Source organism: Actinomycetospora straminea (genome assembly GCF_028737255.1).
Lineage (GTDB): Bacteria > Actinomycetota > Actinomycetes > Mycobacteriales > Pseudonocardiaceae > Actinomycetospora > Actinomycetospora straminea.
This window is the reverse complement of sequence record NZ_JAQZAN010000011.1, coordinates 1-212,092: the sequence shown is the minus strand read 5'-3', so window position 1 is coordinate 212,092 and position 212,092 is coordinate 1. Positions and strand designations below refer to the sequence as shown.

The following is a 212,092-nucleotide window of genomic DNA, read 5'->3' as shown; positions in this document are numbered from 1 at the left end:
GACCCACGGCCGCCGGACCCACGGCCGCCGGACCCACGGCCGCCGGACCCACGGCGACCGGCCCGTACGCCGCCCCCACCCGCGGCGGGCCGCCGATGCCGCGTCCGGCCCCGCGTCCCGGGCCCGCGACCGCCGAGCGCCCCTGGGCGCCGGGCGCGCCGCCGCCGCGCGCCCCCGCCCGTCCCGGTCCCCCGCCGCCCGGCCCCGGTCCGGCCGGTCGTCCCGCCGCGCCCGGGGTCCCCGCGGCCCGGCCGCTGACCGCGCCCGGCGCGGTACCGCCGCCCGGCGACGCGCCCTCGGCGTGGACCCCGGCACGGATCGCCTGGTGGTCGGGCATCGCGCTGCTCACCGGCGCCGTCGCGGGGGCGCTCGCGGCCGTCGGCACCCTGGTCCTGCCGGGCTGAGCGGGTCCCACACGCGGACGAACCGGGTGCCCCACCGCTGGCACCCAGGGTCGCCGCGTACGGTGCTGAGACGTGTCGCCCACCCTCGCCGCCGCCACCACGGTGCAGGCCCTCGGCCCCGAGTGGCTGGACCCGCAGTACATCATCGAGGCGCTGGGCCCCTGGGCCCTCGCGGGTGTGTGCCTGATCATCTTCGCCGAGTGCGGACTGCTGGTCGGCTTCTTCCTGCCCGGTGACTCGCTGCTGTTCATCACCGGCCTCGCGGTGGTCACCGGCCTCATCGACACGCCGCTGTGGCTGGTGTGCGTGCTGCTGGTGGTGTGCGCGTTCCTCGGCAACGCGCTGGGCTACTGGATCGGGCTCAAGGCCGGGCCCCCGATCTTCGACCGGCCGAACTCGAAGCTCTTCAAGCGCGAGAACGTCGAGCGCACGCAGAAGTTCTTCGACAAGTACGGCAACCGCGCCATCGTGCTCGGCCGTTTCGTGCCGATCGTGCGCACGTTCATCACCGTCATGGCCGGCGTCGGGCGCATGGACGCGCGCCGGTTCCTGACGTTCTCGCTGATCGGCGGCATCGCGTGGGCCGCCGGGGTGACGCTGCTCGGGGCCGGGCTCGGCCAGTTCGAGTTCGTCAAGAACAACATCGAGGCCATGCTCATCCTCGTGGTCGCGCTGTCCCTGGTGCCGATCGTCGTGGAGCTCGTCAAGGCACGCCGGGAGCGCAAGCTCGGGGCCCAGGGCCTGGCCGAGGACGTCCTCGACGGGGCGACCGACGAGCCGACCCAGGTCATCGACCCCGGCGTCGACGGCCCCACCCAGCACATCGACCGGCGCCGCTGACGCCCGACGGCGTGACCTACCGCGCGGCGTGCGCGCGGATCCAGGCGTGCATGGCGATCCCGGCCGCGACGCCGGCGTTGATCGACCGCGTCGAGCCGTACTGCGCGATCGCCAGCACCGTGTCCGCGCCGGCCACGGCCGCCGGCGTGAGCCCGACACCCTCCTGACCGAACAGCAGCACGCAGCGGCGTGGCAGCTCCGCGGTCTCGAGCGCCGCCGCCCCCGGGCCGTTGTCGACGGCGACCACCGCGAGGTCCTCGGCGTGCGCCCAGGCGAGCAGGGCGGCGACGTCGGCGTGGTGGTGCACGTGCTGGTAGCGGTCGGTGACCATCGCCCCCCGCCGGTTCCAGCGCCGCCGCCCGACGACGTGCACGGCCGCCGCGGCGAAGGCGTTCGCGGTGCGCACGATCGTGCCGATGTTGGCGTCGTGGTGCAGGTTCTCGATGGCGACGTGGAACGGGTGGCGCCGCCGGTCGAGGTCGGCGACGACGGCCTCGCGGCGCCAGTAGCGGTAGCGGTCGACGACGTTGCGCCGGTCGCCGGCGGCGAGGAGCTCGGGGTCGTAGCGCGGGTCGTCCGGCCAGGCCGCCGGCCCGCCCGGCCAGGGTCCGACCCCGACCGGATCCGGCCCGGTCGTCCACTCGGTGGGGCCGGGCTGGTCATCCTCGGGGCCGGGGTCGCTCACAGCCCCAGGTCGGCCAGCCCGAGCAGGGAGCGGCAGGCCAGGCCACGGGCCTCGACGGCCTCGGTCGCGCCGGTGCCGCGGTCGACGACGGTGACGACGCCGACCACGTCCGCGCCCGCCTCGACCAGCGCGTCCACGGCGGTCAGCACGCTGCCGCCGGTGGTCGAGGTGTCCTCGACGGCGAGCACCCGGCGTCCGGCGACATCCGGGCCCTCGATGCGCCGCTGCATGCCGTGGGTCTTCGCGGCCGAGCGCACCACGCAGGCGTCGACCGGCGCGCCGGGGGCGTGCATCACCGCGAGCGCGACCGGGTCGGCGCCGAGGGTGAGCCCGCCGGCGGCGTCGTAGTCCCAGTCGGCGGTCAGCTCGCGCACGAGGCGCCCGATCAGCGGCCCGGCCTCGTGGTGCAGCGTCGCGCGGCGCAGGTCGACGTAGTAGTCGGCCTCGCGGCCGGACGAGAGCATGACCTTCCCGTGGACGACGGCGAGCTCGGTGACCAGGGCCGCGAGCCGGGAGCGGCCGTCGGGGTCCACCGCCGGGGCCGTCATCCGCGGCCCGTCGCCGTGCGGGCGGCGAGCGCCCGCAGCAGGGCGCGCGGCACCATCCGCGTCGCGCCGACGATCGTCTTGTACACCGCGCCCGGCACCGACACCGCCTTGCCCGCCTCGAGGTCGTCGAGACCCTCCGACACCACCCTGTCCGCGTCCAGCCACAGCCAGTCCGGGCCCTGGCGCTCCTGCCCCAGGCGCGCGTGGAACTCCGTGCGCGTGAAGCCCGGGCACAGCGCCATCACCCGCACCCCGGTGCCGCCCAGGGTCAGGGCGAGGTTCTGCGAGAGCGTGGTGACGTAGGTCTTGCCGGCGCTGTAGACCGACCCGCGCCCGGGCAGGAAGCCAGCCACGCTGGAGACGTTGACGACGTCGCCGCGCCCGCGCGCCACCATCCCGGGAAGCGCGGCGGCGGTCAGCTCGAGCACGGCGGCCATGTTGACCTCGTAGTTCGCGTGCAGGGCCGCCGGGTCGGTGTCGACGAACTCGCCGGCGGTCGCGTAGCCCGCGTTGTTGACGAGCAGGGCGATGGGACGGCCGGCGTCCAGCCGCGCGGTGACCCGCCGCCGCTCGGCGGCCGCCGCGAGGTCGGCGACGAGCACCTCGACGTCGACCCCGTACCGCGCCCGCAGGCGCTCGGCGAGGCTCTCGAGACGGCCGGCGTCGCGGGCGACGAGGACGAGGTCGTGCCCGGCGACGGCGAGCTGCTCGGCGAACGCGGCGCCGATCCCGGAGCTGGCGCCGGTGACCAGCGCCGTGCCGTCGCGGGCGCCCCGCGGAGCGCGGCGGTCGCGCAGGGCGCCGGCGAGGCCCCCGCCCCGGCGCAGTCCGGACGCGGCGCGCACGGCGTCGAACGGGACGAGCCGCGACACGCCGGCGAGCGCCTTGAGGCCGATGCCGGGCGTCGAGACCGGGTGCCCGGCGGCGTGGTCGGCGAGCGCGGCGGCCGCCACGGCGTCGGCGTCGGGCGGGGCGATGCGCATCGCCACCGCGTCGGCGGCCCGGCCCGGGGGCGGGGTGGGGCAGACGACGGTCAGGGCCAGCCCGTCGCGCGCCAGGGCCTGGGCCAGCGACTCGGTGAGCATGGCGACGTAGGCCTGCGCGGCGCCGTCGAGACCGGGCGCGCCGGCCAGCGGCACGTAGGCCCCGGGGCCGGCGACGGTGATCGCTCCGCTCGGGCCGGGGTGCCCGCGGGCGATCATCCCCGGCAGCGCGGCGCGCAGGAGCGCCAGCACGGCGCCGGCGCCGCGGTCGAGGGCGGCGCGCACCAGGGCGGGGTCGCCGTCGGGCAGGGCCTCGGTGCCCGCCGGCGCGGGGCCGACGACGAGCAGGTCGATCGGGCGCGTGTCGGCCGCGAGGCGGCGGGCGACGAGGTCGAGGTCGTCGGCGTCGGCGAGGTCGCCGGGCAGGACCTCGGGGCGGGTTCCGCCGGGCTCCCCGCCGAGCTCCCCGGCCAGCGCCTCGAGCGCCTCGCGCGCACCGCCCGCGAGGACCAGCTCGTCGCCCGCGGCGTGCAGGCGTCGGACGAACGCGCGGCCCAGGTCGCTGTCCGCGGACGTGACCAGGGTCCGGCGCGGGACGGGTCCGCTCACCGCCCCGAGGACGAACTGCTGCGGGCGCCGGGCCCGAACTCGTCGTCCTCGATGTCGTAGGGGATGTCCGCGGGGTTGTCGCGGTGGGTCGGGCGGGGGGCGGCCGGGGGGTCGACGGGGCGGGCGGCGTCCTCGGGGCCAGCGTCGGGGGCGTCGTGGGGAGCTGCGGCGTCCGCGGGCGCGGGCCCGGCGGCGTAGGGGTCCTCCTCGCCGCCGCCGGCGGCGTCCTCGAGGGCCACCGACACCTCGACGAGCGCCTGCAGCAGGCCCTGGACGCGCTCGGGGTCGGCGCCGGCGTCGATGCTCGCGAGCACCCACGTGTCCTCGGCCCAGACGAGCGGGACGTCGTCGCCGACGAGGTCGGCGGCGCGCGCGACCTCGGGGGTGATCAGCGGGCGGGCCTGGGCGACCGAGGTGACGAACGCGTAGCGCTCGCCGACCTGGCCCAGCGAGTCGAGGCCGGCGTCGTCGGGAAGCGGCGCCGAGGGCAGGCGCAGCTCGAGCGCGACGGGGAGCGTCGCCACCCCGCGCACCGCGGCGACGATGCCGGTGACCTGGCCGGCCTGCTCGTGGTCGAAGACGTGGGCGAGGCGGCGGCCGCCGGGGCCGGGCACGGCGCCGGTGGCGAGGTCGAGGGCGCGGCCGTGCCCGCCTTGGTGCACGGCGCCGTAGCGCCAGCGGCTCGGCAGGACGGGGTCGACGTCGACGAACTCCCAGCTCTTCTGCTCGGCCCAGCGGCGCCGGTCGCGACGGTGTCCGCCGGTGCGCGCGCGGTCGGAGAGCAGGAGCAGCGCCCCGCCGCCCGCGGCGAGCGCCGCGACGACGAACCAGACCCAGGCAGGCACGCCCTGCAGGGTACGACGCCCGCGTCCCCCCATCGTGCAGCCCGTCACCGGCGCGCCGGGTCATGTGCGCACTTTCCACGGCTAGGACCGTGGAAAGCGCTCACGAAGGGGGTCGCGGGGCGCGGTTAGAGTCGGTGATCGTGAGCGCCACGCTGGTCGCGCGGGACCTCGCCGCCGCGCACGGCGCCCGGGTGCTGTTCTCCGGTCTCGACCTCGTCGTCGCGCCCGGCGACGTCATCGGGCTGGTCGGGGTCAACGGCGCCGGGAAGTCCACCCTGCTGCGCCTGCTCGCCGGGCTCGCCGCGCCGGACCAGGGATCGGTCGCCGTCACCCCGCCGACCGCGACCGTCGGCCACCTGCCGCAGGAGACCGCGCGCGTCCCGGGCGAGACCGTGCGCGCCTTCCTCGGCCGGCGCACCGGTGTCACCGACGCGGCCGCCACGCTCGAGACCGCGACCACGGCGCTCGCCGAGGGCGTCCCCGGCGCCGACGAGGCCTACGCCGTGGCGCTGGAGCGCTGGCTGGACCTCGGCGGCGCCGACCTCGACGAGCGCACCGGCGAGGTCGCCGACGACCTCGGCTTCCCCGCCGACCTGCTCGACGCCCCGATGACCGCGCTCTCCGGCGGCCAGGCCGCGCGCGCCAACCTCGCCTCGCTGCTGCTCGCGCGCTTCGACGTGTTCCTGCTCGACGAACCCACGAACGACCTCGACCTCGCGGGGCTCGAGCGCCTCGAGCGCTGGGTGCGGGAGCTGCGCGCGGGCACGGTGCTCGTCAGCCACGACCGCGAGTTCCTGGCCCGGACCGTCACCTCGGTGCTCGAGCTGGACCTCGCCCAGCAGCGGATCACCCAGTACGGCGGCGGCTACGAGGCCTACCTCGTCGAACGGGCCACCGCGCGCCGGCACGCCCGCGAGGCCTACGAGGAGTACGCCGAGAAGCGCTCCGAGCTGACCGCGCGCATGCAGACCCAGAAGCAGTGGGTGGACAAGGGCGTGCGCAACGCCCGCAAGAAGGCCACCGACCCCGACAAGCACGTGAAGCACCACCGCGGGCAGACCTCGGAGAAGCAGGCGTCGAAGATCGCCCAGACCGAGCGGCGGATCGAGCGCATGGAGGTCGTCGAGGAGCCCCGCAAGGAGTGGGAGCTGCGGATGTCGATCGCGGCGGCCCCGCGCTCGGGGACGGTCGTCGCGACGCTCGACGGCGCGGTGGTCAGGCGGGGCGACTTCACCCTCGGCCCCGTCACCCTCCAGCTCGACTACGCCGACCGGGTCGCCATCACCGGCGCCAACGGGTCCGGCAAGTCGACGCTGCTCGCCCTGCTGCTCGGCCGCCTCGCCCCCGACGCGGGCCGGGCGGCGCTGGGGTCGGGGGTGGTCGTCGGCGAGGTCGACCAGGCGCGCGGCCTGCTCACCGGCGCGGACGCCCTGCTCGACGTCTTCTCCCGGGAGCCCGAGCTCGACCGCTGGCCGACCGCCGAGGTCCGCACCCTGCTCGCCAAGTTCGGGCTCGGCGCCGAGCACGTGCACCGCGGCGCCGACACCCTCTCCCCCGGCGAGCGCACCCGTGCCGCCCTCGCGCTGCTGCAGGCCCGGGGCGTGAACCTGCTGGTGCTCGACGAGCCCACCAACCACCTCGACCTGCCCGCGATCGAGCAGCTCGAGTCCGCGCTCGCGTCGTTCGAGGGCACGCTGCTGCTCGTCTCGCACGACCGGCGCCTGCTCGCCGGCGTCGCCACCACCCGGCAGTGGCACCTCGACGCGGGACGGGTGCGCGAGCACAGGTGAGCTGGTATCGCCCGGTGGGCGGGCCGGCGGGCGGTGACTGGCTCGTATCGCTCGGTGGGCGAGCGATACGAGCCAGTAACCCGGGACTCAGGCGTCGCCGGGTCCGATGAGGCCCTCTCAGGGAGCGCGGAGGACCTCGCGGGCGAGGTCGACGAGACCGTCGTCGTCGCGGGCGGCGCCGCGGCGCTCGGCGCGTTCGAGCTCCTCGTCGCCGAGATGCTCGGCGAGGTCGTCGCGCAGCGCGGCGAGGCGGGCGGCGTCGGCACCGAACAGCGCGCCGCCGGAGCGCCGGGTGAGCAGGCCGCCGAGGAGCTCCGCGGCCTGCTCGTCGCGGCCGGACGCGGCGAGGAGCTCGGCGACGGTGCGCAGCCCGACCCACTGGTGGGTGCGGTTGCCGGTGCCGCGCCAGTGCTCGAGCGACGCGAGCGCCGAGCGGGCCGCGGCGGCGGTGTCGCCGGCGCGGGCGCGCAGCGAGGTCACCGTCACCAGGGCGACCCCCAGCACGTACTGCTCGCCGACCTCGCCCGCGAGGCGGACGGCCTCCTCGATCCGCTCAAGGGCCGCCGGTGGATCGCGGTCGGCGCGGACCTCGCCGGCGGTGTAGGTGGTCCACGGGACGAGCAGCGGGTCGCCGGTGGCCCGGACCTGCGCGTCCAGGTCGTCGGCGGCGGCCACCGCGTCGGGGTCGCCGGCGTACGCGGCGGCGAGGACGCGGGTGCAGGTGGCGAGGGTCGACGCCCGCCCGTCGCCGAGCTGCTCGCTCTCCGCCGCCGCCCGCGCCGACGCGTCGGTCCGCCCGGCGAACAGGGCGACCTCGGCGGCGAGGAACGCCAGGACCGGCCGGGCGGGATCGTCCGGGCCGGCGAGCTCCTGACCGGCGGCGACGTGACGCTCGGCGCGGTCCAGGTCGCCCGCGAACCGGGCCCCGCCGGCCGCGACCGCGTGCACCGCGGCGCCCGCCGCGCCGAGGTCCGCGCCGCCGGCGAGCAGGTCGTCGGCCCACGTGAAGATCTCGGGTGTCATCCGGACCTCGGCGACGTCGGAGAGCTGCGCGACCGTCGCCGCCGCCAGCGCCGGGTCGTGCTCGGCGCCCCACGCCACGGCCGCGCGCACCTCGTCCCACTCCGCCTCGATCGCGCTGAGCCGGCGGGCCGCGTCGGGGCCGATGAGCTGCCCGTGGCGCTCGAGGTGGGCCCGCACGTGCTCGGCGTGGCGGCGCCGGACCGTGTCGGTCGCCCCGGCCTCGTCGAGCCGCTCGCGGGCGTGGGCCCGCACGGTCTCGAGCAGCGCGTAGCGCGTCGGGCCGGTGCCGGCGTGGTCCACCGACGCGGTGACCAGCGACTTGTCCACGAGCGCGGCGAGGACCCCGTCGAGGTCGGGCTCGTCGGTGACCGCCCGCGCGGCGGCCCGCGTGAAGCTGCCGGCGAAGACGCCGAGCCGGTCGAGCACCGTGCGCTCGCGCTCCTCGAGGAGGCGGTAGGACCAGTCGACGACGGCGTGCAGCGTGCGGTGCCGGCTGGTGCCGCCGCGGTGCGGGCTGCGCAGGAAGCGCCGGTGCACCGGGAGGTCGGCGGCGAGCTCGGCCGGCGAGACCACGCGCATCCGGGCCGCGGCGAGCTCGAGGGCCAGGGGCAGCCGGTCGAGCCGCCGGCAGACCTCGGTGACCGCCTCGCGGTTGGCGTCGGTGACCGCGAACGCCGGGTCGGCAGCGCTCGCCCGCTCGGCGAAGAGCGCGACGGCCGCGTCGTCGGTCAGCGGCGGGAGCGGGCGGACCCGCTCGCCGGGCACGCCGAGCGGCTCGCGGCTGGTGGCGAGCACGCTCACCGTCGGGCAGGTGGCGGCGAGGCGCTCGACCAGCTCGGCGACGGCGTCGACGACGTGCTCGGCGTTGTCGAGGACCAGCAGCAGGCGGCGCCCGCGCAGGACCGCGGGGACCCGCTCGCGGGCGTCGGCACCCGACGCGCCCGGGGCGCCCACGGCCGCGACGACCGCCGGCGCGACCTCGGCGCCGGCGGCCACCGTCGCGAGCTCCGCGACGACCACGCCGTCGGCGAACGACCCGCAGACCGACGCCGCGACGTGCCGGGCGAGCGTCGTCTTCCCGACCCCGCCGGGCCCCACGAGCGTCACCGGCCCGTTCCCCAGCGCCCCGGTGACGCCGGCCAGGGCCGAGGCGCGCCCGATCAGCGCCGGCCCGGGGTGGGGAGCGAGGGCGTCGTTCGCTGCGTCGGGAGCAGCGGACGTGACCTTCGCTGCCACCACCACGGGCGGCGCCGGCTCCCCCGCCAGCACGCGGGCCTCGAGCTCGCGGATCGCCGGGCCGGGGTCGAGGCCCAGCTCGTCGGCGAGCACCCGCCGGTGTGCGGCGACCGCGGCGAGGGCGTCGCCCGGTCGCCCGGCGCGGTGCAGCGCGTCGACCAGCAGCTCGCGGCGGCGCTCCCGCAGCGGCGCCGCCGCCACGAGAACCTCGAGCCGCGCGACGGCGTCCCCGGGCCGCCCGAGGTCGAGGTCGGTCTGCGCGCGGGCGTCCTCGAGCTCCCGGCGCAGCTCCTCGAGGCGCACGGCGACCGGGCGGAACGGCTCCTCGTCGGCGAACTCCGCGAACGCCGGGCCGCGCCACAGCGCCAGGGCCTCGTCGAGCAGCGACGCCCGGTCGTGCGCGTCGACCGCCGCCCGCGCCCGCTCCTGCAGCCCCGCCGCCGCGGTCGCGTCGAGGGCGTCCGGGGCGAGCTCGAGCGCGTAGCCGGGCGGGCGGGTGGCGAGCGCCGTGGCGCCGACGACCCGCCGGGCCCGCGCGACGAGGCTGTGCAGCGCGGCCTCGCCGTGCTCGGGCGCGCCGTCGGGCCAGACGTCGTCCACCAGCCGGTCGACGGGGACGACGCGGCCCGGCTCGAGCGCGAGGAGGGCGAGCAGGCGCCGGACGCGGGCCGAGCGCACCGGGGCGCCGTCGACCTCGATCGCCCCCAGCACCCGCACGTCCGTCACGTCCACCACCCGCGGCCGGAGCCTAGCCACCCTTGACCCCGGATTCACCCGGTGCTTGCATGGATGCACTCGTTGCACGACTGCAAGGATGGCCCGATGGACGAGCGCGAGCGACTCGCCGCGAGCTTCGGCGACATGCGGCGCGCGATGATCCCCGCCTTCCTGCTCGACCTGCTCGCGGTGGTCGACGGCGGGGACGAGCTCTCGATGACGCAGCTCGCGACGCTGTACGTGCTCGACGGCGGCGAGCCCGTGTCCCTCGGGGCCCTCGCGGAGCGGATCGGACGGTCGGTCTCGGCCACCAGCCGGCTCGTCGACGGCCTCGTGCGGCGCGGCGTCCTCGAGCGCCGGGAGCACCCCACCGACCGGCGGGTCCGCCGGGTGGCGATCGCGGAGGACGGCGCGGCCCTGCTCCGCCGCCTCGAGCGCACCCGGGCCGACGCCCAGCTCGAGATCATGGACCGCCTCGACCCCGCGGACCGGGCCCTGGTGGCACGTGCGATGGCCCTGCTCGGCGACGCCGCCCGGCAGGAGAGGAGGACCGCGTGACCACCACGCCGCCCACGCCCACCCCGCTCGTCCTGACCCTGGACGCGATCGACCCGGCCGACCCCGCCACCCTCGGCCGCGTCGGGGGCAAGGCCGCCAACCTCGCGGCCCTCGTCCGCGCCGGCCTCCCCGTGCCCGACGGGGTGTGCGTGACGACGGCCGCCTACCGGGCCGCGGTCGGCTCGGCGCTCGACGCGCTCCTCGCCGACGCCGGCGCCACCGACACCGGCGTGCTCGCCGAGAAGGCCCGCGACGTCGTGCTCGCCGTCCCCGTGCCCGACGACGTCGCGGCCGCCGTGCGCGCGGCCTGCCCGGACGGCCTCGTCGCCGTGCGCTCGTCCGCGACCGCCGAGGACCTCCCGGACGCCAGCTTCGCCGGGCAGCAGGACACCTACCTCAACGTGGTCGGCGCCGACGCGGTGCTCGCGGCGGTGCGCCGCTGCTGGGCGTCGCTCTGGACCGACCGCGCCGTCGCCTACCGCGCGGCCCGCGGCATCGACCACGCCGCGGTCACGCTGGCCGTCGTCGTGCAGCGGATGGTCGACGCACGCTGGGCCGGCGTGCTGTTCACCGCCGACCCCGTCTCGGGCCGTCGCGGGCAGGCCGTCATCGACGCCGCACCCGGGCTGGGGGAGTCCGTGGTGTCCGGGTCGGTCGACCCCGAGCACGTCGTCGTCGCCCCCGACGGCACGATCGCCGAGCGGCGCGCCGGGACAGGCGGCACCGTGGTCCGCGCGCGGCCGGGTGGGGGCACCGCGACGGAGGCGCACGCGGCGGGCGGTGCCGGGCTGCCGGCGGCCGACGTGCACGGGCTCGCGCGCCTCGGCCGCGAGGTCGAGGAGCTCTTCGGCGCGCCCCAGGACGTCGAGTGGGCGATCGACGGCGACGGCACCCGCTGGCTCACCCAGGCGCGGCCGATCACCACGCTCTACCCGCTCGTGCCCGGGCGCCCCGGCCTGCGCCTGTTCCTGTCCGCCAACGTCGCCCAGGGCGTCTTCCGGCCGTTCACCCCGGCCGGGATCTCCGCGGCGCGCCACCTCGGCTCGGGCGTCGCCGGGCTCCTCGGGGTCGCGGTCGACGACCCCGGGCAGGGCCCACCGATGCTCGCCGAGGCCGGCGGGCGCCTGTTCGTCGACATCACCGACGTGCTGCGCAGCCGGGTCGGGCGCGCCGGGGCGGCCGCGCTGCTCGGGGTGATGGAGCGCCGGTCGGCCGAGGTCATCGCCACGCAGCTCGACCGGCCGGAGTTCTCGCCGACCCGGCGCTCGCCGCTGCCGGCCCTGCGGCGGGTGGGCCGGATCGCGCTCCGGTACCGCATCCCGCCGGCCGTCGTCGGCGCCTGGCTGCGCCCCGCGCGCGCCCGGGACCGGGCCCTCGCGCGCGTCCGGGCGGCCGAGGCGGCGCTGCCGGCGCCCGCCGACGCCACCCGGGCCGAGCGCCTGGAGCGGGTCCGGTGGATGTTCGCCTGCTTCGCCCTCGTGCCGCCGCGGATCGCGCCCGCCCCGCTCGCCGGCTTCCTCGCCCTCGGCCTGGCGGCGCGGCTGCTCGGCGACCGCGCCCGTCCCGGCGAGCTCGGCACCGTGCTGCGCGGCCTGCCGCACAACGTCACCACGGAGATGGACCTCGCGCTCTGGGACCTCGCCGTCCGGCTGCGCGACGACCCCGCCACGGTCGCCGCGCTGACCGGGACCGCGCCCGCCGACCTCGCCGCCGAGCGCGACACCTGGCCGCCCGCGCTGGCCGCGGGCCTCGGCGCGTTCCTCGCCGTCCACGGCCGGCGCGCGGTCGCGGAGATCGACCTCGGCGTGCCGCGGTGGTCCGACGACCCCACCCACCTGCTCGGCGTGCTGGCCAACTACGTGCGCCTCACCGACGCCGTGCGGGCGCCGGACGCCGTGTTCGCGCGCGGCGCCGCCGAGGCCGAGATGGTGATCGCCGCCCTGGCCCGGCGGTCCGGTGTGCTGCGCGGGCGGCTCGTCGCCCACGCCCTCCACCGGACCCGGGCGCTCGCGGGCCTGCGGGAGCTGCCGAAGTACTGGCTGGTCACGGTGCTCGCCGCTGCCCGGGCCGAGCTCGCCGCGGTCGGCGCCGACCTCGTCGCCCGCGGCCTGCTCGACGACGCCGACGACGTGTACTTCCTGGACCTCGCGGAGGCCGGACAGGACCGCGACGACACCGATCGGCGTGCCCTCGTCCGCGCCCGCCGGGACGCCCACGCCCGCGAGCTGCGCCGCCGGCACGTCCCGCGGATCGTCCTCTCCGACGGCACCGAGCCCGAGGCACTCGTCGCGACAGGCGACCCGGGAGACGGCGCGCTCGTCGGCGTGCCGGCCTCGGCCGGGACGGTGACCGGCCCGGTCCGGGTGATCACCGACCCGCAGGGCGCCCACCTCGAGCCCGGCGACGTCCTCGTCTGCCCGTCCACCGACCCGGGCTGGACGCCGCTGTTCCTCACCGCCGGTGGGCTGGTGATGGAGATGGGCGGGTCGAACTCGCACGGCGCGGTCGTCGCCCGCGAGTACGGCCTGCCCGCGGTGGTGGGGGTCCGCGGGGCCGTCGACCGCCTCGCGGCCGTGGCCACGGTGCGGGTCGACGGCACCCGCGGACGGGTGGAGCCTCAGGACAGCCGGTAGAAGCGGAAGATGTCGTTGTCCAGCTCGTCGAGCACCTCCACCTGCGCGAACCCGGCCTCCCGGGCGTACGCCTCGAGCGTGCTGCGCCGCATGACCGTGCCGGTGCCGACCGAGCCGGCCGTGGACAGCCCGTCGGGCAGGCAGCACATCAGCGAGAAGCCGTAGAACAGCCGCTCGACCTCGTCACCGTCCGGGGCGAAGGCGTCCGCGACCTTCTCGTCCATGATCAGCACGGTGCCGCCGGGTGCCACCGCCCGGCGCATCGCGGCGAGCACCGCGACGGGGTCGGGCATGTCGTGCACGCACTCGAAGGCGCAGACCAGGTCGTACGCGCCGGCCTCGGCGGTGGCCACGTCGGCGTGGTGCACCGCGACGCGGTCGGCGACGCCCTCGTCGGCGGCGTGCCGGCGCGCGGCCGCAACCGACGCGGCGTCGACGTCGAACCCGTCGACCCGCGCCGACGGGTACGCGCGCGCGATGCCGACGGCCGACCAGCCCTCCCCGCAGCCGACGTCCGCGACCCGCCCGCCGGCGCGGAGGGCCGCGTCGACGTCGGGCAGCAGCGGCAGGTGGTCGCGGGACAGGCCGTCACGCAGCAGCGGGCGGTTCTGGGCCGCCTGGCCCTCGCGCGCGTCGTCCCCGAGCTGCTCCCAGCTGACCCCGCCACCGGTGCGGTAGGCCTCGAGGAGGTCGTCGATGCGGCGCAGCGACGCCATGAGGATGCGGGCGAACGGGGTCAGGATCGCCTCGCTGTCGAGGTCGGCGAGCACCGGGACGTGCTCCGGGGGCATCGCGAAGCGGCGCTCGTCGGGCGCGGCGGCGGGGTCGTCGACGGTGAGCAGGCCGCTCACCGCCTGGTACTCGAGCCACTCGCGGGCGTACCGGGCGGAGGTCCCGGTGCGCGCGGCGAGCTCCGGGGCGGTGGCCGGGCCGTCCTGCGCGAGCGAGGCGTACCAGCCGAGCCGGTCGCCGAGGTAGAGCGCGGTCGTGTGCTCCATCCCGAGGATCCAGCCGAAGACGGTCTCGGCGCAGGCGTCGGTCGAGTGGGTGCGGGTGTTCTCGGTGGTCGTCATGCGTCGACGGTGGCGGCCGGCCCTGTCGACCCGGTGTCGTCCCGCTGCCGCGTCCCGGCGCGGAGGAACAGCGCGCTCCCGGCCGTGGCGAGGACGACGGCCACGGCGATGCCGGCGGTCGGCCCGCCGGCGGCGTCGGCGGCGAGGCCGGCGAGCGCGGGCCCGAGCAGGCCCCCGGCCGCGGCGGCGAGGTGCAGCACCCCGAGGCGCAGCCCGAAGCCCGTCACACCGAAGAGCTGCGCGGCGGCGGCCCCGCTGACCCCGACGAAGGCGCCGTGGGCGCACCCGAACGCGACCGCGACCAGCGCCGACCCCACGACCCGGCCGTCGGCGAGCAGCCACGCCCCGAGGGTCACGGTCATCGCGACGGCACCGACGCGGCAGACGGTCCAGGCACCCCAGCGCGCCACGGCCGGCACGGCGGCGACCCGCGCGAGCAGGCTCGCCGCCCCGGCGGCGGCGACCAGGGCGGCACCGGTGGCGAGGTCGGCGCCGCGCGCGCCCGCGAACCCGGCGAGGTGCACGTAGGGCACGAACATCGCCGCGCAGAGCCCGACGTCGCCCAGGACGAAGCGGCGGAACGCCGGGTCGCGCAGCGCCGGCCCGACCGTGCGCAGGCCCGGGGCGGCCGCGTCCGGATCGCCGCCCGCGGGGACGGCCGGCACGCACGCGCCGAGCACCACGGCGGCGATCCCCGCCAGCACGAGGGCCGCGTCGCGCAGCCCCAGCGCGCCGACCAGGGCGACCGTCGACGGCGGGGCGACGACGGTGGCGAGGCCGGCGCCCGCGGTCGCGAGCACCAGCGCGGGCCCGCGACGCCGGGCGACCGCCCCGACGGCGGCCTGGAGGGGGACGAACAGGCACCCGGCCCCGCCCCCGACGCCGAGCGCGAACCCGGCGGCCGCGAGCGGGAACGACGGGGCGAGCGCCAGGACGACCAGGCCCGCGGGGACCGCGACGGCGCCGAGCGCGACGAGGTGCCGGGGTCCGTGGCGCTGGGCCCGCGGGCCGGTCACGACGCCGAGACCCAGCATCGTCGCGAGCGTCGCGGCGAGCATCAGCGACGCCGCGCCGGCGCCGACCCCGAACTCGGCGGCGACCGGCCCGACCAGCGGTCCGGTCCCCGTGGCGAGCCCCAGGGCCACGGTGGTGGCGGCGACCGTGGCCGCGAGCAGCCGGCCGATCCCCCGGGCCGGCGGCGCGGCGACGTCCGTGCTCACGAGGTGACCAGCGGCGCCGGACGGAAGTACTCGCCGGCGACGGAGTCGCGGTAGCGCGCCTCGCCGACGGCCGCCTCCAGCGCCACGGTCTGGCTGGCCTGCGCGCGCAGCGCGGCGACCTTGCGCTCCAGGAGGTCCCCGGTGAGCTCCAGGTCGACCACCAGCTCGTCGGACGGGCAGGGCGCGAACGCGTCGTCGCTGTCGTCCATGGGCTCGACGAACTCCCCGAACCGCGCGACCCACGCCTCGGTGACCGCGGCGTGCAGGACGCGCGGCGGCGCCGCCAGCCGGCGGACCGCGTGGTCGACCCACGCCGAGACCGCGCGGTGGTCGCCGTGCCCGGTGATCCCGTCGGGGCCGAAGGTCAGGACGGTGTCGGGCGCGACCTCGACGAGCAGCGCCGCGAGCTCGTCGACCGTCGCGGTGCCCGGGTCCGGTCGCAGCGCGCCGTCGAGGTGGCAACACCCGCGGCCGAGGAAGCGGTGCTCGATGGCGGGGTGCAGGGCGGCCAGCGAGTCGACGATCTCGACCGCGCGCACCCCGGCGAGCTGCGCCGGCGGGTAGCGCCCGGGGTCGTCGGTGCCGTGCTCGCCGCGGGTGGCGGTGACGACGACGACCCGATGGCCGGCGGCGGCCGCGGCGGCCAGCACGCCCGCCGACAGGTAGGCCTCGTCGTCGGGGTGCGCCCAGACACCGACGATCGTGCCCAGGCGGGCGACGGCGTCGGTGGTGGTGACGGTGGGTGCGGTGGCGGGTGCGGTGGCGGTCATGACGCGCTCCTCGGGACGGTCGTCGTCGACGTCCCCGAGGGTCGGCGGCCGGGCTGTCAGCCGGCGTGCACGCCGCTGTCAGCCCCGAGGTGCCGGCTGACGGCGTCGCGGGCCAGGGCGAGGGCCTGGTGTCGGTCCGGGGCCGGCTCGACCGGGCGCCCGCGCGGCCGCTCGGGGTCGTCGGGGGCGTCCGGGGCCCGGTCGGCGGCGGCGTCGAGCAGGTCGGCGGTGGCGGCGTCGCCCAGCTCGCGCAGCAGGTCGGCGAGGTTGCGCAGGGTGACCCACTGGTGGCCCCAGTTGCCGCCGCGGTCCCAGTGGTCGATGACGTCGCGGTAGCCCACGAGCGCGGCGGGGATGCGCCCGGCCCGCGAGAGCAGCGAGGCGAGCCCGACGGCGGCGATCGCCTCCAGGAACGTCGAGCCGACCGACCGGGCGGCCGTGATCGCGGTGCGGTAGCCGCGCTCGGCCCCGGCCGTGTCGCCCTCGACGCTGTCGATCTCCGCGGTGACGTAGGCGACGAGCCCGCGCAGGGTCGGGACCTCGCCGGCGGGCAGCAGCGCGACGATCTCCCGGGCCCGCGCCGGGTCGCCGGCGTAGAGCGCGGCGAGGGCGCCGACCCCGGGCTCCGGGACGGGCCCGTCGGCGTGCGCGACGGCCTCGAGCTCGTGGGTGACGGCGTCGTCCCAGCGCCCGGCGGTGAGGTCGGCCTGGGCGAGCGCAGCGAGCGCGAGGCGCCGGTCCTCCCCCGCGGGGGCCCGGGCGAGCGCGGCGCGGGCCAGGCGCTCGGCGACCGGGGCCTCGCCGCGCATGTACGCGTCCTGCCCCGCGGCCCCGAGCACCCGGGCCTCGAGCGGGTGGCCCGCCAGCCCCGGGTCGTCGAGCAGCGCGCGCGACCAGCCGCGCACCTCCACGAGGTCGCGCCACGTGGCCGCCTCGACGAGGGACACGGCCATCGCGGCGGCGGCGTCGAGGTCACCGCGCGTGCGGGCCAGGCGCCAGGTCGCGCGCAGGTTGCCGTGCTCGCGCTGCAGGACGGCGTCGACGGCCGGCTCCTGCGCGGTGCGGCCGGTGCGCTCGACCCAGGTCGCGAGGTCGACCGCCCAGCGCACGACGGCGGCCTCGGCGGCGTCGGCCTCGCCCGCGGCGACCAGCTCGTCCCGCCCGTAGGCGCGCAGGGTCTCCAGCACGCGGTAGCGGGTCCGGCCGGTACCTGCCCCCGTGTCGGCCTCCACCATCGACGCGTCGACGAGGCGGGCGAGCAGCTCGCCGGCGTCGGTGTCCAGGCCCAGCCCGTCGGCGACCGCCTCGACCGCGGTCGGGTCGACGCCGTCCGCGAACACCGTCAGGTGGCGGAAGAGGCGCTGCTCGTCGGGGGTGAGCAGGGCGTAGGACCAGGCGACGGTGGCGCGCAGCGTCCGGTGGCGCGCCGGGGCGCCGCGGTTGCCGAGCAGGTCGAGCGCGCGGTCGAGCCGGGCCGCCAGCGCCGCGGGGGCGAAGGTCGACAGGCGTCCGGCCGCGAGCTCGATCGCCAGCGGCAGGCCGTCGAGGCGTCGGACGACGTCGGCGACGTGGGCGAGCTCGTCGGCGCCGAGCACGAGGTCCGGGCGGACGCGGGCCGCGCGGTCGAGGAAGACGGCGACGGCGGGGACCCCGGCGAGCCCGTCGGGCCGGTCACCACGGGCGGGCACGGCGAGCGGCGCCAGGCGCACCACCGCCTCCTCGGCCAGGCCCAGCGGCTCGCGGCTCGTGACCAGCACCGTCACCCCGGGCGCGCGCTCGAGGAGGGTCGCGACGAGGTCCCGCACGCCGTCGAGCAGGTGCTCGGCGTTGTCGAGCAGCAGCAGCCGCGGGGCGCCGGCGAGCTCGTCGAGGCAGGCGTCGAGCACGTCGCCGGTCAGGGAGCGCAGGCGCAGCGCCTCGGCCAGCGCGTGCGGCAGGGCCGCGGGGTCGGTGACGGGCGCGAGCAGCAGCGTCGCCGCGGCGGGCGCCCGGGCGGCGAGCTCGCGGGCCAGCCGCGTCTTGCCGACCCCGCCGGGCCCGACCACCGACACCAGCCGCTCCCGCCCGAGCAACGTCCCGGCCGTGGCGAGCTCGGCGTCGCGGCCGTGGAGGGTCCGCGCCGTCGGGGCCGGGGGTGCCGGCGGTGCCGGTGGCGCGACGGCGACCGGGGCGGGGGCCAGCTCCCCGTCCGCCACCGCGCGCTCGAGCTCGGCCAGCGCGGGCGAGGGGTCGAGGCCCGCCTCCTCGGCCAGGCGCCGGCGGTACTCGCGGGCGGTCTGCAGGGCCCGCGGCGCCTGCCCGGTCGCCGCGCGCGCCCGCACGAGGCCGAGCACGGCGGGCTCGCGCCATGGGTCCTCGGCCACCGCGTCCGCCGCGGGGGCGAGGGCCTCGTCCGCCGCGCCGGCCGCGATCAGCGCCTCGACCAGCCGGTCGGTGACGTCGCACCACAGCTCGCGCGCCGCGTCGGCGGCCGCCCGCAGGCCCGGGACGTCGAGGAGGTCCGCCAGCGCCGGGCCGCGCCAGGTCGCGCGGGCGGTGCGCAGGCACTCGGCGGCGGCGCGGGGGTCGGTGAGGTCGCGGGCGCGGTCGCGCAGGTCGCGCACCCGGCGCAGGTCGAGGGCGTCGGGCGGGAGCCGCAGCCGGTAGCCGCCCGCGACGGTGACCAGGCGCGGCGCCGCGGGCCCGAGGTCGGCGCGCAGGCGCGAGACGTGGCTGTGCACCGTGGCGCGCCCGCCGTCGGGCGGCTCCTCCGGCCACAGCGCGTCGACGAGCTGCTCGACCGTCAGCGCCCGGCCCTCGGCCAGCGCGAGCAGCGCCAGCACGGCGCGCCGCTTCGGCCCGCGCACCGCCACCGTCGCGTCCCCGACCCGCAGGCGCAGCGGCCCGAGCACGTCGACGCACGCCGCCGGCCCGTCCTGGTCGTCGCCCACCGTGACGAGCATGCCCGGCTGCCAGCGCCGTGCAAGGGGCCTGTCAGCCGCTCGGCTCAGTCTTCTCGAGCACCGAACGCCACACCGTCACCGGGAGGCCCCCGTCATGTACGCCCTGCTCATCACGTTCACCTCGTCCGTCGACGCGGAGGACATGGCCGCCGACGCCGCGCACTTCGCCGAGGCCGTGCGCGCGGTACCCGGCTTCGTCGCCAAGACCTGGCTGCACGAGGGCGCCCACCACGGCGGCTTCTACCTGTTCACCGACCGCGCGGCCGCCGAGGCCTACCGCGACGGCCCCCTCGTCGCGGGCCTGCGCGCCCACCCGGCCTTCAGCGACCTCGAGGTCCGGGGCTGGCCGACCAACACCGAGCTCGGCGCGCTCACCGGCGCGATCCCCGCGCCCGCGACCGCCTGACACGCCGGCACACGACCCCAGGAGGAGGAGATCACCGTGACCACCCTCGACACCCGCGAGGACGCCCTCGTCGCGACCCTGCGCACGACCCTCGCCGGCGACGTCATCGACCGCGCCGACCCCCGCTACGACGAGGCCCGCGCGGTCTGGAACGGGCTCGTCGACCGGCACCCCGCGGTCATCGCCCGCTGCGCCGGCACGGCCGACGTCGTCGCCGCCCTCGCCGCGGCGCGGGCCCACCGCCCACCGGTCAGCATCCGCGGCGGCGGGCACCAGGTGGCCGGCAGCGCGGTCTGCGACGACGGCCTGGTCATCGACCTGTCGGGCCTCACCGCCGTCACCGTCGACCCCGAGACGCGGACGGTCCGCGTCGGCGCCGGCGCCCGCTGGGCCGACGTCAACCGCGCCACCCAGCGCCACGGGCTCGTCGTGCCCGGCGGCGAGGTGTCCGAGACCGGCGTCGCCGGCCTGACCCTCGGCGGCGGCATGGGGGCGGTGCAGCGCGCGTTCGGGCTGTCGTGCGACGCCCTCCGGGCGGTGGAGATCGTCACCGCCGACGGGGTGGTGCGCACCGCCAGCGCCACCGAGCACCCCGACCTGTTCTGGGCGGTCCGCGGCGGCGGGCGCGGCATCGGCGTCGTCACGACGATGGAGTTCGCCGCGCGCCCGCTCGGCCCGCAGGTGGCCAACGCGCTGGTGCTCTACCCGATCGAGCAGGCCGCGGCCGTGCTCGACGCGTGGCGGGCGCTGGTGCCGACGCTGCCCGAGACGGTGTCGCCCGAGTTCGCGCTGTGGAGCGTGCCGCCCGACCCGGAGCTGCCGACCGAGATGCACGGCGCCCCGGTGGTCGTCGCCGGCGGCCTCTACGCCGGACCGGCCGAGGAGGGTCTCGAGGTGCTCGCCCCGTTCGCCCGGCTCGGCACGCCGCTGGTGGACGCCACCGCGATCACCGACTACACCGCGAGCCAGTCGGCCCTCGACCCGCTCTTCCCGGCCGGGGCGCGCTACTTCTTCAAGTCCCACTTCCTCGAGCACATCGACGACGGCGCGGCCGCCGCGATCCTCGACGCGGGCCGGGACCGCCCGACGCCCGGCTGCATCGTCGTCGTGCGCACGATGGGCGGGGCGATCGCCCGGGTCAGCGACGACGAGAGCGCCTTCGCCCACCGCGGCGCGGCGTTCAACGTCAGCATCGACGCGGGCTGGACCGACCCGGCGATGGACGACGCGGCGATCGGCTGGGCGCGCCGCGGCTGGGACGGCCTCGCGCCCTTCGGCACCGGCGGCGTGTACGTCAACTTCGCCGGGCTCGACGAGGACGCCGACCGCGCCACGTCGTTCGGCGCCCACGCCGGGCGGCTCGACGCGATCGCGCGCACCTACGACCCCGACGGTGTCCTCGCCGGCGCCGCGGTCCGCCCCTGAGATCCCGGGAGTCGACGAGGTGTCACCACGGGGCCACCTCCGTAGCCCGTTCGGGTGACGCAGGGCCGATCGCGCAGCACCTCTTTACGACGTTGCGTCATCGGCGGACCGTGGGGCGCGCGGCGGTGTCGGACCGCCGCGCGCCAACGGGGGGCGAGGAGGCCCGACGACGACCGGCGGGTGCCGGGGTCGTCGGCGGCCACGCGCTCGTCGAGCCGCTCGACCGTGTCGCCGCGGCGGCACTCCTCGCTCACCACGAGGGGAGTGACCATGACCCGGACCCAGGAGCCGCGGACGGCCCCGGCACCCGCGCCGGAGATCGACCAGGGCAAGCTGGAGGCCTTCCTCGGCAAGGTGGTCGACGAGGTCGGCGCCGCCTACAACACGGTGCTGACGGCGATCGGCGACCAGCTCGGGCTGTATCGGGTGCTCGCCGACGCCGGACCCCTCACGACCGCCGAGCTCGCCGAGCGCTCCGGGACCGCGGAACGCTACGTGCGGGAGTGGGCCAACGCCCAGGCCGCGAGCGGTTTCCTGCGCTACGACGCCGCCGCCGGCCGGTACGAGCTCCCCCCGGAGCAGGCGTTCGTGCTCGCGGACGAGTCCAGCCCGGTCTACCTGGCGGGCATCTTCCAGGGCGCCCCGGCGGTGTTCGGGCTGACCCCGCGGATCGTCGAGGGCTTCCGCAGCGGGGAGGGTGTGGGCTGGCACGAGCACGGGGCGGCGCTGTTCGAGGGCACCGAGCGGTTCTTCCGCTCCGGGTACCGCGCGAACCTGGTCTCCGACTGGATCCCGGCCCTGGACGGGGTGGAGGAGAAGCTGCGCCGCGGCGTCGCGGTCGCCGACGTCGGGTGCGGCCACGGCGCCTCCACGCTCCTGCTCGCCGAGGCCTTCCCGAGCTCGACGTTCGTCGGCTTCGACTACCACCGGGCCTCGATCGAGGCGGCGCGCGGGCGAGCCGCCGACGCCGGCCTGGGCGCCGACCGCGTGCGTTTCGAGGTCGCCGGTGGTGACGAGTACCCCGGCACCTACGACGTCGTGGCGATCTTCGACGCCCTGCACGACATGGGTGACCCGCTGGCGGTCGCGCGCCACGTGCGGGAGTCGCTGACCCCGGACGGCACGTTCATGCTCTTCGAGCCGGCGGCCGGTGACGACGTCGCCGACAACCTCAACCCGGTCGGACGGCTGTACTACGCGATCTCGACCATGGTCTGCACGCCGGCCTCGCTCGCGCAGCCGGGACGTGCGGCGCTCGGGGCCCAGGCGGGGCCGGCGCGGCTCGGCGAGATCCTCACCGAGGCCGGGTTCACCCGGGTGCGCGAGGCCGCCCGCACCCCGTTCAACATCGTCCTCGAGGCCCGGCCCTGATCCCGTGGCCGACCGTGCGGTGCTGAGCGAGGGGGAGTCGTCGATGGTGTCCTGGCGAGCGGAGCTGGCCCGCGAGCGTGTCCGGGGCGGCGCGCGCCACGTCGTCGCCCTGTTCCGCGTGCTCGCCGGCGTCGTGTTCGTGCTGACGTCGCTCGGCAAGTTCACCGCCGGCGAGGTGTACGTGGCCCTGTTCGAGAGCTACGGCCTCCCGGGCTCACCGGCGCTCGTGCTGCTCACCGGCACGGTCGAGCTGATCGGCGGCATCCTGCTCGTCGTCGGTCTCGGCACCCGGCTCGTCGCGGTCGTCCTGGCCGGCACCATGGTGGTGGCGATCGCGACGGCGGGCGTGGCCATCGGCGGCCCGGTCCACCTGGGCCTCGCCCCGACCCTGCTGCTGGTCTTGGTGCTGCTGCTCTGGGCGGGGCCGGGCGCGGCGTCGCTCGACGGCCGCCTCCTCGGGCGGGCGGGGCCGGGTCGCCCGGCACGGGCGTGACACGCGCCCCTCCGCACCAGCACCGAGGTTCGGACGCGCACACCCCCGGGAAACGAACGGCGCTCTCGCGGCGGAAGCAGCGAGAGCGCCGTTCATTCGTCCAGGGCGACCGTAGACGGCCCAGCCCGCTGCGCCGTCAGGCCGCGCCCGACACCACGAGCGCGCCGGTGCCCATGTCGGCGGACTCGTCGAGGTCGACGGCCACGGTGTCGCCCTCGCGCACGTCGCCGGCGAGCAGCGCCCGGGCGAGCTGGTCGCCGATGGCCGACTGCACGAGCCGGCGCAGCGGGCGCGCACCGAAGATCGGGTCGAAGCCCTGCAGCGCGAGCCACTCGCGGGCCGCGTCGCTCACCGCGAGCGTCAGCCGCCGTGCCGCCAGCCGGGCGCCGAGGCGCTCGAGCTGGATGTCGACGATCGACGTCAGCTCCTCGGTCGACAGCGCGTGGAAGACGACGACGTCGTCGAGCCGGTTGAGGAACTCCGGCTTGAACGAGCGCCGCACGACCTCCATGACCTTCTCCCGCCGACCCTCGTCGTCGAGCGCCGTGTCCACGAGGGCGTGGGAGCCGAGGTTCGAGGTCAGCACGAGGATCGTGTTGCGGAAGTCCACCGTGCGGCCCTGGCCGTCGGTCAGGCGCCCGTCGTCGAGCACCTGCAGCAGCACGTCGAACACGTCCGGGTGCGCCTTCTCGACCTCGTCGAGCAGCACCACCGAGTACGGGCGACGCCGCACGGCCTCGGTGAGCTGGCCGCCCTGGTCGTAGCCGACGTACCCGGGCGGCGCGCCGACGAGGCGGGCGACGGAGTGCTTCTCGCCGTACTCGCTCATGTCGATGCGGATCATCGCCCGCTCGTCGTCGAAGAGGAACGCGGCGAGCGCCTTGGCCAGCTCGGTCTTGCCGACGCCGGTGGGGCCGAGGAACAGGAACGACCCGGTGGGCCGGTCCTCCTCCGCGATCCCGGCGCGGGCGCGGCGCACGGCGTCCGAGACGGCGCGGACCGCCTCGGCCTGGCCGACGACGCGGCGGCCGAGCTCGTCCTCCATGCGCAGCAGCTTCTGCGTCTCGCCCTCGAGCAGCCGCCCGGCGGGGATGCCGGTCCACGCCGACACGACGTCCGCGACGTCGTCCGGCCCGACCTCCTCCTTGAGCATCACCGGGGCCGCCGACGCCGCGTCCGCGGCCTCGAGCTCCTTCTCCAGGGCCGGGATCTCGACGTAGCGCAGCTTCGCGACCCGCTCGTAGTCGCCGTCGCGCTCGGCCCGGTCGGACTCGCCGCGCAGGCCCTCGAGGCGCTCCTTGAGCACCCGCGAGCCGTCGATCGCGTCCTTCTCGGCCTGCCAGCGGGCGGTCAGCGCCGACAGCTCCTCGCGACGCTCCGCGAGCTCGGACCGCAGGGCGGTGAGGCGCTCGCGGGAGGCGTCGTCGGATTCCTTGTCCAGCGCCATCTCCTCGATCTCGAGGCGGCGCACGATGCGCTCCACCTCGTCGATCTCGACCGGTCGCGAGTCGATCTCCATGCGCAGCCGCGAGCTGGCCTCGTCGACGAGGTCGATGGCCTTGTCGGGCAGGAAGCGCGCGGTGATGTAGCGGTCGGACAGCGTGGCGGCGGCGACCAGCGCGGCGTCGGTGATCCGCACGCCGTGGTGCACCTCGTAGCGCTCCTTGAGCCCGCGCAGGATGCCGATGGTGTCCTCCACCGTCGGCTCGCCGACCAGCACCTGCTGGAAGCGGCGCTCGAGGGCCGGGTCGTGCTCGATGTGCTCGCGGTACTCGTCCAGCGTGGTCGCGCCGACCATGCGCAGCTCACCGCGGGCGAGCATCGGCTTGATCATGTTGCCGGCGTCCATCGCGGACTCGCCGGTCGCGCCGGCCCCGACGATGGTGTGCAGCTCGTCGATGAAGGTGATGACCTGGCCCGCGGAGTCGGTGATCTCCTGCAGGACGGCCTTGAGCCGCTCCTCGAACTCGCCGCGGTACTTCGCGCCGGCGACCATCGAGCCGAGGTCGAGCGCCACGACGCGCTTGCCGCGCAGCGACTCGGGAACGTCCCCGGCGACGATGCGCTGGGCCAGGCCCTCGACGATCGCGGTCTTGCCGACGCCGGGCTCGCCGATGAGCACGGGGTTGTTCTTGGTGCGCCGCGACAGGACCTGCACGACGCGGCGGATCTCGGCGTCGCGGCCGACCACGGGGTCGAGGCTGCCGGAGCGGGCGCGCTCGGTGAGGTCCTGGCCGTACTTCTCCAAGGCCTGGAACGTGCCCTCGGGGTCGGCGGACGTCACGCGCCCGGAGCCGCGCACCTTGGTGAACGCGTCCTTCAGTGCCTCGGGCGTCGCGCCGTGGCGGGTCAGCACGTCGGCGGTGCGCCCGCCGGCCGCGGCGAGCCCGACGAGCAGGTGCTCGGTGGAGACGTACTCGTCGCCCATGTCCGCGGCGAGCTGCTGGGCGTGCTGGAGCACGCGGGCCATCTCGCGGTCGAACTGCGGCGCGGCGACGCTGGAGCCGCTCGCGCTCGGCAGGCCCGCGAGGACCTTGCCGACGTCCTGGCGGACGGCCGACGGGTCCGCCCCGACCGCGCGCAGCAGCGGCTCGGTCAGACCGTCGGTCTGGTCGAGCAGCGCGGCCGCGAGGTGGGCCGGCGAGACCTGGGGGTGGCCGTCGACGGTCGCCGCGCGGACGGCGTTCGAGACCGCCTGCTGCGTGCGGGTGGTGGGGGTGAAGTCCATCGGGTGTCCTCCTGCGCTGGGGAACGGGCGGCCCACCAAGCCGTCCTTGTTCTTGAGTCTACCTGGCTCAACTCTAGGGAACCGGAGTTTCTTCCCGCTCCGGAGGAGCCCGACCGGTCACCCACAGCAACGACGACGAGCGGCACCGGTCGAGCGCGTCGTCGCTGCTCACGGTGCCCGCGCGCACCGTCCGGCGCACGTGGCGAGCCGGACGACCCGTTCGCGTGGGGACCCTGCGTGACGAGACATGACGGGCTGTCATAGTGGTCGCGACGCGGGGACGGGTCCCCGCACCGGGGGGTCGAGGAGGCACGTCGTCCATGTCCGCGGAGCCGCTGTCCGAGGGCGGTCCGGCCGACCCGGGCCCGACCTCCGCCGGCCGGGACCGGCGACCCACGCCGGGTCGCGGGACGGGTCGGGGTGCCGGTCGGGGTGCCGTCCGGCGGCTCACACCGGTCCGTGCCGTGCCTGCGCCGCCCACGACGCCGATCGTCGCCCCCGGACGCCACGCGGCCCCGGACGACGCGCCCGCGGCGGCGAACCCGACCCCGGCCCCGGCTGTCGCTCGGACGCCGGCCCCGGCACCGACGGCCGCCCCGACGCCGGCACCCGCACGGACACCCGCGCCGGCGCCCCGCCCCCCGGCCACCCCCGAGGCGCACGCCGCCCGCCGGGTCCGGCAGACGTGGACCGAGGTCGAGCCGCGGGTCGACGAGCTCGCCGACTGGTTCGCCGCGCTGCTGTTCAGCCTCGCCCCCGAGGCGCGCACGCTCTTCCCGACGCGGGTCACCGAGCCGGCGCGCCGGTTGCTGCGCTCGCTCGTGCTGCCGATGAGCACCGTCGACCGCCCCCGCGAGCTGCGCGCCATGGTCGAGCCGCTCGTGCGCGAGCATCGCGCGCTCGGCCTGCGCGCCGAGCAGTACGAGGCACTCGGGGTCGCGCTGATCGGGGCGATGCGCCGCTTCGCCGGCACCTGGGACGACGCGAGCGAGCACGCCTGGGTGCGCGCATTCTCGCTGGCCGCGGGCCCGATGGAGCAGGCGGTCCGCGCGGCGGCGGTGCCCGCGGTCGCCGAGGGCACCGTCGTCGGGCACCGGCGGCTGAGCTGGGACCTCGCGGTCGTCCACGTCGCCCCGGACCGGCCGGTGCCGCACCGGGCGGGCCAGTACCTCACCGTCGAGATCCCGCAGCGCCCGCGGATGTGGCGCCCGCTCTCGCCGGCCACCGCGCCGCGACCGGACGGGCTGCTGGAGTTCCACGTCCGCGCGGTGGCGGGCGGCTGGGTGAGCCGGGCGATGGTCGCGCACGCCGCGACCGGCGACCGGTGGCGCCTCGGCCCGCCCGCCGGGCGGCTCGGGCTGGACCCGCGCAGCACCCGGGAGGTGCTCATGGTCGCGGGCGGGACGGGCGGCGCGCCGGTGCTCGCGCTGTGCGAGGACATGGCCCGCTGGGCGCGCCCACGCCCCTGCACCGTGTTCCTCGGCGGCCGCGTGCCCGAGGACCTCACGGTGCTCGACCGGCTCGAGGCCCTCGCGGCCGAGCACCCCTGGCTCGCGGTCGCCGCGGTGTGCGAGGACGACCCGCTCTCCGAGCACACGCTCCCGGGCACGCTGCCCGACGCCGTGCTGCGCAGCGGCGACTGGTCGGGCCACGACGTCCTGCTCGCCGGCTCACCGACCATGATCCGCGCGACGGCCTCGGCGCTGCTCGTCGACGGCGTGGGGATCGACCGCATCACCTACGACCCCTTCACGGAGTAGCGGGTCACTCTCGCCGGCGGGGCCCGGGCTGCCACACCACGACCGACTGGGTGCGCCGGGCCGGCAGGCGGTCGCCGGCGGAGGGGTTCTGCGTGGCGTTCTGGGCGGCCTGCTCGGCGGCGGCGCGCCAGCGGGCGAGCTCCTCGGTGACCTCGGCGAGGCGGTCGGTCAGAGCCCCGACCTCGCGCTCGAGCTCGATGATCCGCTTGATGCCGGCGAGGTTGACCCCGTCCTCCTGCGACAGGCGCTGCACCTCGCGCAGCACGGCGATGTCGCGCACCGAGTAGCGCCGCCCGCCACCGCTCGCGCGGCCCGGCGTCACCAGGCCGATGCGGTCGTAGGAGCGGAGGGTCTGGGCGTGCATGCCGGCGATCTGCGCGGCGACCGAGATGACGAAGACGGGGGTGTCCTCGTCGGCCCAGGCCGGGAGCGGGGGCACGGCGCTGCTGGACGAGCCGGACGAGGACGCGCCGAGCGGGGCCGGCCAGGGCCCGCGCTCGTCACGGCCGCGCCCGCTCACGACGCCGTCTCCCTCCGTGCGGCGGCCTCGGCGCGCCGGGTGAGCTCGGCGCGGGGGTCGTGGTCACGGGTGGCGTCGGCGTAGGCGTCGAGCGCCTCGCGTGCGGCCTTGTCCAGGCGGTTCGGGACGGCGAGCTCGACGGTGACGAGCAGGTCACCCGTGCGCCCGTCCTTGCGGCGGACGCCCCGGCCGCGGACCCGCAGCGTGCGGCCGCTCTGCGACCCGGCGGGCACCTTGAGCGAGACCTTGCCGTCCATCGTCGGCACGGTGATCGTCGTGCCGTCGACGAGCTCGGGGAACGTCACCGGGACGGTGAGCGTGAGGTCGTCGGCGTTGCGCTCGGAGCGCCCGAACAGGTCGTCGGGGTTGACGTGCACGACGACGAACAGGTCGCCGGCGGGTCCGCCCCGGCTGCCGGGCTGCCCCTGGCCGGCGAGCCGGATGCGCTGGCCGTCGTCGACGCCCGCCGGGATGCGCACGGTCAGGGTGCGCGAGCGGGTGCTGACGCCGTCGCCGCCGCACTCCGGGCACGGGTCGTCGACGATCGCGCCGGTGCCCGAGCAGTCGCGGCACGGCTCGCTGAACGCGAACGCGCCCTGGCTGCGCGAGACCACGCCGGCGCCGCCGCAGGTCAGGCACGTGCGCGGGCTGGTGCCGGGCTTGGCGCCGTTGCCGCCGCAGGTGCTGCAGCGCGTCGGCGACGCCAGGCGCAGCGGCAGCGTCGTGCCGCCGACGGCCTCGGAGAAGTCGATGCGCACGTCGGTCTCGACGTCCGCGCCGCGCTGCTCCCGCGGCCGGGTGGCGCCCATGCCCGGGGTCGGCCCCGCGGTGGGACCGCCCCCGGCGGCGCCGCCGAACAGGCCGCCGAGCAGGTCGCCGAGACCGCCGGCGCCGGCACCGCCGCCCGCGCCGCGCCCGCCGAAGAGGTCGCCGACGTCGAAGCCGCCGGAGAAGCCGGTGCCGCCGGCGCCCGCGCCGGCACCCCGGCCGCCGCCGAAGCCGCCGAAGCGCCCGCCCGCGAACAGCGTGCGGGCCTCGTCGTACTGACCGCGCTTCTCGGGGTCCGAGAGCACCCCGTACGCCTCGCCGGCGGCCTTGAAGCGCGCCTCGGCCTTCGCGTCGCCGGGCTTGGCATCGGGGTGGTTCTCGCGGGCGATCTTGCGGTAGGCCTTCTTGATGTCGTCCGCGGACGCGTCCTTGGCCACGCCCAGCTCGCGGTAGTAGTCCTTCTCGACCCAGTCACGGGCGCTCATGGCGGGACGGCTCCTTCCGCGGGGTGGGCTGTCGGGTGGCTGTCAGGACCGGCCGGCGTCCGCCGGCTCGGACGGGGTGGTGGCCGGGGCGGTGCCGTCGGAGTCGGTGACCCCGACCATGGCGGCCCGGAGCACCTTGTCGCCGAAGCGGTAGCCGCGGCGCATGACCGTGGTGACGGTGGGCGCGGAGACGTCGGGGGACGTCTCGTGGGCCACGGCCTCGTGCACCGACGGGTCGAACGCGTCGCCCTCGGCCCCGAAGGGCTGCAGGCCGGCGCGGTGCAGCGTCTCGGTGAGACGGTCGGCGACGACCTTGAACGGGCCGGTCAGGTCGCCGTGGGTCTGGGCGCGCTCGACGTCGTCGAGGACGGTGAGCAGCTCGCCCGCCACCGACGCCTTGGCGCCGGCCACGGTCGACTCGCGCTCGCGCTCGGTGCGGCGCCGGTAGTTCGCGAACTCCGCGGACACGCGCTGCAGATCCGCGGTGCGCTCGGCGAGCTCGGCGCGGACGCGCTCGAGCTCGGGGTCCGGGGCGGGCGCGCCGGCCTCGGCGGTGCCGGACGCGGCGGACGCCTCGGCGGCGGACTGCGCGGCCCGGGCCTCGGCGGCGACCGCCTCGGCCCCGTCGGGCGCGGCGGTCTCCCCGCCGTCGGTGACACCGTCCGCCTGGGCGGTGCCGCCCGGCGCGTCCTGGCCGGAGGTGGGCACCCCGCCGACGCTGGAGTCGGTGGGGACGTCGGTCGCGTCGGCGCCGTCCTGGCCGACGACCGGATCCTGCACTGGGACCTCCTCGAGAGGACTCCGACGCGCTCGCGCCGGGTGTGGTCTGGGAGCCGCGACGGTGGGGCCGCGGCCGGGTGCCGGCCGCGGCCCCACCGGGCGCGTCAGTCCTTCTTGTCGTCGTCGACGATCTCGGCGTCGACGACGTCGTCGGCCTGCCCGGCGGCACCGGCCTGGCCGGCACCCGCCGCGCCACCGGCCGCACCGGCGCCCGCCGACCCGTCGGCCTGCTGCTGGGCGTAGAGGGCCTGGCCGAGCTGCTGGGACTCGGTCGCGACCTTCTCCGAGGCGGCCTTGATCGCCTCGGTGTCCTCGCCCTTGAGGGCCTCCTTGAGCTCGCCGACCGAGGCCTGGACCTTCTCCTTGACGTCCGACGGGAGCTTCTCGTCGTTGTCGGTGATGAACTTCTCGGTCTGGTAGACCAGCGTCTCGGCCTGGTTGCGGGTCTCCGCGGCCTCGCGACGCTTGCGGTCCTCGTCGGCGTGGGCCTCGGCGTCCTGGACCATGCGGTCGATCTCCTCCTTGGAGAGGGCCGAGCCGCCGGTGATGGTCATCTGCTGGGACTTGCCGGTGCCCTTGTCGACCGCCGACACGTTGACGATGCCGTTGGCGTCGATGTCGAAGCTGACCTCGATCTGCGGCACGCCCTGCGGGGCGGGCGGCAGGTCGGTGAGCTCGAACATGCCGAGCTTCTTGTTGTAGGCCGCGATCTCGCGCTCGCCCTGGAAGACCTGGATCTGCACCGACGGCTGGTTGTTCTCCGCCGTCGTGAAGACCTCGGACTTCTTGGTCGGGATCGTCGTGTTCTTCTCGATGAGCTTGGTCATCACGCCGCCCTTGGTCTCGATGCCGAGGGACAGCGGGGTGACGTCGAGCAGCAGGACGTCCTTGACGTCACCGCGCAGCACGCCGGCCTGCAGCGTGGCGCCGACGGCGACGACCTCGTCCGGGTTGACGCCCTTGTTCGGCTCCTTGCCGCCGGTCAGCTCCTTGACCAGGTCGTGCACGGCGGGCATGCGGGTCGAACCGCCGACGAGCACCACGTGGTCGATCTGGCCGACCGAGATGCCGGCGTCCTTGATCACCTGGTTGAACGGGCGGCGGCAGCGGTCCAGCAGGTCGGAGGTGATCCGCTGGAACTCGGCGCGCGAGAGCGTCTCGTCGAGGAAGAGCGGGTTCTTCTCGGCGTCGACGGTGATGTAGGGCAGGTTGATGCCGGCGCTCGACGAGCTCGACAGCTCGATCTTCGCCTTCTCCGCGGCCTCACGGAGCCGCTGCATCGCCATCTTGTCCTTGGACAGGTCGATGCCCTGCGAGTTCTTGAACTTGTCGACGAGCCACTTGATGACGCGCTCGTCCCAGTCGTCGCCGCCGAGCTCGTTGTCGCCGTTGGTGGCCTTGACCTCGACCACGCCGTCGCCGATCTCGAGCAGCGAGACGTCGAACGTGCCGCCACCGAGGTCGAACACCAGGATGGTCTGCTCGTTCTCGCCCTTCTCCAGGCCGTACGCCAGCGCCGCCGCTGTGGGCTCGTTGACGATGCGCAGGACGTTGAGACCCGCGATCTGGCCGGCCTCCTTGGTGGCCTGGCGCTGCGCGTCCTCGAAGTAGGCCGGGACGGTGATCACCGCGTCGGTGACCGGCTCGCCCAGGTACGACTCGGCGTCGCGCTTGAGCTTCTGCAGCACGCGGGCGCTGATCTCCTGCGGGCTGTACTTCTTGTCGTCGATCTCGACGTTCCAGTCGGTGCCCATGTGCCGCTTGACCGACCGGATGGTGCGGTCGACGTTGGTCACCGCCTGGTTCTTGGCCGACTGGCCGACCAGGACATCGCCGTTGCGGGCGAACGCGACCACCGACGGGGTGGTGCGGCTGCCCTCCGAGTTCGCGATGACCGTCGGCTCGCCGCCCTCCAGGACGGCGACCACGGAGTTGGTCGTGCCGAGGTCGATGCCGACCGCTCGCGCCATGCTCGTGTCTCCTCTCGAGACCCGTGGATCCCGGGTGTGCTGTTGAGTGCTCTGTGCTCAAGTATTGGCCCGCAGCCATCGGCTCGCAAACCCGACCTGAGTCCTGTGCGCTCAAGTGTGTCATCCCGACCAACGGAGGGTGTCACGGACTTGTTCCCGACACGCTCAACTCCGCGGAAATCAGCGCGTCGGCCCGGCGAGCTCGGCCACCGTGGCCGCCAGCTCCGGGTGGCGGAAGCGATACCCGAGCTCCAGGGCACGGCGCGGCACCATGCGCTGGCTCGTCACGATCATCTCGGCCGCCGGGCCGAGGCGGGCGCGGACCGCGTCGGCGGGCTCGACGGCGTCGCACGACGTCCCGGCCGACCGCGCGAGCCGCACGGCGAGATCGCGGTGGCGCACCGGCCCGGGCGCGGCGACGTGGACGACCCCGGAGTACCGGTCGTCCTCGAGGCAGGCGACGAGCAGACCGACGACGTCGTCGACGTGCACCCAGGGCACCCACTGGGCGCCGGAGCCGAGCACCGCACCGCGCCCCTCGACGAACGGGCGGCGGAAGAAGTCGAAGGCGCCGTGGTCGGGCCCGAGCACGACACCGATGCGGGCGACCGCGACCCGCACCGCGGGCGGCGCCGCCAGGGCGGCCTCCTCCCAGTCGGCGTAGACGTCGCCCAGCACCAGCTCGCGCGACGCCGGGGCGTCGTCGGGCAGCTCGGCGTCCCCCGCGTCGCCGCAGACGGTGAAGCCGCTGGCGCTGACGAGCACGCCCGGCGCGCCGCGACCGGCCAGCGCGCGCACCACGCGGCGGGTGACGTCGACGCGGCTGCGGCGCATGACCTCGACGTACTCAGGGGTCCACCGCTGCTCGAACACGTTGCGGCCCGCGAGGTTGACCACCGCGCCGGCCGCGACCACCGCCTCGTCGAGCGCGTCGTCCGTCCCGACCCACGTCCACTCCGGGTGGGCGGCGGCCGCCGCGCTCGGATCGCGGGACACCCCCGTCACCGCGTGCCCGCGCTCGTGCAGGGCAGCGGCGACCCGGGCGCCGATCCAGCCGTTCGCCCCCGTGACGACGACCGGGGTCGGGGCAGTCATGCCACCGCAGCGTAGGAGCGACCACCGGACGGGGTCAGGCCCGATCGGACCCCGTCCCCGGACGCGTCGCGAGCGGCAGCAGCTCGCCCTCGTCCCACCTCACCGCCCGGGTGCCCAGCGGCACGCCGGTCTGCTGGGCCTCCATCATCTGCCCGTTGCCGAGGTACATGGCGACGTGGTGGATGGTCTCGGGGTCCGACTCGTCGTAGGCCCAGAACAGCAGGTCCCCCGGCTGCGCCTGCTCCACGGGCAGGTGGGCGCCGGCGTGGTACTGGTCACGCGAGACGCGCGGCAGCACGATCCCGGCGCGCTCGTAGGCGCGCAGCATGAGCCCCGAGCAGTCGTAGCTGCTGGGCCCGGTGGCGCCCCAGACGTAGGGCTTGCCGGTCTCGGCGGTCGCGAACTCGATGGCCGTGCGGGCGATCCCGGGCGGCAGCGCCTCCGCCGGCCCGGGGCCCGCCTCGTCGGCGGGCACGCACACCTGGATCGCGCCGGTGACGCCGGCGAGGTCGGCGACGAGGCTGTTCGCCAGCGTCTCCCACTTCGCGTAGGCGTTGGGGAACGCCGAGCGCTGCACGATCTGGGCGGCCTCGGTGACCGGCATCGTCTCCCACCCGGGCACCTGCAGCAGGCGGTCGAGGAAGGTCTTGGTGGCGTAGACGGGGTCGCGGACCTGCTCGGGCGTGCCCCAGCCCTGGCTCGGGCGCTGCTGGAAGACGCCGAGCGAGTCGTGGTCGACGGCCACGTCCATGCCGACCGTGCCCATCTGCGACTCCTGCATCGCCGTCGCCAGCGCGACCACCCAGCCCCGCGGCGGGACGGCCATCCCCTTGGCGACGCCGATGATCGTCGCCGCGGTCCGGCGCTGGACCTCGTCGAGCTCGGCCGACGTCTGCGGCACGTCGCCCGTCGGCGCCCCGGTCCCGGCCTCGCACGTCGAGCCGTCCGAGCCGTCCTCGCCGCCCGGGACGAACTGCCCGACGACGAGCAGCCCCGCCGCCATGACGACGACGAGGAACCCGGCGAGCGCCGCGACCGGCAGGAGCAGGCGCAGGATGCGGAAGCCGGGTGGCAGCTTCGGCGGCGTGTAGCCCGGGGGCAGCCGTGGCGGGGAGAGCATCGCTACGAGGCCCGGTCGTAGCCGGACACGCGCCAGTCACCCGGCCCGACCTGCACGAGCAGCAGCTCCAGGCGCACCGCGTCGGTCGGCACCTGGACGCGCACGGCCTCCGGGCGGACCTCGACGGCCTGCGCCGGGCCCGTGACGCGGGTGCCCGGGACGTTGGCGGGGTCGACCGACGAGAGCACGGCGAGGTACTCGTCGGTCGTGTACGGCGCGAGACCGGCGCTCCACTGCGCGGCCGTCGTCCCCGGCGGGTGCGTGGCCCAGGCCTGCGTCCAGCGCTGCGCGACGGCCAGGGCCACCGGCGGCGCGTCGGCGAGCGGCAGCGTGCGGGGGCGCAGCTCGGTCACCGGGGCCGAGCCCTGGGCCGGCGCCTGCCCGGGCGCGGCCGACGGCGCCGGGCCCAGGGCGCGCCCCGATCCCGGCCCGGAGCCGCCCACCGCGCCGCCGAGCGACGAGATCCCGATCGCCAGGGCGGCCAGGACGACGAGCACGCCGACCAGCCGCGCCGGCGAGTGCAGGGGCCACTCCCAGAGCGCCCGGTAGGCCGCCGCGCGTCCGCGCCTAGTCCGGATCGGCACCGGTGCCTCCCGGGGCGGGCCGCGGGCTGCTGCGGGACCGGCCCGACGACCCCGCGCCGACCGGGCGGCTGGGGCGGTAGATCCGGTACACCGGCGCGCCGTCGACGAGCTCGGCCTGGACGGGGCTGCGTGGACCACCCAACCCACCCGCCCCCGGCTCGCCCGTGCGGGCGGCCACGCTGCGGTAGAGGCTGCGGTCGGCGTCGTTGATCTGCGCCCGCGCCGGGGTGGCGTCCCGGTCACCGCGGGGCGTCTGCCCCGGGACGGCACCGGCCCCGCGCGGCAGCGCCCGCTGCGCCGCGGAGCGGGCGGCGAGCGCGGCGGCCGGGTCCGCGTCGTGGCTGGGCGCGCCACCCGCGCCCACCCGCTCGCTGTCGACCCGCACGGGCCCGCCCGGCGCGTCGACGGCGGCGGGCGAGGCGTCGGTGCGCGACGGGGCGCTGCTCTCCGGACGCCAGCCGCCGCCTCCGGTGGCCGCGGAGCGCCGCTCGCTCCACCAGTCGTCCTGCCGGTCGGACCCGCGCGGCAGGAACCGGGAGAGCACCCCGCCGCCGGCGGGCGGGAGGACGCCGCTCATCTGGTCGCGGGTCAGCGAGACCATCGCCGCCAACCGCCGGAACGGGCGCGCCACGGCCCACAGCACGACCGTCACGACCCCGGTGACCAGCAGCGCGAGCCACGTGTCCACCCCGGACCCCGGCCGGAACAGCGCGATGACCATCAACGAGTGCAGCCCCGCCATGGCACCCACGAGCAGCGTGTTGACCAGCGCCGCACCGCCGACGCGCAGGGTCGCGGGCAGCACCTCGGGCTTCAGCAGCGCGACCACGGCGAGCGCGGGCGCCACCATCACGAGCAACCGGATGATCAGCATGGAGACGAGCACGAGCAGCTTGCTCATCAGCTGGAACAGCCCGATGCACACGGCCTGGATGAACGCCAGCACGCCCGCGCCCGTCCGCGAGCCCTGCCGGCCCTGGAAGTAGCTGTACCGGTCGCCCGCGCGGTCGGCGACGCTCGTGTACTGCTGCTTCTTCGCGTCCGCCGTCGCCTGGGTGTCCTGGCCGTCGGCGATCTCCTGCTTGGTGAACGTCTGCGCGCGCAGCAGCTCGCGGCCCATGTCGCGCGCCTGCGGGACGTCGGCGGAGCCGAACTCCCCGCGCAGCCAGTTGTTGTAGACGATCTGGTCGGTCAGCACCGTCGGCAGCGTGTTCGCGTCGCCCACCCCGACCTGCGAGAGGAACCCGCGCTGCATCGCCGTGACGCCGTCGAGCAGGACCCCGTCGAGCATGCTCGACCAGCGCACCGGCGCCGCGTACGCCGCCGCCGCGATCGCCAGCGCGATCACCGCGATCGCACCGCGCTGCGCCTGGCGCGACAGGTCCCCGCGCATCGCGAGCACCAGCAGGATCGCCGCGAGCACGATGAGCGCGAGCCCGACCCACGTCGTGAACACCGCGTCGTACATCGCCGACGTCCCGGCCTGCACGATCCCGTCGAGCGGCGCGAGCAGCCCCGAGCCCTGCTCGATGAGGTAGTGCGACCAGTTGACCCCGCCGACGACGAGCTTGGCGAGGTTGAAGAACTGGTTGCCCAGCCACGTGTCGGTGGCCGCCGCGGGGTCCCGGGCGCCGCCCGGTCCGCAGCCGAGGTCGTAGGTCCACCAGATCTGCCCGGCGTAGCCGACCTCGGCGTACACGCTGCCCGGCGCGCCCACACCGAACGGGGCGGGGTCGAGCGAGCCGACGAGCCCGGTGCCGGGGCGGTCGGGGTCCGGTGGGGCCTTGCAGTCCAGCGGGGCCGCCGACGCGGGCAGCCCGACGAGCACCAGGCCGGTGACCATCGCGACGACCAGCGTGACCGCCCGCCGCCGGCCCCGGGGCGCGCGGGTGGTGGAGCGAGGGACGCCCTGGCTGCGTGGGGAGCAGCGAAGGACGCCCTCGCTGCTCGCGTCGACCGGCGCGCCGGCGGAGCGAGGGACGCCCTGGCTGCGTCGCAGGCGGCGGAGGAGTCCCTCGCTCCCACCACCCCGCGCGCGCCGCGACCGCCGCCACCCCACGACGAGGGCGGCGGCGAGGACCACGACGGCGAGCGTCACCCCGGTGTCCCCGGGGCGCGGCGGCCGGCGCCCACCCACCGGCCGGAGTCGTGCACCTCGCTGCCCTCGCGCCAGCCGGGGTTGCGGTCGGCCGGCGTCGTGACGGTGGCCTGGTCGGCGTCGTCGGCCAGCTCGCCGACGGCGTCGCCGGTCACCCCGCTCTCGCCGCCCTCGTCCATCACCCAGGCCTCGGCCCACTCGTCGTCGCCCGCCGGCGGGGAGGCCGCCCGGGCGTCGCCGAGGTCGTCGTCCAGGTCGGGCACCAGGTCGTCGAGCCGCTCGTCCGGGGTCCACGGGGCGTCGTGCTGCTCGTCGAGCACCGTCCCCTCGACGACCGTGCGCTCCACCAGCGGGTCCCGCGACGGCGTCACCGGCGACACGCGCGCGGTGCCCGGCGGCGGGGTCGGGGTGGCGCGGGGCGGGGTCGGCGGCGGCGTCCGTGGCCCGCGGGCCGGCGGAGGCGGCGTCGCGGGCGGCGGCGTCGCGGGCGGCGGTGTCGCGGGCGGCGGTGTGGCGGGCGACGGCCCCGCGGGCGGCGGCGTCGCGGCGGCCGGCACGACCGGCACCGGGCCGGTGCGCTCGGCGTCGGTCTCGGGCGGCGCGGTGGACGCGGGCGCGGCGGGCAGGGGGCGCACGCGGCGCGCGTCGGGGTTGGTGTCCAGCGTCAGGCGCAGGTGCTCGAGGTGCGGGCCCTCGAGATCGATTCGGATCTTCTCCACACCGCCGTGCCCGTCGGCGAACACGAACTGGCGGGGCGTGTCGTCGGGCCGGTCGTCGTGGCGGGGTCGCGGCGAGAGCGTGCCGAGCATCTCCTCGTAGCCGACCTCGGTGGGCACGCGCAGCAGGCGCAGCGCCTCGGCCTGCGCCTCCTCGTCGTCGGTGCGCCCGACGAACACCGCGTTGACCAGCGACGCGAACCCGGGCACGCGCAGCAGGTCGCCGGCGAGCTGGGAGGCGAAGAGCGCGCGGACGTTGAACTTGCGCGAGTCGCGGGCGAGCCGGTCGATGAGGACCTTGCCGGTGGGGATCTGCGACAGGAAGTGCGTCTCGTCGAGCGCGACGCCCTTCCGCAGGTTCCGGTCGGCGGTGTAGATCGTGCGTTGGGTCAGCCAGGACGCGAGGTTGAGCAGCTCGACCGCGAGCGACTCGCCGTCGGTCCACTCCTCGCGCGGGCTGCCCGGGCGCGGCAGGGACATGCCCTGCATCGTCAGCACGGTGAGGCGGTAGTCCTCCTCGCCCTGCCAGGGGTCGTCGCGCGGGTCGGCGTGGCGGTCGGGGAACAGCAGCGCGGCCTGGGGCAGCTCGCGGCGCTCCTCGAGGAAGTCGGCGACGACGTCGGCGTGCTCCTCGCCCTCCCGCGCGTGACGGCGGAGGACGGCGATGACCTGGCCGGGGTCGCGGTCCGGGGCGCCGCCGACCTCGCGGACCGCGCGCAGCAGCACGATCCGCGTGTGGGGCATGCGCGCCACGTCGAAGGGCAGCAGGCCGGTGAGGACGTCGAGCACCAGGCGCCGGCGGGTCGCGGCGGCCAGGGAGCGCTCGCGGCGCCAGGCCTTGTCCGGGTCGTCCTCGTCGAGGAAGTGGTCGCGCCGCGGCTCGGCCACCACGCGGTAGGGGTTGAGGATGCCGGGGTCGGCGCCCAGCAGGTGGATGTGCCGGGAGAACGGCGCGAGCTCGGGCAGCTTGGTCAGCTCCGCCAGCGGGCCCGACGGGTCGAGCACCGTCCACCGGGCCCCGGCGCGCAGCGTCTTGTAGACGAGCAGGCCGGTGAGGAACGACTTGCCCGAGCCCAGGCCACCGACGATCGCCGTCAGCCCCGACGCCCGGCGGACCTCCTGGGCCATCCACGGGTCCCACGCCACCGGGCGCCGCGTGGCCGTGCAGGTCTCGCCGAGCATGATCCCGCGGCGGTCGCCCACCGACGCCGACGCGGCGGGCACCCCCGCGGCGACCCAGGTCACCGAGCCGCGGCGGCGGTAGGCCGTCGACGCCAGCGGCTCGCCGGGGATGAACTCGCGCGCGTAGGCGTACTGGGCCTCGGGGTGCTCCATCGTGACGCGCGGGCGGTAGAGGTCGAGGACCTGCTGGGCGCGCGTCAGCGCCTCGCCCTCGTCGCGTCCGGACACCGCGACGCGCCACCAGCCGTAGACCCGCGTGTTGAGCTGCGTCAGCCCGCCCGAGAGCTCGTCCTCGATCTGCAGCACGCGGTCGGCCTGGCGCGCGAGCGACATCGGCGGGTCGAGGTCGTGGTCGTGGGTGTAGTGGCGGATCTGGCTGCGCACCTTGCCCATCTGGCGCTGCAGCTCGCCCGCGACCTCCTCGGGCTTGCGCACGTAGATCCGCGCCGACCACTCCACCGGGAACGGCAGGCGGTCGCTGCGCTGCATCCACGGGTCGTCGGCCTCGGGGATCCGCAGCGCGTCCATGAGGCCCACCGACAGCACCGCGACGTGGCGCTGCACCGGCTGCGTCCCGAACCGTCCGAGCACCTGCACGGTCGGCGCGTACGGCTCCTGCTGCAGGGCGACGCCGTCGGTGAAGGCGGCGAGGTCCTCGGTCTCCCAGTGCTCGCCCGACGCCGGCGCCACGGTGCGCGGGGCCGGCAGCCCCAGCGAGCACGAGCGGTGCATCAGCCAGGCCATGTCGTCGGCGGTGGCGGGCACCGCGTCGAGCCCGGCGCGCGACACGAGCGCCTCGACGTGCGCGATCTCCGACTCCAGCGCCGCGAGCTCGGCCGTCGCCGCCGACGGGACCAGGCGGCCGAGGATCGGCGCCGCGCCCTCGAGCCAGCGGTCGACCACCGAGCGCCCCGACACCTCGACGCCGAGGAAGACCTCCTTGTCCGACATCGACAGGCCCATGAGGTGGCGCTGCTCGCCCTCGAGGAAGCCCTCCCAGCTCAGGGCTCCCGCGACGTCGGGCAGGCGCCCCGGCGCGTTGTGGTCGAACGTCTCCGCCCACAGCGCCACCGGGTAGGGCCGCGAGGTGACGCGGACGTGCAGCCAGCGGCCCTGCAGCTCGCCGAGCTGGGTCGCGATCTGGCGGATGAGCGTCTCGCGCTGGGTGTCGCTGCGGAAGCTCCACGGCTGCGGGGCCAGCCGGTACCAGGCCGTGACGCTGGACGCGGTGCGCGCGAGGTTGCCGTCGATGGCGCGCAGCGCGATCGCGGACCGGTAGCCGGAGGCGGGCCCCTCGCCGGTCAGCGAGCGCCCGCGTCGCCGCCCGCCTGTGCCGGTCGCCGCGGGCGGTGCGGTGCGCGCGGGCCGCAGGGCGGAGCTGCGGTCGCCGGCCTCGATGGCCTCGGGCTGGCGGTCCGCGGAGCCACGGTCCGGGCGGTCCAGGGCGCGGCGGGACCTACCGCGGCGCAGCACCGTCGCCCCCTCCGCCCTCGTCGGCACGTCCGGGCGCACCGGCACGTCCGGCAGCACCGGCACCACGCGCCCGGCTGCCGGGCCCGAACGGCTGGTCGGTCGCGGCGGGCCCCGTCGAGCCCGCCGGTTCGTTCGACATCGGCCAGCCGGGACGACGACGTGGGCGGGCGGGGCGTCGCTGCGTGCGGTCGGGGTCGGTCTCGGTGTCGGGCTTGCGGCTGTTCGCGCGATGGGCCGGGACGGCGTCGCGCCGGGCGCGCGACCCGGTCCACGCGGCCATCGCGTCGTCGCCCGGGCGCGGGTCCGGGACGGGCGGCAGGGCAGCGGGCTGGTGCGCCCGGGTGGCCGGGGTGCCGACGTCGGCGCTCGACGGCGGGCCGAAGTCGGCGTCGGCGCGGGCGCCGGCGGCGCGGCCGGGGCGGGTGCGGCGGCGTCGCTCGGCCGGGGTCCCGCCCGACCCGGCACCGCGTCGAGCGCGGGCGTGGGAGGGCCGGACGTCGGCGACCTCGGGCGTGAGGTGGGCGGCGGGGGTCGCCGGGGTCGCCTCCGCCTCGTCAGGGGTGGCGGCCGGGGCGGTGGCGGCCGGGCCGGTGGCGGCCGGGGCGGTGGCAGCCGGGGCGGTGGCGGTCGGGGTGGCGGCGGGGGTCGCGGCCGGCGCCTCGTCGTCCCGCGGCGGCGGGCCCCAGGCGTCGTCACCCTCCGCGGGGCGGCCGACGACCCGCGCGGCGGGCCGGTCGCTCCCGCGCGGCAGGGCGATCGCCGTCGGCGCCCCGGTGAGCTTCGGCCGGTCGCGGCGCACGGCGACGTGGCCGGTGGTCAGCGCGCCGCCGACGGGCCGCCGCTGGGCGCGGGGCCCGCGCAGCTCGTGCACGAACAGCGTCAGCCACTCCAGCAGCGGGCGCTCGTCGTTGATCCGCCGCGACACGAACCGCGTGATCGCGACGGTGATCAGGAGCGCCCACGCCACGGAGAAGAAGCCGAGGTCGATGCCGAGGCGCCGCTGCACGAACATCACGACGACCATGACGATGAGGCCGACGCCGTACGCGGAGTAGCGGGCACGCCACGGGAACGTCGCCCGGGGCGGGCCGAGCCAGACGGCGTCGACGCGGTACACCTCGTCGTCGGTGCGGATGTGCACCCGCGTCACCCCGTGATGAGCTGGGCGAAGAACGCGCCCACGCGGGCGCCCGCACCAGGTGTGAGCGCGATGCCGAGGGCGATCAGCCCGATGATCAGGCCGACGCTGCGACGGGCGACGCCGGCGTTGTCACCGCGGCCGCCGATCCACAGCATGATGATCGCGATGCCCAGGAGGATCAGCGGGACGATGTTGTCCTGGATCCACCCCTGGAGCCCGCCGGTCCCCGGCGCCTGCGCGACCAGGTCGGCGCCGAGGAACGTGACGGTCATGGCGATCCCTCCGCAAACGTGCTGGTCATCGTGCCGGGACCTGATCTCGACCGGTCGAGTAAACACGGCACCCGGGGGGAATCAAAGACCTCCGACGACCGGCACGTCGCACCGCCCCGGGGCTCGTGAGCACCCGTTCTCCGCGCCCTCCCCCACAGGCGTTGCGACATCGTCAACCCTCCGCGACCCACGGGTGGCCACGACCCGCTCTCCTGGTCCGGACGAGCCTATCGTGATCCACACGCTGAGCCGGGACATCACGCTCCGGCGTGGCGCGACCGCGTTCACGTTCGCAAAGCATCGCCCGATGCGGTGGCCGCGGCGCACCGACGGGGAGGTCCACCGCGGTTACCGGTGAGTAGCTCTTCTCACCTCTCGCAGCGCCGGGGGCCCTACCGGCCGTTACAGTGCCGCCGACGCCGTCATCGCTCCGATGCCCGTCCAGTGCCCGTTCAGTGCCCGTCAGTCGCTCGTCAGTTGTCTCACCGGGTCACCACCACGGCCCGGCTCACGGGGAGGTCCCGTCGTGGTCGTCCGTTTGGTCCTGGGGCTCGCCCTGACCCTGGTCGTGGTCGCCGTGTCGGCCCGCCGGGCCTGGTGGCTCTACTCCCTGATCGCCTCCGGCCAGCCCGACGCGAAGCGCGCCGAAGGGCTGGGCCAGCGCGTGCGCGCCCAGTTCGTCGAGGTCTTCGGGCAGCGCAAGCTGCTGCGCTGGTCCATCCCCGGTCTCGCCCACCTCTTCACGATGTGGGGCTTCATCATCCTGCTGACGGTCTACATCGAGGCCTACGGCGCCCTGTTCGACGAGGACTTCCACATCCCGCTGATCGGGCGCTGGTCGGTCCTGGGCTTCCTGCAGGACTTCATCGCGATCATGGTGCTGATCTCGATCATCGCCTTCGCGATCATGCGCGTGCAGCAGGCGCCGGAGCGCAAGGCGCGCACCTCGCGCTTCTACGGCAGCCACACCGGCGGCGCCTGGCTGATCCTCTTCCTCATCTTCAACGTCGTCTGGACGCTCTTCGCCTTCCGCGGCACCGCGTCGGCGGCGGGCAACCTGCCCTACGACTCGGGCGCCTGGGCCTCGATCGGCGTCGGCTACCTCTTCTCGGGACTGTCGTACGGCACCCTGTTCGTCCTCGAGACGATCTTCCTGCTGCTGCACATCGCGGTCGCGCTGATCTTCCTCGTGGTCGTGCTCTACTCGAAGCACCTCCACATCTTCATCGCGCCGATCAACGTCTCGGCCAAGCGCCTGCCGAAGGCCCTGGGCCCGGTGCCGCCGATCGAGCACGAGGGCAAGCCGATCGACTTCGAGGACCCGCCCGAGGAGGCGTCCTTCGGTCGCGGCAAGATCGAGGACTTCACCTGGAAGGGCATGCTCGACTTCGCGACCTGCACGGAGTGCGGTCGCTGCCAGAGCCAGTGCCCGGCGTGGAACACCGGCAAGCCGCTCTCGCCGAAGCTCCTGATCATGGACCTGCGCGACCACATGTTCGCGAAGGCGCCGTACATGATCGGTGGCAAGGACATGCCCGAGGAGGGCGCCGCCACCCAGGCCGGCGCGAACAACCCGGGCGAGCCGGTGCACGACGGCCACGGCGTGCCCGAGTCCGGCTACGAGCGGTACCGCAAGAGCGACGACGTCCAGGCCTCGCGGCCGCTCGTCGGCACCGCCGAGCAGCTCGGCGTCATCGACCCCGACGTCCTGTGGAGCTGCACCACCTGCGGCGCCTGCGTCGAGCAGTGCCCGGTCGACATCGAGCACGTCGACCACATCATCGACATGCGCCGCAACCAGGTCATGATCGAGTCGGAGTTCCCGGCCGAGCTCGGGGTGCTGTTCCGCAACCTCGAGAACAAGGGCAACCCCTGGGGCCAGAACAACTCGTCCCGCATGGACTGGGCGAAGGACCTGCCCTTCGAGGTGCCCGAGTTCGACGGCGAGCTGCGCCCCGAGACCGAGTACCTCTTCTTCATCGGCTGCGCCGGCGCGTTCGACGACAACGCCAAGAAGACGGTGCGGGCCACCGCGGAGCTGTTGCACATCGCGGGCGTCGACTACGTCGTGCTCGGCAAGGAGGAGAGCTGCACCGGTGACCCGGCGCGGCGCTCGGGCAACGAGTTCCTCTTCCAGATGATGGCCATGCAGACCAAGGAGATGCTCGACGCCGTCTTCGAGGGGCGCGAGCCGGGGACGCGCAAGATCGTCACCACCTGCCCGCACTGCATGAACACCCTCGGGCGCGAGTACCCGCAGCTCGACGGGCACTACGAGGTCGTCCACCACACCCAGCTGCTCAACCAGCTGGTGCGCGAGAAGAAGCTCGTGCCCGTGGCGCCGGAGTCCTCGCCCGCGCCCACCGCGAAGCTCGACATCAACCCGGCGACGGGCCTGCAGTACCACGGCCCGCACTCCGACGGCACCGAGCGCGGGCTGATCCCCGCCAACGGCCACGGCACGCCGGGCCACGACGGCGACCAGGCCGCGCCGGCCGCGGTGGCCCTCGCGGAGGGGTCGAGCAACGGGCACGGCGCGTCGAACGGGAACGGGACCGGCCGCAAGACCGTGACCTACCACGACCCGTGTTACCTGGGCCGGCACAACGAGGTCTACACGCCGCCGCGCGAGCTGGTCGAGGCGGCGGGCGCCGAGCTCAAGGAGATGCCCCGCCACGCCGACCGGGCGCTGTGCTGCGGCGCCGGCGGTGCGCGGATGTGGATGGAGGAGCACATCGGCAAGCGCATCAACATGGAGCGCGTCGACGAGGCCATCTCCACCGAGACCGACACGATCGCCACCGGCTGCCCGTTCTGCCGCGTGATGCTCACCGACGGTCTCACCGAGCGCCAGAGCGAGGCCAAGGCCGTCGGCACCGAGGTCATGGACGTCTCGCAGATGCTGCTCGCGGCCGTCAAGCGCGGGCAGCCGACCGAGGGCGCCGAGACCGACGGTGTCGGTGACTCGGACCCCGGGACCGCGGCCACCTCGGCCAACGTCCAGAACCCGTCGACGGAGAACTGACCTCCCCGAGACGAACGGACGGCGCCGTCGCTGCATCGCAGGCAGCGACAGCGCCGTTCGTGGCCCCGGGGTCGCAGCGAACGGGCGGTTCGCTGCTTCTACGCGGACGAACTCCGCGCTCGCGACGCCGCCGACCCGGTGACCGATAGGGTCCGACCGTGCTGCTCTCCGACGGCGACATCCGCGCCGAGATCGCGGCCGGACGCGTCGGGCTGGACCCGTTCGACGCGACGCTGCTGCAGCCCTCGAGCGTCGACCTGCGCCTCGACCGGCACTTCCGCACGTTCAACAACCACGCCTACACGCACATCGACCCCTCGCTGCAGCAGGACGACCTGACGCGCATGGTCGAGCCGCCGCCCGACGAGGCGTTCGTGCTGCACCCGGGCGAGTTCGTGCTCGGCTCGACCTACGAGGTCATCTCGCTGCCGGACGACGTCGCCGGGCGCCTCGAAGGAAAATCGAGCTTGGGCCGATTGGGCCTCTTGACCCACTCCACCGCCGGGTTCATCGACCCCGGCTTCTCGGGCCACGTGACGCTCGAGCTGTCGAACGTCGCGAACCTGCCCATCCGGCTCTGGCCCGGGATGAAGGTCGGGCAGCTGTGCCTGTTCCGGCTGTCGTCGCCGGCCGAGCACCCGTACGGCTCGCCGGTCTACGGGTCGCGCTACCAGGACCAGCGGGGGCCGACGCCGTCGCGCTCGTACGTCAACTTCCGTCGCGGGCTGCCCGAGGACGGCCGCTGACGGTCAGTCGACCAGCCCGCCGGCCCGGTGCACGCGGTTGCGGCCGGCGTTCTTGGCGGAGTAGAGCGCCCGGTCGGCCTCGCTGAGCAGGGCCTCGCCGTCGCCGGCGTGCTCGGGCAGGCCCGCGACGCCGAAGGACGCCGTGACCAGCTGCTTGTCGCCGCGCCGGAAGTCCTCCTCGACGCGGTTGCGCAGCCGCTCGGCCAGCTTCACCGCGTCGTCGGGGCCGCCGCGGGTGACGAGGATGGCGAACTCCTCGCCGCCGTAGCGGTACGCCGTCTCGCCGTCGCGCATCGCGATCCGCAGGGTGCTCGCGACCTCCTGGAGCACGACGTCGCCCTGCTGGTGGCCGTAGCGGTCGTTGAGCTCCTTGAAGTGGTCGAGGTCGAGCATGATCACCGACATCGGCGAGGAGTGCCGCTTGGCGTTGGCCACGGCGCTGTCGAGGTCGGCGCCCAGCCGCCGCCGGTTGGCGAGCTGCGTGAGCGGGTCGAACTGCGAGAGGCGCTCGGTGGCGGCGTGCAGGCGGCTGGCCTCGATCGCCGAGCCGGAGAGGGTCGCGAGCATCTCGACCGCGGACAGCGCCTGGCCGTCGACCTCGCCGTCCGGGGAGTCGTAGCACTCGAGGATGCCGATGACCCGCGCACCGACGACCAGCGGCACCGCCACCGCCGCGTCCTCGCCGGTGTCGGGGTCGCCGCGCGAGATCTGGCCGTACCGCGCCGACCGCCCGACCACGCCCACCCCGAGGTTGCAGTGGGTCTCCAGGGGCGACACGGCGCCGCGGTCGGAGTCGTAGGCGAGCTCGAGGCCGTTGCCGTCCTCCTCGAGCAGCCACAGCAGCACCCTGCCGTCGGTGACCGCGACCGCCGCCTGGACCGTCGAGTCGATGACGTAGCGGGTGTTGAGACTGCCCGCGATCTCGCGAGCCATGATCAGGATGGTCCGCAGCCGGTCGGTCTGGGCCTGCAGCCGCTCGGCCTGGGCCGCGGCCTCCTCGCGCTGGCGGCGCAGGGAGACGGTCATGTCCGCGAGCCCGTCGCGCAGGGCCACGAGCTCCTCCGAGCCGTTCACCGGCTCCGGCGGGGCCAGGCGTCCCTCCCCGATGCCGCGCACCGAGGCGAGCAGGCCGTCGACGGGCGCGACGACGTGGTCCTGCAGCCGTCGCCGCCCGCGCAGGGCGACGACGAGCGTGACCCCGCCGACCGCGGCGATGAGGACGCCGACGACCCACTGGGCGGCGATGGCGTTGCGGTCGGCCGTCTCGATCTCGTCGAGGACGTCGACGCGGGTCGCGTCCTTGCGGGCCCGGTAGTCGTCGAACAGCGCCGTGCCCTGCTTGAGGAAGGTCTCGGCCCCTCCGGGCGGCGGCAGGCGCCGCGCCTGGTCGGCCCACTCGGTGCGCCACCGCTGCTGGGCCAGGAGGAGGGCCAACACGTCCTGGCGGAGCTGGGGCTCCTCGAGCAGGTTGACCATCTGCGTGTCGGCCGCGGCGAGGCGCGGCGCGGCCGCGGTGGCCGCGTCAGCGAAGAACTGGTCGCCCGTCGCGAGGAAGCCGCGCAGCGAGGCGTCCATGTCGAGCATGGCCTGGTGCGAGTCCTCGAGCGCGAGGAGACCGCTCTGCAGACGGTTGTCCGCGGGCGTGGTCACCGCGACCGACCAGACGAGCCTGAACACGACGAGGAGCACGATGACCAGGGCAGCGATCGACACCGTGATGCCCAGCCTCTGGACCTCGTGAATCAGCCTCGGTGCTCGCCTCACCAACCCCCGCCCTCCTGGCGCACGGCCTGTCCACCAGGACCATCAGCCGTGCGACGCATGACGTTAGCCGGGAGTGGGTAACACCTTCTACTTTTCGTGCCCTCCTCATCACTGAGTGATGAAGTGGGCGCCTGCGCTCGCTCTGGGTGACCGTCAGGCGGACAACGTGCGGTGGTTCGCGAGGCGCACGACGCGGGAGCCCCCGCCGGGCCCCGGGCGCTCGCGCACCAGTCGCTGGGCGGCCGCCGCGGCACGGACCTGGTCGGGGTCGACGTCCCGCGGGCTCTGCGAGGCGACCAGCGCGGCGATCGCCGCCTGGTTCGCGGCGCCGACCGCCGAGTCCCCGTTGACGGGCACCGCCACCACCGGGACGCCGCGCCACACCGCCGCCTGGGTGGCGGCGAGCGCCGTCGGGGACCCTCCGCGGACGAGGACCACCGCGGGCACGTCGTCGGCGACGAGCGCGTCGAGGCGCGGCAGCAGCGCGACGGTCTCCGGCACCGGCCCCTCGTCGGGCGTCTCGACCAGCAGCACCCGCCCGGCCAGGGCCCCGAGCCCGTCGAGGACGTCGTCGACGGCCATCGGGTCCGGTCCGGTCGCGACGAGGACGGGGACGACCTCGTGGTCACGGCCGGCGAGCGGTGCGAGGGCGTCGGCGTCCTCGGTGGACGCGACGATGACGAACATCTCGGGGAGCGACCGCTCCTGCTGCTCACGCGCAGTCATCGCGATCTCACCCCCACCGGTCTCCGTGCTCATGTCGCTGACCAGCCAACACGATGCCGAGGCCCAGCAGGAGGGCCGGGTCGTGGATCTACCCCGACGACGCAACCGGTGGTGACGCTGTGTGCGATCGGGTCGCGTCCAACCCGAGACCTGACCGTGATGAGGCGGTGAACCACACGCGTGTAGTCACGCTGGGCGCCGGAGCAACGGGCCCACCCGCGACCGCCGGGACGGCGTGTAGGCTGCTCAGAGCACCGCGCGAGTGTAGTTCAATGGTAGAACATCAGCTTCCCAAGCTGAGAACGCGGGTTCGATTCCCGTCACTCGCTCCACGCCCGTTCCTGCAGGTCAGCGGCCCGCTCCTCGATCACCGAGGGCGGGCCGTCGTCGTCTCGCGGCGACCGCGAAACCCCTTGCCGCTCGGTGTCCACCGGCCCCACGCTGCGCCCGTGCTCGTCCGACGCGAACGCCCCGGCGACGTCCCGGCGGTGCGGGCGGTGGTCGCCGCCGCCTTCCCCGTCCCCGACGGCGCCGCGGAGCCCGTCGAGGTCGGCCTGCTCGACCGGCTCCGCGCGGACGCGGGCTGGCTCCCGGCGTTCTCGCTGGTGGCGGTGGTCGGCGACGCGGTGGTCGGGCACGTCGTCGCCACCCGCGGCCGGGTCGGCGAGCACCCCGCCCTCGGCCTCGGCCCGATCGCCGTCCGTCCGGACCACCAGGGCCGGGGCGTCGGGACGGCGATGGTGCACGCCGTCGTCGGGGCGGCGGAGGCCCGCGACGAGGTGCTCGTCGCGCTGCTCGGCGAGCCCGGCTTCTACGCGCGCACGGGCTTCCGCCCCGCGAGCGAGCTCGGCGTCGAGGCGCCCGACCCGGCGTGGGGCCGGTACTTCCAGGCGCGCGCCCTCGTCGACGACCCGCCCCGCGGCCCCTTCCGCTACGCCGCGCCGTACGACGAGCTCTAGCGAGCCGGTGCACGGCCGGCCGCCGCGGGCCGGCCGGGCGGCGGGCTCACTCGGCCGCCAGCAGCTCGTCGAGCTGCTCGTAGCCCTCCTTGACGCCCACGTCCATACCGCTGGAGAGCATGGCGTCGCGGGCCTCCATCGAGTCGACCACCGACAGGCCCTCGAGGCGGGTGCGGCCGTCGCCGAGGTCGACGAAGGTCAACGTCTCGAGGCTGACGCCGTCGGGGAAGCCCTCGTAGGTGAAGGTCTGGACGATGCGCTCGTCCGGCCGGACCTCGTGGAACGAGCCGAAGAAGCGGTACTCGCCGTCGTCGTCGCGGTGGGTGTAGCGGTAGCCGCCGCCCGTCCGGGCGTCCCAGTGGTCGATCTCCATGGCGAGACCGCGCGGGCCGAGCCAGCGCTTCACGAGGTCGGCCTCGACGTGCGCGCGGAAGACGTTCGCGACGGGGGCGTCGAACTCGCGGGTGATGAGGATGGTCGGCACGGCCGGGTCGGCGGTGATGGTGGTCTCGCGGGTCGCGGTGTTCATCACGAGGCTCCTCGTTCGGTGTGTCGGGTGTCGATCGGGGACTGCTCGGTGTCCATCTCGGCGAGGACGTCGTCGAGACGGCGGTAGCGCTCCTCCGCCTGGCGGCGGTAGCGCTCGATCCACTTGGTCATCAGGTCGAAGACCTCCGCCTCGAGGTGGACCGGCCGGCGCTGGGCCTGCTTGGTGCGACTGACGAGGCCCGCCTCCTCCAGCACCTTGAGGTGCTTGGACACCGCCTGGACGCTGACGTCGTAGGGCTCGGCGAGCTCGTTGACGCCGGCGTCGGCGACGGCGAGGCGGGCCACCATGTCGCGGCGGATGGGGTCGGCGAGGGCCGAGAACACCCGCGAGAGCTGGTCGTCCACGCTCACTCCTTGTTCAACCTTGCGGTTGAGAAGAACGATAGCGCCGACCGGCTCCTTCTTCAACCCCTGGGTTGAACGCGATCCGTTGGCGAGTGCCGGGGACGACGGCGAGGATGCGCGCATGGCCGAGACCACGGACCGGATCGACCCCGAGCTCGCCGCGGCGATCACCCGCCTGACCGGCGACGGCCGGCTGCCGTTGACCCGCGCCGACGTGGGCGAGGCGCGCCGCAACTACCGCGAGCTGGCGCTGATCCGGCGCGGGGACGCGGCGTCGGTCGGGTCGGTGCACGACGACGTCGCACCCGCCAGCGGCACCGGGACCGACGCCGACGTCGCCGTGCGGGTCTACGAGCCGCCCGGGGAGCAGGCGGCAATCACGGTCCTCTGGCTGCACGGCGGGGGCTGGGTGCTGGGCGACCTCGACACCGGCGACGGCGCGGCCCGGCGGGTGTGCACGCACCTCGGGGCCACCGTCGTGTCCGTCGACTACCGCCTCGCGCCCGAGCACCCCCACCCCGCGCCGCTGACCGACGCCCACACCGCGCTGCGCTGGGCCGCGCTCCAGCGACCCTCCGACCGCCTCGTCGTCGGCGGCGACAGCGCCGGCGCCGGTCTCGCCGCCGGCGTCGCGCTGCTGGCCCGCGACTGGGGTCCGCGCCTCGACGCACAGCTGCTGCTCTACCCGGGCCTCGACCCGACGATGGCCTCGGCGTCGGTGGACGAGAACGCCGACGGTCCCTTCCTCACGCGCGCGGACCTCGTGTGGTTCTGGGAGCGCTACGTGCCCGACGCCGCCCTGCGCGACGACCCGTCGGTGGCGCCGCTGCGCGCGGCCGCCGAGCCGGGGGGCCTGGACGGGGTGGCGCCGGCCGTCGTGGCGACCGCGGAGCTCGACCCGCTGCGCGACGAGGGCCGCGCCTACGCCGACGCCCTGGAGGCCGCGGGGGTGGCGGTGCGGCGACTCGAGGGCGCCGGGCTCGTGCACGGGTTCTTCGGGCTGGCCGCGGCGTCGGCGGCGGCCCGGGCGGAGGGCGACCGCGCCCTCGACGCGCTCGGGGACCTGCTCGCGGCCTGAGCCCCCGACACGCTCGACACGACCGGCGGCGCCTCGCTGCGGTGAAGGGTCCGCCGCCCCGCGGAACCCGTGCGGCCGATCCGGGGACGACCGCCCGGCGCCGCGCGGACCGTTCGGCGCGCCCGCTCGCCCGCCCGCGGGCATGCGCGGGGACGCATCGGCAACCTCGCCCCGCCCGTCGGACCACCCGGCGCCACGGACACGGGAAGCGGGCGCGATCGGCGCCTCCGGGGCGGGGAGGGCCACGCGGAGCCACGGGACGACCTCGCTATGTTCCGAGGCGTCCGATCACGGAACGGTCACGGCGTCGCTCCCCCTCGTCCCGCCGACCGTCCGCCCCCGATGACCCGCGAGGTGACGGTGAGCCGACACGGGATAGGTGACCCCGACACGGTCCCGTTCTCCCTGAGCGGTACCCGGACGGGCGCGCGCCGAACCCGGTCGTCCTCCCCCCGGACGTCCTCGACCCGGTCCTCCACCCGGACGTCCTCGACCCGGTCCGCCTCCACCACGGGCTCGATCCTGGTCGCGGCGGTCGCCGCCGGCGCGGTGCTCCCCGCCGTCCAGACGCTCGACACGCACGTCGCCGACGCCGAGGCCCCGGTCGCACCCGACCCCGCGGCGACGGCCGCGCTCGCCCTCGCCTCCCAGCACCGCGCGGCGCCCGCGGCCGGGGGCGTCGCCACGATCAGCCCGGTCGCGATGCCCGCGTCGGCGGCGACCGCGGTGTCCTCGGCCTCCGCCGACGAGCCGAGCGCCGGTGACGCCGACGACGTCTCCTCGCTGATGAAGTCGATCACCGTCACGCGGGAGAACGGGCCGCTGGAGTTCGGCACGCCCTACGCGGCGGGCAACGAGCGCACGCTGGACGGCCAGATCGCCAAGGCGCTCGGGCTCATGGGCCTGCCGCAGCGGCTGGCGCCGGGCGTCAAGAAGATCATCATGCGGGAGTCGACGGGCAACGCCGACGCCGTCAACGACTGGGACTCCAACGCCGCGGCCGGCACGCCGTCGAAGGGGCTCATGCAGCTCATCGACACGACGTTCCGCAACGCGGTGCTCCCCGAGCTCGCCGACCGCGGCATCTTCGACCCGGTCGCCAACATCACCGCGGGTGTCCGCACGATGGTCGCGAACCACAGCATCGAGGACGTCGAGGCCGGCGGCCTGCGCAACTCGTCCGGCGACTACATCGGCTACGGCGGCGCGGCGATCCCCGACGACGGCCTGGGCCGCGCGGACTGACGCTGCGGGCTGGCGGGCTGACGGGCCGGGCTGACGGGCCGGGCCCCGCACGGGGTATGTCGGGGGCATGAGTGATCGCACCTGGCTGGTGACCGGCGCGTCCCGGGGCCTCGGCCGCGCCCTCGTGGAGGAAGTGCTCGCCGTCGGCGACCGGGTGGTGGCGACAGCGCGCGACGCCGCGACCCTCGACGACCTCGCCGACCAGCACGGCGACCGCCTGCTGACCCGCGACCTCGACGTCACCGACCGGGCCGCCGTCCTCGCGGTGACCAACCAGGTCGCCGCCGAGACGGGCCGCATCGACGTGCTCGTGGCCAACGCCGGCTACGGCCTGGCCGGCGGGGTCGAGGAGGTCAGCGAGGAGGAGGCCCGCGCGCAGGTCGAGGTCAACCTGTTCGGCGCGCTGTGGAGCCTGCAGGCGGTGCTGCCGACGATGCGCGCCCAGGGGTCGGGGCACCTGCTGCCGATCTCGAGCATCGGCGGCGTCGGCGCCTTCCCGAACACCGGGCTTTACCACGCCACGAAGTGGGGGCTCGAGGGTCTGTCGGAGTCGCTGGCGCAGGAGGTCGCGCCGTACGGCATCCAGGTGACGATCGTCGAGCCCGGCCCGTTCCGCACCGACTGGAACGGCGGCAGCATGGTCCGCGCGACGCCGATGCACGCCTACGACGAGGTCCTCGGCCCGCGCCGCGCGGCGATGGACGGCTCGCAGGCCTTCACCCAGCCCGGCGACCCGCACCGCGCCGGCCGGGCGATGATCCGCGCCGTCGACAGCGACGACCCGCCCCGGCGCCTGCTGCTCGGCGAGATGGCCGCCGACCTCGCCCCGCAGCTCTGGCAGCAGCGCATCGACGAGGCCAGGGCCTGGCGCGACGTGGCGGTCGGCGCGGACTTTCCGCCCGAGGAGCGCTGAGCGGGTTCGCAACGAACGGGTATCTCGCTGCTTCTACGCGCGCGAACTCCCCGTCGATCACGCCCGGATGGCCCCGGCGAGCTTGCGCATCGCCGACGCGGCGCTCGGGCTCACGGTCGGCCCGAGGACGGCGAGGCTCGAGAGCAGCGCCGCGATCTCGGGCAGGTCGAACCGGATCGGCGCCGGCTCGGCGGCGCCCGCGAGACTGATGCCGCCGTCGCGGCCGGGATGGGCGACGATCGGCACCCCGCTGTCGCGCAGGCGCTCGACGTCGCGCGCCAGCGTGCGGGCGGAGACGCCGAGGTCGCGGGCGAGGTCGCCGATCCGCCGGCGGGCGCCGCGGGCGGCGTGCAGCCGTTCGATCACGGCCTGCTGGCGCTCCACGCGGCGCAGGGCGAGGTGCCCGTCGCGCGAGGCCGCCGCCAGCGCGTCCCGGTCCACGGTGGCGAGACTAGATCAGACCACGACACCGGCGTGTCCGCTTCCGTCCCTAGCGTCGCCGGGCATGGAGCCCGTCGACGCCTTCTTCACCGCCTACGCCTCGGCCCTGCTCGCCCGCGACGAGCACGCCGTCACCGCCCTCTACGCCGTGCCGGCGCTCGTGCTCTTCCCCGGCACGGCGATCGCCGTCACCGACGCCGCGCAGACCGCCGCGTTCTTCGCCTCGACCTGGTCGCAGTACGCGGGGATCGACACGGCCAGGCCCTCAATCACGATCATGGGCGAGGGCCCGGTCGGCGTCTGGGCGGACGTCACCTGGGACCACGGCCACGGCCCGGCCGAGCGGTTCTGCTACCAGCTCGTGGCGGGTGAGGACGGCTACCGCATCGCCGTCCTCACCCTCCTCGAGCTGCCCGGGTGACGCAGCGAACGTGGCGTTCGCGCGCATAGAAGCCGCGAACAGCGCGTTCGCTGCGACACCCGCTGCACCACCCGCTACGCGCCCGGGCCCTTCTGCAGCACCGGGCGCAGGGTGTCGAGCACGCCGGCGTCGTCGATCGTCGACGGCACGGCCTCGTCCTTGCCGTCGGCGATCCCGCGCATGGTCTTGCGCAGCACCTTGCCCGAGCGGGTCTTGGGCAGGGCCGGGACGACGGCCACGTCCTTGAACGACGCCACGGCGCCGACCTCGTCGCGGACCATCGTGACGAGCTCCGCGGCGAGCTCGGACTCCTCGCGCTCGACGCCGGCCTTGAGCACGACGAAGCCGCGCGGCACCTGGCCCTTCATGGCGTCGTGCACGCCGATGACGGCGCACTCGGCGACGTCGGGGTGCCCGGAGAGGACCTCCTCCATCGACCCGGTCGACAGGCGGTGGCCGGCGACGTTGATGACGTCGTCGGTGCGGCCCATGACGTAGAGGTAGCCGTCCTCGTCGAGGTAGCCGCCGTCGCCGGTCAGGTAGTAGCCCTCGTAGCGGCTCATGTACGACTCGCGGAAGCGCTCGTCGTCGTCCCACAGCGTCTGCAGGCAGCCCGGCGGCAGCGGCAGCTTGATCGTGATCGCGCCCTCCTCGCCGCGGGGCAGGACGGTGCCGTCGACGTCGAGGATCTCCACCTGGTAGCCGGGCACGACCACCGACGGCGACCCGGCCTTGAGCTCCATCGGCTCGAGTCCGCGCAGGTTCGCCGCGATCGGCCAGCCCGTCTCGGTCTGCCACCAGTGGTCGACCACCGGGATGCCGAGCTTCTCCGACGCCCACGTCCAGGTCTCGGGGTCGAGGCGCTCGCCGGCGAGGAAGAGGGTCTCGAGGGACGAGATGTCGTACTGCTCGAGGTACGACGCCTCCGGGTCCTCCTTCTTGATGCCGCGGAACGCGGTCGGCGCGGTGAACAGCGCCTTGACCCCGTGCTCCTGCACCACGCGCCAGAACTGGCCGGCGTCGGGCGTGCCGATCGGCTTGCCCTCGTAGAGCACGGTCGTCGCCCCGATGAGCAGGGGCGCGTAGACGATGTAGGAGTGCCCGACGACCCAGCCGACGTCGGAGGCGGTGAACATGACCTCGCCGGGCCCGACGTCGTAGACGTTGGTCATCGACCACGCCAGCGCCACCGCGTGGCCGCCGTTGTCGCGCTGGACGCCCTTGGGCTTGCCGGTGGTGCCCGAGGTGTAGAGGACGTAGAGCGGGTCGGTGGCCGCGACGGGCACGCAGTCGACGGGCTCGGCATCGCGCATGGCCTCGGCCCAGTCGAGGTCGCGCTCGCCCATGGCCGCCTCGGCCTGCGGGCGCTGGAGGACGATCGAGCGGCCGGGGTCGTGGGACGCGAGCTCGATGGCCTTGTCGAGCAGCGGCTTGTACTCGATCACCCGCTTGCCCTCGATGCCGCAGGACGCGCTGACGATCGCCGAGGGCCGCGCGTCGTCGATGCGCACGGCGAGCTCGCGGGCGGCAAACCCGCCGAAGACCACCGAGTGCACGGCGCCGAGGCGCGCGCAGGCGAGCATGGCGATGGCGGCCTGCGGGACCATCGGCATGTAGATGATCACGCGGTCGCCCTTGTCGACGCCCACCGAGCGCAGGACGCCAGCGAAGCGGGCCACCTCGTCGCGCAGCTCGCGGTAGGTGAAGCGCTGGCGGTCGTCGGTCACCGGCGAGTCGTGGATCAGCGCGACCTGGTCGCCGCGGCCGCCGTCGACGTGGCGGTCGAGGGCGTTGTGGCAGGTGTTCAGCTCGCCGCCGCCGAACCAGCGCGAGAACGGCAGGGCCGACGCGTCCATGATGGTCTCGGGCTCGCGGTACCAGTCGATGAGACCCGCCGCGTCGCGCCAGAAGCCGTCGGGGTCGTTCATGCTGCGGTCGTAGGCCGCCCGGTACTCGCCACTCATGGTCCGGACACTAACCACGGCCCCGGACTCCGCGCACCGCCCGATCGGCCGCGCCGACCGCGTCGTGGCACGGGTGCATCCGCGAGCGCCCCGGCGGCCGTAGTGGGGTTGTCCGCGCGACCCCCACCTCAAGGGAGTACCGATGCGCCGCCTCGCCCGCGCCGCCGGAGGAGTCCTGATCGCCTCCGCGATCGCCCTCACCACCGCCGGCACCGCCGCTGCCCAGGAGACCGGCACCGTCTACGTCGTCCACGGCATCCCCGACACCCCTGTCGACGTCTACGTCGACGGCGAACGGGCCCTCGACGACTTCGCCCCCGGCACCAGCCAGGGCCCCCTGGACCTGCCGTCCGGCCCCCACCAGGTCGCGATCTTCCCGGCCGACGCCGCCGACGACTCCGGCGAGGCCCTGCTCTCCGGGCAGGCCGACGTCCCCGCCGGCGGGAACGTCACCCTCGCCGCCCACCTCACCGCCGAGGGGCAGCCCGCGCTGTCGCCGCTGGTCAACGAGGTGGGATCGGTGCCCGCGGGCCAGGCCCGCGTCGTCGTGCGGCACCTCGCGGCCGCCCCGGCGGTCGACGTGCTCGCCGGCGGGCAGCCCGTCGTGCAGGGCCTGACCAACCCGAACCAGGAGGCCCTGGAGGTCCCGGCCGGCACCGTCTCGGCCGCCGTCGCCGCGGCCGGCACCACCGATCCGGTCATCGGGCCGGCCGACCTGACCCTCGAGGAGGGCACGACGACCTTCGTCCACGCGATCGGGTCGCTCGACCAGAACAACCTCGAGCTCGTGACGTTCACCGTCGGCGGGGGCGACAGCGCCCCGAACGGCGTGCCCGCCGGGGCACCGTCCGGGGCTCCGGCCGGCGGACCCATCGCCGGCTGGGTCGCGCTCTCGGCGCTCGGCGTCGCGATCGTCGGCGTGTCGCTCGCGCGCCTGCGTCCCGCAGGCCGGCGCTGACCGGTCGGCTCCCCGCCCTGGTCGGGCTGGTCGTCGGCCTCGCGCTGGCGATCGGCCCGGCCTGGGTCGGGCTCTCCTCCTCCCGGCCCGCCGTCGGGGCAGCGACGGCGGCCCCGACGGCCCCGGCGGCCCCGGTCCCGGGGCCGTCGGTGGCGCCGGTGGTGGTCCGCCCGCCGGACCCGGGCGCTCCCGTCCGCGTGCGGGCCCCCGCCGTGGACCTCGACGCGCCCGTCGTCGCGGTCGGCGTCGCCGACGACGGGCAGATGGCGGTCCCCGAGCGGATCGCGGAGGTCGGCTGGTACCGGTACGGACCCGCCCCGGGCGCCCCGGCGGGCTCGGCGGTGCTCGCGGGCCACGTCGACGACAGCGTCCAGGGCCTCGGCGCCTTCGCCGACCTGGGCGCGCTGCGCGTCGGCGACGAGGTGAGCGTCGACGGGCCCGGTGGCACCACCACCCACCGGGTCCGCGAGGTCCGTGTGGTCGGGAAGGACGCGCTGCCGGTGGACGAGCTGTTCGACGAGTCGGGGCCGCCCCGCCTCGTGCTCGTCACCTGCGACGGACCCTTCGACACCGACGCGGGCCGGTACCGGGACAACCTCGTCGTCGTCACCGACCCGGCCGGCCGTGCCCCGTGATCGGGAGTTTGACCGCTTCGTCCCGGGTCACTCTCTCCCCGTGAGGAGCGCCCGGTGACCGACGGGCTCGCGCGCCGCCCGCGTCCCGCCGCCCCCGCCCCGCCCATGGCCGCCCCGGTCCCCGTGCCCGACGACGACCGCGTCGGCCGCGCCCTGCGCGCCGGGGAGCCGGGGGCCCTGCGCGAGGCGTACGACCGGCACGGCGCCTGGGTCCTGGCCGTCGCGGCGCGGCGGCTGGGCTCGGCCCACGACGCCGAGGACGTCACCCAGCAGGTGTTCGCCGACGCCTGGCGCGGGCGTGCCGGCTTCGACCCCGACCGGGGACCGCTCGGTGCCTGGCTCGCGGGCATCCTGCGCCGCCGCGTCGCCGACCGCCTCGGCAGCCGCGGGCGCGAGGCCCGCGTCGGCGCCCGCGCGGACCTGGCCGATCACGACGGCGGGCGCCCCGACGTGGCGGGCGGCGTCGGCCCGACGATGGCCGACGAGGTCGTCGGGGCGATGCTCGTCGCCGACGAGCTCGCGCGGTTACCCGCCGATCAGGCGCGGGTACTGCGCCTGGCGGTGCTGGACGAGCTCACCCACCAGCAGGTCTCGGCGGCCACGGGGCTCCCCCTGGGCACCGTCAAGAGCCACCTGCGCCGGGGGCTCGCCCGGCTGCGACGACGGTGGGAGGCCGATGGTGTCGCACCCGACGGCTGACCAGCTCACCGCGGCCGCGCTGCCCGGGGAGCCCGCCGACCCGGAGGTCACCGCGCACCTCGCGACCTGCGCGCGCTGCGCCGCGGAGGTCGACGCCCTGCGCCGCACGGTCGGGCACGCCCGCGACGGCATGACCATGGACGTCCTGCCCCCGCCGCGCCCGGAGGTCTGGGAGGGCGTCCTCGCGCGGCTCGGCGAGGACGCCCCGGCACGGCCCGCCCCCGTCGCGCCTGCTCCCGCACCGCCCCCTGACCCACCGGCCCATGACGCACCGCCCCCTGACGCACCGCCCCCTGACGCACCGCAGCCCCGCCGCCGCGTCCTCGGCGTCGGGCTCGCCGCGGCGCTCGCGGTCGTCGCGCTGGTCGTGGGCATCGTGGTGGGCGTCGTCGTGGGCGGTGACGACCGGCCCGAGGCCCCGACCACCGTGGCCCTCGTCGCCGACCGGGCGGGGGTCGCGGGCGAGGTCGTGCGCGAGGACGCCGGCGTACGGGTGGAGGTCACGCTCCCCGGGCCGGCGCCCGCCGGACACGACCTCGAGGTGTGGGACATCGACTCGGGGACCCCGCGCTCGCTCGGCGTGCTGCAGCCGGCCGCGGGCCGCGAGCGGTGGGCGGGCGACCTCGCGCTGCTGGCCGCCGACGGCCCGATGCCCCGCCTCGACGTGTCGCTCGAGCCGACCGGGGCCGGCCCGGAGCACTCCGGGCAGAGCCTCGCCCACACCCCGTGACCGTGAGGCCGTGACCGTCAGGCCTTGACCTTCTGCGCCACCCGCCGGGCGCCGGCGAGCACCTCGCCGGGGTCGACCCGCACGAGGGCGCCGTCGGCCAGCACCGGCTCGCCGGCCACCCAGACGTCGCGCACCCCGCGGGACCCGCTCGCCCACACGAGGTTCGAGATCAGCTGGTCGTCGTCGTCCGGGTCGACGAAGGCGTCGTCGAGCCGGACGTGCACGAGGTCCGCCCAGGCGCCGGGCGCGAGGACGCCGAGGTCGTCGCGGCCCAGCGCCCGCGCGCCCTCCCGGGTGGCGAGGGCGAGCGCGTCGGCGGCGGTGAGCGCGGTCGCGTCGGCGCCGCGCTGGCGGGCGAACAGCGAGGCGAGGCGCTGCTCCTCCCACAGGTCGAGGTCGTCGTTGGACGCCGGCGAGTCGGTGCCGAGGCCCGTGCGGATGCCGGCCACGCGCAGGTCGGCCAGGCGCGCGACCCCGGCCGCGAGCTTGGCGTTCGACCCGGGGCAGTGGGCGACGGCGACGTCGTGGCGGGCGAGGATCGCGATGTCGTCGTCGGAGAGCTGGATGGCGTGCGCGGCGAGCACCCGCCCGCCCAGCGACCCCGTCGCCTCGAGCATCGCGGGCACCGAGCCGAACTCGGCGCGCACCGCGTCGTCCTCGCCGGGGGCCTCGGCGACGTGCAGGTGCATGAGCGCGCCGCGCTCCTTCGCGAGCGCGGCGGTGGACGTGATCGCCTCGGTCGGCAGCGTGTACGCCGCGTGCGGGCCGTAGCCCAGCTCGACGCGCTCGCCCGGCCCGAAGCGCAGGCCGTCCGCGTCGATCCACCGCGTGATCGCGTCGCGCATCTGCTGCCACGTGCCGAGGCGCTCCATCCCGGGCGCGGTGATGATCCCCGGCGTCAGCACCACCCGGGACCCGATCTCGAGCACCGCCTCGACGACGTGCTCGGTCTGGAAGTACATCTCGGTCGACGTCGTCACCCCGCCGCGCAGCATCTCCGCCGACCCCGCGAGCATCCCGGCGTACACGTCGGGCCCGCCGAGCTTCGCCTCCGCGGGCCACACCACCTCGAGCAGCCAGCGCATCAGCGGCAGGTCACCGCCCATCCCCCGCAGCACCGTGAGCGGCGTGTGCGCGTGGGTGTTGACCAGACCGGGCAGCAGCAGGCCGGTGAGCCGGGTGGTCGGGGCGTCGGTCGCCGGGGCGCCGTCCGCGGGACCGACGTGCGCGATCCGCCCGGCGTCGTCGACGTCGACCACCGCGTCGCGCAGCACCCGACCCGGCTCGTCGCAGGGCAGGACGACCGGGGCGGCGAAGCGGCGTGCGGTGCTCACGGCGCCAGTCTGGACCTAACGCTCGAGCAGCGAGCGCAGGGAGCGCAGCGGCGGCAGCCAGGCGCCGGCGTCGGGCAGCGTGTCGAGGCTGACGCGCGGCAGGGGCTCGCGGAAGACGCCCTCGATGTCCTCGAGGTCGAGGAAGTCGACGATCTCCGACGACACGGCGAACGCGGCGTACTCGCGGAACCCGATCACCGTGACCGTGATGCCCTCGGCCACGAGCTCCTCGAGCGGCTCGCGGAAGGCGCGCCCGTCGCCCGACGCCACGACGACGTGGGACAGGCCGCCCTCGTTCCGGCGCAGCTCGATGTGGGCGAGCATGTCCTCGTCGACGTCCGAGTCCTCGGCCGTCTTGGGCTTGGCGAACACCGCGAAGCCGACGTTGCGCAGCGCCTCGACCCACGGCCGCACGATCTCGGTGGAGCCGGGCACGACGTTGGTGAACACCGTGGCCTCGGCGACCCCCTCCGGCCCGGCCTCCGAGAGCAGCCAGCGGCCGACCGCGTCGAAGCGGGGCCGGAACGCCGAGGTCGGGCGCGTGCCGAGCAGCGAGCCGAGGCTCATGTCGATGTTCGGCGCGTCCCAGACCAGCAGCGTGCGCCCGGGCGGGCTCGCCGCCGGTGCCGCGACGTCGCCGGCGTCCTCGATCCCGCCGGTCAGCGGCGCGGGCACCGTGGGCGCGGTGGCGAGGTCGGCGGGCGAGGGGGACGGCGACACGGGCCCGACTCTAACCGCCCGGCGGCGGACGCGACGGGTGCTCAGGGCGCGCTCCCCTCGGGCCCGGTGCGCACCAGGAGGAGATCCCGACTGGGCCGCCCCTCCCGCTCGGCGCGGGACTCGAACTTGGTGCGCGGCCGCCAGTCGGGGCGGGGCGCGAAGCCACCGTGCGGGTTGACCAGCAGCGGCTCGGCGTCGGTGACCTCGCGCATCTGCTCGGCGTAGTCCGCGACGTCGGTGGCCAGGTGCAGCGTCGCCCCGGGCGCGAGCCGCGAGGCCATGAGCGCAACGGTGGCGGGCTGGACGAGGCGGCGCTTGTGGTGGCGGCGCTTGGGCCACGGGTCGGGGTAGTAGACGCGCAGGCCGGCGAGCGCGTCCGGCGCGACGAGGTCCTCGAGCACGACGACCGCGTCGCCGCGCAGCAGCCGCAGGTTGGTGATGCCGTGCTCCTCGATGCGCAGGAGCAGCTGCCCGAGCCCGGGCGGGTAGACCTCGACGGCGACGTGGTCGGTGTCCGGCTCGGCGAGCGCGAGCGCGGCGGTGGTCTCGCCCATCCCGGAGCCGATCTCCAGGCGCAGCGGGGCCTCCCGGCCGAACCAGGACGGCGCGTCTAGGCGGCCGTCACGGAGCGGGGGCGTCGGGCCCTCGCCGTCGCGGTCGAAGCCCGGGGCGAGCGCGCCGTAGCGGGGCCACAGCCGGTCCCACGCGCGCTGCTGCCCGGCGGTCATCCGCCCGCCGCGGTCGGTGAAGCTCAGCACCGAGCGCCGCGGGGCCTCGCCCGACGTCAGCGTCTCGTGTCCCGGCCGCACCCCCCGATCCTCACACGCAGGCCGGGCACCGGCGTCGCGGTGGTGGGGCGTCCGGTCAGGGCCGGTGTCAGGCCCGCCGTCGGGCCGGTGTCAGTACCGTCGCAGCGGGGCGAGGGTCGCGCCGTCCGGGGTGATCCGGACACGGACGACGGCGGCGGGCACGCCGAGCACGGCGCCGACGAGACGGCGGGCGGCCGGATGGGCGTCGGCGAGGCGTTCGACGACGACGTGCTGGTCGGAGGGGCCGAAGCGCAGCGTCCACCCGGTCGAGCCGAAGGTCGCGGTCACGGCGTGCACGACGTCGGCGAGCCGCGGCAGGGGCGCCGTCAGGGGCTCGGCCACGACACGCGCCGGGCGACGGGTCAACGGGACGAGGGTCACACCCCGTCCATCGCGCTGGCCGGTGGACGCATTAACCGTCCGAGCGACGATGACCCGGACGGGCGAACGGGGACGGCCCGGACGGGGCCGTGGTGCCGCGTGTCGTCAGGACCCGCCGCCGGACGGCGGACCGCCCTCGATCACCTGCTGGCGCGGGTTCTGCCGGGCACGCCGCGACTGCTCGTACTGCTGCGTCATCTCCGTCTCGAGCGTCTCGCTGCGGCGCCGGCTGCGGACCCGGGCGAGCAGCAGCAGCGTCAGGCCGTGCAGGACACCGAGCACGAGCATGACGCCGCCGAGCTGGGTGACGACGATCTGCACCGTGCCCTGGACGTCGAACGGGCGGTAGGTCGAGATCAGGGCGAGGAAGCCCAGCGCCACCAGGTGGAACAGCACCCCGAGCAGGCGGTTGGTCGAGCGGGCGACCTCGTCGGAGTCGAAGACGTCCTCCAGGAAACCGATGCCCGAGCGCATGAGGATCTGGCCCACGATGAGCGTGAGGATCGCGCCGACGACGACGATGAAGAGGTACGTGCCGGTGTCGAGCACGATCGTTTCCCTCCCGGGTGACGGTTCGTGAGCAGTCTCCCCTGACGGGCGATCACGCGAAACCCTCCGCGACCTCCGGGAACCGGCCCCGTCGTGACGGGCCGGGCGCCTACTCTGCGACGACTGTGGGCCCTCTGCGCAGCGCCGTCGTCGCGACATGCCGAGCGCTCGCGCCGCGAGTGTCACTGCCCACGGCCGACGCCGTCGAGGCCGTCGCGTCCCGCATGCTCGCGACGCCCTCGCTCGTCGTCGCCGGGCCGGTCTCGTCGGGCAAGTCGACGCTGGTCAACGCCCTGGTCGGCCGGCGGGTCGCGCCCACCGGCGCAGGCGAGTGCACGGGGCTGACCGCGCACTACGTCCGCGGGCCGGCCGACCGGCTCGACGTCGTCCTCGTCGACGGCACCCGCCGGCCCCTGCCGCTCGCGGCCGGCGGGCGGGTGCCGGCCGCGGTCGGCGACCGGCTGGGTGTCCGCCCCGAGGACGTCGACCACCTCGTGGTGACGCTGACGAGCGCGGCCCTCGACGGCCTGACGGTGATCGACACCCCCGGCACGGGCTCGGCGCGGCGCCCCGACGGGCCCACCGGGGGCGCGCACGCCGACGCCGCGCTGGTCGTGCTGCCCGCCACCGCGCACGCGGGCGACCTCGACGTCCTGCCCGGGCCGGCGGCGCACGGGCCGGCCGGCGTGGTCGCCGTGCTCGGACGTGCCGACACCGTCGGCCCCGACGACGGCCGCGAGCTCGCCGTCGACCTCGGGCGGCGCCTCGGCGACCGGATCGGGCCGGTGACGCCGGTGATCGGGCTCCTCGCCGAGACCGCGGTGACCGGGGCGCTGCGCACCGAGGACGTCGGTGCCCTGCGCCTGCTCGCCGGCGCCGACCCCGCGGTGCTCGAGGTGGCGCTGCTCGACGCCGAGCTGTTCACGACCGCCGAGCTGCCGGTCCCGGTCGAGGCCCGGGTGCGCCTGCTCGAGCTGCTCGACCTGCGCGGGCTGGCCCTGGGTCTCGCGCTGCTGCGGGCCGACGCCGCAGCCGGGGTCGGCGAGCTCTGCGAGGCCCTGCTCGCCGCCTCGGGGCTCGCGACCCTCGTGGGCCGCCTGCACGACGAGGTCCGCGCGCGCACCGACCTGCACGGCGCCACCGCCGGGCTGCGCGACCTCGCGGCGCTGGCGCCCGGCACCGAGCGCGTCGCCGACGCCGTCGGGGCCCTGGCGCGGCGCGAGGGGTTCGCCGAGCGGGCGCTGCTCGACGTCCGCGCCCGCCTCCGCGCCGGCGCGCTGGGGCTGCCCGCGGAGCTGCTCGAGGAGGTCGACCGGCTCGCCGCCCCGGGCCCGCCCGACGCCCGCATGGCTCGCCCGGGCGCCCATCCCGTGGAGCTCGCCGGCCACGCCGCCCGCCGCGCCGCGTGGTGGCGGGCCTACGGGTCCTGGGGCTCGCCGCGGCGCATCGCCGACCTCACCCACGTCGTGCACCGCGCCTACGTGCGGCTCTGGCGCGAGCTCACGGCGGGCCAGGCGGCGTGAGCACCCTGCAGGAGGTCCCGGGCGAGGTCGCCAGGACCCGTGAAGCGCTCACGGCCCTGCTCGCGCGCCTCGACCCGGACGCCGCCTCCCGCGCGGCCGCGCCGCCGCCCCCGGCCCGGCCGACCGTCGTGCTCGTCGGCGCGCCGGGTCGCGGGCGGGGGGACCTGCTGGCCGCGTTGCTCGGGCTGGACGCGCCGCCCGGGCCCGACCGCGACGGGACACGCCGGGCGACGCACGCGCTCGTCGGGGTGCCCCTGCTCGAGGAGCTCGACCTCGTCGTCCCCGCCCGCGGCGCCGACCCGGACACCTGGCCGGTCGACGGCGCCACGGCCGCGCTGGTGCTCGCCGACGCCGCGGCGCCGCTCGGGGCGGGCGAGCTCGACGCGCTGGGCCGCGCCGCGGACCGCGTCGACACCGTGCTCTTCGCCCTCACCCGCACCGAGGCGCACCGCGGCTGGCGCACCGTCCTCGAGGCCGACCGGGCGCTCGTCGCCGAGCACGTGCCCCGCCTCGCCGAGGCGCCGTGGTTCCCGGTGTCGGCGGCGCTGGCCCGGCGCGCGCCCGACGTGCCGGCCGCGGGCGCGGAGGCGCTGCGCCGGCGCTCGGGTCTCGCCGCCCTGCAGCGCGAGGTCCACCGGCTCGTGGCGCGTCGCCGGCGGATGCTCGCCGAGGCCAACGCCCTGCGCCTGCTCGCGGCCGCGCTCGACGGCGTCGCCGCCCGCGCCGAGGCCACGCGCACCGCGCTGCGGACCCCGGCCGACGGCCCCGGGGACCTCGCCCGCCGGCGCGACGAGCTGCTCGCCGCCCGGGCGGCCCTGCGCCGCGACCACCACACCCGTTGGCGCGCCGACCTCGCCGCGGCCCGGGTCGCCGCCACCGACGACCTCGCCGCGCGCGTGCGGGCCCTCGGCGCGGCCGTCCGCTCCCGCATCGACGAGGCCGACCGTGCCGGGCTCGCCGCGATCCCCCGGGAGCTCGCCGGCGAGGTCGAGGCCCTGGCCGGCGCGGTCGTCGACGGCCTCGGGGCCCGGCTGCGCGCGCTGGTCGCCGCGACGCTCGCCGACCTGGTGCCCGCCGCGGAGCTGCCCGCGCTCCGCGTCGCCGACCGCGGCGAACCCGCCCTCGTCCCCGCGCCCCGCGCCCGCCCCGCCGAGGACCGCCTGCTCGTCGTCGCCGGCGCCGCCGGCGGGCTGGGGCTCTCGCGGCTGGCGCTGCTGCCGCTGCTCGCCGTCCCGATCGCCCCGGCCGCGCTGGGCGCCGCCCTCGTGCCCGTGTCGGTCGGGCTCGGCCTGGGCGCCGCCGGCTGGGTCGCCCGCGCCCGCCGCCTGGCCGCCGACCGCGCGCACCTGCGGCAGTGGTCGGTCGAGGCGCTCGCCGAGGTCCGCGGCGACCTCGAGCGGGTGCTCGCCGATGCGCTGATCGCCACGGAGCGCGAGGTGACGCTCGCCCTCGACGCCGCTCTGTCCGACCGGGCGCGCGACCTCGACGACGCGCTCGCCGCCGCCGAGCGCGCGATCCGCCGCGCGGGCACCGACCGCACCGAGGCCGACCGGGCCGCCGCCCGCACCGCCGCCGAGGCGCGCGAGGGCCGCGACCGCGCCGAGGCCCTGCTCCGCCGGCTCGCCGCGCTGCGCGACCGCGTCGACGCCGCCGCCGATGTCGCCGCCGATGTGCCCGCCGATGTGCCCGAACCGCACCCGCGGGCCGCGCCCGGGACCTAGCCTCCGGGCATGGTCGCGGCCGAGTTCCCCGAGGCGCACGTCGATCCCGCGGGCCCCGATCCCGCCGAGCCCCCAGCACCTGCAGCGCTGCTCGACCCCGACGGCGCGCACGTGCTCGGCCCGCCCACCGTCGACAGCGACGCCGACGGTCGGCCCGACACCGCCGTCGTCACCGAGCCCGACGGCCTGGTGCTCGGCACCGACCTCGACGGCGACGCCCGCGCCGACGTCCTCACGCGCATCGCCCCCGACGGGAGTGCGACGACCACAGGACCCGACGGGCCGGACTGGGACGAGGGCTGGGTGGGCGAGGTCCCGCCCGCGCCGACGATCGACCCGGTCACGGGGCGGTGGGTGCGCGACTGATCGGAGAACGGCGCGCGGTGGGTGCCGGTAGGTTCGGCGCCCGTGACGAGCCCCGTGACGCACGCGGTGGACCAGGACTTCCTCGCGCTGCCCCGCGCCGCGCTCGCCGACGCCGCGCTCGACGCCGCCCGCCGCGGTGGCGCCCGGCACGCCGACCTGCGCGTGCACCGCCTGCGCACCCAGCACCTCGAGCTGCGCGACGGCCGCGTCGTCGTCGCCGCGGACCGGGAGACGGTGGGGCTCGCGGTGCGGGTGCTGCACGACGGCGTGTGGGGGTTCGCCGCGCACGTCGACCTCACGCCCGAGACCGCCGCCGCCACCGCCCGGCGGGCCCTCGACGTCGCGACCACCCTCGCCGCGCTCGCCACCGAGCGCGTGACCCTCGCCGACGAACCGGTGCACCCCGACGCCACCTGGGTCTCGCCCTACGACCTCGACCCGTGGAGCGTCGACGTCGCCGACAAGATCGCCCTGCTCACCGAGCGCTCCACCGCCCTGCTCGCCGCCCCGGGCGTCGACCACGTCGCGGCGAGCTGCGTGCAGGTCAAGGAGCAGACCTTCTACGCCGACACCGCGGGCACGCGCACGACCCAGCAGCGGGTCCGCGTCGACCCCGACGTCACGATCACCACCGTCGACCGTGCGGGCGGCGGCTTCGAGACGCTGCGCACGCTCGCCCCGCCGGCCGGGCGCGGCTGGGAGTACCTGACCGGCACCGGCTGGGACTGGGACGCCGAGCTCGCCGAGCTCCCCGACCTGCTCGCCGAGAAGGTCCGCGCGCCGAGCGTCGGGGCGGGCCCCACCGACCTCGTCATCGACCCCACCAACCTGTGGCTCGTGATCCACGAGTCGATCGGGCACGCGACGGAGTACGACCGCGCGATCGGCTACGAGGCCGCCTACGCCGGCACGAGCTTCGCGACCCCCGACCAGCTCGGGACCCTGCGCTACGGCAGCGACGCCCTGACGGTCACCGGCGACCGCACCGTCCCGCACGGCCTGGCGAGCGTCGGTTACGACGACGACGGGGTGGCCGCGCAGGAGTTCGACCTCCTGCGCGACGGGGTGCTCGTCGGCTACCAGGTCGACCGCTCGTTCGCGCCGCGCCTGGGCCTGGACCGCTCCAACGGCTGCGCCTACGCCGACTCCGCCGAGCACGTGCCGCTGCAGCGGATGGCGAACGTGTCGCTGCGCGCCGACCCGGACACCGACCGGCCCACCGCGGCGCTCGTCGACGGCGTCGAGGACGGGATCTACGTCGTCGGCGACCGCTCCTGGTCGATCGACATGCAGCGCTACAACTTCCAGTTCACCGGCCAGCGGTTCCACCGCATCCGCGGGGGGAAGCTCGTCGGGCAGGTCCGCGACGTCGCGTACCAGGCGACGACGACGGACTTCTGGGGCTCGCTCGAGGCCGTCGGCGGGCGCTCGACGTGGCGCCTCGGCGGGGCCTTCAACTGCGGCAAGGCGCAGCCCGGCCAGGTCGCGCCGGTGAGCCACGGGTGCCCGTCGGCCCTGTTCCGGCAGGTCACCGTCCTGAACACGGGGAACGGGTCGTGAGCGCGCCCGGGTCCGCGCTGGTGGAGCGCGCGCTGGTGATCGCGGCGCGGCAGGTGCCCGACGCGGGCGCCGTGGCCCTGGTGCGCGAGGTGTCCGAGGCGGTCGTGCGCTGGGCGAACTCGACGCTGACGACCAACGGGCTGACCGTCGAGCGCCGGCTCTCGGTGATCGTGCTCGTGCCGCTCGAGGGCGGCACCGGCGCGGGCGTGGTGACGGTGCCCGCCCCCACCGCGCTCGCGGCGGGCCCCGAGGGCGACGCGGTGCTCGAGGAGGCCGTCGCCGGCGCGGTGCAGGCCGCGCGGCGGGCCGGGCCGGCGCGGGACGCGGCGCCGCTGCCCGCCCCGGAGGACGCCCAGGGCACCGACTGGGACGACGGCGCCGGCGAGACGTCGATGGCCGTGTTCGCCCGGCTCGCCGAGGAGCTCGGGGCGTCGTTCCGGCCCGACGAGGCGTCGTTCGGGTTCGCCGAGCACCGCGTGACGACCTCCTGGCTCGGGACGTCGGCGGGCGTGCGGCGCCGCTGGGTCGAGCCGGGCGGGTCGGTCGAGCTCAACCTCAAGGACCCGGCGACCGGCACGTCGGTGTGGGGCGGGGAGGGCGCGCTCGACGTCGCGGACGTCGACGTCACCGCCCTCGTCGAGCGCCTGCGCGACCGGCTGCCGTGGGGCCGGCGGCGGATCGAGCTGCCCGCCGGCCGCTACGAGACGCTCCTGCCGCCGTCGGCCGTGTCCGACCTGATGATCTACCTCGCCTGGTCGATGGGCGGGCGGCCGGCGCAGGAGGGCCGCTCGGCGTTCTCCCGCGCGGGCGGCACGCGGGTCGGCGAGCGCCTCGGCGCGCTGCCGCTGACCCTCGCCGGCGACCCGGCCGCGCCCGGCTTCCCCGACCTCGCCTACACCCCGGTGCTCGCGACGACCTCCTCCGGCGACGAGGTCTCGGTGTTCGACAACGGGGCGACGACGGGGAGGGTCGAGTGGGTGCGCGACGGCACCGTGGCCACGCTCGCCTACCCGCGCGCCGCGGCCGCCGAGTACGGCGCCCCCTTCGCCGCGCCCACCGACAACCTCGTGCTCACCGGGGGCGAGGACGCGAGGCTCGAGGAGATGGTGGCCTCGACCGAGCGCGGCCTCCTGCTGACCTGCCTCTGGTACATCCGCGAGGTCGACCCGACGACGCTGCTGCTCACGGGCCTGACCCGCGACGGCGTCTACCTCGTCGAGCACGGGGAGATCGCGGGCGAGGTGAACAACTTCCGGTTCAACGAGTCGCCGCTGGACCTCCTGCGCCGCGCCACCGAGGCCGGCGCCACCGAGCGGACGCTGCCGCGCGAGTGGAAGGACTGGTTCACCCGCGCCGCCATGCCCCCGCTGCGCGTCCCCGACTACCACATGACCTCGGTGTCCCTCGGCCGCTGACCCCTGTGCGTGATCTTCCGAGCTGTAGCTCAGGAGATCACGCACCTGGAGGGCGCACACTGGACACCGTGGTCCGGTCGTTGATGCCCTACACCGCGCCGCAGGAGGCGTGGGAGTCCGAGGTCGACGTCCGGGGTGACGTCAACGCGCTGGCGACGCTGATCGCCGAGGGCGGCGCGCTGGTGCTCACCGGCGCCGGCATCTCCACCGACTCCGGCATCCCCGACTACCGCGGCCCGACCAGCGCCGCGCGCCGCCACGCCCCGATGACCTACGACGCCTTCGTCGGCGACCCCGTGGCCCGGCACCGCTACTGGGCGCGCAGCCACGTCGGCTGGCCCCAGATCGCCGGCGCGCGCCCCAACGCCGGCCACCGGGCGGTCGCGTCGCTGCAGCGTGCGGGCCTGCTGCACGGCGTCATCACCCAGAACGTCGACGGGCTGCACCAGGCCGCGGGCGCCCGCGACGTGGTCGAGCTGCACGGCGCGCTCGACCGTGTCGTCTGCCTCGGCTGCCGCGCCGCGCCCGGCCGTAGGGAGGTCCAGCAGCGCCTGACCGCGCTGAACCCCGGCTTCGGCGCACCCGCCTCGGCGATCAACCCCGACGGCGACGCCGAGCTCCCGGACGCCGAGCTCGACCGCTTCACCATGGCGGCCTGCCCGGCCTGTGGTGACGGCCCGCTCAAGCCCGACGTCGTCTTCTTCGGTGAATCCGTGCCCCGCCCGCGCGTCGACCACTGCTTCGCGCTGGTGGAGGGTGCACGCTCCCTGGTGGTCCTCGGCTCCTCGCTGACGGTGATGTCGGGCCTGCGGTTCGTGCACGCCGCCACGCGTCGCGGGCTGCCGGTCGCGGTCGTCACCGCTGGTCCGAGCCGCGCCGACGCGGTCGCGACCGTCCGGCTCACCGACCGCCTCGGGGAGGTCCTGCCGGCCGTGCTCGACACCCTGGGTTTGCCGGATCGGGCCTGAATCGTTCAGCTTGATCGTGGAAGTGAGGCCCCCGACAGCAGTCGGCGGTGTCCTGCGGAAGAAGTCTCGTTAACGTCGTACACCCCGACGGACGAGTCAGCGGGGCACGAGGCCGTGCTCCGCGGTTCGTCCGTTCCCGAGGCGACCGGGGCCGCTTCGCGGTCGCGGCGTTCCGGCGAGCGAGCGACCGAGGAGACGCATGACTGCTGTTCCGACCATCCAAGGACTCGAGAACCCGCCGATCCGACGCCGCGAGGTGCTCGACTGGGTCGCGGAGGTCGCGGAGCTGACCACCCCCGACCGGGTGGTGTGGTGCGACGGGTCCCAGGACGAGTGGGACCGGCTGACCAAGGAGCTCGTCGAGGCCGGCACGTACGTCCAGCTCGACCCGGCCAAGAAGCCGAACTCGTTCTACGCCGCCTCCGACCCCGACGACGTCGCGCGCGTCGAGGAGCGCACCTTCATCTGCTCGGTCGACCCGGCCGACGCGGGGGTCACCAACAACTGGATGGACCCGGCCGAGATGAAGGCCACCATGACCGAGCTGTACCGGGGGTGCATGCGCGGTCGGACGATGTACGTCATCCCGTTCTGCATGGGCCCGACGACCGCCGAGCGCCCGATGCTCGGCGTCGAGATCAGCGACTCGGCCTACGTCGTCACCTCGATGCACATCATGACGCGCATGGGACCCGAGGTGCAGCGGCTCCTCGACGGTGACACCGACTGGGTCCCCGCGCTGCACTCCGTCGGCGCCCCGCTCGAGCCCGGCCAGCGGGACGTGACGTGGCCGTGCAACGAGACGAAGTACATCACCCACTTCCCCGAGGAGCGCACCATCTGGAGCTTCGGCTCCGGGTACGGCGGCAACGCGCTGCTCGGCAAGAAGTGCTACTCGCTGCGCATCGCGTCGGCGATGGCCCGTGACGAGGGCTGGCTCGCCGAGCACATGCTGATCCTCAAGCTGATCAGCCCCGAGGAGAAGGTCTACTACGTCGCGGCGGCGTTCCCGAGCGCCTGCGGCAAGACCAACCTCGCGATGCTCGAGCCGACGATCCCCGGCTGGAAGGTCGAGACGCTCGGCGACGACATCGCCTGGATGCGCTTCGGCGGCGACGGCCGCCTCTACGCGGTCAACCCGGAGGCCGGCTTCTTCGGCGTCGCGCCGGGCACGAACTGGAAGACCAACCCGAACGCGATGCGCACCATCGAGCGCGGGAACTCCCTGTTCACCAACGTCGCGCTGACCGACGACAAGGACATCTGGTGGGAGGGCATGGAGGGGATGCCCGACCACGCCACCTCCTGGAAGGGCAAGGACTGGACGCCGTCGAACGGCGACGCCGGCGAGCCCGCCGCCCACCCGAACTCGCGGTACTGCACGCCGATGAGCCAGTGCCCGATCCTCGCGCCCGAGTGGGAGGACCCCAACGGCGTGCCGATCTCGGCGATCCTCTTCGGCGGCCGCCGCAAGACGACGATCCCGCTGGTCAACGAGTCGTTCGACTGGCAGCACGGCACCTTCATGGGCGCCACGCTGTCGTCGGAGAAGACCGCGGCCGCGGCCGGCGCCGTCGGCCAGGTCCGCCGCGACCCGATGGCCATGATCCCGTTCATCGGCTACAACGTCGGCGACTACTTCCAGCACTGGATCGACGTGGGCAAGGGCGCGGACGCCGACAAGCTGCCGCGCATCTTCTACGTCAACTGGTTCCGCCGCGGTGACGACGGCCGCTTCCTGTGGCCCGGGTTCGGCGAGAACGGCCGCGTCCTCAAGTGGATCATCCAGCGGCTCGAGGGCAAGGCCGCGGCCACGGAGACGCCGATCGGCCACGTGCCCACCGCCGACCAGATCGACCTGGACGGGGTGTCCGAGCCGTTCGAGGACATCGAGGCCTCGCTGAAGGTCGACCTCGACGAGTGGAAGGCGGAGATCCCGCTCATCGAGGAGTGGTTCGACTCGATCGGCGACAAGCTCCCGACGTCCATGCGCGACGAGCTCGAGGCGCTCAAGCAGCGCCTCGGCGCCGCGTAGGGCCCGCCCGAGACGAACGAACGGCGCTCTCGCTGCTGCGAAGCAGCGAGAGCGCCGTCCGTGTGTCCGGGGCCGGCGCGTCCGGCCCCGCGCGCTACACCCTCAGCACCCTCAGCAGCAGCGCCCCTGCGGGTTCCGCTCCTGGTGGTCGATGCGCGCGCGCCAGAACTCGCGCTCGCCCATCGGCGGGTGGTCGTGCCCGCTGCGGTCGTGGTGGGCCAGGTAGCGCTCGTAGGCGTCCGCCCCGAGCACGCCGCGGAACCACCAGCGGACCGTCCGCCAGCCCGTGACGACGGCCGCGGGCATCAGTGCCCGCCCCCGCGCGACGGTGCGCCGGCCGACGCCAGCCACCGCTTCTCGAGCTCCTTCTCCGCCGGCGTCGGGATCAGCCCGGAGGGGGCGTAGCGCCGGGACGGCACGGGCTCGTCCTCGTGGCCCGGCAGCCCGCCGGCCCGGATCGAGCGGAGCGCGGCGACGGTCGCGGCGGCGATGACGATCAGCGTCAGCACGAGGAAGACGATCGAGAGGCTGCCCTGGATGAAGGTGTTGCGCACCACCGCCTCCATCTGGGCCGGGTTGCGCGCCGCGCCCATGCTGGTGCGGCCCGCCGCGATCGCGTCCCGGTAGGCGAAGTGCTGCGCCCAGTAGCCGACACCGGGCACCGGCGAGAAGATCTTGTAGAGCGACGCCGTCACGGTGATCACCGCGACGGCGACCAGCGGCACCAGGACGATCCACAGGTACTGCACCGTGCCCCGCCGCGCGACGATGGCGAGGCACACCGCCAGCGCGATGGCGGCGAGCAGCTGGTTGGCGATGCCGAACAGCGGGAAGAGCGTGTTGATCCCGCCGAGGGGATCGGTGACACCCATGATCAGGATGCCGCCCCAGCCGCCGACCATGACGACGGTCCCGATCCACGCGCCCGTGCGCCACGACGTGTCGCGGAAGCGCGGGACGAAGGTGCCCACCGCGTCCTGCAGCATGAAGCGCGCCACCCGCGTGCCGGCGTCGACGGCGGTGAGGATGAACAGCGCCTCGAACATGATCGCGAAGTGGTACCAGAAGCTCGCGAGGGCGGCGCCGCCCAGGAACTGCGAGAGGATCTGGGACAGGCCCAGCGCCAGGGTCGGGGCACCGCCGGTGCGGGAGACGATGCTCTGCTCGCCCACCATCGTCGCCGCGCCCGCGATCTGGTCGGGGGCGACGTTGACCCCGGTCAGCCCGAGCTGGTTGACGAACGCCGCGGCCGTCTCGACCGTGCCGCCCGTGAGCGCCGTCGGCGCGTTCATGGCGAAGTAGATGCCACGGTCGATGGAGATGGCCGCGACCAGCGCCATGATCGCGACGAACGACTCCATGAGCATGCCGCCGTAGCCGATGAAGCGGGCCTGCCGCTCCTTCTCGAGCAGCTTCGGCGTGGTGCCCGACGAGATCAGCGCGTGGAATCCGGACAGGGCGCCGCACGCGATCGTCACGAAGAGGAACGGGAAGAGCGGCCCGGGGACCACCGGACCGTCGGAGCGGCCGGCGAACTCGCTGATCGCGGGCGTCGCGACCTCCGGACGCACGACGACGACGGCCACCGCGAGCAGCACGACCGTGCCGATCTTCATGAACGTCGACAGGTAGTCCCGCGGCGCGAGCAGCATCCACACCGGCAGCACCGCGGCCACCACGCCGTAGATGACGATGCACCAGGCGAGGGTGGTGCGGCTGAGGGTGAAGGTCTCGGCCAGCCCGCTCTCGGAGATCCAGCCGCCGGCGATGATGGCGAGCAGCAGCAGCGCCACGCCGATCGCCGAGACCTCGCCGACCTTCCCGGGGCGCAGGTAGCGCAGGTAGAAGCCCATGAAGAGGGCGATCGGGATGGTCATGGCGACCGAGAAGACACCCCAGGGGCTCTCGCCGAGCGCCTGGACGACGACCAGCGCGAGCACCGCGATCAGGATGATCATGATGGCGAGCGTCGCGATCACGGCCGCCGCGCCACCGACGGTGCCGAGCTCGTCACGCGCCATCTGCCCCAGCGAGCGCCCGCCGCGGCGCATCGAGAAGAAGAGCACGAGGTAGTCCTGCACGGCCCCGGCGAGGACCACGCCGACGATGATCCAGATCGTGCCCGGCAGGTAGCCCATCTGGGCGGCGAGCACGGGACCGACGAGGGGCCCGGCGCCGGCGATCGCGGCGAAGTGGTGCCCGTAGAGCACCCGCCGGTCGGTCGGCAGGTAGTCCTGGCCGTTCTCCGAGTGCTCGGCCGGGGTGGCGCGCCGGTCGTCGGGCTTGAGCAGCTTGCGCTCGATGTAGGTCGAGTAGAACCGGTAGGCGATGAGGTACGTCGCGACGGCCGCGAAGACGAACCAGATCGCGTTGACCGTCTCGCCGCGGATCAGGGCGATCATCACCCAGCCGAGCCCGCCGAGCACCGCGATCCCCGCCCAGATCGCGATCTTCGCGGGCGTCCAGCGTCGGCGCTCCTGCTCGAGCACCTCGTCCTCGACCGCCGTTGGCAGTTCCTGGTCGGACGGCGCAGTCGCCCCGCCCGCTCCCCCTGACGTCGTCGTCATCGCGCCCTCCGCTCGGACCGGACCTCGGGGGAGGATAGGTCCTGGGACGCCCGATTGTCCTTGATCGACTCACGCGAAGTGGTGACGCGATGACCCTGCGCCACGAGGAGGGTCTCGGCAGGGTACGGCGGACGGCTCCTACGATCAGCCCGCATGGAGGACGTCGGGACCGCCCGCACCCTCGCCGACGTCTCCCCCTCGCTGGCGGCCGCGCTCGGCGTCGCGGGCTTCGAGGACACCCTCGGCGTCGGCGAGGCCCGCGGGGTGGCGCTGCTGCTCGTCGACGGGCTGGGGGCCGACCTCCTCGACGCCCACGCCGACCGCGCGCCGGCACTGGCCGAGCTCACCGCCCGCGGGCGCACGCTCGTCGCCGGCTTCCCGGCGACGACGGCGGTCAGCGTCACGACCCTCGGCACCGGGCTGCCGCCGGGCGAGCACGGCATCGTCGGCTACAGCATGGGCGTGCCGCCGCTCGACGACCCGACCGCGCCCGCCGACGTCGTGCTCAACACCCTGCGGTGGTGCGCCCACGGCGCCGCCGACCCCGTCGACCTCCGGGCCGAGCTCCCGCCCGAGCAGGTGCAGGCCGCGCCGACCGTGCTGCAGCGCGCGGCGCGGGCGGGCGTCGCGGTGAGCACGGTGGCCCCGGAGATCCAGCGGCGCTCGGGGCTGACGCGGGCGGCGCTGCGGGGCGGGCGCTTCCGCGGGGTCTCGGCGCTGGGCGACCTGGGGGCCGAGGTGCTCGACGCGCTGCACACCGACGCCGCCGACGAGCGGACCTTCGTCTACGCCTACCACGGTGATCTCGACATGGTCGGGCACGCGCACGGCCCGGGGAGCCGGCCGTGGCGCCTGCAGCTCGCGGTGGTCGACCGGCTGGTCGCGGCGATCGCGGAGGACCTGCCGCCCGACACCGTCCTCGCCGTCGTCGCCGACCACGGGATGGTCGGCACCGACGCCGGCTGGCGCATCGACATCGACACGACGCCGGCGCTGCTCAGCGGGGTCCGGCGTCTGGCCGGCGAGGCCCGGGTGCGGCACGTGTTCGCCGCCGACGGGGCCCTCGACGACGTCGTCGCGGCGTGGCGCGCCGAGCTCGGCGAGGCCGCGTGGGTGCGCACGCGGGACGAGGCGATCGCCGAGGGCTGGTTCGGCGGCGTGGTGACCGACACCGCCCGCGGGCGCATCGGCGACGTCGTGGCGGCGGCGCGCGGGGACTGGACGCTCGTGCGCTCGCGCATCGAGCCGATGGAGACCGCGCTGATCGGGCACCACGGCTCGCTCACCGACGCCGAGCAGCGCGTCCCGCTCCTGCTCGCCCGCTCGTGAGCGGTCGTCACGGCTATAGGCGTGACGACCGCTCACGTGGCCAGCGGTAGGCGCGCGCGGACCCGGCCGCCGTCGGGGGTGGCGCCGGCCTCGAGGGTGCCGCCGAGCTGGGCCAGGCGCTCGCGCATCGAGGTCAGCCCGACGCCCGGGGTCCAGGGCGCGCCGGGGTCGCCGTCGTCGACGACGAGCAGCTCGAGCGCGCCCGGCTCCCGGCGCACCGCCACCGTCGCGTGGCGTGCCCCCGCGTGGCGCACGACGTTGAGCACCGCCTCGGACACCACCCGGTAGGCCGCGACCTCGACCGCGGCGGGCAGGGTCCCGACGGCGTCCGCCTCGACGGTGACGGTCGGCCCGTCGTCGTGGGCGACCCGCTCGGCCTGCTGGCGGACCGCCGCGACGAGGCCGAGCTGGTCGAGCACCGGGGGCCGCAGGTCGTGGACCAGCCGCCGGACCTCGCCGATCGCGCCCGCGACGGCCTCCGCGCGGGTCTCGACGCCGAGCTTCGCGAGGATCGCCGACACGTGGTTGCCGACCGTCTTCGCCGCGAGCCCCAGCTCCTCCGCGATCGCGTGGTTGCGCCGGCCCCGGGCCATCGCGTCGAGGACGTCGCGCTCGCGCGGGGTGAGCTCGGGGAACGGGGCGGCGGGCGGCGGCGCCGCGAGCCGCGCGACCACGTGGGCCGCCGCCGCGGGCGCCACGATCATCTCGCCGGCCACCACGGCGTGGACGGCGCGGCGGATCTCCTCCTGGTCGGCGCCCTTGAGGAGGTAGCCGCGGGCGCCCGCGCGCAGGGCGGCCAGCACCGTCTCGTCGTCGTCGTGCATGGTCAGCACGAGGACCGCGACGCCCGGGCTCGTCGCGGCGATCCGGCGGCTGGCCTCGACGCCGTCGAGGTCGGGCATCTGCACGTCCATGAGCACGACGTCCGGGGCGAGCAGCTGGGCCTCGCGCACCGCCTCGCGCCCCGTGGCGGCCTGTCCGACGACCGCGATCCCGTCGACGGAGTCGAGCAGGGCCGCGAGCCCGCGGCGCACCACCGGGTGGTCGTCGGCGAGGACGACCCGGATCGGCGGTGTGGTGCCCACGTCGAGGATCGTGACACCCCGTGCTCGCGTTGTGGTGGTCGTCGGCGCCGGGATCACCCGGGAAGATGCCCGGGTCGGTCGGGACGCGGGCCGTTGTCACGCACGGTGGTCCGCGCGCACGCTTCTGCCACGTCGCCCGAACCGCGGGCCGGCGGCGAGGAGGACCACCGTGAGCACCTTGACCACCCGCGCCAGGATCGGGTTCTGGCTCTGCATCGTCCTGGCCCTCGGCGACATCGCCGGCGCCTTCGTCCCCGTGCCGGAGGGGGTCGAGGGCCCGCCGCTGGTCGTCATGGTCTTCTCGGCCGTCATGGGGCTCGTGACCCTGGTCGCGGCGGTGGCCGTCGCCCGCTCGGGCAGCCGCGCCGGCGTCCGCATCATCGCGGTCTCGCGGATCCTGTCCGCGCTGACGACCCTCCCGGCGTTCTTCGTGCCGGGCGTGCCCGCGGCGTTCGTGGCCTGGGGCGCGATCACCGTCGTGCTGACCATCGTCGCCGTCGTGCTGCTGATGAGCCGCAGCCGCACCCGGGTGACCGCGGGCGCCTGAGCCGCCGCGGACCGAGGGACGCCCTCGCTGCCTGCCGAGCAGCGAGGGCGTCCCTCGCTGCTCCCCGGCGTGCCTAGGATCGGTCGGCGATGAGCGAGATGCCGCCCGACCCCTCCGCCCCCGCACCCGGCGCCGTCGCGCCCGGCCAGGCCCCGGTCGACGAGGGGGTGCGCGAGCTCGCGACGCGGGTGTTCGGCTTCGCCCGCGAGGGCGATGCGGCATCGCTGGCGCGGTACGTGGACGCCGGCGTGCCGGTGAACCTCACCAACGAGAACGGCGACACGCTCGTCATGCTCGCCGCGTACCACGGGCACGCCGACGCGGTGTCCGCGCTGGTCGAGCGGGGCGCGGACGTCGACCGCCTCAACGACCGCGGGCAGTCCCCGATCGCCGGCGCGGTGTTCAAGGGCGAGGAGGCCGTCGTCCGCGTCCTCGTCGCGGCCGGCGCCGACCCGCACGCGGGTCACCCCACCGCCGTCGACTCCGCGGTGGTGTTCGAGCGCGAGGACCTGCTGGCGATCCTCACAGCGCCGTGAGGATGTCCTCCACGCGGGCCTTGGCGTCGCCGAAGATCATCGAGGTGTTCTCGCGGAAGAAGAGCGGGTTCTGCACGCCGGCGTAGCCCACGGCCATCGACCGCTTGAACACCACGACGTCCTTGGCCTCCCACACGCGCAGCACCGGCATGCCCGCGATGGGGCTGGTGGGGTCCTCCATCGCCGCCGGGTTGACGGTGTCGTTGGCGCCGATGACGAGCACGACCGACGTCGACGCCAGGTCGTCGTTGATCTCGTCCATCTCGAGCACGATGTCGTAGGGGACCTTGGCCTCGGCGAGCAGCACGTTCATGTGCCCGGGCAGGCGCCCGGCGACGGGGTGGATGCCGAAGCGGACCTCGACGCCGCGGTCGGTGAGCCGGCGGGTCAGGTCGGCGACGGGGTACTGCGCCTGCGCGACCGCCATGCCGTACCCGGGCACGATGACCACCGACGACGCGTCGCCGAGCATCGCGGCGACCTCCTCGGCGCTGACCTCGCGGTGCTCGCCCTCCACGGCGGCCGCCGTCCCGGACTCGACGCCGAAGCCGCCGGCGATGACCGACAGGAACGAGCGGTTCATCGCCTGGCACATGACGTAGGACAGGTACGCACCGGACGACCCGACGAGCGCACCGGTGACGATGAGCAGCGTGTTGTCGAGCAGGAAGCCCGACGCCGCCGCGGCCCAGCCCGAGTAGCTGTTGAGCATCGACACGACGACGGGCATGTCCCCGCCGCCGATCGAGGCGACGAGGTGCCAGCCCAGCGCCAGCGCCACCGCGGTGATCGCGATCATCAGGCCCAGCGACGGCGCGACGGTGAACCCGACGGTCAGCGCCGCGAACGCCACGAGCGCGCCGAGGTTCAGCGCGTTCTTGCCCGGCAGCGTCAGCGGTCGCGACTTCATGCGCTCGGAGAGCTTCCCGTACGCGACGAGCGAGCCGGTGAACGTCACCGCGCCGATGAAGACGCCGATGCCGACCTCGACCGAGTGGATGGCGAGGAGATCCGGCGCGACCGTGGTCTGGGCCGGCCCGACCGCCTCCACCTCCACGTAGCCGTTCCACCCGACGAGCACCGCGGCCAGGCCGACGAAGCTGTGCAGCAGGGCGATGAGCTCGGGCATCCCGGTCATCTCGACGACCCGGGCGCGCCAGAGCCCGATGCCGCCGCCGACGACCATCGCCACGGCGAGCAGCGCGACCGCCCCCGCCGACACCGACTCGGCCACCATCACCACGGTCGCGACGAGGGCGACCGCCATGCCGGCGATGCCGTACGCGACGCCCGAGCGCGCGGTCTCGTGCCGCGACAGGCCCGCGAGGCTCATGACGGTGAGCAACGCGGCGACGACGTAGGCGGCGGTCGCCGCAGCACCCGCGGTCATGCGGTGGGGCCCTTCGTGAACATGGCGAGCATCCGGCGCGTCACCGCGAAGCCACCGACGATGTTGATGCTGGCCAGCAGCACTGCGACGAACGCGAGCACCGAGACCACGACGCCGTGCTGCCCGAACTGCAGCAGCGCGCCGACCACGACCACCCCGGAGATCGCGTTGGTCACCGACATCAGCGGCGTGTGCAGCGCGTGGTGGACCTTGCCGATGACGTAGTAGCCGATGACCACGGCCAGCACGAACACCGTGAGGTTGGTGGCGAGCTCGGCCGGCGCGAACGCGGTCGCCGCGAACAGCAGCGCGAACCCGACGGCCACCAGCGCGTAGCGCCGGGCGGGCGACACCGGCCGCTTCGGCTCGACGACCGGCGTCGACGCGACCGGCTCGACCGGCACGCCCCCGGCCGCGGGCGCCGCCGACACCGGGATCGGCGGGGGTGGCCAGAGCACGTCGCCGTGGTGGGTCACGGTCATCGAGCGGATGACGACGTCCTCGAGGTCGAGGACCAGCTGCCCGTCCTTCTCGGGGACCAGCAGCTTGAGCAGGTTGACGAGGTTGGTGCCGTAGAGCTGCGAGGCCTGGGTGGGCAGGCGGGCGGCGAGGTCGGTGTCGCCGACGATCGTCACCCCGTTGCCCGTGACGACGACCTCGCCGGGCACCGAGCCCTCGACGTTGCCGCCCTGCCCCGCGGCCATGTCCACGATCACGCTGCCCGGCTTCATCAGCGCGACGTCCTCGGCGGTGAGCAGGCGCGGCGCGGGGCGGCCGGGGATCAGCGCGGTGGTGACGACGACGTCGACGTCCGCGGCCTGCTCGGTGTAGATCTCCGCGGCGCGCGCGTCGTAGGCGGCGGAGGTGGCGCGGGCGTAGCCGTCGGAGCTCGCCTGCTGCTCGACCTCGACGGGCAGGAACTCCCCGCCCAGCGAGCGGACCTGCTCGGCGACCTCGGGGCGCGGGTCCGTCGCCCGCACGACGGCGCCGAGGCTCGAGGCCGCGCCGATCGCCGCGAGCCCGGCGACGCCCGCGCCCGCGACCAGCACCTTCGCCGGCGGCACCTTGCCCGCCGCGGTGACCTGGCCGGTGAAGAACCGGCCGAAGCGGTGCGCGGCCTCGACCACCGCGCGGTAGCCCGCGATGTTCGCCATCGAGCTGAGGACGTCGAGCGACTGGGCGCGCGAGATGCGCGGGACGGCGTCGGTGGCGAGCACCGTCAGCCCGCGCGCGGCGAGGTCCTCGAGGAGCTCCGGGTTCCGCGCCGGGCCGACCATCGCGACGAGCGTGGTGCCCGGCGCCATCCGGTCCAGATCGGTGGCGACGGGCGGGCGCAGCGCCAGCACCACGTCGGCCGACCAGGGGTCGCCGAGCTCGGCGCCGGCCGCCGCGTAGGCGTCGTCGGGGAAGCTCGCGCGTTCCCCCGCGCCCGGCTCGACGACGACCGTCGCGCCCAGGTCGATCAGCCCGACCACCGTGGCCGGGGTCGCCGCCACCCGGGTCTCGTGCTCCCCGGCCTCCCGGGGCACACCGATGCGCACCGTCGTGCTCCCTCTTCCCACCACCGGCCTCGTCGCTGGACGATCGCCGCATCCTCGTCGCCACGACGGACGCGACAGCCGTGACCTTAATCTCTCCGGCGGAGCGCGCTGCGCGGGACGTCCCGGAACGGGACACGCGCCGGAACACGCGTCCCGCGCGACGACGTTGCACCCGACATGCGCGATCTCGAGCTCTCGGTCCTGGACCTGTCCCCGGTCCCCTCCGGCACGCCCACCTCGGCGGCCCTGCACGAGACCGTCGAGCTCGCCCGCACCGTCGAGCGCGCCGGCTACCGGCGCATGTGGCTCGCCGAGCACCACGGCATCCCCAGCGTCGCGAGCTCCAGCCCCGAGATCCTCATCGGGGCCGCCGCCGGCGCGACCACGACGCTGCGCGTCGGCTCCGGCGGGATCATGCTGCCGAACCACTCGCCGCTGAAGGTCGCCGAGACGTTCCGCGCGCTCGCCGGGCTCCACCCCGACCGCATCGACCTCGGGATCGGGCGCGCGCCCGGCACCGACCCACGCACCGCGATCGCGCTGCGCCGCAGCCGCGAGGCCCTGACCGCCGACGACTTCCCCGAGCAGTTCTCCGAGCTGCGCGGCTACGTCGACGGCTTCCCCGCCGAGCACCCGTTCGCCGGCATCGTCGCCGTGCCCGACGACGTCCCGCTCCCGCCGGTCTGGATCCTCGCGTCGAGCTACTACGGCGGGCAGGCCGCGGCCGCGTTCGGCACCGGCTTCGCCTACGCCGGGCACTTCGGCGGCGCCGACCCCGGCGAGGCCACGCGCATCTACCGCCAGCAGTTCCGCCCGAGCGACGCCGCCGGCGCGCAGGGCCCGCACGTGATCCTCGCCGCGGCGGTGATGTGCAGCGAGGACCCCGAGCGCGCCCGCGCCATGGGTCGCGCCCACGCGCTTTCGATGGCCCGCCTGCGCACCGGCAACCCGGGCCCGCTGCCCAGCCCGGAGGAGGCGCTCGCCCACGACTGGAGCCCCGTCGAGCTCCAGGTCGAGCAGGCGATGGCGTCGAAGATGACCGCCGGCACGCCCGCCGAGGTGCGCGACGACCTCCAGCGCCGGGCCCGCGAGGCCGACGCCGACGAGATCATGATCGTCACCCCGATCCACGACACCGCCGAGCGGCGCCGCTCGTACGAGCTGATCGCGCAGGAGTTCGGGCTGGAGGCCCCGGGAGTGACGGGCGCCGCGCCGTCGCTCGCCCAGGTGTAGCGCTCGTGTAACCGTCCGGAAACGGCTCCCCCGCAGCGTGGGAGCCATGGCCGGGCCCCATCTGCCGATCTCCGGATCGGCTCCCGAGCAGGGCGTCAGCACGCACTGCCCGTACTGCTCGCTGCAGTGCGCGATGACGCTGACCCCGCGCGCGCACGCCGCGGGGCCGGTGCTCGAGGTGACCGGCGCGCCGTTCCCGACCAACCGCGGTGGGCTCTGCGAGAAGGGCCTGTCGGCGGCCGAGCTGCTCGGACACCCCGACCGGCTCACGACGCCGCTCGTGCGGGACGCGCGCGACGAGCCGTTCCGCGCCGCGACCTGGGACGAGGCCCTCCAGAGGATCGCCGACGGGCTCACCGTCGCCCAGGAGCGCTACGGCCCGGACGCCGCCGGGTTGTTCGGCGGCGGCGGGATGACCAACGAGAAGGCCTACCAGGCCGGCAAGTTCGTCCGGGTCGCGCTGCGCAGCGCCTCGATCGACTACAACGGCCGCTTCTGCATGTCGTCGGCCGCAGCGGCCGCGACGAAGGCCTTCGGCGTCGACCGCGGCATGCCGTTCCCGCTCGCCGACATCGCCCGCGCCGACACCGTGCTGCTCGTCGGCTCCAACCCCGCCGACGTCATGCCGCCCGCGATGCGGTGGTTCGCCGCCGGCCGCGAGCGCGGGGCCACCCACATCGTCGTCGACCCCCGCTACACCGCCACCGCGGCCGCCGCCGACGTGCACCTCCAGCCCGTGCCCGGCACCGACCTCGCGCTCGCGAACGGGCTGCTGCACCTCGCGGTGAAGCACCGCCTCGTCGACACCGCCTACGTCGCCGAGCGCACCACCGGCTGGCCCGCGGTCCGCCGCGCCCTGCGCCAGTACTGGCCCGACCGCGTCGAGCGCATCACCGGCGTCCCGGTCGCGGTGATGGAGCGCGCGGTCCGGCTGCTCGCCGCGTCCCGCGCCACGATGATCCTCTCGGGGCGGGGCGCCGAGCAGCACGCCAAGGGCTCGGACACCGCCCTGGCGTGGATCAACCTCGCCCTGGCCCTCGGGCTGCCCGGCCGCCCCTACAGCGGCTGGGCGACGATGACCGGCCAGGGCAACGGGCAGGGCGGCCGCGAGCACGGGCAGAAGGCCGACCAGCTGCCCGGCTACCGGATGCTCGCCGACCCCGCCGCCCGCGCCCACGTCGCGGGCGTCTGGGGCGTCGACCCCGACGAGCTGCCCCGGCCCGGCGTCTCGGCCTACGAGATGCTCGACCGCCTCGGCGCCGACGGCGGCGTGCGCGCCCTGCTGGTCATGGCCTCGAACGTCGCCGTCTCCGCCCCGCGCGCCGCCCACGTGCGCGAGCGCCTGCAGGGCCTCGACTTCCTCGCCGTCTCCGACCTGTTCCTCTCCGAGACCGCCGAGCTCGCCGACGTCGTCCTGCCCACCACGCAGTGGGCCGAGGAGGACGGCACGATGACCAACCTCGAGGGCCGCGTCCTGCGCCGCCGGCGCGCCACCGACGCCCCCGACGGCGTGCGCGGCGACCTCGCCGTCCTCGCCGACCTGGCCCGGCGCCTCGGGCGCGGCGACCGGTTCGACGACGACCCCCGCGCCGTGTTCGACGAGCTCCGCCGCGCCAGCGCCGGGGGGAAGGCCGACTACGCGGGCATCACGTGGGAGCGCATCGAGGCCGAGCGCGGCGTGTTCTGGCCGTGCCGCACCGAGGACGACGCGGGGACCCCGCGGCTGTTCCGCGAGGGCTTCGCGACCCCCGACGGGCGCGCCCGCTTCCACGTCGTGCACCACCGCGACGCCGCCGAGACCCCCGACGACGAGTACCCCTACCGCCTGACCACCGGCCGCAGCCGCGCGCACTACCAGTCGGGCACGCAGACCCGGCGGACCAAGGCGCTGCTGGACGCCGAGCCCGAACCGTCCGTCGAGATCCACCCCGACCTCGCCGCGCGGCTCGGCGTCGCCGAGGGCGGCGACCTCGTGCTGCGCACGCGCCGCGGCCGCGCCCGGATGCGCGCCCGCCTGACCCCGACGATCCGGCCGGACACGGTCTTCGCGCCGTTCCACTGGTCGGGCGAACAGACGATCAACGACCTCACGAACCCCGTCCTGGACCCGGTGTCGCGGATGCCGGAGTTCAAGGTCTGCGCGGTCGAGCTCACGGCCGCCCCCACCACCGACGGCAAGGAGGACCCCGCGTGATGACGACCCCACGGTTCCTGCAGGGCGCGTTCGCGTTCGACGGGCAGGGGCTGGACAAGCCCGCACTCCTGCACCCGACGCTGACCTACACCGTGCCCGAGGGCGTGACCGGCCAGGTCCTCTACGTGCGCGCGGGCAACTCCTCCGACGAGCTCGCGACGGTCGTGCTCGTCTTCGACGGCGCCCCGGCGCGGTGGCTGCCGGTCGGCGCGAAGTCGGACATGCACGTGTCGCTGCGGGTGGTCGAGGACCTCCTCGCCGGGACGACGGTCGAGGTGCACTACACGGCCCCGGCCGGCACGAGCGGCACGCTCGTCGTCGACTGCGGCCTGGTGGAGGTGTGAGCCGATGACCCAGACCGCGACGCGACCCGAGACGCCCGACGCGGCGTCCACGAAGAGCCGGCTCGTCGTTGTCGGCAACGGCATGTCCGGCGCCCGCGCGCTCGAGGAGATCCTCGCGCGCGGGGGCGGCGAGCAGTTCGCCGTCACCGTCTTCGGCGACGAGCCCTACGGCAACTACAACCGCATCCTGCTCTCGGAGGTCCTCGCGGGGGCGGCCGGTGAGGCGGTCGACAACGAGGACAGCGACGACCTCTACCTCAACCCGCTCGACTGGTACGACGAGAACGGGATCACGCTGCACGCCGGCGTCCGGATCGTGCGCATCGACCGGCACGCGAAGGTGGTGCTCGGCGACGACGGCTCGGTGACGCCGTACGACGTGCTCGTGCTGGCCACCGGCAGCCGCTCGTTCTTCCCGCCCATGGAGGGCATGTGGGCGTCGGACACCGAGCTCACGCCGGGGGTCTTCGGGTTCCGGTCGCTGGACGACGCGCAGGCGATGCTCGCCCACGTCGAGCAGCACCGGACCGCGGTGGTGATCGGTGGCGGGCTGCTCGGTCTCGAGGCCGCCGCGGGGCTGCAGGCGCACGGGGTCGCGGTGCACGTCGTGCACCCCACCGAGGTGCTGATGAACCAGCAGCTCGAGGCCGAGGCGTCGAAGGTGCTGCGCAGCAAGCTCGAGCAGATGGGCATGCACCTGCACCTCGGGGTGAAGACGAACGAGATCCTGACAGCGGACGGCAGGGTCTCCGGGGTCCGCTTCACCGACGGCTCCGACCTGGCGTGCGACATGGTCGTGGTCACCGCCGGCATCCGGCCCAACATCGGGCTCGCGATGGTCTCGGGTCTCGAGACGCAGCGCGCGATCGTCGTCGACGACAAGATGCGCTCGGTCGACGACGACGCGATCTTCGTGGTCGGCGAGTGCGCCCAGCACCGCGGCGAGGTCTACGGGGTCGTCGGTCCGCTGTGGGAGCAGGCCGCGGTCCTCGCCGACGTGGTCACGGGTGCAGACCCGGACGCCGAGTACCACGGGTCGCGCCTCGCGACGAAGCTCAAGGTCGCGGGCGTCGACGTCGCGCAGATGGGCGTCAAGGCCCCCGAGCGCGCGTCCGACGAGTTCGTGCAGTTCTCCGAGACCGGGCGCGGCGTCTACCAGACCGTCGTCATCCGGGACGGGACGCTGATCGGCGCGACGCTGGTCGGCGACGTCAGCAAGGTCGCGGCGCTGACCCAGGCGTTCGACAGCCGCTCCGCGCTGCCCGAGGAGCGCGTCAAGCTGCTGTTCGACCTCGGCTCGGCCGGCGACGCCTCCGCCGCGGCCGACCTGCCCGACGACACGCAGATCTGCAACTGCAACGGCGTGTCCAAGGGCGACCTCGTGGCGTGCGTGGAGCACGGCGCCGAGTCGGTGTCCGCGTGCATGGCGCAGACGCGGGCGGGCAAGGGGTGCGGCTCGTGCAAGGGGCTGGTGAAGGAGGTCGTGGAGGCCGCCCTGGGTGGCGCGGGTGTCGAGGACCCCGCCGACTCGTACTACGTGCCGGGCATCCCGCTGGACAAGCCGACGCTGATGCGCGAGATCCGCACGCGTGAGCTGAAGAGCGTCTCGTCGGTGTTCGCGGCGCTGGCCCCGGAGGGCAAGGAGCACGTCGGCTCGAAGATGGGGCTGACCGCGCTGCTGCGCATGATGTGGCCCGACGACGTCGTCGACGAGCGCGACGGGCGGTTCATCAACGACCGCGTGCACGCCAACATCCAGCGCGACGGGACGTTCTCGGTGGTGCCGCGGATGTCCGGCGGGGTCACCGACGCCGCGCAGCTGCGGCGCATCGCCGACGTCGCCGAGAAGCACGACATCCCGATGATCAAGCTGACCGGCGGGCAGCGCATCGACCTGCTCGGGGTGCCCAAGGAGAAGCTGCCGGAGGTGTGGGCGGACCTCGACATGCCGTCGGGCTGGGCCTACGGCAAGAGCTTCCGCACCGTGAAGACCTGCGTCGGCACCGACTTCTGCCGCTTCGGGCTCGGTGACTCGACGCGCCTGGGCATCGACCTCGAGGAGCGCTACAAGGGCATCGAGGGCCCGGCGAAGATGAAGCTCGCCGTGTCCGGCTGCCCGCGCAACTGCGCGGAGTCGATGGTCAAGGACGTGGGTCTGGTGGCCGTCGAGGGCGGGAAGTGGCAGATCTACGTCGGCGGGGCGGCGGGCGCGACGATCCGCCAGGGCGACGTCCTCGCCACTGTGGACACCCACGAGGAGGCCATGACGATCACGGGCCGGTTCCTGCAGTACTACCGCGAGAACGCGAACTGGCTCGAGCGCACGTACGACTTCGTGCCGCGGATGGGGCTCGACCACATCATCGCCGTGGTCGTCGACGACACCGAGGGCATCGCCGCCGAGCTCGACGCGCGGATGCAGGCTTCGGTCGACCGCTACGTCGACCCGTGGGCCGCCGACCAGACCGAGGCGACGCCGGGGCAGTTCCACGACGCGCTGCCGCTGGTCCCGCTGCCGCAGGTCCCCGTCCGGGAGGGCTCGAGCCGATGAGCACCGATGCCCAGCCGGCGGTCGAGGCGCGCCTCGGCCCCGTCGACCAGATCCCCCTCGGCGAGGGGCGGGCGTTCCTCGTCGGGGACGAGCCCGTCGCGGTGTTCCGGCCGCGCTCGGGCGGGCTCCACGCGCTGCGGGCGATCTGCCCGCACCGCGGGGGCCCGCTCGCCGACGGGCTCGTCGACGGCGAGGTGGTGATGTGCCCGCTGCACAACCACCAGTTCTCGCTGGCCGACGGCACCTGTGCCACCGGCGCCGACGACGTCACGGCGTACGCGGCGACCGAGGAGGACGGCGAACTGGTCGTGCGCCTGCACTAGCGCGAGGATGCCTCCGTGCCCATCACCGTGCCCACCACGGAGCGCTTCCTCGACGAGGTCGTCCTGCACACCACGGCGTTCGCCGACGCCGTGCACGCCGCGGGCCAGGAGGCGCGCGTGCCGACGTGCCCGGAGTGGTCCGCGCGCGACCTCGCCGAGCACCTCGGCGCCGTCCACCGCTGGTGCGCCGGCACCGTCTCCCGCCCCGGCGAGAAGCTCGTGCGCCGGGGGCCGACCGACCCGCCGATACCGGAGTCCGACGACGAGGTGTCGACCTGGCTGCTCGAGGGCGCCGCGACCCTGACCCAGGCGATCCGCGCGGCCGGCGAGGACACCCTGGTCGGCGGCTTCGGCGCGCTGGTGCCGGTGTCGTTCTGGGCGCGCCGGCAGTGCCACGAGACGCTCGTGCACCGCGCCGACGCCGAGATCGCGGCGGGCCGGGACCCGCTCACCGACGTCGACCCGGTGATCGCCGCCGACGCCGTCGACGAGCACCTGGCGATGGTGGCGCTGAGCGCCCAGCGCCGCCCCGACCTGCAGGCCGACGGCGCCACGCTGCACCTGCACGCGACCGACGAGGGGATCGGCGACGCCGGCGAGTGGGTCGTGACGCTGGGCGCCGGCGGCCCGGTGATCGAGCACGCGCACCGCAAGAGCGACACCGCCGTGCGCGGCCCGGCCCGGGCCCTGCTCACCGTGCTCACCAGCCGCGAACACCCCGAGGACGTCGGTGTCGACGTCCTCGGGGCGGCGGACCTGCTCACGCTGTGGCGCCAGCAGGGCGGGGTCTGATCTAGAGGGTGCCGGTGAAGACCGCGGGCTCGTGGTCGAAGGACGGGGTGATGTCGACCTGGGCCTCGCCGCTGTTCGTCGTGGTGGAGAAGGCCACCTCGTAGGTCATGGTGCGGCCGGGCTGGAGCTGGTTCTGCGGCGGCGTGCCGGTCTCGGCGTCGAAGATCTGGGAGGCCGGGGCGCCGCCGGTCGACATCGCGGCCTGGAGCAGCACCGGGTCGAACGCGGCGCCGGTGTTGTTGGTGATGCGGACCGTGACGCTGTAGGCGTAAGGGTTCGAGTTGCCGGCCGCGTACCTCGAGGGGTCGTACGAGGCCGGCTCGCTGACGGAGACGGCGAGGCCGTCGGCGTAGGTGAAGGTCTGGCCGAAGCCCACGGCCGTGGTGGCGGGGGCGGCGGGAGCGGCCGGCGCGCTCGCCGCCGGCGTGGTCGCACCGATCGCCGACAGGTCGCGGTCGAGCTCGGTGAAGGCGTTGGCGACGATGACCAGGCCCCAGATGCCCAGCGCCACGGCCAGCACGCAGGCGACGACCCCGGTGACGGCGGTGCCGGTGTTGGTCGCCGCGCCGCGGCGGGCCCGGGCCACGCCGACCAGGCCGAGCACGAGGCCGACGACGCCCAGGAGGATCGCGCCCATCCCGAGCAGGGGGATGAGACCGACGACCAGGCCGCACAGGCCGAGCACCAGGCCGGCGATGCCGAGCCCGTTGCGCGGGGCGGCGACCGGCATCGCGACCGGCGCGGCGTGACCGGCCGGCCGGGGCATCGCGGACGGCATCGCGGGCGGCATCGCCGGAGCCGCCACGGGCCCCGCCGGGGCGCCCCGCATCCCGGCCGCGGCGTGGAGCGCGGCGCGGGAGATCGGCGCGGTGGGCGGCTCGACCGAGGCGTCCTCGGTGCCGACCGGCCGCAGGGAAACCACCGGCCCCGACGGGTGCGGCTCGCGGGTCCCGGCGGGAGCACGGTGGCGCGGCGGCTGGACAGTGGTCATGGTGGCGATCCCCCGACGAGATGCGTGGTATCCACCGAGCGGCGGACCTGCCGCACATGTCGTCGGGGCTCGCGATCCGTTAGCGCCTCTCACCGGAACGAGTGAACGGCGGCGGTGCGGGACACGGCACGACGAGCGGCCGATGCCGGACCCGCCGCGGACCAGGGCGATGAGGATCGTCGTGGTCCGCGGGCGGGTCCGGGTCGTCCAGCACCACCACGCGCAGCCAGCGCCCGGCGAACGGCTCGAACCGCACGCCGCGACCGCCGATGGCCTGCGCGACCCGCTGGGCCGGCGGGACCAGGTCCGCCGGGACCATGCCCGCCATGAGCTCGACGGAGAACACCGTCGGCGGGCCCATCTGCACGAAACCGATCCGCGGGCAGGTGATCGTGACCCCGGCCGGGACGTGGGTCTTCCTGCGCACCCCGAGGTACTCGCAGGCAGCCCGGAACTCGCGGCGCAGGTCGGTCTCGAACGCGTGCGCGATGGCCTCGTGACGGCGCTGCTCGGCGCGGCCCCGGAACGAGGGCAGCATCGGGAAGGACATCTTGCGGAAGATCCAGCTCATGACGTGCCCCCTCTCGGACGCGCAGGATCGAGCGCCGAGAATGGCGCTGCAGAACGGCCCAGAACGGCACGGAATGGCACGGAATGGCCGAGGAATGGCGCGGAATGCGCGTCCGTCCGCGCCGTCGGCGGTCCCCGACGGGACCAGCCGACGGCCGGCACGCGACCTGAGCAGCGAAGACGTCGCCGAGCCAGCCGGCGCGGGAGAGTGCGGAGCGCCGGGGCTCAGCAGTCCACGAACGACAGGGGGCCGGTGGCGACGATGTGCGTCACCCGATAGTCGGTGTCTGTCGTCAACATCGTCTCCACCTCCTCTCCGTGTCGAGAACGACATTAGAGGGCGTGGACGGTCATGTCCACGATTTCCCGAGAACTGTTGCCGCGAATGCGCGGCGCTGTCACAGCGTGAGCACGAGCTTGCCGGCCGTCGAGCCCTTCTCGAGCTCGCGGTGCGCGGCGGCGGCCTCCTCGAGCGGGAAGGTGCCGGCGATCCGGACGGTCAGCACGTCCTCGGCGATCAGCCGCGCGATGCCCGTCAGCGCGACGCCGTCGGGCTCGACGAGGAAGTCGGTGACCCGCTTGCCCTCGGCCTCCGCCTGCTCGGCCAGCCCCTCGGGGACGCCCGACGGCACGCACACCACGAGCCCACCGCGGCGCAGGACGGCCAGCGACGAGGGCCCGTTGACCTCGGTGAGGTCGACCGCGACGTCGATGTCCCGGGTGGCCTCGGCGATCTCCTCGGTGTGGTGGTCGATCGCCTCGTCCAGACCGAGGGCGACGAGGTCGGCGTGCTTGCCGGCCGAGGCGGTGCCGACGACGTGCGCACCCCGGGTCTTCGCGATCTGCACCGCGAGGTGCCCGACCCCGCCGCCCGCGGCGTGGATCAGCACCCGCTGGTCGCGCTGTACGTCGGCGGTGTCGACGAGGATCTGCCAGGCGGTGAGGCCGGCGAGCGGGAGCGCAGCGGCGGTGACGTCGTCGACACCGTCGGGGATGGGCGCGAAGTGCCGCGACGGGGCCGTCACGTACTCGCCGTAGCCGCCGGCCTGCCGCGGGAACCACGGCATGCCGAACACGCGGTCGCCGACGGCGAAGCGCGTGACGCCCATGCCCACGGCGTCGACCACGCCGGCGACGTCCCAGCCCACGGTGAAGGGCGGCGCGGTCATGTCGTCACCGAGCCCGGCGCCGCCCGCGCGCACCTTCGTGTCGACCGGGTTCACGCCGGCCGCCGTCACCCGCACGCGAATCTCGGTGGGGATCGGCTCGGGGACCGGCGCCTCCTCGACGCGCAGGACCTCCGGCCCGCCAGGGGCGTCCTGGGTGATCCGTCGCATCGTGGCCGGGGTGGTCGTCGCCGTCATGGTCGAGACGTGCCCGGCGACCCCGGGACGCACACCCTGAGCAGGCCGGAAGTGACTGGGGACCCCTCGGTAAACTGGGCGTCATGGTGCAGTCCGACCCCGGCACGCGTGTGCCCGAGAAGCCGACCCTCGACGGCCTCGAGGACCGGTGGGCGCGCGTATGGGAGGACGAGGGCACCTACGCGTTCGACCGGTCGGCGACGCGCGAGCAGGTGTTCTCCGTCGACACCCCGCCGCCGACGGTCTCGGGGTCGCTGCACGTCGGGCACGTGTTCAGCTACACCCACACCGACATCGTCGCCCGCTTCCAGCGCATGCGGGGCAAGAAGGTCTTCTACCCCATGGGCTGGGACGACAACGGCCTGCCCACCGAGCGCCGGGTGCAGAACTTCTACGGCGTGCGCTGCGAGCCGAGCCTGCCCTACGACCCGGACTTCACCCCGCCCGAGAAGCCCGGCAAGCAGCAGATCCCGGTGTCGCGGAAGAACTTCGTCGAGCTCTGCGAGACGCTGACCGCCGAGGACGAGAAGGCGTTCGAGGCGCTGTGGCGCCGCAACGGCCTGTCGGTCGACTGGTCGCACGGCTACCAGACCATCGACGCCCGGGCACGCGCGATCAGCCAGCGCGCGTTCCTGCGCAACGTCGAGCGCGGCCAGGCCTACGTCTCGATGGCCCCGACGCTGTGGGACGTCACGTTCCGCACGGCCGTGGCGCAGGCCGAGCTCGAGGACCGCGAGCACACCGGCGCGTGGCACCGGATCGCCTACCACGGCGCGTCGGGGCCGACGTACATCGAGACCACGCGCCCCGAGCTGATCCCGGCGTGCGTCGCGCTCATCGCGCACCCCGACGACGAGCGCTACCAGCCGCTGTTCGGCACGACGGTGCGCTCGCCGCTGTTCGACGTCGAGGTCCCGGTGCTGGCGCACCCGGCCGCCGAGATGGAGCGCGGCGCCGGCATCGCGATGTGCTGCACGTTCGGCGACCTCACCGACGTCCAGTGGTGGCGCGAGCTCGACCTGCCCAACCGCACGGTGATCAACCGCGACGGTCGCCTGCTGCGCGACACCCCGGACTGGATCACCTCGGAGGCCGGGCGGCAGCGCTGGGAGCAGGTCGCCGGCGCGACGGTGCACACCGCCAAGGAGCGGATCGTCGCGATGCTGCAGGAGACCGGCGAGCTGGTCGGTGACGTCCGCCCGGTGACCCGCCCGGTGAAGTTCTACGAGAAGGGCGACAAGCCGCTCGAGATCGTCTCCAGCCGGCAGTGGTACATCCGCAACGGCGGCCGCGAGGCCTCGGTCCGCGACGAGATGCTCGCCCGCGGTCGCGAGCTGCGGTGGCACCCGGAGTACATGCGCCACCGCTACGAGGACTGGGTGCGCGGCCTCAACGGCGACTGGCTGGTCAGCCGCCAGCGCTTCTTCGGCGTCCCGGTGCCCGTCTGGTACCCGCTCGACGGCGAGGGCGAGGTCATCCCGGACAAGCCGCTGACGCCGGACGACGCCGCGCTGCCGGTCGACCCGACCACCGACGTCCCGCCCGGCTACACCGCCGAGCAGCGCGACGTCCCCGGCGGCTTCACCGGTGACCCCGACGTCCTCGACACCTGGGCCACCTCGTCGCTGACCCCGCAGATCGCGGGGCTGTGGAGCGTCGACGACGACCTGTTCGCGCGCGTGTTCCCGATGGACCTGCGCCCGCAGGGCCACGACATCATCCGCACCTGGTTGTTCTCGACGGTGCTGCGCAGCCACCTCGAGCACGACAGCCTGCCGTGGGCGCACGCCGCGCTGTCCGGCTGGATCCTCGACCCGGACCGCAAGAAGATGTCGAAGTCCAAGGGCAACGTCGTCACGCCGATGGGGCTGCTCGAGGAGTTCGGGTCGGACGCGGTGCGCTACTGGGCCGCCGGCGGACGTCCCGGCGTCGACACGGCCTTCGACCGCGGGCAGATGAAGGTCGGCCGGCGGCTCGCGATGAAGCTGCTCAACGCCTCGAAGTTCATCCTCGGGGTCGGCGTGGACGCCGGCGAGCCCGACCTGTCCGCGGTGTCGACGCCGCTGGACCGCGCACTGCTCGCCCGGCTCACCGAGGTCGTCGAGAAGGCGACCGCGGCGCTCGACGACTACGACTACGCCGTGGCCCTCGAGGTCACCGAGCAGTTCTTCTGGTTCTTCTGCGACGACTACCTCGAACTGGTCAAGTCCCGCGCGTACGGCGAGTTCGACGAGGCCGGCCGCGACTCGGCGCGCGCCACGCTCGCGGCGGCGTTGCGCGTCCTGCAGCGGCTGTTCGCGCCGGTGCTGCCGTTCGTCGCCGAGGAGGTCTGGTCGTGGTGGCAGGAGGGCTCGGTGCACCTCGCGGCCTGGCCCGACATCCACGAGCTCGCGACCTCGGCCGAGGCCGACCCGCAGGTCCTCTCGGTGGCGTCCGACGTCATCGGCGGCATCCGGCGGGCGAAGTCCGAGCAGAAGCTGTCGATCCGCACCGAGGTCGAGAGCCTGTCGGTCCAGGCGGCGCCGGCCGCGCTCGAGGCGCTGCGGGAGGCCCTCGCGGACGTCCGGGCGGCCGGGCGGGTGCGCGACGTCGAGCTCGTCGTGTCGTCGGACGGCGAGCTCGTCACCACGGTCGGCGCCCCGACGGCCTGAGGTGGCCGCCGACCTCCTGGCGTGGGTCGACGACCCCGACGCCGGCTGGAGCGTGGGGACCTTCGGCGCCCTCGCCGAGTTCCTGCGCGACCCCGAGGAGCCGGCCGAGGTCACGCACGCGCCGGGCCGCGCCACCGTTGTCACCCCGCGCGGCGGCGTCGACGTCCGGCTGACCGAGGACGTCCGGCCCGTCGCGTGGGAGCGGCGCGCGGGTGAGAGCTGGAGCCAGGCCGTGGCGCTGTGCCTGGTCCGGCCCGCGGGCGGGCGCTCGGTGGTCACGGAGCTCGGTCCCGACGTCGACGCGCTGCGCGACGAGGACCGCGACGCGGTGCTCGTCGACCTCGGGGTCGGCGCGCCGCACCTCGAGGCGTGCGTGCGCACCCGCGATGCGGCTCTGCTGGCGACCTTGCGGTCGGTCGAGGGGCGGCCGCTGAGCGAGGCCGGCGCGGTCGCGGGCGCGCTGGTCGAGGCCGGCCCGCACCGGGTGTTCCGCACGGGGGTGGCGCGGCTCGAGGTGTTCACGCCGATCCCGCCGCCCGACGGGACGAGTCCCGACGGGCCGCACACCCACCTGCTGCCGCGGCTGCTCGCGCACGGCCGGACGCACGCCGCGACCGACCCGGTCCCCGCCGGCCACGTCCCGGGCGCGACGCTCCACCTGCCGCACCCGACCCGGGCGGTCGACGGCCGCCGGATCCCGGCGCGGCCCGAACGGCACCGGCGCGCGCAGGAGGTGCTCGCGCGGTACGGCGACCCGGAGGCGGTCGCGGCGAAGGCGGCGGTGGCCGAGGCGCTGGCGACGTCGACGGCACCGCCGGCGTGGGCGCGGGACCGCGCGTACCGGGCGGCGGTGGAGCTGGCGCTGCGTCAGTGCGAGGAGCTGGAGCCCGACCATCCGCATCTGCCGGGGTGGCGGGCGGTGCTCCCGCGGGAGCGGGTCGAGGGCGACGGGCAGCCGCTCACCCACGACCCGGCGCAGGGATGAGGAGCGCCGGGGCGGCCCCGGCGGCCCTGACCGGGCCCGAGCTCAGTCCTGGAGCTCGGACTGCGGCGTGATGGCGAAGCGGAACTCGTCCCCGTCACCGCGCTCGGCGTCGGGCACCCGCTCGACGTCGAGGACCTTGTCGTCCAGGGCCGACGCGGCCTGCGGCTCGAGGAAGATGACGGCGCCGCCGCCCTCGAGCACGGTGTCGTCCGCGGCGGGCGTCGGGGCGACCGAGAGCTCGAGGCCCTCCTCCGCCATGTTGGGGGTGGCCGCGATGCGCAGACCCGACCCCTCGGGCATCTCGTTGGACTCGAGGATGGTCGAGATGGCCTCGGCCGCCGTCTCCGTCAGTGCCAGCATGCCTCGTTACCATACGGGTCACGGATTGGTCACGCACGTGGATGCGCGTGCCGTCACGCGACGGATCCCCAGCTCCACGCGTCGAACACGGAGGGGAACGACAGGATGGCCCTCCCGGTGAGCCCCGACCCCACCGAACGGCGCGCTGCTGTCCTCCGAATGCTCACCGCGTCACCGGACGGCCTGTCCGACGCCGCGCTGGCACGCGAGCTCGGCGACGGCGTCCGCACCCAGACCGTCAACCAGCTCTGCCGGCGCCTGGCCGCCGAGGGCGCGCTCGAGCGCGTCGGCACCCGGCCGATCCTCAACCGCCTGCCGGCGCCACCGCGGCGGAAGCGGCGGGCGGCGGGCGGCCAGGGCCGCGGCACCACGGCGAGCCGGGCGGTCGCGGCGGTCGCGCCTCCCTCGTCGGATGCTGCGCAAGCCGGAGCACCCGCGGCGGGCGAGCCGGCCGCGGCGGCGGACTCCCTCGCTGCTCCGGTCGCTCCGGGAAGCAAAGCGTCTCCGGCGACCGAGCCCGCCGCGGAGGACGGGGCGGTCGACGCTGCGTCCGACGCCTCAGGACCCGAGGCACCAGCAGCGGCCGGACCGGCCGCGAGCGTCGACCCCGTCCCCCCTCCGTCCGATGCTCCGGGGACCGACGCGACTCCGGCGACCGACCCGGTACCGCCGGCAGCTCGGACGACGCGTCGCTCGCGGGCGAAGGCCGACACGGTCGAGGAGACCGCTCCTGCCCGCGCGTCGAGCGCGTCGAGCACGGTCGAGGAGGCGCCGGCTCCGCAGGCCCGGACGCGGCGCAGGGCCCCGGGCAAGGACGCCGCGGCCGCGACGGCGAGCAGCAACGGCGCGGCGCCCGCCGAGGACCATGTCGACGCGGTCGTCGCACCACCGATCGAGGAGGCGGTCGAGGAGCCGTCGGGAGCGGCCGAGCACGAGGTCCACCCACCGCCCGCGTCCTCCCCCACCTACGACCCCCCGCCGTACGACGCGCTGCAGGCGTGGTCGCGGGTGGTCAACGTGCAGGCGCTGGTCGCCGGGTGGCTCGTGCGGCGGGGGGCGACGCTGCGCTGGGCGACGGTGGACGGCACCGGCCCGGCCCGGGACCTCGTCGCCTCGCTGGACGGCGACGACGTGCACGTCGAGGTCACCGGCTGGCCCGCCGACGGGGCACGGACGCACCCGACGACGATCGCCGGCGACTGGTTCTCCGCCGCCGAGCACGCCGCGGCGGAGCGACGTCGGGCACACCCGCGGGCGCGGATCGTCATCGCCCTGCCCGACACCCGCCGTTACCGCAGCCTGGCCGAGCAGCGGGCGGCGTCGCTGGCGGGCGCGCGGGCCGAGGTGTGGTTCGTCGACGCCGCGGGGTCCGTCCACGCGAGGTGAGGCTGGCCTACCGGTTGCTCCCGTCGGGCTCGGGGTACGACCGGCACGCCACCACGCGAACGGAAGGTCCTCATGTCCGCCGACATCACCGAGATGATCCTCGACGACCACGACTGGTTCCGGCGCCAGTTCCTCAAGCTCGCCGACCTGCGGGATCAGCCCGAGGAGGCCGAGAAGGTGTGGACCTCGCTGGCGATCCAGCTGGAGATCCACGCGTCGGCCGAGGAGCAGCACTTCTACCCCTCGATGGCGCGCCGCGTCGACGACGAGGACGCGTCCGCGACCGAGGACGCCGTCGGCGACCACGACGAGATCCGCGAGGGCACCGAGAAGGCGCGGAACGCCACCGTCGGCAGCCAGGAGTGGTGGGACGCCATCGACGAGACCGACCAGGCGAACAACCACCACATGGCCGAGGAGGAGCGCGACGACCTCGCGCCCTTCCGCAAGGGCACCTCGCTCGCCTTCCGCCAGGAGCTCGGGGCGAAGTTCGAGCAGTTCAAGGTCGAGCACGCCGAGGGGCGCGGGCTGTCGTTCGAGGAGAAGGACCCCGAGCAGTACGTCGAGGCCGTGACCGCGCCGGTCCAGGCCTAGCGACCCGCGCCCGGGAGGTCGAACCCGACCGGCTCCACCGGGGTCGCCGGCACCGACGCGCCCGCGTCGGCGGCGGGCGGGGCGCCGTCGTCGGTCACGAGCACCGCCGCGGCGCCCACGAGGGCCAGCGCGAGCAGGCCCGTCAGGGCGGGCACGGCCCAGCGCGGCGGGCCGCTCGGCACGGGCACGGGGCGCGGGACCCGGACGAGCGCCGTGCCGTGCGACGCCCGCATGGTGCGGGCGAGGAGCGGGAGGTCGTCGGTCGGGGACGGGTCGTCGACGAGGTGCGGGCGCGGCAGGACCAGCGCCGCCGCGCCGTTCAGCGAGCTCGCGCCCGCGGTCGCGGCGACGACGGTGGCGCGCCACGTGCCGGCCAGGTGGTCGACGACCGCGGTGTGCTCGTCCGCGACGACGATCGTCTGCGCCGGGCGGGCGCCCTCGGCCGCGTCGGCGGTGTCGTGCAGGGCGTGCTCGAGGAGGTCGGTGAACTCCTGGCGGTCGAGGTAGACCTCGGCCTCGCCGGCGGTCACCACCAGCTCCTCGCCGTCGGTGGAGCACATCAGCCGGCGGGCCTCGCGCAGCTCCCGCCCGAGGTGGGCGGCGTCGCGGCGGCCGACGGGGTCGGTGCGCCGGCGCAGCGCCTCGGCGATGTCGGGCGCGACGACGGCGAGCTTCGCGTGCACGACCCCGGTGAGCAGCGCGTCGAGCCGGGTGCCGAGCTCGCGCGCGCCGTCGGTGCCGATCTCCACGCCGTCGTCCGTGGTGCGTACCCGCCAGACGACGGGCTCGTCGCCGCGCGCGTCGACCACCACCACCGGCAGGCCCGCCGCCAGGGTCACGAGACGGGCGCCCGCGAACGCGACGGCCTCCGGCAGCCAGGACGGGTCGGGGAGGCCGGCGAGCTCGGCGGCCTCGGTGAGGGTGGTGAAGCGGTGCTGGTCGAGGTCGCCGGGTACGACCAGGACGAGGTGCTCGGGCGGGCCGTCCTCGCTCGCGACGGCCGCGGTCAGCGACTCGCCGAGCGTCCCGGCGTCACCGTCGACGAGGTCGACGTCGATCGGGCGGTGGTCCTCGTCGTCGACCCGGATCGCACGCAGGGCACCGGGCACCGCCTCGACGATCATCGTCCATCGATCCATGAGTCCCCCTCCGGTGGCGCCCGACGTGGTCCGAGCAGGCGTACTGATGCTCGACTGTTCGGCTCAACGTGGCGCAGCGTTAGCCCTTCCGGGATCTTCTGCCACGATCGATACCTCGCGGTAGGCCGTTCGTCGATTGGCCGGTGACCGGTGGCTCCCGTCCACGGAACGACGCGTGACCGCGGTTGAGTAGTTCCCCGCACCCGCCCGCGCCCGCGCGGGGCGAGGGTGGCGTCCGTGCCCGCTACGCTCGCCGCCCACGCCGGGGGAGGTGTCGTGACGAGCGCCGACGTCTCGCCGCGCGCGCGGGCGCACCCCCAGCTGGTCCCGCTGTGGCGCGGCCTCGTCGTCTACCGGGTGGTGACGCTGGTCGCGGCGCTGGTCAACGCCGCGCGCTTCGCCGGCGAGTGGGCGCGCCCCGCGCTCGGGGTGGCCGTGGTCGCGGTGATGGTCGCGTGGACCGCGGTCTCGTCGGTCCGCTACCTGCGCCGCGGCGACGCCGGCACCGCGGTCGCGGACCTGGTGATCACGGCCCTGGCCACCGCGTCGACGCTGCTCGTCGACACCCCGGACCGCGTCGCGCAGGGCGGCTCGGTGATCACGACGGTGTGGTCGGCGGGCCCGGTGCTGGCGATGGCGATCGCGCTCGGGTGGCGCGGCGGGCTCCTGGGCGCGGTGGTCACGGTCGGGGTGCTGTTCGGCGTGCGCCGCGCCCTCGACGGCGACCTGCTCTTCGACGCCCAGCTCCTCCTCATCGCTGGGCTCGCGGTCGGGCTCGCGGCCGACACCATGCGGCGCTCGGTCGAGCAGCTGCGCGCCGCCGCGGCCCGCGAGGCCGCCACCGCCGAGCGCGAGCGCCTCGCCCGCGACATCCACGACGGCGTGCTGCAGGTCCTCGCGCTCGTCCGCCGTCGGGGCGACGAGCTGGCCAGGACGAGCACCCCGCACGACACCGCCCCCGGCCTCGAGCTCGCCCGCCTCGCCGGCGAGCAGGAGGTCGCGCTGCGCCGGTTGATCACCTCGGCGCCGCCGACGCCGGGGCCCGACGGCACGGTCGACCTGTCCTCGCGGCTCGCCGGGGTCCTGCCCGCCCACGCGTCGCTCGCCGTGCCCGCGGCGCCGGTGCTCCTGCCCGCGACGGTCGTCGACGAGCTGGCCGCGGTGGTGCGCGAGGGCGCGGGCAACGCCGCCGCCCACGCGGGCGCCGATGCCGGGCTGTGGGTGCTCGTGGAGGACGACCCGGCCGCGGTCACGGTGAGCCTGCGCGACGACGGCGTCGGCATCCCCGACGGCCGGCTGGACGAGGCCGTGGCCGAGGGGCACCTGGGCGTGGCCGGGTCGATGCGGGGACGGGTGGACGCCCTGGGCGGCACCATCACGCTGCAGACCGGGCCCGGTGAGGGCACCGAGTGGGAGATCGTCGTGCCGCGGTCGTCGGCGCGGAGCGGGAGGAAGCCGTGACGGTGCGGGTCATGGTCGTCGACGACCACCCGATCTGGCGCGAGGGCGTCGCCCGCGACCTCGCCGAGCGGGAGGTCGACGTCGTCGCCACCGCGCCCGACGGTGCCGCCGCGGTGCGCATCGCGAAGGCCGTGCGCCCCGACGTCGTGCTCATGGACCTCCAGCTACCGGAGCTGTCCGGCGCGCAGGCGACGGAGCGGATCCGGACGGCGCTGCCCGACACCCGCGTGCTCGTGCTCTCGGCCAGCACCGAGCACGGCGACGTCATCGAGGCCGTGCGCGCCGGGGCGTCGGGCTACCTCGTCAAGTCCGCCGGCATGGACGAGCTGGTCGACGCGATCACCCGCACCGCCGCCGGGCAGGCCGTCTTCTCGCCCGGCCTCGCGGGGCTCGTGCTCGGCGAGTACCGGCGTCGCGAGACCGAGGCCCCCGACGCCCCGCAGCTCACGCCGCGCGAGACCGAGGTGCTCCGCCTCGTCGCCAAGGGCCTCACCGCCCGCGCGATCGCGGCCCGCCTGACGCTCTCGCACCGCACGGTGGAGAACCACGTCCAGAACTCCCTGCGCAAGCTCCAGCTCACCAACCGCGTCGAGCTGACGAGGTACGCCATCGAGCGCGGTCTGGACGCCGACGGGTGACATGTCTTATTTGACATGTCGCGATGGACAGGTGGACGCTGCTCCCGTGGAGCACGGGAAGAGCGAGGCCGACGACGAGTCCGGCTACTCGGTCCTGCAGCAGTTCTCCGGCCTGTTCCTCGACGTCGGGGCGCCGCTCGTCGCCTACTACGCGCTGCGGCTGGTGGGCGCGACCGACTGGGTGGCCCTGCTCGTCGCCTCGCTGGTCGCGGGGGTGCGGCTGGTGTGGGTGGCGGTGTGCACGCAGCGGGTCACGTGGTTCGCCGCGCTGATGCTGACGGTGTTCGGCGTCGGGCTCGCGCTGGCGTTCGTCGACGGCGACCCGCGGTTCCTGCTGGTCACCGACTCGTTGACCACCGGGCTGGTCGGCCTGGTCTTCCTCGCGAGCCTCCTGGGCGCCACGCCGCTCACGCTCTCGGCGTTCCAGACCTCCCAGCCACAGAAGGCCCGCGAGATGGCCGAGTACTACCGGACGCTGCCGCCCGTGCGTCGCACGTTCCGCGTCTCGGCCGTGGTGTGGGGGGTCGGCCTGCTGCTCCTGGCGATCGTGCGCGTGCCGCTGATCTACCTGGTACCGCCCGACGTCATGGTCGGGCTCTCGACGGCGATGCTCGTCGTCACGATCGTCGGGCTGTCGATCTGGAACGGCTGGTACGGCGCGCAGGCCGGACCGAAGGCCCGCGCGTGGGCCGAGGCGCACGCGCAGGAGCCCACCGGGGCGACCCGACCGTCCGATTGACTCACCCGGGCACCCTCGCCCCGAGCCGCTCCAGGCTCCACCGCGCCCAGCCGTGCACGGCCTCGTACTGGCGCAGCCCGTACTCACCGGCGAGCCGGCCGAAGGGCACCTCCGCTCCCGGCGGGTGCTCGGCGTCCTCGGCCTCCATCACCGGCCGCAGCTCCGCGATCCGGTCCGCGCAGTGCGCGGCGATGCCCTCGAGCAGCCGGCGGGCGTCGTCGGGCTCGAGCGACTGGACGAGGAACATCCGCAGGACCGTCTCGTCGCGCACGGTGGTCTGCTCGGGCCAGTGCAGCATCCAGCGCCGCAGCTCGAGGCGGCCGTCGTCGGTGAGCGTGTAGGTCTTCCGCCCGCGCGGCCCGGTCTTCTCGACGACGACCTGCCCGGCCTCCGTCATCTTCGCGAGCTCGGGGTAGATGCGGCTGTGCCCGGCGTGCCAGGCGTAGCGGCCGATGCTGCCGTCGAAGGCGCGGGTGAGGTCGTAGCCGCTGGCCGGTCCGTGGGCGAGGAGACCCAGGAGCGCGTGGCGCAGTGACATGGGCGAACGCTAGCAGTCCACCTGGACATGTCCCGTACGACAGGTCAGGGCCCCATGTGCGTGATCTTCTGAGCTATAGCTCAGAAGATCACGCACATGGGGCCGGTCAGTTCAGGTGGGCGCGCCAGCGGCGGGCGTGGCGGCGCAGGGGCTCGGCGTCGCGCGGCAGGACCTCGGCCCACTCCTCGAGCAGGTCGGCGGCCTCGCGGAAGGCGGCGCGCCGGCCCCGGACCTCGGCGAGCTCGGCCACCTCGACCGCGCTCACCCCCGGCAGCCCCATCCGCATGCGCAGCACCCAGCCGAGCTCGGCGAGGTCGCCGCGGGCACGGTGGATGCCGCGCAGGTTCGTCAGCATGCGCACGAGTACGGCCTCGGTGCCGATCGGTTCGAGCACCGTGTCGTCGAACGGCACGTCGGGTCCGAGCCCCGTGGACTCGCGGAAGCGGCGGATGCACTGCTCGCGGTCGAGCATCTCGCCGGTGAACGGGTCGAGGTGCTGCAGGGACGTGACGGGGTGCACGAGGAAGTGCCCGGGCATCCCCACCGGCTCGAGCTCGATCCCGGCCCGCCGGCCCACCTCGAGGCACACCACCGCCAGCGTGATCGGGATGCCGGTGCGGCGGGCGAGGACCTCGGTCAGCGAGGAGTTCGCCGGGTCGTAGTAGTCGTCGCGGTTCCCGTGGAAGCCCTCCTCGACGTAGAGGCGGCGCACGAGGCCGTCGAGGTCGGTGACCCCGGCGGCCAGACGGTCGAGCTCGGCGCGCGCCCCCGCGACGTCGGCGGCGGGGTCCGCGGCGCGGGCGATCTCGAGGACCGCCGCGAGGAGGTCGGGCTCGCCGTCGCGGACGAGGGCCAGGAAGCGGTCCACGGCGTCGTCGACGGCCGCACGGCGAGCTCCGTCGTCGTCCATCCCGCGCATCCTGCCCTGCGTGGGCACGGCGCGCCGTGCTCAGACCGGTCCGCGCACCGTTCCGGTGGCCCGCTCCCAGGTCAGCGCCCCGTGCTGGAAGTCCTGCGCGCGGCCGCCCGGCACGTCGCGCTCGGCGCCGGTCGGGTAGCCCAGCGGCGAGGCCTCGGCCCCGGCCGCGCGCCAGTGCGCGGCGATGGCGCCGGTCAGCGGCCAGGCACCGGTGCGCGGGGACCAGACGACGGTGCCGTGCTCGAAGTCCGTGGAGCGCCCGGTGCCGTCGGCCGTCGGCGACTCGACGCGCGTCGGCTCCCCGAGCGCCGCCCGCTGCGCCGACCACGCAGCGCGGACGTCGGTGGCCGACCCGTCGATCAGCGCCTTGACCTTCGCCCGCAGCGGCCCCATCTGCGCGTAGCCCACGTCGCCCGGGCACGAGGTGTTGCCGACGTCGCGGTGGGCGAACAGCGCGGGCACGGTCGTCGTCTGGCCCTTGGGGAACCGCGACGTGCCGCCGCCCGCCGAGGTGAGCTGGACCTGCTCCTCCGGGTCGCGGTAGAGCCCGCCGAGCTTCCAGGCCGCCAGCGCGGCGAGCGAGTTCGTCGTCGCGGCGTTCGGGGGCAGCGTGGAGTGGTTGCCCATCATCGCGATGCCCCAGGTCTCTCGGTTGAACCCGCCCGCGTGCGCGCCGACGACGGCCTTGTCCATCCCGCCGGCGCGACCCTCGAAGATCGTCCCGTACTTGTCGACGAGGGCGTTGTAGCCGATGTCGCCCCAGCCCTGCTTCTGCGTGTGGTACGCGAAGATCGCGCGGACGATCGCGGGCGACTGGTCCGGGCCGTAGTCGTTCGTCTCGCTGGTGTGGTGGATCGTCACCGCGCGGATCGTCGGCGTGGTCTCGGGGCGGGCGGCCTTCGACTCGTCGGCGCCCCACTGCGCGCGGGTCACGTAGCGCGGCGCGGCCGGTCCCCGCGCCGCGCCCAGCGCCCCGATCGCCGCGTCGTTGCTGCCGACGCCCGGGTCGATGCGCAGGACCTGGACCTCGTCGGTCACCGGCTGCCCCGCGCGCAGGGCCCGGACCTCGACGGCGGTGCGGTCGCCGACCCACACCGGGTCGGTGCCGCCGGCCGTGGCCGGGACGTCGTCGCGCTCGTCGCCGGGGGCCTCGAGGTCGGTCCAGGTGCCCCACTGCCCGGCCGCGTCGGTGGTGCGCAGGGCGACCGCGTCCGGGGCCGCGCCGGTCCAGGTGACGGCGACGAGGCGCAGCGGCTGGTCCCCGCGCACCTCCCGCACGCCCGTGGCGTCGCGGGCGCCCGGCGTGAAGCCCACCGGGGCGATGCCCGCCGCGACCGGGGCCGCGGGCGGGAGCCCGGCCGGCGGCATGACCGCGTGCGCCGGGTCGAGCTGGGTGATCCCGGTCGGGGCGTCCATGGGGACGGCGGGCACGGCGGGCACGGCGCCGACGGCCTGACCGGCGGGAGCGGGCGGGACTGCCGGGTCTCCCGGCGCCGCGGAGGCCGGGGCCGGCAGCAGCAGCACGGCGGCCGTCGTCAGCGCGACCGCGCCCAGGCGCGCCCGCGCCGCGCGTCGCCGCCGCGCCCCGCCCGTCCCGTGCCCGTGCGGTCCCCCGGACCCGGCCATGGTCGTCGCACCTCCGCTCGCCCGACGATCCCGATGATCGCCGGCGGCCCACCATGACCCCCACACGGGCACCATCCACCACACCACGCGCAGAAGGCGCCCGGTCGGGTGACTTCGCGTGACCGGGTGAACGCGCTGCGTGCGAACGGGTCGGCCGCCCCTAGAGGTGCGCCTGCGCGAACGTCGCCACCGTCCGCATGGCCATCGCGTCCGCGCCCGCCCCGATGGGCCCGGCGACGACGGGGATGAGCTTGGTGACGTTGAGCGCGCCCCGACGGGTGAAGCGCGAGGTGAGCCGGAAGCCGATCCGCGTGTCGAGCTGCGCGCGCACCTCGGTCGGGAGCCCGCGCAGCCCGTGCAGCAGCGAGGCGTTGACCAGGTCGAGGCCGGTGCGCTCGGCGAGCTCGACGCCGTCGGCCCCGAGCACGCAGACCAGCGCCGCGGTGCGCACGACCGGGTCGGTGAGGTCCCGGCCGCGCAGGTGCGCGATCGCCGCCGACAGGCGCGTGCCGAGCAGGTAGAGGCCCGTGGTGCCGGCCGGCGCGGTCACGACGAGCGTCGCGGCGCCGCCGAGGCTGGTGAGCAGCCCGGAGCTGGCGGCGAGCCGGACGTGCGCGCCGACCACCCGGCGCACGGCGGCCTCGACGTCGTCGTCGGTCGCGGCCAGCGCGTCCGCGGCCACCGCCGGCGCGCCCGAGAACGGGCCGATCCCGCCGACCGCGCGACGCCACAGCTCGTCGACCAGGGTGTCGGGCAGTCCGCGCGAGCTCGCCACCCGATCAGTCTGGCGCCCCCGCGCCCGCCAGGTCGCAGGCGGCGGTGATCGTGCCGGCCCAGGGGCGCCCGCGGTCCCGGTCGCGGGCGCGCTCGAGGCGGGCGCGCTGCGCGTCGGCGCGCGCCCAGGTGATCACCCGCGGGTCGACCCGCGCGCCGTAGAAGGCGTCGACGACGAGCTCGGCGAGGTGGTGGTCGGCGCTCGCGATCTCCTTGTACTCCCAGATCGCGAGCAGCCGGTCCGGCGGCTCCCCGAGCGCCGCGATGCTGTCGAGCATCGCGACGGCGGTCGCGCTGTCGGGGGCGTCGGGGTGCGTGTCGAGCAGCGCGCTCCACACGGCGTCGACGACGTCGCGCACCGCGTCGCGCTCGCGGTCGGTCCAGTCCGCCCAGTGCTCGGCGATGCGCTCGAGCACGGTGCGCAGGTCGACGCGGTCGCCGGTCAGCGCCCGGCGCACGAGCCACGGGGTGAGCGCGCGCAGGTCGTCGCCGGTGCCGAGGGTGTTGCCGAGGGCGAGCACCAGCGTGAGCGGGTCGGCGTCGGCGACCCGCACCTCTCCGTGACAGTGGGGGCAGCCCGAGAGCGTGCGCGGGGGCGGGTGCGCCACGAAGGCGGCCTCCAGGCCCCACAGCGCGGCGTCGACCCCCGCGTCCGTCTGTACGTCCATCGAGACAGATCCTCGGCACCCGCAACGCGACACGCTGGGCCGATAGGGCGAATATCCATCGGTTGTGTGACCGAGAGTGGCGCGATCTGCCGCCGAGCGTGTCAGCACGTCCACTCGTCCTGTCGTCGAGGGGTCGCTCCGGAGACCGCGACACGCCCGGGACGGGGCTCGTCGATCACATCGGCGGGCGGTGGCGGGGCCCGTCGAACAGACTCGGGGTATGCGTTCACGGCACCACGTGACGACCCCGGGCCCCGAGGTCAAGACCACCGGCGGGCTCGTCCGCGGCGTCACCGCGCACGGCGTGCACTCCTGGCGTGGCGTCCCGTACGCGGCACCGCCCGTCGGCGAGCTCCGGCTGCGCGCCCCGCAGCCGGTGGTGCCGTGGGAGGGCGTGCGCGACGGCTCGCGCTTCGGCCCGGTGCCGATCCAGGAGCGCATCGGCGAGTTCATCGGCGCTGGCAAACAGACGCCGATGAGCGAGGACAGCCTGACCCTCAACGTCAGCGCGCCCACGACGCCGTCCGACGAGCCGCGCCCGGTGATGGTCTGGTTCTACGGCGGCGCGTTCGTCGTCGGGGCGTCGTCGGCGCCCACCTACCGCGGCGACGACTTCGTGCGCCGCGGCGAGTGCGTCTTCGTCAGCGTCAACTACCGCCTCGGGGCGCTCGGCTACCTCGACTTCTCCGCCTACGGCACGCCGGAGCGGCCGATCGAGGACAACCTCGGCCTGCGCGACCAGATCGCCGCGCTGGAGTGGGTGCGCGACAACATCGCGGCCTTCGGCGGCGACCCCGGCCAGGTGACGATCTTCGGCGAGTCGGCCGGGGCGATCTCGGTGACGACGCTGATGGCGACCCCGTCCGCCCGCGGCCTGTTCCACCGCGCGATCGCCGAGAGCTCCGCGCCCGGCATGGTGTTCGGGCAGGAGCGGGCCCGGTCGTGGGCGGCCGGGTTCGTCTCGGCGCTGGGGGCCGACGACGACCCGCTCGCCGGCCTGACCACGGCTACCTCGCACCAGCTGCTCGGCGCCGCGCAGGTGCTGCGCGACCGGCTCGGCGACCAGCCCGGCACCATCCCGACCGCACCGGTCGTCGACGGCGACCTGCTGCCCGAGGCGCCGCTCGACGCCTTCGAGGGCGGGCGCGCGGCCGACGTGCCCCTCATCATCGGCACCAACGACACCGAGGGCCGGCTCTTCGAGCTGCCCCGGCTGCGTCTCGACGTGCTGGTCAGCGAGGACAGCGCGGAGCGCATGTTCGCGCTGACCCAGCCGGAGCTGCGCGACCAGGTGCTCGCCGCCTACGCCGGGACGCCGCACCGCAGGGACCTCGGCGGCGACTACATGTTCTGGTACCCGTCGGTGCGCGTCATGCAGGCCCACCGCGGGCCGGTGTGGGCCTACCGCTACGACCTCACGACGCCGGTGCTGAACCTCATGGGCGTGCGCGCCACCCACGGCATGGAGCTCTACGCCGTGTTCGGGCTGGCCGACTCGACAGCCGGCCGGTGGCTGACCGCGCTCGGCGGCCGTCGGGCGCTGCGCGGGGTGCAGGAGCGCGTGCAGGCCGACTGGATCCACTTCGCCCGCCACGGCACCCCGGCCTCGCACTGGCCGACCTACGACCCCGAGACCCGCCTGACGAAGATCCTCGACCGGGTCGACCGCGTCGAGTCCGACCCCCGCCGCGAGCGCCGCCTCGCGTGGGAGGGGTTCCGCGGGTACGACTGATCGTCAGCTCGGCCGGGCGCTGCGCTTGCGCTGGAAGGCGCGCAGCGTGATGGCGCCCGCCACGAGCGCCACGACGACGAAGACGATCCCGAGGACGACGCTGTGCTCGAGGAAGAAGAAGATCAGGGCCACGCCGATCGACAGGATCGTGCCGATGACGCCGATCCCGACGTTCAGCTTGAGCTCGCTCTGCTTCTCCGGCGCGTGGTCCGGATCGCCGGCGGGGTTGCGGGCCTGCGGAGTCTTGCCCTCCTCGGTCATGGGGTCGGGCTACCCGGTCGCGCGCCGCTATAGCCAGCCGGGCAGCACGAGCAGGGCCCAGGCCAGCAGCGGACCCGTCGCCACGACGATCCCGCTGTAGACCAGCATGCGCCGGTAGAAGGCGTCCCGGTCGACGTCGGCCGGGGTGGAGGCGAGGACGAGCGCGCCGTTCGTCGAGAACGGGCTGACGTCGACGACCGTGCTCGCCACGGCCAGCGCGGCGACCATCCCGATCGGGCTCACCGCCCCCTGCTGCAGGAAGGGCAGGGCCAGCGGGATCGCGACGCCGAGGATGCCCGCCGACGACGCGAACGCCGAGAGCACGCCGCCGAGGTAGCAGAGCAGCAGCGCCGCGAGCAGCGGCACGCCGAGCGCGACGATCGCCTGCCCGACGACGTCGACCGTGCCGGCCTCCTGCAGCACGCCGACGTAGGTGAGGACGCCGCAGACCAGCAGCACGGTCGACCACGCGATGCCCTTGGCCGCCTCCGCGTGACCCGCCGGGCACAGGATCCCGAGCGTCACCGCGATCGCCAGCGACAGCACGCCCACGTCGAGGCCGAAGCCGACCGTGCCGACCGCCAGCGCCAGGATGCCGATGAGCGTGAGGACCTGCGGGCGCCCGACCCGGACCTGCTCGTCGTCGTCCTCCTCGTCCGTGCGCCCGGTGGCGTCGGTGGAGCCGGTGTCCTCGGTGGTGACCGGCGCCCCGTCACCCCCCGACGACGGCCGCCCCGCCCCCACCGGCGCCCCGTGCGCGACCTTCGTCCCGGCCAGCGACCGGCCCCCGAGCACGACGAAGATGACCGCCGCGATCACGATGTTGATCACGAGGGGGGCGAGGAAGAGCGTCGTGGAGCTGAACGGGATGCCTGTGGGGCCGACGACGCCGGCGACGAAGGTGCCGTAGACACTGATCGGCGAGAACGCACCCGCCAGCGACCCGTGGATCACCATCATGCCCATGAGCAGCAGGCTCACCCCGTAGCGGCGGGCGAAGGGCATCGCCAGCGGCGCCACGATCGCGACCGCGAACAGCGCCCCGATCGCCGAGAACACCGCGGACAGCGTGAAGAAGATCCAGGGCGCGGCGACGAGGTGGCCGCGCACCAGCCGCATCGACCACCGCACGAGCAGGTCGACGGTGCCGTTGTGGTGCGCGACCGCGAAGAGGTAGGTCAGCCCGACCAGGATGAGGAACAGGTCGCCCGGGAACTCGGCGAGCACGTCGTCGAGGCTCATCCCGGCCGCCAGCACCCCGACGAGGGCCGCCGCGACGAACCCGAGGGCCCCGAGGTTCACCGGCAGCACGGTCGCGATGACGAACATCGCCACCAGGACCACGATCGACACGATCACGGGCGTCATCCACGCACCTCCCCGCCGCGCGGGCCGCACCGCCCGCCGGGAGGGGAATTCGCCCATACGGGTGGGCGGACGTCAAATCCGCCTGAGGTCCCGGGCTCAGAAGCGGCGGCGCAGCCCCGACGCCCGGCCGATCGGCCGCGCGATCGCCGCGCGCACGGCCTCCTCGGTGCCGACGAGCCGCACGCGCACCCGCGCCCGCGTCACCGCGGTGTAGAGCAGCTCGCGGGTCAGCAGCGGCGACTCGGCCGGCGGCAGGATCACCGACACCCGCGCGAACTGGCTGCCCTGGGCCCGGTGCACCGTCATCGCGTGGACGGTCGCGATGCCGTCCAGCAGGCTCGGCGCGATCTCGACCGGGGCGCCGCCGCGCGCGAACGCCGCCCGCGGGCCCCGCGGCGTCCCGATGACGACGCCGGTGTCGCCGTTGTAGATCCCGCGGTCGTGGTCGTTGGCGGTCACGAGCAGCGGGCGGCCGGGGTACCACTCCTCGTCGCGGTCGGCGACCGGCCCGGACTCCACGAGCCAGCGCTCGACGTCCGACGCCCACCGGCTCACGCCCCAGGGCCCACGGCGGTGCGCGCAGAGCAGGCGGTGCTCGTCGAGGCGCGCGAGCGCGAGCGGGGCGTCGCCGTCGAGCGCCGCGAGCTCGGTCTCCGCCGCGCTGCCGACGACCTCGTCGCGCAGCTCCCGCAGCCCGCCCGGGTCGCGGGCGGTGAGGTCGGCGTCCTCGACGAACACGACGTCGTGCTCGCCGGCCCGCAATGCCGCGACCGCGTCGTCGGCGTCGCCCGACCGGATCGCCGCCGCGAGCCGCGCGATCGTGCCGTGGAAGCGCCAGGTGCGGTCGAGCACCGTCACCCCGCCCCGCACCGGCGAGCCGGGCGCGCCGACCTGTTCCAGCGCGCGGTCGAGCTCGGGCTCCGGGTCGGCGGGCGCGGCGACGAGGTCACCGAGCACCGCGCCGGCCTCGACGGAGGCGAGCTGATCGGGGTCGCCGACCAGCACGAGGCGCGCGTCGGGCCGGACCGCCTCGAGCAGCCGGGCCATGAGCGTCAGCGACACCATCGAGGTCTCGTCGACGACGACCACGTCGAAGGGCAGGTGCCGGTGGCGGTCGTGGCGGAAGCGCGAGGACCCGCGGATCGGCCCGAGCAGGCGGTGGATCGTCGAGGCCTGCAGCCCCGCGATGCGGGCCCGGTCGGCCGGCGGCAGGTCGACCTCAGCCAGCGCCTCCTGCATCCGCGCCGCCGCCTTGCCGGTGGGCGCGGCGAGCGCGATGCGCAGGGACGGGTCCTGGTCGCGCAGGACCGCGAGCAGCGTGGCGACGGTGGTCGTCTTCCCGGTGCCCGGGCCGCCCGCGAGCACGCTGGTCCAGCGCAGGGTGCAGACCGCGGTCGCGCGGCGCTGGCCGTCGAGGACCGGGAACAGCCGGTCGAGCGCGGCGCGCAGCCGGTCGGCGTCGACGGCGGGCGGCGGGGCCGCGGCGCGCCGGGCGAGCGTGGCGCGGACCTGCTGCTCCTGGCGCCAGTAGCGGTCGAGGTAGAGCAGGCCGTCGACGAGGCGCAGCGGGCGCCCGGTCGCCGCCTCGTCGTCGCCCCCGACCAGCGGCGACGCCGCGCACGCCGCGAGCCACGGGGCGGGGTCGGGCCAGGGCAGGTCGGAGGTGTCGACGACCTCGTCGCCCTCGGCCAGCACCGTCCGGTCGATCGCGGCGAGGTCCAGGCACACCGACCCGGACCGCAGCGCGCGCACGACCAGCGCCGCGGCGAGCAGCACCTGCTCGTCGGCCTCACCACCCAGGCGCCCGAGGCGCCGCGCGACGTGCACGTCGGTGGCGGCCAGCACCCCGCGCTCGTTGAACGCGGCGAGCAGCCCGGTGGCGCGGGTCGCGAACCGGACGCCGTCCTCGGCGAGCAGCTCGGGGATCACCGCCGTCACCGCACACCCCCGTCGAGCAGCCCGGACAGCGCCACGACCAGCGCCGGCGGCGGGTCCCACGCGAACACCCCGCACGTCGTGCCGTCGACGACCGGCGTGTCCGTCCCGCACATGCCGCGCAGGAACAGGTAGAGCACCCCGCCGAGGTGCGCCTCCGGGTCGTAACCGCGCAGCCGCCAGCGCAGGAACCGGTGCAGCGCGACCGCGTAGAGCACCGCCTGCAGGGGGTAGTGCGCGTCGATCATCGCCGCGGCCATGGACCTCGGGCCGTAGTGCGCGACGGTCAGCGGCGCCCGGCCCGTCGGTCCCACCGGACCCAGCCAGTTCGTCTTGTAGTCGACGACGACGAAGCGCCCGTCGGGTCCGCGCAGGACGCCGTCGATGCTGCCGGTGAGGTAGCCGCGCAGGACCTGGGCGCCCAGCTCGTGGGCTCGCGGGTGGTCGAGGACGTCGGGGTAGCCGGCGAGCGGGTCGTCGGCGGGCAGGTGGCGGCGCAGCAGGCCCGCCACCGCGCCGAGCGTGACAGGCGCGGCGTCCGGGCGCGCGCGGTCGCCGCGGGCCAGCGGCAGCTCGAAGTCGAGCTCGGCGAGCCGGTCGCGCGGGGCGACGTCGGCGAGGCGCGCGGGCCCGCCGGCCGGCAGCGGCGTGAGCATCACCGGCAGCAGCGCGTCGGCCAGCGTGGCGGCGTCGACCTCCGCGTGCGGGCGGTGGCGCAGCTCGGCGTCGGCGGCCGCGACGAGCGCGCGGTGGAGGTCGCCGGTGCCGGTGTCGACGGTCTCGAGCACCGCGTGCACGAGCGTGCCGAAGGCCGGGCCGACGGGGAGGTCGGCCATCGGCGACGGGAGGGGCTCGACGTCGTCGACGTCCCGGGCCGGCGCGTCCTCCGGCTCGGTCTCGTCGGCGAGCCGGCGCTCCTCGGGCTCGCTGCCCACCGGAGCTGGCCCGGCGTGGGCGTTCGCGGTCAGCGAGGAGTACGACGAGCGCCGCCACGCGAGGTCGAGGCCCCGGTCGAACAGGGCGGCCGCGAGCGGGTGTGCCCGCCCGGCCGGCGGGACGTAGGGCAGCGCCTTGCGGGGCTCGACGCGCTCGACGGCGATGTCCTCGCCGGCCAGCGTCTCGAGGTGCGCGAGGACGCGCTCGTCCTCCCACACCGGGTAGGCGCGGTCGGGCCCGGTCCGGGGCGTGGGGCGGCCGACGAGCAGGCGGTGCACCGCCGAGGCCGAGGTGTTCGTCGACGGCGCCCACCAGCACACGACCTGCCCCTGCGCGCGGGTCAGCGCCACGTAGAGCAGGCGCAGATCCTCGCCGTCGTCCTCGTCGCGGGCCGTGGCGACGTGCTCGCGCCAGGCCGGGTCGGTCTCCCCGCCGACGGCACGCACCCGCTTCCCGTGCTCGTCGTGGTGGGTGACGACGGTCGGGTCGTCGGCGACCCACCGGTCCCACCCGAACGGCACGTAGACCACCGGGTACTCGAGGCCCTTGCACTTGTGGATCGTGAGCACCTGCACCGCGCTCGCGTCCGACTCGAGGCGCCGGCTGCGCTCGGGCCGCAGCTCGCCGGTGCCCGCGGCCGCCTCGGCCATGCGCGCCCGCAGCCACTCGACGAGCGCGACGACGCCCAGCCGGGACTCGACCGACGCCGCGTGCAGCACCTGGCCGATGTGCCGGATGTCGGTCATGCGCCGCTCGCCGTCGACACGGGCGAGCACCCGTGCGGCCAGCCCGGTCTCGGCCGCGACGGCCTCGAGGAACGCCGCGACCCCGCGGTCGTGCAGCACCGCGCCCCAGCGCCGCAGGGACGCGCCCACCTCGGGCAGGACGACGTCGGCGTGCGCGTCGAGGTCGGCGGCGGCGTGCCCGAGGAACACGGTCAGCGCCGCGGCCCGCACGCGCGCCGGGCGTCCGGGCTGCTCGACGGCCTCGAGCAGCACGAGCCACTCCTCGGCGCTCTCGGTGGCGAACACGCTGGTGGCGCCCGCGAGGACCGACGGGACGCCGGCCTCGGTCAGCGCCTCGCGCACCAGGTCGGCCTGCTTGTTGGTGCGCACGAGCACCGCGACGTCGCCGGGGCCGAGGCTCGGGTCCGCGCGTCCGGGCTCCTCCCAGCGCGAGTCGGCGGCGACGAGCTCGGCGATGTCCGCGGCCAGGTCGGCGGCGACCTTCTCGCGCACCGGGGCGACGAGCGGGAGCCCGCTCGACCACTGCGCGCGCAGCCCCGCCCGCGGCAGCACGCGCAGGCGGAACGGCGCCGGCCGCGGCGCGCCGACGAGCCGCCGGCCCGGGTGCGCGGACGCGACCGGGGGCACGACGATGCGCTCGTCGCCCAGGGCGGCCTCGGCGAAGATCTGGTCGAGCGCGCGGACCAGGGGCGCGTCGCTGCGCCAGTTGGTGTCGAGCCCCTCGCGGCTGCCCGCCGACTCGACGGCCTGCAGGTAGCTGACGACGTCGGCGCCGCGGAAGCCGTAGATCGCCTGCTTGGGGTCGCCGATGAAGGTCAGCGCGCTGTGGCCGTGGAACGCGACGCGCAGGATGTCCCACTGGATGGGGTCGGTGTCCTGGAACTCGTCGACGAGCACCACGGAGAACCGGTCGCGCAGGCGCGCGCACGCCGCCTCGCCGAGCCGGCTGTCGGTGAGCGCGCGGTGCAGGCGGGTGAGCATGTCGTCGAACGTGAACAGGCGCCGGCGCCGCTTGCGCGCCTCGACCTCGCGGCGCACCGCCGTCGCGAAGGCCGCCCGCGCGCCGGCCGCGTCCGGGGCGTCGGGGGCCGGCTCGATGCGCGCACCCGGGTCGCCGACGACCGCGCGGCCGATCTCGAGGGCGGTCGCGCGGTCGAAATCGGGCGCGGGCGCGCCGGGGATCGCGTACTTGCGCAGGTAGAAGTCGTCGACGACCTCGGTGACCACGTCGTCGATCCGCTCGACGAACGTGCCGTCGGGATCGGTGTCGCCGACGATCCCGAGCCCGGTGAGCATGTCCTGGCAGAACTGGTGGGTCGTCGCGATCGTCGCCGCGTCGAAGCCGGCGAGCGCCGCGGTCAGCCGGGCCCGGCGGAGCGCGACCTCCGCGTCGTCGGCCTCGGCGAGCAGCCGGATCACCGGGTCGTCGTGGTCCCGCGCGGCCGGGGCGTCGGCCAGCGCCCGCTCGGTGCGCACGAACCGCTCGCGGACGCGCTCGCGCAGCTCGCGGGTGGCCTCGCGGCCGAAGGTCACGAGCATGACCTGCGGCAGCGTCGCGTGGCCCTCGGCGACGTAGCGGGCCGCGAGCGCGGCGATGGTGAACGTCTTGCCGGTACCGGCGCTGGCCTCGAGGACCGTCGTGCCGCTGGGCAGGTCGCCGCAGACGTCGAAGGAGCGGGTGAGCGTCGACGTCATCGCCCGCCCCATCCCTCGGCCTCGCGGACCGGGGTCCACAGCCGCGTCGCGAGGCCCGCGAACCGGCTCGGCGCGTCCCCGCTCGCGGCGCCGACGAGGTCGTCGAGGGCCCGCCGGCGCCCCCACACCAGCACGTGGGCGGGGTCGGACTGCTCGCCGCCGTAGCGGCTGGTCCACGTGTCGCGGGCCTTGTTCATCGCCGCGACCTCGCCCTTCGTGCTGCGCGCGAGCGCGTACGTCTCGGAGGTCTGGCACATCAGCGGCAGCGGTTCGACCATCCCGTCGGCGTGCAGCGCGAGCAGGTCGGCGAGGATCTTCTGGGCGACCTCGGGCTCGAGCGGGCCGAGCGTCGACACCGAGGGCGGCTTCCCGGACCATCCCCGCCCCACGGTGACCGCGCGCCACGGCCGGTCCGGGTGCGCGGCGGTGAGCGCGACGAGGTTCACCCACGCCCGCAGGCGGTGCCTGGGCGCGAGCCGGGAGAACGTGACCGTCACCAGCGTCGACGCGTGCACCCCGCCGACCGCGCCGACGAGGGTGTCGGTGGTGACGTCGACGTCCACGGCGGCGGTGTCGCGCAGGCCCGCGACGGCCGCGGTCAGCGGCTCGACCTGGCGCCCGACGTCGCGCACGAGGCGGTCGCCGAGCGGGCCCGGGGGCAGCTCGCCGCGACGGCGCTCGCCGGCGATGCACGCGGCGACGTCACGGCCGGCGAGCCGGTCGCGCAGCAGGCGCTCGCCGATCGCCCAGCGCGCCAGGCCGTCCGGCTCGACGGGCACCGCCTCGCTCGACTCCTCCTCCTCGCCGCGCGCGTGCACCCCGAGCCGCTGGCGCAGGAACGCCTTGACGGGGTGCTCGACGAAGCGCGCCAGGTCCTCGAGGTCGAGCACCTCCCGCGGGCGGGCGGGCAGCGGACCGGGCAGGAACGGGGCGAGCGCCGACCGCTCCGCGAGCAACGCCGTCGTGCCCGCGAGCGCGGCGCCGTCGAAGGAGAAGGGGGTCTTCCCGTCGGTGGCGTCGAAGTCGTCGGCGGCGAAGGGCTGGAGCGGGTTGCGCCGGGTGAGGTGCTCGCGGGCGAGCCGGTCGTCGCCGAAGCGGAAGCTCGCGTCGAGGGTGTCGAGCAGCTCGCCGATCGGGACCGCCGGCGGCCGGTCGGCGCCCGTGCGCTCGTCGGCGCCGGAGTGGACGACGACGAGGTGGTCGGTCGCGGCGACGATCGCGTCGAGGAGCAGCTGGCGGTCCTCGGCGGCCGGGTCGCGCTCGCCGACCCGGGGGTCGCGGGCGAGGACGTCGTCGCCGTCGGCGCGGGTCTCGCGGGGGAAGACCTGGTCGTCCATGCCGAGCAGGCAGACCACGCGGTGGGGCACCGAGCGCATCGGCATGAGCGTCGCGACGGTGAGCGTGCCGGTGCGGAAGTTGGCGCGCGTGGGGCGTCCGGCGAGGCGGTCGGCGAGGACGGCCCGGACGTCGTGCAGCGTCATCACCGGGTCGTGCGGCGCGCTCTCGAGCACCGCGGTCAGCTCGGCCCGCGCCTGCGCGAGCTGCCACGCGTCGGCCGGCACCGTCGCCGTCAGCCCGTCGAGCCCCCGCCGCAGCGCCGCGATCCACGCCGTCAACGGCTGCTCGCCGCGCAGGCCCTCGACGACCGTGCCGACCCGGTCGACCAGCTCGCCGAGGCGCCCGACGCGCTCGACGTCGCCCGAGTCGACCTCGTCCAGGGGCAGCGCGTCGCCCAGCCAGTCGCCGCCGTCGGCGGACATCGCCACGCCGACCAGCAGCCGGTCGAGGCCCTGCGACCAGGTGTTCTCCGGGAACCGGGCCAGCGAGAACGCCGTGCGGTGCGGCGCGTCGAGCCCCCAGCGGACCCCGGCGCGCTCGGCGAGCTCGCGCAGGCGCGGGAGGTCCTCGTCGTCGAAGCGGAAGCGGCGGCGCACCGGGTCGGACTCGGCGAGGTCGAGCAGCTGCGAGGCGGTGACGCGGGCGTCGGCGAGGTCGAGCAGCGTCGCGAGCGTGCCGAACAGCGGGTTGACCTCGCGCAGCGAGCGGTCGGCGAGACGCACCCGCAGCCGGTGACCCGGGTGCGACGCCTCCTCGCCGTCGCCGGGGCCGAAGCCGGCGGTCACCAGCGGCGCGAACGTCTCGATGTCGGGGCACAGGACGATGACGTCGCGCGGCTCGAGCGTCGGGTCGGCGCGCAGCAGGCCGAGGATCGTCTCGCGCAGCACCTCCACCTGCCGGTCCGGGCCGTGGCAGCGGTGGATGCGGATGCTGCCGTCGTCGACGGCGTCGCGCCCGGACGGGGCGCGGTCGCGGCGCAGGTCGTCCTGGAGCCGGGCGAGCAGCGTGGTCGGCGTCTGCTCGGCGGCGTGGTGGTGGTCGGTGCGCTCGAGCCGGGACAGACGGAGCTGCAGCTCCCGGACGTCCCGCCCGAGGCTCGCGAGCAGCGGGTGCGCCACCGCCTGCGCGCTCGCGTCGTCGGCGCGCCGCTCGGCCGTGCGGCCCGCGAGGCGTGACCACAGCGCCGGCGAGGGGTGCGGCAGCCACAGGTGCACGTCGTGGTCGACGGCCAGGGCGTCGAGGACGGTGAGCTCGGTGTCCGAGAGCCGCGTGGCGCCGAAGAGGCTCAGCCGGCGGGGGAAGCCGGTGGGCGCCGGGACGTCGGCGACCGTCTCCGCCGGGCTCGCCGCACCCAGGCGACGGCGCAGCCGCCGCCACAGCTCGGGCTGCCAGCGCAGGTCCTCCGGCGTGCCCGCGTCGTCGCCCTGCGCCCAGGCCCGGACGAGCGCGGGCCGGTGGTCGGCGTAGCGGGTGAACAGGCGCGCGAGGTGCCGGGCCGCGGCGAACCGCCGTCCCTTGCGCGTGCCCGTCGGGTCGCCGATGCCCAGGAACGTCCCGAGCGGCGCGCACCAGGGCTCGTCGGCGCACGCGTCGATGGTCTCCAGCAGCGGCCACACCAGCCGCTCCGGGCGCCACGGGTCGTCCTCGGGGACCCCGAGCACCCGGGCCACGACCTCGGCGGGCGACGGGAAGACGACGTTGGCGCACACCCCGTCGTCGCCCCCGGTGACCCCCAACCGGTGCGACAGCCGCTGCGCGAGCCAGCGCTCGATCCCCCGCGTCGGCACGGCGACGAGCTCGGCCTCGATCGGGTCGTCCAGCGGGTCGGCGAGCACGTCGGCGAGGGCCTCGACCAGCCGGTCTGCCCGCTCGGCGCGGTGCACGTGGAGCACGCCCGCACCTCCCCCCGGCTCGCCCGATCCCCACCCGATCACCCGTGCCGCCGACGCTAGACGAGCAGTCCGACGGTCCCGTCTCCCGGGCACCCGTGTCGCCGTTTCCGTCGCTTGACCTCGACCTTTCTCCAGCCCCGACCCTCACGGCATGGACGTGGTGCAGGTGGAGAGATTCGGTGGACCCGAGGTGCTGCGGCCCGCGACGGTCGCGGACCCGTCGCCCGGACCGGGCGAGGCGGTGATCGACGTGACCGCCGCCGACGTGATGTTCCTGGACACGCTGCTGCGCTCGGGCTGGGGCGAGGACTTCTTCCCCGTCCGCCCGCCGTACGTACCGGGCAGCGGGGTCGTCGGGCGGGTGGCGGGGCGGCGGGTCGTCGCCGACACGAAGCAGACGGTCGGCGGGGCGGAGATCCCGGTCGGCGGCTACGCGCAGCGGGCGGTGGTGGCGGAGTCGGAGCTGATCCCGGTGTCCGATGCGCTGACCGACCAGCAGGCGGTGGCGCTGCTGCACGACGGCCCGACCCTGCAGTCGCTGCTCGACGCCGTCGGCACGCCCGCGCGCGTCCTCGTGGCCGCGGCGGCCGGCGGTGCGGGGGTGCTGCTCGTGCAGGAGCTGGTGCGCCGGGGCGTGCAGGTCGTCGCGGCCGCGCGCGGGTCGGCGAAGACGTCGCTGCTGCGGACCCTCGGCGCCGCCGCCGTCGTCGACTACGGCGAGGCGTCGTGGACGGCGTCGGTGGCCCCGGTCGACGCGGTGCTCGACGGCGCCGGCGGCGCGCTGGGCCGGGAGGCGTTCGACCTGGTGGCCGACGGCGGCCGCTTCGTCTCCTACGGGACCGCGGGCGGGGAGTTCGCGTCCCCGGACCCCGACGCGGCCGCCCGCCGCCGGGTCACGGTGGTCGGCCTGACCGACCTCCCCCGCCTCGACCGCGCCGCCCGCCGCGCAGCGGTCGAGCGCACGCTGGCCGACGCCGCGGCGGGACGCTACCGCCCGGTGATCGGCCAGACCTTCCCGCTGCACCGGGCCGCCGACGCCCACGCGGCCATCGCGGCGCGGGCGACGGTGGGGAAGACGCTGCTGGTGCCGTAGGTGGGGGCCGACCCGTGTCCTCGGGACACGGGTGCGCTCGGGCTTCACAGTGGACGGAGCATTCCCCGGGGAGCGGTTCGTTGGTCGCCGGGCGTGCGGGGTCCCGGTGCCGACCCGTGTCCTTGGGACACGGGTCGGCGGATCGAGTGCCGGTGGTGAGGAGGCGTTGCCTCGGGAGACCGTTCCTACTTGGCCGGGAGCATGGGGAGCGCGGCCACGACCCGCTGGGCGATCTGTTGCGCCTGCCCACACGGATCGTTCGGCTGCCCGTCGGGCTTGAAGGTTCCGTCGTAGATGACGAGGAAGCCCTGGTTCTGCGCGGTCCCGACGGTCACGTTGCACGAGATGGAAGTGGCGTTCGTCTGCTCCACCACCGCCGGGAGATCGTCGATCGTCGTGGGTCGGAAGATCGAGAACTGCCGCACGCGGTAGGTGTCGACCAGGATGTCTCGCGCGGTCGCCACGCCCACGTTGGTGTACGGCGAGCCCGCCGGCCCGCGCCACTCACACGACGCTTCGCCGGTCGGGAGGGTGACTCGCTCACCGGCGGGTTCGAAGCCGAGAGCCCGCAGCTGCGCTGCTGTGATCGCTGCGCAAGGGTCCGCCGACAACGGCCGGACATCCCGTGGTGCCTGAGGGAGAGCCGCGCCGTGTCGGCCGTCGCCGGCGGGCGGCGCGGCCGGAGCCGCCTCCGAACCACATCCTGCGAGCGCGAACAGGAGGACGGCCAGAGCAGCTCGACCGAGGGCGATCACGACGACTGCTGGGCGCGGGCGTCGTCGTCCGCCCGCCGGTAGGCGTCGAAACCGACCTGGAGCGCCTCGATCATGCGCGTGATCTCCGCGATGCCGTCGGTCAGCGCGCTGAGCAACGAGCCGGGCCCGAGCGACGCCGTCTCGCGGAGCATGCGCGTGGCGTCCTCACTGACCTGGTCACCGGCCGGCGCCTGCAGCTGCCCGAGGTACACGGCGTCGCGCTTGATCTCCTCCAGCTCGGCGAGAGCGGTCCGCAACTCCCGGATCGCCTCGGGCGCCCGGGTGATGTCGACGGTGAAGGCCCCGCCGCCGACGGGCAGGGGTCGGGTCATGTCTCGCCCCTCCTTCGCGCCGATGACACGCACGCTATCGATCGACGAGCCGCGGTGGGTCCGGTTCGGAGGATCTCGCCCGCTCATGACGGCGGTCGGCGCCCGCGCCCGGTCGAGCCCGGCGGCAGACCGCGGCAGACCGCGGCAGACCGTTCTCGCGCCAACGGTGGGGCCACGCACTGCCGGTCAAGCGGGAGGCGGTGCCGACCCGTGTCCTCGGGACACGGGTCGGCGGACCGAGTGCCGGTGGCGAGGAGGCGTTCCCCCAGGTGCGGACCCACGTCGAGCTGCACCGCGCCGGCTACCGGTCGGTCACGTTCCCTGCCGTGCCGCATTGGCGTGCGCGGCATCGTGGACGTACTGCGCCAGCCCGGGCGCGATGTCCTCGTAGGTCGTGGTGAACCGCTCGTCGGCCACGTACATCTCGGAGAGGCCGGCGTGCATCTCCGGCGAGCAGTCGTAGAACCACCGCGAGATGTGCTGGCGATGGGCCTCCGCGACGTCCATCGCCGCCGGGGAGTCGGCGGGCTCGCCGGCCTGCAGGGCCGCGACGAACCGGGCGTTGACCTCGTCCATCTCGGCCTTCATGGCCTGCCAGTCGGCCTTCGTGTAGCGCGCGGTGCGCTCCTGGGACTGCCGCCACACCTCCGTGTCGCCCCAGCGCTCCTGCGCCTCCTGCTGGTACTCCTCCTTGAAGCCCTCCCCGAACAGCTCGCGCTGCTCGTCGGGCGTGAGCTGGATTCCGGACACCTCTGCCTCCAGGGCTCGGTCGATGGCCGTGACGAGCTCGGCGAGCTCGTCCAGCCGGGACATGACCTCGGCCCGCTGCCGGCGCAGGTGCGCGGCGACGTCGGCGTCGGGGTCGTCGAGGAGGACCGCGACCTCCTCGAGCGCGAACCCGAGCCGCCGGTAGACGACGACGTGCTGCAGCCGCACGAGGTCGTCCGGGGTGTAGAGCCGGTACCCGGCCGTGCTGCGACGGCTCGGGCGCAGCAGCCCGATCTCGTCGTAGTGGTGCAGGGTCCGCACCGTCACCCCGGACCGCTCGGCGACCTGCCCCACCGTCCAGGTGGTCGTCCCCGCTGCCGTCCCGGTCATGGGCACCACCCTCGGCCCTCCCGTCGCGTGAGGGTCAAGTCTCCCGCACGAACCCGATGAGCCGGGGCACGATCGCGCGCGGGACGTCCCCCGCGACGTCCGGGCGGAACGCGTCGCCGACGACGTCCTCCTCCGGCTCGCCGTACATCGCCAGCCGCTCGACGGTGCAGTGCTCCATCACCTCGCGGATGTAGGGGTCGGAGAGCTCCCAGTGCCGCACGATCGCCGCGGAGTCGGGGTAGAGCTGGAAGCTGTGGGCGAGCAGGTGCTCCTCGTCGACGAAGACCTGCACCGCCAGCTGCGGCCCGTGCTCCTCGACGAACGCGACGGCCTTCTCGACCGCGGCCCGGAACTCCGCGAGGTGACCCGGAGTGATCCGCATGGTGTTGTGCAGGAGCAGCGGCGCGTGCCGCGTCGACCTCACGACGCCTCCCCCGGCAGCAGGAGCGTCGAGTCGCCGAACTCGTGCCAGAGGTAGCGGCCGGCGAGCGCGGCCGCGTACGCCTGCCCGACCAGCGCCGGGCCGGCGACGGCCTCGAGCAGCGCGAGGTGGCTCGCCTCCGGCTCGTGCAGCCCGGAGACGAGCCCGGTGACGGTGCGGGCGGGGCGGTCGGCGCCGAGGACGAGGTCGGTCCACCCGTGTCCCGGGGACACGGTCCCGCCGGGTGCGGCCACGGTCTCCAGCGCCCGCACCACCGTCGTCCCCACCGCGACGACCCGCGACCCGGCCTCGTGCGCCGAGTTCACGAGCCGCGCCGTGGCCGCGGGCACCACGAACCGCTCGGGTGTCGGCGGCTCGTGCTTCTCGGGGCTCGACACCCCGGCGTGCAGCACCAACGGCGCCACCGTGACCCCGCGCGCCATGAGCCGCACCAGCAGGCGCTCGGACAGTGGCCGCCCCGCGCTCGGCATCTCCGCGCTGCCGGGCACCGTGGCGTAGACGGTCTGGTGGTCGGCCAACGGGAACCGGCCGGCGAGGTGCCCGTAGGCGATGGGCCGGCCGTAGGTCGCGAGGTAGCCCGCGAGCCGGACCGGCGGCCACGGCCGGGCCCGCCACAGCCGCCGCGGCGCGTGCTCGTCGGGATAGGGCGCGACGAGCGTCAGCACGAGACCGGGCGGGCCGAGCCGGTCGCCGACGGCCACGTCGGTCTCGGGCCCGTCGGGGCGGCGTGGCTCGACGACCCAGTCGCCGTCGTCGAGGGCCGTCGCCACGTGCAGGGTCATCGCCCGCCCGTCCCGGTGCCGGACGTCGAGCGCGGCCGGCAGCGTCGCGGAGGTGTTGACGACGAGCAGGTCGCCCGGGTCGAGGACGGCGGCGAGCTCGTCGAACCGCCGGTGCTCGACCACCCCGGGCCTTGCCACCAGCAGCCGCACCCCGTCGCGCGCCAGGCCGCGGTGCTCCGGCGGCTCGTGGGCCTCGGCGTCGGGCGGGAGGACGAAGCGGGTCAGCGGGAGGACGGTCACGACGTCACCACCAGGTCCGCGGCGCGGTAGCGGCCGCTCGGCCGGTCGCCGTCGACGAGCGCGCGCAGGGCGGGGACGACGGTCTCGGGCTCCGGGCGGTCGCTGATGTCCTCGCCCGGGAAGGCCTCCTGGTGCATGACCGTGCGCATGTCGCCGGGGTCGACGACGAGCACGCGCCACTGCGGGTTCTCGACGGCCAGGACCGACGCCAGGAACTCCAGCGCCGCCTTCGACGTGCCGTAGCCGCCCCAGCCGTCCATCGGCTCGGCGCCCGCGTCGGAGGTGATCGCGAGGATCCGGGCACCGGGCCGCAGCAGCGGGCGCAGCGCCTGCACGAGCCCGAGCGGCGCGACCACGTTGACGCGCAGCACCTGCTCGAGGACGTCGAGGGGGTAGTCGGCGAGCGCGGGCTGCGGGCTGGGCCCGAGCAGGCTCGCGTTGAGGACGAGGACGTCGAGCCCGCCGAGTTCCTCGACGGCCTGCGCGAGGGCGATGCGGTGGGCGGGGTCGGCGACGTCGCCCGGGACGTCGACGACGCCGGGCAGGCCGGCGACCGCCTCGGCGAGCGCGTCGCCGTGGCGGGCGTCGACGACGACCTGCCAGCCGTCCCGCGCGAGGTCGGCGGTGAGGGCGCGACCCAGTCCGCGGGACGCGCCCGTGACGAGGGCCGTGGGTCGGTGTTCGCTCATGGCTCGACGGTGCGACCTCAACGACGGTGGAGGTCAAGACTGCAGGTCGAGCGGCGGTTTCTCCCGTCCCCGGACCGCAGTAGCGTCGCCGGGACGGAGGCGCACATGGACATCCGAGAACTCCGCTACGTGGTGACGCTCGCGGAGGAACGGCACTTCCGGAAGGCGGCGGAGCGGCACTGGATCGCGCCGCAGGCCTTCGGGCGGCACGTCCGCGCCCTGGAGAAGGAGGTCGGCGCGCTCCTGTTCGAGCGCACCAGCCGCCGGGTCACGCTGACGCCCGCCGGCGCGCGGCTGGTCGACCGGGCCCGCGAGGTGCTGGCCCGCGTCGACGACCTCGCCGCCGCCGTCCGCGACGCCCCGCCGGCCCCCGACGACGCCGTCGTCCGCGTCGGCGTCCTCGGGTTCGGGGCGGCCGACCGGTGGCCCGCGCTGCGCGAGCTCGTCACCGCGCAGCTGCCGGGCCGCGCGCTCGTGCACATCGAGCTGGACTGGGACACCCAGTACGAGGCGGTGCGCGCCGGCGAGGTGGACGTCGCCGTGATCCACGACGTGGGCGCGGTGGACGGCGTGCGCCTCGACCGGCTGTTCGCCACCCCGCGCGTCGCGGTCGTCCCCGCCTCCTCCCCGCTCGCCGACGCCGACCACCTCGCCGAGGACGACGTCGACGGCCGGCCCTGGGTGGCCGTGGCCGGGCGCCACCCGGGCCTCGGCCGGTGGGCGGGCGTGACGGGCCAGACGTCGCGGCGCAGCCCCGTCGTCCGCACCCCGGCCGCGATCCCGGCCGCGGTCGCGACGTCGGGGATGCTCGGCGTCCACGGCCTGCTCGCCGAGCGCTACTTCCCACGCCCCGACGTGTGCTTCGTGCCGCTCGCGGGCGCGGAGGCGCAGGTCTCGGTGGCCACCCGCGCCGACGACGACTCGCGCACCGCCGTCGCCTTCCGCCAGGCCGCCGAGCTGCTCACCACCTGACCCTGTCAAGGCCGCATCGCAACCGATTCGGCACGTGACCCGGCGCGGCTGGCACGCCACGGTGACGGGACGACCCCCTCGACGACGTGGAGGCCCGCCATGCCCCGCCGGCTCAGCGACCACTTCGGCCACCTCTTCCCGACCACCGCGGTGGGCTCCTACCCGCGGCCCAAGTGGAACACCTTCGACCTCGGCGGCGAGGACATCCGCGTGGCCATGCGCCGCGGGGACTTCGCCGAGGCCTACAGCGACGGCGTCCGAGCCATGATCGGCGACCAGGTGGACGTCGGCCTCGACCTGCCCACCGACGGCCACCTCTGGTACGACCGCCACGAGGGCTTCATCTCCTCGTTCCTGCTCTACCCCGCCTACCACCTCGACGGCATCACGGTGGAGCCCGAGCAGAACCACCTCACCTCGCTGCTCGGCCGCGAGGGCACCGCCGCGTTCGCGAACACGTGGAACGAGGTGGCGGTCGACGGCCCGGTCGGGCGGGGCACGATGCACCTCGCCGACCTGTGGAGCGCGGCACGCGCGGTCAGCCCCCGCACGGTGAAGTTCTGCAGCGGCATGGGCCCGACCAACCTCGGCGGCTGGCTCACCGACCGGCACTACCACGACAAGAAGGCCCTCTACAACGACCTCGCGGACGCCTACAACGCCGAGTTCAAGGACGCGGTGGCGGCCGGCGTCGAGGTCCTGCAGGTCGACGACGTCGGCTTCACGCTGCACCAGCCCGAGGACTACCCGCTGATCGTCGACACCCTCAACCGCGCGCTCGACGGCGTCGACGCCCTGCGCGTGTTCCACATCTGTCACCTCGGCAGCGGCGCCCAGATCGGCATCACGCCCTACGCGGGCTTCCACGAGCTGGTCGCGAACGACCTGCAGGTCGACGCCGTCGAGTACGCGTTCGCCGAGACGCTGTTCTCCGACGACGACTTCGCCCTCTGGTCGCGCCACCCCAGCGACAAGGGCCTCGGGATCGGCTGCATCGACATCAAGCGCCTCGTCGTCGAGACCCCCGACCACATCGTCGCCGGCGTGCGCAAGGCGCTCGAGCACGTGCCGGCCGAGCGTGTCCACCTGACCACCGACTGCGGCATGTTCTCCCTGCCGCGACCGCTCGCGCGCGCCAAGCTGCAGTCGATGACCCTCGCGGCCGAGCAGCTGCGCGCCGAGTTCGCCTGAGTCCGACGAGGAGGAGGAGCGTTGCGCTGGAGCACGTACCGGACGGCGGACGGTGACGAGCAGGTCGGCCTGTGGCGGGGCGACCGGCTCCACCCCGTCCCGGGCTCGTCGTCGCTGCTCGAACTGATCGCGCGGGAGGGGCTGGCGGCGGCCGCGGAGCAGGTCGGCGAGCCGATCGACCCGGGCACCGTCACCCTCCTGGCGCCGATCCCCCGGCCACCCTCGATCCGTGACTTCATGGCCTTCGAGGAGCACGTCGTCACCGCCAGCGCGGCGATCGGGCTGACCGTCGACCCGCTCTGGTACGCCCAGCCCTGCTTCTACTTCACGAACCCCGCGTCGCTGCGCGGGCCGCACGAGGACGTCCCGGTCCCGCCCGGCAGCCAGGCCCTCGACTACGAGCTGGAGATCGCGGCGGTGATCGGCCGCGAGGGCAGCGACCTCGCCCCCGACGAGGCCGGCGACCACATCGCGGGCTACGTGCTGTTCTGCGACTGGAGCGCCCGGGACCTGCAGGGCACCGAGATGAAGCTCAACCTCGGTCCGGCCAAGGGCAAGGACTTCGCGTCGAGCTGCGGGCCGTGGATGCTCACGCCCGACGAGCTCGCGCCCGGCGCCGCGATGGCGGCGTCGGTCAACGACCGGCCCTACAGCGCCGGGCGTCTCGACGCCCTGTACTGGTCCTTCGCCCAGATGATCGCCTACGCCTCGCGCGGCACGCGGGTGGTGCCCGGCGACCTCGTCGGCTCCGGCACCGTCGGCACCGGCTGCATCCTCGAGCTCTCCCGGGTGCACGGCACCGACGCCTACCCGTGGCTGGCGCCGGGCGACCGCGTCCACCTCGAGGCCGAGGGGCTCGGCGCCATCGATGCCGGCATCGTCCCCGGTCCGGATCCGATCCCGCTGAAGGAGGCGTGATGAGCTCGCGTACCGACGACATCACCGTGCCCGGTCCGCCGCGGTGCGAGGAGGTCTCCGACGGCGTCCACGCCTACGTCCAGCCCGACGGGACGTGGTGGATCAACAACACCGGCTTCGTGGTGGGCCCACAGGGCGTCGTGGCGATCGACTCCTGCTCCACCGAGCGCCGCACCCGCGCGTTCCTGGACACGATCGCGTCGGTCACCGACCGGCCGGTGCGCACGCTGGTGAACACCCACCACCACGGCGACCACACCTTCGGCAACGCCCTGTTCGGCGGCGCCACGATCCTGGCGCACGAGCGGACGCGCACCGAGGCGATCGCGTTCGGCCCGGCCCGCGAGCTGCCCTACTGGCACAACCCCGAGTGGGGCGACCTGCCCCTCGACCCGCCGTTCGTCACCTACACCGACCGCGTCGCCGTCCACGCCGGTGACCTGCGCGGCGACGTCCTCCACGTCGGTACCCCGGCCCACACCACCAACGACTCGATCGTCTGGTTCCCCGACCGCTCCACGCTCTTCTGCGGCGACCTGATCTTCAACGGTGGCACGCCGTTCCTGCTCATGGGGTCGGTGACGGGCGCGATCGACGTGCTCGAGAACGTCGTCGCGCCGCTGGGGGCGCAGACGACCGTGCCCGGCCACGGCCCCGTCTTCCACGACCGCGCCCCGCTCGACGCGACGCTGGACTACCTGCGGTTCGTGCTCGACGTCGCCGAGCGCGGGCGCGCCGCCGGCGTCACCCCGCTGCAGGCCGCGCGCGACACCGACCTCGGCCGCTTCACCGACTGGCCCGACGCCGAGCGCATCGTCGGCAACCTCCACCGCGCCTACGCCGAGCTCGACGGGCTGGAGCGGGGCGGGCAGATCGACGTGTTCGGGGCGCTGGACGACATGGTCACCTACCACGGCGGCCCGCTGACCTGCTTCGCCTGAGCAGGACGCGGCGGCGCCTCCTCTCTCCGAGACGCTTCGGTCGCCGAAGCACCTCCACGACCGGCGCGTCCCCTGCCACCCTGGACGGTCTCGGCAGGGAGGCACGGCATGACGACGATCTCCGGCGCGCGGGTGTTCGACGGCTCCGACGCGCTCGGCGTCACCGACGTGACGTTCGAGGACGGCGTCGTGACCGCGGTGGGTCACGGGGCGCGGGACGGCGACGTCGACGGCCGCGGGATGACGCTGCTGCCCGGCCTGATCGACGCCCACGTGCACCTGCGCGGTGCCGGCAACCTCGACCAGGACCTGCGCTACGGCGTCACCACCGTGCTCGACATGTTCTCCGCGCCGCCGCAGTTCACCGCGATGCTGCGCCGGCGGGCGGCGAGCCACGCCGACGAGGCCGACCTGCGCAGCTCCGGGCTCATGGCCGGCGCCGTCGACGGCTGGCCCGCGGTGATCCTGCCGCCGGACCCCTCGGGGTGGCGCATGCCCGGGCTCGCCGCGCCGGAGGACGCCGAGCAGTTCGTCGCCGACCGGGTCCGCGAGGGCTCCGACTACCTCAAGATCTTCGTCGAGAACAGCGCCGACGTCACCCGTCCCACGTTGAGCCCCGAGACCGTCGCCGCGCTGTGCGCCGCGGCGAGATCCCACGGGCTGATGACCGTCGCGCACGCCCCGACCCGCTGGGCCTTCCGCACCGCGCTCGACGCCGGCGTCGACGTCCTCACCCACGTCCCGCTCGACGGGCCGATCGAGGACGGGCTCGACGGCACCGACCTCTCGGGCCTCGTCGTGTGCCCGACGCTCACCATGATGCGCGCCCGCGCCGACGCCGACAGCACCGCCGAGCTGCTCGCCGACCCGCGCCTGCTCGCCGGGCTCGACCCGGAGGTCGTGGACGCGCTGCGCGCCGGCGACCGGGGCCACCTCCCGGTCAGCACCCGTCCCGGCACCTCCTACGACCACGCGAAGGACAACGTGGCACGCCTCGCCGAGAGCGGCGCGACCCTCCTGGCCGGCACCGACGCCAACGACGTCCCGGGGCACGCGGCGGCCGTGCTGCACGGCGCGTCGATGCACCTCGAGCTCGCGCTGCTCGCCGACGCCGGGCTGACGCCCCGCGACGTCCTGAGGGCCGCGACCTCGGTGCCCGCCGACGTCTTCGGCCTCCCCGACCGTGGGCGCATCACCCCGGGCCGGCGCGCCGACCTGGTGCTCGTCGCCGGCGACCCGCTCACCGACGTCACCGCCACCCGCGACGTCCGCGGCGTCTGGCGCGCCGGCGTGCGCCTCTCTGCCGTCCGATAGCGCCGTCTCGCGATCTCCGTAGAGACCGCGAGAGAATGCGAGCGCGGCGTCGATCGCGGCGTATTGAGTCGTCTCTGGGAACCGCTAGACGATGCGAGACGAGGCGAGATCGTCCGGGGCGAGCAGCGCGGTCCGGGGCATCAGCCAGCCCGCCTCCGGCCCGGCCCGCCACGTGCGATGCGCCAGGGGCCCCTCGTCCTCGACCTGCTCGAGACCGAGCAGGACGTTCGTGTTCTGCGCGAGGACCGTGGCCATGTCGTCCTCGGTGAGCGGCCGTCCGTCGAGCCCCCAGAACCGACCGACGACGTCGTGGAGCGTCTCGACCAGATCGTCCCGGTGGAGCGGACCCTCGGTGAGGAGGCGCGCGACGACGTGGTGGACGACCATCCCCAGGAACGTCTCGACCGAGAACGCGGCGCGGACGCGGCGCAGGACCTCGAACGGGTCCGCGGCCGCCTTCGTCGGCGTCACCACCCGGTCCCGCACGCGCGCGAGCCGCGTCTCGAGCACGAGGTGGTGCAGGGCGGCCAGCGGGCGGAGATCGTCCTCCCGGTGCGCCGGCCGTCCTTCGTCGCCGAGCCGGTGCCACGTCGGGCGCGCGCGCTGCACCTCGCGGACGAACGCCTGCGGGAGCCGGCCTCGCGGCGTCAGCCTCACGCCGCCGTCGAGCAGGTCGAGGACGACCTGCAGCCCGCCGGGCACGCGGCCGAGGACCCGGTGGAGGCGCCGCCCGATCCGGCCGGCGTCGAACGGACGCAGCTCCCCGGCGTCGAGGGCCTGCTCGTAGCCGGGCCCGCCGCCGATGTCGTCCTCCGGCTCGTCCCCCTCCCCGTACACCAGCCCGGGCTCGTCGGCGCCGGGTCCCAGGACCTCCACCTGGTGCGACCACGAGTCCCCGAAGTCGTACAGGTAGACGAACGAGGACGGGAGAGCCGTGAGCCGGGTCGTCACGGCGTCCAGGACGTCCTCGGGGGCGTCGGGGTCGATCGGGCCGTACCGGAGCTCGCCGGCGCCGAACTCGTAGAGATGGGAGTCGTCGAAGCCCATGGCCGCCTGGAGCGCGAGGTGGACCTCCTCGAGGGTCGATGCCGCGGGGACGTCGACGACCCGCAGGACCGTCGGGTCGACGCCCTCCAGCCGCACCCGGAGTCGCGTGGTGTGCACGACCCCACCTCACCACGCAGGTCGACCACGGCGGCCGGGTCGTCGTCTTCCTCAGGTCGGGTGAAGGGGCGCCCCTGCCGGCGTCGTCTGCACGTGCACGGGCGACACTGGGGACGACGGCCACGGTCGGGAAGGGACCGGGACCGCCGGGGGGAGGACCTCGCATGACCTCGACGCAGGGTCTCCGCGTCGTCCCGACGCTGACGCCGCCGCGCGCGTTCGACGCGGCGTGCCGCATGGTCGTCGACTACCTCGCGCGGGTGGTGCCGCTGGACGCCTGGGCCGTGACGCGCGTGACCGACGGGCACCAGACGATGCTCGTCACCGCCGACTCCGGCTACGGGCTCGCGCCCGGGCTCAGCACGCCGTGGTCCAGCTCGATGTGCCAGTACATGGTCGCCGGCTCGGCGCCGCGGATCGTGCCCGACACCCGCGAGGTCCCCGACCTCGAGCGCATCGCGTCGGAGGCCGCGGCGCAGGGCATGGAGGTCGGCACCTACGTCGGCACCCCGATCGTCACGGGCGATGGTGCCCTGTTCGGCACCGTGATCGGGATGAACCGCGCGCCGGTGGACCCGGCGCTCGTCGCCCAGGAGCCGCTGCTCGACCTGCTCTCGAGCCTGCTGTCCTCGGTGCTCGAGGCCGACACGGCGGCGGTCGACTCGGCGCGCGCCCTCGAGCGCGCCGTCAGCGACGCCGAGACCGACGCGCTGACCGGCCTGCTCAACCGCCGCGGCTGGGAGCGCTGGCTCGCCCGCGAGGACGAGCGGTTCCGGCGCTTCGGCGACCCGGCGTCGGTCGTGGTGCTCGACCTCGACGGCCTCAAGACCGTCAACGACACCGAGGGCCACGACGCCGGCGACCGCCACCTGCGCCACTGCGCGGCGGTCCTGCGCTCGACGATCCGCGGCACCGACCCGCTCGCGCGCCTCGGCGGCGACGAGTTCGCGCTGGTCGCGCAGGTCGGCGTCGACGACGCGCACCACCTCGTCGAGCGCCTGCGCGAGGCGCTCGACGCCGCGGGCGTGCCGTGCTCGATCGGCGCCGCCGCGTTCACCGTGGCCGGCGGGTTCCCCGGCGCCTGCGCCGAGGCCGACGCCCTCATGTACACCGACAAACGCGCCCGCCGCCGTGGCGGGCGTGCGGTGCCCGGTCCCCGCCCCGAGCCGCCGAGCCTCCCGACGGCCTGACGGTCCCGCCCCTCGGCTACCCCCTGAGCTGCGCCGTCGCCGTGGCCGCGGCGTGGCGGATGTGCCGCACGCAGGCGTCGGCGGCGGCGTCCGCGTCCCGGGCCTCGACGGCGTCGACCACCGCGCGCAGCTCCTCCGCGGCCTCGGCCGGGCGCCCCGGCGCGGACAGCGACGTCGCCCGCAGCAGCCGCACCCGCGCCTGCAGGCCGGCGAGCGTCTGCTGGAGCGGGCCGCTCGCCGAGCCGTCCATGAGCACCTCGTAGAAGCGGTCCTTGGCGCCGAGGTGGTCGCCGCCGCCGTCGGCGCTGCGCGCGATCTCGTCGACCGCGGCGCGCAGCGCCCGGACCTGCTCGTCGCCCGCGCGCTGGACGAACCGCCGCACGGCGAGCGCCTCGAGCGACGCCCGCATCTCGTAGATGTCCGCGGCGTCCGACGCCGACAGCGACGTCACCTCGGCGCCGCGCTGCGGGACGACGGTGACCAGGCCCTCGGCGGCGAGCTGGCGGATGACCTCGCGGACCGTGGCCCGCGAGACGCCGAGGCTCTCGGTGAGCTCGCGCTCGATCAGCCGCTCGCCGGGCCGCAGCCGCAGGTCGAGGATCGCCTGCCGCACCCGGTCGGTCACCTGCTCGCGCAGCGGCGCGGCGACCCGCGGCAGCGGCTCGGACCCCCACACCGACGACGACACGCCGACCATGGTCCCACCCGCGGCGGTCAGCGCTCCGCGGCCAGCTCGGCGAGGATCGGGGCGGCCGTGGTCGCGGCGTGGATGCCGACGACGCTGGCGATCTCGAACATCTCGAGGATCTCCGGGACCGTCGCGCCGTGGCCCAGCGCGTTGCGCAGGTGCAGCTTGAGCCCGGGCACGTAGAGGTGCGTGGCCGAGGCGTCGAACGCGCAGTAGACGAGCTCCTTGACCTTCGGCTCGAGCGTCCCGGTGTGCCAGGGCACCGAGGAGAACGCGACGTAGGCCTCGAACAGGTCGGGGTCGAGCTCGAGGATCTCGTCCCAGAAGCCGTGCCAGTAGCCGCGGGTCGCGGTGAACTCGGCCTTGAGCCGCTCCTGGCGCTCGTCGAGCGGGGCGGGCCCGTCGCGCAGGCCCTCCTCGACGAGCACCTCGACCAGCAGCGGCACCCCGATGTTGGCGGCGTGGATGCCCAGCGTGCTCGTGAGCTCGAGGACCTCCATGATCTCGCCCGGCGTCGCGCCCGCGTCGAGTGCGGCGGCGATGTGCTGGCGCACGCCGGGCGTGTAGAGGTGGGTCGCGGCGGCGTCGACCGCGACGTAGAGGAGCTCGCGCACCTTGGGCGTGAGGGCTCCGGGCTCGCGACGCCAGGGCACCGCGGAGAAGTCGAGGTACGCGCGGACGAAGGCCGGGTCGAGCTCGAGCATGCGCTCCCACGGCTCGCCCCACGTGCCGCGCACGCGGACGAACTCGTCCTTGATCGTCTGCTGCTCGTCGGTCAGCGTCACGACGCCTCCTTGTGCGCGCGCAGCCAGCGCGCGATCTCGGTGTGGTCCGCGGTCGGTCCCAGCTCGGCGAGGGCCTCGTCCCACAGCGCGACGGTCGCCGCGGCGTGCCGGGTCGGCACGGACGTGCTCGCGGCGAGGTCGAGGGCGATGTGGATGTCCTTGACCATCAGCCCGAGGCCGAAGCCCGCGCCGTAGGTGCCGGGCAGGATGTGGTTCGGCCACTTGTTCTCGGTCGAGCCGCTGCGTCCGGACGAGCCGTTGACGACCTCGAGCATCACCGCCGGGTCGAGCCCGAACTCCTCGCCGACGAGCACCGCCTCCGAGCTCGCGACGAGGTGCGCGGCGGACATGAGGTTGTTCAGCGCCTTGAGCGCGTGGCCCGCCCCGACCGGTCCGACGTGGCGCGGACGGCCCATGGCCGCGAGCAGCGGCTCCAGGTCGGCCACGACGTCGTCGGGCCCGCCGACCATCACCGCGAGCGTGCCGGCCCGGGCCCCGGAGACGCCGCCGGAGACCGGCGCGTCGACCAGCACCCGGCCGGTGTCGGCCAGCTGCTCGGCCAGCGCGCGGGTGCGCAGGGGCTCCGAGGAGCTCATGTCGACGATCACCCGGGCCGCGTCCAGCTCGGCGACCACCGCCTCGACGACGTCCGAGTCGGGCAGGCAGAGCAGCACCGCCTCGGCGCCGGTCGCGGTGTCGGCGGCGGTGTCGACGACGGTCGCGCCCGGCACCGCGGCCGCGAACGCCGCCCGGGCGTCGGGCGACGCGTCGTAGGCGCGCACCGTCGCCCCCGCATCGACCAGCCGCGACGCCATCGGCGTGCCCATGTGCCCGAGCCCGACGAACCCCACGGTGCTCGCGGAGATCGTGGGCGAGCTCACGAGACCGCCCCGTCCTCGACGAGCACCTTCTCGGCCACCCGGAACGCCTCCAGGCCGGCCGGTGCGCCGCAGTAGACCGTCGCCTGGAGCAGGGCCTCCCGGATCTCCTCGGTGGTGGCGCCGTTCGTGACCGCGCCCCGCACGTGCACCGCGAGCTCGTGCGAGCGTCCGAGCGCGGTGAGCATGACGAGGTTGAGCAGGCTGCGGGTGCGGCGGTCCAGCCCGGGCCGGTCCCAGACGTCGCCCCAGCAGGCCCGCGTCACCCACTCCTGGACCGGCCGCGAGAAGTCGCTGACCTGCGCCATCGACCGTTCGACGTGGGCCTCGCCGACGACCTCCTTGCGGACCGCCAGGCCCCGCTCGAAGCGCTCGTCGGTGCCGTTGTCGCGGCTCTGCGGGCTCACCGGTGCGCCTGCCCGTACTCGTCGGCGGACACCTCGTGCAGCCAGGTCGTCGTGCCCAGCGACGTCGCGAGGTGGGTCATGATCGAGTCGGGGCCGGCGCCGTGCCAGTGCTGCTCGCCCGGCGGCACCCAGACGACGTCGCCGGCGGTCAGCGGCTGCGGCGCCTCGCCATGGGTGCAGACCCAGCCCGTGCCGGCGGTGACGACGAGGATCTGGCCGCGCTCGTGGTGGTGCCAGTAGGTGCGCGCGCCCGGGGTGAACGTCACCGAGTTGATCGTGGTGCCGTCGGTGGTCGGCAGGACCGGGTCGCCCCAGACGGTGCCGGTGAAGGTGGCGCCGCGCGCCTCGGTGACGGCGCCCTCGGCGCGGCCGTGGACGATCTTCACTGTGCCTCCTGCTGGATGCGGACACCGCCGGCGAGGTCGCCGAGGGCGTCCACGACGCGGTTGGAGATGACGTCGCCGTAGCCGAGGTGCGCGGCCAGGCCGAACGCCGCGAGCGGCCCGGCGGCGTTCAGCGAGGGCACGCCGAGGCGGCCGAGCAGCTCGGTGTAGAGCGTGACGTCCTTGGCCATGAGGCGGCTGGTCAGGCCGCCCTCGAGGTAGTCGCCCTCGACGATGTGCGGGAACCGCTTGCTCGACGCGAACGACTGCCCGCTGCCCCCGTTGATCGCCGCCAGCAGGGTGCGCAGGTCGAGCCCCGCCCGCTGCCCGGCCACCATCACCTCCGCGGTCGCGGCGAGCGTGACGGCGTTGAGGAAGTTGTTCAGCAGCTTGGCGGTGTGCCCGGCGCCGACCGGCCCGAGGTGGTGGACGGTCGCCGCGAACGGCGCGAGGACGGGACGGACGGCGTCGACCGCGGCGGCGTCGCCGCCCGCCATGATCGTCAGCGTGCCCTTCTCGGCCGCCGCCGCGCCGCCGGAGATGCCCGCGTCGAGGTAGGTGACGTGGCGCGCCGCGGCCTCCGCGGCCAGCGCGACGGTCGACTCGGGCGACGCCGTCGACAGGTCGACGACCGTGGTACCGGCGCGCGCCGCGGGGAGCAGCGCGCGGACCACCGGCTCGACCACCGTCGAGTCCGGCAGCGAGAGCAGCACGGTCGTGCAGCGCGCGGCGACGTCGGCCGGACCCGCGACCGCCTCGACCCCGTCCACCGCGGCCACGGGATCGTGCCCGACGACCTCGACGCCCGCGTCGACCAGCCGGCGGGCCATGCGCCCGCCCATGTTGCCCAGCCCGATCATCCCGACCGGCCCCATCAGCGGCTCCCCTCCACGTCCAGGCGGATCACGAGGTCGTCGATGCCGGTGCCCTCGAGCCGCCCGGGGAAGCGGCGTCCGACGTCGGTGTCGTGGCCGGCGACGAGCACGCGGCCGGGGCCTGCGGTGAGGTCGCGCAGCGTGTCGAACCCCGCGTACATCGCCTCCAGGTCGGCGACGACGAAGAACGGACGGTCCAGGGTCAGCTCGTCGTAGAAGTGCAGCGCGTCGGCCGCGAGCACCACCTCGCCGCCGGGCACCTCGACCCGCCCGATGAGCTGGCCCGGCGTGTGCCCGCCGACCTCCACCAGCGCGAACCCGTCGCCGAGCTCGCAGTAGCCGCTGAACGTCGTGACCCGGCCCTCGGCGTGGGCGCGGGCCAGCGCGGCGATCTCGTCGGGCTCCGTGGAGTGCGCGAACTGCACCCGCCCGGCGTGCGGGCCGGTCCAGAACGCGAGCTCGCGGGCCGTGAGGACGATCTCGGCCGCCGGGAAGCGCGCGAGGTTGCCGATGTGGTCGTAGTGCGCGTGGCTGACGACGAGCCGGTCGACGGTCGCCGGGTCGACCCCGAGCCGCCGCAGCGCCTCGACCGGGTCGACCAGCGTCTCCCGGCGCCGGCGCCGCCCGACCTCGGGGTCGTAGCCGCAGTCCACGACCGTCGTCCGGCCGCCGCCGCGGACGAGCCAGAAGAAGTAGTCCATGCGGAACCACGCGTCGGGCTCGCCGTAGACGTGCCAGTTCAGGTAGGCCTCGCCGCGTGTGGTGACGCGCGTGCCGTAGCGGACGGCCAGGACCTCGTGCTCGGTCACCGCAGTCCCTCCAGCACCGGCAGCAGGTACTCCAGCAGCCCCTCGGGGTCCTCGGCCATCGGGAAGTGACCGCGGCCGGGCATGACGACGAGCTCGCCGCCGAGCTGGTCGGCGGCGGCGCGGCTCATCTCGGTCGTCGCCGAGTAGTCGTACTCGCCGCTGAAGACGTACAGCGGGCACGTGGCGCGGCCCAGGCGGGCGGCGATCGGCGGGAAGTCGATCGAGTAGAAGGCGGTGTCGCCCTGGTAGACGCCGGGGCCGTTGCTGGCGTAGCCCCACAGCGTCTGCGCGCGTGGTCCTTCCGGGCTCGCCGGGGCGATCAGTCCGCCGACCCAGCTGGCCAGGAAGGCGGAGTGGTCGACGTCGGCGCGGTGGGTCCACTCCACGAAGCGCCCGGGGCTGCCCAGGCCGCCCTCGAGCGCGCACACCCCGCGGAAGCGGTCGCCGTGCTCGGCGGCGAGGTAGAGCGCGATCGCCCCGCCCATCGAGCACCCGAGCAGCACCGGGCGGTCGAGCTCCAGCGCGTCGGCGACCGCGAGGACCGTCGAGGCGTAGGTCTCCGTGTCGAGGCGGTAGCGGCGGTGCTGCCAGTCGTCGGGCGGGTCCGAGCGCCCGTGCCAGGGCATGTCGAAGGCGACGACCTGGTGGTGGTCGGTCACCCGCGTGTCCTCGAGCAGGCCGCGGAACTGCCGCGAGTCCGCGCCCGCGGTGTGCAGGCAGAGCAGCGGCGGGCCCGCGCCCGCGGTCTCGACGAAGATGCGCCGGCCGTCGTCCAGGTGCAGGTAGCGCCCGACGCTCGGGCCGAAGCCGGGCGGCGACGGCGCGGGGTCGGGGCGACGATCGACGGGTCGGCGCGCCGCGTCGCGCAGGGCCTCGAGGAACCGGTCGATCGCGGGCGCCGCGCGCGCCCAGACCTCGCGACGGCCGGTGATCCGCTCGGCGCCCCGGGTGGCGACCAGGGCCTGCGCCGATGTCGCTCCGCGCGGCGGCGGGTCGGCGCAGAAGTCGGCCCACTCCTCGTCGGAGATGGCGAAGCCCACGTCCCAGGTGGCGTTGATGCCGGGCGCGCCCTCGCGGCGCAGGGCGCCGTCGACGACGCGCACGAGGTGGCGTTCCGACCCGATCTCCAGCAGCAGGCTCCAGTCCGGACCGGGTGGGAGCCCGGCCAGCAGGTCGTCGGTCAGCGAGTCCGTGATGCGTTGCGAGTCCAGCCTCATCGCGCCTCCTCGTCGAGACCCCGCGCGGTTGACGTCCGGCTGTGAGCGACCCTACGTTCTCGATTGTCAGACAGCCAGACAGAGTTCGCCGCGGGCGAGGAGTGGTCTCGATGACGAGTCACGAGGGGCCGACGAGCACGACGGCCACCAGAGCCGCTCCGGGGGAGTCACCGGAGCGGGCGGCGAAGCGGCGGTCGGCGACACGAGGGGCGTTCTTCGCCGAGTTCGTCGACATGTTCGACATCTACCTGCCGACCGTGATCCTCACGCCGGCCCTGATCTACTTCCAGCCCGCCGGCCGGCTCGACCCCGGCCTCGCCGCGATCTTCACCTCGCTGGTCTTCGTGACGACGCTGGTCGGCCGGCCGATCGGCGCGGCGGTGTTCGGCGCGCTCGCCGACCGGGTCGGACGGCGCCGCAGCACGATCATCTCGGTCACCGGCTTCGGCGTGATCACGCTTCTCATCGCGCTGGTCCCCGGCTACTCGACGCTCGGCATCGCGTCGTACTGGCTGCTCATCGTGCTGCGCTTCCTCGACGGCATCTGCCTCGGCGGCGGCTACACCGGCGCGCTCCCGCTGGCGATGGAGTACTCGACGAAGAGCCGCCGCGGCCTGCTCGGCGGGATCATCCTGGCCGCGTTCCCGCTGGCCTACGTCGTGATCACGCTGGTCGGGCTCGCGTCGTTCGCGCTCTTCCCGCTGGCCGGGCCGGACTCCCCGTACGCGGTGTGGGGCTGGCGGGTGCCGTTCGTGCTGGGCGCGCTGCTCGCCTTCGTGCTGGCGATCTACTACGTGCGCAGCGTGTCCGAGTCGGAGATCTGGGAGGCCGCCGAGGCCGCGAAGTCCGAGGGCACCTCGCAGGGCGGCGCCGGGCGCCCACTCATCGCCGTGCTGCGCAGCCGGACGTTCCTGCAGGTCTTCGGGATGATGACCGGCTTCTGGCTGACCCAGAACCTCGTGACGCTGTTCCTCCCGACCACCGTGCTGCGCAACCTCGTCGGCCTGTCCAACAACCAGCTGACCGTCGCCCTGCTCGTCGCCTACGTCTGCCTCGTCGGCAGCTACATCGCGGCCGGCGTCATCGGCCAGCGCATCGGCCGGCGGCGGTTCTTCGTCATCGCGGGCGTCCTCATCGCCACCGTCGGGGTGGCGCTCATGGCGGTGCTCGTCAACGGCCGTGGGCTGCCGTTCGGGCTGGTCGTGCTGGTGGTGGTCGCGTTCTCGGTGGTCGTCACCGCGCCGTGGGGCGTCGTGCTGCCCTACATCACCGAGCGGTTCCGCACCGACGTGCGCGCCTCCGGCTTCGGCCTCGGGTTCAGCGTCTCGGTCGTGATCCCGTCGTTCTACGCGTTCTTCCTCGAAGGTCTCGGCGCGCTGATGCCCTACGCCACGGCCGTCCTCGTGCTCCTCGCCCTCGGCGGTGTCCTCGGTGCCGTCGGCGCGGCCGCGGGGCCGGAGACGAAGGACGTCGACTTCGAGTAGGTGCGCTCCGCGCAGGTGAGCAGAAAGGAGTGCTCCGGCACGCCGTTCTGCTCACCCGGGCGGAGCCCACCGCTGCTGCTCGGCGAGGAAGTGGGCGGCGTCGGCCGTCGCCGGATACAGCGCGCGGTAGTGCTCGTGGAAGGCGTCGTAGCGCGCGGTCCGCTCGGGGTCGGGCGTCACGGTGGCGACGATCGGGTTCCAGGAGGCCGCGTCGGCGTCGAGGCCGAGCGCCCGGGCCGCGAGCAGGGCGTCGCCCAGCGCGGCGCCGGTGGTGTCGGCGGGGATCTCCTGCGGCTGCCCGATGACGTCGCTGACGATCTGCGTCCACAGCCCGCCCCGGGTCCCGCCGCCGACCGCGACGAGGCGGGGCACGGGGCCGCCGGCGTCGCGGAACGCCTCGAGGTTGTGCCGCACGCCGTGCGCGATGCCCTCGAGCGCGGCGCGGTAGAGCTCGGCGCGCCCGTGGCCCGTGGTCAGGCCGAGCACCAGGCCGCGGGCGTCGGGGTCGAGGATCGGCGTGCGCTCGCCGGCGAAGTAGGGCAGCAGGAGCAGGCCGCGGGCGCCGGGCGGGACGTCGGCCGCCTCGTCGAGGAGGGTCGCGTAGTCGGCGCCGACGAGGTCGCGCAGCCAGGCGGTGATCGCGCCGGAGGTGGCCATGCCGGCCGCGGTGGTGAACGAGCCGGGCGCCACCCCGCGCGTCGCCCAGAGCGCCGGGTGCCGCACGGGCGCGTCCGTGACCTGCACCAGGAACATCGTCGTGCCGTACATGACCATGGTGTCGCCGGCGCCGGTCACCCCGACGCTGGCCGCCTCCGCCCAGGCGTCGACGGTCCCGGCGATCACCGGGACGCCGGCGGGCAGGCCGGTCGCGCGGGCCGCGTCGTCGGTCACCGTCCCCGCGACCTCGCCGGGCCACACCAGGCGCGGCAGCGGGAGGCCGGGGGCGACGACGTCGGCGAGGTCGCGGGCCCAGTCGGCGGCCTCGAGGTCGTACATCGGGTCGCACTGGCTCGCGGAGTGGTGATCGAGGACGTACTCGCCGGTCAGGCGGTGCACGGCGTACGAGCTCGCCATGAGGAAGCGCTCGGTGCGCGCGTAGACGTCGGGCTCGTGGCGCTGCAGCCACCGCCACTTCGGTCCGACCGCCTGGCTCGACAGCGGCGTGCCGCCCCGCGCGACGACCGCCTCCGCGCCGACCTCCTCGGTGAGCTCGGCGATCTCGCGCGTGGCCCGGGTGTCCACGCCGTAGAGGATCGCCGGGCGCAGCGGCCGGCCCTCGGCGTCCGCGGGCAGCAGCACCGGGCCGATGCCGCTGACGCCGAGCGCGTCCGGCGTGCCGTGCGGGAGCAGCTCGCGCAGGAGCGCCGTGACGTCGGACCACCAGACGCCCTCGGCGTCGTGCTCGACCCACCCGGGCTGCGGAAACGACGTCGCGTGCTCGGTCTCGGCGCGCGCCACGACCGTGCCCCCGCCGTCGACGAGGACGCCCTTCGACGACGACGTCCCGATGTCGATCCCGAGCACGAGCGTCCCGTCCGGCACGGTGCCCGACCCTAGGCCGGTGCACTCCGTGCTCGTGAGCAGAAAGAAGTGCTGGGGCACTTCTTTCTGCTCACCTGCGCGGAGCGCACCAGGTCAGCGGCAGGCGGGTCAGGCCGTAGATCAGCGCGCGGCCGCGGAACTCCGGCTCGCCGTCGAGGCGCAGCGCCGGGAAGCGCGCCAGGAGCGCCGGGAACGCCACGCGCATCTCGATGCGGGCCAGCGGCGCGCCGAGGCAGTGGTGGATGCCGTGCCCGAAGGCCAGGTGCGGCACCGGCGCGCGGCCGATGTCGAGGGTCTCGCCGTCGTCGACGACCTCCGGGTCGCGGTTGGCGGCGACCAGCGAGCCGACGACGAGCTCGCCCGCGGCGATCGGGTGCCCGCCGATCGTCGTGTCCCGGGTCGCGGCGCGCGGGAAGCCGCCGTGGACGACGCTCAGCCAGCGCAGCAGCTCCTCCACGGCGCCGTCGACGGCGGACGGGTCGTCCCGCACCCGGGCCAGCTGGTCGGGGTGCTCGAGCAGGGCGAGCGTGCCGAGCGCGAGCATGTTCGACGTCGTCTCGTGCCCCGCGATGAGCAGCAGGTTGCCGATGCCGATGAGCTCGTCGTCGGTGACGTCGTCGGAGTGCTCACGGATCAGCATGCCGAGCAGGTCCTCGCCCGGCGCGTCGCGGTGGCGCGCCACGAGGGTCGCCATGTACTCCCGCGACGCGTCGGCGAGGCGCATCCGCTCGGGCGCCGGGGTCGTGGCGTCGAGCTGGCGGGCGCTGCGCTCGGTGAACTCCCCGCGGTCGTCGTACGGGACGCCGAGCAGCTCGCAGATGACCATCGACGGCACCGGCAGCGCGAAGTCGGGGACGAGGTCGGCCCGCCCGGCGCGCTCCATGGCGTCCAGGTGCTCGGTGACGATCTCCTCGACGCGCGGGACCAGGCGCTTCATCCGCTTGACGGTGAACTCGCCGGTGAGCATCTTCCGCAGCCGCGTGTGGTCGGGCGGGTCCTGGCCGAGCAGGTTGCCGGCCTGGCGGCGCCGGAACTCCGCGGTGTCCCGGCCGGCCTGGATCAGCGCGGGCGGGGCGGGGACCGCGTCGAGGCGGAAGCGCTCGGGGTCGCCGTGCAGCTCGCGGACGTCGGCGTAGCGGCTGACCATCGTCGCCTCGTGCCCGAACGGCGTCGTCACCCGCGCCGTCTGCCCCGACTCCCGCAGCGCCGTGACGTCGCTGAGCAGCGTGAATCGGTCGCGCTGCGCGGCCACCTCACCGGTCCAGCGCTCGTGCACCTGCTCGCTCACGACGGCCTCCTCATCGACGGCGACCCCTCGATGGTGCTCCCCGCGCTCAGGCCTCGCCCGTCCCCTGACCGGTTCGTCCGGGATGCGCCCGCGCCGCGATCCCGTCGAGATAGGCCGCGACCGCCCGCTCGAGGATCCCCTCCCCGGCGAGGATGTCCTCGGCCGCGAAGCCGCCCGCGTACCAGAGGCGGGTCATGGCGGGGTAGCGCTCCTCGTCGAAGTAGCGGTCCCAGAACACGGCGTTGAGCGTCGACCAGTACTCGGCGTACCCGACGCCGGTGCGCCGGACCTGGTCCTGCTCGCTGCGCGAGTCGCGGGCGAGCCCGGTGACGAGGCTGCGCAGGGCGATCGCCGCGTTGGCCGATCCCGCCGGGGACAGCCCGATGTCGAGGAACGGCGTGTAGAAGGCGTCCTCGAGCGCGAGCACGTGCGGGGCCATCGGCATGCGGTGGCCGTGGTCGAGGATCCAGGGGTGGCGGCCGTAGAGGTCCCACAGCGTGCGCGCCTGGCGGGCGGCGGCGTCGCGCCACGGCTCGCCGTCGCGGCGGGCGAGGGTGTCGGTGACCTCGGCGAACGCGCGGTCGATCATCAGCACGACGAGCCCGTCGCGGCTCTCCACCTGGGTGTAGAGCGACATGACCCCGACGCCCAGGTCGGCCGCGACCTGGCGCATCGACAGGTCGTGGAGGCCCTCGGCGTCGGCCCGCGCCATGCCCGCCGCGACGACCTCGTCCCGCGTGGTGCGCGCCGGCCGGCCCCGGCCGCGCGGGACGTCGTCACCCCAGAGCAGCTCGAGGTGGTGCTGGTCGGCCATCGGCCCTCCTTGTTTTCCGGACGGCGTCAGCTTAATCTAGACGGGCTTTCCATACACTGTCCTGAAAGGATCGGGCCATGATCCTCACCGAGGACCTCCGGCGGACCTTCCGGCGACGCGGCGCGGCGGTCGAGGCGGTCCGGGGCATCTCGCTGCGGGTCGAGCGCGGCGAGCTCGTCGCCGTCCTCGGACCGAACGGCGCGGGCAAGTCGACGCTGCTGCGGATGCTGACCACGCTGCTGCGGCCCACCGCGGGCACGGCGCGGGTGGCGGGCGTCGACGTCGTCGCCGACCCGGCGGGCGTGCGGCAACGGATCGGCTACGTCGGCCAGGGCAACGCCGGCGGCCACCACCACCGGGTGCTCGACGAGCTCGTCACCCAGGGCGCGCTCTACGGCCGGACCCGCGCCGAGGCCCGCCGACGGGCCGGGGAGCTGATGGAGGCCCTGGAGCTCCGCGGCCTCGAGCGCCGCACGGTGGCGTCGCTGTCCGGCGGGCAGCGGCGGCGCATGGACGTCGCGATCGGGCTGGTCCACCGGCCGGGGCTGCTCTTCCTCGACGAGCCGACGACGGGGATGGACCCGCAGGCGCGCGCCAACCTCTGGGAGCACATCACCCGGCTGCGCCACGAGACGGACACGACCGTCGTCCTGACCACCCACTACCTCGACGAGGCCGACGCCGTGGCCGAGCGGATCGTGGTCGTCGACCACGGCGAGGTCATCGCCGACGCCGGCAGCGCGGCGCTGCGGGCGCGGCACGCGGAGGACCGGATCGAGCTCGAGGTGGACGAGCCGGGGACCGTCGCCGGGCTGGTCGACGGCACGGTGGCGGGGTCGCGGGTGGAGCTGCGCCTGGCCGACGGCGCGCGTGTGCTGCCCGGCCTGCTCGCCCGCCTCGAGCGCGCGGGGGTCACGGTGCACGCCGCCCACCTGCACGAGGCGAGCCTGGACGACGTCTTCCTCGCCCTCACCGGTCGCAGCCTGCGCGAGGAAGGAGCGGCGGCGTGAGCGTCACCGTCGAGACCCCCGTCGAGCCCGACACCGTCCGCCCCGGCGTCGTCCGCGACACCGTCACGATCTTCCTGCGCGAGTTCCAGCTGGTCCTGCGCGACCCGTTCTCGCTGATCTTCTCGCTGCTCCAGCCCCTGGTCTTCCTCGGGCTGTTCGCGCCGCTGCTCGCCGGCTCGCTGTCGTCGGACCAGGTGGGCGGGGAGTCGCCGCTGACGTGGTTCCTGCCCGGCGTGGTCGTGATGATCGCGCTCTTCGGCACCGGGAGCACCGGCGCGAACCTCCTCTACGAGCTGATGACCGGCAGCTACGAGCGGGTGCTCGCGACACCGGTGTCCCGGCCGGCGATCCTCGTCGGGCGCGCGCTCAAGGAGCTGGCGCCGCTGGTCGTCCAGGCCGTGCTCGTCACGCTGGCGGCCCTGCCGTTCGGGGTGACGTTCTCGCCGGTCGGCGTGGCCGTCGGCCTGGCGATCCTCGGGGTGTTCGGCGTCGGGCTGGGCGCGCTGTCGTACGCGCTCGGCCTCGCCTCCCGGGACCGCGAGTGGCTGTTCTGGGGCGTGCAGCAGACGTTGATCTTCCCGCTGCTGATCCTGTCCGGGATGATGCTGCCGCTCGAGTCCGGGCCGGGCTGGATGCAGGCCGCGGCGACGGTCAACCCGCTGACCTACGTGGTCGAGGCCGAGCGGGCGGCGTTCACCGGCGCCCTGACCGACCCGGCGATCCGCCACGGCGCGATCGCCGCGGCCCTGACCTGCGCGGTCGGCCTCGTCGTCGGCGTCCGCGCGGTGCTCCGCAGCGCCGGCTGAGGCACGGGGTGTCTCAGCGTGGCGTCCACGCTGACACTCAACGCCAGTTTCTCCACCAGCTCGCGGCGCCTCAGGGCAGCGGGCGGGCGTGGTCCCGGAGGCCGGCCAACGGGTCGGCCTTCCGGGCCAGCCGGCGCGGGATCGACCGCACGTCGTGCTGGTCGGGGGCGACGCGGGAGAGCTCGTCCCAGTCCAGCGGCGTCGCGGTCGGACCGCCGGGGCGGGCGCGCGGCGCGTAGGGCATGACCGCGGTCTGGCCGTAGGCGTTGCGGCCGACGTCGAGGAAGGTCCGCCCGCCGCGGGCGTCCTTGCGCACGGCCGTGGTGAGCTCGTCGGGGTGGTCGGCGGCGACCGCCTCGGCGATCTCGACGGCCGCGGCCTTGACGGCGTCGTGGCCTGCCGACCCGTCGAGGGGCGCGACGACGTGGTAGCCGCGGCTGCCCGTCGACTGGAGGAAGGCGACGAGACCCCGCCCCTCGACCGCCGCTCGCACCGCGCGGGCGACGTCGCGGATGCCGGCGAGGTCGATGTGCTCACCGGGGTCGATGTCGACGATCAGCCGGTCGGGGCGCTCCAGCGACCCGGCCACGGCGTTCCACCCGTGCAGCGTCACCGTGCCGAACTGGACGAGGCGGACGAGGTCGGCGGTCTCGGTGACCTGCGGGTGGTGGACGACGTCGTCGGCACCCTTCCGCTCCCGGCGCGGGGTGTCGACCGTGTGCAGGCCCTTCGGCGCCCGCCCGCCCGCGTCCTGCTGCACGAACCCGCCGGCGTCGAGGCCGTCGGGGAACCGCTGCAGCGTGAGCGGCCGGCCGGCGAGGTGCGGCAGGACCGTCGCGGCGATCGACTCCCAGTAGTGCGCGAGGTCGGCCTTCGTGACGTCCTCGCCACCCTCCCGGGCGGGCAGGAGCACCTTGTCGGGGTGCGTGACGTCGACGCCCGCGATGCTGGTCATGCCCGGGCGTTTGCCGCGACCGCCGGGGTGACAAACCACGCCCTCGTGGACCGGGTGCGGCTCTCGAAGCGCATGTCGCGGGCGCTGCGCCACGACCCGGCGCGGGCGGGGCTGGAGCTCGACGCCGGCGGCTGGACGTCGCTGGACGCGTTGTGCGCGGCGCTCGGGGCGACGCCGGACGAGGTCGAGGACGTCGTGGCGAACGGGTCGAAGCCGCGCTACGAGATCGCCGACGGGCACATCCGCGCCCGCTACGGGCACTCGCTGCCCGGGCACGTGGAGCTGCCGCACGCCGACCCGCCCCCGACCCTGTTCCACGGGACCTCCGCCGCCGCCGTCGACGCGATCCTCCGCGACGGCCTGCACGCGGGCGGCCGGCAGTACGTGCACCTGTCGCCGTCCGAGGCCACCGCGCGCGAGGTGGGCTCGCGCCACGGGCGTCCGGTGATCCTCGCCGTCGACGCCCGGGCCGCGGCCGCCGCCGGCGCCGTCTTCCGCCGCGGCAACGCCGACACCTGGCTCACCGACGCCCTCGCCCCGGCGTACCTCCGCCGCGCCTGATCCCTCAGCGTGGCGTCCACGCTGGCGCTCAACGCCAGGATCGCCACATCCTCGCCCGCGCGACACGCCGACCGCGCCTCACAAGGACCTCACGAGCTCCACGAGCACACGCGGCAGGACGTCGACGGCGTCCAGGTCCGCGAGCCGGTGCCACCCCGCGACGAGCCCGGGCTCCGCGCTCACCGGGTCGTCGGCGTCGATCGTCACCGCGAACACGTGGTCGACCTCGTCGTGCTCCACGCCGTCCCCGACGAACGGGTTCGGGACCGTCGCGAGGTGCTCCCGGAGCGTCACACCCACGTCGAGCTCCTCGCGCAGCTCCCGGACCAGGGCCTGCGCCGCCGTCTCGCCGTCCTCGACGTGGCCGCCGGGGAAGTACCAGTAGCTCGCCCCGACGTCCCGCACGAGCAGCACCGCCCCGTCCCGCACGATCACCGCCCGGGCGACGACCTCCACGACCCCCCAAGGTCACGAACCGATCACGGCCCCACCGAACGCCACCAGCGCCCGCCGGCTCCTCCCTAGCGTCCCCGACCATGACCGAGCGCGGGCGGGCCTGGGCACTGGGCGTGGCCACGGTGCTGCTCATGCCGCTGGTCGCCCTCGCGCTCTCCCTCGCCTCGCCGCGCCTCGGCGAGACCGTCTCGTGGACCAGCGCGCTCGGGCTCATCGCGGCGGTCCTGGTCTCGGCGACCCTCGTGCTGGTCTCGCGCGTCCGGGGGCTCACCCGGCTCCTCGGCGTCGAGCTCGGCAACCACCTCCACCGCCGTCTCGGCGTCGCCGCGCTGGGCTGCGTGCTCGTCCACGTGGTCTCCGCGATGCTCCACTCGCCGCGGGGCCTGGGCATGCTCGACCCGTTCGCGGTCGGCTGGCCGATCAGGGCCGGCATCGCCGCGCTCGCGCTCCTGCTGGTCGGCGCGCTGCTGCGCCCCCGCGGATCGCTGCGCCGCTACGGCCGGGTCGCACGCGCGCATGCGGTCCTGGGCGGCTGCGTCTTCCTGCTGGTCGCCACGCACGTCACCCTGTTCGGCCACCTCGTCGAGAACCCGCTGGTCGGCACCGCGCTGGCCGGCCTCGGCGTCACGGTGCTGGCGGTCCTGCTGCGGCGCTGGCTCGTCCGGCCGGTCCTCGGGCCGGGCGCGCACCTCGTCGCGGCCATCCGCCCCGAGTCCGGCGACACCTCGACGGTCGTGCTCGTCCCCGCCGGCCGCCCGCTCGATCCGGCACCCGAGCCCGGCCAGTTCGTGTGGCTGCGGCTACGCCGACTGCCCCTCGCCGAGGAGCACCCGTTCACCATCGCCGCCTCCCGCCGCTCGGGTGTCCTCGAGCTGACGGTCCGCGACGCGGGTCCGTTCTCCGGCGGCCTCCACGCCCTTGAGCCGGGCCGCCAGGTGTGGGTCGACGGCCCGCACGGCGCGTTCGTGCCGGGCGCGACGGCGGGTGGCCTCGTCCTCATCGCCGGCGGGGTGGGGGTCACGCCGATCATGAGCATCCTGCGCGCCCACGCCGCGGCGGCCGACCCGCGGGCCCACGCCCTGCTGCTCGCCGAGCGCGAGGGCGAGGCCCTGTTCGCCGCCGAGATCCTCGCGCTGTCCCGGCGCCTCGACCTCTCCGTCCTGCGCACCGGCGGCCACCGCCTCGACGCGGGCATGCTCCGGGCGGTCCTGCCGTCGGGTGTGCCCGGGAGCCACCAGTACCTCGTCTGCGGTCCGCCGCCGCTGGTCGGGGCGGCGGTCGACGGCCTCGCCGGCCTCGGCGTCCCCGCCGGCGCCATCACCACCGAGCGCTTCGGGTGACCGCCCTCAGCCGCTCGGCAGGTGTCCGAGCTGCCCGAGGATCGTCATGTTGTCCCAGGTGACCCACAGCTCGGCGATCTTGCCGTCCTCGACGCGCACGATGCCGCCGAAGTCGAACAACGTCTTCCGCCCCGACGCCGGGAACGGGCCGAGCGGCCCCGTCTGGGTGCCCTCGTAGGTCGTCCAGATGCCGGCGCGATCGCCGTCCTCGACCACCTGGACGAACGTCTGCACGTTGTCGGGGAACGACGCCGTGTTCCGCCGCAGGAAGTCCTTGAAGTCCTCCCGGCTGCGGACGTCGAAGTCGGGCGTCGCCTGGCAGTGCCGGACGAAGTCCTCGGCGACGATGTCGTCGAGCCGGTCCAGCTCGCGCGAGTTCATCGCGTCCTCGAGCCGCTGCAGCAACTCGCGGATCGGTCCTCCATCGGTCATGACCGTCCTCCCCCTCCACGAGCCGGCGCCGCTGCCGGACGTGCGGCATCCAGGGTGGGCCGACCCGGCACATCCGGCGATCGGCCATCAGGGCGCGGCGCTTGCACCGCGAACTCCGGGCCAACTCTCGGTGGGTCCGACGCGTCCTGCCCCGCAGTGGACGACGATGACGCGGTGCGACGGACCCCGCGGGCGCTGCTGCTGGTCCTCGCGGTGCTGGCGGTGCTCGTTGCCGGGTGCACCACCCCGCCGCCACCACCGGGCCCCCCGCCGGGCCTCCGCGTCATGACCTGGAACGTCCAGACCGGCGCCCACGACCCCGACGAGTGGGCCCCGGTCGTCGCCGACCACCGGCCCGACGTGCTGGCCCTCCAGGAGGTCTGCACCCGCGACGCCGAGGAGCTCGCCGACCTCCTGCGCCGCGACCACGCCCTCGCCTACGCCGTGGTCCGCGGCCCGATCCGTCCGCCGTCGCCGGCCGAGGCGCTCGCGCCGATCAACGCCGCGCTCGGGCCGGCGTGCGACACCGGCCCGAACGACGTCCTCTACGGCGTCGCGGTGCTCTCCCGCCTGCCCGTCGGGCCGCCGCGCATCACGACCTTCCCGCCCGACCCGCGCGACGAGCAGCGCGGCGCCCTCTCGGTCGAGGTCGCCACGCCCACCGGGCCGGTCGCGGTCCACAACAGCCACATCGGCCTCGACGGCGTGCAGACCGCGCAGATCCGCCGCCTCGCCGAGGTCGCCGTCGGGCCCGGGCCGGCCGTCGTGCTCGGCGACCTCAACGTCGGACCCGACGACCCGGAACTCGCAGCGCTGCGGCAGGGCTTCACGAACGTCGACCCCGACGGCCCCGCCACCTCGAGCCGTGGCCGCATCGACCACGTCTTCGTGCGCGGCCTGGTCCCCGTCGGGGCGGAGGTCCCCGACGTCACGGCCTCCGACCACCGCCCGCTGGTCGTGGACCTCCGACCCGGCTGACCTACGAGGACAGCGCCCCGATCTCCCGCAGGAACCCGAGCGTGTCCCAGTTGACCCACTCCTCGACGAACCGCCCGTCGTCGATCCGGCTCATCAGCTGCCCCTCGAAGGACACGGACCGCCCCGTCGGCGCCGTGCCCTCGATCTCGCCGGCGTGGGTGCCGCGCAACGACCAGTACGTCGACACGAGGTCACCCTCGGCGAGCTGGCGCACGATGCGCAGGTCGAAGTCGGCGAGCACGGCCCGGTAGGCCTGCACGCGCGTCTTGAAGCTCTCCGGGCCGCGGCCCTGGTCTCCGTTGTAGGGGTCGTGGTTGACGTAGTCGGACGCGAACATCTCCTCGAGGGCGTCCCACTTGTCCCCGTTCCACATCTCGTCGAACTGCCGCGCCACGAGCTCCTTGTTCTGCTGGGTCGACACCTCGCCGCTCCCTCGCCTCGGGGGCGCGACCGTCCGCGCCCGGAGGGCCAGGCTGGACCCGCTCGGACAGGCGGAGAAGGTCGTAGTTCCCGCCCCCCTACACCGGCACCGACGCCCCGAGCACGGCCGACAGCGGCGTCGCGGGCCGCCCGATGAGCCGGGGCAGCGTGGGGTCGACCGCGGCGAAGTCGCCTCGCCGGCTCGCCGCGAACATCGTCAGCAGCATGTCGGCCGCCTCCCCGGGCACGCCGCGCGCGACCTGCTCGGCGCGGTACTCGGCGTCGGTCACCGTCACGTGCCGGATCGTCCGCCCCGCCCCCTCGGACGCCATGCCCACGATCTGCGCCATCGTCAGCGCCTCGGGCCCGGTCAACGGCGGGGTGACGCCGTCGAGCGCGTCGCCGACGAGCGCCTCGACCGTGACGGCGGCGAGGTCCTCGTGCGTGGTCCAGGCGACCGGCCCGTCCTCGGGGACGCGCAGCTCGCCGGTGTGCCAGGCGCCGGCGAGCAGCATCGGCACCGTCGAGGCGTAGAAGCCGTTGCGCAGCGAGGTGAACGCCGTGCCGCACCGGCGGAGGATCTCCTCGGTGGCGGCGTGGTCGGGCATCGGCGCCATCGGCGAGGTCGGGTCGGCGCCGGCGTGGCTGGTGTAGAGCACCCGCTCCGCGCCGGACGCGACGGCCGCCTCGACCGCGACGCGGTGCCGGCGCAGGGCCTCCTCGCCCAGCACGTTCGCCGACACCACCAGCACCCGCGACGCGTCCTCGAACGCCGCGGCCAGGCTCGCGGGGTCGGTGTAGTCGCCGCGGCGCACCCGCACGCCGCGCTCGACGAGATCCCGCGCCTTCTCGGGATCGCGGACGCTCGCCCCGATCTGCTCGGCGGGCAGGCGCTCCAGCAGCCGCTCGAGCACAGCGCGGCCCAGGCGGCCGCTCGCTCCGGTCACGACGATCATGGCATCTCCGTTTCCAGTGGTAACAGCAGAACGCTAGCACCGTTGTTAGCACCGGAAGCAACTCCGCGCTATCGTCGTGATCGTGGAGGAGGGCCCACGCGACCGGATCGTCGCGGCCGCGCTGCGCCTGCTCGAGGAGGGCGGGCCGGACGCGGTGTCGACGCGCGCGGTCAGCGCCGCCGCGGGCGTCCAGGCCCCGACGATCTACCGCCTCTTCGGCGACAAGCAGGGCCTGCTCGACGCCGTCGCCACCCAGGGCTTCGCCTCGTACCTCGCCGGCAAGACCGCCCGCGAGCCCACCGACGACCCTGTCCGGGACCTGCGCGACGGCTGGGACCAGCACGTCGAGCTCGGCCTCGCCCACCCCGCGCTCTACCGGCTGATGTACGCCGGCAGCGTCCCGGACTCGCCCGCCGCGGCCGCCGCCGTCGGCGTCCTGGGCAAGCACATCGGCCGGATCGCCGAGGCCGGACGGCTGCGCGTGCCCGAGGCGCGGGCGGTCGCGCTCGTCCGGGCCGTCGGGGAGGGGACGACGCTGACGCTGCTCGGCACCCCCGAGGAGCAGCGCGACCCGGAGCTCGCGACGGCGGCCCGCGAGGCCGTCATCGCGGCCATCACCACCGATGCGCCGGCCCTGCCCGACCCGGGGCCGGTCCCCGCGGCCGCGGCCCTGCGCGCGGCGCTGCCGGAGGTCGACGCCCTGAGCCCGGCCGAGCTCGGCGTGCTGCGCGAGTGGCTCGACCGCATCACGTCCGCCCCGTGACGGTCAGGTGGGCACGCTGTGCCCATGCCCGTCGACTACGGCCCTCACGGATCGAGCCTGCGCGACCTGCCCCGCCTCCGCCGCACCCGACGGCGCCGGTCGTCGAGCTGGGACCGCACCGGCGGCAACGACGACCGCGTGACCCTGCGCCCCGGCGCCACCGCGACCCTGCTCGACGTCACCGGCGCCGGCGTCGTCACGCACCTCTGGGTCACCGTCGCCGCGTCGCGCAGCCTGCGGAACCCTCGCGGCACGGCCCACGACCTGCTCCGGCGCCTGACCCTGCGCGCCTGGTGGGACGGCGAGGAGCACCCGAGCGTCGCAGTGCCGCTCGGCGACTTCTTCGGCGTCGGCCACGGCCGCACCAGCAACTTCGTCTCGCTCCCGCTGCAGATGAGCCCGGAGGACGGCAAGGCGTTCAACTGCTGGTTCGCGATGCCGTTCGGGGACGGCGCGCGCATGGAGATCACGAGCGAGGTCGACGACGCCGACGTGCTCGTCTACTTCTACGCCGACTACGAGGAGCTCGACGCCCTCGACGACGACATCGGCCGCTTCCACGCCCAGTGGCGCCGCCAGCTGACATCCGGTGTCAGGCCCGGACGGTCGAACGCCGCGTACCAGTTCCACGGCACGAACCTGACAGGCGCTGACAACTACACGATCCTCGAGGCCGAGGGCCACGGGCACTACGTCGGTTGCGTGCTCAACGTCCAGAACCGGCGCCGCACGCGGAAGTGGAACTGGTACGGCGAGGGCGACGACATGATCTTCATCGACGGCGACGTCTGGCCGCCGACCCTGCACGGCACCGGCACCGAGGACTACGTCAACACCGCCTGGTGCCCGACCCAGCCCTACTCCGCGCCCTACCACGGGGTCACGCTCGCGGGCGGGAAGAACTGGCGCGGCCCGGTGAGCCTGTACCGCTTCCACGTCGAGGACCCCGTCGTCTTCGAGCGCTCGATCCGCGTGAGCATCGAGCACGGGCACGCGAACCGGCGCAGCGACGACTGGTCGTCGGTCGCCTACTGGTACCAGGCCGAGCCCCACCGCCCGTTCGACCTCGCCCCGGTGGAGCAGCGGCTCACCCGTCCGTAGGTGAGCGACCGGCGTCACCGCCCTGTTGGCGAGGGTCACACCTGCCCGACCTGGCAGGGCACGGCATCCTCCTCGCACCATCGGGCATCGACCACGGAGGTACGGAATGAACGACCAGGAACGCTACGACCGCTTCCTCTCCGCCCTCGGCTTCCGCGCCGATCTCGACGGCAGCCCGTCGGACGGCCGCGGCGCCATCGACCTGACCGGCCTCGACGGCGAGCCCGTCGAGCCCACCGTGCGCCTGCACGTCAACCCGCAGCGCCTCGCGCACCACGTGTGTGACGACGAGGGCCGCGACCCGGCGGCCCGCCAGCCCCGCTTCGACGACGTCGAGGCCGACGAGCTCGACGACCCCGAGGCCGCCTGCCTGCAGACCCTGCTCGCGCAGATCGAGGAGGCGATCCTCGTGCGCGAGCCCGGGCACGACCACCTCGTGCTCGTCGACGGCGGCGTGCGTGCGGTGCCGGCCGACCGGGTGGCCTGACCCCGCTCAGGCCTCGTGCGGGATCTTGAAGGGCTGCAGGGCGCCGGCGTCGATGATCTGCGTGGTGCCGGTGACGTAGCGGGCCTCGTCGGAGGCTAGCCACAGCACGGCGTTGCTGATGTCGATCGCCTCCACCCACGGCACCTTCATCGCGTTGAGCGTCGTCATGCCCACCTTCGCGTCCTCGTAGGTCGCGCCCTGCACCCCGAGGAAGAGCTCGTAGATCGGCTCGTTGTGGATCATGTCGGTGCTCACCGTCGTCGGGTGCACCGAGTTGACCCGGATGCCGTACGGCGCGAGCTCGACGGCGAAGGTGCGCATCAGGCCGGTGACGCCGTGCTTGGCCGCGGTGTAGTGCGCGAGGTTGGGGAAGGCGCGGAGGCCGGCGATCGAGCTGGTCAGCACGATCGACCCGCCCGTGTTCTGCTCGATCATCGTCGGCACCGTGGCCTTCAGCGTCTTCCAGACGCCGGTGAGGTTGACGTCGATCATCTCCTGGAAGCTCTCCTCGGAGAGCTCCCAGCCCGGCGCGAAGCTCGCGATACCCGCGTTGGCGCAGACGACGTCCAGGTGCCCGAGCTCTGCGACGCCGTCCTGCACCGCGGACTGCAGGGCACCGAGGTTCCGCACGTCGGCCTCGCGGGTGACGATCCGGCGGTCGAGGTCCTCGACGAGCTTGGCGGTCTCGGCGAGGTCGTCGGGCGTGGCCATGTCGTAGGGCACGGAGTCGAGCTGCGCGCACACGTCCACCGCGATGATCTCGGCGCCCTCCTGAGCCAGCCGCAGGGCGTGCGCGCGGCCCTGACCCCGCGCCGCACCCGTGATCAGCGCGACCTTGCCGTCCATCCGTCCCATGGCCGTCTCCCCGAGCTCGATGTGATGGCGATCTCATCGTGATCGAGAGTGGGGCGCGCCGTGTACCGCCGTGCGGCCGTGGACACGGCCGACGTGCAGGGGATGGACAGGTTCAGTCCGCGGCTGCGGCGCGGCGCGCCACGCGCGACTCGAGCTCGTCGGCGCTCAGCGCCACCGCGACACAGAAGAGGTCGGACGCCTCGACCGCCTCGCGCGCGTCCTGCAGGAACACGTTGTCGGGCCGGCGGGCGCCGGCGATCGCGATGAGCCGGCGCACGTTGTCGGCGGCCCGCGCGATCTGTTCCTCGAGCGGCGCGCCGTCCATCGGCACGATCTCGCCGCCGAACCGTCGCTCGGCCATGAGCACCCAGGTGGCCACACCCCGCGCCGTGACGCCCGTGAGCGGGCAGCGGGCGTGCAGGAAGTCCGGGTCGTCCCGATCGGTCACCGCGCACCTCCGCGAGGAGCATGACGACTCATCTGGCCTCGGACGGCGTGACACGCTGGGCGCATGTCTGAGGCGGTCGCTCGCGTCGCGTCCCTGACCGTCTTCCCGATCAAGGGCTGCGCCGGGATGGCGGTCGACCGCCGCGAGGTGACGACGACCGGGCTCGCCGGCGACCGGCAGTTCATGGTCGTCGCGCCCGACGGGCGCTTCAAGACGCAGCGGCGTCACCCCCTGCTCGCGACGATCCGCCCGCACCTCGACGGCTCGACCCTGACGCTGGCGGCCGAGGGCCGCGCGCCGTGCACGGTGGAGGTGGCCGACGACGGCCCGCGCCGCCGTGTCGAGATCTTCGGCAAGGAGCACCCGGCCCTCGACCAGGGCGACGAGGCCGCCGCCTGGCTCTCCGACGTGCTCGGGGTCGAGAGCCGGCTCGTCGGCGTGACGCCCGAGCACCGCCGCCCCACCGACGGCCTCGTGCCCGGCCTGTCGGGCTGGGCGGACAGCGGCTCGCTGCTGCTGCTCTCCCGCGCCGCGGCGGACGACCTCTCCGACCGCGCCGCCGAACGCAGCGGCGAGCCCGTCCCGCTCGAGCGCTTCCGCGCCAACGTCGTGCTCACCGGCTGCCCGGCCCACGCCGAGGACCACCTCGACCGCGTCCTCCTCGGCTCTGCTCGACTGGCGTTCTCCAAGCAGGCCGTGCGCTGCGCCGTCGTCACCGTCGACCAGCAGACCGGCGCCCGCGTGGGTCCCGAGCCGCTGGAGACGCTCGCGACCTACCGCCTCGAGGACCAGGGCGTCGTGTTCGGGGCGAAGTACACGGTGCTGGAGCCGGGCGAGGTCGCGGTGGGGGACGAGCTCCAGGTCGAGTAGAGATGCCCGTGCCATCCTTCGCCCCCGCGTCCATGGCCGCCTCGTCGGACGCCCGGACGACGACCACGAGTGCCCGTTGGCAGGACGACGTCTGCGATCGCAGTACGGCCTAGCTCGCGTCCACCAGCCCCTTGCTCAGCAGGTCTTGCGGCATCGGCCGGTGCAGCCGCCAGGTGATGCTGATGGGTCGCTCCCCCTGGTGATCGACGTGCGACACCTCGCCGAGGCAGAGGTAGGGCGACGACCCGAGCTCGTCCTCGCGTGCGACGCGGACGAAGAGGAGCACGCGGCTGGTGCCGCGCGTGTACCGCTGGCCCGGCGCCGAAGTCAGGGTCGTGCTGTTCTGCGACTCCCAGTGGAAGAGGTCTGCCGAGACCGGGTAGTCGCGGTAGCGCGTCGACGGCGCGAAGTCACGCTCCTCTTTCCTCAGCGTCACGAGGAGGGCATCGACGTTGGTCACCTCTGAGTAGGCGACCCCACCAGCTTGTCCGTGGGGCTTGCGGTCCCAGGTTGCCCAGCCGATCCCCGTCAGGATCTCCTCGCGTCGATAGGACGCGTGGGACAGCAACGTCACACCCTCGATCCCGAGAGGCCTCGGCACGTGACGCGCTCGATCGCTCGTGATCGCCATGAGCTCGGCCAGCTCACTCGTGATGGCGGGACAAGCGCGGAGTGCGTCGAGGCCGTCCTGGAACGACTGCAGTCCAGCTCGATTCGACCAGACGCTGTACACGAGCATCCGCGCCATTGCCTGCTGCTCCGTCGAGAGTTCGGCGTAGTCCGGCCCGTCGATCGCGAGCAGCTGTGTGTACACGTCGGTGCGCTGCGGGTCGTCGACGTGGGTGAAGGACCGCACGCGCTTGAGCAGGGCGTCCTCGCCGGGGCCGCTCGGCGGGGTCGGGTAGCCCGCGTCTCGACGAACGCGCGTCCAGTTCGAGCCCACGCGCGGGTAGACCTCGGCGAGGTCCCGGCCGGAACGCGAGAGGTATTCGGCGAGCGGGAGGTCACCGTGGGACCGGACATCAGCGACCAGTACCGCATGCCGACCGCTGAGGCTCTGCCGAACGTTCGCGAGCACCACCTCGCGCGCCACGCGGTCCAGCACGAGCTGGGAACCTGCCGGGAGGTAGGGAAACCCTTCCTCGATGTCTCGCACCAGTTGCGCGCGCGTCGAGCCCGTCAGAGCTCGGTATCGGGTGTCGAAGCGGTACTCGCGACGGTGCTGCCCGATGAAGTCCAGGACGGTCAGCACGGCCTTTCCCGGAGCCCGACGGAGTCCGCGACCGAGTTGCTGGAGGAAGACCGTGGCGCTCTGGGTCGGGCGGAGGAGGAGAAGCGTGTCGACCGTCGGGAGGTCGACGCCCTCGTTGAACAGGTCCACCGTGAACAGGCACTGCACCTGCCCGTTCCGCAGCGCCGATGCGGCGGCCAGTCGGTCACCGAGCGCTGTCTCACCGGTCACCGCGAGGGATGGGATGTTGGCCTCGGAGAACTTGCGCGCCATGTACTCGGCGTGCGCCACCGAGACGCAGAAGCCGAGCGCACGCATGCGGTGCACGTCAGCGACGCGGTCGCGGAGGGCGCGGAGCACGAGCAGGGTGCGTGCATCGTTGCCCGTGTAGAGGTTGCTGAGACCGGACACGTCGTACGCACCCCGCGACCACTCGAGCGCCGAGAGATCGGTGTTGTCGGCGACACCGAAGTAGTGGAACGGACAGAGCAGGTCTTGTTCGAGGGAGTCCGCCAGGCCCAGCTCTACGGCCGTCCGACCGTCGAAGAACTCCTCGCGGACGTCGATGCCGTCGGCCCGCTGCGGCGTCGCGGTCAGGCCGAGGAGTTCCCGCGCCACGAGTCGATCGAGGAGATTCCGATAACTGGCCGCTTCGGCGTGGTGGAACTCGTCGATGACGGCGACGTCGAACGCCGGAAGGTCGGCCGCGCCTCGTAGGGATTGGATGGAGGCGAAGACGTTCTTCCAACCGCTCGGCACCTCGCCGCCGACGAAGAGCTCGCCGAAGGTGCCGTCACCGAGGACCTCGCGGTAGGTCCGCCGCGCCTGCTCGAGGATTTCCCGTCGATGGGCGACGAACAGCAGGGAGCCACCGAGCCTCCGGTAGTCCAACGCGGCGACGACGGTCTTTCCGGTACCCGTGGCCGCGACGACGAGGTTCCGATGACGGCCGTGCACCACGCGTTCCGCGTCGAGCGCCTCGAGGATGCGCTCTTGATGAGGACGGGGGCGGACTTCGAGGCCCGAGAGCGAAATGGTCGACGGGCCGGAACCCGACTCCGCGCCCAGAGCTGCATCGAGGAGGGCCGCATCGCGATCCGGGTCGTAGGCGCGGAAGTCGGGGTTGTTCCAGTACGTGTCGAAGGTGGCTTCGAACTTCCGGACCAGCGCCGGTGTCGCGATCGCGGAGATCCGGACGTTCCACTCGAGTCCGTCCACCAGCGCTGACCTCGACAGGTTCGAGCTGCCGACGTAGCCGGTGTCGAAGCCGCTGTTGCGGCGGAAGAGCCATGCCTTGGCGTGGAGCCGCGTCGACTGGTCCTCGTACCGGATACGTACATCCGCACCGAAACGGCGTACGAGTTCGTCCACGGCACGCCGCTCCGTGGCGCCACGGTAAGTCGTGGTGATGACGCGGAACGGGATGCCGCGCTCGCGCAGGCGCGTCAGCTCGTCGGCGAGGACGCGGATGCCGTGCCATCGGATGAACGCGCAGAGCAGGTCGACGTGGTCTGCGGTCGCGAGCTCCGACCTCAATTCAGCGCCGAGTGATGGCTCGTCGGCGGTGTTCGTGAGCAGAGCCGTCTCGGACAGTGGCGTCGTCGGTCGGACGAGCCGGTGGACGCCAGGCGCTGTGCTCACCGCGAGCAGCTGCTCGAGGTCCACGACGAGGTCGTCGGGTGAGTCGAGCAAGTCGATGATCCGGTTCACGAGCTCTCGGCGCGTAGAGGCGTCCTTCTCCTCGGCCAGCACTCGACGTACAGCCTCGCCGACGTGCCGGGCAAGGACGTCCGGCGCGGCAGCCGTGGTGAGCTCGCCAAAGGTGGCTGCGTCCGGCGACAGCCCCTGCAGCCGCCGGTCGAGCTCCCGCGTGCGGACCGACTCGTAGAGGCCTGCGGTGGCGTCCACCGTCACTGGCCGAGGTCCTGTGGGGTACTCCCGCTCATCACAGGGCGTGATCTTTCCTGCAGACCGCTACCCGGTAGTGAGAGGGTCTCCTCCAGCGACTGCAGCCGCGCGTCGGCGCGCGCAACCAGATGCGCTGGCCGCGCCACAGCACAGGACTCAGCCGGCGGCGCGGAAGTCCTCGTACCGCTCTTCCAGTCGCTCACGATCTGGGTGTTCTGCTCGCCGCTTCGGCAGCGTCAACGACACGCCGTCCATGGCCTGGAGCCCGTGCTTCAGCACACGGCTCGATGCCCACCGCCTCCTGATTGCCACGAGCGAAGTGGATCTAGACGACGTTGCGAGCCAGGCAGCCGTTCTTCCTCAACCTCGGCCGCGCGGTCGCCGCATCCTCATCGACGGGGACGACGACCCTCGGCTCCGCCGGGAGGTGATAGACGAATCGGTGCCGCCAGAGGTGATCCCGCATGCAGAGGATTGGCATGGCCATGAGCAGCAACGGGCTCTACGACCAGCTCGTCGGCGGCCTGATGGCCGAGGGCGAGGCGACCGAGGACCGGGGCCAGGGCGTCGTCACGCTGACGGAGTTCGATCACCGTCCCCTGCCGACTCCCCTCCGCCTGCACGTCACCCCGACGTCGTTCGACCAGCACCTGCGGTCGATGGCCTAAGGGGCTGCCGTCCTCTTCCCCGACCTCGACCCGCTCGAGGCCGCCTGGCGGCTGTTACTCGTCCACCTCGAGGAGGCAGTGCGGACGGCGGAGCCCGGCGAGACGGAGCTCGTCCTCGCCCGGGACGGGGCGCGCTCGGCGCGTCCGTGAGACGCCGCGGAGTCGGACGGTGACCCGCTGCACGCGATCACGTCGCCCGCGACGAGGTCACGACGGACTCGTGTCCTCGCCGAGACCTGCGCAGGTCAGAGCGGCGCCACGCTGCCCTTCCGATTCGGATTCAGGGGGCAGCCATGGCGCGGTTGGACGGCAAGGTCGCGATCATCACCGGTGGGGAGAGCGGGATCGGGCGGGCATCGGCCGGCGCGATGGTCGACGAGGGCGCGCAGGTACACCTCGTCGGGCTCGACGCCGACGCGCTGAAGCGGGCCGTGACCGAGCTCGGCGAGGACAAGGCCGCGTTCACGAGGGCGGACGTCACCGACGAGGACGCCGTCCGTACCGCCGTCGCGGAGGCGATCGAGCGGTTCGGGCACCTCGACGTCGTCTTCAGCAACGCCGGCAACACCGGGGCCGTCGCTCCGATCGAGGACTACCCGTCCGACGAGTTCGCCCGCACGCTGCAGGTCCACGCCCTCGGCGCCTTCCACGTGGTCAAGCACACCTCGCCGCACCTCGGCGCGGGCGCGAGCGTCATCATCACCTCCAGCGTCGTCGGGCTCATGGGCTTCGGCGGCATCAGCGGCTACGTCGCCGCCAAGCACGCGCAGGTCGGGATGATGCGGGCGGCCGCGAAGGAGCTCACGCCGCGCCGCATCCGCGTCAACTCCCTGCACCCCGGGCCGACGTCGACGCCGTTCCAGGACTCGATCGAGATGCGCGCGACGGGCCTGGGCCAGGAGGAGGCCGCCAAGGCGTTCGACGACCTCGTCCCCCTCGGCCGGCACGCCACGCCCGAGGAGATCGCGAAGACCGTCGTCTACCTAGCCTCCGACGACAGCGCCTACATGACCGGTGCGACGGTCGCCGTCGAGGGCGGGCTGATGCTCTGACCCTCCGTCGTGCGTCACAGGGGCGCGGGCTTCCGATGCCGCAATATGTTGCATACGGTCCTCGTCGAGCGGTGCTGAGCCGCGGCTCGGCGCCCCGACGAGGACCAGGAGGACCCGATGTCCCTCGACGACTTCGAGCGCTACCCGCTGCTGTTCGGACCGAGCCCGGTGCACCGCCTCGACCGCCTCACCGCGCACTTGGGCGGCGCGGACATCTGGGCCAAGCGCGAGGACTGCAACTCCGGCCTGGCCTACGGCGGCAACAAGACCCGCAAGCTCGAGTACATCGTCCCCGACGTGCTCGCCTCGGGCGCCGACACGCTGGTCTCCATCGGCGGCTACCAGTCGAACCACACGCGGCAGGTCGCCGCGGTCGCGGCCAAGCTCGGGCTCAAGGCGCGGCTGGTGCAGGAGAAGTGGGTGGACTGGCCGGACTCGGTGAACGACAAGGTCGGCAACATCCTGCTCTCGCGCATCCTCGGCGCGGACGTACGGCTCGACCCGGCCGGCTTCGACATCGGCATCCGCGACTCGTGGGAGCGCGCGATGGAGGAGGTCCGCGCGGCCGGCGGCACGCCCTACGGCATCCCGGCCGGCGCGTCCGAGCACCGGCTCGGCGGGCTCGGGTTCGCGCAGTGGGCGCGCGAGGTCGAACAGCAGGAGGCGGAGCTCGGCGTCTTCTTCGACACGATCATCGTCTGCACCGTCACCGGCTCGACCCACGCCGGCATGATCGCCGGCTTTGCCGCGCAGGAACCGGCGCGTCGGGTGATCGGCATCGACGCCTCGGCGACGCTGCAGAAGACCCGCGACCAGGTGGAGCGGATCGCACGCCACACCGCCGAGCTGATCGGGCTCGGGCGCGAGCTGCGCGACGACGAGATCACCGTGCTCGAGGGCTGGGCCGGGGACCTCTACGGCATCCCGGTCGCCTCGACGATCGACGCGATCCGGCTCACTGCCGAGCTCGAGGGGATGATCATCGACCCCGTGTACGAGGGGAAGTCGATGGCGGGGCTCGTCGACCTCGTGCGGTCGCGCGAGATCGGGCCGGACTCGACGGTGCTCTACGCGCACCTCGGCGGCCAGCCGGCCCTCAACGCCTACGCGGGCGCGTTCTCCTGAGTGGCGGGCCGCTGTCGGTCGTGCTCGCTATCGTCGACACGTGAGCAGCGCGAGGCCGGAGGCACCATCGCGGGAGGATCTCCCGCCGCTCCCGCGCGCCGGCGCCACGCCGCGATCGGTGCTCGAGGCGCTCCATCCCGAGCACCGCGAGGCGTTCAGCCAGGCGTTCCGAGCGGCCCTGGACGAGGCCGCACGCGACATGGACCTGGCGGTCGTGCACGAGACGATCGGGTTCTGGCGCCGTCGCGCATGGATCACGCGCGACCGCGACCAGCACCGTCGCGTCGTCCACGACGCGGTCACCGCGCTGACCGGCACGGCGCCGCCCGAGGACGAACCCACGGACGTCTCCGAACGTCGCCTCTGACGCCACCTCGTGTACTCGCTCGACACCCGCGGGCCCGTGCAGGACCAGATCCAGGCTCTCCCAGCCGAGGCCGTCGACGACTTCGAGCGGCTCAGCCGGGCGCTCGAGGTGAACCCGTGGGACAGCGACCCGTACGTCGCCGGGAAGCCGGCCGGGCCCCTGCGGACACGAGCCTTCGGCGAGGGCGGGCTGGTCACCTTCCTCGTCCTCGAGGATCAGCGGCGCGACGACCTGCTGCTCGTCCAGTGGGCGTGACCGGACCGCCCACCGGGGTACTGGCGCCGGAGACCACGCTGTCGAGAAGGAGGCGCTACCCGTGTCCCACCAGCCGCCCGACCCGTACCAGTTCCTGCCGGACGTCGCGTCGTTCAGCGTCACCAGCACCGACGTCGCCGACGGCCAGACGCTCCCGAACGCGCAGGTCAGCGGCATCATGGGCGCCGGGGGCGAGGACGTGACGCCGCAGCTGGAGTGGTCGGGCGCCCCCGAGGGGACGAAGAGCTACGCCGTCACCTGCTTCGACCCCGACGCCCCGACCGCGAGCGGGTTCTGGCACTGGGCGGTCACCAACATCCCCGCCTCCACCACGAGCCTGCCGGCCGACGCCGGCGACCCCGAGAAGGGCCTGCTGCCCGAGGGTGCGATCACCCTGGCCAACGACGCGGGCGCGAAGCGCTACATCGGCGCCGCCCCGCCGCCCGGGCACGGCGAGCACCGCTACTTCTTCGTCGTGCACGCGGTCGACGTCGAGGACCTCGGCGTCGGTGCGGACGCCACGCCGGCGTTCCTCGGCTTCAACCTCTTCTTCCACAGCATCGGGCGCGCGATCATCACCCCGACCTACGAAATCCAGGGCTGAGCACGACGGGGGCGGCGGTGGAGGGTGACGACGGCCGGCCGCTGCCGTCCCTCGACCGCCTCTCGGCGCTCAGCGACGGCATCTTCGCCATCGCGATCACGATCCTCATCCTGCCGCTGACCGACGTGCAGATCCGGGACGGGCAGGTCGTCGGGGACCTGCTCGCCCTGGGTCACCAGTTCCTCGCGCTCATCCTGAGCTTCGCGGTGATCGGGGGCTTCTGGGTCCTGCACCACGACGACCTCCTGGCGCTGCGCGGCGCGAGCCGCCGGCTGCTGGTCGCCAACCTCGTGTTCCTGTTCTTCGTCGTGATGCTCCCGTTCCCGACCGCGCTGCTCGGCGACGGCGACAGCATCGCCGCGACGATCATCTACGCCGGCTCGATCATGGGGACGGCGCTGAGCTCGCTCGTGCTGTGGCGCATCGCCGAGCAGGACGGCCTGGTCGGGGGCGACGGCTGGGCGCGGCGCTGGGGCCACGGCAAGTACTGGGGGACCGCGGCCGTCGTCGTGGGGTTCCTGCCGTCGATCCCGCTGGCGTACGTGTCGCCGACCTGGGCCCGCATCAGCTGGGCGCTCGCGCTCCCGCTGAGCATGCTCGCCGACCGCCTCGAGGCCCGGACGGCGATCAGGCCGTGAGCGAGCAGGTGCACCCCGACGACGTCGACGCCTGGCGGGCCTGGCTCGCCGAGCACCACGACCGCGGCGAGGGCGTGTGGCTCGTGACGTGGAAGTCGCGGACCGGGCGCCCGACCGTCGGGTACGAGCAGGCCGTCGAGCAGGCGCTGTGCTTCGGGTGGATCGACAGCACCACCCGCTCGCTCGACGACGAGCGCACCGCGATGTGGTTCAGCCCCCGCCGGCGGGGCAGCGGCTGGGCGCGGTCGAACAAGCAGCGCGTCGCGCGCCTGGAGGCGGCGGGGCTGATCGCGCCGGCCGGGCAGGCGATGATCGACGCGGCGAAGGCCGACGGCAGCTGGACGACGTCGAGGACCTGGTCGTCCCGCCCGACCTCGCGGCGGCCTTCGACGCGCACCCCGGCGCGCGCGAGCAGTGGGACGGCTTCAGCCGCTCGAAGCGGCGGGCGATGCTCGTCTGGCTCGTCGAGGCGAAGCGGCCGGCGACGCGGGCCGGGCGGATCGCGCAGATCGCGGAGCGGGCGGCGGCGGGCGAGGTCGCGTTCCCGCGGGCGTGAGACGGGCGCGTGAGACGGGCCGGGGCGCGGGTAGCCGGGCAGCCATGATGACCGTGATCACCCACGTCACCCTCACCCCGGGCCGCGAGCCGGAGTGGGACGCGGCGATGCGCGACCGCCTCGAGACCGCCCGCGAGAAGGAGGGGTGGATCGGCAACCAGCTCGTCATCCCGCTCGAGGCGCCGAACGAGCGCACGGTGATCGGCACCTGGACCACCCGCGCGGCGTGGGAGGCGTGGCACTCCGACGAGGCGTTCCTCGAGACCCGCGAGCGGATGGAGGGCCTGCAGGACGGGCCGAGCGAGACGAGCTGGTACGAGGTCGTGTCCGACGAGCGCGCCTGACCTGGGCCCGGTCGCCGGCGTGTCGCGTCGGCGAGGATGTGGCGATCCTGGCGTTGAGTGCCAGCAAGGCCGCATCGCTGGCACACCCCGTGCGCCGTTCGGGCCTAGAAGCCGGGCGGGCGGAGGTCAGGAGACGGCGAGGCGGCGGGACACGACCACGACGTCGCTCTGGTTGCCCCGGGCCTGGCGCAGCTCGGGCGGGCGGGGGCTGATGTCCGGGACGCCGGCGAGGCCGAGGGTCTGGTCGTCGACGCGCAGGGTGGCGGGACCGGCGAGCTGCAGGTCCACGACGGCGCCCTCGGGCGGGACGTCGTCGAGCTCGAGCCGCAGCGGACCGCCGTCGAGCGGCATGGAGACCGGCGGGCGGCCCGGGTAGGCGACGGTCACCGCGGTCGCGGGACGGTCCGCGCGCACGAAGATCGTCGGCGCGCCCCGCGGCGACGACACCAGCAGCCGCACGCCGCCCGGGATCGGGCTCGGGAGCGCGGCGGGCCCCGGCGCGGGCCGCACCGGCGCCGGTCCGCTGCCCACCGGCTCGCCGTACGGCCAGGCCTCGACCACCGACGGCGGGTCGGGCGCGTAGCGGCGGGTCCAGTCCGCCGGCGCCTCGTCCGCCGTCACCCAGCGCGCGACGCCCGCGTCGGCGTCGAGGACGTAGGCGAGGCTGCTGCCCTGCGGGGTGCGGGCGTCGGGGCGGTCGACGAACAGGCCACCGGCGGCGAGGATCAGCACCCAGAACAACGCCATGATCGGCAACGCGTAGCCCCGCACCTGGCCGGGGCTCGGCAGCGCCGAGAGCCCCGCGGCGATCGGCACCCCGACCAGCACGAAGACCGCGACCGCCAGCCCGTCGGACACCCCCGCGACGCCGTAGGACGCGACCGCGAACGGGACGAGCAGGGCGACCGCGGGAACGGCGCCGAGCACGAAGAACGGCACCGCGAGCCACGGCCGCTCCCCCGCCAGCGCGACGACGAGCAGCCCCACGGCGAGCCCGACGACCGGCCACGCGAGGAGGAACACCGAGCCCGGTGCGACGGCCGCGAGCCCGAGGGAGAGCAGCGCCAGCACCAGCAGCGCGCCGCACGCGAACGCGAGGCCCCCGGGCCGGCGCCGCAGCAGGCTCACCACCAGCGTCACCACGACGAACGCGAGGATCCCGGCCGCGACGTCGTAGAGCGTCGGGCGGCCGAGGAACGGGCCGGTGTCGGCGTACGACGGTCGGAACCAGACCAGCGCCCGCCAGAACCCGATCCCGGCGGCGACCGCGACGCCCAGCGTCAGCAGGTAGACGGCCAGGCCGCCCAGGACGCCGCCGATCGTCGCCTGCCGGCGCACCCGCGCCACGACGACCAGCACGACCACCAGCAACAGCGCGAGGCCTGCGACCCCCCAGGCCCAGGAGCTGTCGTAGGTCACCAGGTAGCCCAGCGCGGCGAAGTAGGTGCGGTCGCCCGTCGGCTCCCGGCCCGAGGCGACCGGGTCGAGCGGGGCCAGGTCCTCGGCGCCCAGGGCCCGGGTCAGCGCGAGCGCGTTCCCGCCGTGGTTCTGCACCGAGGCGCGGCTGAGGTTCGCCGGGGTGTCGCCGGGGGTGTGGTACTGGTACGGCCGCTCGATGAACGCCGCGTTCATCCCGGGCCGGCCGGCGTCGAGGACCGGCGACAGGTCGGTGTCGTTGGGCAGGAAGCGGTAGACCTCGACCAGCGAGGAGTCCCCGCGCGGATGCGGCACCGAGCGCGCCCACGCGTCGACCAGCCCGGCGTTGCCCGGCGAGGTCTCGAACAGCAGCGAAGGGCCCTCGACGCCGCGGGCCTCCCAGTTGAGGACGACGGTCGGGCGGTCACCCAACGGACCGAGCAGCTGCTCGCGGACCCACGCCCGAGCCCCGAGCAGGCCCGCCTCCTCGCCGTCGGTGAGCACGACGGTGACGTCGTTGCGCAGCGGAGGCCCGGCGCGCAGGGCCCGCACGGTTTCGAGGACCGTCGCGACGCCGGACATGTCGTCGGCGGCGCCGGGGCCGGCGGTCACCGAGTCGTAGTGCGCCATGAGCACGACGGCGCCGGTCGGGTCGGTGCCGGGCAGCGTGGCGACGACGTTCTCGACGCGCGCCGCCCGGGCCTGCCCCTGCTCGGCGGCGATCGCGGCCGTGGCGTCCACCCGCGGGTCGAGGCCCTCGGCGCGCAGCCGCCCGACCAGCGCGTCCCGGGCCGCGTCCGAGGCCGGGCTGCCGACGGGACGGGGCTCGCGGGCGAGCTGGTCGACGGTCCCGGCGGCCCGGTCGGCGCTGAACTCGGCCGGCGGGGCCGACGCGGGCACGGGGTCCGGCGGGCGCTCGAGGAGCACCGCGTAGGCCCCCACCACCGCGAGCAGCACCACGGCCAGCAGGCGCCCGATCACGGCGTGCACCGTCTCGCACCGGCGCGTGCCGCGCCAGCGACAGGCCCGCAAGATCGGCCGTCCGGCCGTGGCGTGCTCGTCGTGGTCTGGGTCACGCTCGGGGGGACGTCGTTGTCGAACGCAAGGAGCCCGAGCATGGGACAGCTCGACGGGAAGGTCGCCTTCATCACCGGGGCCGCGCGCGGCCAGGGCCGCAGCCACGCGCTGCGGCTCGCGCAGGAGGGCGCCGACATCATCGGCGTCGACATCTGCGAGCAGATCGGCACGGTCCAGTACGCGGGCGCGACGCCGGAGGACCTGGCGGAGACCGCGAAGCAGGTGGAGGACCTCGACCGCCGGATCGTCACGCGCCAGGCCGACGTCCGCGACCGGCGGGCGCTGCAGGCGGCGTTCGACGACGGGATCGCCGAGCTCGGGCGGGTCGACATCGTGCTGGCCAACGCGGGCATCGCGAACCAGGTCGGCGGCGAGCCCGACGACGAGGAGCGCGGCTGGCAGGAGGTCATCGACGTCAACCTCACCGGCGTCTACCACACCGTGCGGGTGGCGGCGCCGCGCATGATCGAGCAGGGCGACGGCGGCGCGATCGTCTTGACCAGCTCCACCCAGGGCCTGTCCGGACGCGGCGGTGACGGCGGCGGCGCGATGAGCGGCTACGCCGCGGCCAAGCACGGGGTCGTCGGGCTCATGCGGACGTTCGCGCACTGGCTGGCGCCGCACAGCATCCGCGTCAACACCGTGCACCCGACCGGCGTGAACACGCCGATGGTCGTGAACCCGCAGCTCGAGGCGTGGATGGCGGAGAACCCGGAGAAGGGCGACGCGCTGGCCAACCTCCTGCCGGTGGAGATGGTCGAGGCCGTCGACATCTCGAACGCGATCCTCTACCTCGTCAGCGACGCCGGCCGGTACGTCACCGGCGTGACGCTGCCCGTCGACGCAGGCTTCAGCGTCAAGTGAGGGACGACCTGACGGGCGTCCGCGAGAAGGTCGCCGCGCGGGTCGTCGGCCGGGAGCGGGAGCTCGACCTGCTCCTCGCCGCCGTGGCGGCCGGGCGCGACGTCCTGCTCGAGGGCCCGCCGGGGACGTCGAAGTCGACGATCCTCGCGGCGATCACCGCCGAGTGGGACGTGCCGATGGTGTTCGTCGAGGGGAACGCGGACCTCACGCCGACCCGGCTCGTCGGGCACCACAGCCCGGCGCGCGTGCTGCGCGAGGACTACTCCGCGGAGACGTTCGTCCCGGGCCCGCTGCTGGAGGCGATGCGCGAGGGCGGCTTCCTCTACGTCGAGGAGTTCAACCGGGCGCCCGAGGACACGCTGAACACGCTGCTCACGGCCATGGCCGAGCGCCGGATCGCCGTGCCGCGGGTCGGGACGGTGGAGGCGGCGCCGTCGTTCCGGGTGGTCGCGACGATGAACCCGTACGACACGATCGGCACGACGCGCCTGTCGACGTCGGTCAGCGACCGGCTCTGCCGCCTCGCCGTCGACTACCAGGACGCCGAGGCCGAGCGCGCCATCGTCGCCGCGCGCACCGACCTCGACCTCCCGCGGCTCGTCGCCGACGCGGTCGGCCTGACGCGGGCGACGCGCGGGCACGAGGCGATCCGGCAGGGCAGCAGCGTGCGCGGGGCGATCGACCTCGCGCTCGTCGTCGAGCGGCTGGCCCGGCTGCGCTCGGTGCCGATCCCGGACGACCCCGGCGCGACCCCGCCCCGGGGGCTGCCCGACGACTACACGGGGCTCGTCCTCGACGGGCTGCTGCTCGCGCTCTCGGGCCGCGTCCACCTCGACGAGGTCGTGGAGGCGACGCCCGAGCAGGTGCTGCGGACGATCTGGGAGTCGTGGTTCGTGCTCGACCCGGCACGCGCCGAGCCCGGTTGAAAGCAGGTCGAGGCCGACAGCCCCGTCCGACGCGAGTCGCGGCGTCCGCCGTTGCGCCGGAAGCCGAAGCAGCTGACCGAGGAGCCGGCGCTCTACGAGCGGGCCGGGGCCGGTGGCGGGCTGGTGCTCTCCGACGGCACGCGACGACGCCGGGGGGACCGGTCGGTCGGGAGCCGGACCGCGCCCGGGGCGTCGGACGAGCCGGCCGAGGTGGTGGCGCTGGAGGAGCTCGCGGCGCGGACGACCGACGAGGTCGCCCGCGCCCGGTCCCGGCGGATCGCCCGGCGCCTGGCGCTGCGCCCGCCCACGGACGAGGAGCGCTCGACCGGCGTGGCCGGGGAGCTGGTCAGCCGGCGGTGGCACGGCGCGGGCGACGATCTCGAGCTCGACGCGACCCTCGAGGTGCTCGCGGCGAACCCGGCGCCCGCCGACGAGGACCTCGTGGTGCGCGAGCGCCGGCGCAGCACGCGGACGGTGGTGCTGGCGGTCGATGTGTCGGGGTCGATGACCGGGGAGCGCGCGCTGACCGCGGCGGCCGCCGTCGGCGCCCTGGCCGGCGAGCTCGGGCGGGACCGGCTGGCGGTGCTCGCGTTCTGGTCGGACGCGGCGGTCCTCCTGCGCCCCGGCGAGCGCCTCGCCCCGCTCGCGGTGCTGGACCTGCTGCTGCGGGTGCCGACCCGCGGGCTCACCAACGTCGCCTTCGCGCTGACCACGGCGGCACGCCTCGCGGCCGGGACGCCCCACGGGCGGGTGCTCCTGCTCTCCGACGCCGTGCACAACGCCGGCCCCGACCCGCGCGGGATCGCCGGGCGCCTGCCGCGGCTCGACGTGCTGCTCGACGTGTCCGGGGAGCGCGACGTCGAGCTCGGCCGCGACCTCGCCCGCGCCGGACGCGGGCACTGCCGCCTCGTGCACGACCACCACGACGTCGCGCCGGCGCTGTCAGTGATCTTCTCCTCGTGAGCGGACCCTCGAGCGGGACCATCCGCTCACGTGGGCGGCCACCACCACCGGCCACACCGCCTGAGCGAGCACCACGATCCGCTCGGACAGGCCGTACCAGGTGCCGGTGGTGACGAGCTGGACCGCGAACCACGCCACGAGCACGACGAGGACGCCCGTCGCGACCGCCGAGGCCACGCGCAGCCGCCGGTCGACCGCGGGCGACGCCACGAGGCCGAGCGGCCAGGTGGTGTAGGCCGCCCACGCCAGGCCGCCGGCGACCATGTGCACCGCGGAGTAGCCGCCCACCGGCTGCGGGCTCAGGCCCGTCACCACGAGGAACGCGCCGCCCGCCGCGAGCAGTCGCCACGCCGCGGGCGGGACGCGGGGGCGCAGCGCGAGCGCGGTGAGCACCGTCAGGGCGCCCACGAGGACGAGGGTGCCGGTCATGATCCAGCGGCTGGTCGCGGCGTGGCCGGACAGCGCGCTCAGGGACTGGTCGAGCGGGTCGGGACCGGGCTGGGCGGCCTGGGCGGCGAGGACGCCGACGACGAACACGACCGGCCCGAGGACGGCGACGGCGGTCGCGGGTGGGACCCGGGCCACGCGGGCCGTCACGACCAGCGGCCAGACCATCTCGCCGAGCAGCAGCGCGCGCTCCGCGGCCCCGAGCGACGCGCCGTCGGTCCACGCCTGGGCGCACAGCCAGCCGAGCAGGGCGAGCATCGCGACGACGGCGACGAGCGAGCCCCGGCGCAGGACGGGGTCGAGGCGCCGGTCGGCGACCAGCGGGATCGGCCAGAGCACGAAGGTGACCGCGCCGGTGACCGTGGCGGCCATGTGCACCGTCGAGCTGCCGTGCGCGGGCTGGGCGGCGAGCGCCGCGACGACCACGGCCGCCCCACCCAGCCCGAGGACGGCGCGCGCGGCCCGGGGCACGCCGCGCAGGCCGGCCGCGACCAGCAGGTACAGCACGCCGACGAGGGCCAGGGCGCCCGCCATGATCCAGCGGTCGGTGGCCGCGCGGCCGGCGAGCGTGCTGACCGTCTGCCCGACCGCGTCGTAGGCCCCCGGCGGCTGCGCGGCCTCGGCGAGCAGCGCGCCGACCACGAGCACCACCGGCGCGGCGAGGGCCAGGGCGGCGACTCCGGCAGGGTGCGCGCGGGCGGGGGCCAGTTCCCGCTCGCGTGCCGGCGTCGCCACCTGGATCGTCCCCTCCGCGCGTCGATCGATCCGGCGACTACCCCGTCGCCGGATCACCCCACACTCAGCGCCGCGGCTCGCGGCGCATCGACCAGGTCCGCGGCCCGGCGTCGGGCACGGCCTCGCGCGCGACGCCGAAGCCGCTGCGCTCGTAGTAGGCGACGTTGGCCTCGCTCGTCGTCTCCAGGTAGGCCGGCAGCCCCCGCTCGTCGGCGTCGGCGAGGGTCGGGGCCGTGAGCGTCCTGCCGACCCCGCGACGCTGCCAGACGGGGTCGACGCCGAGCGCGAGCAGGAACCAGTGCGGGTCGGGGGCGAGCTCGCGGCGCTGGCCGTCGAGCCAGCTCGTGTAGGCCGTGAAGCGCCGGAAGGCGGCCGGCCCGAGGGTCACGGGGAACGTCAGCATGCCCGCGCGGGCCATGGCGGCGACGGACATCGTCGTGTGGCCGGGCGGCAGCCAGATCGCGACGCCCGCGCGCTGCGGGGTCGTCACGACGGTGCCGGCGAGCCGGCCGTAGCGCACGGCGCCGCGGAAGAAGCGGTCGAGCTTGGCGGGCCGCGCCGACCGGTCGGGGAAGACGAAGGTGAACATGCCGTCCTCGGCGAACGCCCGCGCCGCGGCGGCCGCCACCGCCGGCACGTCGGCCTCCCCCACCGGCACCGCCTCCCCCATGACCCGGATGGTGCTCCGCGCCGAGGCGCCGGGTCCAGCAGGTGCGCTGCGCGCTCGTGAGCACTTCGAGGTGCTCTAGCCCGCGAAAGTGCTCACGTGCGCGGAGCGCACCGGTGCAGCGTCGTGCTCGGAGCCTCGCCGAACCGCGCGCGGTACTCCGCGGCGAAGCGTCCGGCGTGGGCGAAGCCGTGGCGCAGCGCGACGTCGGCGACGGTGGTGCCGCCGGCGGGGTCGAGGTCGGCGAGCTCGCGGTGGACGGCGTCGAGGCGCCGCCGCCGCAGGTAGGTGACCGGCCCGACCCCGAACTCGGCATGGAAGACCGTGCGCAGGGTGCGCTCGCTGACGCCGGTGAGCCGCGCGAGCTCGGGCGCCGTCGGGGGCCGGGCGGGGTCCGCGGCGGCGCGGTCGAGCACCCGGCGCACCACCGTCGACGACGCCGGCGCCGTGGGCGCGCGCAGCGCCTCGGTGTACGAGTGCGGGTGCCCGAGCAGCAGCGCCGTCGCGGCCGCGTGCTTCAGCGCCGCCCACACCCGGGGCGGCGGGCCGTCCGGGCCGGCGGCCGCGCACGTGCTGCGGACGAGCTCGGCGGCCCCGCTCACCGTGCCGCCGGCGCGCGGCATCGCGAGGTCGAAGGCCAGCGGGGCGTCGGGCGCCCGGCCCAGCAGGGCGGCGAGCTCCCGCTCGAGGTCGGCGCGGTCGATCTTGAGGACGAGCAGGTCGAGGCCGGCGTCCCACCGCATCGTCAGCGGCCCCGACGAGGAGAACACCGCGCCGCGCGAGGCGTCGGCGCGCACCCGCATCCCGCGGTGCTCGGCGTGGAAGCCGGCGCGCACGGGGAGGTGCACGGTGGCGAAGGCGTCGAGCGGGTGGGAGCGGATGTCGACGGCGGCGCCGTAGGAGAAGCGCAGCAGACCCAGGCCGTCGCCGGCGACCCACCGCACGTCCGCCGCGAACGACGCGCCCTCGCGACGCACGGTCATCCGGTGCCCGGTCATGAGCGGCTCGGTGCGCTCGTGGGCGTCGTCGGGGTCGGCCGTCCGGAAGCCCCCGCGACAGACCTCCACCCCGCACCTCCTCGTGCCGCGCCCGACGCTGGTCGGACCCGGCGAGGGTGTCAAGGGCCACACCCGGCTCGCCGGAACCGGACGGCGCCGCCGGAAGCGGCTACCGATCGCCCGTCACCCGCTCCTAGCGTCGCGCCACCGCAGCCCAGCACGAGGACGTGAGCCGGTGACGATCACGGAAGAGTCGAGCACGGTCATCCCCCTCGGCGAGTACGCCGACGGCGACTTCTACCCCGGCTACGAGCCGCGCCTGGAGTCCCGGCCGTTCCTGGCCGAGCCGCTGGCGCCCTTCACGCGCGCCGACGAGGGCCGCTTCTGGATGCGGGACTCCCAGCACTTCGCCGAGGGCATCACGCCGGCGAGCATGGGGCTGCTCGAGGATGCCCAGACCTGGGGCACCCAGTACGGCGCCGAGATCGTCGGCATCCCGCCGACCGCCGGCATGGTCAACCGGATCGCCGGTGTCCACGTCTACCTCGGCCAGTGCCCCATCACCTCGATCTGGCAGATGGGCGCGCGCGCCGAGCGCTTCGGCGCGTTCGCGGGGCCGCGGCTGGCCGACTTCGCGAGCTACTGGGCGGGCTACCGCGCCGAGCTCGAGGCCGCCTACACCCACTTCGACGGGCTGGACGTCGACGCGATGGACCGCGCGGAGCTGCGCGCGGCCCTGGTCGACACGATCGCGTTCCACCGCCGCGCGTGGGGCGTGCACTTCGAGGTCATGTACCTGCTCGCGGCCAACTACGTCGCGCTCTTCGGTCTCGTCACCGACCTCGGGCTGGAGACCGGCCAGATCCCGAAGTGGCTCGCCGGCGAGGAGACCGCCTACCTGCGCACCGACGAGGAGCTCTGGCGCCTCGCCGGACGGGCCCGCGAGCTCGGCGTCGCCGGGGCCCTCGCCGAGCCGACCGTCGAGGACGTCCGGGCCGCGCTCGAGCGGGAGCCGAACGGGCCGGCGTGGTGGGGCGAGCTCGAGGCGTTCCTCGCGGTCTGGGGCCAGCGCACCGACGAGACCGCGACGATGGACCGGCCCTCCTGGGCCGAGCACCCGGCGACGCCGCTGGGCACGATCCGCGAGTTCCTCACCCGTCCCGAGGGCCACGACTTCGCCGCCGCGCGCCGCGACGTGCTCGCCGAGCGCGACCGTCTCGTCGACGAGGCCCGTGCCTCGCTCACCGAGGAGGACCGCACCCGTTTCGACGCGGCGCTGGCGTCCAACCGCTCCGCGAACTTCGTGTGGTGGAACGAGGAGCACAACTTCCTCATCGACCGCCGCGTCCACCTCCCGGTCCGGCGCCTGACGCTGGCGGCGGCCGAGCGGCTCGTCGCCGACGGGGTGCTCGACGCGCGCGAGGACGTGTTCTTCCTGTTCCGCCACGAGCTGCTCGACCTGCTCGAGGGCCCGGACGGCAGCGGCGGCCCGGGCGACTGCCGGTCGCTGGTGACCGCGCGCCGCGACTACCACGACCACTGGTCGGCGCGGGGCGGCGAGCTCCCGCCCGTCGTCGGGACGGTGCCGGACGCGGTCAACGACCCGATCATGACCGAGCTGTTCGGGCTCACCCCGGAGTACTTCGCGACGATCAAGGCGCAGCGGGCCACGGCGTCGCTGTCGGGCTTCCCGGCCGCCCGCGGGACCGTGGTCGGCACCGCGCGCGTCGTGCGCGCCGCGCAGGACATCGACCAGGTCCGCGACGGCGACATCCTCGTCTGCGGCGGCACGACCACCGAGTGGACACCGGTGTTCGGGCTGGTCAGCGGCTGTGTCACCGACACCGGCGGCACCCTGTCGCACACCGCGATCATCGCCCGCGAGTACGGCATCCCGTGCGTCGTCGGCACCGGCGTCGCCACCTCGACGATCACCACCGGCGACCGCGTGCGCATCGACGGCGACCGCGGCGTGGTGGAGGTGCTGGGGTGACGGCCGACCTCACGGAGCTGGCCGGCGTCGCCGAGCGCGCAGCCCGCGCCGGCGGAGCGGTGCTGCTCGAGTACCAGGACAAGGTGCTCGAGGTGACCCTCAAGGACGCCCGGGTCGACGTCAGCTCCTCGGCCGACCTGGCCGCGCAGGAGGCCGTCGTCGCCGCGATCCGGGCCGAGCGCCCCGACGACGTCGTGCTCGGCGAGGAGGACGCCCCCGACACGAGCGAGCCGGTCGCCGGCCTGTGCTGGTGGGTCGACCCCCTCGACGGCACCCGCGCGTTCATCGACGGCTTCCCGTGGTTCGCGACCGCGGTGTCGGCGACCCTCGACGGCGACCCGGTCGTCGCCGCCGTCCACGACCCGCTGCGCGACGAGCTCTACGCCGCCGTCCGCGGGGGCGGCGCCACCTGCAACGGGCGGCCTCTCGGCGTGTCGCCGGCGACGCGCGCGGCCGAGGTCGTCGTGTGCGTGCAGGCCCAGTCGGCCGACCCCGCCGTGATCGCCGAGTTCGCCCGCCTCATGCGGGCGATGCTCACGGTCGCGGGCGGGGTCCGCTTCCCCGGCGCGCCCGCGCTCGTCATGGCCCACCTGGCCGCGGGGCACCTCGGCGGCTACGTCGAGCGGGACATGGCGCCGTGGGACGTCGCGGGCGGACGGCTGCTCGTCGAGGAGGCCGGCGGGCGCGTCACCGACTTCGCCGGGCGGGTCCGGGACGGGTCGGTCCGCCACGACATCGTCGCCAGCTGCGGCGGCGCGGTCCACGACGAGCTCGTCGCGGCCACCGGCATGCGCTTCGAGGAGGGCTGATGACCGTCAACACCGAGATCGCGGTGACCACCACCGGCGGCTGGGCGCGGCCGGGCTGGTGGGACGTCGTGGAGCCGGCCGAGGCCGCCGGGCGCTTCGGGCCGGACGACGAGCGCGAGCTCTACGACGACTACTGCCGCCTCGCGATCGGCGACCAGGAGCGCTGCGGGCTCGACATCGTCACCGACGGCGAGCACCGCCGCCGCGGCTGGATCGAGAACATCACCGCCGCGCTGCCCGGCCTCGTCCTGCAGCCGGCGCCGCGACGCCTCGGCGCGCTGGGCTACGACATGCTCGACGTCTGGAAGGTCACCGAGCCGCTCGACGACCTGAGCTGGATGTGGGACTTCGTCGGCGAGTACCGCTTCCTGCGCGCCGCCACCGACCGTCGCCCGCGCGTCGGCATGCCGGGCCCGTACGGCATGACCACCGAGCTGGACTTCCGCGACGTGTACCCCTCGCGCAAGGCGTGCGCGCAGGCGCTGGTCCCGGCGCTGCGCGGGCACATCCAGGAGCTGCTCGACGCGGGCTGCGACTACATCCAGCTCGAGGAGCCGATCACCCCTGCCGTCGCCGACGACGACCGGACGCCGCAGGCGATGGTCGACGTCATCAACCAGGTCGTGGACGGGTTCTCGGGCTGCACCTTCACGGTGCACATCTGCTTCGGCTCGTTCCGCCGCCTGCCCTACGCGAAGCGGACCTACCGCTGGCTCTTCCCGACGCTGCTCGACGCGCACGTCCACGGCTTCAGCCTCGAGTTCGGCGGGCGCGAGATGGCCGAGATCGACCTCGTCGGCCAGTGGGACCCGGGCCGCATCCTCTCGGCGGGCCTGGTGGACATCAAGACGCACTACGCCGAGACCCCCGACGACCTCGTCGAGCGCCTGCGGACGTGCCTGAAGTACCGCAGCGCGGAGGCCCTGGAGATCTCGACGGACTGCGGGCTGCGGCGGGTGCCCCGCAACCTCGCGATCGCCAAGATGACGGCGGCCGCGCAGGCCGCGGAGAGGGTGCGCCGCGATGGCTGACATGACGATCCGGGCCGAGACGGTGGGGTCGTTCCTGCGGCCCGCCGCCCTGCGGGAGGCCATGGCGGACGGCGTCACCGACCTCCGCCCGCTGCAGGACCAGGCCGTGCTCGACGTCCTCGAGCTGCAGCGATCCGTCGGGCTGCCCGTGGTCGGGGACGGGGAGATGCGCCGGCGCATCTGGCACGGTCCGGTCCTCGACGTCACCGACGGCTTCGACCCCGAGGGCTTCACGCGCACCTGGACCGCCCCGGACGGGCGGACCGCGTCGCACACCTCGCCCGTCGTGGCCTCGCGGCTGACCCCGCGCGGCAGCCTCGTCGACGTCGAGGCCGCGTTCCTGCTCGCCCACGCCGACCGGCCGGTGAAGGTGACGCTGCCCGTCCCCACGAACTTCCTGAGCTACTGGACCGCCGGCGTCTCCGACCGGGCGTACGCCGACCCGCAGGAGTTCCTCGACGACCTCGTCGCGATCATGAACCGGCAGGCGCGGGAGCTCGCCGACGCCGGCGTGCGCTACCTGCAGCTCGACGCCCCGAAGTACACGTTCCTGGACAACCGGCGCCTCTTCCCCGACCCGGACCGGTGGTCCGAGCAGCTCGCCTCCTACGTCCGGACCGACCGCCGGGTGTTCGACGGGCTGCCCGACGACGTCGTCACCGGGATCCACATCTGCCGCGGCAACTACCGCAGCATGTACGAGAGCTCGGTGCCCTACGACGAGATGGGCGAGGTCCTGTTCTCGGAGGCGGACTACGACCGGCTGCTGCTCGAGTACGACGACGCCCGCGCCGGCGGGTTCGCTTCGTTGCGCCACGTGCGCCCCGGCACGACCGCCGTGCTCGGCCTGGTCACCACCAAGCACCCCGAGCCGGAGTCCGTCGACGACCTGCGGCGGCGGATCGACGAGGCCGCGACCCACCTCCCCCTGGAGCGGCTCGCCCTCAGCCCACAGTGCGGGTTCGCGAGCACCTGGGAGGGCAACGAGCTCACGCCCGACGACCAGCGGCGCAAGCTCGAGCTCGTCGTGCGGACCGCGGATCTCGCCTGGTCGTGAACCGTCCTTGATCCTCGGCGGCCGCTCGGGGAGGGTCGCGCGATGGCGACCGAGGCGGAGCCCGCTGCGGGTCGGACGAGCGCGGTCCGGGACTGGGCGTCCGGGTGCCTCGACGAGATCGTCGACGACCTCGCCGTCCTCGTCGACACCGAGACCCCCAGCACCGACCCGGTGCTGCTCGCGGCGGGCGCGGCCGTGCTGACCGGCTGGGTGCTGGAGACCTGGACGGGCTCGACGGCGACGACGCTCGGCGCGGGCCCCGGCGCGGTGCTGCAGGTGGACGCGCCGGGATCGCGGGACGGGACCGTGGTGCTGCTCGGGCACCTCGACACCGTGTTCGAGGCCGGGACGGTCGCGGCGCGGCCGTTCACCGTCACCGACGGGGTGGCGCGCGGCCCCGGCGTGTTCGACATGAAGGCCGGCCTGGTGGTGGGCGTCTACGCGGTGGCCGCGCTGGACGCCCTCGGGGTGGCGCGGCCGTCGGTGCGATTGCTGGTCAACGCCGACGAGGAGGTCGGGAGCCTGGGGTCGCGGTCGTCGCTCGTCGACGCGGCCGCGGGCGCCGAGGCCGTGCTCGTGCTCGAGCCCGGCGCCGTCGCGGGCACCGTGAAGACCGCCCGCAAGGGCGTCGGGCTGTGGACGGTGACGGCGACCGGGGTGGGCGCGCACGCGGGGCTGGACCCGGAGGCGGGCGCCTCGGCGGTGCACGCGCTCGCCGCGCTCACCTCGTACCTGGCCGGGCTCGCCGACCCGGCCGCCGGCACGACGGTCAACGTCGGCGTGCTGACCGGGGGCACGCGACCCAACGTCGTCGCCGACCACGCGCGGATGGAGATCGACGTGCGGGCGCGCACGGACGCCGAGGCCGCGCGGGTGACGGCGGCGTTGGCGGCGTGGCGGCCTGCCGATCCGCGGGTGCGGATCGAGATCGCCGGTGGGTGGAACCGGCCGCCGTGGTCGACGCCGGCGCCGGGCATGGTCGCGCGGGCGGAAGCCGTGCTGGCGTCGCTCGGGGTGGCGGTCGATCCGCGCGAGGTCGGCGGCGCCAGCGACGGCAACATCCTCGCCGCGGCCGGGCTGCCGGTGCTCGACGGGCTCGGGGCCAGCGGCGGCGGGGCGCACGCCGAGCACGAGCACGTCGTCGTCGCCGACCTGCCGGTGCGGATCGCCCTGCTCGCGGGACTCATCGCGCCCGACGGCTCCTGAACCACACGTCTGTGGTCCAACAAGGTCACGGTCGGGTCACCGGAATGTTGCGGAGGAGGGGTGATGGTGCGCGATCGGGTGAGTTAGGGTCCGCCCTCGTGACCCAGTCGGGGGATGCCACTCAGACCAATGTGTTCGACCTGACGAAGCGGGGCTACAACCCGAACCAGGTCGACGGGCACGTGCAGGCCCTGCTCGCACGTGTCGAGATGCTCGAGCACGCCCACCGGCAGGAGCAGCAGCGCGCCGAGGACGCCGAGGCGGAGCTCACCCGTGTCCGGACCCGCCCGGAGCGCCAGGGCGACGGTGACTCGGCCGTGGAGGGCGGCTTCGGCCACCGCATCGAGCGCGTCCTGCGCGTCGCGGAGCAGGAGGCCGCCAACGCGCGGGCCACCGCCGCCCGCGAGGCCTCGGCGCTGATGGAGCGCACGCGCAAGGAGGCCGAGGCCCACCGTCAGGACGTCGAGCAGAACCTCGCCGCCCGCCGGGCCGCGCTCGACGAGGAGGCCACGCGCCGTCGCGGCGACCTCGACGATCGGGAGCGCGAGCTCGACGAGCAGGCCGCCTCGACCCGCGAGGAGGCCGAGCAGACGCTCGCCGAGGCGCGGATGGGCGCCGAGCAGATCACCCGCGACGCCGAGGCCGAGGCCCAGCGCCGCCGCGACGACACCGAGGCGATCATCCGTCGCCGCCACACCGAGGCGGAGAACGAGCTGCAGCGCCTCAAGGGCCTGCACGACGGAGTGCGCACCGACCTCGGGCGCCTGCTCGAGTCGCTGTCGGGACAGCTGCCCGCGCGCGAGCGCCACCTCCAGGCCGCGCCCGCGGCGCTCCAGGCGACCACCGTCGCGCAACCGGCGCAGGCCGACCAGGGCGCGCGCCTCGACGGGGCCGGTTCGTCGTGACCGCCGGGCGGGCGGCGCCCCCGCCGTTCGGCGCGGTGGTCGTGCCGACGCGGACGGTGCGCCGCCCGAGGGCGAGCGACGACACCGACGTCCTCGCGCCCGTCGGTCCCGCCACCGGCGCGGCGCACGCGGTGCGCGCCCGTCCCGGGCGAGTGGCGGCTCCGGCTCCTCCGGCTGCTCCGGCTGCTCCGGCTGCCCCGGCTGCTCCGGCGGAGCGGGCCCTCGAGGCGCTCCCGTCCGTCCAGCGCCGGGCGCTGGTCCTGCGCCACGCGCAGGGGACGGCCGCACCCGAGATCGCCGACCTCGACGGCGTCCCGGTCGAGGTCGTGGAGCGCCGGCTGGCGCACGGTGCGCTCGCCTTCGCCCACCGCCTCGGCCTCGCCACCGGGACCGCGAGCCCGGAGTCCGTCGCGGCCCGGGAGATCGCCGCGCTCGGGACCCGGGCGGCGTTGCCCCCGGCTCCTGCGGCGCCCGCCGCCGTGCCCGCGGAGCGCGACCGCTGGGTCCCGATCGCCGCCGTGTGCCTCGCAGCCGCGGCGGTGGCGACGGTCGGTGCCGCGGTCGCCGCGACCACCAACGGGTTCGACACCAGCGGCTCGGTCGGCGACGGGTTTCCCGGTACGCCGGTCGGCCAGCTCCCGGCGCCCGGGCTCGCCGGGGCCCCCGGGGCCGGTCCGGCCTCGCCCACCGCGGGCGCGATCGACGACCTCGGCCTGCGCGAGGGCACGTCCTCGCCCGGAGCCTCGTCGCCCACGCCGTCGCTGGCCGCGGCGACGGGGCTCGTGCCGGGCGGGGTGCCGGCGGAGACGCCGGGCGGGGTGCCGGGGGGCGTGGGCGGCGGACCGGGTGGGCCGCCGACCGCTCCCGGCGGTGGAGCCACCGGCGGTGCGGGTGGAGCCGAAGGTGTCGGTGGTGGTGCCGGTGGTGGGTCCTCGCCGGGTGCCGGGCCGACGGTGCCGTCGTCCTCGACCCCGCCGCCGAACACGACCTCGCCGTCCTCCTCGACCCCGACCTCGCCGCCGTCCACCGGGGCTCCGTCGGACGATCCGTCGGACGAGCCGACCCGTGACGACCCGCCCCCGCGGGCCGCCGCCTCGAGCGGGGACACGGGCGTTGAGGGCGACCGCGATCGCGCGGACAGCGGCGGTGGCGGTGGCGGTGGCGGTGGCGGTGGCCAGCACGGCGGTGGCGATCGGGGTGGACCCGAGCGTGGCGGAGACCGCTGAGCCGCTTGCGCGCTACCCCGGCCGCTGACCGACCACCTCCCTCCCGACCGATGTCGGCGCGGTGTCGTCGACCAGCTGTAGGTCGGCGACGTAGACCGCCTCGTCGGTGACGGCCGAGGGCAGGGGCACGGCCTCCAGGCGCCGCGGATCGGCGGGCCGGTAGGTGGTGCGCCGGTACTGCCGGATCTCGCGCACGCGGTAGCGCCGCCGGCAGAGCGCCACGGCCTCGCCGTGCTCGGTGCCCGCCGCGAGCTCCGGGTCGAGGTAGAGCGCGCCCTCGACCCACAGCCTCCCGTCGGCGGGTTCGGCCCCGGCCCAGTTGAGCGGGAAGAGGCGCCCGTCGACGTCGAGGACGTCGACGCGACAGGTGGACGATGCGCCCGCCACGGGTGCGGCGAGCACCGCGCCTCGGGCGTCGAAGCACCCGAACTCGTCGACCTTCCAGACCTCACCGTCCGAGAGCGTCGGCAGGTGCCCGGCGGCGTAGATCGCGGGCGCGACCTCGATCTCCCGAGCGACCACCACCATCGACAGCTCGCCGGCCGCGAGGTGGTGCGGGAGGAGCTGGACGGTCAGCTCGCCGTCCCACCTCTCCTCGCGCAGCGCCCGCCGCCCGAGCGTGCGGCGCACGAAGTCGTCCCCCTGCTCGTGGTGCCGCCCCGCCACCGTCCGGTCCTTGCCGCGCCGCGCTCGTGCGGGCTTCGCCATGTCTGCCTCCTCGGGTCTCCACGGGGTTGGAGAGCCGGGAGGGCCGATCGGTTCCGTGCGGGTGCCGGCCTGTGGACAACTCAGGGCTGACCCGCGGCGAACATGCACGGCTGCCAGGGCTCGAACGGCTTGGCGCCGCTCACGACCTGGTCGACGTACTACTCCAGCTGGCGCGCCGAGTCCTCCCGCGAGGAGGGCCACGGGACGAAGGCCCCGGGCTCGGTGCCGACGTCGCCTGGGACGAGTCGCCCCTCGCGCACCAGCTGCGTGACGAGGCCGCCGGCGCGGCGCAGGAGCGCGAGGTCGTCGTCGCCACCTTCGTCCAGGCTGACGATCCCGATCGCGTGGCCCATGTCGATCCAGTCCGCCCGGGCCTCGGCGACGATGTCGTCCATCATCCGGTTCTCGCCGGTCACTGGTCTCCTGTCGGCCTATGGGGTAGCCAGCGGCTCTACGACGACGTGACGCGCTCGGGCAGCGCCAAGCTGCACGGCTCGCCGGGCACGATGGGCTGCTCGCCGGCGAGGACGCGGCGCACGTAGTCGTCCAGGATGTCGGCGGCTTCGTCCGCAGAGACGGTCCAGGCGTCGAAGCTGCTCGAGTCATCGCTCGGCTCGCCGCACAGCAGCCGGCCTTGCCGCACGAGGTCGACCACGAGGGGTCCGGCGCGGTGGAGCAGGGAGAGCCGGCCCTCCCCTCCTTCGACGATCTTCACGAGGGCGACGACGTGGAGCAGGTCGATCCAGTCGTCGCGAGCCTCGTCGACAATGTCGCGCTCGAGGTCGCTGTCCGTCGTCATCGCTGCCCTGTCCTCGGTGTGTGCACCTTGACCATGTCACCGGTCGCGCTGTTGATGTCGACCGCCGACTCACCGGGTGTGGACCCCGCCGACGCACGCCACGTCAGGTACGTCCCGTCCTCGAGGAGGACGACCGTGAGACGTCGGTTCGTGCGCACGACCTGCCCGCCGCGCGACAGCTCCCGGTACACCTCGTCCACCTCGGCAGGGGTGTCGAGCTCCCGGGTCGGCACCTTCATGTTCTTCGCGCTCCCCTTCCGCCCTATGTGCGCTCCCCGCGTCGCGGCGTGCTCCGCCGCGGTCAGGCCGTTGTACCGCCCGAGAGTCGGCGGCGGTCCATCCCGGGTCGCTGGCGATCGCGACGGCAGGGCGTCGGCCGCGCGGGTGGCGCGCTCGATGCGGCCCGCGGCGCCGGCTCCACCGACCGCGGAGAGCCCGAGGCCGGCGAGCGTCTCACCCGCCCAGCGGGTCGGGTTGGTCATCGCCTCGCGCGGGCGGAGGGCCTGCTCGATCGTCTCGGCGGGGTGGGTGACGGCGTGGGCGACGCCGGCGCCGAGGTCCCGCCAGCCGTCGACGGCGGCCGCGGGTTCGACGAGGAAGCGGGTGGGGTTCACCTGCCAGAAGAACTGCCCGGTCGCCGCGATCTCCGACCAGACCCCGCCCGCGAGGTCCCCCAGGAACCCGCCGACCTGCTGGGCCACCGATGGTGCGGGCGGAGCGAGGTCCCGTGCGTGGGCGACGAGCGCGGCGGCTCGGTCGCCCGCCTCGCGGACCGCCTCGCGCGCCACCCGTAGCCGGTCGACCGCGACGATTCGGCCTGCCGCGCCCTGCCCGAACGCCCCGAGCTCCTCCGCGGCGCTCCACTCCTGCACCGCGCCCGCGGCCTCGTCGCGCGCCCCCTCGAGCACGTCCGCGAACTCCGTCAGGGCGTCGGCGGCCTGCAGGAACGCCTCGCCCGTCCCGATCCACTGCGTCGGCACCGGATCGAACACCCGGCGGTAGCTGTCGGCGGCCTCGCCCTGCCACGCGTTGGTGTCGATGCGGCGCAGCCCGTCGCCGGCCCCGACGAGCGCGGCACCGAGTCGCGAGATGGCCGCCGCGGCGTCGCGCACACGCGCCGGATCACCGGGCACCAGCGCCACCGGATCGGTCGTCTCGCCGAGGTCGGCCACCGACGGCGTCACCGCCCCCAGCGGAACCGGTCGACCGCGAGGTCCTCGGCCTCCGCGTACGTCCGCGCGGCCTCCTGCAGGCCCTGCGCCAGCGCATTGCCGTCGTCGGTGAGGTTGGCCAGTCCGTCCGACCAACGCGCGGCGAAGTCGGCGGTCACCGCGCCCAGTCCGTCGTGACCGAACGCCGCTCCGTCAGGAAGGTCCTCGACGTCGTGGTGCGCGAGCTCCGCCATCACGGCGTCGACGCCGTGCGCGGCGTCGAGCAGCGCCTGCAACACCACCTGCACATCGGCCACGACCAGCGACGGTAGGGAACGCGGCGCCGCGACGGGTGCGGTTCGGTGCAGCTCGCGGCACGATCGCGCGGGTCATGGGTGATCGGGGCGCGCGCACGGACGACTACACCCGCGCGGTGCTGCGCATCCCCGGCCTCGACGGCCGGGCGCGGCTCCTGCGGCCCCGGGCGCGCGGTCACGTCGAGGGCGTCTTCCCGTTCGAGGCGCCCGTCCACGTCGTCACCGCCCACAACCCGGGCGCCGCCCGGCTCGGCGACGCCGAGAACGCCGCGCGTCAGAGCCGTCTCGAGGTGGAGCTCGACGCGCGCGGCCTCGCGCACCGGACCGTGGTCGCGGGCGCCGAGGACGGGTCGCATGCCGAGGAGGGCGCGCTGGTCACGGGCCTCGACGACGAGACGGCACGGGCCCTCGGCGCGGCGTGGGGCCAGGACGCGGTGTTCCGCTGGAGCCGCACGGCCTGGACCGTGCTCGCCTGCGACAACGCGCCATCGGTGGACCTGGGGTGGGAGCTCACGGATGTCCGCGCCGGCGAGCAGGGGCAGGATGGCGGGAGTGAGTGACTGGAACCAGCAGATCATCGACGAGTTCCGCGCCAACGAGGGGCGGGTCGGCGGCAACTTCGAGGGCGCGCCGCTGCTCCTCCTGCACCACATCGGGCGCAAGTCCGGCACCGAGCGCGTGACGCCGATGATGTACCAGGCCGTCGGCGACTCCTACGCGGTCTTCGCGTCGAAGGCCGGCGCCGACACCCATCCCGACTGGTACCGCAACCTGCTCGAGCACCCCGACGTCAGCGCCGAGATCGGCACCGAAACCGTCGAGCTCCGCGCCCGCGACCTCGAGGCCGACGAACGCGCCCCGATCTGGGAGAAGCAGAAGCAGGACTACCCGGGCTTCGCCGGCTACGAGACCAAGACCGACCGCACGATCCCGGTCGTGCTGCTCGAACGACGCTGATGTCCCGACCGGTGTGGAACAAGCTCGCCCACGAGCGGGGCGAGCTGCTCAGCCGCGACCTCGCCCCCGATGTGCACGCCGAGCGCTGGGCGCGGCGCTACGACGGTGCGGTGGGCGAGCTCAACCGCTGGGTCGACCACGTCCGGGACACCACCTACGAGAACCTCCCCTATCTCGACCCGGCGAGTGCCGGTCAGGGCGCGCGGGTGCTCGTGCTGCTCCAGGACCCGTCGGGCGAGGCGGAGGAGGGCTCGGGGTTCGTCAGCCGCCACAACAACGACCCCACCGCGCACAACACCTACGTCGCCGCCGACCGCGCGAAGCTCGGCTACGACATCACGCTGCACTGGAACGTGGTGCCGTGGTGGGTCGCGAACCCGGCGAAGCCGGTGCGCTCGCTGGAGAAGGAGGCGGTGCGGGCCCAGCCCTACCTGGTCGCGCTGCTCGAGATGCTCCACCCGGCGCCGTCCGAGGTCGTGCTCCTGGGCAAGCCCGCCGCGCGGGCGTGGACGCGGCTCGTGCGCGCGGGGGTGCCCGAGCAGCTGCGGGAGGCGACGGTCGCGACCGCGCCGCACCCCGGGCCGCTGGTGTTCCCACGCGTCGACGCGGCGACGGGGCGGGGCAACAGCGACCTCGTCGTCGAGGCGATGCGGATGGCCGGACAGCGGGCGCGGGGGGAGAAGGTCCGTCCGGCAGCGGGTGGTCCGGCGGGGCGGCGCCGGCCGTTCTGACGGATCCGGCCCTGCGCCGGCGGGGATCTCGCTAGCGTCCGTGTCGATCGGGGTGATCCACGGGAGGGAGGCGACGTGACCGAGCCCCAGCCGCCACCGCTGCAGGCCGACTCGCCCGCGACCCTGCCCGACGGGTCGGTCGTGCCGCGCTTCCGGCCGCCGGAGGTGGGTGGCGGCGCGTTCACGGTTGACCTCGCCCGCGCGCCCGAGGCGATCCGGGAGCTGGAGGACGCCGCTCGGGAGCTCTTCAGGATCCGCCAGGACGCGGAGCAGCTCGGCAAGATTGATCCTCCTGCGCAGGACCAGGTGAGCTTGGACGCGGCGAGGGTGCTCGGCCTCGCCGCGAACGGCGGGAACGGCTCGTTGGTGGCGGCTCTCGACTCCGGGCTCGACCAGATCGGTGCTCTGATCGGCTCACTCAGGACTGCGTTGGCGGCTTACGAGGCGGCAGACGACGAAGGCGAAGCGTCCCTGAGGCAGCCGTGATCCGCGTTGTCCTGCTCGTCGTCCTCGGGTCGCTGGTCCTCGGCGCTTGCTCAAGCACCCGGCCGGCGCCGACTGCGCCCCCGGCCGCCGATCGGTTCGGCGCACCGGTGCCAGCACGGTCTCTGGACGCGTCCCAACGAGCCTCTCGACCCTGCGCTGCGCTGACCGAGACGCAACTCCGGGGGCTGGGCCTGGAGCCGACCGGACGACTCGACGCCCTGCCCACGGGCGGCCCCGCCTGTATATGGGAGGACGCAGCGTTCACCCAGCAGGTCTCCGCCGTCCTCTACCCCACCCGGGACTACCTCGTCGACACCTACCGCGCTCGCGGGACGTACCAGTACTTCGTGCCCACCACGATCGCCGGGCTCCCCGCGGTCGCGCAGCAGACAACACCCGGCGCACGGACGTGCACCATGACCACCGGCATTGCCATCGGACAGGCCGTCGACGTCACGGTCAACGAGGTCGGTGTGCCGGCCGGTGCGCGGTCGACGTCCTGCGCGAAGGCGCGCAACGTCACCGAGGCCGTCGTCAGCAACCTCCCGCCCGCACCGCAGAAGTGACAACACCCCACGGGTTCGCCCACCACCTCGCCTCGCTCCCGCCCTCGGTCGGCACCACGGTGCTGATCGGCGTCGACGGCTTCTCCGGCGCCGGCAAGACCGCGCTGGCCGGAGACCTGGCCCAGCACGACGAGGTCACGGTCGTCTCGGTCGAGGAGTTCTACCTCGGCTGGGAGGGGCTGGCCGAGGCGCCCGCCCGGGCGCTCGCCGGCCTGGTCGAACCCCTCCATCACGGCGAGACCCCGCGCTGGCGACCCTGGGACTGGGAGCACGACCGGGAGGGCCCCGAGCAGGAGCGACCGGTGACCACCCGCGTCGTCGTCCTCGAGGGCTGCGGCGCGGGAGCACGCGCGCTGCGGGAGCACCAGGCCCTCACGGTCTGGGTCGACGCCGACCCCTCGGTGCGGGAACGGCGTCTGCGCACCCGCGAGGACTGGCCGCTCTACGCGCCGCACCGGGACGCGTGGCGTCGCACCGAGCAGGCGCTCGCGGAGCGGGAGGAGCTACCGGGCGCCGCGGACCTCGTCGTCCGCCGTCACCCGGACGGATCGCTGGACACCGAGCCGTCGCGTCACCGATGAGGTCGTGTGTGCTCCCTGTGGGTACCGTCCGAGGTGTGAGCGCGCCGACGGACGACGTCCCCCGCCCCATGCCGGACGTGTCCCCTGCCGATGCCGAGCGTTGGCGCGAGGTCGTGCAGTGGAAGGACCGCGAGCTGCAGGGCCCGGCGGGCCTATTCAGCCCGGTCGTCAACGGCATCGCCGGGATCCGTACCGAGGTGACGTCGCTGCTGCGCCGGGTGCCGGGCGTGTCCCAGGTCGACGAGGGCGTGCAGGGCGTGCTCCACCAGCTCGCGGCCGCCGGCGCCGGGGCCGGCGCGGCCACCCTGCGTCGTGACGCCGTGTTCGCCGACTTCCGCGCGCACGGCCACGACGTCACCGACTTCAAGCACATCCGCCGCCTCGACATCGCCGACGTCGAGACGGCGATGCCGCGGCTCGACCTGGGCTACACGGTGTTCGCGGGCGTCCAGGGCGGCGTCACCGGCTTCCTCACCGGCACCGGCGTGACCGCCGCGGCCGGTGGCACCAGCGGTGCAGGGCTGGGCAGCATCCCGGGGATCGCGGTCATGGTGGCGACGCTGACCGGCGACACGCTGCTCACGGTCGCGTCCTGCACCCGCGCGGTCGCGCACGTCGCGGCCTACCACGGCTACGACGGCACGAAACGGTCCGAGCAGATCATCGCGCTGGCGGTGCTGTCGGTCGGGCTGTCCTCCGACGAGGACTCCCCCGCGGCCTACCAGGAGCTCTCCGAGCTGATCACGGCGAAGACCGAGGAGAACCAGAAGCGCAAGCAGCAGCAGGCGCAGATCAAGCGCCTCGGTCACGCGGTCTACCAGCGTCTGCTGGGCCAGATCGGGCAGCGGGAGCTCGCGCAGCTGGTGCCCGTCCTCGGGATCGGGGTCGGGGCGGTGCTGTCGGCGCGGCTGCTGGCGAAGGTGGTCGACACCGCCGAGCACCTGTACCGCGAGCGCTTCCTGCACGACAAGTACGAGCTGCCCTTCGGCGTCGACCTCCCGTTCGACCCGGCGACCTACCAGCCCTACGTCGACGGCGAGGCCGACGACGGCGGCGAGGACCTCGACGACGAGGGCGACGAGATCTTCGCCGGCGCCTGACGCCGTTCGGCGCAGCGTCCACCGGGCGTTCACCGGGCGGCCACCGACCGGGCACGTGGTGGATCTCCGCGCCCCGTCCCGGCGACCTAGCGTCAGCCCGGATGACCGCCCTCGTCGCGCCCGTCACGCCGGTACCGGGAGATCCGCCGAGCCGGTTCGCCGGCCTGGTCGCGACGGTGCGGGGCTGGGTGCGCGCCCTACCCGCACCGGGTGACGTCGCCGCCGTGGCGGGCGCCGCCGGGGAGTGGCTCGGGCACGCGACGCTGGACCCGGCGCGGGTGCTCCTCGGGCGCGAGGACGAGGAGCACGAGCCGGCCGACGACGTCCTCGACGAGGCGCCGCCGTTCGCGCGGATCTACACCGTGGTCGGCGCCGTGCAGGCGGGCGCGACCGGGCTGCTGTCCGGGCTCCTCGGGGCGGGCCGGTGGGCGCCGGTGGTCGGGGTCGTCGGGTCGCTGTGCCTGGACTCGCTGCTGACGACGGCGACATGCGTGCGCGCGGTCTCGCACGTGGGGGCGCACTACGGGTTCGCGGTGCGGTCGGACGAGGACCGGACCGCGGTGCTGGCGCTCGTCGCGACCTCGCTGGGCGGGACGGCCGAGGGCGACCGCCGGCACCTCGCGGCGCTGGTCGTCATGCGGCTCTCAGTGCAGCGGGGACCGACGGAGCTCGCGCGCCTGGTGCCGACGGTCGGGCCGGTGCTCGACGCGGCGCTCGGGGCGTACCTGGGCGCGCGGCTGCTGGCGCGGGTGGTCGACGACGCGGAGCGGCACTACCGGGCGCGGTACCTCCGCGAGCGCGGGGTGCTCGCCGCCTGAGGACCTCGATGATCGTGGGGGCTTTCCTGGCGTTGAGTGACAGCGTGGACGCCAGGCTTGCAACACCTCGGGTCAGGAACGCTCGGCGGAGGCGGCGAGGTGGGCGCGGAGGTCGGCGACGGTCGTGAAGACCCGGTAGCCGAGGTCGCGGAGGCGCTCGCGGGCCAGGTCGCGGACGTCGGGGGCGAGGAGCACCGGCGGCGCGAGGGCCCGACGGCTGATGCCGGTGGGCCACAGGGCCGCGGCGTCGGTGAGCACCCCGCCACCGCGGGGGTCGTGCACGCGCGCGTCGCGGCGTGGGGGCGGGAAGCCCTGGGCGGCGAGGTCGTCGACGAGGTCGTCGAGGGTCTCGGGCACCTCGGACGTCTCGGCCCCGATCACCGCGCGCCCCGAGCGTCCGCGCCGCGGCCGGTACTCGGTGTGGTCGGCGGGCGCGGACTCGACGACGGCGAGCGGCCCGGTCGGCGCCGACGGGGTGATGTCGGCGGCCGCCGCGGCCTCGAGCACCGGGGTGATCGCGCCCTCCGGGTCGCCCAGGTAGCGCGACTCGGCGATCCGGACGACGGGCCAGCCGCAGCGGCGCAGGTCGTGCTCGGCCTCGACGTCGGCGCGGGTGGCCGGGCGCCGCGTCTCGTCGCCGTCGCAGAGGACCGCCAGCCGCCCGCTCGCGCCGGTGACGACGAGGTCGAGCACCCGCCCGTGCACCTCCACCTGCGGGACGACCGCGAACCCCAGGTCCGAGAGGTCGGCGAACACCCGCTGCGCGAACAGACTGCCGAACGCCGGGTGCCGGCGCTCGCGGTCCACCTCGGCCGGCGCGGGGCGGTTCTCCGGCGCGCCCGCGGAGCCGTCGGGCGACCGCGCGGTGACGTGCTCGAGGAGCTTGCGGCGCAGGTCGGTCTCGGCGAGGTCCTCGGCGTGCACGGAGTGGAACAGCCACATCTGGTCGCGCGCCCGCGACGCGGCGACGTTGAACGCCTGCCGGTAGCGCTCGGCCGTGAGGGCCACGAGGCGGTGGCCGGGCGCGACGACCATCGAGAGCCACACGACGTCGCGCTCGTCGCCCTGGAAGTCCGCGGCCACGCCCACCCGCAGCCGCCGGCGCTCCCAGGTCTCGACGTCGAGCCGCTCGCGCAGCAGGCCCTCGATCAGCTCCACCTGCCCGTGGCCCTGGAGCACGACCACCCCGAACGTCGCGCCGGCGTAGGCCGGGTCGGCGGCGCAGCGCGCGACGGCGTCGACGAGCGCGGCGGCCTCGGCGTCGTTGGCCAGCGACGACCCCTGCCCGCGCACCGCCGCGTCGGGCACGAACGTCGCGCGCAGCGGGGGCAGGCGGTCGGCGCCGAACTGGCGCAGCGGCACCAGCGGCGCGTCCGCCTCGCCCGGCCCGGCGTAGAACTCGCGCGACGACCACCCGACGATCTCGGGCATCGACCGGAAGTGCTCGCGCAGCCGGATCGGCGGCCCGAACGTCGCCCGGAACACCGAGAAGACGCTGGCCCGCGGCGTGAACTGGCTGCGCAGGTAGAACGGCACCTCGGGCAGGTCGGTCTCCAGCCGCGCGAACGCGGGCTCGAGCGACCCGCCGCCGACGTCGGCGGGCGTGCACTGCCGGTCGTCGCCGACGACGATCACCCGCGGGGCGAGCCAGAGCAGGAACAGGCTGGTCAGGTCGGCCTGGCTGGCCTCGTCGACGATGACCACGTCGAAGGCGTCCGGACGCGGCTCGACGGCGGCGAGCACCTCGCGGATCGGCATCACCCACGCCGGCACGGCGTCGCGGGCGACCTCGACGGCCTCGCGGGCGGCCTCGCGGTACCGGTCGGCGTGGCGCCCGGTGCCGCGGCCCACCGCGGCGACCGAGGCGCGGTGGCTCTGCAGCGCGCGCATCTGCTCGGCGGTGATCCGGCCCAGGCACGCCCGCCATGCCTGCGCGGCCGCGAGCTTCCCGGTGGTGCGGGCGAGCTCGACGTCGAGGTCGGCGAGACGGTCGGGCGCGTCCTCGGCGGCCGCCCACCGTCGCGTCCGCGCGGCCGCCCGCGCGTAGGCCCAGGCGTGCTCGAGGCGATCCTCGCGGTCGGGCCACGGCTCGGCCGCGTGGGCCCGCAGCAGCGCGACGACCCCGGGCGCGGCCCGCTCGAGACGGTCGGCGAGCGCGTCGAGACGGCGCTGGTCGCGGGCCTCGGCGTGCGCGGACTCGACCGCCGCCACCGCCTCGGTGTACGCGTCGGCGTCGCGGCGGCGCAGGGCGTCGAGGACCGCGACGAGCTCGGGCGCCTGGCGCTCCGGCGGCACCCCGCCCTCGACGCGCTCGACCACCTCGTCGAGCTCGCCGCGCGCGAGCTCGGCGGCGCGGTGGTCGTCGACGTCGAGGGTGAGTGTCGCGAACACCCGCAGCCGGGCGAGCGAGTCGACCCGCGGGCGCTCGGCCGGCGGCAGCGCGGCGAGCAGGGCACGCACGGCGACCGCGGCCGTCAGCACCCGCCCGACGGCCAGGCACGTCGCGCGCAGCGTCAGGGCCTGCTCGACGAGCATCGCCCGGTGCTCCGCGCGGCGCAACGGACGCCCGAGGGGGCCGAAGCCCTCGGCGAGCCGGTCGGTGATCTCGAGGATGCGCAGGTGGTGGGCGATCGCGCTCGCCCCCGAGACGGTGGCGGGATCCGCGCCCTGCAGCCGGATGCCCGCCAGGTGGGGCTCGACGGCCTTCTGCTCGTCGGGCTTGAACAGGCGCCGCGTCGTGCCGCCGTCGGCGAGGAACGCGGCGAAGCGCTCGACCACCGGGGCCGCGGCGGCCACGTCCACCGCGTCGTCGACCCGGACCTGCGCCGGGCCGGCGCGGCGGTCGTGCTCGAGCAGGTCGTCGACGGCGCGCAGCCCGTCGGTCGCGCGGCCCCACAGGTGTCCGGCGCGCCCGGAGAGCACGGCGTCGGCGACCCCGTGCGCCCACTCGGCGTCGTCCCCCGTGTCGTCGAGCTCAGCGAGCGCGTCGGCCGCCCGCCGGCTGACCCCCGGCAGGTGCGCGGCCGCGTCCGGGGGCAGCCCGCCCAGCGCGGCCACCAGCGGCCCCACGTCGCCCGACGTCGCGTCGAGCCCGCGCAGGACGGTGGCCGCGAGGTCGGCGACGTGGTCCTCCGGCGGCAGCTCCACCGGCGGCGGCAGCACCTGGCGGGCCCGTTCGCGCCGCGCCGGCGTCTCGGTGGCGAGCAGCGTGCGCAGCGTCCGGAACTCGGCGACCGACAGCGGCGGCGACGGGGGCAGCTCGGTCTCGGGGTCGACGACCTCGGCCAGCCACCCGTCGCGCTCCCGAGCGCTCCGCAGGCGGCGGACGACCTCGGCGCGCGTGCCAGTCATGCCGGGGCCGAGGTCGCGCTGAATGGTGGTCTCGGCGGTGCGCTCGGCGACCAGCGCGTCCAGCGCGGCCTCCCGGTCCGCCCGCAGGGCGTCGCGACGCTCGGCGAGGTCGGCGACGGCGCGGTCGGCCTCGTCGGGGTCGAACTCGGTGCTGCGCGTGGCGAGCCCGGCGATGCCCGCGCCGAGGCCCGGGTCCTCGTCGGCATCGGCCAGCGAGACGCACAGGTCGCGCATCTCCGGGGGCAGCTTGTCGCGCAGCACCCGCAGCGCCTGGGCCTTCTCGCTGGTCACGAGGACGCGGCGGCCCTCGGCGAGCAGGGCGCAGAGGAGGTTCGCGATGGTGTGGGTCTTGCCGGTGCCCGGCGGCCCCTCGACGACGACGCCCGAGTCGCGGCCCAGCCGTCCGAGGATCCGGCCCTGCGCGGCGCCGACCGGCAGCGGGAAGAGCGGGTCGGTGACCGGGGGCTCGTCGTGGCCGGTGCGTGCGAGCCACGCGGCGCGGTCGGCCGGCTCGATGGCCGCGACGAGCTGGGCGAGGCCGACGGGCAGGGGACGTGTCTCGTCGGCTCCGGTGTCGGCGCCTGTGTCGGCTCCGGGGCCGGCGAGGTCCGCGACCATCGCGTCGTAGAAGGTGCGCAGCGCGGCGGCCCCGCGGCGGCGGGCGAGCAGGGCAGGCGCGGGCACGAGGGCGGTGCCGGGACCGGTCGGGCCGATCCAGTCGTCGCCGCGGGCGTGCTCGACGCGCAGGTGGCGGTCAGCCCAGCCGGCGAGGATCCCGACGAGGTCGGGGTCGAGCGGTGAGGGCGGCGCGTCCTGCTCGGCGGGCGCGGCGTCGTCGACGAGGCCGGTGCCGACGAGCAGCTCCTCGTCCTCCCAGCGCGTGGCGTCGCCGGCGAGTGTCACCACCATGGCGTTCGCGTCCGCGTCGCGCTCGATGCGCACCGGGCGGGTCAGCAGGTGCACGCGCACGTCGTGGTCGGGGGCGTGCAGCAGGCCGCCCGCGAGGACGAGCTCGACGGCCTCGGGCTGGTCGGCGGCGGCGCGCATGAGGTCGAACAGCGCGTCGAACGTCGCCCGCATCGCGCCCTCGGCGGGCGCGCGGAGGATCTCGTCGCCGGCCTCGCGGGGGCGGCGGACCGCGCCCTGGTCGGCGACCTCGACCAGCGGGAGCGCGCCGACGTGGTGACGGGTGTGGCGCACCGGCCGCGCCCGCGCGAGCGCCACCCGCCGCAGGACCCCGACGAAGCGCTGGACGCGGTCGCGCAGGGCGGGGTCGTGCTCGGGGAGGTCCTGCGGGCTCGCGGCGGCGCCGACCGGCTCCTGCGGCACGCCCACGACCACGCTGCTCCTCCCTCCTCGAGGTGCTCCCCCGACGGCCCAGCGTCGCATCCTGCCCCGGTGACGGGGCGCCTGCCCTGCCGTCGGGGCGGATCGGTCGGCGATGGAACCGTGCAGGTCCCGGCTGCGTCGAACCCGGGTGACGAGACGGTCGACGGCACGGCGACGGCACGGGCAGGGAGGGTGGATGGGCACGGCGGACGACCCGCGGGGGGCCGCGCGGTTCGTGGCGGGGCTCGCGGCGGCGGGCGGTCGGGGCGAGGACGCGGTGGCCGTGCTGCGGGCGCGGTACGGGACGTCGCGCACGCTGCTGGCGGGCGCGGAGCTGGCGCTGCTCGACGCCGCCGACGCGCTGCACGCCCGCGGGTGGGGCGCGCGCGACGTCACCGAGGTGGTGCGCCGGCGGCTCCCGGCGGCGCGCGTGGTGCTCGCCGTCGACGTCCTGGGCGCCGCCGCGGCCCGGCGGCCCCGCGGGGAGGCGGACCTCGCGGAGCTGGACGCCGAGCCGCCGGCGCGGGACGTGCCGCTGGTGGGGCAGTGGAGCTCGGTGCGCGGGCTCGACCCCGACGACGCGCTGGCCGCGGCGGTCTCTCTGGTCGGGCTCCTGCGCTCGCTGCCGACGCTGCCCCGGCTCGGGGAGGAGGAACGCGCGCCCGCGGGGGTCGACGCGCGGGTCCTGGCGCGGGTGCGGGGGCTGCTGGCCAAGGCGGAGTCCACCGAGTACCCCGAGGAGGCCGAGGCGCTCTCGGCGAAGGCCCAGGAGCTGATGGGGCGCCACGCCCTCGAGCAGGCGCTGGTCGCCGGGCCGGCGACGTCGGCGCCCCGGGCCGCCGCGCGGCGCCTGTGGCTCGACGCGCCCTACGCCAACGCGAAGTCGAGCCTCGTGCACCAGGTGGCGGCGGCCAACCGGTGCCGGGCGGTGAGCCTGCCGTCGCTCGACATGGTCACGGTCGTCGGGCACGCCGCGGACCTCGCGACCGTGGAGCTGCTGGTCACCTCGCTGCTGGTCCAGGCCGACCGCGCGATGCTCGCGGCGCACGACGGGTCGGTGCCCCGGTCGCGGACGCGGTCGTTCCGCCACGCCTTCCTGCTCGCCTACGCCACGCGCATCGGCGAGCGTCTCACCGCCGCCGCCCACGAGGCACAGGCGCACGCGCGCGCCGAGCTGGGCGAGGGCCTGCTGCCGGTGCTCGCGGCGCGGGCGGAGGTCGTCGAGCAGACGGTCGGCGAGCTGTTCCCGCGGCTGACCCGGCGGCGCTTCAGCGTCGGCAACGGCGACGGCTGGGCCGCCGGGCGCGCCGCCGCCGACGCCGCGAGCCTGACACCGGGGCGCGAGGCGCTCGCCGATCGGCAGGGGTGAGGATGCACGAGTGCCCGGCAACCGCGAGCGACGCGCCGCCAAGCAGCGACGGCGTGACGCCAAGCGGGGCCACGCGCCCGCGGAGGCCGCGCGGCCCGAGGACCCGGGCCTGCCGCCGGAGTCGTTGCAGGCGCTGCTGCGACGTGCCGCGGCGGACCTCGCCGGCGGCGACGAGGGCGCGCTCACCGAGCTGCGCCACGTCCTGGCCGAGCACCTCGCGCGCCGCCGGGAGCGGGTGCTGGCCGCGTGCGACGCGGTCACCGCCGAGGTGAGCGTGCCGTCGGGCCTCGACGACGCCGCGGGACTCGGTGCGGCTCTCGCGCGCGGGGGGACGGTGTCGGCGTGGGCCGAGCGCGCCGGCGCGCGCACCGAGGAGGCGGCGGTCGCGACGGTGCGCGTGCTCGCGGGCGTGCGCTCGGCCGAACCATTGACCTGAACGATGGTCGAGGTTCTACCGTCGGTCCCATGACCGAGACCGACCAGACCGTCCCGCTCGCGGTGGTGATCGGGAGCGTCCGCGCCGGTCGCTTCGGTCCCGTCGTGGCGCAGTGGTTCGCCGAGCGGGCGCGACGACGGGCCGGGCGTCCCCCGTTCTCCGTGGACGTCGTCGACCTGCTCGAGACCGGACCCGACACCGGGTTCGCCGAGCGCATCGACGCCGCCGACGCCGTCGTCATCGTGACCCCGGAGTACAACCACAGCTTCCCGGGCCCGCTGAAGACCGCCCTCGACGCGACCGGCGGCGAGTGGCGCGCCAAGCCCGTCGGGTTCGTCGCCTACGGCGGGCTGTCGGGTGGGCTCCGGGCGGTGGAGCAGCTGCGGCCCGTGCTCGCCGAGCTGCACGCGGTGGGGCTGCGCGACACCGTCAGCTTCCACGGCGCGTCCGGGGCGTTCGACGGCGCGGGACGGCCCCGCGAGGACGCCGCCGACGCCGCCGCGACGGTGCTGCTCGACGCCCTCGCGTGGTGGGCGCCGACGCTGCGCCGCGCCCGCGACGAGCAGGCCGCGGGGGTCTGACGTGAGCGACCACTCCGCACCCCGTCCGTACCCCGGCCAGGAGCTCACGGTCGGCGAGGTCGCCGAGCGTTCCGGCGTCGCGGTGTCCGCGCTGCACTTCTACGAGCGCGAGGGCCTGATCCACAGCCGGCGGACGCCCGGCAACCAGCGACGCTTCCGCCGCGAGGTGCTGCGGCGGCTGTCGTTCATCCGCATCGCCCAGCGCGTCGGCATCCCGCTCGCGGAGATCCGCTCGGCGCTCGACTCGTTGCCCGACGGGCGCACGCCGACCCGCCAGGACTGGGAGACGCTCTCGGCGCAGTGGCGCTCCGAGCTCGACGACCGGATCCGCCGGCTCCAGCAGCTGCGCGACGACTTCACCGGCTGCATCGGCTGCGGGTGCCTCTCGCTCGACCGCTGCGGGCTGGTGAACCCGCACGACCGGCTCAGCGCCGAGGGCCCGGGGCCGCGACGGCTGGCGGGCTAGAGGATCCGCACCCGTCCCGGCGGCGGCGCGGGGACGGCGTCGGGGTTCAGCGCGTGCGCGATCGCCTCGATCCCGTCGACCAGCCGCGGGCCGGCCCGCACCACGTAGGACGCGGAGTCGACGGCCACGAGCGGCACGCCCGGGAGCCGCTCGCGCACGACCTCCGCCTGGGCGACCGCGTCGTCGAGCCCGAAGCCGCAGGGCGCGACGAGGACGAGGTCGGGCGGGTCGTCGGCGATCTCCTCCCAGGTCGTCGCGACGCTGCGCCCGCCGTCGATCCCGGCGAGCGGCTCGCCGCCCGCGCAGCGGACCATCGCCGGCACCCAGTGCCCGGGCAGGAACGGCGGGTCGACCCACTCGACGGCGAGCACCCGGGGCCGCGGGCGGTCGGCGAGGGCGGTCTGCACGGTGGCCAGGCGCCGGCGCAGGTCGTCGACGAGCGCCTGTCCGGCCTCGGGTGTGCCGGCCGCCGCGGCGACCTGGGTGACGGCGTGGAGCACGTCGTCGAGCGTGTGCGGATCGACGGTGAGGACCCGGGCGTCGATCGCCAGCTCGCCGAGCGCCTCGGACACCGTGGCCTCGGGCAGCGCGCAGACCCGGCACAGGTCCTGGGTCAGCACGAGGTCCGGGGCGGCGGCGCGCAGGGCCTCGCGGTCCAGCACGTACTGCGGCAGCCCCGCGGCGGCGCGCTCGCGGACCACCGCGTCGATCTCCCCGGGCGTCAGCCCGGCCGGCAGCGCGGTGTCGACGACGACCGGCCGCCGCTCGCGGATGCCGGCCGGCTCGTCGCACTCGAAGGTCACGGCGACCAGGTCGTCGGCGAGCCCGAGCGCGCCCACGATCTCCGTGGCCGCGGGCAGCAGCGACGCGATCCGCACGCGCCCGAGCCTATGTGACGACGGGCTGCTCAGCTCCCCACCGATGAACACCACCAGCGTCGGCCAGCTGGGGACGGTTCACATCGATGCCTGTGAACACCATGTGCAGTTCCGGCATCGGTGCGGTGGCCGGCGAAACGTCGACCGCGGGTGAAAGTTCGACGGTGTCGACCGATTTCTCTGCGCCCGCGAGAAAGAAGTCGATATGCCGCCGGTAGCTCTCATCGGAGAGCCAGAACGCCAGATCACCTTCGTATGGGAGGACCTCCCCGATGACCCCTCTTCGCAGTATCGCGACCTCGTCCGCCCCTGAGTCCGCCCACCCCAGTTCGACCAGACTGCACAACATCCCTTCAGAGGGAGTGTTCCGATAGCGGCGAACCCGCATCTTGACGTTCTTCGCCGGGCCCCGACGTGCGACGCGACAGCCTGGAGGGGCTACGGGAACCAGACAACCGGGCCGGACGACCCGACGGCCACCGAAGACGATCGACAGCGTCCGCTCACCGATGTCGATCCGTGCCGATCTGACCTGGTCAGCGCCCGCGATGGGCGCCACGGAGAGCACTCGCCCCACCACAGGCGCCCTGGGCATGGCCGAAGCGTAGACCCTGACGCCACCACCACGACCACGACTCCCCCTCGACCGGTTCAGACCGTGACCTTCGCGCTCCGCCACGCCGACTCAAAGGCGACGCGCGCCCGTTCCCGTCGGTCCTTGCTCATGGCCATATCGGCATTTGACTCGCGGTTAGGGCGGATCGCGTATCCGATCCACCCTTCGTTGCTGATATAGCTCTCCAACTGCTCGTACAGTGCGGGCTCTTCGGCCGAGAACGACACCACATCGATCTCGAGCAGACAAACGCCGACCATCACCGGCACGGTCGTCAGCCGAAAGTTGCACAACGCCGCGACGTCGTCGCCACCGGCTCGGGCGATGAGCATCTCCCGCAGCGTAGACTGAGAGTCCGACCCCTCCTCGGCAGAGGCGAGAAAGCGGTAAGCGCAGTTCCTCGCCAGATTGCTCGCGACCTGCTCCAGGAACGCGCCTGCAGCCGCCGTACCGTCGGGGAGCGTGACCACGTCGAAGTCCAAGTCGGGGCTCAGAACGTCGACGCCTCGGGCGTAACGCTCGAGCCGGAGGAGCTCGTCGTCCTGCAACAGCCCCTCCCTCGAGGCGTTCGGCGTCTCAGCGAGCTCACGGGCAACGTCGTCCACCCGGTCGGCGAGGACGCGAGTGATCCGCCGGACGATCGCGGCATGGCGACTCGTCCGCGCCCGAGCGTCGGCCAGTGCGTGCTCGATCATGGCCGGAACAGGCCCAGTATCCACCGAGGGCGCCTCGCGCTGGCCGAACACGAGGTAGTCGAGGCTGACATCGAAGAAGGTCGCGAGGGAGACGAGCTTCTCGAAGCTGGGCCTGCTCTGGTCCCGCAGGTACTGCGAGAGCGCCGAGGAACTGACGCCGACTGAATCGAGAATCTTCTGTCGATTCCTACTGTAGCCCTGGCGCTCGATCAGCGAGCCGAGCACGGCGCCCAACTTCACCGTGCGTCGGTCGACTTGAGTCATCGGACCTCCCCCGAGATTCTCACGATCATTTGTCGTCCGATCATCAAGCTGAACTACTCGCAGGTTGGAGTTCAGCTTCACCTTGACACTTGACCCGACAGTAGGAACCGTCATCCTCAAGGCTGACGCCAAGTCGTAACGGACCACCGAAACCCGGGGTCGGCGAGTGCGGCGTCGTCGGGGGTGCTGATCGTGGTGCTCGTTGCCTGGCTCGTTCTCCTCATCGGGGTTCTCCTCGGCGCCCTCGCCGGCGCGACGGTCTGCTTCAAGGTCCTGCGGGACGAGATGCTCGGTCGGGTGCGGCCGCAGATGGACGTCATGGAACTCAAGGTCGACAACCTTCGGACAGAAGTCGGCTTCCTCGCCGACAACCAGGACGCGCTGCGTCGCGAGATTGGCCCTGGTGGTGCGGGCCTGAACGCCGGCTGAGGTCCACCAACGCGCCCGACCTTATGTGAGCACTTTCCACGGCTATAGCCGTGGAAAGTGCTCACATAGACCGGTTAGCCCAGGAGTGGGCGGGGGTCGAAGACCGCGCGGATGGTCTGCGCGCGGCCGTCGACGACATGGGCCCAGTTGACGGTGAGCAGCGGGGCGTCGGTCGCGGTGGTGTGCAGGTCGTAGACGGTGAGCACGTCGGGCCCGTCGACGAAGACGTGCCGGACCTGCACGTCGGTCACGATCGACAGCAGCCCGTGCAGGCTCGCGACGTTGTCCTCGAGGCCCTCGACGTGGCCCATCGGCCCGTCGAAGACGACGTCGTCGGCGAGGACGTCGCGCAGCGACTCGGCGTCGTGGCGGCGCCAGCCGTCGAAATAGGCGGTCATGGTGTCGGCGGGGGTGCGCATGGCTCCAGCGTCGGACGCCGCGTCCCAGAAGTCGAAGAGCTGCTCGAACTCCCTGCTACAACTGCGGCTTATGGATCTGCACCAGCTGCGCTACCTCGTCGCCGTCGCCGAGGAGGGCGGGTTCACGCGGGCCGCGGCGCGCGAGCACGTTGCCCAGCCCGGCATCAGCGCGCAGATCGCGCGGCTGGAGCGCGAGCTCGGGCAGGTGCTGTTCGACCGGTCCGCGCGCGGGGTGCGGCTCACGCCGGCCGGGGAGGCCGTGCTGCCCCACGCGCGGGCGGCGCTGGCGGCGGTCACCGGCGTCCGCGACACCGCCGACGAGCTCGCCGGCCTCGTCCGTGGCCGCGTCGCCGTGGGCATGGTGCGCGGGGGCGGCGTCGTCGACCTCCCCGGCCTGCTCGGCGCCTTCCACCGCGACCACCCGGGCGTCGCGATCCGGCTGGTCGAGGACGCCACCGACGCCCTGCTCGACGGCCTGCGCCGCCACGACCTCGACCTCGCCTGGGTCGGGCGCCACGGCGACCCGCCCGCCGACCTCGCCGTCGACGTCGTGCTCGACGTGCCGCTCGTCGCGGCCTTCCCGCCCGCGGAGGCCCCGGCCCAGGTGACGATGGCCGAGCTCGCCGCCCACACCGTCGTCGCCCTGCCCGTCGGCGCGGGCGTGCGCGCGGCGCTCGACCGGGCCGCCGCCGACGCCGGCGTCGCGCTCCACCCGGCGCTGGAGGCGGGCTCGCCGCCGGTGCTCGCCGACCTCGCCGCGCAGGGTCTCGGGGTCGCCGTGGTCCCCGCGCCCGCGCTCGCCGGCCGGGACGACGTGCGCGCGGTGCCGATCGCCCCCGAGGTGCGTGCCGCCATCGACCTCGCCCGCCGCCGCGACGCGCCGCTGAGCCCGGCCGCGCGCGCCCTGCTCGACCGTGCCCGGGCCGCGATCGCCTGACGCACCCGACCAGGACAATCGCCACCGTGGACCTCGTGCTCGGTGTCCGGCTGTTCGTGCGCGGCGCCGTGACGGTGCTGCGCACGCCGCGCCTGCTGCTGCTCGGCGCGATCCCCGCGCTGATCGTGTCGGTGCTCTACGTCGGGGCGCTGGCGACGCTGGTCGTCTGGCTCCCGGACCTCGCGGCGGCGCTGACCCCGTTCGCCGACGGCTGGTCGGAGACGGGGCGGTCGCTGACGCGGATCGCGGCGGGCGCGGCGATCGTGGCCGCCGCCGGGGCGGTCGCCGTCGTCACCTTCGTCGCCGTGACCCTCGCGGTCGGCGGCCCCTTCTACGAGCGCCTGGCCGAGATCGTCGACGACGAGGTCGGCGCGGTGCCCGCGGTCCGGGAGACGTCGTGGGTGGGGTCGGTGGCACGCGGGGCGCGCGACGGCCTGCTGCTCGTCGCGCTGTCGGTGCTCGCCGCGATCCCGCTGTTCCTGCTGGGCCTGGTGCCGGTCGTCGGTCCGGTCCTCGGGCCCGCCGCCGCCGCGCTCGTCGGCGGACGCCTGCTGATGATCGAGCTGACGGCCCCGGCGCTGCAGCGTCGCGGGCTCGACTTCCGTGCGCGGCGTCGTCTCCTGCGCACGCGGAGGGCCGCGACCTGGGGCGTCGGCGTCCCGACCTACCTGCTCGCGGCGATCCCGTTCGTCGCGATCCTCGCCATCCCCGCCGCGTCGGCCGCCGCGACGCTGCTCGCGCGGGAGCTGCGCGGGGAGCCGATCGCTCAGGCGTAGGCGGTCCAGTCGGGCATCGGCGTGCCGCGCAGGGAGGCCCCGAGCCGGTCGAGGTACCAGCGCCAGCCCGCGTCGACGTCGGCCGACGTCTGGCCGTCGACGAGGCGCTGTGCGAAGACGAGGACGGCGCCGGAGCCGTGCGGCTCGACGGTGAGGTCGAGGTACCAGGACTGGTCGCCGTCCGCGGGGAACTCGACCGCGAGGTGGCGGGGCTCCTCGCAGGCGAGGATGCGCACGTCGGTCGGCGCGTCGACCTCGCCGCCCGCGTCGACCTCGCCGGTCATGGTGAACGAGACGGTGCCGCCGACGCGCGGCTCGCCCGTCCAGGTGCCGATCCAGCGCCCGAGCCGCTCGGACTCGGTGATCGCGGCCCAGACGTCCTCGACGGGGTCGGGGTACTCGCGGCGCCAGATCGCCGTCGTCGTGCCCTCGGGATCGGTGCGGACCTCAGCCGGCGGCGTGGTCATCGGTGTCTCCCCTCTCGGTGGTCCGGCGGGCGCGCCGGCCGCGGTGCATCTCGGTGTCGAGGGCGTCGAGCCGGCTCGCGGGGCCACCGAGCGCGGGCAGCGGGCGGAACCGCCCCAGCCACGCGTCGAGCTCGGCCAGCGGGCGGCGATCGAGCGCGTAGATCCGGTGCTGGCCCGCGACCCGCGAGGTCACGAGCCCCGCCTCGCGCAGCACGCGCAGGTGGCGGCTGATCGCGGGCCGACTCACGGGGAAGTCGGCGGCGATCTCGCCCGCCCCGACCTCCCCGTCGGCCAGCCGCTCGACGATGGCCCGGCGGACCGGGTCGGCGAGGGCCTCGAGCGGGAGCACGAGAACATGTAACCACGGCTTTCATTAACCGTCCAGCTACATGTCGGTCATCGACGTACCGATACGGACGTCGAGTGTCAGCGACGGCACTTCGGTGACACGTCAGAGCAGGGTCGGCTGCTCGTCGGCGTCGTCGCCCTCGGCCACGGTGACCGCCGGGGCGTAGCGGGCGGCGGCCGGCAGCACGCGCAGGGAGCCCTCGGCCTCCTTCGCGACCAGCCGCATCGCCTCGAGCAGCCCCACCACGTCGGCGGCGAAGCGCTCGCCGTCGGCGATGGCCGCCTTCGACCAGTACCGGCCGTACTCGCCGACCAGCTCCGCGAGCACCTCGCGCACCGAGGGCCACGGGATCGGCTCCGGGTCCTCGGCCGGCCGGAACTGGTAGATCAGCTCGCTGACCAGCAACAACGCCGCGTGCGCGACCGTGCCGCTGCCGGGGAACGCGACGTCGGAGCAGCCGCCGTCGACGTCGAGCGCGGCGAACCCCTCGGCCCGCGCCTCCACGACGAGCCCGGTGCGCGCCTCGATCCGCCGGGCCTCGTCGCCGGCGTGGCGGCGGAGCTCGGCGGAGCGCGCGGGCTCGAGGTCGTCGGCGAGCACCACCGGGTCCTCGACGAGCCGCCGCCGCGCCGCCGTCGGCACCGACCCGCGCGCCCGGGCCCGGGCGAGCAGGTCCTCGGCCGACTCGGCCCCGACGACCGCGCCGGTCGGCAGCAGCGCCATCCGGTCGTTGCGCACCTCGAGCAGCGCGTCGGCGTCCGCGTCGTGCTCGTAGAGCCCCACCCCGCGGTCGAGCTCGCGGACCATCCCGTGCGCGATCAGCCACCGCAGCGCCGTCACCAGCGCCCGCCGCGACGCCGCGTCGGTGTCCACGACGATCCCCGCCTCGGCGGCCGCCGAGTGCACGGCGTTGACCAGGTCGCGCAGGCTCGTGCGGTCGGGGCCCGACGTCGTCGCCGCGAGCACCAGCGCGAGCGCGGTGTACTCGGCCGGCGTGAACGCACGCGGCGTCGTCGCGATCGTGCGCAACGGCCGGTCGGTCGGCACGTGCCCGACCTTGACCAGCCGCGCCGTGTCGGCCGTGACGACGAGCCGGTAGTTGAGCTCCTGGGTGAACCACGCGTCCAGCGCGTCGGCGTGGCGGCGGACGAGCGCGACGACCTCGGGGTCCTGCTCGGCCGTGCGCCACGGCCGGGCGAGCAGCGCCCGCGTCGCGGTGACGAGCTCGCCGTCGCGCTGGGGGTCGCTCCGGGCCGCGGTCACGGCGCCGGCTCCACGGTCAGGGTCAGGTCGCGGACGCGCAGGGCGCCGGCGTGGGTGGGGACGGTCACCGACGCCCCGGGCGCGCGCTCGACCGTGCAGCGGACACCGTCGAGGACGACGGTGCCCGACGACGCCGCGGGCCCGAGGTCGGCGACCGCGCGGGCGAGCACGCGCTGGAGCTCGCGCAGGGCCGGCTCGGACAGGCGCGCGGTGAAGCCCTCGGCGCCGGTCTCGAGCAGTTCCGCCCGGGCCGCCGCGGCCCGCTTCTCGGCTTCCGCGCGGCGCGCCAGCAGGTGGCGACGCTCCTGGCTGCGGTCCTGCACGCGGCTGGTGCGCCCGCGGCTGGTGGCGTCGCCGCGCTCGCGCAGGCTGATCGGCACCTGCGCGGTCGGCGCGTCCCACCACGACACCGACGCGTCGACGGGGTCGGTGTCGTCGCCGCCCGCGCCACCGAGGTGCCGGGCGCCCGAAAGCCCGAACGCCGCCGCGGCGAGCTCGTGGATCGCCGACGGAGCGGAACGGTCGAAGAACAGCGCGAGCCGCAGGTAGTCCGCCCGGCGCGAAGCCCCCGCGGTCCCGGTGCGGGAGAGCCGCGTGAGGTTCTGGGTCAGGGTGCGGACGGCGTCGACGGCGTCGCGCTCGAGCGTCTGCACCCGGCTCGGGCGCCCGAGCGAGGACACGAACCACGACGCGAGGTTCTCCCAGTCCGCCTCGCTCGCGCCCGGCTCGCGGCGGATGCGCACCGACGAGAGCCCTGCCGCCGCGACCCGCGCCGCCAGCCCGTCCGCCGCGCGCTCGACGATCACCGGCACCCGCGGCAGCACCGTCTCCAGCAGCGCCGCCAGCGGGCGGGCGCGGCGGCGCAGGGCCTCGAGCCGCTCGCCGACGTAGCCGACGAGCACCTCGGAGAAGAACGCGAACTCGTCCTCGTCGAGGTCGAAGCGCGACTGCCACTGGTTGATCGCGGCGAAGAACTGCGTGATCTCCGCGGAGAACGCCACGTGCGGGTCGAACACGGCGCGCACGGCCTCGGCGAGACGGTCCGGCGGGGCGGTCGCGGGGTCGAGCGCGGCGACGGCCTCGAGCCCCGCCCGCACCTGGTCGAGGCGGCCCAGCGACACGTCGCGCACGTCGTCGACCTGCGCGAGCACGCCCTCGACGAGGTCGTGCACCTCCTGCCCGACCCGCGTGATCAGGTAGCGGTTGCGGCGCCGGTAGTAGTCCTCGACCGTGCCGACCTGGCCCACCGACGCCGACACCTCGAGGTTGCCCCAGCCGCGCAGGGCCTCCAGCCGCGCGGTCACGGTCGCCTCGTCGAGATCCGTGTCCGCCTCGGAGAGCCGCGCCGTCACCTCGGCCGGCGTGAGCTCCGCGAAGAACGTGCCGGCGAACACCGCGAGGATCGCCCGGTACTCCGGCGACTCGGTGACGTAGGCGAAGACCGAGGTCCGCACCCCCGTCACGCCGTGACCTCCAGGGCGGACCCGTCCCACCGGTAGTGCACCAGCGCGATCGCGCGCAGCTCCGGGTCGCGCAGCACCTCGGTGATCGCCAACGCCGGCACGGTCGGGTGCGTGCCCCACAGCCGCTCGGAGGTGACGACGAAGTCGACGTCGAGGTCCACGAGCAGCCCGAAGAGCTTGGCGTGGTTGTCCTCGGACACCTTCGCGAACGCGTCGTCGAGCAGCACGAGCCGCGGCGCGCCGACCCCGTGCGGGTCGTGCGCCGCGGCGCTGGCGGCGGCCGCCGCGGCCATCGGCAGCACCGTGACCAGCTTCTTCTCGCCCTCCGACAGCGTCGTGCGGCGCGTGAGCAGCTCGTCGCTGCGCCCGGGCCGGCGCAGGTAGAGGCGCATCTCGTGCCAGGTCCGGTAGTCGAGGACCTCGCCGATGACGCTGCGGTACGACGCCTCCGGGTCCCGCGCGCGGGCCTGCTCGACGAGCGTCTTCACCGCCTCGCGGACCTGGTCGTCCTCCTCGGGCGAGCGCCGGTCGGGGTGCTTGCCGAGCAGGTCCAGCGCGGTCGCGGTGTCGGGGTCGAGGTCGCCGCGGGCGCGCCAGTCGAGGCGCACGCCGATGCCCTGGCTGGAGGTGACGCCCCGGAGGATGCGGTTCATCCGGTCGACGAGCTCGCGCGCGGCGAACAGGGCGTCGGCGACCTCGCGGGCGATCCGGCCGTGCAGCAGGTTGCGCAGCGCCTGGTCCTGCTGCGCCGAGAGCAGGCTCGTCGCCCGCCGGCGCTGCACCGCGACCCGGTGCACCATCTGCGCGAGCACCGCCCGCGACGGCCCGCTGACGTGCACCGCGAGCGGCATGCCGTCGCGACCGTCACCGCCCCGACGGCTCTCGACGTCCCAGCCGCTGGCGAGCTCGTCGCGCGCGGCCCGCAGCGCCTTGTCCAGCGCGTCCTCGCCGACCGCCCGCCGCGGGGCGGGCAGCCGCTCGCGCAGGGCCGCGACCAGCTCCTCGGCGCCCTCGACGGTGTCGGCGACCGAGGGCAGGGGCTCGGGGCCGGTCTCCTCGTCGGTGTCCTCGGCGGGAGCAGCCGATCGCTCCGCCGCCTGCAGCAGCCCGGGCACCGCCGCCGCGTCGACCAGCCGCGCCCGCGCCGACCGCGCCGCGCGCTGCTTCTCGTCGAGGCCCCGGCGGGTCTCCTCGAGCGTCATCTCGGCCTTCGACACCGCGACGGCGGCCGCGGTCTGCTCCTCGCGGGCCTCCTCGAGGCGCGCGGCGATCGTGCGCAGGCGCTCGTCGAGCTCGCCCACACGGGCCGCGACCTTGGCCGGCTCCTCGCCGAGCGACTCCTCGATCGTCGTCAGTTCGGTGCGCACCGACGACGCGCGTCCCGCGGCCTCCCGGTGCTCGCCGACGGCGGTCGCGTGGTCGGCGGCGTCGCGCTCCCACGCGGCGATCGCCTCACGCCAGGCGCGGGCGGTGCGGGCGACGCGGTCGCGGGCGGCGTCGACGGCGGCGAGCGCGCGCTCGGCGTCGGACACCGCCTCGAGCAGGCCGTCGAGGCGGTCGGGGTCGGTGGGCACGCCGGCCTCGGACGCGGCGCGCGACAGGGCCGCCCACGCGTCGTCGGCCCGGCGGCGGGCGTCGCCCGCGGTGGCGGCGAGCTCGCGGTGGCGGTCCTGCGCGCCCTCGGCGAAACGGACCGCGCCGGTCGCGGCGGCCACCGCGTCGTCCACCCCGCGCGTCCCGGGGAGCTCGGCGACGAGCCGGCGCAGGCCCTCGGCGTGCCCGTCGAGGGCGTCGGCGACGGTGCCCGCCGCGTCCCGGTGACCCTGGGCGTCGGTGATCGCCGCGGTCAGCTCGGCGAGCCGGCGCTCCCGCGCCTGGGCCCGGGCGCCGGCGCCGACGTGCTCGGCCGCCGCCTTCGCGTGGCGGCCCCGCAGCGGGCCGGCGGCGAAGGTCCCGTCCGTGGCCACCCGCACCGCGCCCGCGGACGTCCCGACGGCCGCGAGCACGGACGCCACGACCTCGACCGGCACGGTCTTGGTGTCCACGGGCACGAGCAGGGTGTCGAGCGCCGGCCCCGCGACCGGGTCGGCCGCACCGACGACGAGGTCGCCCCCGCGCAGCGTCCCGTCCCCGTCGACGTGCGCGGTGAGCAGCCCCGACGCCTCGAGCGCCGCCTCGAGCCCGGCGCGCTCGGTGTCGTCGAGGTGCTCGCGGAAGTCGACGAGCGCCGCCAGCAGGGCGCCGTCGGGGGCCTCGTCGTCGCTGCGCCAGGAGGCACGGGGCAGGGGCAGCTCGCCGGCGTCCTCGACCCGGGCGTGCTCGGCGAGCAGGTCGGCGAGCGTGGCGTCGAGGTCGGCGACGGTCGTGCGCCCGCGGTCACGGGCCCGGTCCAGCGTGCTCGTGACGTCGTCGGCGACCTGGCGGGCTCCCGAGCGGCGGCGCTCGGCGGCGCGGCGCAGGTCGTCGTCGGGCCCGTCGACCTCGGACGAGGGCAGGCCGAGCCACCCCGGCGCGCCCCCGGGCTCGGCGGCCGGCACGGCGGCGACGTGCTCGGTCAGGCGCCGGGTCCAGCCGGCGACCGCCTCGGCGTGCTCGTCCGCCGCGGCCCGGGCGGCGCGGCGGGCGGTGGCGGCCTGCTCCTCGGCGGCCCCGCGCGCGGCGAGCGCCTCCCTGGCGGCGGTGTCGGTGGCGTCGGCGACCTCGGTGGCGCGCCGGGCGCCGCGGGCGTGCTCGGCGACCGCCCGCACCGTCGTGCGGTGGGCGCGCAGGGCGTCGGCGACGGGCGTCAGCTCCAGGTCCGCGGCCGGGTCGTCGTCCTCGACCGGCACCTCGACCGTGGTCTCGCCGGCCTCGTCGCGGCGGGGCTCGGTGGCCGGGGCCGGCGGGTCGGGGAGCCGGCCGGCGATGCCCGGCGCCGACGCCTCGCGGGCCGCGTCACCGACCGCGCGCAGGTGCTCGGCCACCCCGGCGAGATCGGAGTCGAGCTGGCCCCGCGCCGCGCCCACCGCGGCGGCCGCCGCGACCACCCGCTCGCGGGCCCGGGCGCGGTGGCCGTCGAGGGTGGCGACGTGCGCGTCGGCGCGGGCGACCTCGTCGCGGCGGCGCACGAGGTCGGCGTGCGCGGTGTACTCGGGCAGCGCCGCGAGCCCGGCGCGCTCGGCGGTGGCCTCGGCGTGCTCGTCGGCGAGGTCGCCGGTCGCCCGGGTCGCCGCCTCCTGCGCGGCGGTGGCCTTGTCGACCCCGGCCCGGTCGCGGTCGACGCGACGCGCGGCGGAGCGGGCGATGTCGAGCGCGGACGCCACCGCCTCGACCTCGGTCATCAGCACGCGGCGGGCGTAGTCGGTGTAGGTCTCGACGGCGCCGTCGAGCGCCTCGGCGGTGCGGGCGAGGTCGGTGACGTTGCGGCGGTGGTCCTCGAGGTCCTCGAGCGGCTGCGCGGCGTCGTGCACCGCGTCCTCGGGCACCGGCGGCAGCGCCTCGCGCAGCGTGCGCGGCAGGTCGGCGTCGATGCGGTCGCCGACGCGCGGGTTGCGGACCTGGTGCAGCAGCCGGAAGTACGCGCCCGGGTCGACGCCGCCGAAGAAGCGGCGGGCGATCTCGGCGCGGTACTCCCCGGTCGACGTGAAGACCTGCCCGCGCGTGCCGAGCTCGGCGCGCAGCGCGTCGACCGAGAACGGGACGTCGGCCTCGGTGAGCCGCAGGTCGATGCGCACCCGGCGGTCGGTGGAGAACCACCAGGTCGCGACGCGGTCGGTGCTGCGGTTGGCGCGGATGCCGCACCCGACCGTCCGGTACTCCCCCGCGCGCTCGAACTCGATCCACAGGTAGCCGGTGCGCTGGGTGTCGTCGTGGTCCGACAGCATCCAGCTGCGCAGGACCCCGCGCTGCTCGCCCGCCGCGTCGATCTTGCGGACGTCGGCCTCGAGCAGGAACGGCAGCAGCATGTTCATCGCCGTCGACTTGCCCGACCCGTTGACCCCGCGCAGGAGCAGGCGGCCGTCGCCGAACTCCAGCACCTCGTCCTGGTACTGGTAGACGTTCAGGATGCCGGCGCGGGAGGGCTTCCAGCGCTGCTGATCGTCGGCAGGCACTCGACGGAGGGTACGGAGCACATTCCTGGGGCGGGGGTTCAGGTGCCCGCCAGCCAGTCGGGGTCCCCGAGGGCCGCGAGCGTCTCGCGGGGCGCGTCGACGAAGCGGGGGTCGGCCGACGCGCCCCGGGTCCAGGTCAGGGCGCGGGCGACGACGGCGGCGCGGCAGGCGACCCGGCTCAGGTGGACCAGCCGGTCGCGCGGCGCCACGTCCGTGAAGACCTCGAGGTACGCGTCGCGAGGCCGGGTGACGGCGACGTCGTCCGTCGTGACCTGCAGCCGGCGTCGCAGCGACCCCAGCGCCACGAGCAGGCTCGCGAAGGGGTGGGCGAGGACGGCGTCGCCCCAGTCGGCGAAGCGGCCGTCGGCGAGGACGTTGCCGGCGTGCAGGTCCTGGTGGTCGAGGCTGGACGGGACGGTGCCGGCGAGCTCGTCGGCCCAGGCCCGGACCTCGGCCGTGCGGTCGGGACCGCCGATCGTCGCGACGGCCTCGGCGTACCGCGCGGGCAGGGCCGGCGGGGTGGCGTCGGGCACGCCGAGCGCGGCCATCGCGGCGAGGTGGGGGGCGAGGCGGCGCTGGAGGTCGGCGTAGCGGGGCAGGGCCGCGGTCAGGGCGGCCGACGGGTCGGAGCCGTCGTCGCGGACGCTCGGGCCCGTGTCGGGCAGGAGCAGGCGGTGGCGCTCGACGTCGACGGCGAGCGGGGTCGCGACGGCGTCGGGGGCGACGCGGGCGAGCAGCGCGTGCAGCCCGACCTCGGCCGCCATGCCCGTCACCGGCTCCTTGAGCCACACCGGACCGTCGGCCGTCGGCACGCGCAGCACCGTCGACCAGGCGCGGTGGCGCTGGGTCACCTCGCCGACGGGCCGGAGCCCGGTGACGTCGGCGATCCACGCGAGCACCTCGTCGCGCCAGCCGGGCGTCCCGCGCTCCTGCACCGTGCCCACCGAGCCCATCGTGCCCGGGCTACCGTGCCGGGTGTGCTCGTCGTGCTGCCGCCGTCGGAGACCAAGGCCCCCGGCGGGCGCGGCCGCCCGCTCGACCTCGACGCGCTGTCGTTCCCGTCTCTCAACCCGACGCGCAAGGTGCTGGTGGACGAGCTGGTGGCGCTGGCCGCCGACGTCCCGGCCTCCCGGGCGGCGCTGGACGTCTCGGAGCGCCAGGACGACGAGATCGCCCGCAACGCCGCGCTGTGGACCTCGCCGACCACGCCCGCGCTGCGCCGCTACACCGGTGTGCTCTACGACGCGCTCGACGCCGCCTCCCTGACGCCGGCGGCGCGGCGGCGGCTCGTGATCTGCTCGGCGCTGTTCGGGCTGGTCGGGGCCACCGACCCGATCCCCGCCTACCGGCTCTCGGGCGGCAGCGCGCTGCCGGGACGTGAGGGGCTGCGGGTGACCTGGCGGCCCGAGCTGATGCCGCTGCTGGCCGGGCAGGACGACCTGGTCGTCGACCTGCGGTCGGGCCCCTACGCAGCGCTGGGCCCGGCGAAGGGCGCCGTGACGCTGGACGTGCACAGCGAGGCCGCCGACGGCTCGCGGACGGTGGTCAGCCACGCGAACAAGTCGCACAAGGGCCACGCCGCCCGGCTCCTCGCCTCCTCCCGCCGCCGCCCGAAGGACGCGGGCGGCGTGCTCGCGCTCCTGCGCGACGCCGGCCTGCGCGTGGAGCAGGCCGCGGAGCACGCGCTCGTCCTCGTCGTCCCGCGCTGATAGCTCTTCGTGACCCAATCGCGACCGTTGCTCACTCCAACGGGTGAGTGTTCTGCTCCTGGTTAACGACCTCTCGGGTCCTTTCGAAGCTCTCCGTACACGATGCTCCAGCCAAGTGGGCGTTGCCGGGGGGTCAACCAGATGTCCGTCGCCACACCGATCACGCCACGGTCCACGCGGCACGCCGCCGGGGACCGGCCGCCGATGCACAGCGGCCGTCGCCTGGCCGACATGCTGCGGCTCTCCGACGCGATCGGCACACCGGTGTCACCCCCGGCCACCGCCGGCGAGCCGCGGGTCACGGTGCTGATCCCGGCGCACGACGAGCAGGAGGCGCTGCCGGCCGCGCTCGCCTCGTTGCGCTGGCAGGCGCACCGACCCGCCCGCGTCGTGGTGGTCGCCGACAACTGCACCGACGCGACCGTGACGGTCGCCGCGGAGCTCGGCGCCGAGGTGCTCGTCACCCGGGGCAACCGCGACAAGAAGGCCGGTGCGCTGAACCAGGCGCTGGCGTCCGTGCTCCCCGACCTCGCCGACGACGAGCTGGTCATGGTCATGGACGCGGACTCGATGATCGTGCCGGGGTTCCTGGCCGCGGCGACGGCGCACCTGCGCCGCGACGAGGGCGCCGGGGCGATCGGCGGGGTCTTCTACGGCGAGGCCGGCGGCGGCCTGATCGGGGCGCTGCAGCGCAACGAGTACGCCCGCTACGCCCGCGAGGTGGCCCGCAAGAAGGGCCGGGCCGTCGTCCTCACCGGGACCGCCACCGTCTTCCGCGTCCCCGTCCTGCGGGCGGTCGCGGACGCGCGCGGCACGGAGCTCCCCGGCGAGCACGGGACGATCTACGACACCCTCGCCCTCACCGAGGACAACGAGATCACGCTCGCGGTCAAGAGCCTGGGGTGGCGCACCGTCTCGCCCCGCTCGTGCGGCGTCCTGACCGAGATCATGCCCAGCTGGCCCGCGCTGTGGAAGCAGCGCATGCGGTGGCAGCGCGGCGCGCTCGACAACCTCCGCCACTACGGGATCACCCGCGTGACCGTCCCCTACATCGCGAAGCAGACCGCGATGTACCTCGGGATCGCGGCGGTCGTCCTGTTCCTCACGGCGACCGTGGTCTTCGGCCTCCTGGGGTGGCTCGGCCTGCCGTCCGGGGTGTGGTGGGCGCTCCCGGCGCTGTTCGTCACCGAGCGCGTCTGGACGGTGCGACGCCAGGGCTGGACCGCCATGGCCCTCGCCGCCCCCATCGTCCTCGAGTTCGCCTACGACCTCGTCCACCAAGGCATCTACCTGGTCGCCGCCCTCCACGCGCTCACGGGCCGCGTCGCCGTCTGGCACCACGCCGACGCCGGCACCGGCTGACCACGCGCCGCCGTCCCCTCCGTCCCGTTCCGTCCCATCCCGCGGTACGCGCACGCGTGCCGCGACCCGAGAGGAGTCCCTCATGTACGGAAAGCTCGGCACCACCGCCGTCGCCGCCGGCGCGCCCGCGGGCGTCCTGGCCTACACCGGCCTGCCGCTGCTGTGGTTGGTCGTCTCCGCGATGACCCTCATCGCGGCCGGCTTCGCCCTCCTGCGTCTCGTGCCCCGTGCCGAGCGGTGACACCGCCGTGGCCGGCCCGGCCCGCGCGACCGGTCGACGGGACGGTGCCCACCGCGTGATCCGTGGTCTCGCGGAGGTCCTGCTGACGCTCGGGGTCGTCCTCGTGCTCTACGTCGTCCACGAGCTCTACGGGACCGCCGTGACGGCCCGGTCGGCGCAGGCCTCGGCGTCCGCGGCGCTGGACGACGCCTGGCGTGCCCCGGTGGCCGCGCCACCGGTGGTGGGGGAGCCCATCGCCCGGCTCCGCATCCCGGCCTTCGGACCCGACTGGTCGTACGCGGTCGTCGAGGGCACCGACCGTCCGGAGCTCGCGGCCGGGGTCGGCCACTACGCGGGGACGCCGCTGCCCGGGCAGCCGGGCAACGTCGGGCTGGCGGGCCACCGCGTGACCCACGGCGCGCCGTTCGACGGTCTCGGGACGCTCCGGTCGTGCGACGCCGTCGTCGTGGAGACGCGGGACGCGCGGCTGACCTACCGCGTGCTCCCCCTGGCCTCCGAGGTCCGGGCCTGGCCACGGGAACGGGCACGACGTGCGGAGTGCGCCGACGTCGCCGCGCCGGAGGGCGTCTACGCCGGGCTGACGGGTCGCGAGGTGGTCCGGCCGACGGAGACCAGCGTCCTGGACACGGTGCCCGGCCGTCCGGCCGAGGCCCCGGCGTCGCCGCAGCGCCTCCTCACGCTGACGACCTGTCACCCGCGGTTCTCCGCGCGCGAGCGCCTCGTCGTCCACGCCGTCCTCACCGAGACGGCACCGAGATCGGGTCGGGAGGAGAGCTGATGTACGCGTGGTTGTGGCGGCGGCTGCCCGGGCCGGTCGCCGTGCGGGTCCTCCAGCTCCTCGTCCTCGCCGTGGCGGTCGTCGCCGCCCTGTTCGGCGTGGTCTTCCCGTGGGTCGACCTCGCGCTGGGACTCGACGGCGTCTCGGTCGGCTGACCGTCCGCCGGGCCCCGCTAGCTGTACTCGGCCGTCACGTTGGTGACAGGCGGCTGGTGGGTGGTCGGTTGGCGCAG

At 75.3% G+C, this 212,092-nt stretch carries 199 protein-coding genes, 1 tRNA gene and 2 pseudogenes; 102 read left to right on the top strand and 100 right to left on the bottom strand.

Annotated features, from left to right (window positions below; genetic code table 11):
* Both PH190_RS16710 and PH190_RS16705 read left to right on the top strand, forming a co-directional pair.
* A pseudogene (locus PH190_RS16710) lies at nucleotides 1-404 on the top strand (hypothetical protein); the annotation flags it as partial.
* Nucleotides 405-476: 72 nt separating this feature from the next.
* Entirely contained in the window at nucleotides 477-1,244 is a 768-nt protein-coding gene (locus tag PH190_RS16705; protein ID WP_274232654.1) for a DedA family protein, read from the top strand.
* A gap of 16 nt (nucleotides 1,245-1,260) precedes the next feature.
* Here the strand turns inward: PH190_RS16705 and PH190_RS16700 are convergent, their stop codons facing one another.
* The 5 genes and pseudogenes from PH190_RS16700 to PH190_RS16680 form a co-directional block, all read right to left on the bottom strand.
* Entirely contained in the window at nucleotides 1,261-1,929 is a 669-nt protein-coding gene (locus PH190_RS16700; protein WP_274232653.1) for a TrmH family RNA methyltransferase, read from the bottom strand.
* Nucleotides 1,926-2,477, bottom strand: coding sequence for an orotate phosphoribosyltransferase (gene pyrE / locus PH190_RS16695; RefSeq protein WP_274232652.1), 552 nt, complete (start codon nucleotides 2,475-2,477; stop codon nucleotides 1,926-1,928). Before pyrE ends, PH190_RS16700 begins: the two co-directional genes overlap by 4 nt.
* The gene (locus PH190_RS30825) at nucleotides 2,474-3,274 is read right to left on the bottom strand and encodes an SDR family NAD(P)-dependent oxidoreductase (protein ID WP_274232664.1); all 801 of its coding nucleotides are present in this window, start codon (nucleotides 3,272-3,274) and stop codon (nucleotides 2,474-2,476) included. The genes pyrE and PH190_RS30825 overlap by 4 nt, the downstream gene beginning before the upstream one ends.
* Before the next feature lie 198 nt (nucleotides 3,275-3,472).
* Nucleotides 3,473-4,069 (bottom strand): annotated as a pseudogene (locus tag PH190_RS30820) (SDR family NAD(P)-dependent oxidoreductase); the annotation flags it as partial.
* The gene (locus PH190_RS16680) at nucleotides 4,066-4,914 is read right to left on the bottom strand and encodes a type III secretion system chaperone family protein (protein WP_274232651.1); all 849 of its coding nucleotides are present in this window, start codon (nucleotides 4,912-4,914) and stop codon (nucleotides 4,066-4,068) included. The gene PH190_RS16680 and the pseudogene PH190_RS30820, both read right to left, overlap by 4 nt.
* A gap of 140 nt (nucleotides 4,915-5,054) precedes the next feature.
* Here PH190_RS16680 and PH190_RS16675 point away from each other — a divergent pair, with 140 nt between their 5' ends.
* The gene (locus PH190_RS16675) at nucleotides 5,055-6,704 is read left to right on the top strand and encodes an ABC-F family ATP-binding cassette domain-containing protein (RefSeq protein ID WP_274232650.1); all 1,650 of its coding nucleotides are present in this window, start codon (nucleotides 5,055-5,057) and stop codon (nucleotides 6,702-6,704) included.
* A 117-nt stretch (nucleotides 6,705-6,821) separates the two neighbouring features.
* Here the strand turns inward: PH190_RS16675 and PH190_RS16670 are convergent, their stop codons facing one another.
* Nucleotides 6,822-9,698, bottom strand: coding sequence for an ATP-binding protein (locus PH190_RS16670; protein WP_274232649.1), 2,877 nt, complete (start codon nucleotides 9,696-9,698; stop codon nucleotides 6,822-6,824).
* Between the two features lie 87 nt (nucleotides 9,699-9,785).
* On the opposite strand from PH190_RS16670, the gene PH190_RS16665 reads away from it, so the two are divergent.
* Both PH190_RS16665 and PH190_RS16660 read left to right on the top strand, forming a co-directional pair.
* Entirely contained in the window at nucleotides 9,786-10,238 is a 453-nt protein-coding gene (locus PH190_RS16665) for a MarR family winged helix-turn-helix transcriptional regulator (protein WP_274232648.1), read from the top strand.
* Entirely contained in the window at nucleotides 10,235-12,871 is a 2,637-nt protein-coding gene (locus PH190_RS16660; RefSeq protein WP_274232647.1) for a PEP/pyruvate-binding domain-containing protein, read from the top strand. Before PH190_RS16665 ends, PH190_RS16660 begins: the two co-directional genes overlap by 4 nt.
* On the opposite strand, the gene PH190_RS16655 is transcribed toward PH190_RS16660, so the two are convergent.
* Genes PH190_RS16655 through PH190_RS16640 form a run of 4 tightly spaced genes read right to left on the bottom strand, consistent with a single transcriptional unit; the run spans nucleotide 12,856 to nucleotide 18,864 of the window.
* Nucleotides 12,856-13,944: a class I SAM-dependent methyltransferase gene (locus PH190_RS16655; protein WP_274232646.1), complete on the bottom strand. Its 1,089-nt coding sequence runs from the start codon at nucleotides 13,942-13,944 to the stop codon at nucleotides 12,856-12,858. The two genes, PH190_RS16660 and PH190_RS16655, sit on opposite strands and share 16 nt — an antisense overlap.
* On the bottom strand, nucleotides 13,941-15,164 hold the full coding sequence (locus PH190_RS16650; RefSeq protein ID WP_274232645.1) for an MFS transporter: 1,224 nt from the start codon (nucleotides 15,162-15,164) through the stop codon (nucleotides 13,941-13,943). Before PH190_RS16650 ends, PH190_RS16655 begins: the two co-directional genes overlap by 4 nt.
* Nucleotides 15,161-15,934 carry a PIG-L deacetylase family protein gene (locus tag PH190_RS16645; protein ID WP_274232644.1) on the bottom strand — a complete coding sequence of 258 codons (774 nt, stop codon included), beginning with the start codon at nucleotides 15,932-15,934 and terminating at the stop codon, nucleotides 15,161-15,163. The genes PH190_RS16650 and PH190_RS16645 overlap by 4 nt, the downstream gene beginning before the upstream one ends.
* A 56-nt stretch (nucleotides 15,935-15,990) precedes the next feature.
* A complete protein-coding gene (locus tag PH190_RS16640; protein WP_274232643.1) occupies nucleotides 15,991-18,864 on the bottom strand; it encodes an AfsR/SARP family transcriptional regulator in 2,874 nt (957 codons plus the stop codon).
* Nucleotides 18,865-18,970: 106 nt separating this feature from the next.
* Here PH190_RS16640 and PH190_RS16635 point away from each other — a divergent pair, with 106 nt between their 5' ends.
* From PH190_RS16635 to PH190_RS16620, 4 genes are all read left to right on the top strand, one after another.
* Nucleotides 18,971-19,282: a YdhR family protein gene (locus tag PH190_RS16635; RefSeq protein WP_274232642.1), complete on the top strand. Its 312-nt coding sequence runs from the start codon at nucleotides 18,971-18,973 to the stop codon at nucleotides 19,280-19,282.
* 36 nt (nucleotides 19,283-19,318) lie between these two features.
* On the top strand, nucleotides 19,319-20,707 hold the full coding sequence (locus tag PH190_RS16630) for an FAD-binding oxidoreductase (protein ID WP_274232641.1): 1,389 nt from the start codon (nucleotides 19,319-19,321) through the stop codon (nucleotides 20,705-20,707).
* Nucleotides 20,708-20,977: 270 nt separating this feature from the next.
* Nucleotides 20,978-22,078 (top strand): class I SAM-dependent methyltransferase, encoded by a 1,101-nt coding sequence (locus PH190_RS16625; RefSeq protein WP_274232640.1) that lies wholly within the window; start codon nucleotides 20,978-20,980, stop codon nucleotides 22,076-22,078.
* 4 nt (nucleotides 22,079-22,082) lie between these two features.
* Nucleotides 22,083-22,571, top strand: a complete 489-nt coding sequence (locus PH190_RS16620) for a DoxX family protein (RefSeq protein ID WP_274232639.1) — start codon at nucleotides 22,083-22,085, stop codon at nucleotides 22,569-22,571.
* Between the two features lie 136 nt (nucleotides 22,572-22,707).
* Here the strand turns inward: PH190_RS16620 and clpB are convergent, their stop codons facing one another.
* On the bottom strand, nucleotides 22,708-25,299 hold the full coding sequence (clpB, locus tag PH190_RS16615; protein WP_274232638.1) for an ATP-dependent chaperone ClpB: 2,592 nt from the start codon (nucleotides 25,297-25,299) through the stop codon (nucleotides 22,708-22,710).
* A gap of 464 nt (nucleotides 25,300-25,763) precedes the next feature.
* Between clpB and PH190_RS16610 the strand changes: the two genes are divergently transcribed.
* The gene (locus PH190_RS16610) at nucleotides 25,764-27,059 is read left to right on the top strand and encodes an FAD-binding oxidoreductase (RefSeq protein WP_274232637.1); all 1,296 of its coding nucleotides are present in this window, start codon (nucleotides 25,764-25,766) and stop codon (nucleotides 27,057-27,059) included.
* Between the two features lie 4 nt (nucleotides 27,060-27,063).
* Here the strand turns inward: PH190_RS16610 and PH190_RS16605 are convergent, their stop codons facing one another.
* The 11 genes from PH190_RS16605 to PH190_RS16555 form a co-directional block, all read right to left on the bottom strand.
* A complete protein-coding gene (locus PH190_RS16605) occupies nucleotides 27,064-27,498 on the bottom strand; it encodes a heat shock protein transcriptional repressor HspR (RefSeq protein ID WP_274232663.1) in 435 nt (144 codons plus the stop codon).
* Between the two features lie 77 nt (nucleotides 27,499-27,575).
* Nucleotides 27,576-28,832 (bottom strand): molecular chaperone DnaJ, encoded by a 1,257-nt coding sequence (dnaJ, locus tag PH190_RS16600; RefSeq protein WP_274232636.1) that lies wholly within the window; start codon nucleotides 28,830-28,832, stop codon nucleotides 27,576-27,578.
* A 42-nt stretch (nucleotides 28,833-28,874) separates the two neighbouring features.
* Nucleotides 28,875-29,612, bottom strand: coding sequence for a nucleotide exchange factor GrpE (gene grpE / locus PH190_RS16595; RefSeq protein WP_274232635.1), 738 nt, complete (start codon nucleotides 29,610-29,612; stop codon nucleotides 28,875-28,877).
* 104 nt (nucleotides 29,613-29,716) lie between these two features.
* Nucleotides 29,717-31,582 carry a molecular chaperone DnaK gene (gene dnaK, locus PH190_RS16590; RefSeq protein ID WP_274232634.1) on the bottom strand — a complete coding sequence of 622 codons (1,866 nt, stop codon included), beginning with the start codon at nucleotides 31,580-31,582 and terminating at the stop codon, nucleotides 29,717-29,719.
* 180 nt (nucleotides 31,583-31,762) lie between these two features.
* The gene (locus PH190_RS16585) at nucleotides 31,763-32,677 is read right to left on the bottom strand and encodes a TIGR01777 family oxidoreductase (RefSeq protein ID WP_274232633.1); all 915 of its coding nucleotides are present in this window, start codon (nucleotides 32,675-32,677) and stop codon (nucleotides 31,763-31,765) included.
* A gap of 34 nt (nucleotides 32,678-32,711) precedes the next feature.
* Complete coding sequence (locus PH190_RS16580; RefSeq protein WP_420791661.1) at nucleotides 32,712-33,719, bottom strand: C40 family peptidase; 1,008 nt, start codon at nucleotides 33,717-33,719, stop codon at nucleotides 32,712-32,714.
* Nucleotides 33,720-33,799: 80 nt separating this feature from the next.
* The gene (locus PH190_RS16575; protein ID WP_274232631.1) at nucleotides 33,800-34,381 is read right to left on the bottom strand and encodes a hypothetical protein; all 582 of its coding nucleotides are present in this window, start codon (nucleotides 34,379-34,381) and stop codon (nucleotides 33,800-33,802) included.
* The gene (locus PH190_RS16570; protein WP_274232630.1) at nucleotides 34,365-36,479 is read right to left on the bottom strand and encodes a hypothetical protein; all 2,115 of its coding nucleotides are present in this window, start codon (nucleotides 36,477-36,479) and stop codon (nucleotides 34,365-34,367) included. The genes PH190_RS16575 and PH190_RS16570 overlap by 17 nt, the downstream gene beginning before the upstream one ends.
* Nucleotides 36,476-39,748: an ATP-binding protein gene (locus PH190_RS16565; RefSeq protein WP_274232662.1), complete on the bottom strand. Its 3,273-nt coding sequence runs from the start codon at nucleotides 39,746-39,748 to the stop codon at nucleotides 36,476-36,478. The genes PH190_RS16570 and PH190_RS16565 overlap by 4 nt, the downstream gene beginning before the upstream one ends.
* Nucleotides 39,749-39,833: 85 nt before the next feature.
* Nucleotides 39,834-40,991, bottom strand: coding sequence for a hypothetical protein (locus tag PH190_RS16560; RefSeq protein WP_274232629.1), 1,158 nt, complete (start codon nucleotides 40,989-40,991; stop codon nucleotides 39,834-39,836).
* A gap of 5 nt (nucleotides 40,992-40,996) precedes the next feature.
* Nucleotides 40,997-41,263, bottom strand: coding sequence for a hypothetical protein (locus PH190_RS16555; RefSeq protein WP_274200183.1), 267 nt, complete (start codon nucleotides 41,261-41,263; stop codon nucleotides 40,997-40,999).
* 526 nt (nucleotides 41,264-41,789) lie between these two features.
* Here PH190_RS16555 and PH190_RS16550 point away from each other — a divergent pair.
* Nucleotides 41,790-44,288 carry a heterodisulfide reductase-related iron-sulfur binding cluster gene (locus PH190_RS16550; RefSeq protein WP_274232628.1) on the top strand — a complete coding sequence of 833 codons (2,499 nt, stop codon included), beginning with the start codon at nucleotides 41,790-41,792 and terminating at the stop codon, nucleotides 44,286-44,288.
* Nucleotides 44,289-44,446: 158 nt separating this feature from the next.
* Nucleotides 44,447-45,034 (top strand): dCTP deaminase, encoded by a 588-nt coding sequence (dcd, locus tag PH190_RS16545; RefSeq protein ID WP_274232627.1) that lies wholly within the window; start codon nucleotides 44,447-44,449, stop codon nucleotides 45,032-45,034.
* 3 nt (nucleotides 45,035-45,037) lie between these two features.
* Here dcd and PH190_RS16540 read toward each other — a convergent pair whose 3' ends face one another.
* Nucleotides 45,038-46,747 (bottom strand): diguanylate cyclase, encoded by a 1,710-nt coding sequence (locus PH190_RS16540; RefSeq protein WP_274232626.1) that lies wholly within the window; start codon nucleotides 46,745-46,747, stop codon nucleotides 45,038-45,040.
* A gap of 204 nt (nucleotides 46,748-46,951) precedes the next feature.
* Nucleotides 46,952-47,524: a glycosyltransferase family protein gene (locus PH190_RS16535; RefSeq protein WP_274232625.1), complete on the bottom strand. Its 573-nt coding sequence runs from the start codon at nucleotides 47,522-47,524 to the stop codon at nucleotides 46,952-46,954.
* A 258-nt stretch (nucleotides 47,525-47,782) separates the two neighbouring features.
* On the opposite strand from PH190_RS16535, the gene PH190_RS16530 reads away from it, so the two are divergent.
* Both PH190_RS16530 and PH190_RS16525 read left to right on the top strand, forming a co-directional pair.
* Nucleotides 47,783-47,856, top strand: a tRNA-Gly gene (locus tag PH190_RS16530).
* Between the two features lie 117 nt (nucleotides 47,857-47,973).
* On the top strand, nucleotides 47,974-48,483 hold the full coding sequence (locus PH190_RS16525) for a GNAT family N-acetyltransferase (protein ID WP_274232624.1): 510 nt from the start codon (nucleotides 47,974-47,976) through the stop codon (nucleotides 48,481-48,483).
* A 46-nt stretch (nucleotides 48,484-48,529) separates the two neighbouring features.
* Here PH190_RS16525 and PH190_RS16520 read toward each other — a convergent pair whose 3' ends face one another.
* Both PH190_RS16520 and PH190_RS16515 read right to left on the bottom strand, forming a co-directional pair.
* Nucleotides 48,530-49,012, bottom strand: coding sequence for an SRPBCC family protein (locus PH190_RS16520; protein ID WP_274232623.1), 483 nt, complete (start codon nucleotides 49,010-49,012; stop codon nucleotides 48,530-48,532).
* Nucleotides 49,012-49,377 carry an ArsR/SmtB family transcription factor gene (locus tag PH190_RS16515; RefSeq protein WP_274232622.1) on the bottom strand — a complete coding sequence of 122 codons (366 nt, stop codon included), beginning with the start codon at nucleotides 49,375-49,377 and terminating at the stop codon, nucleotides 49,012-49,014. The genes PH190_RS16520 and PH190_RS16515 overlap by 1 nt, the downstream gene beginning before the upstream one ends.
* Nucleotides 49,378-49,498: 121 nt before the next feature.
* Here PH190_RS16515 and PH190_RS16510 point away from each other — a divergent pair, with 121 nt between their 5' ends.
* From PH190_RS16510 to PH190_RS16500, 3 genes are all read left to right on the top strand, one after another.
* Nucleotides 49,499-50,455, top strand: coding sequence for an alpha/beta hydrolase (locus PH190_RS16510; RefSeq protein ID WP_274232621.1), 957 nt, complete (start codon nucleotides 49,499-49,501; stop codon nucleotides 50,453-50,455).
* A 549-nt stretch (nucleotides 50,456-51,004) separates the two neighbouring features.
* Nucleotides 51,005-51,700 (top strand): transglycosylase SLT domain-containing protein, encoded by a 696-nt coding sequence (locus tag PH190_RS16505; RefSeq protein WP_274232620.1) that lies wholly within the window; start codon nucleotides 51,005-51,007, stop codon nucleotides 51,698-51,700.
* 67 nt (nucleotides 51,701-51,767) lie between these two features.
* On the top strand, nucleotides 51,768-52,613 hold the full coding sequence (locus PH190_RS16500) for an oxidoreductase (protein WP_274232619.1): 846 nt from the start codon (nucleotides 51,768-51,770) through the stop codon (nucleotides 52,611-52,613).
* Between the two features lie 57 nt (nucleotides 52,614-52,670).
* Here the strand turns inward: PH190_RS16500 and PH190_RS16495 are convergent, their stop codons facing one another.
* Entirely contained in the window at nucleotides 52,671-53,054 is a 384-nt protein-coding gene (locus PH190_RS16495) for a helix-turn-helix transcriptional regulator (protein WP_274232618.1), read from the bottom strand.
* A 64-nt stretch (nucleotides 53,055-53,118) separates the two neighbouring features.
* On the opposite strand from PH190_RS16495, the gene PH190_RS16490 reads away from it, so the two are divergent.
* Nucleotides 53,119-53,475 (top strand): hypothetical protein, encoded by a 357-nt coding sequence (locus PH190_RS16490; RefSeq protein WP_274232617.1) that lies wholly within the window; start codon nucleotides 53,119-53,121, stop codon nucleotides 53,473-53,475.
* 74 nt (nucleotides 53,476-53,549) lie between these two features.
* Here PH190_RS16490 and PH190_RS16485 read toward each other — a convergent pair whose 3' ends face one another.
* Nucleotides 53,550-55,439: a propionyl-CoA synthetase gene (locus PH190_RS16485; protein ID WP_274232616.1), complete on the bottom strand. Its 1,890-nt coding sequence runs from the start codon at nucleotides 55,437-55,439 to the stop codon at nucleotides 53,550-53,552.
* A gap of 142 nt (nucleotides 55,440-55,581) precedes the next feature.
* Here PH190_RS16485 and PH190_RS16480 point away from each other — a divergent pair, with 142 nt between their 5' ends.
* The 4 genes from PH190_RS16480 to PH190_RS16465 all read left to right on the top strand — a co-directional run bounded on the left by PH190_RS16480 (nucleotide 55,582) and on the right by PH190_RS16465 (nucleotide 58,461).
* Nucleotides 55,582-56,397 carry a DUF4397 domain-containing protein gene (locus tag PH190_RS16480; protein WP_274232615.1) on the top strand — a complete coding sequence of 272 codons (816 nt, stop codon included), beginning with the start codon at nucleotides 55,582-55,584 and terminating at the stop codon, nucleotides 56,395-56,397.
* Between the two features lie 158 nt (nucleotides 56,398-56,555).
* A complete protein-coding gene (locus PH190_RS16475; RefSeq protein WP_274232614.1) occupies nucleotides 56,556-57,032 on the top strand; it encodes a class F sortase in 477 nt (158 codons plus the stop codon).
* A 54-nt stretch (nucleotides 57,033-57,086) separates the two neighbouring features.
* A complete protein-coding gene (locus PH190_RS16470; protein ID WP_274232613.1) occupies nucleotides 57,087-57,731 on the top strand; it encodes an RNA polymerase sigma factor in 645 nt (214 codons plus the stop codon).
* Complete coding sequence (locus tag PH190_RS16465; protein WP_274232612.1) at nucleotides 57,709-58,461, top strand: anti-sigma factor domain-containing protein; 753 nt, start codon at nucleotides 57,709-57,711, stop codon at nucleotides 58,459-58,461. The genes PH190_RS16470 and PH190_RS16465 overlap by 23 nt, the downstream gene beginning before the upstream one ends.
* A gap of 17 nt (nucleotides 58,462-58,478) precedes the next feature.
* On the opposite strand, the gene PH190_RS16460 is transcribed toward PH190_RS16465, so the two are convergent.
* From PH190_RS16460 to PH190_RS16440, 5 genes are all read right to left on the bottom strand, one after another.
* Nucleotides 58,479-59,795 carry an amidohydrolase family protein gene (locus tag PH190_RS16460; protein WP_274232611.1) on the bottom strand — a complete coding sequence of 439 codons (1,317 nt, stop codon included), beginning with the start codon at nucleotides 59,793-59,795 and terminating at the stop codon, nucleotides 58,479-58,481.
* Between the two features lie 15 nt (nucleotides 59,796-59,810).
* Complete coding sequence (locus PH190_RS16455; protein WP_274232610.1) at nucleotides 59,811-60,515, bottom strand: NYN domain-containing protein; 705 nt, start codon at nucleotides 60,513-60,515, stop codon at nucleotides 59,811-59,813.
* A gap of 41 nt (nucleotides 60,516-60,556) precedes the next feature.
* Nucleotides 60,557-61,243: a tRNA (guanosine(46)-N7)-methyltransferase TrmB gene (gene trmB, locus PH190_RS16450; protein WP_274232661.1), complete on the bottom strand. Its 687-nt coding sequence runs from the start codon at nucleotides 61,241-61,243 to the stop codon at nucleotides 60,557-60,559.
* Between the two features lie 171 nt (nucleotides 61,244-61,414).
* Nucleotides 61,415-61,666 carry a hypothetical protein gene (locus PH190_RS16445; RefSeq protein ID WP_274232609.1) on the bottom strand — a complete coding sequence of 84 codons (252 nt, stop codon included), beginning with the start codon at nucleotides 61,664-61,666 and terminating at the stop codon, nucleotides 61,415-61,417.
* 144 nt (nucleotides 61,667-61,810) lie between these two features.
* The gene (locus tag PH190_RS16440) at nucleotides 61,811-62,254 is read right to left on the bottom strand and encodes a hypothetical protein (protein WP_274232608.1); all 444 of its coding nucleotides are present in this window, start codon (nucleotides 62,252-62,254) and stop codon (nucleotides 61,811-61,813) included.
* A 179-nt stretch (nucleotides 62,255-62,433) separates the two neighbouring features.
* Between PH190_RS16440 and PH190_RS16435 the strand changes: the two genes are divergently transcribed.
* The 7 genes from PH190_RS16435 to PH190_RS16405 all read left to right on the top strand — a co-directional run bounded on the left by PH190_RS16435 (nucleotide 62,434) and on the right by PH190_RS16405 (nucleotide 71,842).
* Entirely contained in the window at nucleotides 62,434-63,777 is a 1,344-nt protein-coding gene (locus tag PH190_RS16435; protein WP_274232607.1) for a dynamin family protein, read from the top strand.
* The gene (locus PH190_RS16430) at nucleotides 63,774-65,498 is read left to right on the top strand and encodes a hypothetical protein (RefSeq protein ID WP_274232606.1); all 1,725 of its coding nucleotides are present in this window, start codon (nucleotides 63,774-63,776) and stop codon (nucleotides 65,496-65,498) included. The genes PH190_RS16435 and PH190_RS16430 overlap by 4 nt, the downstream gene beginning before the upstream one ends.
* A gap of 9 nt (nucleotides 65,499-65,507) precedes the next feature.
* Nucleotides 65,508-65,864: a DUF6802 family protein gene (locus PH190_RS16425; protein ID WP_274232605.1), complete on the top strand. Its 357-nt coding sequence runs from the start codon at nucleotides 65,508-65,510 to the stop codon at nucleotides 65,862-65,864.
* Between the two features lie 42 nt (nucleotides 65,865-65,906).
* Nucleotides 65,907-67,424, top strand: a complete 1,518-nt coding sequence (locus PH190_RS16420; protein ID WP_274232604.1) for a TldD/PmbA family protein — start codon at nucleotides 65,907-65,909, stop codon at nucleotides 67,422-67,424.
* The gene (locus PH190_RS16415; protein WP_274232603.1) at nucleotides 67,421-68,839 is read left to right on the top strand and encodes a metallopeptidase TldD-related protein; all 1,419 of its coding nucleotides are present in this window, start codon (nucleotides 67,421-67,423) and stop codon (nucleotides 68,837-68,839) included. The genes PH190_RS16420 and PH190_RS16415 overlap by 4 nt, the downstream gene beginning before the upstream one ends.
* 83 nt (nucleotides 68,840-68,922) lie before the next feature.
* Nucleotides 68,923-69,807 (top strand): NAD-dependent protein deacetylase, encoded by an 885-nt coding sequence (locus tag PH190_RS16410; RefSeq protein WP_274232660.1) that lies wholly within the window; start codon nucleotides 68,923-68,925, stop codon nucleotides 69,805-69,807.
* Between the two features lie 199 nt (nucleotides 69,808-70,006).
* Complete coding sequence (locus tag PH190_RS16405) at nucleotides 70,007-71,842, top strand: phosphoenolpyruvate carboxykinase (GTP) (RefSeq protein ID WP_274232602.1); 1,836 nt, start codon at nucleotides 70,007-70,009, stop codon at nucleotides 71,840-71,842.
* Nucleotides 71,843-71,953: 111 nt separating this feature from the next.
* On the opposite strand, the gene PH190_RS16400 is transcribed toward PH190_RS16405, so the two are convergent.
* Nucleotides 71,954-72,193 carry a YbdD/YjiX family protein gene (locus PH190_RS16400; RefSeq protein ID WP_274232601.1) on the bottom strand — a complete coding sequence of 80 codons (240 nt, stop codon included), beginning with the start codon at nucleotides 72,191-72,193 and terminating at the stop codon, nucleotides 71,954-71,956.
* Nucleotides 72,148-74,409, bottom strand: a complete 2,262-nt coding sequence (locus PH190_RS16395) for a carbon starvation CstA family protein (protein WP_274232600.1) — start codon at nucleotides 74,407-74,409, stop codon at nucleotides 72,148-72,150. The genes PH190_RS16400 and PH190_RS16395 overlap by 46 nt, the downstream gene beginning before the upstream one ends.
* Before the next feature lie 153 nt (nucleotides 74,410-74,562).
* Between PH190_RS16395 and PH190_RS16390 the strand changes: the two genes are divergently transcribed.
* Nucleotides 74,563-75,738 (top strand): alkaline phosphatase family protein, encoded by a 1,176-nt coding sequence (locus tag PH190_RS16390; protein WP_274232599.1) that lies wholly within the window; start codon nucleotides 74,563-74,565, stop codon nucleotides 75,736-75,738.
* 32 nt (nucleotides 75,739-75,770) lie between these two features.
* Here the strand turns inward: PH190_RS16390 and PH190_RS30620 are convergent, their stop codons facing one another.
* Complete coding sequence (locus tag PH190_RS30620) at nucleotides 75,771-76,823, bottom strand: response regulator (protein WP_337993821.1); 1,053 nt, start codon at nucleotides 76,821-76,823, stop codon at nucleotides 75,771-75,773.
* 169 nt (nucleotides 76,824-76,992) lie between these two features.
* Here PH190_RS30620 and PH190_RS16380 point away from each other — a divergent pair, with 169 nt between their 5' ends.
* Both PH190_RS16380 and PH190_RS16375 read left to right on the top strand, forming a co-directional pair.
* A complete protein-coding gene (locus tag PH190_RS16380; RefSeq protein WP_274232598.1) occupies nucleotides 76,993-77,370 on the top strand; it encodes a hypothetical protein in 378 nt (125 codons plus the stop codon).
* A gap of 98 nt (nucleotides 77,371-77,468) precedes the next feature.
* Nucleotides 77,469-77,906: an ankyrin repeat domain-containing protein gene (locus tag PH190_RS16375; RefSeq protein WP_274232659.1), complete on the top strand. Its 438-nt coding sequence runs from the start codon at nucleotides 77,469-77,471 to the stop codon at nucleotides 77,904-77,906.
* Here PH190_RS16375 and pntB read toward each other — a convergent pair.
* Together pntB and PH190_RS16365 are read right to left on the bottom strand one after the other, a co-directional pair.
* Entirely contained in the window at nucleotides 77,893-79,296 is a 1,404-nt protein-coding gene (pntB, locus tag PH190_RS16370) for a Re/Si-specific NAD(P)(+) transhydrogenase subunit beta (RefSeq protein WP_274232597.1), read from the bottom strand. The two genes, PH190_RS16375 and pntB, sit on opposite strands and share 14 nt — an antisense overlap.
* Nucleotides 79,293-80,837, bottom strand: coding sequence for a Re/Si-specific NAD(P)(+) transhydrogenase subunit alpha (locus PH190_RS16365; protein WP_274232596.1), 1,545 nt, complete (start codon nucleotides 80,835-80,837; stop codon nucleotides 79,293-79,295). Before PH190_RS16365 ends, pntB begins: the two co-directional genes overlap by 4 nt.
* Nucleotides 80,838-81,014: 177 nt before the next feature.
* Here PH190_RS16365 and PH190_RS16360 point away from each other — a divergent pair, with 177 nt between their 5' ends.
* From PH190_RS16360 to PH190_RS16335, 6 genes are read left to right on the top strand one after another with little or no spacing between them, the layout of a single operon-like run.
* On the top strand, nucleotides 81,015-82,070 hold the full coding sequence (locus PH190_RS16360) for an LLM class flavin-dependent oxidoreductase (protein WP_274232595.1): 1,056 nt from the start codon (nucleotides 81,015-81,017) through the stop codon (nucleotides 82,068-82,070).
* A gap of 46 nt (nucleotides 82,071-82,116) precedes the next feature.
* On the top strand, nucleotides 82,117-84,264 hold the full coding sequence (locus tag PH190_RS16355; protein ID WP_274232594.1) for a molybdopterin oxidoreductase family protein: 2,148 nt from the start codon (nucleotides 82,117-82,119) through the stop codon (nucleotides 84,262-84,264).
* Nucleotides 84,264-84,608, top strand: a complete 345-nt coding sequence (locus tag PH190_RS16350; RefSeq protein ID WP_274232593.1) for a molybdopterin oxidoreductase — start codon at nucleotides 84,264-84,266, stop codon at nucleotides 84,606-84,608. The genes PH190_RS16355 and PH190_RS16350 overlap by 1 nt, the downstream gene beginning before the upstream one ends.
* 4 nt (nucleotides 84,609-84,612) lie before the next feature.
* Nucleotides 84,613-87,159, top strand: coding sequence for a nitrite reductase large subunit NirB (gene nirB, locus PH190_RS16345; protein WP_274232592.1), 2,547 nt, complete (start codon nucleotides 84,613-84,615; stop codon nucleotides 87,157-87,159).
* On the top strand, nucleotides 87,156-87,482 hold the full coding sequence (locus PH190_RS16340; protein ID WP_274232591.1) for a Rieske (2Fe-2S) protein: 327 nt from the start codon (nucleotides 87,156-87,158) through the stop codon (nucleotides 87,480-87,482). Before nirB ends, PH190_RS16340 begins: the two co-directional genes overlap by 4 nt.
* Before the next feature lie 15 nt (nucleotides 87,483-87,497).
* On the top strand, nucleotides 87,498-88,274 hold the full coding sequence (locus PH190_RS16335) for a maleylpyruvate isomerase family mycothiol-dependent enzyme (protein WP_274232590.1): 777 nt from the start codon (nucleotides 87,498-87,500) through the stop codon (nucleotides 88,272-88,274).
* A gap of 1 nt (nucleotide 88,275) precedes the next feature.
* On the opposite strand, the gene PH190_RS16330 is transcribed toward PH190_RS16335, so the two are convergent.
* From PH190_RS16330 to PH190_RS16320, 3 genes are all read right to left on the bottom strand, one after another.
* Nucleotides 88,276-89,265: a hypothetical protein gene (locus PH190_RS16330; protein WP_274232589.1), complete on the bottom strand. Its 990-nt coding sequence runs from the start codon at nucleotides 89,263-89,265 to the stop codon at nucleotides 88,276-88,278.
* 79 nt (nucleotides 89,266-89,344) lie between these two features.
* Entirely contained in the window at nucleotides 89,345-89,836 is a 492-nt protein-coding gene (locus tag PH190_RS16325; protein WP_274232588.1) for a hypothetical protein, read from the bottom strand.
* Nucleotides 89,837-90,233: 397 nt separating this feature from the next.
* Nucleotides 90,234-91,199, bottom strand: coding sequence for an NADP-dependent oxidoreductase (locus tag PH190_RS16320; protein ID WP_337993820.1), 966 nt, complete (start codon nucleotides 91,197-91,199; stop codon nucleotides 90,234-90,236).
* An 83-nt stretch (nucleotides 91,200-91,282) separates the two neighbouring features.
* Between PH190_RS16320 and valS the strand changes: the two genes are divergently transcribed.
* Nucleotides 91,283-93,850, top strand: a complete 2,568-nt coding sequence (valS, locus tag PH190_RS16315) for a valine--tRNA ligase (protein ID WP_274232587.1) — start codon at nucleotides 91,283-91,285, stop codon at nucleotides 93,848-93,850.
* Between the two features lies 1 nt (nucleotide 93,851).
* Complete coding sequence (locus PH190_RS16310) at nucleotides 93,852-94,835, top strand: DUF6925 family protein (RefSeq protein ID WP_274232586.1); 984 nt, start codon at nucleotides 93,852-93,854, stop codon at nucleotides 94,833-94,835.
* 42 nt (nucleotides 94,836-94,877) lie between these two features.
* Here PH190_RS16310 and PH190_RS16305 read toward each other — a convergent pair whose 3' ends face one another.
* Complete coding sequence (locus PH190_RS16305; protein WP_116708087.1) at nucleotides 94,878-95,195, bottom strand: adhesin; 318 nt, start codon at nucleotides 95,193-95,195, stop codon at nucleotides 94,878-94,880.
* A gap of 159 nt (nucleotides 95,196-95,354) precedes the next feature.
* Between PH190_RS16305 and PH190_RS16300 the strand changes: the two genes are divergently transcribed.
* Together PH190_RS16300 and PH190_RS16295 are read left to right on the top strand one after the other, a co-directional pair.
* A complete protein-coding gene (locus PH190_RS16300) occupies nucleotides 95,355-96,581 on the top strand; it encodes a hypothetical protein (RefSeq protein WP_274232585.1) in 1,227 nt (408 codons plus the stop codon).
* Nucleotides 96,582-96,653: 72 nt separating this feature from the next.
* Nucleotides 96,654-97,175: a hemerythrin domain-containing protein gene (locus tag PH190_RS16295; RefSeq protein WP_274232584.1), complete on the top strand. Its 522-nt coding sequence runs from the start codon at nucleotides 96,654-96,656 to the stop codon at nucleotides 97,173-97,175.
* On the opposite strand, the gene PH190_RS16290 is transcribed toward PH190_RS16295, so the two are convergent.
* Entirely contained in the window at nucleotides 97,172-98,314 is a 1,143-nt protein-coding gene (locus PH190_RS16290; RefSeq protein ID WP_274232583.1) for a hypothetical protein, read from the bottom strand. The two genes, PH190_RS16295 and PH190_RS16290, sit on opposite strands and share 4 nt — an antisense overlap.
* Before the next feature lie 276 nt (nucleotides 98,315-98,590).
* On the opposite strand from PH190_RS16290, the gene macS reads away from it, so the two are divergent.
* Genes macS through PH190_RS16275 form a run of 3 tightly spaced genes read left to right on the top strand, consistent with a single transcriptional unit; the run spans nucleotide 98,591 to nucleotide 101,152 of the window.
* Nucleotides 98,591-99,775: a MacS family sensor histidine kinase gene (gene macS / locus PH190_RS16285; protein WP_274232582.1), complete on the top strand. Its 1,185-nt coding sequence runs from the start codon at nucleotides 98,591-98,593 to the stop codon at nucleotides 99,773-99,775.
* Between the two features lie 11 nt (nucleotides 99,776-99,786).
* Nucleotides 99,787-100,413: a response regulator gene (locus PH190_RS16280; protein ID WP_274232657.1), complete on the top strand. Its 627-nt coding sequence runs from the start codon at nucleotides 99,787-99,789 to the stop codon at nucleotides 100,411-100,413.
* 46 nt (nucleotides 100,414-100,459) lie between these two features.
* A complete protein-coding gene (locus PH190_RS16275; RefSeq protein ID WP_274232581.1) occupies nucleotides 100,460-101,152 on the top strand; it encodes a VC0807 family protein in 693 nt (230 codons plus the stop codon).
* A gap of 1 nt (nucleotide 101,153) precedes the next feature.
* Here the strand turns inward: PH190_RS16275 and PH190_RS16270 are convergent, their stop codons facing one another.
* From PH190_RS16270 to PH190_RS16250, 5 genes are all read right to left on the bottom strand, one after another.
* Nucleotides 101,154-101,690 carry a PadR family transcriptional regulator gene (locus PH190_RS16270; RefSeq protein ID WP_274232580.1) on the bottom strand — a complete coding sequence of 179 codons (537 nt, stop codon included), beginning with the start codon at nucleotides 101,688-101,690 and terminating at the stop codon, nucleotides 101,154-101,156.
* A gap of 106 nt (nucleotides 101,691-101,796) precedes the next feature.
* Nucleotides 101,797-102,600 carry a SirB1 family protein gene (locus PH190_RS16265; RefSeq protein ID WP_274232579.1) on the bottom strand — a complete coding sequence of 268 codons (804 nt, stop codon included), beginning with the start codon at nucleotides 102,598-102,600 and terminating at the stop codon, nucleotides 101,797-101,799.
* Nucleotides 102,601-102,639: 39 nt separating this feature from the next.
* Entirely contained in the window at nucleotides 102,640-104,235 is a 1,596-nt protein-coding gene (locus PH190_RS16260) for an N-acetylmuramoyl-L-alanine amidase (protein ID WP_274232578.1), read from the bottom strand.
* 160 nt (nucleotides 104,236-104,395) lie between these two features.
* Nucleotides 104,396-105,010, bottom strand: a complete 615-nt coding sequence (locus PH190_RS16255; protein ID WP_274232577.1) for a hypothetical protein — start codon at nucleotides 105,008-105,010, stop codon at nucleotides 104,396-104,398.
* A 4-nt stretch (nucleotides 105,011-105,014) separates the two neighbouring features.
* A complete protein-coding gene (locus PH190_RS16250; RefSeq protein WP_274232576.1) occupies nucleotides 105,015-105,677 on the bottom strand; it encodes a hypothetical protein in 663 nt (220 codons plus the stop codon).
* Nucleotides 105,678-105,897: 220 nt separating this feature from the next.
* On the opposite strand from PH190_RS16250, the gene PH190_RS16245 reads away from it, so the two are divergent.
* Nucleotides 105,898-107,409 (top strand): carboxylesterase/lipase family protein, encoded by a 1,512-nt coding sequence (locus PH190_RS16245; protein WP_274232575.1) that lies wholly within the window; start codon nucleotides 105,898-105,900, stop codon nucleotides 107,407-107,409.
* Between the two features lie 3 nt (nucleotides 107,410-107,412).
* Here the strand turns inward: PH190_RS16245 and PH190_RS16240 are convergent, their stop codons facing one another.
* The 5 genes from PH190_RS16240 to recC all read right to left on the bottom strand — a co-directional run bounded on the left by PH190_RS16240 (nucleotide 107,413) and on the right by recC (nucleotide 117,580).
* Nucleotides 107,413-107,670 carry a hypothetical protein gene (locus tag PH190_RS16240; RefSeq protein ID WP_274232574.1) on the bottom strand — a complete coding sequence of 86 codons (258 nt, stop codon included), beginning with the start codon at nucleotides 107,668-107,670 and terminating at the stop codon, nucleotides 107,413-107,415.
* Between the two features lie 27 nt (nucleotides 107,671-107,697).
* Nucleotides 107,698-109,038, bottom strand: a complete 1,341-nt coding sequence (locus PH190_RS16235) for an SLC13 family permease (RefSeq protein ID WP_274232573.1) — start codon at nucleotides 109,036-109,038, stop codon at nucleotides 107,698-107,700.
* A gap of 96 nt (nucleotides 109,039-109,134) precedes the next feature.
* Entirely contained in the window at nucleotides 109,135-110,976 is a 1,842-nt protein-coding gene (gene recD, locus PH190_RS16230) for an exodeoxyribonuclease V subunit alpha (protein WP_274232572.1), read from the bottom strand.
* Nucleotides 110,973-114,350, bottom strand: coding sequence for a UvrD-helicase domain-containing protein (locus PH190_RS16225; RefSeq protein WP_274232571.1), 3,378 nt, complete (start codon nucleotides 114,348-114,350; stop codon nucleotides 110,973-110,975). Before PH190_RS16225 ends, recD begins: the two co-directional genes overlap by 4 nt.
* Nucleotides 114,347-117,580, bottom strand: a complete 3,234-nt coding sequence (gene recC, locus PH190_RS16220) for an exodeoxyribonuclease V subunit gamma (RefSeq protein WP_274232570.1) — start codon at nucleotides 117,578-117,580, stop codon at nucleotides 114,347-114,349. Before recC ends, PH190_RS16225 begins: the two co-directional genes overlap by 4 nt.
* Before the next feature lie 151 nt (nucleotides 117,581-117,731).
* On the opposite strand from recC, the gene PH190_RS16215 reads away from it, so the two are divergent.
* Nucleotides 117,732-118,673, top strand: coding sequence for a zinc-binding dehydrogenase (locus tag PH190_RS16215; RefSeq protein WP_274232569.1), 942 nt, complete (start codon nucleotides 117,732-117,734; stop codon nucleotides 118,671-118,673).
* 185 nt (nucleotides 118,674-118,858) lie between these two features.
* Here PH190_RS16215 and PH190_RS16210 read toward each other — a convergent pair whose 3' ends face one another.
* From PH190_RS16210 to PH190_RS16185, 6 genes are all read right to left on the bottom strand, one after another.
* Nucleotides 118,859-119,428, bottom strand: coding sequence for a DUF3558 domain-containing protein (locus PH190_RS16210; RefSeq protein ID WP_274232568.1), 570 nt, complete (start codon nucleotides 119,426-119,428; stop codon nucleotides 118,859-118,861).
* A complete protein-coding gene (locus PH190_RS16205) occupies nucleotides 119,425-119,760 on the bottom strand; it encodes a hypothetical protein (RefSeq protein WP_274232567.1) in 336 nt (111 codons plus the stop codon). The genes PH190_RS16210 and PH190_RS16205 overlap by 4 nt, the downstream gene beginning before the upstream one ends.
* A 312-nt stretch (nucleotides 119,761-120,072) precedes the next feature.
* The gene (locus PH190_RS16200; RefSeq protein WP_274232566.1) at nucleotides 120,073-120,858 is read right to left on the bottom strand and encodes a MerR family transcriptional regulator; all 786 of its coding nucleotides are present in this window, start codon (nucleotides 120,856-120,858) and stop codon (nucleotides 120,073-120,075) included.
* Nucleotides 120,859-120,892: 34 nt separating this feature from the next.
* The gene (locus tag PH190_RS16195) at nucleotides 120,893-121,282 is read right to left on the bottom strand and encodes a hypothetical protein (RefSeq protein WP_274232565.1); all 390 of its coding nucleotides are present in this window, start codon (nucleotides 121,280-121,282) and stop codon (nucleotides 120,893-120,895) included.
* Nucleotides 121,279-122,322: an S-adenosylmethionine:tRNA ribosyltransferase-isomerase gene (locus PH190_RS16190; protein WP_274232564.1), complete on the bottom strand. Its 1,044-nt coding sequence runs from the start codon at nucleotides 122,320-122,322 to the stop codon at nucleotides 121,279-121,281. Before PH190_RS16190 ends, PH190_RS16195 begins: the two co-directional genes overlap by 4 nt.
* Complete coding sequence (locus tag PH190_RS16185; RefSeq protein WP_274232563.1) at nucleotides 122,319-123,011, bottom strand: SDR family NAD(P)-dependent oxidoreductase; 693 nt, start codon at nucleotides 123,009-123,011, stop codon at nucleotides 122,319-122,321. Before PH190_RS16185 ends, PH190_RS16190 begins: the two co-directional genes overlap by 4 nt.
* 105 nt (nucleotides 123,012-123,116) lie before the next feature.
* On the opposite strand from PH190_RS16185, the gene PH190_RS16180 reads away from it, so the two are divergent.
* From PH190_RS16180 to PH190_RS16160, 5 genes are all read left to right on the top strand, one after another.
* Nucleotides 123,117-123,983, top strand: coding sequence for a LysR family transcriptional regulator (locus PH190_RS16180; protein WP_274232562.1), 867 nt, complete (start codon nucleotides 123,117-123,119; stop codon nucleotides 123,981-123,983).
* Nucleotides 123,984-124,082: 99 nt separating this feature from the next.
* The gene (locus tag PH190_RS16175) at nucleotides 124,083-125,174 is read left to right on the top strand and encodes a hypothetical protein (RefSeq protein ID WP_274232561.1); all 1,092 of its coding nucleotides are present in this window, start codon (nucleotides 124,083-124,085) and stop codon (nucleotides 125,172-125,174) included.
* A gap of 21 nt (nucleotides 125,175-125,195) precedes the next feature.
* Complete coding sequence (locus PH190_RS16170; RefSeq protein ID WP_274232560.1) at nucleotides 125,196-126,092, top strand: fumarylacetoacetate hydrolase family protein; 897 nt, start codon at nucleotides 125,196-125,198, stop codon at nucleotides 126,090-126,092.
* Complete coding sequence (locus PH190_RS16165; RefSeq protein ID WP_274232559.1) at nucleotides 126,092-127,033, top strand: MBL fold metallo-hydrolase; 942 nt, start codon at nucleotides 126,092-126,094, stop codon at nucleotides 127,031-127,033. Before PH190_RS16170 ends, PH190_RS16165 begins: the two co-directional genes overlap by 1 nt.
* Nucleotides 127,034-127,141: 108 nt before the next feature.
* Entirely contained in the window at nucleotides 127,142-128,347 is a 1,206-nt protein-coding gene (locus tag PH190_RS16160) for an amidohydrolase family protein (protein ID WP_274232558.1), read from the top strand.
* 84 nt (nucleotides 128,348-128,431) lie between these two features.
* On the opposite strand, the gene PH190_RS16155 is transcribed toward PH190_RS16160, so the two are convergent.
* Complete coding sequence (locus tag PH190_RS16155; RefSeq protein ID WP_274232557.1) at nucleotides 128,432-129,511, bottom strand: plasmid pRiA4b ORF-3 family protein; 1,080 nt, start codon at nucleotides 129,509-129,511, stop codon at nucleotides 128,432-128,434.
* Nucleotides 129,512-129,675: 164 nt separating this feature from the next.
* Here PH190_RS16155 and PH190_RS16150 point away from each other — a divergent pair, with 164 nt between their 5' ends.
* Complete coding sequence (locus PH190_RS16150) at nucleotides 129,676-130,701, top strand: sensor domain-containing diguanylate cyclase (protein ID WP_274232556.1); 1,026 nt, start codon at nucleotides 129,676-129,678, stop codon at nucleotides 130,699-130,701.
* Between the two features lie 16 nt (nucleotides 130,702-130,717).
* Here PH190_RS16150 and PH190_RS16145 read toward each other — a convergent pair whose 3' ends face one another.
* Genes PH190_RS16145 through PH190_RS16110 form a run of 8 tightly spaced genes read right to left on the bottom strand, consistent with a single transcriptional unit; the run spans nucleotide 130,718 to nucleotide 136,743 of the window.
* Nucleotides 130,718-131,398 (bottom strand): GntR family transcriptional regulator, encoded by a 681-nt coding sequence (locus tag PH190_RS16145; protein ID WP_345381554.1) that lies wholly within the window; start codon nucleotides 131,396-131,398, stop codon nucleotides 130,718-130,720.
* 17 nt (nucleotides 131,399-131,415) lie between these two features.
* Nucleotides 131,416-132,174, bottom strand: a complete 759-nt coding sequence (locus PH190_RS16140; RefSeq protein WP_274232554.1) for a carboxymuconolactone decarboxylase family protein — start codon at nucleotides 132,172-132,174, stop codon at nucleotides 131,416-131,418.
* Nucleotides 132,171-133,055 (bottom strand): NAD(P)-dependent oxidoreductase, encoded by an 885-nt coding sequence (locus PH190_RS16135; protein ID WP_274232553.1) that lies wholly within the window; start codon nucleotides 133,053-133,055, stop codon nucleotides 132,171-132,173. The genes PH190_RS16140 and PH190_RS16135 overlap by 4 nt, the downstream gene beginning before the upstream one ends.
* Nucleotides 133,052-133,459 (bottom strand): carboxymuconolactone decarboxylase family protein, encoded by a 408-nt coding sequence (locus PH190_RS16130; protein ID WP_274232552.1) that lies wholly within the window; start codon nucleotides 133,457-133,459, stop codon nucleotides 133,052-133,054. Before PH190_RS16130 ends, PH190_RS16135 begins: the two co-directional genes overlap by 4 nt.
* Nucleotides 133,456-133,845, bottom strand: a complete 390-nt coding sequence (locus PH190_RS16125) for a cupin domain-containing protein (RefSeq protein ID WP_274232551.1) — start codon at nucleotides 133,843-133,845, stop codon at nucleotides 133,456-133,458. Before PH190_RS16125 ends, PH190_RS16130 begins: the two co-directional genes overlap by 4 nt.
* The gene (locus PH190_RS16120; protein ID WP_274232550.1) at nucleotides 133,842-134,717 is read right to left on the bottom strand and encodes an NAD(P)-dependent oxidoreductase; all 876 of its coding nucleotides are present in this window, start codon (nucleotides 134,715-134,717) and stop codon (nucleotides 133,842-133,844) included. The genes PH190_RS16125 and PH190_RS16120 overlap by 4 nt, the downstream gene beginning before the upstream one ends.
* Nucleotides 134,717-135,526, bottom strand: a complete 810-nt coding sequence (locus tag PH190_RS16115; protein ID WP_274232549.1) for an N-acyl homoserine lactonase family protein — start codon at nucleotides 135,524-135,526, stop codon at nucleotides 134,717-134,719. Before PH190_RS16115 ends, PH190_RS16120 begins: the two co-directional genes overlap by 1 nt.
* Nucleotides 135,523-136,743, bottom strand: coding sequence for an alpha/beta fold hydrolase (locus PH190_RS16110; protein WP_274232548.1), 1,221 nt, complete (start codon nucleotides 136,741-136,743; stop codon nucleotides 135,523-135,525). The genes PH190_RS16115 and PH190_RS16110 overlap by 4 nt, the downstream gene beginning before the upstream one ends.
* Nucleotides 136,744-136,853: 110 nt before the next feature.
* Between PH190_RS16110 and PH190_RS16105 the strand changes: the two genes are divergently transcribed.
* A complete protein-coding gene (locus PH190_RS16105) occupies nucleotides 136,854-138,227 on the top strand; it encodes an MFS transporter (protein WP_274232547.1) in 1,374 nt (457 codons plus the stop codon).
* A gap of 51 nt (nucleotides 138,228-138,278) precedes the next feature.
* On the opposite strand, the gene PH190_RS16100 is transcribed toward PH190_RS16105, so the two are convergent.
* The 3 genes from PH190_RS16100 to PH190_RS16090 form a co-directional block, all read right to left on the bottom strand.
* Nucleotides 138,279-139,769 carry an FGGY-family carbohydrate kinase gene (locus tag PH190_RS16100; protein WP_274232546.1) on the bottom strand — a complete coding sequence of 497 codons (1,491 nt, stop codon included), beginning with the start codon at nucleotides 139,767-139,769 and terminating at the stop codon, nucleotides 138,279-138,281.
* A 70-nt stretch (nucleotides 139,770-139,839) separates the two neighbouring features.
* Nucleotides 139,840-141,057: a cytochrome P450 gene (locus tag PH190_RS16095; protein WP_274232545.1), complete on the bottom strand. Its 1,218-nt coding sequence runs from the start codon at nucleotides 141,055-141,057 to the stop codon at nucleotides 139,840-139,842.
* Between the two features lie 46 nt (nucleotides 141,058-141,103).
* The gene (locus tag PH190_RS16090; protein WP_274232544.1) at nucleotides 141,104-141,871 is read right to left on the bottom strand and encodes a TetR/AcrR family transcriptional regulator; all 768 of its coding nucleotides are present in this window, start codon (nucleotides 141,869-141,871) and stop codon (nucleotides 141,104-141,106) included.
* Nucleotides 141,872-141,948: 77 nt separating this feature from the next.
* Between PH190_RS16090 and PH190_RS16085 the strand changes: the two genes are divergently transcribed.
* Nucleotides 141,949-142,881 (top strand): ATP-binding cassette domain-containing protein, encoded by a 933-nt coding sequence (locus PH190_RS16085; protein WP_274232543.1) that lies wholly within the window; start codon nucleotides 141,949-141,951, stop codon nucleotides 142,879-142,881.
* Nucleotides 142,878-143,687, top strand: a complete 810-nt coding sequence (locus tag PH190_RS16080) for an ABC transporter permease (protein WP_274232542.1) — start codon at nucleotides 142,878-142,880, stop codon at nucleotides 143,685-143,687. Before PH190_RS16085 ends, PH190_RS16080 begins: the two co-directional genes overlap by 4 nt.
* Nucleotides 143,688-143,757: 70 nt before the next feature.
* On the opposite strand, the gene PH190_RS16075 is transcribed toward PH190_RS16080, so the two are convergent.
* On the bottom strand, nucleotides 143,758-144,642 hold the full coding sequence (locus tag PH190_RS16075; RefSeq protein WP_274232541.1) for a DNA polymerase domain-containing protein: 885 nt from the start codon (nucleotides 144,640-144,642) through the stop codon (nucleotides 143,758-143,760).
* A gap of 27 nt (nucleotides 144,643-144,669) precedes the next feature.
* On the opposite strand from PH190_RS16075, the gene PH190_RS16070 reads away from it, so the two are divergent.
* Nucleotides 144,670-145,203 carry an RNA 2'-phosphotransferase gene (locus tag PH190_RS16070; RefSeq protein WP_274232540.1) on the top strand — a complete coding sequence of 178 codons (534 nt, stop codon included), beginning with the start codon at nucleotides 144,670-144,672 and terminating at the stop codon, nucleotides 145,201-145,203.
* 78 nt (nucleotides 145,204-145,281) lie between these two features.
* Here PH190_RS16070 and PH190_RS16065 read toward each other — a convergent pair whose 3' ends face one another.
* A complete protein-coding gene (locus PH190_RS16065; protein WP_274232539.1) occupies nucleotides 145,282-145,659 on the bottom strand; it encodes an NUDIX domain-containing protein in 378 nt (125 codons plus the stop codon).
* An 80-nt stretch (nucleotides 145,660-145,739) separates the two neighbouring features.
* On the opposite strand from PH190_RS16065, the gene PH190_RS16060 reads away from it, so the two are divergent.
* Nucleotides 145,740-146,999: a ferric reductase-like transmembrane domain-containing protein gene (locus PH190_RS16060; RefSeq protein ID WP_274232538.1), complete on the top strand. Its 1,260-nt coding sequence runs from the start codon at nucleotides 145,740-145,742 to the stop codon at nucleotides 146,997-146,999.
* Nucleotides 147,000-147,005: 6 nt separating this feature from the next.
* Here the strand turns inward: PH190_RS16060 and PH190_RS16055 are convergent, their stop codons facing one another.
* Nucleotides 147,006-147,431, bottom strand: coding sequence for an ester cyclase (locus PH190_RS16055; RefSeq protein ID WP_274232537.1), 426 nt, complete (start codon nucleotides 147,429-147,431; stop codon nucleotides 147,006-147,008).
* 174 nt (nucleotides 147,432-147,605) lie between these two features.
* Between PH190_RS16055 and PH190_RS16050 the strand changes: the two genes are divergently transcribed.
* Complete coding sequence (locus PH190_RS16050) at nucleotides 147,606-148,409, top strand: endonuclease/exonuclease/phosphatase family protein (protein ID WP_274232536.1); 804 nt, start codon at nucleotides 147,606-147,608, stop codon at nucleotides 148,407-148,409.
* 1 nt (nucleotide 148,410) lies between these two features.
* Here the strand turns inward: PH190_RS16050 and PH190_RS16045 are convergent, their stop codons facing one another.
* Nucleotides 148,411-148,830, bottom strand: a complete 420-nt coding sequence (locus tag PH190_RS16045) for an ester cyclase (protein ID WP_274232535.1) — start codon at nucleotides 148,828-148,830, stop codon at nucleotides 148,411-148,413.
* A gap of 97 nt (nucleotides 148,831-148,927) precedes the next feature.
* Nucleotides 148,928-149,785 carry an SDR family oxidoreductase gene (locus PH190_RS16040; RefSeq protein WP_274232534.1) on the bottom strand — a complete coding sequence of 286 codons (858 nt, stop codon included), beginning with the start codon at nucleotides 149,783-149,785 and terminating at the stop codon, nucleotides 148,928-148,930.
* Nucleotides 149,786-149,867: 82 nt separating this feature from the next.
* Here PH190_RS16040 and PH190_RS16035 point away from each other — a divergent pair, with 82 nt between their 5' ends.
* The 3 genes from PH190_RS16035 to PH190_RS16025 all read left to right on the top strand — a co-directional run bounded on the left by PH190_RS16035 (nucleotide 149,868) and on the right by PH190_RS16025 (nucleotide 152,136).
* Entirely contained in the window at nucleotides 149,868-150,548 is a 681-nt protein-coding gene (locus PH190_RS16035; RefSeq protein ID WP_274232533.1) for a TetR/AcrR family transcriptional regulator, read from the top strand.
* A gap of 24 nt (nucleotides 150,549-150,572) precedes the next feature.
* Nucleotides 150,573-151,649: a glycoside hydrolase family 172 protein gene (locus tag PH190_RS16030; protein ID WP_274232532.1), complete on the top strand. Its 1,077-nt coding sequence runs from the start codon at nucleotides 150,573-150,575 to the stop codon at nucleotides 151,647-151,649.
* Between the two features lie 106 nt (nucleotides 151,650-151,755).
* Entirely contained in the window at nucleotides 151,756-152,136 is a 381-nt protein-coding gene (locus PH190_RS16025; protein WP_274232531.1) for a hypothetical protein, read from the top strand.
* A 6-nt stretch (nucleotides 152,137-152,142) separates the two neighbouring features.
* Here PH190_RS16025 and PH190_RS16020 read toward each other — a convergent pair whose 3' ends face one another.
* Together PH190_RS16020 and PH190_RS16015 are read right to left on the bottom strand one after the other, a co-directional pair.
* Nucleotides 152,143-152,991, bottom strand: a complete 849-nt coding sequence (locus PH190_RS16020; RefSeq protein ID WP_274232530.1) for a mycofactocin-coupled SDR family oxidoreductase — start codon at nucleotides 152,989-152,991, stop codon at nucleotides 152,143-152,145.
* A gap of 112 nt (nucleotides 152,992-153,103) precedes the next feature.
* Nucleotides 153,104-153,439, bottom strand: a complete 336-nt coding sequence (locus tag PH190_RS16015; protein WP_274232529.1) for a hypothetical protein — start codon at nucleotides 153,437-153,439, stop codon at nucleotides 153,104-153,106.
* Between the two features lie 63 nt (nucleotides 153,440-153,502).
* On the opposite strand from PH190_RS16015, the gene PH190_RS16010 reads away from it, so the two are divergent.
* Nucleotides 153,503-154,309 (top strand): MOSC domain-containing protein, encoded by an 807-nt coding sequence (locus PH190_RS16010; RefSeq protein WP_274232528.1) that lies wholly within the window; start codon nucleotides 153,503-153,505, stop codon nucleotides 154,307-154,309.
* Nucleotides 154,310-154,418: 109 nt separating this feature from the next.
* Here the strand turns inward: PH190_RS16010 and PH190_RS16005 are convergent, their stop codons facing one another.
* Nucleotides 154,419-157,454, bottom strand: coding sequence for a DEAD/DEAH box helicase (locus PH190_RS16005; protein WP_274232527.1), 3,036 nt, complete (start codon nucleotides 157,452-157,454; stop codon nucleotides 154,419-154,421).
* Between the two features lie 479 nt (nucleotides 157,455-157,933).
* Here PH190_RS16005 and PH190_RS16000 point away from each other — a divergent pair, with 479 nt between their 5' ends.
* The 7 genes from PH190_RS16000 (at nucleotide 157,934) to PH190_RS15970 (ending at nucleotide 162,157) form a co-directional block, all read left to right on the top strand.
* On the top strand, nucleotides 157,934-158,116 hold the full coding sequence (locus PH190_RS16000; RefSeq protein ID WP_274232526.1) for a hypothetical protein: 183 nt from the start codon (nucleotides 157,934-157,936) through the stop codon (nucleotides 158,114-158,116).
* A 293-nt stretch (nucleotides 158,117-158,409) separates the two neighbouring features.
* Nucleotides 158,410-159,168 (top strand): SDR family NAD(P)-dependent oxidoreductase, encoded by a 759-nt coding sequence (locus PH190_RS15995; RefSeq protein WP_274232525.1) that lies wholly within the window; start codon nucleotides 158,410-158,412, stop codon nucleotides 159,166-159,168.
* 117 nt (nucleotides 159,169-159,285) lie between these two features.
* The gene (locus PH190_RS15990) at nucleotides 159,286-160,293 is read left to right on the top strand and encodes a 1-aminocyclopropane-1-carboxylate deaminase (RefSeq protein ID WP_274232524.1); all 1,008 of its coding nucleotides are present in this window, start codon (nucleotides 159,286-159,288) and stop codon (nucleotides 160,291-160,293) included.
* A 40-nt stretch (nucleotides 160,294-160,333) separates the two neighbouring features.
* Entirely contained in the window at nucleotides 160,334-160,660 is a 327-nt protein-coding gene (locus tag PH190_RS15985; protein ID WP_274232523.1) for a DUF6247 family protein, read from the top strand.
* Nucleotides 160,661-160,696: 36 nt separating this feature from the next.
* On the top strand, nucleotides 160,697-160,915 hold the full coding sequence (locus tag PH190_RS15980) for a hypothetical protein (protein ID WP_274232522.1): 219 nt from the start codon (nucleotides 160,697-160,699) through the stop codon (nucleotides 160,913-160,915).
* Between the two features lie 61 nt (nucleotides 160,916-160,976).
* Complete coding sequence (locus PH190_RS15975) at nucleotides 160,977-161,519, top strand: YbhB/YbcL family Raf kinase inhibitor-like protein (RefSeq protein WP_274232521.1); 543 nt, start codon at nucleotides 160,977-160,979, stop codon at nucleotides 161,517-161,519.
* A 17-nt stretch (nucleotides 161,520-161,536) separates the two neighbouring features.
* Nucleotides 161,537-162,157, top strand: coding sequence for a TMEM175 family protein (locus PH190_RS15970; protein WP_274232520.1), 621 nt, complete (start codon nucleotides 161,537-161,539; stop codon nucleotides 162,155-162,157).
* Here the strand turns inward: PH190_RS15970 and PH190_RS15965 are convergent.
* The gene (locus PH190_RS15965) at nucleotides 162,147-162,554 is read right to left on the bottom strand and encodes a hypothetical protein (RefSeq protein WP_274232665.1); all 408 of its coding nucleotides are present in this window, start codon (nucleotides 162,552-162,554) and stop codon (nucleotides 162,147-162,149) included. The two genes, PH190_RS15970 and PH190_RS15965, sit on opposite strands and share 11 nt — an antisense overlap.
* Between PH190_RS15965 and PH190_RS15960 the strand changes: the two genes are divergently transcribed.
* Nucleotides 162,495-162,713, top strand: coding sequence for a YdeI/OmpD-associated family protein (locus PH190_RS15960; protein WP_274232656.1), 219 nt, complete (start codon nucleotides 162,495-162,497; stop codon nucleotides 162,711-162,713). The two genes, PH190_RS15965 and PH190_RS15960, sit on opposite strands and share 60 nt — an antisense overlap.
* A 44-nt stretch (nucleotides 162,714-162,757) precedes the next feature.
* Nucleotides 162,758-163,057 carry an antibiotic biosynthesis monooxygenase family protein gene (locus tag PH190_RS15955; RefSeq protein ID WP_274232519.1) on the top strand — a complete coding sequence of 100 codons (300 nt, stop codon included), beginning with the start codon at nucleotides 162,758-162,760 and terminating at the stop codon, nucleotides 163,055-163,057.
* Nucleotides 163,058-163,183: 126 nt separating this feature from the next.
* On the opposite strand, the gene PH190_RS15950 is transcribed toward PH190_RS15955, so the two are convergent.
* Nucleotides 163,184-165,454, bottom strand: coding sequence for a M20/M25/M40 family metallo-hydrolase (locus tag PH190_RS15950; RefSeq protein ID WP_274232518.1), 2,271 nt, complete (start codon nucleotides 165,452-165,454; stop codon nucleotides 163,184-163,186).
* 135 nt (nucleotides 165,455-165,589) lie between these two features.
* Between PH190_RS15950 and PH190_RS15945 the strand changes: the two genes are divergently transcribed.
* The 3 genes from PH190_RS15945 to PH190_RS15935 are packed head-to-tail and all read left to right on the top strand — an operon-like array spanning nucleotide 165,590 to nucleotide 168,303.
* Nucleotides 165,590-166,414, top strand: coding sequence for a mycofactocin-coupled SDR family oxidoreductase (locus PH190_RS15945; protein ID WP_274232517.1), 825 nt, complete (start codon nucleotides 165,590-165,592; stop codon nucleotides 166,412-166,414).
* The gene (locus PH190_RS15940; protein WP_274232516.1) at nucleotides 166,411-167,340 is read left to right on the top strand and encodes an AAA family ATPase; all 930 of its coding nucleotides are present in this window, start codon (nucleotides 166,411-166,413) and stop codon (nucleotides 167,338-167,340) included. The genes PH190_RS15945 and PH190_RS15940 overlap by 4 nt, the downstream gene beginning before the upstream one ends.
* A 51-nt stretch (nucleotides 167,341-167,391) precedes the next feature.
* Nucleotides 167,392-168,303, top strand: coding sequence for a vWA domain-containing protein (locus tag PH190_RS15935; RefSeq protein WP_274232515.1), 912 nt, complete (start codon nucleotides 167,392-167,394; stop codon nucleotides 168,301-168,303).
* Here the strand turns inward: PH190_RS15935 and PH190_RS15930 are convergent.
* The 3 genes from PH190_RS15930 to PH190_RS15920 form a co-directional block, all read right to left on the bottom strand.
* Complete coding sequence (locus tag PH190_RS15930) at nucleotides 168,283-169,485, bottom strand: DUF998 domain-containing protein (RefSeq protein WP_274232514.1); 1,203 nt, start codon at nucleotides 169,483-169,485, stop codon at nucleotides 168,283-168,285. The two genes, PH190_RS15935 and PH190_RS15930, sit on opposite strands and share 21 nt — an antisense overlap.
* A 64-nt stretch (nucleotides 169,486-169,549) precedes the next feature.
* Nucleotides 169,550-170,155, bottom strand: coding sequence for a GNAT family N-acetyltransferase (locus PH190_RS15925; protein ID WP_274232513.1), 606 nt, complete (start codon nucleotides 170,153-170,155; stop codon nucleotides 169,550-169,552).
* A gap of 92 nt (nucleotides 170,156-170,247) precedes the next feature.
* Nucleotides 170,248-171,219 carry an AraC family transcriptional regulator gene (locus PH190_RS15920; protein ID WP_274232512.1) on the bottom strand — a complete coding sequence of 324 codons (972 nt, stop codon included), beginning with the start codon at nucleotides 171,217-171,219 and terminating at the stop codon, nucleotides 170,248-170,250.
* A 166-nt stretch (nucleotides 171,220-171,385) separates the two neighbouring features.
* Here PH190_RS15920 and PH190_RS15915 point away from each other — a divergent pair, with 166 nt between their 5' ends.
* The 7 genes from PH190_RS15915 (at nucleotide 171,386) to PH190_RS15885 (ending at nucleotide 179,377) form a co-directional block, all read left to right on the top strand.
* Nucleotides 171,386-173,143 (top strand): PEP-utilizing enzyme, encoded by a 1,758-nt coding sequence (locus PH190_RS15915; RefSeq protein WP_274232511.1) that lies wholly within the window; start codon nucleotides 171,386-171,388, stop codon nucleotides 173,141-173,143.
* Nucleotides 173,140-173,952 (top strand): inositol monophosphatase family protein, encoded by an 813-nt coding sequence (locus PH190_RS15910; RefSeq protein ID WP_274232510.1) that lies wholly within the window; start codon nucleotides 173,140-173,142, stop codon nucleotides 173,950-173,952. Before PH190_RS15915 ends, PH190_RS15910 begins: the two co-directional genes overlap by 4 nt.
* Nucleotides 173,952-174,983 (top strand): cobalamin-independent methionine synthase II family protein, encoded by a 1,032-nt coding sequence (locus tag PH190_RS15905; protein ID WP_274232509.1) that lies wholly within the window; start codon nucleotides 173,952-173,954, stop codon nucleotides 174,981-174,983. The genes PH190_RS15910 and PH190_RS15905 overlap by 1 nt, the downstream gene beginning before the upstream one ends.
* Nucleotides 174,976-176,040, top strand: a complete 1,065-nt coding sequence (locus PH190_RS15900) for a cobalamin-independent methionine synthase II family protein (RefSeq protein WP_274232508.1) — start codon at nucleotides 174,976-174,978, stop codon at nucleotides 176,038-176,040. Before PH190_RS15905 ends, PH190_RS15900 begins: the two co-directional genes overlap by 8 nt.
* 42 nt (nucleotides 176,041-176,082) lie before the next feature.
* Nucleotides 176,083-177,246 (top strand): M20/M25/M40 family metallo-hydrolase, encoded by a 1,164-nt coding sequence (locus tag PH190_RS15895; protein WP_274232507.1) that lies wholly within the window; start codon nucleotides 176,083-176,085, stop codon nucleotides 177,244-177,246.
* 131 nt (nucleotides 177,247-177,377) lie between these two features.
* Nucleotides 177,378-178,151 (top strand): coiled-coil domain-containing protein, encoded by a 774-nt coding sequence (locus PH190_RS15890; protein ID WP_274232506.1) that lies wholly within the window; start codon nucleotides 177,378-177,380, stop codon nucleotides 178,149-178,151.
* The gene (locus tag PH190_RS15885) at nucleotides 178,148-179,377 is read left to right on the top strand and encodes a sigma factor-like helix-turn-helix DNA-binding protein (protein ID WP_274232505.1); all 1,230 of its coding nucleotides are present in this window, start codon (nucleotides 178,148-178,150) and stop codon (nucleotides 179,375-179,377) included. The genes PH190_RS15890 and PH190_RS15885 overlap by 4 nt, the downstream gene beginning before the upstream one ends.
* Before the next feature lie 12 nt (nucleotides 179,378-179,389).
* On the opposite strand, the gene PH190_RS15880 is transcribed toward PH190_RS15885, so the two are convergent.
* The 5 genes from PH190_RS15880 to PH190_RS15860 form a co-directional block, all read right to left on the bottom strand.
* Nucleotides 179,390-180,085, bottom strand: coding sequence for a hypothetical protein (locus PH190_RS15880; RefSeq protein ID WP_274232504.1), 696 nt, complete (start codon nucleotides 180,083-180,085; stop codon nucleotides 179,390-179,392).
* A gap of 158 nt (nucleotides 180,086-180,243) precedes the next feature.
* Nucleotides 180,244-180,501 carry a hypothetical protein gene (locus PH190_RS15875; RefSeq protein WP_274232503.1) on the bottom strand — a complete coding sequence of 86 codons (258 nt, stop codon included), beginning with the start codon at nucleotides 180,499-180,501 and terminating at the stop codon, nucleotides 180,244-180,246.
* A 35-nt stretch (nucleotides 180,502-180,536) separates the two neighbouring features.
* Nucleotides 180,537-180,884, bottom strand: coding sequence for a hypothetical protein (locus tag PH190_RS15870; RefSeq protein ID WP_274232502.1), 348 nt, complete (start codon nucleotides 180,882-180,884; stop codon nucleotides 180,537-180,539).
* Complete coding sequence (locus PH190_RS15865) at nucleotides 180,881-182,068, bottom strand: WXG100 family type VII secretion target (RefSeq protein ID WP_274232501.1); 1,188 nt, start codon at nucleotides 182,066-182,068, stop codon at nucleotides 180,881-180,883. The genes PH190_RS15870 and PH190_RS15865 overlap by 4 nt, the downstream gene beginning before the upstream one ends.
* Complete coding sequence (locus PH190_RS15860) at nucleotides 182,065-182,352, bottom strand: hypothetical protein (protein WP_274232500.1); 288 nt, start codon at nucleotides 182,350-182,352, stop codon at nucleotides 182,065-182,067. The genes PH190_RS15865 and PH190_RS15860 overlap by 4 nt, the downstream gene beginning before the upstream one ends.
* 74 nt (nucleotides 182,353-182,426) lie before the next feature.
* On the opposite strand from PH190_RS15860, the gene PH190_RS15855 reads away from it, so the two are divergent.
* The 8 genes from PH190_RS15855 (at nucleotide 182,427) to PH190_RS15820 (ending at nucleotide 187,591) form a co-directional block, all read left to right on the top strand.
* Nucleotides 182,427-182,912, top strand: a complete 486-nt coding sequence (locus tag PH190_RS15855) for a DUF3293 domain-containing protein (RefSeq protein ID WP_274232499.1) — start codon at nucleotides 182,427-182,429, stop codon at nucleotides 182,910-182,912.
* Nucleotides 182,905-183,309 (top strand): nitroreductase family deazaflavin-dependent oxidoreductase, encoded by a 405-nt coding sequence (locus tag PH190_RS15850; protein WP_274232498.1) that lies wholly within the window; start codon nucleotides 182,905-182,907, stop codon nucleotides 183,307-183,309. The genes PH190_RS15855 and PH190_RS15850 overlap by 8 nt, the downstream gene beginning before the upstream one ends.
* The gene (locus tag PH190_RS15845; RefSeq protein WP_274232497.1) at nucleotides 183,309-184,040 is read left to right on the top strand and encodes a uracil-DNA glycosylase family protein; all 732 of its coding nucleotides are present in this window, start codon (nucleotides 183,309-183,311) and stop codon (nucleotides 184,038-184,040) included. Before PH190_RS15850 ends, PH190_RS15845 begins: the two co-directional genes overlap by 1 nt.
* Nucleotides 184,041-184,115: 75 nt before the next feature.
* Nucleotides 184,116-184,526: a hypothetical protein gene (locus PH190_RS15840; RefSeq protein ID WP_274232496.1), complete on the top strand. Its 411-nt coding sequence runs from the start codon at nucleotides 184,116-184,118 to the stop codon at nucleotides 184,524-184,526.
* On the top strand, nucleotides 184,523-185,092 hold the full coding sequence (locus PH190_RS15835) for a DUF3558 domain-containing protein (RefSeq protein ID WP_274232495.1): 570 nt from the start codon (nucleotides 184,523-184,525) through the stop codon (nucleotides 185,090-185,092). Before PH190_RS15840 ends, PH190_RS15835 begins: the two co-directional genes overlap by 4 nt.
* A complete protein-coding gene (locus tag PH190_RS15830; RefSeq protein WP_274232494.1) occupies nucleotides 185,089-185,673 on the top strand; it encodes a nucleoside/nucleotide kinase family protein in 585 nt (194 codons plus the stop codon). The genes PH190_RS15835 and PH190_RS15830 overlap by 4 nt, the downstream gene beginning before the upstream one ends.
* A gap of 35 nt (nucleotides 185,674-185,708) precedes the next feature.
* Nucleotides 185,709-186,773: an EcsC family protein gene (locus PH190_RS15825; RefSeq protein WP_274232493.1), complete on the top strand. Its 1,065-nt coding sequence runs from the start codon at nucleotides 185,709-185,711 to the stop codon at nucleotides 186,771-186,773.
* 101 nt (nucleotides 186,774-186,874) lie between these two features.
* Nucleotides 186,875-187,591 carry a hypothetical protein gene (locus PH190_RS15820; protein ID WP_274232492.1) on the top strand — a complete coding sequence of 239 codons (717 nt, stop codon included), beginning with the start codon at nucleotides 186,875-186,877 and terminating at the stop codon, nucleotides 187,589-187,591.
* Nucleotides 187,592-187,663: 72 nt separating this feature from the next.
* Here the strand turns inward: PH190_RS15820 and PH190_RS15815 are convergent, their stop codons facing one another.
* Nucleotides 187,664-192,277 carry an AAA domain-containing protein gene (locus PH190_RS15815; RefSeq protein ID WP_274232491.1) on the bottom strand — a complete coding sequence of 1,538 codons (4,614 nt, stop codon included), beginning with the start codon at nucleotides 192,275-192,277 and terminating at the stop codon, nucleotides 187,664-187,666.
* A gap of 190 nt (nucleotides 192,278-192,467) precedes the next feature.
* Between PH190_RS15815 and PH190_RS15810 the strand changes: the two genes are divergently transcribed.
* Genes PH190_RS15810 through soxR form a run of 4 tightly spaced genes read left to right on the top strand, consistent with a single transcriptional unit; the run spans nucleotide 192,468 to nucleotide 195,123 of the window.
* Nucleotides 192,468-193,640, top strand: a complete 1,173-nt coding sequence (locus tag PH190_RS15810; protein ID WP_274232490.1) for a DUF2786 domain-containing protein — start codon at nucleotides 192,468-192,470, stop codon at nucleotides 193,638-193,640.
* Nucleotides 193,641-193,650: 10 nt separating this feature from the next.
* Nucleotides 193,651-194,076 carry a hypothetical protein gene (locus PH190_RS15805; RefSeq protein ID WP_274232489.1) on the top strand — a complete coding sequence of 142 codons (426 nt, stop codon included), beginning with the start codon at nucleotides 193,651-193,653 and terminating at the stop codon, nucleotides 194,074-194,076.
* Nucleotides 194,077-194,105: 29 nt separating this feature from the next.
* Nucleotides 194,106-194,657, top strand: a complete 552-nt coding sequence (locus tag PH190_RS15800; protein ID WP_274232488.1) for an NADPH-dependent FMN reductase — start codon at nucleotides 194,106-194,108, stop codon at nucleotides 194,655-194,657.
* A 1-nt stretch (nucleotide 194,658) separates the two neighbouring features.
* Nucleotides 194,659-195,123, top strand: coding sequence for a redox-sensitive transcriptional activator SoxR (gene soxR, locus PH190_RS15795; protein WP_274232487.1), 465 nt, complete (start codon nucleotides 194,659-194,661; stop codon nucleotides 195,121-195,123).
* Here the strand turns inward: soxR and PH190_RS15790 are convergent.
* The 3 genes from PH190_RS15790 to PH190_RS15780 form a co-directional block, all read right to left on the bottom strand.
* Nucleotides 195,120-196,001, bottom strand: coding sequence for an ABC transporter substrate-binding protein (locus tag PH190_RS15790; RefSeq protein WP_274232486.1), 882 nt, complete (start codon nucleotides 195,999-196,001; stop codon nucleotides 195,120-195,122). The genes soxR and PH190_RS15790 overlap by 4 nt on opposite strands.
* 10 nt (nucleotides 196,002-196,011) lie before the next feature.
* Nucleotides 196,012-196,569 (bottom strand): hypothetical protein, encoded by a 558-nt coding sequence (locus PH190_RS15785; RefSeq protein WP_274232485.1) that lies wholly within the window; start codon nucleotides 196,567-196,569, stop codon nucleotides 196,012-196,014.
* Between the two features lie 83 nt (nucleotides 196,570-196,652).
* Nucleotides 196,653-197,657 carry a helix-turn-helix domain-containing protein gene (locus tag PH190_RS15780; protein WP_274232484.1) on the bottom strand — a complete coding sequence of 335 codons (1,005 nt, stop codon included), beginning with the start codon at nucleotides 197,655-197,657 and terminating at the stop codon, nucleotides 196,653-196,655.
* A gap of 102 nt (nucleotides 197,658-197,759) precedes the next feature.
* Here PH190_RS15780 and PH190_RS15775 point away from each other — a divergent pair, with 102 nt between their 5' ends.
* Nucleotides 197,760-198,005, top strand: a complete 246-nt coding sequence (locus PH190_RS15775) for a hypothetical protein (RefSeq protein WP_274232483.1) — start codon at nucleotides 197,760-197,762, stop codon at nucleotides 198,003-198,005.
* 74 nt (nucleotides 198,006-198,079) lie between these two features.
* Here PH190_RS15775 and PH190_RS15770 read toward each other — a convergent pair whose 3' ends face one another.
* The gene (locus PH190_RS15770) at nucleotides 198,080-198,424 is read right to left on the bottom strand and encodes a nuclear transport factor 2 family protein (RefSeq protein WP_274232482.1); all 345 of its coding nucleotides are present in this window, start codon (nucleotides 198,422-198,424) and stop codon (nucleotides 198,080-198,082) included.
* 70 nt (nucleotides 198,425-198,494) lie between these two features.
* Here PH190_RS15770 and PH190_RS15765 point away from each other — a divergent pair, with 70 nt between their 5' ends.
* Nucleotides 198,495-199,361 carry a LysR family transcriptional regulator gene (locus PH190_RS15765; protein ID WP_274232655.1) on the top strand — a complete coding sequence of 289 codons (867 nt, stop codon included), beginning with the start codon at nucleotides 198,495-198,497 and terminating at the stop codon, nucleotides 199,359-199,361.
* 26 nt (nucleotides 199,362-199,387) lie between these two features.
* On the top strand, nucleotides 199,388-200,137 hold the full coding sequence (locus PH190_RS15760; RefSeq protein WP_274232481.1) for an EI24 domain-containing protein: 750 nt from the start codon (nucleotides 199,388-199,390) through the stop codon (nucleotides 200,135-200,137).
* Here the strand turns inward: PH190_RS15760 and PH190_RS15755 are convergent.
* From PH190_RS15755 to PH190_RS15730, 6 genes are all read right to left on the bottom strand, one after another.
* Complete coding sequence (locus tag PH190_RS15755; protein ID WP_274232480.1) at nucleotides 200,128-200,604, bottom strand: SRPBCC domain-containing protein; 477 nt, start codon at nucleotides 200,602-200,604, stop codon at nucleotides 200,128-200,130. The genes PH190_RS15760 and PH190_RS15755 overlap by 10 nt on opposite strands.
* Entirely contained in the window at nucleotides 200,585-200,953 is a 369-nt protein-coding gene (locus PH190_RS15750) for an ArsR/SmtB family transcription factor (RefSeq protein WP_274232479.1), read from the bottom strand. The genes PH190_RS15755 and PH190_RS15750 overlap by 20 nt, the downstream gene beginning before the upstream one ends.
* Before the next feature lie 102 nt (nucleotides 200,954-201,055).
* Entirely contained in the window at nucleotides 201,056-202,216 is a 1,161-nt protein-coding gene (locus PH190_RS15745; RefSeq protein ID WP_274232478.1) for a TIGR02678 family protein, read from the bottom strand.
* Nucleotides 202,213-203,679 (bottom strand): TIGR02677 family protein, encoded by a 1,467-nt coding sequence (locus PH190_RS15740; RefSeq protein ID WP_274232477.1) that lies wholly within the window; start codon nucleotides 203,677-203,679, stop codon nucleotides 202,213-202,215. The genes PH190_RS15745 and PH190_RS15740 overlap by 4 nt, the downstream gene beginning before the upstream one ends.
* Nucleotides 203,676-207,770 (bottom strand): TIGR02680 family protein, encoded by a 4,095-nt coding sequence (locus PH190_RS15735; RefSeq protein WP_274232476.1) that lies wholly within the window; start codon nucleotides 207,768-207,770, stop codon nucleotides 203,676-203,678. Before PH190_RS15735 ends, PH190_RS15740 begins: the two co-directional genes overlap by 4 nt.
* Nucleotides 207,771-207,808: 38 nt before the next feature.
* Nucleotides 207,809-208,714, bottom strand: coding sequence for an aminoglycoside phosphotransferase family protein (locus PH190_RS15730; protein ID WP_274232475.1), 906 nt, complete (start codon nucleotides 208,712-208,714; stop codon nucleotides 207,809-207,811).
* Between the two features lie 33 nt (nucleotides 208,715-208,747).
* Here PH190_RS15730 and yaaA point away from each other — a divergent pair, with 33 nt between their 5' ends.
* The 5 genes from yaaA (at nucleotide 208,748) to PH190_RS15705 (ending at nucleotide 212,015) form a co-directional block, all read left to right on the top strand.
* Nucleotides 208,748-209,479, top strand: a complete 732-nt coding sequence (gene yaaA, locus PH190_RS15725) for a peroxide stress protein YaaA (protein ID WP_274232474.1) — start codon at nucleotides 208,748-208,750, stop codon at nucleotides 209,477-209,479.
* Between the two features lie 204 nt (nucleotides 209,480-209,683).
* Entirely contained in the window at nucleotides 209,684-210,841 is a 1,158-nt protein-coding gene (locus tag PH190_RS15720) for a glycosyltransferase family 2 protein (RefSeq protein ID WP_274232473.1), read from the top strand.
* Nucleotides 210,842-210,923: 82 nt separating this feature from the next.
* Nucleotides 210,924-211,082 (top strand): hypothetical protein, encoded by a 159-nt coding sequence (locus tag PH190_RS15715; protein ID WP_274232472.1) that lies wholly within the window; start codon nucleotides 210,924-210,926, stop codon nucleotides 211,080-211,082.
* Between the two features lie 55 nt (nucleotides 211,083-211,137).
* Nucleotides 211,138-211,860 (top strand): class E sortase, encoded by a 723-nt coding sequence (locus tag PH190_RS15710; RefSeq protein WP_274232471.1) that lies wholly within the window; start codon nucleotides 211,138-211,140, stop codon nucleotides 211,858-211,860.
* On the top strand, nucleotides 211,860-212,015 hold the full coding sequence (locus tag PH190_RS15705) for a hypothetical protein (RefSeq protein ID WP_274232470.1): 156 nt from the start codon (nucleotides 211,860-211,862) through the stop codon (nucleotides 212,013-212,015). The genes PH190_RS15710 and PH190_RS15705 overlap by 1 nt, the downstream gene beginning before the upstream one ends.
* Nucleotides 212,016-212,092: the final 77 nt, after the last annotated feature.

What these genes read in the sequence shown, in the direction of transcription:
- PH190_RS16395 (WP_274232600.1), bottom strand. Translation starts at nt 74,409, where the DNA reads ATGACGACGACGTCAGGGGGAGCGGGCGGGGCGACTGCGCCGTCCGAC.
- PH190_RS16000 (WP_274232526.1), top strand. Translation starts at nt 157,934, where the DNA reads ATGAGCAGCAACGGGCTCTACGACCAGCTCGTCGGCGGCCTGATGGCC.
- PH190_RS16105 (WP_274232547.1), top strand. Translation starts at nt 136,854, where the DNA reads ATGACGAGTCACGAGGGGCCGACGAGCACGACGGCCACCAGAGCCGCT.
- PH190_RS16535 (WP_274232625.1), bottom strand. Translation starts at nt 47,524, where the DNA reads ATGACTGCGCGTGAGCAGCAGGAGCGGTCGCTCCCCGAGATGTTCGTC.
- PH190_RS16055 (WP_274232537.1), bottom strand. Translation starts at nt 147,431, where the DNA reads ATGACCGATGGAGGACCGATCCGCGAGTTGCTGCAGCGGCTCGAGGAC.
- pyrE (WP_274232652.1), bottom strand. Translation starts at nt 2,477, where the DNA reads ATGACGGCCCCGGCGGTGGACCCCGACGGCCGCTCCCGGCTCGCGGCC.
- PH190_RS15765 (WP_274232655.1), top strand. Translation starts at nt 198,495, where the DNA reads ATGGATCTGCACCAGCTGCGCTACCTCGTCGCCGTCGCCGAGGAGGGC.
- PH190_RS15945 (WP_274232517.1), top strand. Translation starts at nt 165,590, where the DNA reads ATGGGACAGCTCGACGGGAAGGTCGCCTTCATCACCGGGGCCGCGCGC.
- PH190_RS16120 (WP_274232550.1), bottom strand. Translation starts at nt 134,717, where the DNA reads ATGGGGCCGGTCGGGATGATCGGGCTGGGCAACATGGGCGGGCGCATG.
- PH190_RS15990 (WP_274232524.1), top strand. Translation starts at nt 159,286, where the DNA reads ATGTCCCTCGACGACTTCGAGCGCTACCCGCTGCTGTTCGGACCGAGC.
- nirB (WP_274232592.1), top strand. Translation starts at nt 84,613, where the DNA reads ATGACCCAGACCGCGACGCGACCCGAGACGCCCGACGCGGCGTCCACG.
- PH190_RS15770 (WP_274232482.1), bottom strand. Translation starts at nt 198,424, where the DNA reads ATGCGCACCCCCGCCGACACCATGACCGCCTATTTCGACGGCTGGCGC.
- PH190_RS16085 (WP_274232543.1), top strand. Translation starts at nt 141,949, where the DNA reads ATGATCCTCACCGAGGACCTCCGGCGGACCTTCCGGCGACGCGGCGCG.
- PH190_RS15995 (WP_274232525.1), top strand. Translation starts at nt 158,410, where the DNA reads ATGGCGCGGTTGGACGGCAAGGTCGCGATCATCACCGGTGGGGAGAGC.
- PH190_RS16500 (WP_274232619.1), top strand. Translation starts at nt 51,768, where the DNA reads ATGAGTGATCGCACCTGGCTGGTGACCGGCGCGTCCCGGGGCCTCGGC.
- PH190_RS15955 (WP_274232519.1), top strand. Translation starts at nt 162,758, where the DNA reads ATGATGACCGTGATCACCCACGTCACCCTCACCCCGGGCCGCGAGCCG.
- PH190_RS16165 (WP_274232559.1), top strand. Translation starts at nt 126,092, where the DNA reads ATGAGCTCGCGTACCGACGACATCACCGTGCCCGGTCCGCCGCGGTGC.
- PH190_RS16200 (WP_274232566.1), bottom strand. Translation starts at nt 120,858, where the DNA reads ATGACCGGGACGGCAGCGGGGACGACCACCTGGACGGTGGGGCAGGTC.
- PH190_RS15855 (WP_274232499.1), top strand. Translation starts at nt 182,427, where the DNA reads ATGGGTGATCGGGGCGCGCGCACGGACGACTACACCCGCGCGGTGCTG.
- PH190_RS16390 (WP_274232599.1), top strand. Translation starts at nt 74,563, where the DNA reads ATGGAGGACGTCGGGACCGCCCGCACCCTCGCCGACGTCTCCCCCTCG.
- PH190_RS16150 (WP_274232556.1), top strand. Translation starts at nt 129,676, where the DNA reads ATGACCTCGACGCAGGGTCTCCGCGTCGTCCCGACGCTGACGCCGCCG.
- trmB (WP_274232661.1), bottom strand. Translation starts at nt 61,243, where the DNA reads ATGACCGCCGGGCAGCAGCGCGCGTGGGACCGGCTGTGGCCCCGCTAC.
- PH190_RS15715 (WP_274232472.1), top strand. Translation starts at nt 210,924, where the DNA reads ATGTACGGAAAGCTCGGCACCACCGCCGTCGCCGCCGGCGCGCCCGCG.
- PH190_RS15720 (WP_274232473.1), top strand. Translation starts at nt 209,684, where the DNA reads ATGCACAGCGGCCGTCGCCTGGCCGACATGCTGCGGCTCTCCGACGCG.
- PH190_RS15705 (WP_274232470.1), top strand. Translation starts at nt 211,860, where the DNA reads ATGTACGCGTGGTTGTGGCGGCGGCTGCCCGGGCCGGTCGCCGTGCGG.
- PH190_RS16250 (WP_274232576.1), bottom strand. Translation starts at nt 105,677, where the DNA reads ATGGACGTACAGACGGACGCGGGGGTCGACGCCGCGCTGTGGGGCCTG.
- PH190_RS16270 (WP_274232580.1), bottom strand. Translation starts at nt 101,690, where the DNA reads ATGTCACTGCGCCACGCGCTCCTGGGTCTCCTCGCCCACGGACCGGCC.
- PH190_RS16645 (WP_274232644.1), bottom strand. Translation starts at nt 15,934, where the DNA reads ATGACCGCCACCGCACCCGCCACCGCACCCACCGTCACCACCACCGAC.
- PH190_RS16325 (WP_274232588.1), bottom strand. Translation starts at nt 89,836, where the DNA reads ATGAGCTGGATCTTCCGCAAGATGTCCTTCCCGATGCTGCCCTCGTTC.
- PH190_RS15900 (WP_274232508.1), top strand. Translation starts at nt 174,976, where the DNA reads ATGGCTGACATGACGATCCGGGCCGAGACGGTGGGGTCGTTCCTGCGG.
- PH190_RS16075 (WP_274232541.1), bottom strand. Translation starts at nt 144,642, where the DNA reads ATGACCAGCATCGCGGGCGTCGACGTCACGCACCCCGACAAGGTGCTC.
- PH190_RS15810 (WP_274232490.1), top strand. Translation starts at nt 192,468, where the DNA reads ATGGGCACGGCGGACGACCCGCGGGGGGCCGCGCGGTTCGTGGCGGGG.
- PH190_RS16280 (WP_274232657.1), top strand. Translation starts at nt 99,787, where the DNA reads ATGGTCGTCGACGACCACCCGATCTGGCGCGAGGGCGTCGCCCGCGAC.
- PH190_RS16020 (WP_274232530.1), bottom strand. Translation starts at nt 152,991, where the DNA reads ATGGGACGGATGGACGGCAAGGTCGCGCTGATCACGGGTGCGGCGCGG.
- PH190_RS16665 (WP_274232648.1), top strand. Translation starts at nt 9,786, where the DNA reads ATGGACGAGCGCGAGCGACTCGCCGCGAGCTTCGGCGACATGCGGCGC.
- PH190_RS16655 (WP_274232646.1), bottom strand. Translation starts at nt 13,944, where the DNA reads ATGACGACCACCGAGAACACCCGCACCCACTCGACCGACGCCTGCGCC.
- PH190_RS16305 (WP_116708087.1), bottom strand. Translation starts at nt 95,195, where the DNA reads ATGCTGGCACTGACGGAGACGGCGGCCGAGGCCATCTCGACCATCCTC.
- PH190_RS15895 (WP_274232507.1), top strand. Translation starts at nt 176,083, where the DNA reads ATGGCGACCGAGGCGGAGCCCGCTGCGGGTCGGACGAGCGCGGTCCGG.
- PH190_RS16635 (WP_274232642.1), top strand. Translation starts at nt 18,971, where the DNA reads ATGTACGCCCTGCTCATCACGTTCACCTCGTCCGTCGACGCGGAGGAC.
- PH190_RS16175 (WP_274232561.1), top strand. Translation starts at nt 124,083, where the DNA reads ATGCCCCGCCGGCTCAGCGACCACTTCGGCCACCTCTTCCCGACCACC.
- PH190_RS16320 (WP_337993820.1), bottom strand. Translation starts at nt 91,199, where the DNA reads ATGACGGCGACGACCACCCCGGCCACGATGCGACGGATCACCCAGGAC.
- dnaK (WP_274232634.1), bottom strand. Translation starts at nt 31,582, where the DNA reads ATGGCGCGAGCGGTCGGCATCGACCTCGGCACGACCAACTCCGTGGTC.
- PH190_RS16425 (WP_274232605.1), top strand. Translation starts at nt 65,508, where the DNA reads ATGGTCGCGGCCGAGTTCCCCGAGGCGCACGTCGATCCCGCGGGCCCC.
- clpB (WP_274232638.1), bottom strand. Translation starts at nt 25,299, where the DNA reads ATGGACTTCACCCCCACCACCCGCACGCAGCAGGCGGTCTCGAACGCC.
- PH190_RS16060 (WP_274232538.1), top strand. Translation starts at nt 145,740, where the DNA reads ATGACCGAGCGCGGGCGGGCCTGGGCACTGGGCGTGGCCACGGTGCTG.
- PH190_RS16555 (WP_274200183.1), bottom strand. Translation starts at nt 41,263, where the DNA reads ATGACCGTCACGTTCCTCGGCGCCGACCTGGTCGCGCAGGCGCCGGGG.
- PH190_RS15800 (WP_274232488.1), top strand. Translation starts at nt 194,106, where the DNA reads ATGACCGAGACCGACCAGACCGTCCCGCTCGCGGTGGTGATCGGGAGC.
- PH190_RS16585 (WP_274232633.1), bottom strand. Translation starts at nt 32,677, where the DNA reads ATGACTGCCCCGACCCCGGTCGTCGTCACGGGGGCGAACGGCTGGATC.
- PH190_RS16090 (WP_274232544.1), bottom strand. Translation starts at nt 141,871, where the DNA reads ATGGCCGACCAGCACCACCTCGAGCTGCTCTGGGGTGACGACGTCCCG.
- PH190_RS16205 (WP_274232567.1), bottom strand. Translation starts at nt 119,760, where the DNA reads ATGACCCGACCCCTGCCCGTCGGCGGCGGGGCCTTCACCGTCGACATC.
- PH190_RS16215 (WP_274232569.1), top strand. Translation starts at nt 117,732, where the DNA reads ATGGACGTGGTGCAGGTGGAGAGATTCGGTGGACCCGAGGTGCTGCGG.
- PH190_RS15880 (WP_274232504.1), bottom strand. Translation starts at nt 180,085, where the DNA reads ATGGCGAAGCCCGCACGAGCGCGGCGCGGCAAGGACCGGACGGTGGCG.
- PH190_RS16145 (WP_345381554.1), bottom strand. Translation starts at nt 131,398, where the DNA reads ATGGTCGGCGTGTCGTCGTCGGTGTGGGGGTCCGAGCCGCTGCCGCGG.
- PH190_RS16260 (WP_274232578.1), bottom strand. Translation starts at nt 104,235, where the DNA reads ATGGCCGGGTCCGGGGGACCGCACGGGCACGGGACGGGCGGGGCGCGG.
- PH190_RS16160 (WP_274232558.1), top strand. Translation starts at nt 127,142, where the DNA reads ATGACGACGATCTCCGGCGCGCGGGTGTTCGACGGCTCCGACGCGCTC.
- PH190_RS16245 (WP_274232575.1), top strand. Translation starts at nt 105,898, where the DNA reads ATGCGTTCACGGCACCACGTGACGACCCCGGGCCCCGAGGTCAAGACC.
- valS (WP_274232587.1), top strand. Translation starts at nt 91,283, where the DNA reads ATGGTGCAGTCCGACCCCGGCACGCGTGTGCCCGAGAAGCCGACCCTC.
- PH190_RS16290 (WP_274232583.1), bottom strand. Translation starts at nt 98,314, where the DNA reads ATGGATCGATGGACGATGATCGTCGAGGCGGTGCCCGGTGCCCTGCGT.
- PH190_RS16330 (WP_274232589.1), bottom strand. Translation starts at nt 89,265, where the DNA reads ATGACCACTGTCCAGCCGCCGCGCCACCGTGCTCCCGCCGGGACCCGC.
- PH190_RS16520 (WP_274232623.1), bottom strand. Translation starts at nt 49,012, where the DNA reads ATGAACACCGCGACCCGCGAGACCACCATCACCGCCGACCCGGCCGTG.
- PH190_RS16040 (WP_274232534.1), bottom strand. Translation starts at nt 149,785, where the DNA reads ATGATCGTCGTGACCGGAGCGAGCGGCCGCCTGGGCCGCGCTGTGCTC.
- PH190_RS16030 (WP_274232532.1), top strand. Translation starts at nt 150,573, where the DNA reads ATGCCCGTCGACTACGGCCCTCACGGATCGAGCCTGCGCGACCTGCCC.
- PH190_RS16295 (WP_274232584.1), top strand. Translation starts at nt 96,654, where the DNA reads ATGTCCGCCGACATCACCGAGATGATCCTCGACGACCACGACTGGTTC.
- PH190_RS16480 (WP_274232615.1), top strand. Translation starts at nt 55,582, where the DNA reads ATGCGCCGCCTCGCCCGCGCCGCCGGAGGAGTCCTGATCGCCTCCGCG.
- PH190_RS16010 (WP_274232528.1), top strand. Translation starts at nt 153,503, where the DNA reads ATGTCTGAGGCGGTCGCTCGCGTCGCGTCCCTGACCGTCTTCCCGATC.
- PH190_RS16625 (WP_274232640.1), top strand. Translation starts at nt 20,978, where the DNA reads ATGACCCGGACCCAGGAGCCGCGGACGGCCCCGGCACCCGCGCCGGAG.
- PH190_RS16185 (WP_274232563.1), bottom strand. Translation starts at nt 123,011, where the DNA reads ATGAGCGAACACCGACCCACGGCCCTCGTCACGGGCGCGTCCCGCGGA.
- PH190_RS16110 (WP_274232548.1), bottom strand. Translation starts at nt 136,743, where the DNA reads ATGAGGCTGGACTCGCAACGCATCACGGACTCGCTGACCGACGACCTG.
- PH190_RS16360 (WP_274232595.1), top strand. Translation starts at nt 81,015, where the DNA reads ATGCGCGATCTCGAGCTCTCGGTCCTGGACCTGTCCCCGGTCCCCTCC.
- PH190_RS16375 (WP_274232659.1), top strand. Translation starts at nt 77,469, where the DNA reads ATGCCGCCCGACCCCTCCGCCCCCGCACCCGGCGCCGTCGCGCCCGGC.
- PH190_RS16340 (WP_274232591.1), top strand. Translation starts at nt 87,156, where the DNA reads ATGAGCACCGATGCCCAGCCGGCGGTCGAGGCGCGCCTCGGCCCCGTC.
- PH190_RS16510 (WP_274232621.1), top strand. Translation starts at nt 49,499, where the DNA reads ATGGCCGAGACCACGGACCGGATCGACCCCGAGCTCGCCGCGGCGATC.
- PH190_RS16235 (WP_274232573.1), bottom strand. Translation starts at nt 109,038, where the DNA reads ATGACGCCCGTGATCGTGTCGATCGTGGTCCTGGTGGCGATGTTCGTC.
- PH190_RS15755 (WP_274232480.1), bottom strand. Translation starts at nt 200,604, where the DNA reads ATGACCACGCCGCCGGCTGAGGTCCGCACCGATCCCGAGGGCACGACG.
- PH190_RS16490 (WP_274232617.1), top strand. Translation starts at nt 53,119, where the DNA reads ATGGAGCCCGTCGACGCCTTCTTCACCGCCTACGCCTCGGCCCTGCTC.
- PH190_RS15905 (WP_274232509.1), top strand. Translation starts at nt 173,952, where the DNA reads ATGACCGTCAACACCGAGATCGCGGTGACCACCACCGGCGGCTGGGCG.
- dnaJ (WP_274232636.1), bottom strand. Translation starts at nt 28,832, where the DNA reads ATGAGCGCCCGTGACTGGGTCGAGAAGGACTACTACCGCGAGCTGGGC.
- PH190_RS16410 (WP_274232660.1), top strand. Translation starts at nt 68,923, where the DNA reads ATGCCCTACACCGCGCCGCAGGAGGCGTGGGAGTCCGAGGTCGACGTC.
- PH190_RS16225 (WP_274232571.1), bottom strand. Translation starts at nt 114,350, where the DNA reads ATGACGTCGACGCTCACCCGCTCCTTCGACGTCTGCGGCGACCTGCCC.
- PH190_RS15820 (WP_274232492.1), top strand. Translation starts at nt 186,875, where the DNA reads ATGACCGCCCTCGTCGCGCCCGTCACGCCGGTACCGGGAGATCCGCCG.
- PH190_RS16025 (WP_274232531.1), top strand. Translation starts at nt 151,756, where the DNA reads ATGAACGACCAGGAACGCTACGACCGCTTCCTCTCCGCCCTCGGCTTC.
- PH190_RS15870 (WP_274232502.1), bottom strand. Translation starts at nt 180,884, where the DNA reads ATGACGACGGACAGCGACCTCGAGCGCGACATTGTCGACGAGGCTCGC.
- PH190_RS15845 (WP_274232497.1), top strand. Translation starts at nt 183,309, where the DNA reads ATGTCCCGACCGGTGTGGAACAAGCTCGCCCACGAGCGGGGCGAGCTG.
- pntB (WP_274232597.1), bottom strand. Translation starts at nt 79,296, where the DNA reads ATGACCGCGGGTGCTGCGGCGACCGCCGCCTACGTCGTCGCCGCGTTG.
- PH190_RS16180 (WP_274232562.1), top strand. Translation starts at nt 123,117, where the DNA reads ATGGACATCCGAGAACTCCGCTACGTGGTGACGCTCGCGGAGGAACGG.
- PH190_RS15925 (WP_274232513.1), bottom strand. Translation starts at nt 170,155, where the DNA reads ATGGGGGAGGCGGTGCCGGTGGGGGAGGCCGACGTGCCGGCGGTGGCG.
- PH190_RS16240 (WP_274232574.1), bottom strand. Translation starts at nt 107,670, where the DNA reads ATGACCGAGGAGGGCAAGACTCCGCAGGCCCGCAACCCCGCCGGCGAT.
- PH190_RS16300 (WP_274232585.1), top strand. Translation starts at nt 95,355, where the DNA reads ATGCTCACCGCGTCACCGGACGGCCTGTCCGACGCCGCGCTGGCACGC.
- PH190_RS16350 (WP_274232593.1), top strand. Translation starts at nt 84,264, where the DNA reads ATGACGACCCCACGGTTCCTGCAGGGCGCGTTCGCGTTCGACGGGCAG.
- PH190_RS16465 (WP_274232612.1), top strand. Translation starts at nt 57,709, where the DNA reads ATGGTGTCGCACCCGACGGCTGACCAGCTCACCGCGGCCGCGCTGCCC.
- PH190_RS16265 (WP_274232579.1), bottom strand. Translation starts at nt 102,600, where the DNA reads ATGGACGACGACGGAGCTCGCCGTGCGGCCGTCGACGACGCCGTGGAC.
- PH190_RS16405 (WP_274232602.1), top strand. Translation starts at nt 70,007, where the DNA reads ATGACTGCTGTTCCGACCATCCAAGGACTCGAGAACCCGCCGATCCGA.
- PH190_RS16485 (WP_274232616.1), bottom strand. Translation starts at nt 55,439, where the DNA reads ATGAGTGGCGAGTACCGGGCGGCCTACGACCGCAGCATGAACGACCCC.
- PH190_RS16355 (WP_274232594.1), top strand. Translation starts at nt 82,117, where the DNA reads ATGGCCGGGCCCCATCTGCCGATCTCCGGATCGGCTCCCGAGCAGGGC.